Origin of the sequence: Quadrisphaera granulorum, assembly GCF_003149145.1 — a bacterium.
In the GTDB taxonomy this organism is placed as follows: Bacteria; Actinomycetota; Actinomycetes; order Actinomycetales; family Quadrisphaeraceae; genus Quadrisphaera; species Quadrisphaera granulorum.
This window is the reverse complement of the sequence record NZ_QGDQ01000001.1, coordinates 230,686-459,175: the sequence shown is the minus strand read 5'-3', so window position 1 is coordinate 459,175 and position 228,490 is coordinate 230,686. Positions and strand designations below refer to the sequence as shown.

Annotated in this window: 223 protein-coding genes, 2 tRNA genes and 1 other RNA gene (2 of these 226 running past the window's edge); 60 read left to right on the top strand and 166 right to left on the bottom strand. The window is 73.4% G+C overall.

Annotated features, from left to right (window positions below; genetic code table 11):
• From BXY45_RS02125 to dxr, 4 genes are all read right to left on the bottom strand, one after another.
• Positions 1–398, bottom strand: partial view of a GNAT family N-acetyltransferase gene (locus tag BXY45_RS02125; RefSeq protein ID WP_109772594.1) — the 5' portion only. 475 nt of this gene lie to the left of the window's left edge; 398 of the gene's 873 nt are visible here — the first part of the coding sequence; its start codon is at positions 396–398; its stop codon lies off the left edge, out of view.
• A 49-nt stretch (positions 399–447) separates the two neighbouring features.
• A complete protein-coding gene (gene ispG / locus BXY45_RS02120; protein ID WP_109772593.1) occupies positions 448–1,611 on the bottom strand; it encodes a flavodoxin-dependent (E)-4-hydroxy-3-methylbut-2-enyl-diphosphate synthase in 1,164 nt (387 codons plus the stop codon).
• A gap of 107 nt (positions 1,612–1,718) precedes the next feature.
• Complete coding sequence (locus tag BXY45_RS02115) at positions 1,719–3,113, bottom strand: M50 family metallopeptidase (protein WP_109772592.1); 1,395 nt, start codon at positions 3,111–3,113, stop codon at positions 1,719–1,721.
• A gap of 3 nt (positions 3,114–3,116) precedes the next feature.
• Entirely contained in the window at positions 3,117–4,322 is a 1,206-nt protein-coding gene (gene dxr / locus BXY45_RS02110; RefSeq protein WP_211319146.1) for a 1-deoxy-D-xylulose-5-phosphate reductoisomerase, read from the bottom strand.
• Between the two features lie 31 nt (positions 4,323–4,353).
• Between dxr and BXY45_RS02105 the strand changes: the two genes are divergently transcribed.
• The 3 genes from BXY45_RS02105 to ypfJ all read left to right on the top strand — a co-directional run bounded on the left by BXY45_RS02105 (position 4,354) and on the right by ypfJ (position 7,783).
• A complete protein-coding gene (locus BXY45_RS02105; protein WP_170131262.1) occupies positions 4,354–5,403 on the top strand; it encodes a lysylphosphatidylglycerol synthase transmembrane domain-containing protein in 1,050 nt (349 codons plus the stop codon).
• A 4-nt stretch (positions 5,404–5,407) separates the two neighbouring features.
• Complete coding sequence (gene gabT, locus BXY45_RS02100; RefSeq protein WP_109772589.1) at positions 5,408–6,823, top strand: 4-aminobutyrate--2-oxoglutarate transaminase; 1,416 nt, start codon at positions 5,408–5,410, stop codon at positions 6,821–6,823.
• 66 nt (positions 6,824–6,889) lie between these two features.
• Positions 6,890–7,783 carry a KPN_02809 family neutral zinc metallopeptidase gene (gene ypfJ, locus BXY45_RS02095; protein ID WP_109772588.1) on the top strand — a complete coding sequence of 298 codons (894 nt, stop codon included), beginning with the start codon at positions 6,890–6,892 and terminating at the stop codon, positions 7,781–7,783.
• A gap of 2 nt (positions 7,784–7,785) precedes the next feature.
• On the opposite strand, the gene BXY45_RS02090 is transcribed toward ypfJ, so the two are convergent.
• The 3 genes from BXY45_RS02090 to BXY45_RS02080 form a co-directional block, all read right to left on the bottom strand.
• Positions 7,786–8,937 carry an alpha/beta hydrolase gene (locus BXY45_RS02090; RefSeq protein ID WP_170131261.1) on the bottom strand — a complete coding sequence of 384 codons (1,152 nt, stop codon included), beginning with the start codon at positions 8,935–8,937 and terminating at the stop codon, positions 7,786–7,788.
• A gap of 40 nt (positions 8,938–8,977) precedes the next feature.
• Positions 8,978–9,409 carry a hypothetical protein gene (locus tag BXY45_RS02085; RefSeq protein WP_109772586.1) on the bottom strand — a complete coding sequence of 144 codons (432 nt, stop codon included), beginning with the start codon at positions 9,407–9,409 and terminating at the stop codon, positions 8,978–8,980.
• A gap of 70 nt (positions 9,410–9,479) precedes the next feature.
• Positions 9,480–9,995 (bottom strand): GNAT family N-acetyltransferase, encoded by a 516-nt coding sequence (locus BXY45_RS02080; RefSeq protein ID WP_109772718.1) that lies wholly within the window; start codon positions 9,993–9,995, stop codon positions 9,480–9,482.
• A 95-nt stretch (positions 9,996–10,090) separates the two neighbouring features.
• On the opposite strand from BXY45_RS02080, the gene BXY45_RS02075 reads away from it, so the two are divergent.
• Positions 10,091–10,489, top strand: a complete 399-nt coding sequence (locus tag BXY45_RS02075; RefSeq protein WP_109772585.1) for a hypothetical protein — start codon at positions 10,091–10,093, stop codon at positions 10,487–10,489.
• 36 nt (positions 10,490–10,525) lie between these two features.
• On the opposite strand, the gene BXY45_RS02070 is transcribed toward BXY45_RS02075, so the two are convergent.
• Positions 10,526–11,254, bottom strand: a complete 729-nt coding sequence (locus tag BXY45_RS02070) for an AAA family ATPase (protein WP_245961605.1) — start codon at positions 11,252–11,254, stop codon at positions 10,526–10,528.
• Positions 11,255–11,273: 19 nt separating this feature from the next.
• On the bottom strand, positions 11,274–12,548 hold the full coding sequence (locus tag BXY45_RS02065; protein ID WP_109772583.1) for a saccharopine dehydrogenase family protein: 1,275 nt from the start codon (positions 12,546–12,548) through the stop codon (positions 11,274–11,276).
• A 114-nt stretch (positions 12,549–12,662) separates the two neighbouring features.
• On the opposite strand from BXY45_RS02065, the gene BXY45_RS02060 reads away from it, so the two are divergent.
• The 4 genes from BXY45_RS02060 to BXY45_RS02045 all read left to right on the top strand — a co-directional run bounded on the left by BXY45_RS02060 (position 12,663) and on the right by BXY45_RS02045 (position 16,665).
• On the top strand, positions 12,663–14,198 hold the full coding sequence (locus tag BXY45_RS02060; RefSeq protein WP_172601912.1) for an APC family permease: 1,536 nt from the start codon (positions 12,663–12,665) through the stop codon (positions 14,196–14,198).
• A gap of 106 nt (positions 14,199–14,304) precedes the next feature.
• Entirely contained in the window at positions 14,305–14,769 is a 465-nt protein-coding gene (locus BXY45_RS02055) for an Lrp/AsnC family transcriptional regulator (RefSeq protein WP_109772581.1), read from the top strand.
• Entirely contained in the window at positions 14,766–16,184 is a 1,419-nt protein-coding gene (locus BXY45_RS02050) for an aspartate aminotransferase family protein (RefSeq protein WP_109772580.1), read from the top strand. Before BXY45_RS02055 ends, BXY45_RS02050 begins: the two co-directional genes overlap by 4 nt.
• Positions 16,185–16,266: 82 nt before the next feature.
• Positions 16,267–16,665, top strand: coding sequence for a pyridoxamine 5'-phosphate oxidase family protein (locus BXY45_RS02045; RefSeq protein ID WP_245961604.1), 399 nt, complete (start codon positions 16,267–16,269; stop codon positions 16,663–16,665).
• Here the strand turns inward: BXY45_RS02045 and BXY45_RS02040 are convergent.
• Together BXY45_RS02040 and BXY45_RS02035 are read right to left on the bottom strand one after the other, a co-directional pair.
• Complete coding sequence (locus tag BXY45_RS02040; RefSeq protein WP_109772579.1) at positions 16,640–17,149, bottom strand: hypothetical protein; 510 nt, start codon at positions 17,147–17,149, stop codon at positions 16,640–16,642. The two genes, BXY45_RS02045 and BXY45_RS02040, sit on opposite strands and share 26 nt — an antisense overlap.
• A complete protein-coding gene (locus tag BXY45_RS02035) occupies positions 17,146–17,406 on the bottom strand; it encodes a helix-turn-helix transcriptional regulator (RefSeq protein ID WP_109772578.1) in 261 nt (86 codons plus the stop codon). The genes BXY45_RS02040 and BXY45_RS02035 overlap by 4 nt, the downstream gene beginning before the upstream one ends.
• Before the next feature lie 106 nt (positions 17,407–17,512).
• Here BXY45_RS02035 and BXY45_RS02030 point away from each other — a divergent pair, with 106 nt between their 5' ends.
• Positions 17,513–18,082, top strand: coding sequence for a YdeI/OmpD-associated family protein (locus BXY45_RS02030; RefSeq protein ID WP_109772577.1), 570 nt, complete (start codon positions 17,513–17,515; stop codon positions 18,080–18,082).
• On the opposite strand, the gene BXY45_RS02025 is transcribed toward BXY45_RS02030, so the two are convergent.
• Both BXY45_RS02025 and BXY45_RS02020 read right to left on the bottom strand, forming a co-directional pair.
• Complete coding sequence (locus tag BXY45_RS02025; RefSeq protein ID WP_109772576.1) at positions 18,068–18,631, bottom strand: SNARE-associated domain-containing protein; 564 nt, start codon at positions 18,629–18,631, stop codon at positions 18,068–18,070. The two genes, BXY45_RS02030 and BXY45_RS02025, sit on opposite strands and share 15 nt — an antisense overlap.
• Before the next feature lie 10 nt (positions 18,632–18,641).
• Positions 18,642–19,292, bottom strand: a complete 651-nt coding sequence (locus tag BXY45_RS02020) for a TetR/AcrR family transcriptional regulator (RefSeq protein WP_109772716.1) — start codon at positions 19,290–19,292, stop codon at positions 18,642–18,644.
• Positions 19,293–19,354: 62 nt separating this feature from the next.
• Here BXY45_RS02020 and BXY45_RS02015 point away from each other — a divergent pair, with 62 nt between their 5' ends.
• Positions 19,355–20,653, top strand: a complete 1,299-nt coding sequence (locus BXY45_RS02015; RefSeq protein ID WP_109772575.1) for an alpha-amylase family glycosyl hydrolase — start codon at positions 19,355–19,357, stop codon at positions 20,651–20,653.
• 71 nt (positions 20,654–20,724) lie between these two features.
• Positions 20,725–22,620 carry a chorismate-binding protein gene (locus tag BXY45_RS02010; RefSeq protein WP_211319145.1) on the top strand — a complete coding sequence of 632 codons (1,896 nt, stop codon included), beginning with the start codon at positions 20,725–20,727 and terminating at the stop codon, positions 22,618–22,620.
• On the opposite strand, the gene BXY45_RS02005 is transcribed toward BXY45_RS02010, so the two are convergent.
• From BXY45_RS02005 to rpsB, 10 genes are all read right to left on the bottom strand, one after another.
• Positions 22,621–24,021, bottom strand: a complete 1,401-nt coding sequence (locus tag BXY45_RS02005; RefSeq protein ID WP_109772573.1) for a family 43 glycosylhydrolase — start codon at positions 24,019–24,021, stop codon at positions 22,621–22,623. It abuts the gene before it with no gap.
• 126 nt (positions 24,022–24,147) lie between these two features.
• The gene (locus BXY45_RS02000; RefSeq protein WP_170131260.1) at positions 24,148–24,714 is read right to left on the bottom strand and encodes a DivIVA domain-containing protein; all 567 of its coding nucleotides are present in this window, start codon (positions 24,712–24,714) and stop codon (positions 24,148–24,150) included.
• 76 nt (positions 24,715–24,790) lie between these two features.
• A complete protein-coding gene (locus BXY45_RS01995) occupies positions 24,791–26,506 on the bottom strand; it encodes an ABC-F family ATP-binding cassette domain-containing protein (protein WP_109772571.1) in 1,716 nt (571 codons plus the stop codon).
• Positions 26,507–26,743: 237 nt separating this feature from the next.
• Positions 26,744–27,808 (bottom strand): LLM class flavin-dependent oxidoreductase, encoded by a 1,065-nt coding sequence (locus tag BXY45_RS01990; protein ID WP_109772570.1) that lies wholly within the window; start codon positions 27,806–27,808, stop codon positions 26,744–26,746.
• Positions 27,809–27,860: 52 nt separating this feature from the next.
• Positions 27,861–29,018: a dual-specificity RNA methyltransferase RlmN gene (rlmN, locus tag BXY45_RS01985; RefSeq protein ID WP_109772569.1), complete on the bottom strand. Its 1,158-nt coding sequence runs from the start codon at positions 29,016–29,018 to the stop codon at positions 27,861–27,863.
• Positions 29,019–29,039: 21 nt separating this feature from the next.
• The gene (locus BXY45_RS01980; protein ID WP_245961603.1) at positions 29,040–29,921 is read right to left on the bottom strand and encodes a phosphatidate cytidylyltransferase; all 882 of its coding nucleotides are present in this window, start codon (positions 29,919–29,921) and stop codon (positions 29,040–29,042) included.
• A gap of 21 nt (positions 29,922–29,942) precedes the next feature.
• Positions 29,943–30,500, bottom strand: coding sequence for a ribosome recycling factor (frr, locus tag BXY45_RS01975; protein ID WP_109772568.1), 558 nt, complete (start codon positions 30,498–30,500; stop codon positions 29,943–29,945).
• 71 nt (positions 30,501–30,571) lie between these two features.
• Positions 30,572–31,315: a UMP kinase gene (gene pyrH / locus BXY45_RS01970; protein WP_342799501.1), complete on the bottom strand. Its 744-nt coding sequence runs from the start codon at positions 31,313–31,315 to the stop codon at positions 30,572–30,574.
• A 58-nt stretch (positions 31,316–31,373) separates the two neighbouring features.
• Complete coding sequence (gene tsf / locus BXY45_RS01965; RefSeq protein WP_109772566.1) at positions 31,374–32,198, bottom strand: translation elongation factor Ts; 825 nt, start codon at positions 32,196–32,198, stop codon at positions 31,374–31,376.
• A gap of 148 nt (positions 32,199–32,346) precedes the next feature.
• Positions 32,347–33,288: a 30S ribosomal protein S2 gene (rpsB, locus tag BXY45_RS01960; protein WP_109772565.1), complete on the bottom strand. Its 942-nt coding sequence runs from the start codon at positions 33,286–33,288 to the stop codon at positions 32,347–32,349.
• Positions 33,289–33,687: 399 nt separating this feature from the next.
• On the opposite strand from rpsB, the gene BXY45_RS01955 reads away from it, so the two are divergent.
• Positions 33,688–34,317, top strand: a complete 630-nt coding sequence (locus tag BXY45_RS01955) for a M23 family metallopeptidase (RefSeq protein WP_109772564.1) — start codon at positions 33,688–33,690, stop codon at positions 34,315–34,317.
• Between the two features lie 3 nt (positions 34,318–34,320).
• Here BXY45_RS01955 and whiG read toward each other — a convergent pair whose 3' ends face one another.
• The 23 genes from whiG to smc form a co-directional block, all read right to left on the bottom strand.
• Entirely contained in the window at positions 34,321–35,202 is an 882-nt protein-coding gene (whiG, locus tag BXY45_RS01950) for an RNA polymerase sigma factor WhiG (RefSeq protein ID WP_245961601.1), read from the bottom strand.
• A 69-nt stretch (positions 35,203–35,271) separates the two neighbouring features.
• Entirely contained in the window at positions 35,272–36,180 is a 909-nt protein-coding gene (locus BXY45_RS01945) for a tyrosine recombinase XerC (protein WP_109772562.1), read from the bottom strand.
• A gap of 4 nt (positions 36,181–36,184) precedes the next feature.
• The gene (dprA, locus tag BXY45_RS01940; RefSeq protein ID WP_211319144.1) at positions 36,185–37,423 is read right to left on the bottom strand and encodes a DNA-processing protein DprA; all 1,239 of its coding nucleotides are present in this window, start codon (positions 37,421–37,423) and stop codon (positions 36,185–36,187) included.
• Entirely contained in the window at positions 37,396–38,970 is a 1,575-nt protein-coding gene (locus BXY45_RS01935; protein WP_109772561.1) for a YifB family Mg chelatase-like AAA ATPase, read from the bottom strand. Before BXY45_RS01935 ends, dprA begins: the two co-directional genes overlap by 28 nt.
• Positions 38,967–39,452, bottom strand: coding sequence for a YraN family protein (locus tag BXY45_RS01930; RefSeq protein WP_245961600.1), 486 nt, complete (start codon positions 39,450–39,452; stop codon positions 38,967–38,969). The genes BXY45_RS01935 and BXY45_RS01930 overlap by 4 nt, the downstream gene beginning before the upstream one ends.
• Before the next feature lie 81 nt (positions 39,453–39,533).
• Complete coding sequence (locus BXY45_RS01925; RefSeq protein WP_109772560.1) at positions 39,534–39,857, bottom strand: DUF2469 domain-containing protein; 324 nt, start codon at positions 39,855–39,857, stop codon at positions 39,534–39,536.
• Positions 39,858–39,866: 9 nt separating this feature from the next.
• Entirely contained in the window at positions 39,867–40,697 is an 831-nt protein-coding gene (locus tag BXY45_RS01920; RefSeq protein WP_245961599.1) for a ribonuclease HII, read from the bottom strand.
• A complete protein-coding gene (lepB, locus tag BXY45_RS01915; protein ID WP_245961598.1) occupies positions 40,690–41,352 on the bottom strand; it encodes a signal peptidase I in 663 nt (220 codons plus the stop codon). The genes BXY45_RS01920 and lepB overlap by 8 nt, the downstream gene beginning before the upstream one ends.
• A 256-nt stretch (positions 41,353–41,608) precedes the next feature.
• A complete protein-coding gene (gene rplS / locus BXY45_RS01910) occupies positions 41,609–41,968 on the bottom strand; it encodes a 50S ribosomal protein L19 (RefSeq protein ID WP_109772558.1) in 360 nt (119 codons plus the stop codon).
• Positions 41,969–42,126: 158 nt separating this feature from the next.
• The gene (gene trmD, locus BXY45_RS01905) at positions 42,127–42,975 is read right to left on the bottom strand and encodes a tRNA (guanosine(37)-N1)-methyltransferase TrmD (RefSeq protein WP_109772557.1); all 849 of its coding nucleotides are present in this window, start codon (positions 42,973–42,975) and stop codon (positions 42,127–42,129) included.
• Positions 42,976–42,997: 22 nt separating this feature from the next.
• A complete protein-coding gene (rimM, locus tag BXY45_RS01900) occupies positions 42,998–43,528 on the bottom strand; it encodes a ribosome maturation factor RimM (protein WP_109772556.1) in 531 nt (176 codons plus the stop codon).
• 19 nt (positions 43,529–43,547) lie between these two features.
• Positions 43,548–43,802, bottom strand: coding sequence for an RNA-binding protein (locus BXY45_RS01895; protein ID WP_109772711.1), 255 nt, complete (start codon positions 43,800–43,802; stop codon positions 43,548–43,550).
• 23 nt (positions 43,803–43,825) lie between these two features.
• Positions 43,826–44,284, bottom strand: a complete 459-nt coding sequence (rpsP, locus tag BXY45_RS01890; RefSeq protein ID WP_109772555.1) for a 30S ribosomal protein S16 — start codon at positions 44,282–44,284, stop codon at positions 43,826–43,828.
• 195 nt (positions 44,285–44,479) lie between these two features.
• On the bottom strand, positions 44,480–45,265 hold the full coding sequence (locus BXY45_RS01885; protein ID WP_109772554.1) for an amino acid ABC transporter ATP-binding protein: 786 nt from the start codon (positions 45,263–45,265) through the stop codon (positions 44,480–44,482).
• Positions 45,262–46,155, bottom strand: a complete 894-nt coding sequence (locus BXY45_RS01880) for an amino acid ABC transporter permease (protein ID WP_109772553.1) — start codon at positions 46,153–46,155, stop codon at positions 45,262–45,264. Before BXY45_RS01880 ends, BXY45_RS01885 begins: the two co-directional genes overlap by 4 nt.
• Before the next feature lie 10 nt (positions 46,156–46,165).
• Positions 46,166–47,056: an ABC transporter substrate-binding protein gene (locus BXY45_RS01875; protein WP_170131259.1), complete on the bottom strand. Its 891-nt coding sequence runs from the start codon at positions 47,054–47,056 to the stop codon at positions 46,166–46,168.
• A gap of 74 nt (positions 47,057–47,130) precedes the next feature.
• The gene (locus tag BXY45_RS01870) at positions 47,131–48,246 is read right to left on the bottom strand and encodes an amidohydrolase family protein (protein WP_109772551.1); all 1,116 of its coding nucleotides are present in this window, start codon (positions 48,244–48,246) and stop codon (positions 47,131–47,133) included.
• 29 nt (positions 48,247–48,275) lie between these two features.
• On the bottom strand, positions 48,276–49,892 hold the full coding sequence (gene ffh, locus BXY45_RS01865; protein WP_109772550.1) for a signal recognition particle protein: 1,617 nt from the start codon (positions 49,890–49,892) through the stop codon (positions 48,276–48,278).
• A 63-nt stretch (positions 49,893–49,955) separates the two neighbouring features.
• Complete coding sequence (locus BXY45_RS01860) at positions 49,956–52,394, bottom strand: [protein-PII] uridylyltransferase (RefSeq protein WP_245961596.1); 2,439 nt, start codon at positions 52,392–52,394, stop codon at positions 49,956–49,958.
• Positions 52,395–52,445: 51 nt separating this feature from the next.
• Positions 52,446–52,784 carry a P-II family nitrogen regulator gene (locus tag BXY45_RS01855; protein WP_109772549.1) on the bottom strand — a complete coding sequence of 113 codons (339 nt, stop codon included), beginning with the start codon at positions 52,782–52,784 and terminating at the stop codon, positions 52,446–52,448.
• Entirely contained in the window at positions 52,781–54,115 is a 1,335-nt protein-coding gene (locus BXY45_RS01850; RefSeq protein ID WP_109772709.1) for an ammonium transporter, read from the bottom strand. The genes BXY45_RS01855 and BXY45_RS01850 overlap by 4 nt, the downstream gene beginning before the upstream one ends.
• 227 nt (positions 54,116–54,342) lie before the next feature.
• A complete protein-coding gene (gene ftsY, locus BXY45_RS01845; protein WP_109772548.1) occupies positions 54,343–55,566 on the bottom strand; it encodes a signal recognition particle-docking protein FtsY in 1,224 nt (407 codons plus the stop codon).
• A 19-nt stretch (positions 55,567–55,585) separates the two neighbouring features.
• A complete protein-coding gene (gene smc / locus BXY45_RS01840; RefSeq protein ID WP_109772547.1) occupies positions 55,586–59,254 on the bottom strand; it encodes a chromosome segregation protein SMC in 3,669 nt (1,222 codons plus the stop codon).
• A gap of 213 nt (positions 59,255–59,467) precedes the next feature.
• Between smc and BXY45_RS01835 the strand changes: the two genes are divergently transcribed.
• From BXY45_RS01835 to BXY45_RS01825, 3 genes are all read left to right on the top strand, one after another.
• Positions 59,468–59,917, top strand: coding sequence for a hypothetical protein (locus BXY45_RS01835; RefSeq protein ID WP_109772546.1), 450 nt, complete (start codon positions 59,468–59,470; stop codon positions 59,915–59,917).
• A gap of 86 nt (positions 59,918–60,003) precedes the next feature.
• Positions 60,004–61,521: a helix-turn-helix domain-containing protein gene (locus tag BXY45_RS01830; RefSeq protein WP_109772545.1), complete on the top strand. Its 1,518-nt coding sequence runs from the start codon at positions 60,004–60,006 to the stop codon at positions 61,519–61,521.
• Between the two features lie 74 nt (positions 61,522–61,595).
• Positions 61,596–62,327 (top strand): hypothetical protein, encoded by a 732-nt coding sequence (locus tag BXY45_RS01825; RefSeq protein WP_109772544.1) that lies wholly within the window; start codon positions 61,596–61,598, stop codon positions 62,325–62,327.
• Here BXY45_RS01825 and BXY45_RS01820 read toward each other — a convergent pair.
• Positions 62,302–62,553, bottom strand: coding sequence for an acylphosphatase (locus tag BXY45_RS01820; RefSeq protein ID WP_109772543.1), 252 nt, complete (start codon positions 62,551–62,553; stop codon positions 62,302–62,304). The two genes, BXY45_RS01825 and BXY45_RS01820, sit on opposite strands and share 26 nt — an antisense overlap.
• A 52-nt stretch (positions 62,554–62,605) precedes the next feature.
• Here BXY45_RS01820 and BXY45_RS01815 point away from each other — a divergent pair, with 52 nt between their 5' ends.
• Both BXY45_RS01815 and BXY45_RS01810 read left to right on the top strand, forming a co-directional pair.
• Positions 62,606–62,863: a type II toxin-antitoxin system Phd/YefM family antitoxin gene (locus BXY45_RS01815; protein ID WP_109772542.1), complete on the top strand. Its 258-nt coding sequence runs from the start codon at positions 62,606–62,608 to the stop codon at positions 62,861–62,863.
• Complete coding sequence (locus BXY45_RS01810; RefSeq protein ID WP_211319143.1) at positions 62,842–63,225, top strand: PIN domain-containing protein; 384 nt, start codon at positions 62,842–62,844, stop codon at positions 63,223–63,225. Before BXY45_RS01815 ends, BXY45_RS01810 begins: the two co-directional genes overlap by 22 nt.
• Positions 63,226–63,244: 19 nt before the next feature.
• On the opposite strand, the gene BXY45_RS01805 is transcribed toward BXY45_RS01810, so the two are convergent.
• The 8 genes from BXY45_RS01805 to BXY45_RS01770 all read right to left on the bottom strand — a co-directional run bounded on the left by BXY45_RS01805 (position 63,245) and on the right by BXY45_RS01770 (position 70,701).
• Positions 63,245–64,222, bottom strand: coding sequence for an Fpg/Nei family DNA glycosylase (locus BXY45_RS01805; protein WP_109772541.1), 978 nt, complete (start codon positions 64,220–64,222; stop codon positions 63,245–63,247).
• A 7-nt stretch (positions 64,223–64,229) separates the two neighbouring features.
• A complete protein-coding gene (gene rnc / locus BXY45_RS01800; RefSeq protein ID WP_109772540.1) occupies positions 64,230–65,024 on the bottom strand; it encodes a ribonuclease III in 795 nt (264 codons plus the stop codon).
• Positions 65,021–65,224 carry a 50S ribosomal protein L32 gene (gene rpmF / locus BXY45_RS01795; RefSeq protein ID WP_109772539.1) on the bottom strand — a complete coding sequence of 68 codons (204 nt, stop codon included), beginning with the start codon at positions 65,222–65,224 and terminating at the stop codon, positions 65,021–65,023. Before rpmF ends, rnc begins: the two co-directional genes overlap by 4 nt.
• Positions 65,225–65,226: 2 nt before the next feature.
• Positions 65,227–65,820, bottom strand: coding sequence for a YceD family protein (locus BXY45_RS01790; protein ID WP_109772538.1), 594 nt, complete (start codon positions 65,818–65,820; stop codon positions 65,227–65,229).
• A 132-nt stretch (positions 65,821–65,952) separates the two neighbouring features.
• Positions 65,953–66,462 (bottom strand): pantetheine-phosphate adenylyltransferase, encoded by a 510-nt coding sequence (coaD, locus tag BXY45_RS01785; protein ID WP_109772537.1) that lies wholly within the window; start codon positions 66,460–66,462, stop codon positions 65,953–65,955.
• A gap of 9 nt (positions 66,463–66,471) precedes the next feature.
• Complete coding sequence (gene rsmD / locus BXY45_RS01780; RefSeq protein WP_109772536.1) at positions 66,472–67,062, bottom strand: 16S rRNA (guanine(966)-N(2))-methyltransferase RsmD; 591 nt, start codon at positions 67,060–67,062, stop codon at positions 66,472–66,474.
• Positions 67,059–68,300 (bottom strand): MFS transporter, encoded by a 1,242-nt coding sequence (locus BXY45_RS01775; RefSeq protein ID WP_109772535.1) that lies wholly within the window; start codon positions 68,298–68,300, stop codon positions 67,059–67,061. The genes rsmD and BXY45_RS01775 overlap by 4 nt, the downstream gene beginning before the upstream one ends.
• Before the next feature lie 106 nt (positions 68,301–68,406).
• Positions 68,407–70,701, bottom strand: coding sequence for an ATP-dependent DNA helicase RecG (locus tag BXY45_RS01770; RefSeq protein WP_109772707.1), 2,295 nt, complete (start codon positions 70,699–70,701; stop codon positions 68,407–68,409).
• A gap of 202 nt (positions 70,702–70,903) precedes the next feature.
• Between BXY45_RS01770 and rpmB the strand changes: the two genes are divergently transcribed.
• On the top strand, positions 70,904–71,092 hold the full coding sequence (rpmB, locus tag BXY45_RS01765) for a 50S ribosomal protein L28 (RefSeq protein WP_109772534.1): 189 nt from the start codon (positions 70,904–70,906) through the stop codon (positions 71,090–71,092).
• Between the two features lie 82 nt (positions 71,093–71,174).
• Here rpmB and BXY45_RS23075 read toward each other — a convergent pair whose 3' ends face one another.
• Positions 71,175–71,660 carry a MarR family transcriptional regulator gene (locus BXY45_RS23075; RefSeq protein ID WP_170131258.1) on the bottom strand — a complete coding sequence of 162 codons (486 nt, stop codon included), beginning with the start codon at positions 71,658–71,660 and terminating at the stop codon, positions 71,175–71,177.
• 136 nt (positions 71,661–71,796) lie between these two features.
• Here BXY45_RS23075 and BXY45_RS01755 point away from each other — a divergent pair, with 136 nt between their 5' ends.
• The gene (locus BXY45_RS01755) at positions 71,797–73,380 is read left to right on the top strand and encodes an MFS transporter (protein ID WP_170131257.1); all 1,584 of its coding nucleotides are present in this window, start codon (positions 71,797–71,799) and stop codon (positions 73,378–73,380) included.
• On the opposite strand, the gene BXY45_RS01750 is transcribed toward BXY45_RS01755, so the two are convergent.
• Entirely contained in the window at positions 73,371–74,417 is a 1,047-nt protein-coding gene (locus BXY45_RS01750) for a thiamine-phosphate kinase (RefSeq protein ID WP_245961594.1), read from the bottom strand. The genes BXY45_RS01755 and BXY45_RS01750 overlap by 10 nt on opposite strands.
• A gap of 25 nt (positions 74,418–74,442) precedes the next feature.
• Here BXY45_RS01750 and BXY45_RS01745 point away from each other — a divergent pair, with 25 nt between their 5' ends.
• Positions 74,443–74,697: an Lrp/AsnC ligand binding domain-containing protein gene (locus tag BXY45_RS01745; protein ID WP_245961593.1), complete on the top strand. Its 255-nt coding sequence runs from the start codon at positions 74,443–74,445 to the stop codon at positions 74,695–74,697.
• Between the two features lie 49 nt (positions 74,698–74,746).
• On the top strand, positions 74,747–75,259 hold the full coding sequence (locus tag BXY45_RS01740; RefSeq protein ID WP_170131256.1) for a DUF3515 family protein: 513 nt from the start codon (positions 74,747–74,749) through the stop codon (positions 75,257–75,259).
• Between the two features lie 15 nt (positions 75,260–75,274).
• Here the strand turns inward: BXY45_RS01740 and BXY45_RS01735 are convergent, their stop codons facing one another.
• Positions 75,275–76,450, bottom strand: coding sequence for a D-alanine--D-alanine ligase family protein (locus BXY45_RS01735; RefSeq protein ID WP_109772530.1), 1,176 nt, complete (start codon positions 76,448–76,450; stop codon positions 75,275–75,277).
• A 90-nt stretch (positions 76,451–76,540) separates the two neighbouring features.
• On the opposite strand from BXY45_RS01735, the gene BXY45_RS01730 reads away from it, so the two are divergent.
• Positions 76,541–77,752 (top strand): trans-sulfuration enzyme family protein, encoded by a 1,212-nt coding sequence (locus BXY45_RS01730; RefSeq protein ID WP_109772529.1) that lies wholly within the window; start codon positions 76,541–76,543, stop codon positions 77,750–77,752.
• On the opposite strand, the gene BXY45_RS01725 is transcribed toward BXY45_RS01730, so the two are convergent.
• The 5 genes from BXY45_RS01725 to BXY45_RS01705 are packed head-to-tail and all read right to left on the bottom strand — an operon-like array spanning position 77,711 to position 82,296.
• Positions 77,711–78,961 (bottom strand): MGDG synthase family glycosyltransferase, encoded by a 1,251-nt coding sequence (locus tag BXY45_RS01725; RefSeq protein WP_109772528.1) that lies wholly within the window; start codon positions 78,959–78,961, stop codon positions 77,711–77,713. The genes BXY45_RS01730 and BXY45_RS01725 overlap by 42 nt on opposite strands.
• Positions 78,955–79,863 carry a DMT family transporter gene (locus BXY45_RS01720; protein ID WP_109772527.1) on the bottom strand — a complete coding sequence of 303 codons (909 nt, stop codon included), beginning with the start codon at positions 79,861–79,863 and terminating at the stop codon, positions 78,955–78,957. The genes BXY45_RS01725 and BXY45_RS01720 overlap by 7 nt, the downstream gene beginning before the upstream one ends.
• Positions 79,864–79,865: 2 nt before the next feature.
• Positions 79,866–80,762: a DMT family transporter gene (locus BXY45_RS01715; protein ID WP_109772526.1), complete on the bottom strand. Its 897-nt coding sequence runs from the start codon at positions 80,760–80,762 to the stop codon at positions 79,866–79,868.
• Positions 80,759–81,613, bottom strand: a complete 855-nt coding sequence (locus tag BXY45_RS01710; RefSeq protein ID WP_109772525.1) for a polysaccharide deacetylase family protein — start codon at positions 81,611–81,613, stop codon at positions 80,759–80,761. Before BXY45_RS01710 ends, BXY45_RS01715 begins: the two co-directional genes overlap by 4 nt.
• Entirely contained in the window at positions 81,610–82,296 is a 687-nt protein-coding gene (locus BXY45_RS01705; protein WP_109772524.1) for a response regulator transcription factor, read from the bottom strand. Before BXY45_RS01705 ends, BXY45_RS01710 begins: the two co-directional genes overlap by 4 nt.
• A 156-nt stretch (positions 82,297–82,452) precedes the next feature.
• Between BXY45_RS01705 and BXY45_RS01700 the strand changes: the two genes are divergently transcribed.
• Positions 82,453–83,910 carry a sensor histidine kinase gene (locus BXY45_RS01700; protein WP_109772523.1) on the top strand — a complete coding sequence of 486 codons (1,458 nt, stop codon included), beginning with the start codon at positions 82,453–82,455 and terminating at the stop codon, positions 83,908–83,910.
• Positions 83,911–83,928: 18 nt separating this feature from the next.
• Here the strand turns inward: BXY45_RS01700 and BXY45_RS01695 are convergent, their stop codons facing one another.
• Positions 83,929–84,969 carry an NAD(P)H-dependent glycerol-3-phosphate dehydrogenase gene (locus BXY45_RS01695; RefSeq protein ID WP_109772522.1) on the bottom strand — a complete coding sequence of 347 codons (1,041 nt, stop codon included), beginning with the start codon at positions 84,967–84,969 and terminating at the stop codon, positions 83,929–83,931.
• A complete protein-coding gene (locus BXY45_RS01690) occupies positions 84,966–85,697 on the bottom strand; it encodes a lysophospholipid acyltransferase family protein (RefSeq protein WP_211319142.1) in 732 nt (243 codons plus the stop codon). Before BXY45_RS01690 ends, BXY45_RS01695 begins: the two co-directional genes overlap by 4 nt.
• Before the next feature lie 75 nt (positions 85,698–85,772).
• Here BXY45_RS01690 and BXY45_RS01685 point away from each other — a divergent pair, with 75 nt between their 5' ends.
• Complete coding sequence (locus BXY45_RS01685; protein WP_211319141.1) at positions 85,773–86,612, top strand: CofC family guanylyltransferase; 840 nt, start codon at positions 85,773–85,775, stop codon at positions 86,610–86,612.
• Here the strand turns inward: BXY45_RS01685 and murA are convergent.
• The 3 genes from murA to leuC form a co-directional block, all read right to left on the bottom strand.
• The gene (gene murA, locus BXY45_RS01680; RefSeq protein ID WP_109772521.1) at positions 86,537–87,871 is read right to left on the bottom strand and encodes a UDP-N-acetylglucosamine 1-carboxyvinyltransferase; all 1,335 of its coding nucleotides are present in this window, start codon (positions 87,869–87,871) and stop codon (positions 86,537–86,539) included. The two genes, BXY45_RS01685 and murA, sit on opposite strands and share 76 nt — an antisense overlap.
• A gap of 159 nt (positions 87,872–88,030) precedes the next feature.
• Entirely contained in the window at positions 88,031–88,630 is a 600-nt protein-coding gene (leuD, locus tag BXY45_RS01675) for a 3-isopropylmalate dehydratase small subunit (RefSeq protein WP_109772703.1), read from the bottom strand.
• Between the two features lie 51 nt (positions 88,631–88,681).
• Positions 88,682–90,109: a 3-isopropylmalate dehydratase large subunit gene (leuC, locus tag BXY45_RS01670; protein ID WP_211319140.1), complete on the bottom strand. Its 1,428-nt coding sequence runs from the start codon at positions 90,107–90,109 to the stop codon at positions 88,682–88,684.
• Between the two features lie 100 nt (positions 90,110–90,209).
• Between leuC and BXY45_RS01665 the strand changes: the two genes are divergently transcribed.
• A complete protein-coding gene (locus tag BXY45_RS01665) occupies positions 90,210–90,929 on the top strand; it encodes an IclR family transcriptional regulator (protein WP_109772519.1) in 720 nt (239 codons plus the stop codon).
• Between the two features lie 92 nt (positions 90,930–91,021).
• Here the strand turns inward: BXY45_RS01665 and BXY45_RS01660 are convergent.
• The 6 genes from BXY45_RS01660 to BXY45_RS01635 form a co-directional block, all read right to left on the bottom strand.
• Positions 91,022–91,094, bottom strand: a tRNA-Glu gene (locus tag BXY45_RS01660).
• A 1-nt stretch (position 91,095) separates the two neighbouring features.
• Positions 91,096–91,167, bottom strand: a tRNA-Gln gene (locus BXY45_RS01655).
• Positions 91,168–91,244: 77 nt separating this feature from the next.
• Entirely contained in the window at positions 91,245–92,210 is a 966-nt protein-coding gene (locus tag BXY45_RS01650; RefSeq protein WP_109772518.1) for a CPBP family intramembrane glutamic endopeptidase, read from the bottom strand.
• A gap of 11 nt (positions 92,211–92,221) precedes the next feature.
• A complete protein-coding gene (gene gltX / locus BXY45_RS01645) occupies positions 92,222–93,745 on the bottom strand; it encodes a glutamate--tRNA ligase (protein WP_109772517.1) in 1,524 nt (507 codons plus the stop codon).
• On the bottom strand, positions 93,742–94,527 hold the full coding sequence (locus BXY45_RS01640) for a fumarylacetoacetate hydrolase family protein (protein ID WP_109772516.1): 786 nt from the start codon (positions 94,525–94,527) through the stop codon (positions 93,742–93,744). Before BXY45_RS01640 ends, gltX begins: the two co-directional genes overlap by 4 nt.
• 75 nt (positions 94,528–94,602) lie before the next feature.
• On the bottom strand, positions 94,603–95,301 hold the full coding sequence (locus tag BXY45_RS01635; protein WP_109772515.1) for a hypothetical protein: 699 nt from the start codon (positions 95,299–95,301) through the stop codon (positions 94,603–94,605).
• A gap of 194 nt (positions 95,302–95,495) precedes the next feature.
• On the opposite strand from BXY45_RS01635, the gene BXY45_RS01630 reads away from it, so the two are divergent.
• Together BXY45_RS01630 and BXY45_RS01625 are read left to right on the top strand one after the other, a co-directional pair.
• Entirely contained in the window at positions 95,496–97,601 is a 2,106-nt protein-coding gene (locus tag BXY45_RS01630; RefSeq protein ID WP_109772514.1) for a sensor histidine kinase, read from the top strand.
• Positions 97,594–98,268, top strand: coding sequence for a response regulator transcription factor (locus BXY45_RS01625; protein ID WP_211319139.1), 675 nt, complete (start codon positions 97,594–97,596; stop codon positions 98,266–98,268). The genes BXY45_RS01630 and BXY45_RS01625 overlap by 8 nt, the downstream gene beginning before the upstream one ends.
• A 95-nt stretch (positions 98,269–98,363) precedes the next feature.
• Here BXY45_RS01625 and BXY45_RS01620 read toward each other — a convergent pair whose 3' ends face one another.
• The 5 genes from BXY45_RS01620 to BXY45_RS01600 form a co-directional block, all read right to left on the bottom strand.
• The gene (locus tag BXY45_RS01620; RefSeq protein WP_109772513.1) at positions 98,364–98,975 is read right to left on the bottom strand and encodes an endonuclease domain-containing protein; all 612 of its coding nucleotides are present in this window, start codon (positions 98,973–98,975) and stop codon (positions 98,364–98,366) included.
• Entirely contained in the window at positions 98,930–99,379 is a 450-nt protein-coding gene (locus BXY45_RS01615; RefSeq protein WP_146211043.1) for a hypothetical protein, read from the bottom strand. Before BXY45_RS01615 ends, BXY45_RS01620 begins: the two co-directional genes overlap by 46 nt.
• A gap of 245 nt (positions 99,380–99,624) precedes the next feature.
• Positions 99,625–100,056: a ribonuclease HI gene (gene rnhA, locus BXY45_RS01610; protein WP_109772701.1), complete on the bottom strand. Its 432-nt coding sequence runs from the start codon at positions 100,054–100,056 to the stop codon at positions 99,625–99,627.
• Positions 100,057–100,097: 41 nt separating this feature from the next.
• Positions 100,098–101,750, bottom strand: a complete 1,653-nt coding sequence (cimA, locus tag BXY45_RS01605; RefSeq protein WP_109772511.1) for a citramalate synthase — start codon at positions 101,748–101,750, stop codon at positions 100,098–100,100.
• 20 nt (positions 101,751–101,770) lie between these two features.
• A complete protein-coding gene (locus tag BXY45_RS01600) occupies positions 101,771–102,889 on the bottom strand; it encodes a branched-chain amino acid aminotransferase (protein ID WP_109772510.1) in 1,119 nt (372 codons plus the stop codon).
• Positions 102,890–103,179: 290 nt separating this feature from the next.
• On the opposite strand from BXY45_RS01600, the gene BXY45_RS01595 reads away from it, so the two are divergent.
• Complete coding sequence (locus tag BXY45_RS01595) at positions 103,180–104,133, top strand: glycosyltransferase family protein (protein ID WP_211319138.1); 954 nt, start codon at positions 103,180–103,182, stop codon at positions 104,131–104,133.
• Here BXY45_RS01595 and BXY45_RS01590 read toward each other — a convergent pair.
• A complete protein-coding gene (locus BXY45_RS01590; RefSeq protein ID WP_109772509.1) occupies positions 104,085–106,028 on the bottom strand; it encodes a glycosyltransferase family 2 protein in 1,944 nt (647 codons plus the stop codon). The two genes, BXY45_RS01595 and BXY45_RS01590, sit on opposite strands and share 49 nt — an antisense overlap.
• A 174-nt stretch (positions 106,029–106,202) precedes the next feature.
• On the opposite strand from BXY45_RS01590, the gene BXY45_RS01585 reads away from it, so the two are divergent.
• Positions 106,203–107,657: a GGDEF domain-containing protein gene (locus BXY45_RS01585; RefSeq protein WP_109772508.1), complete on the top strand. Its 1,455-nt coding sequence runs from the start codon at positions 106,203–106,205 to the stop codon at positions 107,655–107,657.
• A gap of 25 nt (positions 107,658–107,682) precedes the next feature.
• Here the strand turns inward: BXY45_RS01585 and BXY45_RS01580 are convergent, their stop codons facing one another.
• The 4 genes from BXY45_RS01580 to BXY45_RS01560 form a co-directional block, all read right to left on the bottom strand.
• Positions 107,683–108,762: a 3-isopropylmalate dehydrogenase gene (locus BXY45_RS01580; protein ID WP_109772507.1), complete on the bottom strand. Its 1,080-nt coding sequence runs from the start codon at positions 108,760–108,762 to the stop codon at positions 107,683–107,685.
• 26 nt (positions 108,763–108,788) lie between these two features.
• Positions 108,789–109,490, bottom strand: coding sequence for a hypothetical protein (locus BXY45_RS01575; RefSeq protein ID WP_170131255.1), 702 nt, complete (start codon positions 109,488–109,490; stop codon positions 108,789–108,791).
• Between the two features lies 1 nt (position 109,491).
• Positions 109,492–110,172, bottom strand: a complete 681-nt coding sequence (locus BXY45_RS01565; RefSeq protein ID WP_211319137.1) for an RNA polymerase sigma factor — start codon at positions 110,170–110,172, stop codon at positions 109,492–109,494.
• Positions 110,173–110,237: 65 nt separating this feature from the next.
• Positions 110,238–112,022: an ABC transporter ATP-binding protein gene (locus tag BXY45_RS01560; RefSeq protein ID WP_211319136.1), complete on the bottom strand. Its 1,785-nt coding sequence runs from the start codon at positions 112,020–112,022 to the stop codon at positions 110,238–110,240.
• A 76-nt stretch (positions 112,023–112,098) separates the two neighbouring features.
• Here BXY45_RS01560 and BXY45_RS01555 point away from each other — a divergent pair, with 76 nt between their 5' ends.
• The 3 genes from BXY45_RS01555 (at position 112,099) to BXY45_RS01545 (ending at position 115,577) form a co-directional block, all read left to right on the top strand.
• Positions 112,099–113,577 carry a DUF2252 domain-containing protein gene (locus BXY45_RS01555; protein WP_211319135.1) on the top strand — a complete coding sequence of 493 codons (1,479 nt, stop codon included), beginning with the start codon at positions 112,099–112,101 and terminating at the stop codon, positions 113,575–113,577.
• 84 nt (positions 113,578–113,661) lie between these two features.
• Entirely contained in the window at positions 113,662–115,113 is a 1,452-nt protein-coding gene (locus BXY45_RS01550; RefSeq protein ID WP_109772502.1) for an APC family permease, read from the top strand.
• Positions 115,113–115,577: a universal stress protein gene (locus BXY45_RS01545; protein WP_109772501.1), complete on the top strand. Its 465-nt coding sequence runs from the start codon at positions 115,113–115,115 to the stop codon at positions 115,575–115,577. Before BXY45_RS01550 ends, BXY45_RS01545 begins: the two co-directional genes overlap by 1 nt.
• Positions 115,578–115,595: 18 nt before the next feature.
• On the opposite strand, the gene BXY45_RS01540 is transcribed toward BXY45_RS01545, so the two are convergent.
• The 6 genes from BXY45_RS01540 to BXY45_RS01515 all read right to left on the bottom strand — a co-directional run bounded on the left by BXY45_RS01540 (position 115,596) and on the right by BXY45_RS01515 (position 122,618).
• Positions 115,596–116,024, bottom strand: coding sequence for a DUF2256 and DUF3253 domain-containing protein (locus tag BXY45_RS01540; RefSeq protein ID WP_245961591.1), 429 nt, complete (start codon positions 116,022–116,024; stop codon positions 115,596–115,598).
• A gap of 109 nt (positions 116,025–116,133) precedes the next feature.
• Positions 116,134–117,153, bottom strand: coding sequence for a ketol-acid reductoisomerase (ilvC, locus tag BXY45_RS01535; RefSeq protein ID WP_109772697.1), 1,020 nt, complete (start codon positions 117,151–117,153; stop codon positions 116,134–116,136).
• An 80-nt stretch (positions 117,154–117,233) separates the two neighbouring features.
• Positions 117,234–117,764, bottom strand: a complete 531-nt coding sequence (gene ilvN, locus BXY45_RS01530) for an acetolactate synthase small subunit (protein WP_109772500.1) — start codon at positions 117,762–117,764, stop codon at positions 117,234–117,236.
• Positions 117,761–119,635: an acetolactate synthase large subunit gene (locus tag BXY45_RS01525; RefSeq protein ID WP_109772499.1), complete on the bottom strand. Its 1,875-nt coding sequence runs from the start codon at positions 119,633–119,635 to the stop codon at positions 117,761–117,763. The genes ilvN and BXY45_RS01525 overlap by 4 nt, the downstream gene beginning before the upstream one ends.
• A gap of 303 nt (positions 119,636–119,938) precedes the next feature.
• Positions 119,939–121,633 carry a dihydroxy-acid dehydratase gene (ilvD, locus tag BXY45_RS01520; RefSeq protein ID WP_109772498.1) on the bottom strand — a complete coding sequence of 565 codons (1,695 nt, stop codon included), beginning with the start codon at positions 121,631–121,633 and terminating at the stop codon, positions 119,939–119,941.
• Positions 121,634–121,661: 28 nt separating this feature from the next.
• Positions 121,662–122,618 carry a 2-hydroxyacid dehydrogenase gene (locus tag BXY45_RS01515; RefSeq protein WP_211319134.1) on the bottom strand — a complete coding sequence of 319 codons (957 nt, stop codon included), beginning with the start codon at positions 122,616–122,618 and terminating at the stop codon, positions 121,662–121,664.
• A gap of 91 nt (positions 122,619–122,709) precedes the next feature.
• Here BXY45_RS01515 and BXY45_RS01510 point away from each other — a divergent pair, with 91 nt between their 5' ends.
• Positions 122,710–123,978, top strand: coding sequence for a PQQ-dependent sugar dehydrogenase (locus BXY45_RS01510; protein WP_211319133.1), 1,269 nt, complete (start codon positions 122,710–122,712; stop codon positions 123,976–123,978).
• Here the strand turns inward: BXY45_RS01510 and BXY45_RS01505 are convergent.
• From BXY45_RS01505 to BXY45_RS01455, 11 genes are all read right to left on the bottom strand, one after another.
• Positions 123,895–125,730: a putative bifunctional diguanylate cyclase/phosphodiesterase gene (locus BXY45_RS01505; protein WP_109772497.1), complete on the bottom strand. Its 1,836-nt coding sequence runs from the start codon at positions 125,728–125,730 to the stop codon at positions 123,895–123,897. The two genes, BXY45_RS01510 and BXY45_RS01505, sit on opposite strands and share 84 nt — an antisense overlap.
• A gap of 38 nt (positions 125,731–125,768) precedes the next feature.
• Positions 125,769–127,310: an Asp-tRNA(Asn)/Glu-tRNA(Gln) amidotransferase subunit GatB gene (gene gatB, locus BXY45_RS01500; RefSeq protein WP_109772694.1), complete on the bottom strand. Its 1,542-nt coding sequence runs from the start codon at positions 127,308–127,310 to the stop codon at positions 125,769–125,771.
• Entirely contained in the window at positions 127,307–128,902 is a 1,596-nt protein-coding gene (gene gatA, locus BXY45_RS01495; protein WP_109772496.1) for an Asp-tRNA(Asn)/Glu-tRNA(Gln) amidotransferase subunit GatA, read from the bottom strand. The genes gatB and gatA overlap by 4 nt, the downstream gene beginning before the upstream one ends.
• A complete protein-coding gene (gene gatC / locus BXY45_RS01490; protein WP_109772495.1) occupies positions 128,899–129,219 on the bottom strand; it encodes an Asp-tRNA(Asn)/Glu-tRNA(Gln) amidotransferase subunit GatC in 321 nt (106 codons plus the stop codon). The genes gatA and gatC overlap by 4 nt, the downstream gene beginning before the upstream one ends.
• 132 nt (positions 129,220–129,351) lie before the next feature.
• Complete coding sequence (locus BXY45_RS01485) at positions 129,352–130,134, bottom strand: hypothetical protein (protein WP_109772494.1); 783 nt, start codon at positions 130,132–130,134, stop codon at positions 129,352–129,354.
• 11 nt (positions 130,135–130,145) lie between these two features.
• Positions 130,146–131,000 carry a pentapeptide repeat-containing protein gene (locus tag BXY45_RS01480; protein ID WP_109772493.1) on the bottom strand — a complete coding sequence of 285 codons (855 nt, stop codon included), beginning with the start codon at positions 130,998–131,000 and terminating at the stop codon, positions 130,146–130,148.
• Positions 130,993–133,245, bottom strand: coding sequence for an NAD-dependent DNA ligase LigA (ligA, locus tag BXY45_RS01475; protein WP_109772492.1), 2,253 nt, complete (start codon positions 133,243–133,245; stop codon positions 130,993–130,995). The genes BXY45_RS01480 and ligA overlap by 8 nt, the downstream gene beginning before the upstream one ends.
• 74 nt (positions 133,246–133,319) lie before the next feature.
• The gene (locus BXY45_RS01470; RefSeq protein ID WP_109772491.1) at positions 133,320–134,195 is read right to left on the bottom strand and encodes a CPBP family glutamic-type intramembrane protease; all 876 of its coding nucleotides are present in this window, start codon (positions 134,193–134,195) and stop codon (positions 133,320–133,322) included.
• Between the two features lie 21 nt (positions 134,196–134,216).
• The gene (locus BXY45_RS01465) at positions 134,217–135,269 is read right to left on the bottom strand and encodes a uroporphyrinogen decarboxylase/cobalamine-independent methonine synthase family protein (RefSeq protein ID WP_109772490.1); all 1,053 of its coding nucleotides are present in this window, start codon (positions 135,267–135,269) and stop codon (positions 134,217–134,219) included.
• Positions 135,266–136,363 carry a tRNA 2-thiouridine(34) synthase MnmA gene (mnmA, locus tag BXY45_RS01460; protein WP_109772489.1) on the bottom strand — a complete coding sequence of 366 codons (1,098 nt, stop codon included), beginning with the start codon at positions 136,361–136,363 and terminating at the stop codon, positions 135,266–135,268. The genes BXY45_RS01465 and mnmA overlap by 4 nt, the downstream gene beginning before the upstream one ends.
• Before the next feature lie 7 nt (positions 136,364–136,370).
• A complete protein-coding gene (locus tag BXY45_RS01455; RefSeq protein WP_109772693.1) occupies positions 136,371–137,573 on the bottom strand; it encodes a cysteine desulfurase family protein in 1,203 nt (400 codons plus the stop codon).
• 38 nt (positions 137,574–137,611) lie between these two features.
• Between BXY45_RS01455 and glgX the strand changes: the two genes are divergently transcribed.
• Positions 137,612–139,942: a glycogen debranching protein GlgX gene (gene glgX, locus BXY45_RS01450; RefSeq protein WP_245961590.1), complete on the top strand. Its 2,331-nt coding sequence runs from the start codon at positions 137,612–137,614 to the stop codon at positions 139,940–139,942.
• Here glgX and BXY45_RS01445 read toward each other — a convergent pair.
• The 5 genes from BXY45_RS01445 to glgP form a co-directional block, all read right to left on the bottom strand.
• Positions 139,861–141,006 (bottom strand): ABC transporter substrate-binding protein, encoded by a 1,146-nt coding sequence (locus tag BXY45_RS01445; RefSeq protein ID WP_109772487.1) that lies wholly within the window; start codon positions 141,004–141,006, stop codon positions 139,861–139,863. The genes glgX and BXY45_RS01445 overlap by 82 nt on opposite strands.
• Positions 141,007–141,143: 137 nt before the next feature.
• Complete coding sequence (locus BXY45_RS01440) at positions 141,144–141,371, bottom strand: hypothetical protein (protein WP_146211041.1); 228 nt, start codon at positions 141,369–141,371, stop codon at positions 141,144–141,146.
• A gap of 248 nt (positions 141,372–141,619) precedes the next feature.
• Positions 141,620–142,399 (bottom strand): ABC transporter permease, encoded by a 780-nt coding sequence (locus BXY45_RS01435; protein WP_211319132.1) that lies wholly within the window; start codon positions 142,397–142,399, stop codon positions 141,620–141,622.
• Entirely contained in the window at positions 142,396–143,235 is an 840-nt protein-coding gene (locus BXY45_RS01430) for an ABC transporter ATP-binding protein (RefSeq protein WP_109772484.1), read from the bottom strand. The genes BXY45_RS01435 and BXY45_RS01430 overlap by 4 nt, the downstream gene beginning before the upstream one ends.
• Before the next feature lie 18 nt (positions 143,236–143,253).
• Positions 143,254–145,836 (bottom strand): alpha-glucan family phosphorylase, encoded by a 2,583-nt coding sequence (gene glgP, locus BXY45_RS01425; RefSeq protein ID WP_109772692.1) that lies wholly within the window; start codon positions 145,834–145,836, stop codon positions 143,254–143,256.
• Between the two features lie 144 nt (positions 145,837–145,980).
• On the opposite strand from glgP, the gene BXY45_RS01420 reads away from it, so the two are divergent.
• Genes BXY45_RS01420 through glgB form a run of 3 tightly spaced genes read left to right on the top strand, consistent with a single transcriptional unit; the run spans position 145,981 to position 152,282 of the window.
• Positions 145,981–148,209, top strand: coding sequence for a maltotransferase domain-containing protein (locus tag BXY45_RS01420; RefSeq protein WP_245961589.1), 2,229 nt, complete (start codon positions 145,981–145,983; stop codon positions 148,207–148,209).
• Positions 148,206–149,735 (top strand): maltokinase N-terminal cap-like domain-containing protein, encoded by a 1,530-nt coding sequence (locus BXY45_RS23675; protein ID WP_177524071.1) that lies wholly within the window; start codon positions 148,206–148,208, stop codon positions 149,733–149,735. The genes BXY45_RS01420 and BXY45_RS23675 overlap by 4 nt, the downstream gene beginning before the upstream one ends.
• Before the next feature lie 33 nt (positions 149,736–149,768).
• Positions 149,769–152,282: a 1,4-alpha-glucan branching protein GlgB gene (gene glgB, locus BXY45_RS23670; protein WP_211319131.1), complete on the top strand. Its 2,514-nt coding sequence runs from the start codon at positions 149,769–149,771 to the stop codon at positions 152,280–152,282.
• Positions 152,283–152,338: 56 nt separating this feature from the next.
• Here the strand turns inward: glgB and BXY45_RS01410 are convergent, their stop codons facing one another.
• The 5 genes from BXY45_RS01410 to BXY45_RS01390 form a co-directional block, all read right to left on the bottom strand.
• Complete coding sequence (locus BXY45_RS01410; protein WP_109772483.1) at positions 152,339–153,337, bottom strand: tetratricopeptide repeat protein; 999 nt, start codon at positions 153,335–153,337, stop codon at positions 152,339–152,341.
• 35 nt (positions 153,338–153,372) lie between these two features.
• Positions 153,373–154,434 (bottom strand): DUF8094 domain-containing protein, encoded by a 1,062-nt coding sequence (locus BXY45_RS01405; protein WP_109772482.1) that lies wholly within the window; start codon positions 154,432–154,434, stop codon positions 153,373–153,375.
• Positions 154,431–155,054 carry a hypothetical protein gene (locus BXY45_RS01400; RefSeq protein WP_109772481.1) on the bottom strand — a complete coding sequence of 208 codons (624 nt, stop codon included), beginning with the start codon at positions 155,052–155,054 and terminating at the stop codon, positions 154,431–154,433. Before BXY45_RS01400 ends, BXY45_RS01405 begins: the two co-directional genes overlap by 4 nt.
• On the bottom strand, positions 155,051–155,380 hold the full coding sequence (locus tag BXY45_RS01395) for a thiamine-binding protein (protein WP_109772480.1): 330 nt from the start codon (positions 155,378–155,380) through the stop codon (positions 155,051–155,053). Before BXY45_RS01395 ends, BXY45_RS01400 begins: the two co-directional genes overlap by 4 nt.
• Positions 155,381–155,444: 64 nt before the next feature.
• Positions 155,445–155,705 (bottom strand): hypothetical protein, encoded by a 261-nt coding sequence (locus tag BXY45_RS01390; RefSeq protein WP_218566869.1) that lies wholly within the window; start codon positions 155,703–155,705, stop codon positions 155,445–155,447.
• Positions 155,706–155,850: 145 nt separating this feature from the next.
• Here BXY45_RS01390 and nucS point away from each other — a divergent pair, with 145 nt between their 5' ends.
• Both nucS and BXY45_RS01380 read left to right on the top strand, forming a co-directional pair.
• A complete protein-coding gene (gene nucS, locus BXY45_RS01385; protein ID WP_109772478.1) occupies positions 155,851–156,546 on the top strand; it encodes an endonuclease NucS in 696 nt (231 codons plus the stop codon).
• A 39-nt stretch (positions 156,547–156,585) separates the two neighbouring features.
• A complete protein-coding gene (locus tag BXY45_RS01380) occupies positions 156,586–156,909 on the top strand; it encodes a hypothetical protein (protein ID WP_245961588.1) in 324 nt (107 codons plus the stop codon).
• A 26-nt stretch (positions 156,910–156,935) separates the two neighbouring features.
• On the opposite strand, the gene BXY45_RS01375 is transcribed toward BXY45_RS01380, so the two are convergent.
• From BXY45_RS01375 to BXY45_RS01285, 19 genes are all read right to left on the bottom strand, one after another.
• Positions 156,936–157,382 (bottom strand): DUF2550 domain-containing protein, encoded by a 447-nt coding sequence (locus tag BXY45_RS01375; protein ID WP_170131254.1) that lies wholly within the window; start codon positions 157,380–157,382, stop codon positions 156,936–156,938.
• 33 nt (positions 157,383–157,415) lie between these two features.
• Positions 157,416–157,685, bottom strand: coding sequence for a F0F1 ATP synthase subunit epsilon (locus BXY45_RS01370; protein WP_109772476.1), 270 nt, complete (start codon positions 157,683–157,685; stop codon positions 157,416–157,418).
• Positions 157,682–159,145, bottom strand: a complete 1,464-nt coding sequence (atpD, locus tag BXY45_RS01365) for a F0F1 ATP synthase subunit beta (RefSeq protein WP_109772475.1) — start codon at positions 159,143–159,145, stop codon at positions 157,682–157,684. The genes BXY45_RS01370 and atpD overlap by 4 nt, the downstream gene beginning before the upstream one ends.
• 38 nt (positions 159,146–159,183) lie before the next feature.
• On the bottom strand, positions 159,184–160,083 hold the full coding sequence (locus tag BXY45_RS01360) for a F0F1 ATP synthase subunit gamma (RefSeq protein WP_109772474.1): 900 nt from the start codon (positions 160,081–160,083) through the stop codon (positions 159,184–159,186).
• Between the two features lie 44 nt (positions 160,084–160,127).
• On the bottom strand, positions 160,128–161,756 hold the full coding sequence (atpA, locus tag BXY45_RS01355; RefSeq protein ID WP_109772473.1) for a F0F1 ATP synthase subunit alpha: 1,629 nt from the start codon (positions 161,754–161,756) through the stop codon (positions 160,128–160,130).
• A gap of 85 nt (positions 161,757–161,841) precedes the next feature.
• The gene (locus BXY45_RS01350) at positions 161,842–162,651 is read right to left on the bottom strand and encodes a F0F1 ATP synthase subunit delta (RefSeq protein WP_109772472.1); all 810 of its coding nucleotides are present in this window, start codon (positions 162,649–162,651) and stop codon (positions 161,842–161,844) included.
• Positions 162,651–163,262: a F0F1 ATP synthase subunit B gene (locus tag BXY45_RS01345; RefSeq protein ID WP_109772471.1), complete on the bottom strand. Its 612-nt coding sequence runs from the start codon at positions 163,260–163,262 to the stop codon at positions 162,651–162,653. The genes BXY45_RS01350 and BXY45_RS01345 overlap by 1 nt, the downstream gene beginning before the upstream one ends.
• A 34-nt stretch (positions 163,263–163,296) precedes the next feature.
• Positions 163,297–163,506, bottom strand: coding sequence for an ATP synthase F0 subunit C (locus BXY45_RS01340; protein WP_109772470.1), 210 nt, complete (start codon positions 163,504–163,506; stop codon positions 163,297–163,299).
• 57 nt (positions 163,507–163,563) lie between these two features.
• Positions 163,564–164,343, bottom strand: a complete 780-nt coding sequence (atpB, locus tag BXY45_RS01335) for a F0F1 ATP synthase subunit A (protein ID WP_109772469.1) — start codon at positions 164,341–164,343, stop codon at positions 163,564–163,566.
• Positions 164,344–164,497: 154 nt separating this feature from the next.
• A complete protein-coding gene (locus BXY45_RS01330) occupies positions 164,498–164,944 on the bottom strand; it encodes a Cg1360 family ATP-synthase-associated protein (RefSeq protein ID WP_109772468.1) in 447 nt (148 codons plus the stop codon).
• A gap of 39 nt (positions 164,945–164,983) precedes the next feature.
• Entirely contained in the window at positions 164,984–166,240 is a 1,257-nt protein-coding gene (locus BXY45_RS01325) for a glycosyltransferase family 4 protein (protein WP_109772467.1), read from the bottom strand.
• Positions 166,237–166,899, bottom strand: a complete 663-nt coding sequence (locus tag BXY45_RS01320) for an L-threonylcarbamoyladenylate synthase (RefSeq protein WP_109772466.1) — start codon at positions 166,897–166,899, stop codon at positions 166,237–166,239. The genes BXY45_RS01325 and BXY45_RS01320 overlap by 4 nt, the downstream gene beginning before the upstream one ends.
• Positions 166,900–166,943: 44 nt before the next feature.
• Positions 166,944–167,888, bottom strand: coding sequence for a peptide chain release factor N(5)-glutamine methyltransferase (gene prmC / locus BXY45_RS01315; RefSeq protein ID WP_245961587.1), 945 nt, complete (start codon positions 167,886–167,888; stop codon positions 166,944–166,946).
• On the bottom strand, positions 167,881–168,966 hold the full coding sequence (gene prfA / locus BXY45_RS01310; protein ID WP_109772465.1) for a peptide chain release factor 1: 1,086 nt from the start codon (positions 168,964–168,966) through the stop codon (positions 167,881–167,883). The genes prmC and prfA overlap by 8 nt, the downstream gene beginning before the upstream one ends.
• A 112-nt stretch (positions 168,967–169,078) precedes the next feature.
• On the bottom strand, positions 169,079–169,288 hold the full coding sequence (gene rpmE / locus BXY45_RS01305; RefSeq protein ID WP_109772464.1) for a 50S ribosomal protein L31: 210 nt from the start codon (positions 169,286–169,288) through the stop codon (positions 169,079–169,081).
• Positions 169,289–169,466: 178 nt separating this feature from the next.
• Positions 169,467–171,614, bottom strand: a complete 2,148-nt coding sequence (gene rho / locus BXY45_RS01300) for a transcription termination factor Rho (RefSeq protein ID WP_109772463.1) — start codon at positions 171,612–171,614, stop codon at positions 169,467–169,469.
• Positions 171,615–171,976: 362 nt separating this feature from the next.
• The gene (gene thrB, locus BXY45_RS01295) at positions 171,977–172,924 is read right to left on the bottom strand and encodes a homoserine kinase (protein ID WP_109772462.1); all 948 of its coding nucleotides are present in this window, start codon (positions 172,922–172,924) and stop codon (positions 171,977–171,979) included.
• Positions 172,925–172,943: 19 nt separating this feature from the next.
• Positions 172,944–174,032, bottom strand: coding sequence for a threonine synthase (gene thrC / locus BXY45_RS01290; RefSeq protein ID WP_109772461.1), 1,089 nt, complete (start codon positions 174,030–174,032; stop codon positions 172,944–172,946).
• Entirely contained in the window at positions 174,032–175,366 is a 1,335-nt protein-coding gene (locus tag BXY45_RS01285; protein ID WP_109772460.1) for a homoserine dehydrogenase, read from the bottom strand. Before BXY45_RS01285 ends, thrC begins: the two co-directional genes overlap by 1 nt.
• 99 nt (positions 175,367–175,465) lie before the next feature.
• Here BXY45_RS01285 and BXY45_RS01280 point away from each other — a divergent pair, with 99 nt between their 5' ends.
• Positions 175,466–175,846 (top strand): SdpI family protein, encoded by a 381-nt coding sequence (locus BXY45_RS01280; protein WP_146211040.1) that lies wholly within the window; start codon positions 175,466–175,468, stop codon positions 175,844–175,846.
• 1 nt (position 175,847) lies between these two features.
• Here the strand turns inward: BXY45_RS01280 and BXY45_RS01275 are convergent, their stop codons facing one another.
• From BXY45_RS01275 to BXY45_RS01240, 8 genes are all read right to left on the bottom strand, one after another.
• Positions 175,848–176,345: an SRPBCC family protein gene (locus tag BXY45_RS01275; protein ID WP_146211039.1), complete on the bottom strand. Its 498-nt coding sequence runs from the start codon at positions 176,343–176,345 to the stop codon at positions 175,848–175,850.
• 68 nt (positions 176,346–176,413) lie between these two features.
• Entirely contained in the window at positions 176,414–178,237 is a 1,824-nt protein-coding gene (locus BXY45_RS01270) for a DEAD/DEAH box helicase (RefSeq protein WP_109772457.1), read from the bottom strand.
• 32 nt (positions 178,238–178,269) lie between these two features.
• Positions 178,270–179,748 carry an MFS transporter gene (locus BXY45_RS01265; protein ID WP_109772456.1) on the bottom strand — a complete coding sequence of 493 codons (1,479 nt, stop codon included), beginning with the start codon at positions 179,746–179,748 and terminating at the stop codon, positions 178,270–178,272.
• The gene (locus BXY45_RS01260) at positions 179,745–180,083 is read right to left on the bottom strand and encodes a DUF3039 domain-containing protein (RefSeq protein WP_109772455.1); all 339 of its coding nucleotides are present in this window, start codon (positions 180,081–180,083) and stop codon (positions 179,745–179,747) included. The genes BXY45_RS01265 and BXY45_RS01260 overlap by 4 nt, the downstream gene beginning before the upstream one ends.
• A 56-nt stretch (positions 180,084–180,139) precedes the next feature.
• The gene (locus BXY45_RS01255) at positions 180,140–180,688 is read right to left on the bottom strand and encodes a YqgE/AlgH family protein (RefSeq protein ID WP_109772688.1); all 549 of its coding nucleotides are present in this window, start codon (positions 180,686–180,688) and stop codon (positions 180,140–180,142) included.
• 50 nt (positions 180,689–180,738) lie between these two features.
• Positions 180,739–181,077: a VanZ family protein gene (locus BXY45_RS01250; RefSeq protein WP_109772454.1), complete on the bottom strand. Its 339-nt coding sequence runs from the start codon at positions 181,075–181,077 to the stop codon at positions 180,739–180,741.
• Positions 181,074–182,552: a GGDEF domain-containing protein gene (locus BXY45_RS01245; RefSeq protein WP_170131253.1), complete on the bottom strand. Its 1,479-nt coding sequence runs from the start codon at positions 182,550–182,552 to the stop codon at positions 181,074–181,076. Before BXY45_RS01245 ends, BXY45_RS01250 begins: the two co-directional genes overlap by 4 nt.
• 137 nt (positions 182,553–182,689) lie before the next feature.
• Positions 182,690–185,083, bottom strand: a complete 2,394-nt coding sequence (locus BXY45_RS01240; protein ID WP_109772687.1) for a phosphoketolase family protein — start codon at positions 185,081–185,083, stop codon at positions 182,690–182,692.
• Between the two features lie 153 nt (positions 185,084–185,236).
• On the opposite strand from BXY45_RS01240, the gene BXY45_RS01235 reads away from it, so the two are divergent.
• Together BXY45_RS01235 and BXY45_RS01230 are read left to right on the top strand one after the other, a co-directional pair.
• Positions 185,237–185,848, top strand: a complete 612-nt coding sequence (locus BXY45_RS01235; RefSeq protein ID WP_109772686.1) for an isochorismatase family protein — start codon at positions 185,237–185,239, stop codon at positions 185,846–185,848.
• A 167-nt stretch (positions 185,849–186,015) separates the two neighbouring features.
• On the top strand, positions 186,016–187,002 hold the full coding sequence (locus BXY45_RS01230; protein ID WP_109772452.1) for a DUF4349 domain-containing protein: 987 nt from the start codon (positions 186,016–186,018) through the stop codon (positions 187,000–187,002).
• Here BXY45_RS01230 and BXY45_RS01225 read toward each other — a convergent pair.
• Positions 186,969–188,069, bottom strand: coding sequence for an alpha/beta hydrolase (locus tag BXY45_RS01225; RefSeq protein WP_170131252.1), 1,101 nt, complete (start codon positions 188,067–188,069; stop codon positions 186,969–186,971). The genes BXY45_RS01230 and BXY45_RS01225 overlap by 34 nt on opposite strands.
• A 127-nt stretch (positions 188,070–188,196) precedes the next feature.
• Between BXY45_RS01225 and BXY45_RS01220 the strand changes: the two genes are divergently transcribed.
• Together BXY45_RS01220 and BXY45_RS01215 are read left to right on the top strand one after the other, a co-directional pair.
• Positions 188,197–190,038 (top strand): bifunctional lysylphosphatidylglycerol flippase/synthetase MprF, encoded by a 1,842-nt coding sequence (locus BXY45_RS01220; protein ID WP_170131251.1) that lies wholly within the window; start codon positions 188,197–188,199, stop codon positions 190,036–190,038.
• Complete coding sequence (locus tag BXY45_RS01215; protein WP_211319129.1) at positions 190,035–190,922, top strand: hypothetical protein; 888 nt, start codon at positions 190,035–190,037, stop codon at positions 190,920–190,922. Before BXY45_RS01220 ends, BXY45_RS01215 begins: the two co-directional genes overlap by 4 nt.
• On the opposite strand, the gene BXY45_RS01210 is transcribed toward BXY45_RS01215, so the two are convergent.
• Together BXY45_RS01210 and BXY45_RS01205 are read right to left on the bottom strand one after the other, a co-directional pair.
• Positions 190,923–191,882: an endonuclease/exonuclease/phosphatase family protein gene (locus BXY45_RS01210; protein ID WP_170131250.1), complete on the bottom strand. Its 960-nt coding sequence runs from the start codon at positions 191,880–191,882 to the stop codon at positions 190,923–190,925.
• A 29-nt stretch (positions 191,883–191,911) separates the two neighbouring features.
• A complete protein-coding gene (locus tag BXY45_RS01205) occupies positions 191,912–192,346 on the bottom strand; it encodes a YchJ family protein (protein ID WP_109772449.1) in 435 nt (144 codons plus the stop codon).
• 37 nt (positions 192,347–192,383) lie between these two features.
• Between BXY45_RS01205 and BXY45_RS01200 the strand changes: the two genes are divergently transcribed.
• A complete protein-coding gene (locus tag BXY45_RS01200; protein WP_211319128.1) occupies positions 192,384–192,857 on the top strand; it encodes a pyridoxamine 5'-phosphate oxidase family protein in 474 nt (157 codons plus the stop codon).
• Positions 192,858–192,932: 75 nt separating this feature from the next.
• Entirely contained in the window at positions 192,933–193,940 is a 1,008-nt protein-coding gene (locus BXY45_RS01195) for an alpha/beta hydrolase (RefSeq protein WP_146211037.1), read from the top strand.
• A 98-nt stretch (positions 193,941–194,038) separates the two neighbouring features.
• On the opposite strand, the gene ssrA is transcribed toward BXY45_RS01195, so the two are convergent.
• Positions 194,039–194,410, bottom strand: a transfer-messenger RNA (tmRNA) gene (gene ssrA / locus BXY45_RS01190).
• Positions 194,411–194,512: 102 nt separating this feature from the next.
• Between ssrA and BXY45_RS01185 the strand changes: the two genes are divergently transcribed.
• On the top strand, positions 194,513–194,980 hold the full coding sequence (locus BXY45_RS01185; RefSeq protein ID WP_109772446.1) for a DUF6992 family protein: 468 nt from the start codon (positions 194,513–194,515) through the stop codon (positions 194,978–194,980).
• Between the two features lie 427 nt (positions 194,981–195,407).
• Here the strand turns inward: BXY45_RS01185 and BXY45_RS01180 are convergent, their stop codons facing one another.
• The 7 genes from BXY45_RS01180 to prfB form a co-directional block, all read right to left on the bottom strand.
• Positions 195,408–196,082, bottom strand: coding sequence for an SPFH domain-containing protein (locus BXY45_RS01180; RefSeq protein WP_211319127.1), 675 nt, complete (start codon positions 196,080–196,082; stop codon positions 195,408–195,410).
• 461 nt (positions 196,083–196,543) lie between these two features.
• On the bottom strand, positions 196,544–197,467 hold the full coding sequence (locus tag BXY45_RS01175; protein ID WP_109772445.1) for an NADP-dependent oxidoreductase: 924 nt from the start codon (positions 197,465–197,467) through the stop codon (positions 196,544–196,546).
• A 231-nt stretch (positions 197,468–197,698) separates the two neighbouring features.
• Complete coding sequence (gene smpB / locus BXY45_RS01170) at positions 197,699–198,241, bottom strand: SsrA-binding protein SmpB (RefSeq protein WP_109772444.1); 543 nt, start codon at positions 198,239–198,241, stop codon at positions 197,699–197,701.
• A 35-nt stretch (positions 198,242–198,276) separates the two neighbouring features.
• The gene (locus BXY45_RS01165; protein ID WP_146211036.1) at positions 198,277–199,611 is read right to left on the bottom strand and encodes a M23 family metallopeptidase; all 1,335 of its coding nucleotides are present in this window, start codon (positions 199,609–199,611) and stop codon (positions 198,277–198,279) included.
• Positions 199,612–199,619: 8 nt separating this feature from the next.
• Positions 199,620–200,534, bottom strand: a complete 915-nt coding sequence (gene ftsX / locus BXY45_RS01160) for a permease-like cell division protein FtsX (RefSeq protein ID WP_109772442.1) — start codon at positions 200,532–200,534, stop codon at positions 199,620–199,622.
• Positions 200,531–201,298: a cell division ATP-binding protein FtsE gene (ftsE, locus tag BXY45_RS01155; RefSeq protein WP_109772441.1), complete on the bottom strand. Its 768-nt coding sequence runs from the start codon at positions 201,296–201,298 to the stop codon at positions 200,531–200,533. The genes ftsX and ftsE overlap by 4 nt, the downstream gene beginning before the upstream one ends.
• 138 nt (positions 201,299–201,436) lie before the next feature.
• On the bottom strand, positions 201,437–202,576 hold the full coding sequence (gene prfB, locus BXY45_RS01150; RefSeq protein WP_109772682.1) for a peptide chain release factor 2: 1,140 nt from the start codon (positions 202,574–202,576) through the stop codon (positions 201,437–201,439).
• A 34-nt stretch (positions 202,577–202,610) separates the two neighbouring features.
• Between prfB and BXY45_RS01145 the strand changes: the two genes are divergently transcribed.
• From BXY45_RS01145 to BXY45_RS01135, 3 genes are all read left to right on the top strand, one after another.
• Positions 202,611–203,543, top strand: coding sequence for an NAD(P)-dependent oxidoreductase (locus BXY45_RS01145; protein ID WP_109772440.1), 933 nt, complete (start codon positions 202,611–202,613; stop codon positions 203,541–203,543).
• A gap of 77 nt (positions 203,544–203,620) precedes the next feature.
• A complete protein-coding gene (locus tag BXY45_RS01140; RefSeq protein WP_109772439.1) occupies positions 203,621–203,980 on the top strand; it encodes a PadR family transcriptional regulator in 360 nt (119 codons plus the stop codon).
• The gene (locus BXY45_RS01135) at positions 203,977–204,771 is read left to right on the top strand and encodes an HAAS signaling domain-containing protein (protein WP_109772438.1); all 795 of its coding nucleotides are present in this window, start codon (positions 203,977–203,979) and stop codon (positions 204,769–204,771) included. The genes BXY45_RS01140 and BXY45_RS01135 overlap by 4 nt, the downstream gene beginning before the upstream one ends.
• On the opposite strand, the gene BXY45_RS01130 is transcribed toward BXY45_RS01135, so the two are convergent.
• The 4 genes from BXY45_RS01130 to BXY45_RS01115 form a co-directional block, all read right to left on the bottom strand.
• Positions 204,752–205,465 (bottom strand): AIM24 family protein, encoded by a 714-nt coding sequence (locus BXY45_RS01130; RefSeq protein ID WP_109772437.1) that lies wholly within the window; start codon positions 205,463–205,465, stop codon positions 204,752–204,754. The genes BXY45_RS01135 and BXY45_RS01130 overlap by 20 nt on opposite strands.
• Before the next feature lie 77 nt (positions 205,466–205,542).
• The gene (locus BXY45_RS01125; RefSeq protein WP_109772436.1) at positions 205,543–205,788 is read right to left on the bottom strand and encodes a hypothetical protein; all 246 of its coding nucleotides are present in this window, start codon (positions 205,786–205,788) and stop codon (positions 205,543–205,545) included.
• Positions 205,785–206,129, bottom strand: a complete 345-nt coding sequence (locus tag BXY45_RS01120) for a WhiB family transcriptional regulator (protein WP_425468297.1) — start codon at positions 206,127–206,129, stop codon at positions 205,785–205,787. Before BXY45_RS01120 ends, BXY45_RS01125 begins: the two co-directional genes overlap by 4 nt.
• Before the next feature lie 30 nt (positions 206,130–206,159).
• Positions 206,160–206,450, bottom strand: coding sequence for a hypothetical protein (locus tag BXY45_RS01115; protein ID WP_109772434.1), 291 nt, complete (start codon positions 206,448–206,450; stop codon positions 206,160–206,162).
• A 294-nt stretch (positions 206,451–206,744) separates the two neighbouring features.
• On the opposite strand from BXY45_RS01115, the gene BXY45_RS01110 reads away from it, so the two are divergent.
• Positions 206,745–208,049 carry an MFS transporter gene (locus tag BXY45_RS01110; protein WP_211319125.1) on the top strand — a complete coding sequence of 435 codons (1,305 nt, stop codon included), beginning with the start codon at positions 206,745–206,747 and terminating at the stop codon, positions 208,047–208,049.
• Between the two features lie 17 nt (positions 208,050–208,066).
• Here the strand turns inward: BXY45_RS01110 and BXY45_RS01105 are convergent, their stop codons facing one another.
• The gene (locus tag BXY45_RS01105) at positions 208,067–210,202 is read right to left on the bottom strand and encodes an ATP-dependent DNA helicase UvrD2 (protein ID WP_109772433.1); all 2,136 of its coding nucleotides are present in this window, start codon (positions 210,200–210,202) and stop codon (positions 208,067–208,069) included.
• Between the two features lie 55 nt (positions 210,203–210,257).
• Between BXY45_RS01105 and BXY45_RS01100 the strand changes: the two genes are divergently transcribed.
• Complete coding sequence (locus BXY45_RS01100; protein WP_109772680.1) at positions 210,258–210,905, top strand: nucleoside/nucleotide kinase family protein; 648 nt, start codon at positions 210,258–210,260, stop codon at positions 210,903–210,905.
• Here the strand turns inward: BXY45_RS01100 and add are convergent.
• Positions 210,895–211,953, bottom strand: a complete 1,059-nt coding sequence (gene add, locus BXY45_RS01095) for an adenosine deaminase (protein ID WP_109772432.1) — start codon at positions 211,951–211,953, stop codon at positions 210,895–210,897. The two genes, BXY45_RS01100 and add, sit on opposite strands and share 11 nt — an antisense overlap.
• A gap of 131 nt (positions 211,954–212,084) precedes the next feature.
• Between add and BXY45_RS01090 the strand changes: the two genes are divergently transcribed.
• On the top strand, positions 212,085–212,345 hold the full coding sequence (locus BXY45_RS01090) for a mycoredoxin (protein ID WP_109772431.1): 261 nt from the start codon (positions 212,085–212,087) through the stop codon (positions 212,343–212,345).
• 92 nt (positions 212,346–212,437) lie between these two features.
• Positions 212,438–212,968: a nucleoside/nucleotide kinase family protein gene (locus BXY45_RS01085; protein WP_211319124.1), complete on the top strand. Its 531-nt coding sequence runs from the start codon at positions 212,438–212,440 to the stop codon at positions 212,966–212,968.
• Between the two features lie 12 nt (positions 212,969–212,980).
• Here BXY45_RS01085 and BXY45_RS01080 read toward each other — a convergent pair whose 3' ends face one another.
• From BXY45_RS01080 to BXY45_RS01065, 4 genes are read right to left on the bottom strand one after another with little or no spacing between them, the layout of a single operon-like run.
• Positions 212,981–213,901: a hypothetical protein gene (locus BXY45_RS01080; RefSeq protein WP_109772430.1), complete on the bottom strand. Its 921-nt coding sequence runs from the start codon at positions 213,899–213,901 to the stop codon at positions 212,981–212,983.
• A 13-nt stretch (positions 213,902–213,914) separates the two neighbouring features.
• On the bottom strand, positions 213,915–214,934 hold the full coding sequence (locus tag BXY45_RS01075) for a FecCD family ABC transporter permease (protein WP_342799488.1): 1,020 nt from the start codon (positions 214,932–214,934) through the stop codon (positions 213,915–213,917).
• Positions 214,931–215,911 carry a FecCD family ABC transporter permease gene (locus tag BXY45_RS01070; RefSeq protein ID WP_211319122.1) on the bottom strand — a complete coding sequence of 327 codons (981 nt, stop codon included), beginning with the start codon at positions 215,909–215,911 and terminating at the stop codon, positions 214,931–214,933. The genes BXY45_RS01075 and BXY45_RS01070 overlap by 4 nt, the downstream gene beginning before the upstream one ends.
• A 50-nt stretch (positions 215,912–215,961) precedes the next feature.
• Complete coding sequence (locus BXY45_RS01065) at positions 215,962–216,858, bottom strand: ABC transporter substrate-binding protein (RefSeq protein ID WP_170131249.1); 897 nt, start codon at positions 216,856–216,858, stop codon at positions 215,962–215,964.
• A gap of 132 nt (positions 216,859–216,990) precedes the next feature.
• Here BXY45_RS01065 and BXY45_RS01060 point away from each other — a divergent pair, with 132 nt between their 5' ends.
• Complete coding sequence (locus BXY45_RS01060) at positions 216,991–217,611, top strand: Uma2 family endonuclease (RefSeq protein ID WP_170131248.1); 621 nt, start codon at positions 216,991–216,993, stop codon at positions 217,609–217,611.
• 5 nt (positions 217,612–217,616) lie between these two features.
• A complete protein-coding gene (locus BXY45_RS01055; protein WP_170131247.1) occupies positions 217,617–218,141 on the top strand; it encodes a Uma2 family endonuclease in 525 nt (174 codons plus the stop codon).
• Positions 218,142–218,158: 17 nt separating this feature from the next.
• On the opposite strand, the gene nudC is transcribed toward BXY45_RS01055, so the two are convergent.
• Positions 218,159–219,121 carry an NAD(+) diphosphatase gene (gene nudC, locus BXY45_RS01050; protein WP_109772678.1) on the bottom strand — a complete coding sequence of 321 codons (963 nt, stop codon included), beginning with the start codon at positions 219,119–219,121 and terminating at the stop codon, positions 218,159–218,161.
• Positions 219,122–219,193: 72 nt separating this feature from the next.
• Between nudC and BXY45_RS01045 the strand changes: the two genes are divergently transcribed.
• Together BXY45_RS01045 and BXY45_RS01040 are read left to right on the top strand one after the other, a co-directional pair.
• Positions 219,194–220,144 (top strand): phosphotransferase, encoded by a 951-nt coding sequence (locus BXY45_RS01045; RefSeq protein ID WP_245961583.1) that lies wholly within the window; start codon positions 219,194–219,196, stop codon positions 220,142–220,144.
• A 25-nt stretch (positions 220,145–220,169) separates the two neighbouring features.
• Entirely contained in the window at positions 220,170–221,021 is an 852-nt protein-coding gene (locus BXY45_RS01040; protein ID WP_109772423.1) for an endonuclease/exonuclease/phosphatase family protein, read from the top strand.
• On the opposite strand, the gene BXY45_RS01035 is transcribed toward BXY45_RS01040, so the two are convergent.
• Both BXY45_RS01035 and BXY45_RS01030 read right to left on the bottom strand, forming a co-directional pair.
• Positions 221,018–221,809, bottom strand: coding sequence for a nitroreductase family protein (locus tag BXY45_RS01035; protein ID WP_109772422.1), 792 nt, complete (start codon positions 221,807–221,809; stop codon positions 221,018–221,020). The two genes, BXY45_RS01040 and BXY45_RS01035, sit on opposite strands and share 4 nt — an antisense overlap.
• Positions 221,810–221,813: 4 nt before the next feature.
• Positions 221,814–222,173 carry a hypothetical protein gene (locus BXY45_RS01030; RefSeq protein WP_146211035.1) on the bottom strand — a complete coding sequence of 120 codons (360 nt, stop codon included), beginning with the start codon at positions 222,171–222,173 and terminating at the stop codon, positions 221,814–221,816.
• 140 nt (positions 222,174–222,313) lie between these two features.
• Here BXY45_RS01030 and BXY45_RS01025 point away from each other — a divergent pair, with 140 nt between their 5' ends.
• On the top strand, positions 222,314–223,876 hold the full coding sequence (locus tag BXY45_RS01025; protein WP_170131246.1) for a methyl-accepting chemotaxis protein: 1,563 nt from the start codon (positions 222,314–222,316) through the stop codon (positions 223,874–223,876).
• An 87-nt stretch (positions 223,877–223,963) separates the two neighbouring features.
• Here BXY45_RS01025 and BXY45_RS01020 read toward each other — a convergent pair whose 3' ends face one another.
• From BXY45_RS01020 to BXY45_RS01010, 3 genes are read right to left on the bottom strand one after another with little or no spacing between them, the layout of a single operon-like run.
• Complete coding sequence (locus BXY45_RS01020; protein WP_109772419.1) at positions 223,964–224,530, bottom strand: sigma-70 family RNA polymerase sigma factor; 567 nt, start codon at positions 224,528–224,530, stop codon at positions 223,964–223,966.
• The gene (locus BXY45_RS01015) at positions 224,527–226,140 is read right to left on the bottom strand and encodes a hypothetical protein (RefSeq protein WP_109772418.1); all 1,614 of its coding nucleotides are present in this window, start codon (positions 226,138–226,140) and stop codon (positions 224,527–224,529) included. Before BXY45_RS01015 ends, BXY45_RS01020 begins: the two co-directional genes overlap by 4 nt.
• Positions 226,141–226,156: 16 nt before the next feature.
• Positions 226,157–226,861, bottom strand: coding sequence for a VOC family protein (locus BXY45_RS01010; RefSeq protein WP_109772417.1), 705 nt, complete (start codon positions 226,859–226,861; stop codon positions 226,157–226,159).
• Between the two features lie 65 nt (positions 226,862–226,926).
• Here BXY45_RS01010 and soxR point away from each other — a divergent pair, with 65 nt between their 5' ends.
• Positions 226,927–227,421 (top strand): redox-sensitive transcriptional activator SoxR, encoded by a 495-nt coding sequence (gene soxR, locus BXY45_RS01005; protein ID WP_109772416.1) that lies wholly within the window; start codon positions 226,927–226,929, stop codon positions 227,419–227,421.
• On the opposite strand, the gene BXY45_RS01000 is transcribed toward soxR, so the two are convergent.
• A protein-coding gene (locus BXY45_RS01000) for a methyl-accepting chemotaxis protein (protein WP_109772415.1) crosses the window boundary here: on the bottom strand, positions 227,415–228,490 show its 3' portion. It continues 505 nt past the right edge of the window; 1,076 of the gene's 1,581 nt are visible here — the last part of the coding sequence; the start codon falls outside the window, past its right edge; it ends in the stop codon at positions 227,415–227,417. The genes soxR and BXY45_RS01000 overlap by 7 nt on opposite strands.

Below are 228,490 nucleotides of genomic sequence, written 5' to 3'. Positions count from 1 at the left end.
ATGAGGGGCTGGTCGGGCCGCACGTCGCGGGCGGGGCCCCAACTCATGTGCAGCCGCTCCCACAGGCCCAGCACGCCGGCCGCCGAGCCGACCAGGGAGGAGCAGCGGCGACCGACCCGCCGGGCGCGCGCCGCGAAGGCGTCGAGCGCGGCGACGCTCTCCTCCCGCGACAGCGAGGGGCTGAGCACCGGCACGAGGTTGGCGCCGTCCCAGCACAGCGCCTGCAGGCGCCCCGGTGAGCCCCAGCCCCACAGCTGTCCGCCCAGGCGGGCGGGCGCGGCACCGACGGCGGCGACGCGGCTGGTCACGAAGATGCTCGCCACCGGGTCCTGCACGCACAGCGCGAGCACGTCGGCGCGGTCGGCGTCATCGAGGACGCGCAGCGGACTGCGAAACACCCGTGCATCCTGCCCGTCAGTGCGCGGTGGATGCCCGGCGGTGGCCGGGTCAGCCCACCGAGACCGACGGGGAAGCACCCTCGACCTCGCCCATCTCCGCGGCCAGGCGGTTGGCCTCCTCGATGAGGGTGGCCACGATGTCGTGCTCGGGCACCGTCTTGATGACCTCGCCCCGGACGAAGATCTGGCCCTTGCCGTTGCCGGAGGCGACGCCCAGGTCGGCCTCGCGTGCCTCACCGGGACCGTTGACGACGCAGCCCATGACGGCCACGCGCAGCGGCACACTCATGCCCTCCAGGCCGGCGGTGACCTGCTCGGCAAGGGTGTAGACGTCGACCTGGGCACGTCCGCAGGAGGGACAGGAGACGATCTCCAGCTTGCGCTCGCGCAGGTTCAGCGACTGCAGGATCTGGAGGCCGACCTTGACCTCCTCCACTGGCGGAGCCGACAGGGACACGCGGATGGTGTCTCCGATGCCCTGGCTCAGCAGCGCTCCGAAGGCCGTGGCCGACTTGATGGTGCCCTGGAACGCGGGGCCGGCCTCGGTGACGCCGAGGTGCAGCGGCCAGTCGCCCTTCTCGGCGAGCAGTTCGTAGGCGCGCACCATGACCACCGGGTCGTTGTGCTTGACGGAGATCTTGAAGTCGTGGAAGTCGTGCTCCTCGAAGAGCGACGCCTCCCACACCGCGGACTCCACGAGGGCTTCAGGGGTGGCCTTCCCGTACTTGTCCATGATCCGCTTGTCGAGCGAGCCGGCGTTGACGCCGATGCGGATGGACGTGCCGTGGTCGTTCGCCGCGCGGGCGATCTCCTTGACCTGGTCGTCGAACTTGCGGATGTTGCCCGGATTCACCCGGACGGCGGCGCAGCCGGCCTCGATGGCGGTGAAGACGTACTTGGGCTGGAAGTGGATGTCGGCGATGACGGGGATCTGCGACTTCTTGGCGATGATGTGCAGGACGTCGGCGTCGTCCTGGCTGGGGCACGCGACGCGCACGATGTCGCACCCCGACGCCGTCAGCTCCGCGATCTGCTGCAGCGTGGCGTTGATGTCCGTGGTCGGCGTCGTCGTCATGGACTGCACGCTCACCGGAGACTCACTACCGACCCCGACCGAGCCGACCTTGATCTGCCGGGTGGGGCGACGGGGCGCCAGCACGGGCGGCGCCTCCTTGACCCTCGGCATGCCGAGGCTGACCGGGACCGATGCCATGCGACCAGTATCCCCCGGCGCCCCCGTGCCGGTCGGTCGGTCCAGCCGCCGAGGTCAGCCGCCTGGGTCAACCGCCTGGGGCAACCGCCTGGGGCAACCGAGGGTGATCAGCCGAGCGTGATCGGCCTGACCACGTCGGCGTAGAGCAGCAGTCCCGACATCGCGATGATCACCAGGGTGACGGCGTAGGTAACGGGCAGCAGCCTGGCGAGGTCGAACGGGCCCGGGTCGGGCCGGCCGCGCCAGGAGGCCACCTTCCGGCGCGCGCCCTCCCACAGCGCCCCCGCCACGTGGCCGCCGTCGAGCGGCAGCAGCGGCACGAGGTTGAAGACGAACAGCGCGAGGTTCAGCGAGCCGAGCACCGAGACGATCGCCGCCACGCGCTGCCCGGTGGAGGTGAACAGGTCGCTGCTGGCGATCTCGCCGGAGAGCCGGCCGACACCGACGATGCCGATCGGCCCGTTGGGGTCGCGCGGGGCGTCGCCGAAGGCGGCCTGGGCCACCCCCACCATGCGCTGCGGCAGCGTCAGAACGATCTTGGCGACGTTCCAGGTCTGCTCGGCCATGAACCCCGGGACGGCGGTGACCGGCTGCGGGACCACCTCCACGCTCGGCGTCACCCCGAGGAAGCCGACGCGGTCGGTCAGCACGCTGCCGTCCGGAGCGGTCTCCACGGCCCCCGAGGAGGACAAGCGCGCCACGTCGTTGGGGATGATCGGCGCCTGCAGCGTCAGCTGCTGGCCGTTGCGCTCGACAACGATCGGCACGGTCCGGTCGGCGGCGGCGCGGATCGCCTGCTGGACGCGGGTCCAGTCACCGTCCGCCGCGATCCCGTCCACGGAGACGATCCGGTCGCCCTGCTGCAGCCCGGCCTCGGCGGCGGGGCTGGCGGGGTCGTCGGAGGCGCAGGAGGTCTGCGCGCTCCCAGCGGGCAGCACGCACTGCGAGACCGAGCTCACCACGGGCGTCGTCTCGGGCAGACCCGTGGTGGTGATGTACGCGCCGAGCAGCACGGTGGCGATGACGAGGTTGACCACCGGCCCGCCGAGCATGACCACGATTCGCTTGCCGACCGGCAGCCGGTGGAAGGAGCGGTGCTCCTCCCCGGGCACCACCTCCTCGGCGGCCTGGGCGCGGGCGTCAGCGGCCATCTGCGCGAACGGTCCCTGTCGCCGCTGGCGGCGCACCCGTGCAGCGGCAGCGGCGTCGCCCTCCAGGGCGCGCGCCTCGTCGTCCACACGCTCTTCGACGACGGCGGTCAGCGGCGCGTACATGCCGACCATCCGCACGTAGCCGCCCAGCGGGATGGCCTTGATGCCGTACTCGGTCTCCCCCCGGCGGCGCGACCACAGCGTGGGCCCGAAGCCCACCATGTACTGCGTCACCTTGACGCCGAACCGCTTGGCGGGCAGGAGGTGACCCACCTCGTGCAGCGCGATGGAGAGTCCCAGGCCGAGGATGAAGACCCCGACGCCGACGACCCACGCGACGACCTCACCCACTGCTCAGACCCCCACCAGCTCGCGGGCGCGCGTGCGCGCCCAGCCCTCTGCCGCCAGCACGTCGTCCACCGTCAGCCCTTCGGATGGGAGCGCGCTGTGCTCGCGGTGCTCGTCGACCACGCGAGCGACGGTGTCCACGATGCCCAGGAACGGCAGTCGCCGTGTCAGGAACGCCGCGACGCACTCCTCGTTGGCGGCGTTGAACACCGCCGGAGCGGTCCCCCCGGTGGTCGCGGCGGACCGGGCGAGGGCGACGGCGGGGAACGCCTCCTCGTCGAGCGGCTCGAAGGTCCACGACGCCGCCCGCGTCCAGTCGATGCCGTAGTCCACGCGCTCCACCCGGTCCGGCCAGCCCATCCCCAGGGAGATCGGCAGGCGCATGTCCGGAGGTGAGCACTGCGCGAGGGTCGATCCGTCGGTGAACTCGACCATGGAGTGCACCACCGACTGCGGGTGGACGACGACGTCGATGCGCTCCAGCGGGAGGCCGAAGAGTAGGTGCGCCTCCACCACCTCGAGTGCCTTGTTGACCATGGTCGCGGAGTTGGTGGTGACCACCGGGCCCATCGCCCACGTCGGGTGGGCGAGCGCCTGCTCCGGCGTGACCTCGGCCAGGGAGGCCCGCGAGCGCCCGCGGAACGGCCCGCCGGAGGCCGTGAGCACCAGCCGGCGCACCTCGGCCGCGGACCCACCGCGCAGGCACTGGGCGATGGCGGAGTGCTCCGAGTCGACCGGCACCACCTGGCCGGGCGCCGCGAGCGCCGTGACCAGCGGCCCGCCCACCACGAGCGACTCCTTGTTGGCCAGCGCGAGCGTCGTCCCCGCCTCCAAGGCCGCGAGCGTGGGCCGCAGGCCCACCGAGCCCGTCATGCCGTTGAGGACGACGTCGGCGGGGCGGCGCGCCAGCTCCACGGCAGCCTCCGGCCCGGCGAGCACTTCCGGCAGCCAGCCGGGACGTCCGGCCTGGCGCGCCGCGACCGTCAGGTGCTCGCGCAGGGCGGGCTCGGCAGCGGGGTCGGCGACGCCGACCGCCTGCACGTCGAGGCGCACCGCCTGCTCGGCGAGCTGCCGCAGCCGCGCGGGGTCGGAGCCCCCGGCCGCGACGGCCACCACGCGGAACCGCTCGGGGGCGCTGGCGACGACGTCCTCGGCCTGGGTGCCGATCGACCCGGTGGACCCCAGGAGGACGACGTCGCGTGCACTGCTCACGCCCCCATCCTCGCGCGCCGATGATGGGGGCGTGAGCAGCACAGGCGTCACGGCTCGGCCGGCGCCCTCGTGGTGGCGCCTCACACGCTGGGCGCTGGTGGTGCTGCTGCTCGGCGTCGTGGTGGTCGAGCTGGTGGCCGGGCGCCGTGACGTGCTCCGGGCGCTGCAGGCCGTGAGCGACCCGGTGTGGTGGGCGCTGGGCCTGGCCGCCGTCGTCGACCTCGCCTCGATGGTCGCCTACGCGGTGATGCAGCGGCGGCTCCTGCTGGGTTCTGGCGCCCCCGCCACCGCCGCGCGTCGGTGGCCCATGACCTCCCTGGCCTTCGAGGCCCACTCGCTGAGCATCTCCCTGCCGGGCGGCCCGGTGTTCTCCACGGCCCACAACTTCGCGCGGATGACCGCGCACGGCGCTCCGCGACCTATCGCCACATGGGTCATCGCCGTGAGCGGAGTGCTCTCGTCAGCGGCGCTGGCGCTGGTGGGCGCGGCTGCCGGTGTGTGGACCGGGGCGCGCGGAGACCTGGGGCACCTGCTCACGGCGGCCGGTGTGTTCGTCGTCGTCGTGGTGGCGGCCAGGCTGCTGGGTGCGCGGCGCGCCTGGGCCTCGACGGCGCACGACGTCACCACCGCGGCGCTCGCGCGCCTGTCGGGGCGGCGCCCCAGGACGGGTGCGGCGCTGCACCGCGTGCACGAGGGCGTCCACGGGCTGGCCGCGGTCCGGGTGCGCCCCTCCACCTGGGTGTGGGCGGGGGCGGGCGCACTGGCCAACTGGGTGCTCGACGCCGCAGCACTGTGGCTGTGCTGCACGGCCGCGGGCATCGAGGGGCTGCGCCCGGAGCACGTGCTGCTGGCCTACACCGCAGCGATGGCCGCGGCATCGTTCCCCCTGGTGCCCGCGGGGCTGGGCGTCGTCGATGCCGCCCTCACGGTCGGCCTGGTGACCGCGGGCGCGACGCCCGGCGAGGCGCTCGCCGCCGACGTCCTCTACCGGGCCGTCAGCCTGGGGGTGGTCGGCGGCAGCGGCTGGGCGCTCTGGGTGCTTCATCGGCAGCGCCGACCAGCCTCCCCCGGCATAGCCTGAAGGGATGACCACCACGGCCGACCCCCGCTCGTCCACCGCCAGCACCTCCGGCACCGGGGCGCGTGAGCCGATCGAGCAGGTCCGCCAGCTCGTGACCGAGGTGCCCGGCCCCCGCTCGAAGGCGCTGCAGGAGCGCCGCCTCGCGGTGGTGAGCAAGGGCATCGGCTCGACGCTGCCGGTGTTCGTGGAACGCGCCGAGGGCGCCGTGCTGGTCGACGTCGACGGCAACCAGCTCATCGACCTGGGCGCTGGTATCGCGGTGGTCAACGTGGGGCACGCCCAGCCGCGGGTGGTGGCCAGGGTGCAGGACCAAGTCCAAGATTTCACCCACACCTGCTTCATGGTCACCCCGTACGAGGAGTACGTGGCGGTCTGCGAGGCGCTCGTGCGCCTGGCACCGATCGAGGGGCCGGCCAAGGCCGCGCTGTTCAACACCGGCTCCGAAGCCGTGGAGAACGCCGTCAAGATTGCGCGGCACGCCACCGGACGCGACGCCGTCGTCGTCTTCGACCACGCCTACCACGGCCGCACCAACCTCACCATGGCCATGACCGCCAAGGCCATGCCCTACAAGAAGGGCTTCGGGCCCTTCGCGGGCGAGGTCTACCGCGCGCCCATGAGCTACCCCTTCCGCGACCCCGAGGGCATGACCGGAGAACAAGCAGCAGCCCGCGCCATCGCCGTCATCGAAGCCCAGGTCGGCGCCGACCAGGTCGCCTGCGTCGTCATCGAACCCGTCCAGGGCGAAGGCGGCTTCATCGAACCCGCCCCCGGCTTCCTGCCCGCGCTGGCCGCCTGGTGCCGCAAGAACGGCGCGCTGTTCGTCGCCGACGAGGTACAGACCGGCTTCGCGCGCACCGGCGACGTCTTCGCCTGCGAGCGCGAGGGCGTGCGCCCCGACCTGGTCACCCTCGCCAAGGGCGTCGCCGGCGGCCTGCCGCTGGCCGGTGTGGTCGGCCGCGCTGACGTCATGGACGCCGTGCACTCCGGCGGCCTCGGCGGCACCTACGGCGGCAACCCCGTGGCGTGCGCCGCGGCGCTGGGCGCGCTGGAGGCGATGGCCGACCTCGACCTCGTGGGCGCGGCGCGCACCGTCGAGGAGCGGATGCTGGCGCGGCTGCACGCGCTGCAGGCGCAGCGTCCCGGCATCGGTGACGTGCGCGGTCGCGGGGCGATGCTGGCGATCGAGGTGGTGAAGACGATTGAGGACGACGGCGTGCAGCGCGCGACCCTCGAACCCGACGCCGCGGGCGCCGCCGCCATCAGCGCCGCCTGCCACGCCGCCGGCGTGGTCACGCTCACCTGCGGCACGTACGGCAACGTGCTGCGGTTCCTGCCGCCGCTGACTATCGAGCCGGCGCTCCTGGACGACGCACTCGACGTGCTCGAGACGGCCGTGCTGTCGGCGCTGGCCGGCTGACGAGCACAACGGGCTCGGCGGGCTGGCGGGCTGGCGGGTGGACGACGCCGGGTCCAGGCTGCCCGCGTGACGTTCGACCCCAACGGCCAGATCGACCCCGGCCGCGCCTCTCGCGGCGGAGGGGGCCGCCGCGGTGTGGCCGTGGGCGGAGGCCTCGGCGGCCTCCTGCTTTTGCTGGTGGGCGCCTATTTCGGGCTCGACCTGACTGGCGTCGTCAACGGCGGCCCGCTCAGCTCCGGGGGCGGTAGCCAGGAGCAGGAGGTCACCGACGGGCGCGTGGCGTTTCCCGAGTGCACGTCCGGACGGGCGGCCAACGAGAACGTCACCTGCCGCGTCATCGCCACCGCCGAGTCGCTCGACGCCGTCTGGTCCCAGCTACTCCCCGGCGAGTACCAGGAGCCACAGCTGACGCTCTTCACGGGTGCCGTCTCCACCGCGTGCGGCGAGGCCACCAGCGAGGTGGGGCCCTTCTACTGCCCGGGAGACCAGACGGCGTACTTCGACACCGGCTTCTTCCAGGAGCTGACGGACCGGTTCGGCGCCAGCAGCGGACCGCTGGCCCAGGAGTACGTCGTGGCACACGAGTTCGGGCACGCCGTGCAAGACCAGGAAGGCCTGCTGGCCGGAGTCCAGGGAGACCCGGCCGGCGCGGACTCAACGGCCGTCCGCAGCGAGCTGCAGGCGGACTGCTTCGCCGGGGTGTGGGCCCACCACGCGAGCACGACGCCCGATCCGCAGACTGGCCAGCCGCTGCTGCGACCACTCACGCAGCAGGACGTAGCCGACGCACTGTCAGCAGCCGCCTCCGTCGGCGACGACCGGATCCAGGAGGCGGCCACCGGCCGCACTGACCCGGAGACGTACACGCACGGCACCGCCGAGCAGCGGCAGCGATGGTTCTCCACCGGCTACGACTCCGGCGACCCGGCCACCTGCGACACCAGCGGCGCCCAGCTCTGAGGTCAGGGCTGCGGCGTGCCCGAGGGTGCGAAGCCGGGCACCGTCTTGCCGAGCCACACCAGCGCCTGGGGCATCTGCGCGGCCCACACGTCGCTGCGGTGGCCGCCGGTCTTGGCGATGAGCGAGGTCACCGACATCGGCGCCTTGGCCGCCGCGAGGAAGGCCTTGGTCGTGGGCCAGCTCTCGGGGTCGTCCTGGCTGGAGGCCACGAACAGGGACACCGCGGGCGGCGTGTTCTTGGCTACCGCCACGAGGTCGTGCGCCTGCGCCTCGGGGCTGTTCTTGGGGAAGGGGGCGTAGCCGCTGGCGGGGTCGTACTGGAAGTAGCCGCCCATGACGATGCCGGCGCCGTACTGCTGGGGGTGGAGCATCGTCAGCTCGGCGGCGCACCAGCCGCCCATCGAGAAGCCCATCGCCGCCCACGCCTGCGGGCTGGTGCGGGCGCGGTAGCTCGCCTCGACGGCCTTCGGCAGGTCGTTGGACAGCCACGATTCCACCTGGGGCTGTCCCTCCGGGCCGTTGAGGCACTCGTTGTCGCGTCCCGCCGGGATCCCGAGGTCGGGGATGACGACGATCGGGTTGGCCATCTGGCCCGCCTTGACCGCCACCTCCACGGCGGGGCGCACGTCCAGGGCGGTGAGCCACTGCTTGGGGCTGCCCGGGTAGCCGTGCAGGGCCACGACGACGGGGTAGGTGGTGGAGGCCTGGGACGGGTCGTCGTAGCCGCGCGGGAGGACCACGAGCGCGGTGCTCGTGACGCCGGACGCTCCGGTGACGGTCAGCTGCTGGACGCGGTCCCCGTAGCCGTCGACAGGGGTGCCGCGCGGTCCGGTGGGCTTGGTGGTGCCGGCGAGCAGGGCGTCGGCCTGCGCCTTCGTCTCGGTGCCGCGGCTGGCCCCCGTGGTCCTCACGACCGCGTCGGCGTTCGCACCGAGCAGGTCGTCCCAGCCGCTGTAGAAGGCGAAGTGGTTGTTCGCGGAGATCAGCAGCGCGAAGACGACGAGCGCGTTGACGCCCAGGAGCGCCACAGCGCGGGCCACCAGCGCCACGGCACCGCGACGCGCCAGACGGCCCCAGAGGAGGACGACGACGACGAACGCCGCGGCGGCGACGGCGACGCTGCCCCACTGCAGCAGGGGCCCGGTGAGACTCACGTGACCATCCTCGTGAAGTGACTGCGAGATCCCTGGACGTTCAGCGGTGATCGCCTGGGAGGCCAGCGCGCCGAGGAATGACGCCCCCTGAACGGGGCAGCGCGTGCGGAGCTGACGGCACTCCGAACCCGATCCGCACGGCGAAGGCACCGAGGGCTCTCAGCAGGGCCACCGCCGGGGGCCGCCACAGCGATGCCTCGCGCTCCAGGCCACCGAGCCGCGGCGGTTCCGGCAGGAGCGCAAGGAAGCGGCGGCTACCCGGCACGCGGCGGCGCAGCACCAGCGCGTCACCGACGGGGCGACCTCGCCCGTCGGCCCACCCGAGCACGAGTGGCGACCACGCCGGGTCGGCCTGCGCCCACCCCGGCAGCTCGGGGTCCTTCTCCAGCACGCTGACGCGCAGCGGATCCGCGGCCCGCGACGGCCGCGGTTCGCCGCCGGCTTCCCAGCCCTCTCGGCGTACGTCGACCACAGCGACCAGCCTGCCGGGGCCGGCGACGTGGCCGCGACCGACCGCGGTCGGGGCCGGGCTGCGCCGATCGTCATCCCCGAGGGGGAGGACTTCCGATGTCCAGCGGTCCGGCAAGGGGACTCTGCCCCGCCAACGTCTTGGCCAGGTGGATGCTCAGCGGAGCACAGGCGTAGTACCCGAACGGCGCGGTCGGCTCGTAGCCCGCGCTGCGGTACAGGGCGACAGCCTCGGGCTGCAGCGACCCGGTCTCCAGCACGATGCGGCGGTGCCCGAGGGCCAGCGCCCTCTCCTCGACGGCCGCGAGCAGCTGGCGGGCATGCCCGCGGCGGCGGTGGGCGGCCCGCACGTACATGCGCTTGAGCTCGACATCGCCGTCCCCGTGGTCGCGCAGTCCTGCGGTGGCCACGGCCTCTCCGCCGACCATCGCCACGAAGAAGGCGCCTCCGGGCGGGGCGAACTCGGCGGGGCTCAGGGGCGTCTCGTCGGGGCTGCCGTACCGCTGCACGTACTCGGCCTGGACCTCGTCCACGAGCTCGGTCACCAGCGGGCTGTCGTAGGCGGCCTCGAGAAGCACGAGCTGCGTCACGGCGCCAGCGTGCCAGGAGCCCCGTGGCGCGGTAGACACGTGGTCCACCTGGAGAACACCGGGACACCAGCCCCTCACCACTCCTGGAGGACCCCGTGGGCAAGAAGTCGCTCCTCATCGGCGCCGCGATCGGTTACGTGCTCGGTGCCCGGGCGGGCCGCGAGCGGTACGACCAGATCGCCTCGGCCGTTTCGCGTCTGTGGAACGACCCGAAGGTGAAGTCGACGGTCGACAAGGCCCAGGCCACCGCCGTCGACAGCGCCAAGACCGCCGCGGCCAGCGCCAAGGACGCCGCGGTGAACAGCTCGACGGTGCAGTCGGTCAAGGAGGCCGTGCAGGACAAGCTCCCCGGCTCCGGGTCGTCATCCCCCTCGGGAACAACAACGACGACGACGAGCGCCGCGTCCGGGCAGCCGGGCTCGACGACCCCGCTCACGCCGGTGCCCCCGACCACCGGCACGACCAGCGGGAGCAATGTCGGAGGGCGCCCCTGACGCCCCTGGCTGCCCTGGCGCGCCGGAGATGGTGCGTCAGAGGTGGCGCAGGTAGCGGCGCGGGTCGTCCATGAACGCCCGCCAGTGCGCGACGAGCGGGAGGGCGTCCCACGGGACGTCGGTGAGCCCGTCGTCGTCGACCAGCAGCAGCCGAGCTCCCGGTAGGGCGGCGAGCAGCGGTGAGTGGGTCGCCACCAGCACCTGGGCGGTGCCGGTGGCGACCAGGTCGGCCATCTGCGCGAGCAGGGCGAGCTGACTGGTGAAGGACAACGCGCTCTCGGGCTCGTCGAAGCAGTAGAGCCCCGGCCCTCGGTAGCGGTTCGTGCCAAGGAGGGCGTTGAACGCCTCGCCGTGGCTCATCGCGTGGAAGTCGCCGGGGTCGTCACGACCGCCCGCGATCGTCTCGAAGACCTGATGCATCGTCTCGGCGCGCAGGAAGAATCCCCAGCGCCCGGCTCCGGGGCCGCGCACCACGCGAAGTGCGCGCCCGACCGGGTCGGGCTCGTCGTCGCTGAGCATGCCCCGCGTGTTCCGTGAGCCGCCGCGGCTGTCCAGCCCAAAGGCCCACGCGATTCCTTCGAGCACCGTGGACTTGCCCGCACCGTTCTCCCCCACGAGCACGGTGGCCGGCCCGAGGTCCAGACCTTCGTGGACGAGCTGCGCCACGGCGGGCACCGTCATCGGCCACTCGTCGCGTGGTGGTGGGGCGGCGTTGGGGTTCCGCTCCACCCTGCGCACCGGCAGGCCCCATCGCGAGGTGTCCACGGCCGAAGGATGCCGGAGGTCAGGAGGACGACGACGGCGTGCGCTCCTGCATCACCCACGGGCTGGCGTAGCCGTCGTCCGCGGCGAGCAGGTCGAGGAAGGGGCGGTGCGGCAGCGCCTCCGGGCCGAGCACACCCGCGCCGGACCAGCGGCCGTCGGCCAGCAGCTCCAGGGCGACGGCGGGGTTCACCGCGGTCTGCCACACGACGCACTGCGCACCGAACTCCGCCATCGACCACGCGTTGTCGACCACATGGTGCAGGTAGACCTCGCGGGGCCGCCCCTCGAAGCCCTCCCCCTTGCCGATGCCGGTCACGAGGAGCCCGGCGCAGGTGGCGCCGCTCATGAGCGGGCCGAGGGTGGCCGGGTCGGGCAGAGAAGCCGCCACGACGTCGCGGGGGCTGACCCGCACGCCCTTGACCTCGATCGGGTCGGTCTTGTCGAGCCCGAGCTTGCGGATGGCCTTGAGGACGTCGATGAATTCCGCGCCCAGCCCGTACTTGAAGGTCACGCGGTCGGCCTGGAGCCAGCGCGGCATGAGGAGCACCTCTTCGTGCTCGACGTGCACGCACTCGACGGGCCCGATGCCGCCGGGGAAGTCGAAGACCTCCGGCTCGCTGAACGGAGGCAGGGTGCTCCACGCGCCGTCGTCCCAGACGACGGGCGGGTTGAGGCACTCCTCGATCGTCGTCCAGATGGAGAACGACGGCGCGAAGTCGTAGCCGGCCACGGTGAGGTTCGCCCCGTCGCGCACGCCCAGCTCGGTGACGGTCTCGAATAGCTCCTCGCAGGCGTACCGGGCGAAGACGTCGGCAAGGCCGGGCTCCACGCCAATCCCGACCAGGGCGAGGCGGCCGGCGGCCTCCCACTGCGGCGCGAGGGCGAACTGCTCGTCGCCCAGCTTCACGCCGGTCTTCGCGTAGGGCTCGGTGGGGTGGGGTTTCGACAGCGACATCGCCATGTCGAGGTAGTCCGCGCCCGCGGCGAGCGCGCCGGTGAAGATCGGCATGACGAAGCGCGGGTCGACGGCGTTCATGACGTGCGTGGCGCCGACCTCGCGGGTCAGGGCCTCCACGGAGGCGGCGTCGGAGGCGTCCACGCGGGCTGCGCGGAAGGGGCCCGCGACGATCTCGCCCTCGCGGTGGCGCACAGCATCGACCGTGCGCTGGGCGCGGGCGGCGTCGTAGTCGGCCACGACGACCGCGTCGGCGAACGGCGCGGCGCGGAAGCGCCGGGCGAGGATGCGCGACAACGCATCCCCTACACCTCCGGAACCGACGATCAGGATCCTCATCGACGGAGGTTATCGCCGCGATTCGCCCTGGAGGCTGTCACTTCCGTCGGTTCGGGGCCATGATGCGGCGTCAGGCCGGTCGATCCGCGCCGCGCGAGTGACCTGGAGGTCGATGTGGCATCGGAAGTCAGCGCAGGTCCACCGACAGCGGGGAGCACGAGCGAGGGCAAGGGCCTCGCGACGGGCACGCTGGGCCTGTGGGGCAACACCGTCATCGGACTGGCGTCCACGGCGCCGGCCTACGGTCTGGCGGCAACGCTCGGCTACCTCGGGGTGGGCGAGAAGGCGCCGGCGATGTTCATCGTCGCCTTCATCCCGATGGTGCTCACGGCCATCGCCTACCAGCAGCTCAACAAGGCCGTGCCCGACTGCGGCACCACCTTCACGTGGGCCACGAAGGCGTTCGGTCCGGTCGTCGGCTGGATGGGCGGCTGGGGCGTCGCCGTGTCGGCCATCATCGTGCTGGCCAACGTCGCGGAGATCGCAGCCATCTACACGCTGCGGGTGGTCGGGCTCGACGGTCTGGCCGACAACCAGTGGGGGCGGATGGCCTTCGCCGTCGCGTTCATCGCCGTCATGACCTACGTCAGCTACCGCGGCATCCTCATCTCCGAGCGGATGCAGAACGTGCTGGTCTCCTGGCAGTTCGTCTTCCTCGTGGTGCTCGCAGGCTGGGCCCTCGTGGCGGTCTACACCGGCTCCGCTGGGCCGCAGGCCGTGCAGCCGGAGCTGAGCTGGTTCATCCCGACGGGCATCAGCTTCAGCGACGCCGTCGCGGCGATCGTGCTGTGCATCTTCCTGTACTGGGGCTGGGACGCGTGCCTGGCCGTCAACGAGGAGAGCAAGGACCCCGACCGCATCCCCGGCAGGGCGGCAACGCTGGCCACGGTCATCCTCGTGGTCACCTTCACCGCGGTGGCCACGGCGATCCAGGCGTACAGCGGCTTCGGGACCACCGGCATCGGCCTGGGCAACCCCGAGAACGTCGACGACACCATCACGGTGCTCGGTGACCCCCTGGGCGGTCCTGCCCTCGCCATCCTGCTCATGATCACCATTGCCTTCTCGGCGGCTGCCTCGACGCAGTCGACCATCCTGCCGACGGCGCGCGGCACGCTGGCCATGGCCGTCTACAAGGCGCTCCCATCGAAGTTCGGCACCGTGCACCCGGTCTTCAAGACGCCCAGCTTCTCCACGCTGGTCATGGGGGTCACGGCCACGGCGTTCTACGTGCTGCTCTCGCTCATCAGCACCAACGCCCTGGCCGACTCCATCGCCAGCCTGGGCCTGGCGGTGGCGTTCTACTACGGCATCACGAGCTTCGCGTGCGTGTGGTTCTTCCGCCGCACGCTGCGGCAGTCCGCGGCGAACCTGTGGCTGCGCGGCATCCTGCCGTTCCTCGGCGGCCTGTTCATGCTGGTGATCTTCGGCTACAGCGTCTACGACATGGCCCACACCGACTACGGCGACACGGTGATCGCTGGCATCGGCGGCGTCTTCGTCCTGGGCGTCGGCATGCTCGCGCTCGGTGTCCCGCTGATGCTGCTCTGCGCGATCCGCCTGAGGGCGTTCTTCCGTGGCGAGACGCTCAACGAGAAGACCGAGGTGCTCGTGCCGGACACCGGCACGCCACCCATCGCCGGCCTCTGACCCAGCCCTCGCGATGCGACGGATTCCGCGTCAATCTTGACTAATTGTCACGGAATCCGTCGCATCCTCTTGTAATCTCGGTCAATCGGGACCATTCTCGCGTCCCATGGTCGCCCGTTCCAGTCCCGTCCTCGACGAGACCTCCAAGCGCATCGTCGAGCACCTGCAGACGGACGGCCGCCGCTCGTACGCCGCCATCGCCGCCGACGTGGGCCTGTCCGAGGCTGCGGTGCGCCAGCGCGTGGCGCGTCTGCTCGAGGCGGGCGTCATGCAGATCGTCGCCGTCACCGATCCGATGCAGGTCGGGTTCCCGCGGCAGGCGATGGTCGGGGTCCGCTGCAGCGGCGACACCACCGTCGTCGCAGCCGCCCTGGCCGAGCTCGACGAGGTCACGTACGTGGTGGCCGTGGCCGGCACGTTCGACGTCCTCGCCGAGGTGGTCTGCGAGAGCGACGACCGCCTGCTCGACCTGCTCTCGCGGCGCATCCGCGCCGTCCCGGGCGTCACGTCCACCGAGACGCTCGTCTACCTCAAGCTCATCAAGCAGCGCTACGACTGGGGCACCCGATGACCACCACTCCACTCGACCGCACCCCCATCACCCCGGCCGGCGGCCTGACACCCACGGGGACGCCGCGCACCCAGGCCGCCCGCGACCACCTGTGGGGCCACTTCACCCGGCAGTCGGCGTGGGAGAAGAGCGTCCCGGTGATCACCCGGGGTGAGGGTTGCTGGATCTACGACGACGCCGGCCATCGCTACTTCGACGGCCTCGCCGGCCTCTTCACGGTGCAAGCGGGCCACGGACGGCGCGAGCTCGCCGAGGCCGCCGCCAAGCAGGCCGGCGAGCTCGCCTTTTTCCCGCTGTGGTCCTACGCCACCCCGCCGGCCATCGACCTCGCCGAGCGCCTCGCCTCGTACACCCCGGGCGACCTGAACCGGGTCTTCTTCACCACCGGGGGCGGTGAAGCCGTGGAGACCGCCTGGAAGCTGGCCAAGAACTACTTCAAGCTCATCGGCAAGCCCCTGAAGACGAAGGTCATCAGCCGCTCGGTGGCCTACCACGGCACCCCGCAGGGCGCCCTGGCCATCACGGGCATCCCGGCGGCGAAGGCGGTCTTCGAGCCGCTGGTGCCCGGCGGCTTCCGGGTGCCGAACACCAACCAGTACCGGGCGCCGGAGCACCTGCGGGACGACCCGGAGGCCTTCGGCCGTTGGGCCGCCGACCGCATCGAGGAGGCCATCGAGTTCGAGGGCCCGGAGACCGTCGCGGCGGTGTTCCTCGAGCCGGTGCAGAACTCTGGCGGCTGCTTCCCGCCGCCGCCCGGTTACTTCCAGCGGGTTCGCGAGATCTGCGACCGCCACGACGTGCTGCTCGTCTCCGACGAGGTGATCTGTGCCTTCGGCCGGATCGGCTCGATGTTCGCGTGCACCGACCTCGGGTACACCCCTGACATCATCACGTGCGCCAAGGGCATGACCAGCGGCTACTCCCCCATCGGCGCGTGCATCGCCTCCGAGCGCATCTTCGAGCCGTTCGCGCACGGCTCGACGTCGTTCGCGCACGGCTACACCTTCGGCGGCCACCCCGTCTCGGCAGCGGTGGCCATGGCCAACCTCGACCTCTTCGAGCGCGAGGGCCTCAACGCCCACGTCCACCAGAACGCCCCGGCGTTCCGCGCGACGCTGGCGAAGCTGCTCGACCTGCCGATCGTCGGCGACGTGCGCGGCGAGGGGTTCTTCTACGGGATCGAGCTGGTCAAGGACAAGACCACGCGCGAGACGTTCTCCGGGGACGAGGCCGAGCGGCTGCTGCGCGGCTTCCTCTCGGGGGCGCTGTTCGAGGCTGGCCTGTACTGCCGCGCCGACGACCGCGGCGACCCGGTGATCCAGCTGTCGCCGCCGCTCATCGCCGACCAGGGCGACTTCGACTTCATCGAGGCGACCCTGCGCGACGTCCTCACCCGCGCCTGGTCCCTCCTCTGACCACCCCCGCCCGTCCGTGATCATGGGCGCTGGCCCCCCCCCACCCATCCGTGATCATGGGCAGTCCGCCACCCTGGGCGGCGTGGAGCTGACCCCGGCGGCCCTGGCTTTCGTCACCGAGCGCCGCCTCGCGACCCTCACCACGCACCGCCCCGACGGCACGGCGCACGTCGTGCCCGTGGGCTTCACCTGGGACGCGGCGACCGGAGTCGCCAGGGTCACCGCCCGCTCCACCTCGCGCAAGGTGCGCAACGCCCGGCTCGCCGAGTCCACCGGCGGCCGGGCGGTGCTGTGCTCCTTCGAGCGTGCGCAGTGGATCACCCTCGAGGGGCCGGTACGCGTGCGCGACGAACCGGAGGTCATCGCCGACGCCGTGGCCCGCTACGCCGTCCGCTACGAGCGCACGCCCCGCGAGGACCCGCTGCGCGTCGTCGTCGAGATCACCGTCGACCGGGTCATGAGTTCCTCCCACCTGCACTGAGCCGCCGCTCTCGGCGCCTGGAGACAGCCACGGCCACCACCACCGCCACCGCACCCACCAGGGCACCGAAGATCGCGCCCCACACCTCGGGCCGGGAGAAGACCCCGTCACCAGCGGCCCGCAGCAGTCCGGCGCCGTAGGCCACGAAGATCACGCCGCTCGCCCAGACCCGCCAGTTCAGGGGGTCGAAGCCCCGAGCCGACACGATGCTGACGCCACGCGCCCAGGCGTAGAGGATCACCACCCACGCGACGACGGCCGGCGCGAGCAGCATCACCAAGGTGTAGGGAAAGGCCGCCGCGCCACCCACCCAGATCGACACCGCGGCCGCCGCCGGCAGCAGCCAGGTGAGCGCCTGGAGGCCGATGGCGCTGGCCTCGTTCCAGACGTCGCGCTGGTGCTCTTCCTCGTAGAACGGGCTCTCCAGGTCTCCGATCCGCGCCGCCGCCCTCACGAACCAGCCGTCACGCGCCTGCTCGCTCATCGCCGCTCCCCTCCCACTGCCACCCCGGCAGCACTCTCCGCCTGCGCTTCTCCGAACAGCTCCTCGACGGTGCGCCCCAGCCGGGCCGCGATCGCCAGGGCCAGGTAGACCGACGGGGCGTAGTCGCCCGCCTCGACGGCGACGACGGTCTGCCGGGTCACCCCAGCTGCCGCCGCGAGGTCGGCCTGGGTGAGCCCCAGCACCGCCCGGGCGGCCCGCACTCCGTTGCTGCGGCCTTTCGCCGACGTCCTTCCCACCCCTCAAATGTCGGGTATACCCGACACAATGTCAAGTAAGTACGACATGAAGTCCAGGTAACCCGACACGCTTCCCTCGGTCAGCCCCGCCCGGCACACTCCTGCGGTGGCCACCCCTCTCCCCGACCTCGTCGTCCCCGACGCCGCCGCCTGGGGCGCCTGGCTCGCCGAGAACGCCGAGACGTCCACCGGGGTGCGGCTCGCCCTCGCCAAGGGCGGCGCGACGCAGCCCACCTCCCTGGTCTACGAGGAGGCCGTGCTCGAGGCGTTGTGCCACGGCTGGATCGACGGTCAGATCAGCAAGCGCGACGACGTCAGCTACGCGATCCGCATGACCCCGCGCCGCGCCCGCTCGAACTGGTCGGCGGTCAACGTGCAGCGGGTCGCCGCGCTGGAGGCGGCGGGGCGTATGCGCCCCCGCGGCGCCGCGGAGGTGGCCGCCGCCCAGGCCGACGGCCGCTGGGACCGCGCCTACGCCGGCTCGGCCACCATCCAGCCCCCGCCCGAACTCGCCGAGGCCCTGGCCGCCGACCCCGCGGCAGCCGCCGCCTGGGACGCGATGTCCCGCGGGGACCGCTACCCGTGGCTCTACCGGATGCACACCGTCAAGCGCCCTGAGACCCGGGCCCGCCACATCGCGGCGCTCCTGGCGCAGCTGCGGTCAACGAACCCCTGAGCGACGCCGCGCCCTGACCAGTGCTCGGATCAGGACGACGACGACGGCGACCGCGAGCACGCCCAGGACGGCTGCGCCCCACGCCGACCCCGTCGCCGCCGACAGCGCCGCTGCCCATGCGGCCCATCCGACGGTCGCGTAGATCGTCGCGTGGATCAGGCAGCCGATCACCATCGCCGCGGTGTACCTGCCGAACGGCATCCGCAGGAGTCCGGCGGCGCCGTTGACCGCGGTCTTGGTGCCGGTGGCCAGGAAGGACGCAGGCACGGCGAGCAGCCCCCAGCGCTCAATCGCGCGCATACCCGGGCCGGCCGAGACCCGCTGCAGCCATGCGCCCGCGCGCAGCACCCAGCGCGGGCGGCGGCGCGCCATGCCGCGATCGTCCGCACCACGATGACCCGCGTCGCCGTCGCCCTCGTCCGAGGAACCTGCCGACCAGGTCGCCGCGAAGCGTGCCAGCCAGTACGTCGCCTGCGTGCGGACCAGCACCACAGCGAAGAAGAAGGCGAACAGCGCCCAGAACGGGGCGCCGTCGGTCCAGGCGGGCACCCCCGCGACGCTACCCGCCGAGACCGACGGGTATCCCCTCACCAAGGCCACCCTGCAGGGCGCCCACCGCTGCAGCGACGAGCTGCTCACGCTCAGTGGCGGGGCATCCCGAGTCGACCCAGCGCAGGCAGGCTGCATCGAGAAAGCCGAAGTACCCCCACAGTGCAAACTCCTGTCGGGCGGTCGCGGCGGCATCCGGAACAGCAGCACCGCTGACCCCGAGCAGCTCGGACAACCGCGCGACGTAGCCAGCGCGCGCTTCACGCCTCAGCGCTCCGGCCCCCGGCGGCTCAGCGCCCGGGGAATGCAGCGGCAGCGCCCATGCGCGCGGGTGGGTGGCCACGTGCTCCAGGTAGGCGAGCACTGTCGCCTCAAGGCAGGCGCGCGGTGTGGCCCCATCCCCCGCGGCAGCGACGGCACTGACCACCCGCGCGTCGAGATCGTCGAGCGTGAGGCGAAGCACCTCGAGGTACAGGCCGTCCTTGCTGCCGAAGTAGCGGTAGACGAGCGCCTCGCTGGCACGAGCGCGCTCGGCAACGACCCCCACGGACGCGTCACGGAACCCGAACTGTGCAAAGACGTCGGCCGCGGCGGCGAGCAGCTGGTCGCGGCGCTGGTCGGGAGACAGCCTCCTGCGGGGCCGCTGGTCCTGCCTGGGCACGCCCCGAGCGTAGGGGGACACTCAGGTCACACTACTGAGTAAGACTCAGTAAGGTCCTTCGCATGAACCCGTCCTGGAGCACTGACACCGTCTGGTGGCACGTCTACCCCCTCGGCGCCTGCGGCGCCCCCATCCACGACGCCGCTGACCGCCCCGACGCCGCAGCACCCCGGCTCCTCCGCCTGCTGCCCTGGCTCGACCACGCCGCCGAGCTCGGCTGCACGGGGCTGCTGCTGGGGCCTATGAACGCCTCCAGCACGCACGGCTACGACGTCGTCGACCACTTCCGCCTCGACCCGCGCCTGGGCGGCGCCGACAGGCACGAGGCGGATCGGGTCTTCGACCAACTGGTCACCGCGTGCCGCGAGCGCGGGCTGCGCCTGGCGCTGGACGCCGTCCTGTCGCACGTGGGCCGCGAGCACCCCCTGGTGCGCGACCTGCGCTCGGGCATGGTGGACGTCGACCCGGCGACCCTCGACGCGCCCGACGGGCCGAGGCCGCGCGTCTTCGAAGGGCACGACGCGCTGGTGCGCCTGGCCCACGGCGACCCGCGCGTGCGCGACCTCGCCGTCGACGTCCTGAGCCACTGGCTGGACCGCGGCGTCGACGCCTGGCGGCTCGACGCTGCCTACTCGATCGACCCGGCCTTCTGGGCCGAGGTGCTGCCGCGCGTGCGCGAGCGCCATCCGCGGGCGTGGTTCCTCGGGGAGGTCATCCACGGCGACCACCCCGCGGTGGTCGAGGCCACGACCATCGACTCCCTCACGCAGTACGAGCTGTGGAAGGCGACCTGGTCGGCCGTGCTCGACCGCAACCTCTTCGAGCTGGACTGGACGCTCAAGCGCCACGAGAGCTGGGTGACCGCCGCAGCGTCGCAGCCCGGCGGGGCCGGGCTTCCGCAGACGTTTGTCGGCAACCACGACGTCACGCGCATCGCCAGCCGCGTCGGCCACGACGGCGCGCTCGTGGCCGCCGTCGTCCTGCTCACCACGGCGGGCGTCCCGTCGATCTACGCCGGGGACGAGTGGGGCGCCACGGGCACCAAGGAGGACCGGGCCGGCGGCGACGACGCCGTCCGCCCCGCGCTGCCGGACTCCCCCGCGGCCTTGGACCTCGACGACGACGGACGCCGGATCCTGGCGGCGCACCGCGAGCTGCTCGCGCTGCGGCGAGCGAGGCCGTGGTTGACGACAGCACGCACCACGACGACCTCCTTGGAGAACCAGCACATGACGTACCGCAGCGACGACCGGTCCGGTGGCTCCGCTGATGACCGGGCGGTGCTCGTCGAGCTGGACCTGCGCGGCACGCCGCGCGCGGTGGTCCGCGACGATGGCGGACGGGTGCTCTGGGCCGGCTGACCCGGTTGCTCATACGGGTGGCCGCCACGGGCGGCTGACACCGCGCACCGTGGGTGGGGCACGATCCCGGGGTGCTGCGCACCGACGATCTCCAGGCCGGACGGTCGCTGCTGTTCGCCGGGCCCGACCTGGGGGCCGCCCGCGTCGTCGTCGCCCGCGAGCTCGACCGGGTGATCCCTGCGCTGGAGGAGGTACAGGCCGCCGTCGCCGCGGGCCGCTGGGCGGTGGGCTTCGTGGCGTACGAGGCCGCGCCCGCGTTCGACCCGGCGCTCGTCACCCGCCCCGCCGACCCGCAGCTGCCGCTGGTGTGGTTCGCGATCGTGGACGCGCCCCAGCAGGTGCCGCCGCTCACCGGTGGCGACGACGGCCTGGCCGAGGACGACGAGCGCGGTCGCGGCTGGTTGGCAGGCGCCTGGACGCCGGACACCTCCCCGGCCGAGCACACCGCGGCCGTCAGCGGGGTGCGCGAGCGGATCGCCCGCGGGGAGACGTATCAGGTCAACCTCACCCTGCGGCTGTCGGCGCCGTTCGACGGCGATGCCGCCGCGCTCTACGCCGACCTCGTGCGCGCGCAGCGCGGAGACCACGGCGCGCTGCTCGACCTGCGACCGTGGGGCGACGACGTCGTGGTGGCGAGCGCCAGCCCGGAGGCGTTCTTCGCCGTCCACGATGCGGGCGATCACCGTCGGGTGGTCACGCGGCCGATGAAGGGGACGGCGCCGCGGGGCCGCTCGGCAGCCGAGGACGCGCTCGCGCTGGAGCGCCTGGCGTCCAGCGCCAAGGAGCGCGCGGAGAACGTCATGATCGTCGATCTGCTCCGCAACGACCTCCACCGCGTCTGCGACCCCGACTCGGTGGAGGTCACCGAACTGCTGGCGGCGCAGACCTACCCCACGGTCCACCAGGTCGTCTCCACCGTCGAGGGCCGGCTGCGGGAGGGCACCTCGACCGTGGACCTGTTCCGGGCGCTGTTCCCGTGCGGCTCGGTGACGGGGGCACCCAAGGCCTCGACGATGCGGGCGATCGCGGAGCTGGAACGGTCACCGCGCGGGGTGTACTGCGGTGCCGTCGGCTGGCTCGCCCCTCCCGGGGAGCCGGTGACGGCGCGGTTCTCGGTGGCCATCCGCACCGCCGTGGTGACCGGTGGCACTGATGAGACGAACGACCGAGAGATCACCTACGGGACGGGCAGCGGGGTGACCTGGGGCTCGCGTGCCGGCGCCGAGCACCGGGAGGTGCTCGCCAAGGCGGCGGTGCTTGGACACCGCGAGCGCCGGTTCGGGCTGCTGGAGACCCTTGCCTACCGCCCGGGGATCGGGCTCGTGGACGTCGACCGCCACCTGCGCCGCCTGGAGGCTTCCGCGGCGTACTGCGGGCTTCCGCTCGACGTGGCCGCGGCGCGGGCCGCGCTCGACGACGCCGTGGCCCGGGGTGCCGACGCGCGCGGAGCAGCGACCGGTCCGCTGCGGGTGCGCCTGGAGCTCTCCCCGGACGGCAGTCTGTCCGTGACAACCGCCACGTTGCCGTCGCCGTCGTCATCCCACCCGCTGATGTCCCCTCCCCTGGTGCGGCTGGTGCTCGACGGCACCCCGCGGGTGCGCAGCGACGACTGGTGGCCGCGCCACAAGACGACCCGACGCGGCTGGATCGACGCGCTGCGCGCCCAGCACCGCGTCGGTGTGGTGAATCACGAGCACGACGACGGCGTCGGCCCCGACGAGGTCGTGTGGACGAACGAGCGCGGTGAGGTGTGCGAGGCGAGCACCTCCAACGTCGCGGTGAGGCTCGACGGGCGCTGGTGGACGCCGCCCGTGGAGTGCGGACTGCTGCCGGGCATCCTGCGCGAGCGGCTGCTGGAGTCGGGCCAGCTAGACCTTCGGGTGCTGTCCCCCGACGACCTGCGCCGCGCCGAGGGCCTGGCCGTGCTGAACTCGCTGCGCGGCTGGCGCCCAGCGGTGCTGGCCTGACTACCGCTTCTTGGCCGCGGACTTCTTCTTGACGGACGGCTTCTTGGTGGGCTTCTTCGCCGAGCTCTTGGCCGGTGCCTTCGCCGGCGCCTTCGCGGCCGGGGGCGCCGGCTGCGCCGTGGTGTCCTGGGCGCGGGTCGCCGTCGCCACCGGCGACCAGGGCCCTACCGGCGCTGTGCCAGCCACCACCGACAGGCGGCCGTCGGCGGCACGGGCCAGCGTGCCGATGCTGAGGCGACGCGGGTGGCGGATGGCCTCGCCGACCCTGTCCTCGCCGAGGAAGTACGTGGCGGAGGCGATGCGGAGGTTGCCGGCGGCGTCGAGGAAGGCCGCCGAGCCGCCGGGGCCCTGTGCCGTGCCGTTGCTGGACAGCAGCGGCTTCTCGTCGGGCCGGGCGCACGGGCCGGTCGGTCCCTGAGGGCAGATGGCGTAGCCGGTGGCGTAGTTGCTCCGGCCCGCGGCGTCTGTCGTGCCCCAGTGGTTGGCCGAGTAGAAGAGGTAGGTGGTACCGCCGTAGCTGACCATGGAGGGGTTCTCGATGGTCGTGCCTTCCCAGCCGCCCTCGTGGGTGGTGAGCAGGGTGGTCCACGGCGCCCCGGGCTTCGGCAGACCGTCACCGCCGAGCTCCACCGACATCAGCGCGCTCGGGTGGCTGTTGACCTTGCCGAGGGCCTTCCACAGCAGGTAGTCCTTGCCGGTGGCCGGGTCGTGGTAACCGGCCGGGTCGATGGACCCGTCGGGGTCGGTCTCCACCGGCTGGCACTGGACCGGGCCCGTGGTGGTGTCGCGGAACGGCCCGAGCGGACCGGGGCCGGTCGCCATGGTGATGCAGAAGCGGGTCGCGCCGACGCGCACCGCCGAGTACAGGTACCAGGTGTCGCCGATCTGGAACGCCGACGGCGCCCAGTACTCGGTGCGGACCCACGGCCCGTCGGAGGTCTTCAGACCCCACGAGGCGGGCTGGACGAGGACGTCGTTGTTGTTGAACTTGTCCCAGTCCGACCAGCTCTGCGCGCGGAACTCGGCGGGGATCGACGCGTCGGAGGCCACGGAGTACCCGGGCTTGCCTGGCGGCCCGGCCTGGCTGTACGTCGGGCGGGCCCGCCACGTCACCAGGTCGGTGCTGGTCAGCGCGGGCACGTACCGCCCGGCGGTGTTGGTGGCGTAGGCGTAGTAGGTGTCGCCGACGCGCGTGACCATCGGATCGGCGAAGTCGCCCTGCCAGACCTCGCCCGGCACCGTCCAGTTGTTCTTGATCTCCGGAGCCCGGGTCTCGCTGCCGTCCAAGGCAGCGGCTGCCCCTGCGGGCACCACGACGAACGCGGCGACGAGAGCCGCCAACACGCGAAGGCGACGGGGGACGGTGCGGGAGAGGCGTGCCACGACCTGGTGGTCGGCCACCGGGCCGCCTCACCGCAGGGCAGCTGGGCCGTGTGGGTGCGCAGAACCTGAGCGTTGCCGCCGCGACTCACCCGTGTGGAGCAGTGGCTCGCAGCTCAGGAGCCCGGGAAGATCTCCGCGAAGCGCTCAGACCGTGGCGGAGGCGGCCATGACCTCGACGGCGCGGTCGATGTAGGCGTCCACCTGGTGCTCGGCGTAGCCGTGCTCGCCGCGGCGGGTGGTGAAGACGGCGCGGCGCAGGTCGTCGTGGCCGAGGCCGTGCTCGCCGTCGAGCCAGGCGCCGATGCGATCGCACAGCTCGTCCACCTCGAACGGGTCGTAGCCGTGCTGGCCGGGGTCGGCACGGTCGAAGCGGTCTCCCTCGGGGCGGTCGAGCCGGGGCCGCAGCGTCGCGGCGCGCGCGGCCAGCTCGGTATAGGCGCGGTCAGCCCCGAGGCGTCCCCGCACGACCTCCTGCTCGCGGCGCAGGAAGGCGTCTTCCATGCGGTCCAGGGCCGCGTCGACCATCTGCACGTCGTAGCCGCGGCGCACGAGGTCGAAGCCGACCTCTCGCACGTCACGGCTGGTGATGCCGCCGCGCGGGCCGCCCGTCTCGTAGGAGACCCGGGCGCGGGCGAAGAACTCCTCCACCTGCTCCACCGCGTATCCGCGAGAGAAGCCGGTGGTTCGCTCGAAGGTCGGGCCCGGGGTCACTCCAGCATGGTGCCCCAGCAGCCCCACCCGCCGCTGGCGAACACGCTCCCGACGCGCCAACCGCGTCGCACGTGCGTCAACGGACCCGCTGCACCCGCGGCTCGTCCCACACCGGCTCCGGGGTCTCACGGGCGGTGCCGTCAGCCCCGAGCACGAGGAACCTGTCGAAGCTGCGAGCGAACCATCGGTCGTGGGTGACGGCGATCACCGTGCCCTCGAACCGCTCGAGGGCCGCCTCCAGCGCCTCGGCGGACTCCAGGTCGAGGTTGTCGGTGGGCTCGTCGAGCAGCAGCAGCGTGGCACCAGACAGCTCCAGGAGGAGCACACCGAAGCGTGCGCGCTGCCCGCCCGAGAGCGTGTCGGCGCGCTGCTCCGCGGCCTTCGCCAGGCCGTAGCGGTCCAGTGCGCGAGTGGCAGGCTCGCGGGGCAGGCCCTCGCGGCGACCGTCCCCACGGTGCAGCACCTCGAGCAGGGTCTTGCCGGCGTGCGGGTCGGCGCTCGCAGCGCCGCTGGTGGTCGGCGGCCCGTGCAGCGCCGAGGACTGGCGGAACCAGCCCGGGCGCACCCGGGAGCCGAGCTTCGCCGTCCCCGTGTGCTCCACCGGGGCAGGCGGAGGCCCCTCGCCCACCGGCTCGTGCTCGGCCTCGGGGTGCGTGCCGCCGCCGGCGAGCAGGCGCAGCAGATGGCTCTTGCCGGAGCCGTTGGAGCCCAGGACGGCGAGCCGGTCCCCGAAGTGGAGCTCCAGGTCGAACGGGGCGACGAGCCCGGTCAGGCCCAGCTGCTCGCACGTGACGGCGCGCTTCGCCGTCCTGCCCCCGCGCAGACGCATGCCCAGGCGCTGGGCCACCGGGGCCGCCTCGGGCGGCCCGGCCTCCTCGAAGCGCGCCAGCCGCGTCTGCGCGGCCTGGTAGCGGCTGGACATGCCGTCGTTGAAGGTGGCCTTCTGCTTGAGGGTCACCACCAGCTGCTTGAGAGCGGCATGGTCCTCGTCCCAGCGGCGGCGCAGCTCCTCCAGGCGGGCGGCGCGATCGGCGCGGGCCTGGGCGTAGCTGGCGAACCCGCCGCCATGCACCCACAGGCCCGCGCCCGCGGCGCTCGGCTCGAGGGTGGCAACGCGGGTGGCGGTACGGGCCAGCAGCTCGCGGTCGTGGCTGATGAGCAGCACCGTGCGGCCGCTGGCCACCAGCGCCTCCTCCAGCCAGCGTTTGCCGGGGACGTCGAGGGCGTTGTCGGGCTCGTCCAGCAGCAGCACGCCGTCGGGTCCGCGCAGGAGCGACTCCAGCAGCAGACGCTTGCGCTCGCCGCCGGACAGCGAGGCGACGTCACGCCAGCGGGCGCGCTCCCAGCCGATGCCGAGCGCGGCGTCGCACACGACGTCCCACGCCACCTCGGCCTCATAGCCGCCGGCGTCGCCCCAGGCGGTGATGGCTTCGGCGTAGCGCATCTGGGTCGGCTCGTCGTCGATCTCCATCATCGCCAGCTCGGCGGCGTCGAGCTCGGCCGAAGCGGCGCGCAGCGCCTGTGGCGCCACGGACAGCAGCAGATCGCGCACCTCGCGGGCTCCGGCTCCCGCGGCCTGCTGCATGACCTGCAGCTCGCCGGAGCGCACCACCGCGCCGCTCGTGGGGGTCAGCTCGCCGGTGATGATCCTCAGCAGGGTGGTCTTGCCGGTGCCGTTCGGGCCCACGAGCGCCGTGCGCTGCCCGTCGCCGACGCGCAGGTCGACGTCGCGCAGGAGGGGCCGCCCGTCGGGGAGGTCGTAGGAGATCCCGCTGACCTCGAGGTGTGCCATGGGCGTCGATCCTCCCCGACGGACCACCGCGCCGTCACCCAGGTTTCCCACCCCGCCCCACGCGCGGGTCGAGTGCCCCCACGCTCTACCGGTAGGTCAGCGCCCCCTCGGCGACGATCAAGCACCTCCGCGTCACGTCCACGGGTGGCTGCAGCCCCACGGTGGGCAGGCTGACGTCAGCCTGCCCACCGGACGTCGCGCTCCCCACGAGGCGCGGTAGCCCTGCGGAGTACTTCCTCAGACGGTGGCGGGCTGCTGCCCAGGCACCTGATCAGTGCGCAGGTGCGCGGGCTTCCAACCGAGTGCCGGGGCCACGTGCTCGGCGATGGTCGCGAGCAGCCGGGTGTTGTACTCCACGCCCAGCATGTTGGGGATGGTCAGCAACAGGGTGTCGGCCTCCTGGACGGCGACGTCCCGAGCGAGCTGCTCGGCGACGACGTCGGGGTCACCGGCGTAGTGCCGTCCGAAGCGCGCCAGGCCGCCGTCGAGGTAGCCGACCTGGTCGGTGCTGTCGACGTCACCACCGAAGTAGAGCCGGTCCTCCTCGGTGGTGATGGGCATGACACTGCGCGAGACGGACACCCGCGGGGTGCCCGACCAGCCGGCCTGCGTCCACGCCTCGCGGAAGCCGGCGATCTGCTCGGCCTGCAGCTGGTCGAACGGCACGCCGGTGTCCTCGGTGAGCAGGGTTGAGCTCATGAGGTTCATGCCCTGCTGCCCGGCCCAGCGGGCGGTGGAGCGTGTGCCCGCACCCCACCAGATGCGGTCGGCCAGGCCCGGGGCCTGCGGCTGCACCGAGAGCAGGCCCTGACGGCCCGTCATCTGCGGATCCATGGGCGCGACGCCGGCACCGGCGATGGCGGCGCGGAACCTACGCGTGTGCTCGCGCGCCAGGTCGGCGTCGGTCTGGCCATCACGCGCGATGTGCCCGAACGCCTCGGCGCCGCGCAGCGCCGGCTCCGGTGATCCGCGGCTCACGCCGAGCTGGAGCCTGCCGCCGCTGATGAGGTCGGTGGAGGCGGCCAGCTCGGCCATCGCCAGGGGCTCCTCGTAGCGCATGTCGATGACACCCGTGCCCAGCTCGATGCGGGACGTGCGCGCGGCCATCGCCGCGAGCAGCGGCCACGGCGTGGACAGCTGGGGCGCGAAGTGGTGGACGCGGATGAACGCGCCGTCCAGACCGAGCTCCTCCGCCGCGACCGCCAGCTCGACGGTCTGCAGGAGGGCATCAGCCCCGGTGCGGACGTGGGAGCCGCGCGCGGGACGCCAGTTGCCGAAGTTGAGGAACCCGATGTTCTTCACGATTCAACTAACTCCGGGTCGAGGCGATGTGTTCCCAGGGTGGTGCGCGCTCTCAGCCCGTGGGCTGGGCGATGTCGGTCGCGGCCAGCTGACCGCAGGCGCCGTCGATGTCGCGGCCGCGCGTGTCACGCACGGTGGTGGGGATGCCTGCGTCGCGCAGGCGTCGCACGAACTCTGCCTCCACCTGCGGGTCCGACGCCGTCCACCGCGACCCGGGCGTGGGGTTGAGCGGGATCGGATTGACGTGCACCCAGCCGCTGCCGCGCGCCAGCAGCTGCTCGGCGAGCAGGTCGGCTCGCCAGGCATGGTCGTTGACGTCGCGGATGAGCGCGTACTCAATGCTCACGCGGCGGCCGGTCGCCTCGAAGTACCGGTGGGCTGAGTCGAGGACGGCGGCCACGTCGTAGCGGCTGTTCAGCGGCACCAGCTCATTGCGGAGCAGGTCGTCGGGGGCGTGAAGGCTCAGCGCGAGCGTCACTGCCAGCCCCTCCCCCGCGAGCTTGTCGACGGCGGGGACCAGGCCCACGGTCGAGACGGTAATGCCGCGGGCGGACATGCCCAGCCCGTCGGGAGCAGGGTCGACCATGCGCCGCACGGCCCCGACGCACGCCTTGTAGTTGGCGAGCGCTTCCCCCATGCCCATGAAGACGACGTTGTGTACCCGCTCCCCCGTGGGCGCGAGGTACCGGTTGGCGGCGTGCACCTGCTCGACCACCTCGGCCGCCGACAGGTTCCGCTGCAGGCCGCCCTGCCCGGTGGCGCAGAACGGGCAGGCCATGCCGCACCCGGCCTGGCTGGAGACGCACAGCGTGACGCGCCCCGGGTAGCGCATGAGCACGCTCTCGATGCGGGCGCCGTCGAACAGCTTCCACAGGGTCTTTACGGTGTCACCGCCGTCGGCCTCGAGCACGCGGGTCTGCGTGAGCAGCGGCGGCAGCAGGGCGGCGCCCAGCTGGTCGCGCAGGGCGGCCGGCAGGTCGGTCATGCCCGCTGGGTCGACCTCGCCGCGGCCGAAGTAGTGCTGCGCGACCTGCTTGACCCGGAACGGGGGAACGCCCAGCTCCGCGGCAGCGGCAGCGCGCTCGGAGGGGGCGAGGTCAGCAAGGTGACGCGGAGGCTTGGCCCGGCGCGGGGCGGCGAGCGTCAGTGCGGGGCGGGCGCCCGCGGGACCGGAAGTGGCAGCGGGCGCGGGGGCGGCGGTCTCAGACATGGCACCCCCATGGTCCCACCCTCAGCGGACCAGCAACTCCAGCAGCAGCCACGTGGTGGGGGCGACGGCGAGCAGGGAGTCGAGCCGGTCGAGAACCCCGCCGTGCCCGGGCACCAGGGTGCCCATGTCCTTGATGCCGAGGTCGCGCTTGAGGATGGACTCCGAGAGGTCGCCCAGCGTCGCGGATGCGGCGGCGCCGACACCCACGAGCGCACCGGCCCACCAGCTGCCCCCGAGCAGCAGCCACACCGACAGCGCACCCGCCACGACGCAGGCGATGCCCGAACCGGCCAGGCCCTCCCACGACTTCTTGGGGCTGATCGACGGCGCCATCGGGTGGCGTCCGAACAGGACCCCCGCGGCGTACCCGCCCACGTCGCTGCACACCGTGAGGAGGACGAAGACGACGACGCGCTGCGCGCCGTCGTCGGCGGCGAGCATGAGCATCGCGAACCCCGCGAGCAGCGGGAGCCATCCCACGATTAGGACGGCGGCGGTGATGTCGCGCACGAGTGCCACACCCGGGGCCGCCGTCCCCTCACCGACGTGCGGGGGCAGATCCGGTACCTCGAGGACACGCCACAGGACGGCGGCGACGGCGGTCAGGCACACCCCCACAAGCAGCGCGTCCAGACCGCCGACGTAGGCGGCGACGAGAGTCGCTGCGGACCCGACGACCAGCGGAACCTGGGTGACCCGGCGGTGGCGACTGGCCAAGGCCCGCGCGAGCTCGCGCACGGACAGACCGACCGCCAGCGCCGCAACACCGATGAAGACCTGCTTGACCAGCAGCAGTGCGGCCAGCACGCCACCGCCAAGCACCACCCCCGCGATGATCGCCTGGGGGAGGTTGCGCCCGGCTCGCCCCACGGGGCGAGCCGGCTGCACAGCAGGCTCGGCCACGGCTGGATCCACGCTGCTCGCTCAGACGGCGAGGAGCTCGGTCTCCTTGTGCTTGACCAGCTCGTCGATCTCGTCGACGAAGCGCCGGGTCAGGGAGTCGAGCTCCTTCTCCGCGCGGGCGACGTCGTCCTCGCCGGCCTCGCCGGCCTTGACCACCCGGTCGAGCTCGTCCTTGGCGCGGCGGCGGATGCTGCGCACCGACACCTTCGCGTCCTCGGCCTTGGACTTGGCGAGCTTGATGTAGTCCCTGCGTCGCTCCTCGGTGAGCTGCGGGAGGATGATCCGGATGACGTTGCCGTCATTGGAGGGGTTGACGTCGAGGTCGGAGGCGCGCAGCGACTTCTCGATCGCGGTGATCGAGGACTTGTCGTAGGGGCTGATGAGCACCGTGCGGGCCTCCGGCACCTGGAACGACGCCAGCTGCTGCAGCGGGGTCATCGCGCCGTAGTACTCCACGTTGACCTTCGCGAACAGCGCCGGGTTGGCGCGGCCGGTGCGGATCGCCGAGAAGTCGTTCTTGGCGACCTCGACGGCCTTTTCCATCTTTTCCTCGGCCTCGAGGAGCGTGTCGTCGATCACAGGCCTGGGTCCTCCTCGTCAGTGCGTCACGTCCGGGCGAGCCCGCGCCCCCCGGCAGGGGGGCGCAGCGCTCAGCCCGCCGAGACGAGCGTGCCGATCCTCTCACCGCGCAGCGCGGCGGAGATGGTGCCCTCCCCGTCCATGCCGAACACGACCATGGGAAGGCCGTTGTCCATGCACAGGCTGAAGGCGGTCGCGTCAACGACCTTGAGCTGCTGGCGCAGGGCTTCGCCGTAGCTGACCTCGTCCAGACGTGAAGCGTCGGGGTCCTTGCGGGGGTCGGCGGTGTAGACGCCGTCGACGCCGTTCTTCGCCATGAGCACCGCGTCGGCCCGGATCTCCAGCGCACGCTGGGCGGCCACGGTGTCGGTGGAGAAGTACGGCAGGCCAGCGCCCGCACCGAAGATGACCACGCGGCCCTTCTCCATGTGACGGATCGCGCGGCGCGGCACGTACGGCTCCGCGACCTGGCCCATGGTGATCGCCGTCTGCACGCGGGTGTCCACCCCGGCCTGCTCCAGGAAGTCCTGCAGGGCCAGGCAGTTCATCACCGTGCCGAGCATGCCCATGTAGTCGGCCCGGCTGCGGTCCATGCCGCCCTGGCTCAGCTCGGCGCCGCGGAAGTAGTTGCCTCCCCCGACGACGATGGCGACCTGGACACCCTCGCGGACGGGGCCGACGATGGCGCGCGCCACGGAGGCGACCACGTCGGGGTCGACCCCGACGCGGCCGCCACCGAAGGCCTCACCCGACAGTTTCAGGACGACGCGACGCCAGCGCTCACCGCGCAAGCCACTCTCGAAGTCCCTCTCCACGTCGACTGCACGGTCCACGGCACCCGGAGCGCCGCTGGGTGAGGTGCTCACGCCGCGCTCAGGCGCCGACGCGGAAGCGGGCGAAGGCCAGGACCTTGACGCCGGAGTCGTTCAGCACCTGCTGGACGGTCCGCTTGGGGTCCTTGGCGAAGGACTGCTCGAGCAGGACGTTGTCCTTGAAGAAGCCGTTGACGCGACCCTCGATGATGCGGGGCAGCGCGGCCTCCGGCTTTCCCTCCTCGCGGGCGGTCTCCTCGGCGATGCGGCGCTCGTTGGCCACCGTCTCCTCGGACACCTCGTCACGGTGCAGGTGCAGCGGCGACAGAGCCGCGATGTGCATCGCGACGTCGCGAGCGGTGTCGATCTCCTCGCTGTCCAGCGCCACGAGCACGCCGATCTGCGGGGGCAGGTCGGGGCTGGTGCGGTGCAGGTAGGAGGCGACGTGCGCGCCCTCGAGGCGGGCCACGCGGCGCACCTCGATCTTCTCGCCGATGGTGGCGTTGGACTCGTCGAGCAGCGTCTGCAGCGGCTTGCCGTCGATCTCGGCCGCCAGCAGGGACTCGGAGTCCTTGGCGCCGGTACGGACGGCGAGGTCGAGCACGCGCTCGGCGAGGGCGATGAACCGCTCGCCCTTCGCGACGAAGTCGGTCTCGCAGTTGACCTCGACGAGCGTGCCGACGCTTCCCTCGACGCGCGCGGCGACGAGGCCGTTGCTCGTGGTGCGCCCCTCGCGCTTGGTCACGCCCTTGAGGCCCTTGACGCGCAGGATCTCGATGGCCTTCGCGCGGTCGCCGTCGGCCTCGTCCAGCGCCTTCTTGACGTCGAGCATGCCCGCACCGGTCTGCTCGCGCAGGGCCTTGATGTCAGCGGCGGTGGTCGCCATGGGGGTCCGTCCTCTCGCCTGTGTCCTCCGCGCGCCGGGGGTGCCGGGCGCGGTCTTCGTGGTCTGGGGCCGCCGTCCCGGTCGGGCTCGGCGGCGGTGCCGCGCCGCCCCGGTCAGGGGCGGCGCGGCGGTGGCGCGGAGAGCCGCGTCAGGCGGTCGGCGTCGCCTCGTCGGCCGGGGCAGCAGCAGCCTCGGCCGGAGCGCTGGCCTCGCCCTCGGCCTGGGCGATCGCGGCGGCCGGCTCGGCGCCGGTCGGGACCTGGGCAGCAGCCTCGGCCTCGCCCTGGGCCGCGGCGGCACCAGCGGCGTTGTCGCCGGCGCCGGCGCCGGTCTGGGTCTCGCCGGCGAGCAGCTCGGCCTCCCACGCGGCCATCGGCTCGGCGGCGGCCTCGCCGCCACCGGCGCGGGTGCGCAGGCCGTCAGCGACGGCGTCGGCGATGACGCGGGTCAGCAGGGTGACCGAGCGGATCGCGTCGTCGTTGCCGGGGATGCGGTAGTCCACGACGTCGGGGTCGCAGTTGGTGTCGAGGATCGCCACGACCGGGATACCCAGCTTGTGCGCCTCGTCGACGGCGAGGTGCTCCTTGTTGGTGTCCACGATCCACACGGCCGAGGGCGTGCGGGCCATGTCGCGGATGCCGCCGAGGGTGCGCTCGAGCTTCTCCTTCTCGCGGCGCATCATGAGCAGCTCCTTCTTCGTGCGGCCCGAGGAGGCCACGTCGTCGAAGTCGATCTGCTCGAGCTCCTTGAGGCGCTGCAGACGCTTGCTCACCGTCTGGAAGTTGGTGAGCATGCCACCCAGCCAGCGCTGGTTCACGTAGGGCATGCCGACGCGGGCGGCCTGCTCGGCCAGGGGCTCCTGCGCCTGCTTCTTGGTGCCCACGAAGAGGATCGAGCCACCGTGCGCGACGGTCTGCTTGACGAACTCGTAAGCGCGGTCGATGTGGGTCAGCGACTGCTGCAGGTCGATGATGTAGATGCCGTTGCGGTCCGTCAGGATGAACCGCTTCATCTTGGGGTTCCAGCGACGGGTCTGGTGCCCGAAGTGGACGCCGCTCTCGAGCAGCTGGCGCGTGGTGACGACGGCCATGCCGCACTCCTCTCAACCCCGGACCGGGTTCGCTTCCCGGCACAGGGCTCATCTCGGTTCTTGCTGTGGTCCGGGTCCGGCCGCAGCCCTGGTGCCTGCGGAGCGCCACCGCCCGGAGCTCCGGGACCGAGGTGGCGCACCCCGCCGCGAGGCGGTGTGCGGGCACGCGAAGTACCGGTCGCGAGACCGGCCGTGACCCATCCTACGCGGACCCGCAGGACCCCCCGGACCGCTGGCCCGTCCACAGCGCCATCGACAGGGCCCTCCACAGGGCCGCCCGCAGCTCGTTCCAGGCGTCGTCCACAGCGCTGTCCACAGGTGCGCGGAGCCGCGTGCCGCCTGTCCACAGGGAGCGGTCGGAGCGGGCGGCGGCGACGTCGGGCGGGGCAGCCTCGCGGGGTGACCCCCGTCCCCTCCGGCACTCCGTCGTCGTGGCGCGCGCCGCGCGCGCCGCGCGCGCCGCTCGCGCTGCTCGTCGTCGTCGTGATCTCGGGGCTTCTCCCGCTCACCGCGCCGGCAGCGCAGGCAAGCCCGCCGACGAGCGCACCAGCGACCGCTCGCTGGTGGTGGCCCCTGGACGATGCCGCCGGTCCCCCGACCGTGCTGCGCCGCGCGTCGCTGCCCGGCCGGCCGTGGCAGCCGGGGCACCGCGGGGTGGACCTGGCGGCGGCTGCGGGACAGACCGTGCTGGCGCCCGTGAGTGGCGTGGTGGTGGCCGGGGGCGGGATCGCCGGCCGTGGCGTGCTGAGCATCAGGTCGTCGTCGGGGTGGCGCGCCACCCTCGAACCTGTGGACAGCACGGTCCGCGTGGGAGACCGCGTGGAGCGCGGGCAACCGGTGGGCACGGTACAGGCGGAGGCAAGCTCCGCGCACTGCGCCCCTACGTCGTGCCTCCACTGGGGCGTGCGAACGGGCTCGGGAACGCAGACGCGCTACCTGGACCCGCTGACTCTGCTCCGCCCGCGGGTGGTGCTGCTGCCGGTTCCCGGCTGGGGCACGCGCAGGGACACCGGCCCCGCGATCAGATGACGCTCAGCTGGCCTCGGCGAGCTTGGCGCGCATCGCCACGACCGCCTTCGTGTGCATCTGGCACACGCGCGACTCGGTCACGCCGAGCACCTTGCCGATCTCCGAGAGGGTGAGGTTCTCGTAGTAGTAGAGCGTCACCACGATCTTCTCGCGCTCGGGAAGCTGGTCGATGACCCGGGACAGGAGGTACTTGGTCTCCTCGTTCTCGAACGCGGTGACCGGGTCCTCGACGCGGGTGTCCTTGAGCGTGTCGCCCAGGGAGAGCGACTCGCCCTTCTCCCCCGATACGCCGAGCAGCTCGTCGAGCGCCACGACGTTGACGTAGGAGACCTGGCTGAAGATCGCGTGGAGGTCCCTGAGAGAGATCCCCATCCGCGCCGCGACCTCCGGCTCGGTGGGGGTGCGGTGCAGCTCGGACTCCAGTGCCGCGTAGGCGCGCTCGACGTCGCGTGCCTTGCTGCGCACCGAGCGCGGGATCCAGTCCATAGCGCGCAGCTCGTCGATGATGGCGCCGCGGATGCGGGTGATCGCGTAGGTCTCGAATTTGATGGCGCGCTCGAGGTCGAACTTCTCGATCGCGTCGATGAGCCCGAAGACGCCGTAGGAGACGAGGTCGGCCTGGTCGACGTTGGCGGGCAGGCCGACGGCGACGCGACCGGCCACGTACTTCACCAGCGGCGCGTAGTGGAGGATCAGCCGCTCGCGAACCACCGGGTCTCCGTGGTCCTTGAAGCGCTGCCACAGGTCGCGCAGGAGCGCTTCGTTGCGGGCGACGGCCTCCGGGTCGGCACCCTTCGTCGCCAACCTCGAGCTGAGCCGTGGCGCGCGCACGACGGGCGCGGGCTCCTCGGTGGTGGTGATCGTGGGCGCCGGGGGCGCTGTCACGGGAGCTGCTTTGGTCATGTTTCCCCTGCCTCTCCCGGACGGGGCTCCCCGGGGCGCCGTCCGGGGCGCTCACGCCCGCGGGTGGGCCTGTTCGTAGCTTCGCCGCAGGCGCTCGACCGAGACGTGGGTGTAGACCTGCGTGGTCGCCAGGCTAGCGTGGCCGAGCATCTCCTGGACGGATCTCAGGTCCGCGCCCCCGTCCAGCAGGTGCGTTGCAGCCGTGTGGCGCAACGCGTGAGGGGCGGCGTCGACGCCCTCCCCCAGGCCCCTGAGCAGCGCGTGGACCACCTCCCGCACCTGGCGCTGGTCCCAGCGGCCGCCGCGCGCGCCGAGCAGCAGAGCCGGTGGCGACCCGGGCGTGGCGAGTCGCGGACGGCCCCGCTCGAGGTACTCGCCCACGGCCCGGTCTGCGGGCTGGCCGTAGGGCACGACCCGCTCCTTGGAGCCCTTGCCGAGCACGCGCAGCGTGCGCCGCTCCCTGTCGACGTCGTCGACGTCGAGCCCGACGAGCTCGCTCACGCGGATGCCGCTGGCGTACAGCAGCTCGGCGGCGGCGCGGTCGCGCAGGTGGGCGGGGTCGTCGTCGTCGGCGCGCACGGCGGCGAGGTCCATGAGGCGGCCGGCCTGGTCGGCGCGCAGCACGGTCGGCAGGGTGCGGTTCGGGGTCGGCGAGCGCAGCCTCAGCGCGGGGTCGGCAGGCAGCCGTCCGGTCCGCACGGCCCAGGCGGTGAAGCTGCGGACCGCGGAGGTCCGCCGCGCCAACGTCGAGCGCGCCGCACCGGCGGCGGCCTGGGCTCCGAGCCAGGACCGGAGATCAGCCAGGGACAGGCCCGCGAGGTCGGTACCGGTGGCGTGCAGGTGCTCCTGGAGGGAGGACAGGTCGGCGGTGTAGGCGCGCGTGGTGGCCGGCGAAGCCCCGCGCTCGAGCTCCAGGTGCCGACAGAACAGCTGCGGCCAGTCCTCGCTCGTCTCACCCATCCGCTCACTGTCCGCGACCGGTGGGGGGCTCCTCAAGCGGGGCACGCCGCCACCCGCCACCCTCGGGCACCACGAGCCCGTGCATCACGAGGTCCTCCAGCCCCGCGCGCACCTCCTCGAGGGGCAGCCCGGCAGCGCCGACGATGCTCTGGGCGCTGCGCGGGTCGAGCAGGGGGACCGCGTCGAGCACGCGGCCCGCCAGGTCCGACAACCCGTCGTGAGGTCGGGCCGGCACGGGACGCTCCGGGTCGGCGCGTGTGATCTTCAACAGCTGCAGCGCCTCGGAGGCGTCGGTGATGCACACCGCTTCGCGACGCAGCAGCCGATGGCACCCCTCCGAGCTAGGCGAAGTGATCGGCCCGGGCACGGCGCCGATGGGCTTTCCGATCATCTGCGCCCGGTTCGCCGTGGACAGCGCCCCCGACCGCCATCCGGCCTCCACCACCACGGTGGCTCCCGCTGCAGCCGCGATGAGCCGGTTCCGCTGCAGGAACCGCCGCTTCATCGGGCTGGAGCCGGGCGGGAGCTCGCTGACCACGAGGCCCTCCTCGCACAGCGCCCGCAGCAGCGCGGCGTGAGAGGGCGGGTAGGCCCTGTCGACCCCGCAGGCGAGCACCGCCACCGTCGGTCCCCCGGATGCGAGGGCGCCGCGGTGCGCGGCGCCGTCGATGCCGAGCGCCGCGCCGGAGATGGTCGTAGCTCCGGCGTCTCCCAGCCCGATCCCCAGCTGCGAGGCGATCCGCTCGCCGTAGGCGGTGGCGGCGCGCGCTCCGACGACGGCGATGCTCCGCTCGCACGCCGCGGCGAGGTCGAGCGGCCCGCGCACCCAGAGGGCGAACGGCTCGTCGCCGTCGAGCAAGGCGAGCCCGTCCGGCCACTCGGCATCGCCGGGCAGCACGACACGTCCGCCGAGCGCGTGGAGGCGGTCGAGGTCGCGCTCGGGGTCGGTCTGGTCCCAGCGGCTGGCCCAGCGCGCCAGGCCCCGCCGCAACCGCTCGACGGACTCCCCCTCGAAGCACTCGGCTGCGCTGACGGGTGCCGGGGAGGCGAGCCGCTCCAGCGCCGCACTCGGCCCCCGGTGCCCGACGAAGCGGCGGGCCTCGAGGTCCTCGGGCTCGGCCAGGCGAGACCAGGCGAGCTGGGCAAGGCGCGCGTCGGCCACCCAGCGAGGAAGCGACGCGCCGGCCCCGAGCGGGAGCACCTGCTGCCATCCGGTCATGCGACGGCCCACGGCAGTCGCCACGAGAGCGCACGCTCGACGTCCTCGGCCCCCGGCTGGGCCCGGCCAGCAAGATCGGCCAAGGTCCACGAGACCCGCAAGACCCTGTCGAGGCCGCGCAGCGTCAGCTCGCCCTCGTCGAGACGGACCATCGCGGTGCGGACGGCGGCGGACGGCAGCCGCAGGGGTCCGCGCAGGTGCCGCCCGGGCACCTCGCCGTTGCAGCGCCACGGCGTGCCGCGCAGCCGCTCCGCGGCCGCGCCCCGGGCGGCGGCGACCTGCGCGGCCACCTGCGCCGAGGTCGGACGGGGCGTCGGCGAGGTGCCGCGCTCGGCGGCGTCGAGCTCCGTGCGGGAGACCGGCGCGACGGTCACCTGAAGGTCCACCCGGTCGAGCAGCGGGCCCGACAGGCGGTTGCGGTAGCGCCGCTGCTCCTGGGGTGTACACCGGCAGGACAGGCCCTTGTCGATGCCCCGACCGCACGGGCACGGGTTGGACGTGCAGACGAGCTGGAACCGCGCGGGGAACCTCGCAGTGCCCCGCGCCCGGGCGATCACCACCTCGCCGTCCTCCAGCGGCTGGCGCAGCCCCTCGAGCACGCGCCGATCGAACTCGGGGCCCTCGTCCAGCAGCAGCACCCCGCGGTGCGCCCGCGACACCGCCCCCGGGGAGGGCACCAGCGACCCGCCTCCGAGCACCGCTGCCGCGGAGGCCGTGTGGTGCGGCGCCTCGAAGGGCGGCCGGTCCAGCAGGCCGCGGGCGGGGTCGAAGGTGCCCGACAGCGAGTGGACGGCGGTCACCTCGACCGCCTCGGCCTCGCTGAGCGGCGGCAGCACGCCGGGCAGACGCGCCGCGAGCATCGACTTCCCCGCGCCCGGCGGTCCCGTGAGCAGCAGGTGGTGGCCACCGGCGGCGGCCACCCGCAGCGCGTCGAGCGCGTCGGCCTGACCTACGACGTCGGACAGGTCCGCCGATGCGGTCCCGTCGGCACCGGGTGCGCCAGGCTGCCCGCCGACGAGGGTAGCGCGCCCGGCCCCGCGCGGCGGCGCAGCCACCAGCTCTCCTCCGTGGGCTCGCACGAGGTCTCCAAGGTGCTCGACCGGCACCACCTCCACGCCCGGCACCAGCGCGGCCTCGGCGGCGTTGGCGGCGGGGACGACGGCGCGGCGCACGCCCTGGGAGCTCGCCGCCAGCACCGCGGGCAGCACCCCGCGGACCGGGCGAACCCACCCGTCCAGGCCGAGCTCCCCCAGGTGCAGCGCCTGGGCGGCGAGGGCGCCGCGCACGCTGCGCTGGGCCGCGAGGAGCGCGGCGGCTACCGCCAGGTCGAAGGAGGCGCCCTGCTTGGGCAGCGACGCCGGGGAGAGGTTGACCACCACGCGTCGGTCGGCCAGCGCCAGACCGGCGTTGCGCAGCGCAGCGCGCACCCTGTCGCGCGATTCCACCAGGGCGGCGTCGGGCAGACCCGTGAGGACGAACGCGGGCAGACCAGCGGTGACGTCGGCCTCGACCTCCACGAGGTGACCGGCCAGCCCGAGCAGCGCCACCGCCAGGGAACGTCCGACGCTCACCTGTCGATCCCGCGCACGTGCTGCACCTCGGGCGTGGTCCCTTCAGCGAGAAGCACCCCCACGACGTCGAGCCGGAGCCGCCCACCGCACCCGCCGCGCCCTGCCGCCGGGTGCTCCGCGCACCAGGCGCCGAGCAGCCGCCGCAGGCGCGCCACCTTCCGCGGTGTCACCGACTCCAGGGGCGTACCCGCCGACGTCGTGCGGCGGGTGCGCACCTCCACCCCGACGACCACGTCGCCGTCGAGGACCACGAGGTCGAGCTCCCCGAGGCGGCACCGCCAGTTCCGGTCGAGCACCCGCGCTCCGGCGGCGACCAGGTGCGCCTCCGCGATCCGCTCACCGCACCGCCCCACCTCGAGGCGCGACAGCTCCTCCACACGGGCACCCACCTCGGTGCCTGCACCCTGTTCCGCTCCGGCCACGACGACCACCTCCGGGCAGCCACGCTGCCCGCAGCGGCGGACCACCACCGCGCCGATCACGGCAGCCTGTGGACGGAGCCGGGGCGTAGCGCCCCTGTGGGCGGACGACGCGCTCGCGCGCGCCTCCGGGGCCCAGGACGATCAGCCGGGGAAGCCTTCGGGCTTGGGCACCTCGAGGTCGCTCTTGGACAGCTCCTCCACGTTGACGTCCTTGAACGTCACCACGCGGACCGTCTTCACGAACCGTGCGGAGCGGTAGACGTCCCACACCCACGCGTCGGACAGGACGAGCTCGAACCACACCTCGCCGTCGGTGGTGCGGGGCCGCAGATCCACCGAGTTGGCCAGGTAGAAGCGCCGTTCGGTCTCCACCACGTAGGAGAAGAGCCCGACGACGTCGCGGTACTCGCGGTAGAGCGCGAGCTCCATCTCGGTCTCGTAGTCCTCGAGGTCCTCAGCGCTCATCGCCGCTCATCATGCACCCCGCTCCGACAGCTCCGCGCCTGTCCCCCGCTGGCGCGCCGCCGACGCGTCGGCGCCGTCCACCGCGGCGAGCAGGTCGAGCTGCTCGGCCAGCGGCGACGACGCAACCCTCGCTGCCTGTGGCACGCCCGGCAGCCGCCAGCTACGGCGGTGCTGCGCGCACGGCCCGAGCTGGCGCAGCGCCGCCAGGTGCTCGGGGGCGCTGTACCCCTTGTTGCCGGCCCAGCCGTACCCCGGGTACTCGGTGTCCAGCGCCGTCATCAGCGCGTCGCGCTCCACCTTGGCCAGCACCGACGCCGCCGCCACGGCCGCGCAGCGCAGATCTCCCTTAATCTGCGTCACCACCGGGACGTGTGCCTCGAGCGCCGGGCAGGCGGTCTCCGGCGGGGCGGGCGGCCGGTTGAGCCAGTCGTAGTCGCCGTCGAGCAGGGCCAGGTCCGGCAGCGCCGGCAGCTGGCGCAGAGCGCGCGTGCCCGCGAGCCGCAGCGCCCGCAGGATGCCCAGCGCGTCGACCTCGGCCGCCGACGCGTGGCCCACCGCCCACGCGGGAGCCCAGCGCTGCAGCGCGGGCACGAGCGCCTCGCGCGCGGCCGGGGTGAGCAGTTTGGAATCGCGCAGGCCGACGGGGGCACTGCGGGTGGACAGCTCGACGACGACGACGCCGACGGTCACCGGGCCGGCCAGCGAGCCGCGGCCCACCTCGTCGATCCCCGCGACGAGCGCGTGCCCGGACCGCAGCAGCTCGCGCTCGCGACGCAGCGTGGGCGCCGCGGTACGGGGCCGCACCCGCCCCACCGCTCGCCCGGCCGCTCGCTCAGCCACCGGCGGAGGGGGCGGGCACCCCGGCGAACGCCTCCGGGTGCCGACCGAGCCAGGAGAGCCTGTCGAACGGCCACACCACCACCACGGCGCGCCCGACGACGTCGTCGATCGGCACCGCCCCTCCCTGCGGGAGCTGTTGGTGGTAGCGCGAATCGCCGGAGTCCTGCCGGTTGTCGCCCTCGACCCACAGCGAGCCGGCCGGGACGGTGACGTCGAAGTCGATCTCGCTGGAGATCGAGCCGGGCTTGAGGAAGTCTTCCTGCAGGGGGGTGCCGTTGACCGTGGTGCGGCCCTGCGCGTCACAGCACACGACCCGGTCTCCCGGCAGGCCGATGACGCGCTTGATGAGGTGCTGCCCGGAGTTCGAGGGGAGGACCCCGACGAAGGTCAGGACGTCGACGAGGGCGTTACCGACGGCCCCGTGGTCGGCCTCGGGCTCCGGCTGGAGCCAGCCGCCCGGGTCCTCGAAGACCACGACGTCGCCGCGCTGCAGGTCGAACGGCCCCGGGGTGAGTTGGCTGACGAGCACGCGGTCACCCCGCAGGAGGGTGTTCTCCATGGACTCCGACGGGATGTAGAACGCCTGCACGAGGAAGGTCTTCACGAGCAGGGAGAGCAGGAGAGCGGCGACGACGACGATGGCCGCTTCGCGCACCGCCGCGACCAGACCTGCCAGGGGTCCGCGCGAGCGCGATCGGGCGTTCGGCTCCTCGGGGGGCGGGGCTTCATGCCGTGCCTGCTGGTCGACCACTCGTCCTCCGGCGTGCTGGGGTCCCGCGGGGCTCGCCCCGGACCGGGGAAGGCTATGTCGCTGTCCTGGACGATCGATGGGCGATCCGTCCGGGGACGACGGAGGCCCGGTCCGTAGACGGACCGGGCCTCCGGTGCGCTGGTGGCTCGAGGCCGCCGGCTCAGCTGGCCGAGCGGGTGTCGCGCTTCTCCTTGATCTTGGCGGCCTTGCCGCGCAGGTCGCGCAGGTAGTACAGCTTCGCGCGGCGCACGTCGCCGCGGGTCACGACCTCGATGGAGTCGATCGCCGGGGAGTGCAGCGGGAAGGTGCGCTCCACGCCCACGCCGAAGCTGACCTTGCGGGCGGTGAACGTCTCGCGGACGCCGCCACCGGAGCGGCGGATGACCGCGCCCTGGAAGACCTGGATGCGGGAGCGGTTGCCCTCGACGACCTTGACGTTGACCTTCACGGTGTCGCCGGGGCCGAAGGACGGCAGGTCGCTGCGGAGCGAGGCGGCATCGAGAGCGTCGAAAGTGTGCACGGTTGGTGTCCGTTCCCGCGGTGCCACAGGTCACGCGCGCCATGGGGCCTGCCGCGGTGTGCGGGCGGGCCGGCGTCTGGTTCCGTCGTCGTGCCGGTTCCCCTCCGGCGGCCGCTCTCCCCCTGTGGCAGGGGCGGCGCCGGTCACGGCACGGCCACCTAGTCTGCCACAGCCTCCGAGGCCCGCTCGCCCTCGCGGGCAGCCGTCGGTCGCAGGTGGGAACCGTCACGCTCCCAGCCGAGCTCGCCGAGGACGGCCATGTCTGCACGGGTGAGCTGGGCGGCGTCGACGCGGCTGAGCAGGTCGGGACGGCGGGCCGCCGTCCGCCGCAGCGATTGCTCGCGCCGCCAGGCAGCCACCTTCGCGTGGTGCCCCGAGAGCAGCACGTCCGGGGCCGAACGCCCCTCCCAGGTGGCAGGGCGGGTGTAGACGGGCGCCTCGAGCAGACCGCCGGTCGCGGGGGCGTGGGATTCCTCCACGACGCTCTCAGGGTTGCCGAGCACCCCCGGAAGCAGCCGCGCGACGGCCTCGACGATCGCCAGGACGGCCACCTCGCCGCCGTTGAGCACGTAGTCGCCCAGGCTCACGGGCGTCACCGGCCCCTGCTCGGCAGCGGCGTCGAGCACTCGCTCGTCGATGCCCTCGTAGCGCCCGCACGCAAACGCCAGCCACGCCTCGTCTGCCAGCTCGTGCGCCATGGCCTGCGTGAACGGCGCCCCAGCCGGGCTGGGCACGAGCAGGTGCGGCACCGCCTCGGGCTCCTCCAGCGAGCCGCGCCCGGCCTTACGGACCGCCGCCAGCGCTGCGGCCCACGGCTCGGGGCGCATGACCATGCCGGCGCCGCCGCCGAGGGGGGCGTCGTCGACGGTGCGGTGGCGGTCGGTAGTCCAGCTGCGCAGGTCGTGCACGTGGAGGTCGAGCAGACCAGAGGCGCGGGCCTTGCCGATGAGGGAGAGGTCCAGCGGCGAGAGGTACTCGGGGAAGATCGAGACGACGTCGATCCTCACCGTTCGTCCCTCGCCACCGTCGTCATCGTGCGTCCTCCGGCGCGCCGTCACCCTCGAGCAGGCCGCCCGGCGGGTCGAGCACCACGCGACCGCCGTCGACATCGACGACGGGCACGAGCGCCGCCACGAACGGCACGCGCGCCAGCGACCCTGACGGCTGCTTCACGACGAGCAGGTCCTGCGCAGGACCGTGCTCGACCCCGATGACCTCGCCCGCCACGCGACCGTCGGTGCGCTCCGCGCGCAGCCCCACGAGGGCGGGCACCGACCAGGCGTCGGGCTCGTCAGTGCTGGTGGCGTCGACGTCCGCGACGAGGAGCACTCCGCGCAGACCCTCCGCGGCGTTCCGGTCGTTCACACCCTCGAAGGAGAGCAGGAGCACCCCGTTGTGGTCACGGGCGGCGGCGAGCGTCAGCGGTCCCGCGGAGGCAGGGTCGGTGGAGAAGACCGCTCCCCCGGCGAAGCGTTCGCCGGGGGAGTCGGTCCGCACTTCGACGCTGACCTCACCGCGCACCCCGTGGGGACGCCCGATGCGGGCGACGACGACCTCCATGCGTTGGTCCTGACGCTGGTCAGGAAGGACGACGGCGGGGGCGGTCGACGTCGACGACGTCGACGCGGACGTCGTCGTCGCCGGCGAGCGCCCCGACCACCGTGCGCAGCGCCTTGGCGGTGCGCCCGGAGCGTCCGATCACCCGGCCGAGGTCCTCGGGGTGCACACGCACCTCGAGGACCTCGCCCGAGCGCAGGCGGCGGGTGGTGACCCGGACGTCGTCGGGATTGTCGACGATGCCGCGGACCAGATGGTCGAGCGCGTCAGCGAGCACGACGTCCTGCACCTGTCCCAGCCTCAGGCCGAGGTACCCACCGAACCGGCCTCGGCCGGCTCGTCGGTGCCCGCGGGCTGCTCAGCGTTGGCGACCTCGGCGGGCTGCACCTCGGCCTTGTCAGCGGACTTCTTCGGCTTCTCGCGCTTGTCGGCGGAGAAGTCCGTAGCAATGGCGGCGGGAGCCTTGGGCTCCTTGACCTTCAGCGTGCCCTCGGCGCCCGGGAGACCCTTGAAGGTCTGCCAGTCACCGGTGACCTTGAGAATGGCTTCGACCTGGGGGGTCGGCTGGGCGCCGACGCCGAGCCAGTACTGGGCGCGCTCACGGTTGACCTCGATGAGCGAGGGCTCCTCGGTCGGGTGGTACTTGCCGATCTCCTCGATCGCACGACCATCGCGCTTGGTGCGCGAGTCGGCAACGACGATGCGGTAGTACGGGGCGCGGATCTTGCCCAGGCGCTTGAGGCGGATCTTGACAGCCACGGGGTAGTGCTCCTGCTTCGCTTCGCGGGGGTGGGCCGCCCGCCGCGCGTGGGGTGTCGCGCAGGTTCGGGCCCGAGGACCAGCGGATCGCGGAGAGAGGGGCCGCACACCGCCGAGTACAGCCCTCGATTGTGCCAGAGGTCCGGCAGTGCTCGTCACCGCCGCCAGCCCCCGATCAACTCAGCGATGAGCAGCTCAGAGCCGTCCAGCCTCGACGACCCGCCGCAGGAAGGTGCGGGTCCGCTCGTGCTGCGGATCCACGAGCACCTGCTCGGGCGGTCCCTGCTCCAGGAGCACCCCGCCCTCGAGAAAGCAGACGACGTCCGCCGCCGACCGAGCGAAGCCCATCTCGTGCGTGGCCATGACGATGGTCATGCCGCCGGCGGCCACCTCGCGCACCAGCGCCAGCACCTCCCCCACCAGCTCGGGGTCGAGCGCGGAGGTCACCTCGTCGAGCAGCAGCAACCGCGGCTGCACGGCGAGCGCCCTCACGATGGCGGTGCGCTGGGCCTGCCCGCCGGAGAGCTGGTCGGGGTAGGCGCGGGCCCTGGCCGCCAGGCCGATCCGTTCCAGCAGCTCCATCGCCTGTGCCTCGGCCTGCTCACGTGGCACCCCGTGCACGCGGCGTGGCGCGAGGGTGACGTTGTCGAGCACGGACAGGTGCGGGAAGAGGTTGTACGCCTGGAAGACGACGCCGATGCGGCGCCGTACGGCGTCAGCGTCGACGCGGGGGTCGGTGATGTCCTGCCCGTCGAGCCACACCTGGCCGTCGTCGACCTGTTCCAACAGGTCGACGCAGCGCAGCAGGGTCGACTTGCCCGACCCCGACGCCCCGATGAGTGTGACCACCTGGTGCTCGTCGACGTCGAGGTCGATCCCCCGCAGGACGGGCGTCGACCCCTGCGCCGTCGGATAGGTCTTGACGAGGTTGCGCACCCGCAGCACCGGCTGGTGCGCGAATTCCCCGGGCTGCTCGCTCACAGGACGCTCCCGGCCTGCTGCCGACGCCGAGCTCGGGCGGTGGCCCAGTCGGCCAGCCGCGCAGTCGGCACCGCGAGGAGCACGAACAGGAGCGCCGCGACGATGTAGGGGGTGAAGTTCCCCGTGTTCGCCGAGACGATCTGCGCCTGCCTCACCGCGTCGATCGCCCCCAGCACGGAGATGAGTCCGACGTCCTTCTGCAGCGCCACGAGGTCGTTGAGCAGCGGTGGCGTCACGTTGCGGACCGCCTGCGGGAGGACGACGAGACGGGTGGTCTGCCGGTGCGTGAGGCCCAGAGCTCGGGCAGCAGCGCGCTGGCTGGGGTGGACCGACTCGATGCCCGCGCGGAAGACCTCGGAGACGTAGGCGGAGTAGACGAGGACGATCGCCGTGGTGCCCAGGACCACCTTGTCGGTCGGGACGCCCTGCAGCCGCAGGCCCGGCACGCCGAACCCGATGATGTAGAGGAGCACGATCAACGGCATGCCGCGAAAGACGTCCGTGTAGAGCGCCATGACGAAGCGGACGGGCGCCCACACGGGTCCGCGCACGGTACGCAGCAGCGCCACCGCCAGGCCCAGCGCCAGGACGCACACCGCCGCGACGACGAGCACCCGCAGGTTGAGCCACAACCCTTCGAGGACCAGCGGGAACGCTCGGCGCGCCACATCCGGGTCGAGGAACGACTGCTGCGTGCGGGGCCAGCCCGGGGCGCTGACCGTTCCCACCACGAGCAGGGTCGAGAAGACGAGAGTCGACAGGAGGGCGACCCACGTCGACCGACGCTGCCGCGAGCGGCGGTAGGAGCGCCGGCCCAGCTCGACCTCGCTCGGTGCGGGCAGGAGGCCGCCGCGGGCGTCTCCGAAGACCTCGGTGCCCGGAGCGCTCACCGTGAGGACGTCACTTCAGGACGGGCGCCTGCGCCGCCTCGTCGAGCCACTGCTGCTGCAGCTCGGCGAGCGTGCCGTCCTCGCGGAGGGTGTCGACGGCGCGGCTGACGCACGCGGTGAGCGGCGAGCCCTTGTCGAGCACCATGCCGAAGGTGTCGGTGGGGCCGCCGCTGGGCGTCTGGAGCTGGCCGACCACCTTGCCGGCGTCGAGCTGCGCCGCCGCCATGTAGAAGGCGGTGGGGAGGTCGACGACGATCGCGTCGACCTGGCCGTTCTTCAGCGCGGCGACGGCGTCGTCGTTGGTGTTGAAGACGCTCGGCTGCTGCGAGGGCTTGATCTGGTCAGTGATGGCCGTGTAGCTCGTGGTGCCCACCTGGGCCCCCAAGCGCAGTCCTTGGAGACCGGCCAGGTCGGTCACCGACGCGGCCGGCGAGGTGCTCTCGGTGACCACGGCCTGCGCCACGTCGTAGTAGGGCGTAGAGAAGTCGACGGCCTGCTTGCGCTCGTCGGTGATGGAGAACTGGTTGATGTCGACGTCGAAGTCCTTGGGTCCCGGCGCGATGGCCGCGTTGAAGTCGGCCACCGTCCACGTCACCTGGTCCTGGGAGTAGCCGAGCTGCTCGGCGACGGCGTAGGCGACCGCGGACTCGTAGCCCTTGCCGTTGCTCGGGTCGTCCTCGGAGAACCACGGCTCGTAGGCAGGCTTGCTGGTGGCCACGGTGAAGACCCCGGGCTTCAGCGTCTTGAGGTCGGCGGGCGAGCAGCTCGCCGTCGTCGTCGCCGATCCACCGGTGCTCGCAGCGGCGGCGCCTCCGGCCTCGTCCTGCGGGGCACAGCCGGCCACCAGCACAGCGGTGGCACCCGCGAGGGCCGTGAGCAGGAGGACAGGTCGACGCAGCACGCGCCGAACAGTAGTCAAGACCCGCGCGACCGGATGACGGCCGAGCGCGATGAGCGGCTCGATCAGCCGCTCGATCAGCCGCGGGGCGCGACAGCGCGTCCGCGCAGCACCACGGCGCGTGGGGCGCGGAGCACCTCGACGTCCTCGCGGGGGTCGGCCGGCAACACCAGCAGGTCCGCCGGGGCGCCTTCCTCTAGGGCGGATGCCCCGAGGTAGGCGCGGGAACCCCAGCTGGCGGCGCTGAGCGCCTGCAGCGGCGTGAGCCCCGCCCCGACGAGCGCGGCGACCTCGTCGGCGACCAGCCCGTGCGGCATCTCGGTCCCGGCGTCGGTGCCCACGAGCAACCGCACCCCGGCGTCGACGGCGTCGCGCACGGCCTGCGAGCGACGGGCGTGCAGGGCGCGCATGTGCGCGGCGTAGGTGGGGAACTTCGGCGCTCCGGCGGCGGCGAACTCGAGGAACCGCGCCGTGTTCACGAGGGTCGGCGTGATGGCCACGCCCGCCGCGGCGGCTGCGGCGGCGGTCTCGCCGTCCAGGCCGGTGGCGTGCTCCCAGCAGTCGACACCGGCGGCCAGCAGGTCCGGCAAGGTCTGCTCGGAGAACGTGTGGACGGCCACACGCGCGCCGAGGGCGTGCGCCGCCTCGACAGCGCGGGTCAGCTCCTCGACGGGCCAGCACGGGGCGAGGTCCCCCGTCGTCCTGTCGATCCAGTCCCCCACGATCTTCACCCAGCCGTCGCCAGCGCGGGCCTGCGCGCTGACCGCGGCGACGAGGTCATCCGGCTCGACCTCCTCCCCGACCCCGCGCAGGTAGCGCCGCGAGCGCGCCACGTGCCGCCCGGCGCGCAGCACGCGGGGCATGGCGTCGTCGTCGTCCATCCAGCGGGTGTCGGCCGGGGAGCCGGCGTCGCGCAGCAGCAGCGCGCCGGCGTCGCGGTCGGTCTCGGCCTGACGGCGGGCTGTGGCCTCGTCGACGGGGCCGGCCGGTCCGAGGCCCACGTGGCTGTGGGCGTCGACGAGGCCGGGCAGCACCCACCCGTCGAGCACCTCGACGCCCTCGGTGGACCCCGCGGACGACGGGCGGTCGAAGGTGATCCGGCCATCCAGCACCCACGCCTGGTCACGGACCTCGACCTCGCCGGAGGAGTCGAGGCGGGCCAGTACGGGCCCCGTGAGGTGGAGCACGCTCATCGACGCGTCAGCGGCACGTCGGCGGCCTGTCAACGGCCGAGGTGCTTCTCGAAGCCCGGCGGCAGCTCGAAGCCCGGCGGCAGCTGCGGCTCGTCCTCCCCCGCGCCGAAGGCCGCGCCGGGGCCGAACGCCGAGCCGCGGCTGGCGAGGGCCTTCTCGGCGGCGGCGCGCTCCTGCTCGGCGCGCTTGGCGGGGTTTCCTGACTTGGCCTTCTTGCCCTTGGGCGGCTGAGCCTGCATGCGCCCGCGGGACTTCTTGCCGCCGGCCATGCCCGCCATGCCGCCGCCGGGACCGGCGCCGGCGCCCATGCCGCCGAGAGCGGAGGCGAGCCCACCGCCACCCTTGGCCCGCATGGCGCGCATCACCTTCTGGGCCTCGGTGAACCTGTCGATGAGCTGGTTGACCTCGCTCACCTCAGTACCGGAACCGCGGGCGATGCGGGCGCGCCGCGAGCCGTTGAGCACCTTGGAGTTGCGCCGCTCCAGCGGCGTCATGGACCTCACGATCGCCTCGATGCGCTTCATCGCGCCGTCGCTGGCGAGCTCGTCGAGCTGCTCCTTCATGGCGCCCATGCCGGGCAGCATCCCGAGGACCTTGTTGAGCGGGCCCATCTTCTTGAGGGCCTGCATCTGGGTGAGGAAGTCCTCGAGGGTGAAGTCCTCCCCGGCTTCGAAGCGGCTGGCGAGCGCCGCACTCTCCTGCGCGTCGAAGGCGCGCTCGGCCTGCTCGATGAGGGTGAGCACGTCACCCATGTCGAGGATGCGCGAGGCCATCCGGTCGGGGTGGAAGATCTCGAAGTCGCCCAGGCCCTCACCGGTGGAGGCGAACAGCACCGGGCGGCCGGTGGTCGTGGCCACCGAGAGGGCGGCGCCGCCGCGGGCGTCGCCGTCGAGCTTGGTGAGGACGACGCCGGTGAGGTCGACGCCCTCCTGGAACGCCTGGGCCACGGCGAGGGCGTCCTGGCCGATCATCGCGTCGACGACGAACAGCACCTCGTCGGGCTGCGTGGCGTCACGGATGTCCGAGGCCTGCTGCATCATCTCGGCGTCGACGCCGAGGCGGCCGGCAGTGTCGACGACGACGACGTCGTACTGCTTCTCACGCGCGTGCTCGACGCCGCGGCGCGCCACCTCGACCGGGTTGCCGACGCCGTTGCCCGGCTCGGGCGCGAACACCTCGACGCCGGCGCGCTGCCCGACCACCTGCAACTGGGTGACAGCGTTGGGACGCTGCAGGTCGCAGGCGACGAGCAGCGGCGTATGCCCGCTCTCCTTGAGGTGCTTGCCGAGCTTCCCGGCCAGCGTGGTCTTTCCGGCGCCCTGCAGACCCGCGAGCATGATCACGGTCGGGGGGTTCTTGGCGAAGCGCAGCCGCCGGGTCTGGCCACCGAGGACGCCGACGAGCTCCTCGTTGACGATCTTGACGACCTGCTGCGCCGGGTTCAGCGCCTGGGAGACCTCCGCCGAGAGGGCGCGCTCGCGGATGCTGCCCGTGAACGCGCGCACCACCGGCAGCGCGACGTCGGCCTCGAGCAACGCGCGGCGGATCTCGCGCACCGTCGCGTCGACATCGGCCTCGGTGAGCCGGCCCTTGCCGCGCAGGCCCTTGAAGGTCGCGGTGAGCCGGTCGGACAGGGAGCTGAACACGCCCTCCAGGCTACCGGCGGGCGACCCGTCGCTCGTCGGCTCGGGCGGGACTGGAGCTGCGGCTCAGTCGACGTCGGCTGCGGCGCCGAGCACCGACACCGCGGCGGCCACGCGGGCGGGGGCCAGCGGGCTACCGTCCGGCTCGCCGAGGTAGAGGACGTCGACCGCCTGGCCGCCGTAGGTGGCGACGTGGGCGCTGTGGATCTCGACGCCGATGCTGGCCAGCTCCGACCCGAGGGCGTGCAGCAGCCCGGGCCTGTCGAGCGCGCGGACCTCCACGACGGTCGCCTCACCCGAGGCGCCCGGCAGCACGAGAACGCGGGGCGGAGCGGTGGCGCGCGTGGCGGCGGCGGAGCTGCCCGGCCGCCAGCCGGCGTCGCGCCGGCGCATCGGCTCCAGCACGGTGTCGTCTCCGGAAGCCAGGCGGCGCAGCCCGGTGAGCAGCACGCTCGGGTCCGGCAGGCCGGCGGGTGCCTCCACCCACCAGGTGTCGACGGCCACCCCGGGACCGCCGGGGCCGCCGCACGGCCCCTCCACGGTGCGCACGAGCGCGGAGCGCACCGACAGGCGGTGGGCGGCGAGCAGGCCCGCCTGGTCGGCGAAGAGACCGGGACGGTCGGGGGCGACCACATGGACGGCGTGCAGGCCCGCCACCGCGTCGACGCTGATCCGGGGGTGCCCGTCGGCCTTCACCCCTTGCACGGCCTCGGCCTCCTGCGGCGTCAGTGGGGCCGGGCCGGGCGGCTCGTGTCCTTGGAGCACGCGCCGAGCGCGAGCCGTGAGAGCGTCGACGAGGCGCGCGCGCCACGCCGTCCACGCTGCGGTACCAGCGGCGCGGCCGTCGGCTTCGGTGAGCGCGCGGAGCAGGTCGAGGACGTCCTCGCGGCCGTCGACGGCGTCGACGAGCTCGGCGACGGTGCGCGGGTCGTCGGGGTCGCGGCGGGTGGCGAGGTCGACCAGCGTCAGGTGGTGCAGCACGAGCCTGCCGACGACGTCGGCGTCAGCGGACGACAGGCCCACGCGGCGGGCGACCGCCGCGGCGATCGGTGCTCCCTTAGCGGAGTGCTCCTCACCGTTGCCGATCTTGCCGAGATCGTGCAGGAGGGCCGTGAGCAGGAGCAGGTCGGGGCGGGACACCGAGGATCGCAGCGGCTCGGCTTCCACCGCGGTCTGCACGAGGTGCCTGTCGACGGTGTGGCGATGCACCACGGTGCGCTGGGGCCGGTTGCGCACGGCGGCCCACTCGGGGAACCACTGCACCACGAGCCCGGCCTGGTCGAGGGTCTCCCAGACGGGCACCTGGGCCTCGCCCGTGCCGAGGAGGTCGATGAGCGCCTCGCGGGCCGGCACCGGCCACGGGTCGGGCAGGGGTGCGCCGCCGGAGGCGAGGTGCTCGGCAGTGATGGGCGAGAGGGGGATGCCGGCGCGGGCCGCGGTCGCGGCGGCGCGCAGCGCGAGTGCGGGGTCGGTCTGGGGGCGAGCCTGGGCACCGAGCCATAGCTCGTCCTCGTGCTCGACGAGGTCGGCGCCGAGGCTGCGCAGCCGCGGACGAGCGCGGCGCAGACCCCGGCGGGAGGTCAACGCGCCCCGGGCTCGGCGGGTGGTGCGGTCGAGGGCGTGGGCCACGGCGCGCGCGGCACCGGCCACGCGGGCGAGCAGCTCGTCGGCGTCGGCCAGTCCCAAGGCGGCGGCCACGGCGTCCTGCTCGGGCAGCAGCAGACGGTCGCCAGCGCGGCCCGTGACCGCCTGCAGGCCGTCACGGATGTCGAGCAGCGTCGCGGCGGCGGCGTCGACGGCGCCGTGGGGCCCGTGCGGGGCGTCCGCCACCCAGCTCGCCACCAGGGCACGGAGGACGACGACGTCGCGCAACCCTCCCCGGCCCTCCTTGAGGTCTCCCTCGAGCAGGTAGGCGAGGTCGCCCTGCTGCCGGTGGCGCGCGGCCACCTCGTCGAGCAGCACCGGCAGGCACTTGCGCGCGGAGCGGCGCCAGTCTTCACGGACGGCCTCGCGTGTGCGCAGCACCATGGCGGCGTCTCCGGCGAGGGGGCGCAGGTCGAGCAGGCCTACGGCCGCGGAAGCGTCGGCGGCGGCCACCTCTCGGCACTGGGACGGGGAGCGCACGGAGTGGTCCAGGCGCAGACCGGCGTCCCACACGGGGTACCAGACCCGCTCGGCGAGGGCGGCGACGCCCTGGGTGTCGAGCTGGCGCCCGTCGTGGAGGATCACGAGGTCGAGGTCGCTGGCGGGGCCTGCGTCACGGCGTGCGTGACTGCCGACCGCGGCGAGCGCGATACCGGTGGCGGTGGCGTGGGTTCCGGCCGCGGGCCCGGCGGGGTCGGACAGCACGGCGTCGGTCCAGACGTCTTCCAGCCAGGCGTCGACCAGGCCGGCGAGCCGCTCGCGGCGCTCGGGCCCACGGGCCGGGTCGTCCAGGCCCGCACGCACGGCGAGGGCGAGCCGCTCTCGCCGGAGGTCCCGTCGGGGGATGGCTCCTGCGGTCACGGCTCGCCCTCTCGTCAGTGCAGTGGGGAAGTACGGGGTGTCAGCCCCAGATCACAGCGCGTCCGCGCCGTGCTCCCCGGTACGGACCCTCACGACGTCGTCGACGGGGATCACCCAGACCTTGCCGTCACCGATGCGGCCGGTGGCGGCGGCCTTGACGACCGCCTCCACGACGCCGGTGGCGTCCAGGTCGTCGACGAGGACCTCCAGGCGGACCTTCGGGACCATGTCGACGGTGTACTCCGCGCCGCGGTAGACCTCGGTGTGGCCGCGCTGGCGGCCGTAACCGCTGGCCTCCGAGACCGTCATGCCCTGCACGCCGAACGACTCCAGCGCGCTCTTCACGTCGTCGAGCTTGTGCGGCTTGATGACCGCGGTGACGAGCTTCATGCCGAGGCTCCCTCAGAGGTGCGCTTGCTGGTGGGGGCTGCGGTACCCGCGGACGGGCCGTGGCCGCCGAAGGTGCCGACGAGGTCGTAACCGGACTCGGCGTGCTGGGCCTGGTCGATGCCGGCCACCTCGTCCTCCTCAGGGATGCGCCAGCCCATGGTCGCCTTGAGGGCGAAGCCGATGATGGCGGTCAGCACGGCCGAGTAGGCGAGTACCGCGAAGGCGCCGACGGCCTGGGTGCCGAGGAGCCCGGCCCCGCCGCCGTAGAAGAGGCCATCCGCGCCCGCCGGGGCCGCCGCAGTGGCGAACAGGCCGATGGCCAGGGTGCCCCAGAGGCCGCCGACGAGGTGGACGCCGACGACGTCGAGGGAGTCGTCGTAGCCGAGCTTGTACTTCAGGCCCACCGCGAGGGCGCACAGCACGCCGGCGATGGCGCCCATGATGATCGAGCCGACCGGGCTGAGCGCGTTGCAGGCCGGGGTGATAGCCACCAGGCCGGCCACCGCGCCGGAGGCGGCGCCCAGGGAGGTGGCGTGACCGTCGCGGAAGCGCTCGGTGACGAGCCAGCCGAGCATCGCGGCGCTCGTGGCGACGATGGTGTTGACGAAGACCACCGCGGCGGTGTTGTTGGCCGCGAGGGCGGAACCGGCGTTGAAGCCGAACCAGCCGAACCACAGCAGACCGGCGCCGAGCATCACCAGCGGCAAGTTGTGCGGGCGCATCGGGTCACGGCCGAAGCCGCGGCGCTTGCCGGTGATGATCGCGAGCACCAGGCCCGCCACACCGGCGTTGATGTGGACGGCGGTACCACCGGCGAAGTCGAGGGCCTTGAGGTTGTTCGCGATCCAGCCGCCGACGTGGCCGGTGTCGTCGTTGCTGAAGTCGAACACCCAGTGGGCGACCGGGAAGTAGACGATGGTGGCCCAGATGCCCGCGAAGACCATCCAGGTAGAGAACTTCACGCGGTCGGCGATGGCGCCGGAGATGAGGGCCACGGTGATGATCGCGAAGACAGCCTGGAAGGCGACGAACGCCATGGCCGGAAGACCGCCGGACTCAGAGGTGGTGTCTTCCATGAGGCCCTTGAGACCGAGGTACTCGGTCGGGTTGCCCAGAAGGCCACCGCCGACGTCCTGACCGAAGGCGATCGAGTAGCCGTACAGCACCCACAGAACCCCGATGAGTGCGAGCGACCCGAAGCTCATCATCATCATGTTCAGAACGCTCTTCGGGCGGACCATTCCGCCGTAGAAGAGCGCCAGACCGGGGGTCATGAGCAGCACCAGAGCGGCGCTGGTCAGGACCCAGGCGGTCGCGCCGGTGTCGACCATCGGCATACCTCCTGAGAGAGCGCGGCCCTGCGCGGGCCGAGGAACCCAGAACGGCGCCGTCCCCCTCGCGCCGCGAGCCCCCGGTGTGGGGGCGCTGGGAAGAAGGTGCCGATCCCCTGTTAACCCCGCGTCCCCAGGCTGTTACTGGGTCGTGTCCTCGTACCCCTGTGCGTGAACACTGTGTTTCACAACGGTCCGACGTCCCCCGAACGGTTCCTCAGGCGCCCTCAGGCGAGGATCGCGTCGACGAACGCCTCCGCGTCGAACGGGGCGAGGTCGTCGGGGCCCTCCCCGAGCCCGACCAGCTTCACGGGAACGCCGAGCTCCCGCTGCACCGCCACGACGATGCCGCCCTTGGCCGTGCCGTCGAGCTTGGTCAGCACGATGCCGGTGACGTCGACCACCTGCGAGAAGACCGCGGCCTGCTTGAGCCCGTTCTGCCCGGTGGTGGCGTCGAGCACGAGCAGCACCTCGCTGACCGGCGTGGTGCGCTCGATGACGCGCTTGACCTTGCCGAGCTCGTCCATGAGCCCCGCCTTGTTCTGGAGGCGACCGGCGGTGTCGACCAGGACGACGTCGGCCTCGGACTCGGTACCGACCTTGACGGCCTCGAACGCCACCGAGGCGGGGTCGGCTCCCTCACGGTCGGAGCGGACGGTGGGCACGCCCACGCGCTCCCCCCAGGTCGCGAGCTGGTCTGCGGCAGCGGCGCGGAAGGTGTCCGCCGCTCCCAGCACGACGTCCTTGTTCTCCGCGACGAGCACCCGCGCGAGCTTGCCGACCGTCGTCGTCTTGCCGGTGCCGTTCACCCCGACCACCATGACGACGGCAGGGTGCCCGGGCGAGTCCGCGGGGCGCGAGGTGTTCAGCGTCCTGTCCATGGAGGGGTCGACGACGGCGAGCAGCTCCTCGCGCAGCAGGGCGCGCACGCGCTGCGGGTCACGCTCGCCGAGGGTGCGCACCCGCAGGCGGAGCCTGTCGACGAGCTCGGTGGCTGGGCCCACGCCCAGGTCGGCCAGGAGCAGCGTGTCCTCGACCTCCTCCCAGGTGGCCTCGTCGATGGTGTCGCGACTGAGCAGGGCGAGCAGGCCACGGCCGAGGGCCGTGTTGGAACGGGCCAACCGCTCGCGCAGGCGCACGAGGCGGCCGGCAACAGGCTCGGGCCGCTCCCGGGCCGGCCCTGTCGGCTCGGCCGGCTCCTCCGGCAGCTCGAGGTCGGGAGCGGGGAGGGTGTCGATGGTGCGGGTGGCACTGTCGCGCGGGACCTCGGCGTCGTCGCCGACGCCGGGCAGGTGCCCGTCGTCGCCACTGCCACCGGCGTCCTGGCCAGGGCGGCGACCCAGGGTGCGCCTGGCGGTGTCGCGGCCGCGGCGCACCAGGCCGACCGCGAGTCCCGCGGTGAGCAGCCCGACGAGGACGACGGCGCCGATGATGAGGTCGAGCGTCTCCACGGGGCCAGCCTCGCAGACCTCAGGAACCGGTGGCTGCCCGCTCCCGCAGCCGCTGGCTCACCACCGCGGTCACCCCGTCGGAGCGCATCGTCACGCCGTACAAGGCGTCGGCGATCTCCATGGTCCGCTCCTGGTGGGTGATGACGATGAGCTGGCTGGAAGCCCGCAGCTCCTCGAGCACGGCCAGCAGGCGCCGGAGGTTGGCGTCGTCGAGGGCGGCCTCGACCTCGTCGAGCACGTAGAACGGGCTCGGCCGGGCCGTGAAGATCGCCACCAGCAGACCCACCGCCGTGAGCGACCGCTCGCCCCCCGACAGCAGGCTCAGCCGCTTGACCCGCTTGCCCGCCGGACGCGCCTCCACCTCCACCCCGGTGGTGAGCAGGTCCGAGGGGTCGGTGAGCACGAGGCGCCCCTCGCCGCCGGGGAACAACCGAGGGAAGATCCTGTCGAAGGCGGCGGCGGTGTCGGCGAACGCCTCCGCGAAGGCCTGCTGCACCCGCTCGTCGACGGTCTTGACGATCTCCAGCAGGTCAGCGCGGGTGGTGCGCAGGTCGTCGAGCTGGGCGGTGAGGAACGCTGACCGCTCCTCCAGCGCCGCGTACTCCTCCAGCGCCAGCGGGTTCACCCGCCCCAGCCGCGCGAGCGACTTCTCCGCCTTGGCCAGCCGCGCCTCCTGCTCGGGCCTGTCGAAGTCCTCCCCGGGGGCGAACTCGGCCAGCAGCACCTCGGGGTCGAGGCCCAGCTCGTCGGCGGCGCGAGCGCGCAACGCGTCGAGCACCGCACGCTGCTCCACCCGCGCGACCTCCTCGCGGTGTGCGGCGTCGGTGAGGGCGGCCAGCTCGCTGATCAGCACCTCCACCGCCCGACGCCCCTCGAGCACGGCCGCCGCCGCCCCGTCGCGCTGCTCGCCGGCCTCTTCACGGACCCGCCCGGCCGCGGCGAGCACCCGCTCCAGCACCTCCAGTGACGCCTGCGCACCCGCGAGGACCGCAGCCGCCACTGCCTGGCCGGCGCGATGGCGCCGCGCCTGCTCGGCGGCTCGCTCACGCGCCGCGCGCTCCTGGCGCGCGGCGCGGGCCAGCCCCTCGGCACGCCCGCTGCTGGCACGCTCGCGCTCCTCGGCGGTGCGCAGCGCCAGCCGTGCCTCGACCTCGGCGCCGCGGGCGGCCGTGGCGGCGGTGGCCAGCTCGCTGCTGCGACGGGCGCTGCGGGTGGCGTCGTCGTCGTGCTCCCCCATCGAGGACGGGCCCGGCTCGTCGGCGTCGGAGGCCAGCTCCGCCGCGAGCGCTGCGGCCTTCTGATCGGCGACGACGACGGCGGCGCGGGCGCGCTCGTGCTGCTGCGCGGCGCGCGCGGCGTCGGCTGCAGCGGCGCGGGCCGCGGCAGTGAGCTCCCCGGTGCGGCGGGCCTCGCGCGCGGCAGCGGCGTCACGGGCGGCGAGCTCCGCCAGCGCGGCGTCGCGCCGGTCGCGCGCGGCGGTGACCAGTTCGGTGGCCTCCCGCAGCTCCTGCGACGCAGCGGTGCTGGCGGTCTGCGCCTCCGCGAGGGCTTCGCGGGCGGCGTCGGCAGCGGCCTGCACGTGGACGCGGCTCGTGCCGCCAGCGCCCCCGCCGCGCGCGGAGGTGGCCCGCAGCACGTCGCCGGCTTCCGTCACCGCGACCAGGCAGGGACGGGCGGCCACGAGGGCGCGGGCCTGGGCGAGCCCCGGCACGGCCACGTGCGCCGCGAGGAGCTCGGCCACGGCACGACCCAGCTCACCGTCCGCGGTGACGAGCGATGCGACGGGACGCGCGCTGTCGACGCCGTCCAGGCCGCGCAGGATCGCGCGCAGCTCAGCGGTGGCGTCGCCGATGGCGCCGCCGGCAGCGTGAGCGGCTCTGCGGCCACCGGCAGAGGGCGCCCGTTCCGCGGCAGCCCGCGCGCCCGGCAGCACGACGAGGTCGGCACGACCAGCAGCCTCGTGGCGCAGCAGGCGCAGCGCGTCGACGGCGGCGTCCAGCGACTCCACCACCACGGCCTCGGCGAGGTCACCCAGAGCAGCGGTGACGACGTCCTCCGCGCCCGGCTCCACGTGCAGCAGCCCGGCCACCGCCCCCAGCACCCCCGGCAGGCGTGCGCCGGCCGCCACGAGTGCACCGGCCCCGTCGCGACGGTCCGCCAGGCCCAGCTCCAGGGCTTCCAGCCGGGCAGCGGCCCCGGCCCGGTCTCGCTCGGCGGCCCGCTCGGCCGCACGGGCCGCGGTCAGCCGCTGCTCGGCGTCAGCCAGGGCGCCCGAGGCGGCCGCAGCCGCCTGGTCGACGGAGCGCGTGGACGCGGCCGCTCCGCCGTCGTCGTCCTGAGCATCCGAGGGCTCGCCGACAGCCTGGGCGAGAGCAGCAGCGGCCTCCCCTTCCCGGCCTCGCGCCGCAACGAGCTGCTGCTCGGCGCGCGCGGCCTCGGCGACGGCGGCCTCCAGCGCGCCGCGCGCCGCGGCGACACGCGCCTCCAGACGGGCCCGCCGCTCGCGACGGTCGGCGGCGGCACGCGCGGCGGCCGCGACCGACCGCTCGTGGGCGCCCTGCTCGGCCTCGGCGGCGCGGGCCGCAGCCGCAGCGCGCTGCAGGGCCTCGCGCGCGGCCACCACCTGGGCGGTGAGCGCCTGCTCGGCCTCGCGGGCGCGCTCGGCGGCGGCGTCGAGCTCGTCGGGGTCGCGCCCGCCGGGGACCCCGGACGCCTGCGCGGCGGCGGCGAGGGTCCGCTCGCGTTCAGCAGCCAGGGCGGCCGTGCCGCGCAGGCCCTCGCGCTGAGTCACCAGGGCATGGCACGCCTCCGCGGCGGGAGCCAGCCGCGCGGCGGCGGACTGTTCGGCGGCCTCAGCGGCCGCCAACGCGGTACGCGCCGCGGCCAGGCGCTGCTCCAGGTCGGCACGGAGCTCCACGGACGCGGCTTCGTCGGCGAGGTCTGCCTCGAGGGCCGACTGCGCCTGGGCAAGGTCGTGAGCGAGCAGGCGGCTGCGCGCGTCGCGGACCTCCGCCTGCACCGTCTGGGCGCGGCGGGCGGCGTCGGCCTGGCGGGCCAACGGGCCGAGCTGGCGGCGGACCTCGGCGGCGAGGTCGGTCAGGCGGACGAGGTTGGCCTGCATCGCGTCGAGCTTGCGGAGGGCTTTCTCCTTGCGTCGACGGTGCTTGAGCACGCCGGCGGCCTCCTCGATGAAGCCGCGCCGCTCCTCGGGGGTGGCGTGCAGCACGGCGTCGAGCTGGCCCTGGCCGACGATGACGTGCATCTCGCGGCCGATGCCCGTGTCGGAGAGGAGCTCGGTGACGTCGAGCAGGCGGGCGGGTGTGCCGTTGATGGCGTACTCGCTGCCGCCGGCGCGGAACATCGTGCGGGTGATCGTCACCTCGGGAGCGGCGAACGGCAGCGCGCCGTCGGCGTTGTCGATGGTGAGGGAGACCTCGGCACGGCCCAGCGGTGGCCGCCCCGGCCCGGAGGGGGTGGCGGCGGTGCCGGCGAAGATGACGTCCTGCATGGAGGCGCCGCGCAGCGAGCGGGCTCCCTGTTCTCCCATGACCCAGGCGAGAGCGTCGACCACGTTGGACTTGCCAGAACCGTTGGGCCCGACGACGCACGTGATGCCCGGCTCGAGGTGCAGCGTGGTCGCCGAGGCGAAGGACTTGAAGCCCTTCAGGCTCAGCGTCTTCAGGTGCACCCTCCGACGCTAGCGGGCGGGTCCGACGCCCGAGGCGGGATCGCCGCGCAGACCTGGGAACGCTCCGAGCCGACTTTCGGCAATCTCCCAGCACCAAGATGCCCGTCACCACTGGAACACATCGTTGCCCAGGAGCACGATCGACACCGGCCCGGAGAGCGCCCGGGCCGGACAGACATCCGTGAGACGCATCACCTCAGGAGGCAGGCAACGATGAGCTGGAGCCTGGACCGTCGCGCCGAGCAGAACCACCCCGAGCTGCTGGACGTGCGCAACCGAGAGCACCTGTGGGTGACCGGGCGGACCCTCCACAGGATCCTCGACGGGCACCTCCACGACGACGAGCAGGTGCACGAGCTGCTGATGGGCGCCGTCGGTGACATGCGGGCCGTGCTGGCTGTGACCGACACCCGCGCGATCCTGGCCGCCGAACCCCGCGGGTCGGCGGCGGCCCACTGCGCGGAGCTCCCGCTGGCCGAGGTCACCTCGGTGGAGTGGACCCGGCACGGCCCCACCGGCTGCCTCGTGCTCCGCACCGGGAACGCCTGCCACGTGCTCAAGCACGTCGAGCTCCGTCACGGCCCCGAGGTGGCAGAGCGGGTGCGCCAGCGGTGGCTCGCCGTCCGCACCGCGGTGGAGACCAAGGAGCCCGCACTGGCCTGAGCGCGGTTGACCAGGTCCTGAGCACGCCCTGAGCACACCCTCGGTACGGCCTGGTCAGGGCCGAGCCACGGGAGCACCATCGACGGGTGGCCGCCACGAGGACCCGCGCACCCGCCGTGCTGCTCCTGGTCGGACTGGTGGCGACGCTGGCCGCGGTCTCCCTGGCCGTGGCGGCCGGGCTGGCGGGCTCGGCGGCCTTCCCGGTGCACCCCGCGGGCCTCGGAGCGCTGCTGGTGGCGGGTCTCGCGCTGCTCACCGCGGGCGCACGGCCGACGGCGCGCGGCCCGGCCGTCCTCGTCACCGCGACCGGGGCCGGGTTGCTGGTCTACGCCCTGCTCGGCGCGTCGGCCGCGGCGGCCTCGGTGGGCGTCGTCGCGCCGGGAGCCGCCTCGGTGCTGGCGGTGCTGTGGGGTGCGGCCTGGCTACCGCCCCTGGTGACAGGGAGCGCGTCGGCACTGCTCGCGCTTCCCTCGTCACCCGCGTCCGCCGGACCTGATGCCCAGGACGTAGGCCGGACCGCTGTACGGACCGCTGTACGGACCGCTGTACGGACCGCTGTACGGACCGCTCGGACCGCTGTACGGACCGCCAGCCGGGCCACTGGCCGGGCTGCCGGGCAGGCCGCGATCGTCGTCGTCCTCCTGAGCGGGGGCGCGGTGACCACGGCCGGCATCGCTGCGCTGCAGCGTCCCGTCGAGCCGTTCGCCGGGTTGCCCCCCGCGGCTCCCGCCGCGTGGACGGTCGCGCACGGCGGTGCCCTGGACGCCGCTTCGGCGGTGCTCGCTGCGGCCCTGCTCGCCGCTCCCCTGCTCCTCGCCGCCGCCGGGGTACGGCGTCGGGGTGCGGCGCGGGCACAGGCGGTACTGCTGGCGCTCAGCGCGTCATCGCCGGTGCTCGTGGTGGTCGTGTGCCTCCTGCTGGCCGTTGCTCGGGACCCCGGCGGCGTCGATCCCTCGGTCGGCAGCACGGGCTTTCTCGTGGCCCTCGCCGCCGGGTCGTGGGCCGCGAGCGCGGGGGTGAGGGCGGCGAGCGAGGATCGGCCCGGTGCCGCGCTGCTGGCGGCGAGGTGCGCTGCCGGCGCCGTCGTCGTCCTCGCCGTCCTCGCCGCGGGGGTGCTGCTGGCGGCGCTCCTTGATGGTGCACCCCTACTGCTCCTCGTCGGCGGTGTCGCGCTGCTGGCCGCCGGTGGCCTGGAGGGGTGGCGCCGGGCCTCCGGATGGGCCGCCGCGCTGCTGGAGGAGAGCGCGCCCGCTCCCATCACCGAGCCGGTCGTCGAGCAGGTCGTCGGGCAGGTGGCCGAGTTAGCCAGGTCGCCGGTCGCAGCATCGGCACCGGCGTCTGCATCGCCATCCGGGGCACCCGGCCCCCAGGGGTGGGACGACCTGACGCCCCGGGAGCGCGAGGTGCTGGCCGTGCTCGCCACCGGCGCCAGCAACGCCGGCATCGCCGCGGAGCTGGGCATCTCACCGCGGACGGTCGAGGCGCACCTGCGGTCGGTGTTCAGTCGGTTGTGCCTTGATCCCGCCGACGGCGCCAACCGCCGCGTGGTGGCCGCCCGACTGTGGCTCGAGCACGGGGCCGAGGAGCATCGGGTCAGCGGGTAGGTGCTGGCACCGATGCGCCCCGGCTGCCCCGGGCGCACCGTCGGGCTCCTGACACCGCCCCCGAAGGAGCCCTCGTGTCCGCAGCTGCCGCCGCCCGTCCTGAACAGCTCTCCGTCCGTCGCGCCCGCCGCCACCCCGCCCTGCTCGGCGTCGCTGTGCTCTTCGCACTAGCGGTTCTGGCACGCGCAACGTTTTCCGCTTGGCACCCTCCCCTGGACCAGCACATCTACGACGTCGCCGACATCCGCTCGCACGGGCCGAACACCTGGCTGCTCATGCACGCACTCGTGGGCGGTCCGGGCGTCGCGGTGGCGTTGACGGGGCTGGCGGTCCTGGTCGGAGTGGCCTGCCCAGGACGCGGATCGGCGCTGGCCGCCGTCGGCGGTGTCCTCGCGTCGCTGGGCGGCCTGGCCTTCTGCGCGGCGATGGCTGCCGAGGGCGTCTCCTGGTGGTACGCCACTGCCGACGGCGTGCTGCCGCCCGCCGTCGGCGCGGAGGCGATGGGAGCGTTTGCGGCCCATCCCCTCCCGATCGACGTCCCGGCTCTGGGCGGTTCGCTGACCGCCGCCCTCGGCGTGCTCCTCCTTCTGGGCGCGCTGTGGCGGGCCGCGGTAGCACCCCGGTGGTTGGTGCTCAGCACCGCGGTACTCGCCCTGATCACGACGCTGCGACTACCCACGGCACTCGTCGCGGCGCAGGCGGTGGCGGAGGCGGCAGCGCTGCTCGCGCTGGGCTGGTACGCGCTGCGCGCCGCCGGAGACCACGCGCGGTCCGCGGGCATCAGCCCCGCCCAGGCTCCACGCTGACGTCGACGGCGTCGACGACGCCTGGCCGGCCCGCGCCGCCACCACGCAGGTCGGCGAGGAGTTCCTCCAGCGCTGCCGGGTCACCGTCGGCGGTCACCTGCACGGAACCGTCGGCCTGGTTGACCCCGCGCCCCTGCAGCCCCAGCTGCTCGCACCGTCGCGCCACCCACCAGCGGAACCCCACGCCCTGCACGTGGCCCGTCACCGTGGCCCGCAGTGTCGCCATTCAACGATGCTAGGTCGTAGCACATCGGCTACGCCCGACCTACCCTGGACGCGTGACGACGATCCCTTTGCGCGAGCTGCGCAACAACACCAGCGCCGTGCTCCGCCGCGCCGAGGCCGGGGAACGCTTCACCATCACGGTCGACGGCCGTCCCGTGGCTGACCTTGTGCCTCGCTCCGGTGAGCGCTGGGGCAGCGCCGCCGATCTGGAGGCGTTGAAGGCGCTCGGAGGTGACCCCACCTGGAGCGCCGACCTCCGGGCGATGCGTGAGGCGGAGCACGAGGGCGAGTGGACGGACCCTTGGGCGTGAGGGCGCTCCTCGACACCAGCGCCATCATCGATCTGCCTCACCTCACGCTCCCCTCTGACGTGGAGGCCTGGGCGGTCAGCGCTGTCTCGTTCGGCGAGTTGGAGGCCGGCGTGCTGATGGCCACGGACCAGAGTGTGCGGGCCGAGCGCCTGCGACAGGTCGCCGCGCTGTCTTCGCTGGTTGTCCTCGACGTCGACCGAGCCGTCGCGGGCTGCTACGCAGAGCTGCGGGCTGCGGTGGGACGGCGCCCCAGCAACGACCTGTGGATCGCTGCTACCGCCCTCGCTCACGGCCTTGTCCTCATCACGGCCGACGAGCGGCAGGCTTCGCTGCCGCTGGTGAGGACGGCGCTGGTCAGCTAGCCGGCTTCCCGAGAGAGCGTCACCGGCCGCTTGCGGACCGTGGACGCGGCTGGCACACGGGGCAGGAGTGCGAGGAGCGGTTGGCGAACGCCTCGCGTCGTACCGGTGCGCCGCACCGCGGGCACGGGCGGCCTTCGCGGCCGTACACCGCCAGGCCGCGTTCGAAGTAGCCCGAGGCGCCGTTGACGTCGACGTACAGGCTGTCGAAGCTCGTCCCGCCCTGCGCGAGCGCCTCGGCCATCACGTCGCGGACGTCGCCCAGCAACCTGCTCGCTGCCGGGCGGGTCAGCGCTGACGCGGACCGTTCGCCGTGCAGCTTCGAGCGCCACAGCGCCTCGTCGGCGTAGATGTTGCCGACCCCGGAGAGCAGGTCCTGGTCGAGCAGGGCTCGCTTCACGCCACTGCGGCGCGTACGCAACCTGGCCAGGAGCGCGGCGTCGTCGAGGTGGGGGTCGAAGGGATCGCGCGCGATGTGTGCCACGCCCTCCGGCACGCGGGAGCTGGACGGGACGCCGAGCCGCGGCACGCCGTCGTCGTCGTGACCCTCAGCCGCTCTCGGCGGGGCACCACCGGTGCCACCGGGCAGGCCGTCCGGGGTGGGCAGGAGGTCGACGACGGCGAGACCGCCGAACATGCGCTGATCGACGAAGCGGAGCTCACGGCCCTGCAGCGCGCCGCCCTCGCGGTCAGCCAGGCGCAGCCGCACGCGCAGGTGCTTCTCGTCCGGGGCGTCCGGTGGCTCGAGCAGCAGCTGACCGCTCATGCCGAGGTGCGCCAGCAGCGCCTCGCCGGTGTCGAGCTCGAACCACAGGAACTTGCCGCGGCGGACAACGTCGTCGATGCGCGCGCCCACCAGGCGGGCCACGAGGTCGTCCGGGCCCGCGGTGTGACGGCGCACGGGACGCGGGTGGAGCACCTCGACAGCCTCGACGCGCGCGCCGGTGGTCCAGCGGGCCAGACCGCGGCGCACGACCTCGACCTCGGGAAGCTCGGGCACTCGCGCCTCAGGCGCCCTGCTCGACGGGGTGGTCGAACGACGCGGAAGGCGTGGCGCCGCGCAGGGCGTGCAGAGCACGCCACGCGGACGCAGCGGCCTCCTGCTCGGCCTCCTTCTTGCTGCGACCGGCGCCCTCTCCCTGCGGCACGGCACCACCACGGGCGGAGGGCGCTTCGGGGAAGGTCGCCACTGCCGCGAACACCTTGGCGTGGTCGGGGCCCTCCTCGGTCACCTGATACTCCACGGGCCCCAGCCCGTGAGCGGCGCCGAGTTCCTGGAGCGAGGTCTTCCAGTCGAGTCCGGCGCCCAGCTCGGCCGAGACCTCCAGCAGCGGACCCACGAGGCGCAGCACGAACTCGCGCGCGGCGTCGGGTCCGCACGCCAGGTACACGGCGCCGATGACGGCTTCGGTGGTGTCCGCGAGGATCGAGTCCTTGTCGCGACCACCGGTGGCCTCCTCACCACGGCCGAGACGCACAGCGGACCCGAGGTCGAGGCCTCGGGCCACGCTCGCGAGGGCACGCATGTTGACCACGGCCGAACGCAACTTGGCCAGGCGCCCCTCGGGCAGGTCGGGGTGGCGGTGGAACAGCTCGTCGGTGACGACGAGTCCGAGGACGGCGTCGCCGAGGAACTCCAGCCGCTCGTTGGTCGGCACGCCGCCGTTCTCGTAGGACCAGGAACGGTGGACGAGGGCGCGCTCGAGCAGCTCGACCTCGACCGGGAGGCCGAGCTGCTCCAGCAGACGTGCGTGGACCTGGTCGCGCGGCGGCTCGACAGGCCGTCGGCGACGGGCCGTCAGAGGTCCTTGACCTTGCGGCCCTTGTACTCGAGGTACAGGGGGGTGCCAGCGGCGTCGGTGACGACGCGCGCGGTGTGGGGCAGGGAGTACTCGGTGGCGCTACCACGCGTGGTGGCAACGAGCGTCAGCGGCGCCGCCTTCCACTGCGACCGGCGGTGACGGGTGTTGGAACGGGACATCTTGCGCTTGGGGACCGCCACGGTCAGCTCCTCGGGTTTTCCGGTCGAGCGGGACGCTCGTCGGTCGGTGGGGTGGGGGTGGAGTCCGCGGAGGCAGCGAGCTGTCGCAGCGCCGCCCAGCGGGGGTCAGTGTCGTCGTGGCCGTGGAGCGGGTCGTCCGTGAGACGGGCGCCGCACTGCGAGCACAGACCCGGGCAGTCGACGGAGCACACCGGCTGGAACGGCAGCGACGGGACGATGGCGTCACGCAGGGCCGGCTCGAGGTCGAGCAGGTCTCCCTGCAGCTCGAGCACGTCCTCGTCGTCTGCGGAGGACTTGCCCGGGTAGGCGAAGAGCTCCTGGATGCGGACGTCGACCGATCGCTCGACCGGGTCGAGGCAGCGCACGCACTCACCCGTCGCGGCGCCGTGCACGTCACCGGAGACCAGAACGCCCTCCATGACCGACTCCAGGAGGAGGTCGAGCTGGAGGTCGCTGCCCTCGGCGACGGCGATGACCTCGGTGCCGAGGTGCGCCGGCGCCGGGACGGTGCGGGTGAGGGGGTGCGAGAGCCCGGGCCGCCGACCCAGCTCACGGGTGTCGACGACGTACGGGGAGCGCACGTCGAGCTTGTCCATCGTCCTTCTGCCTCTGCGTCACGAGCACGGTCGGGCCACTCACCGCACGGGACGCACGCGAGCTGCCGACAGACCGAGGGACGAGCCTACCGGGTGAGGAGGCGTGACCCCAAACGGCTCGTCAGTGCCGCATCACCGCGCAGCGAGGCGACGCAGCACCGCGGGGGGCACGTAGGGGGCCACCGAGCCCCCGAGGCCGTGCACCTGGCGCACCAGCGAGCTGGACACGTGGCCCCAGCGCGGGTCGGCCACGAGCAGCACGGTCTCGACACCGGCCAGGTCGCGGTTGACGAGAGCCATCGGCTGCTCGTGCTCGACGTCGGTGGCGGAGCGCAGCCCCTTGACGACGGCGGTGGCGCCCACCGAGCGCACGTGGTCGACGAGGAGGCCGCCCTCGACGGCGTCCACGCGCACCCGGGCAGCGTCGCGGGGCGGCAGAGCCTCGGCCAGGCACTCGCGCAGCGCGTCGACACGCTCGGCGGCGGCCCAGCGCGGCGTCTTGGAGGGGTTGACGTGCACCGCGACGACCACCTCGTCGAACAGCGCGGCGGCCCGGGTGATGACGTCGAGGTGGCCCAGCGTCGGCGGGTCGAAGGAGCCGGGGCAGACGCATCGCGTGACCGTGTGCGGGGTGGCAGGCACGCGGCGACCCTACGGCTGAGCCTTGCTCACCTCAGCCGGCTCGGCCCACCAGAGGACGGTCTCTCCGTATCGCTTCTCCCCCAGGACCTCCACGCCCGCCGGCCAGGCCGGCTCGGGGCTGCGGGTGGACCTCTCGACCACGAGGTGCGCCAGCGGCGCCAGCCAGCCGTGCGCGACGAGGTCGGTGAGGAGGTCGGCGAGGGCGTCCTCGGGCAGGTCATAGGGAGGGTCGATGAGGACGACGTCGGCGCCGCCGTCCAGCCCCGCAGCGGCGGCACCGGCTGCCAGCACGGACGCGGCGGTGGCCGCACGCACGGTGACCCCGGGCAGCCCGAGGGCGGCGGCGTTGCGCCGGCAGACCGCCGCCGCGGCGGCGGCCGAGTCGACCAGGAGCACCCGGTCGGCGCCGCGACTGGCGGCCTCCAGACCGAGCGCCCCGGACCCGGCGAAGAGGTCGACGACGGCGGCGCCGGCCAGGTCGCGCTCGTGCTCGAGGCGCGAGAACAGCGCCTCGCGGACGCGGTCGGACGTCGGACGGGTGGCGCCCCGGGGCACCTCGAGGCGCCGTCCTCCGGCAGCCCCGGCGATGATCCGCGTCACCGCTGCCCCGGCGCCGACCGGCGAGCCTGGAGCGCGGCGGCCGCCGCGGACAGCAGCAGCACGGTCCCGGCGACGGCGAGCACGGCGGTGGCGTACAGCGCGCCGTGGTGCTGGGCGAGCCACCCGGCGGCGGCTGCCCCTGCACCCACACCGATGACGATGCCGCTGCCCACGAGGGTCATGGCCGTCGCGCCGCTGCCCGCCGGGCTGCGCTCGGCGGCCATGGACGTGATGGTCACCATGGCCGGCCCGACGGCCAGGCCCGCGAGCGCGGTGGCGGCGGCGAGGGCAAACAGCGACGGCGTCGCGGCCAGCGAAGCGGCCATCGTGGCGACACCGACCAGCAGCACGCCCGACGCGACGGCCAGTCGGGCCGCCAGGGAAACGCGCGCCGGGACGGCGACCATGGCCAGGGCGGTGAAGGCCGAGCCGACGCCCATGGCGGCCACCAGCAGACCGCCGGCGCCGATGCTGCCGGCTTCCTGGGCGGCAGCGGTCAGCGTGGTCTGGCCGGCGCCGAAGAACAGGCCCATGCCCACGGAGGCGACGATGACGACGGCGAGGCGGCGCAGCAGATCGCTGCTGGCGCGCGAGGCGTCGTCGCCGGATGCTGCGGCGGCGGTGGGTTCACCGGCGGTGGTCGCGCTGGGGTGCAGCGCGAACGCCGGGACGGCGACGGCGACCAACGCGGCAGCGACCAGCAGCGATGCCGAGGGTGAGCCCACCAGCGCCACGATGCCGGCGAGCGCCGGGCCGAGGACGTAGGCCACTTCGTCGGCGGCGCTCTCCCCGGCCATGGCCGTGGGCACCAGCGCGGGCGTGCGGCGCATCCACCGGGCACGGGAGAACGAGCCGATGGGGGGCATGGCCACCCCGGCGACGAGGGTGGCGAGCAGGAGCAGCGGCACGGGGAGGGCTCCAGCGCCGACGGCGACCGTCACGACGGCCACGACGTGCACCGCGGCCGCGGCGAGCAGGACGGGGCGCTGCCCGCCGCGGGCGGACAGTCGGTCGGCGAGGTGCCCGAGGGTCGGGCCTCCGACAGCCTCACCCACGGACGTGGCGGCGGCCGCGAGGCCGCCGATGGCCACGGAGCCGGTGCCGGCGGTCACGGCGGCGAGCACCGAGACGGGCACGAGGGTGATGGGCAGACGAGCCGCGAAGGCGGTGACGAGATAGGTGTTGCCCGCGGCGCGCTGCAGCTCGGCGTACGGGGCGAACGTGGTGGTGAGACTCACGGGACGTGCTCCAAAGGACGTGTGCGCCTCCCCACCACAGGACGCACGAATCCCTGAGCTCTGTCCGGGCCATGCTACGGCCCAGCGTCAAGCCAGGCCAGCAGATTCACCCCCGCTCGACGAACGCCTCGCGCTCCTGCAGGCGCTCGAGCGCCTCCCGCACCCGCGGCGCGTCGGTGAGCTCCGGGTCAAAGGCGACGAGGTCGCTGGCGTAACGGCGGGCGCGGGTGATGAGGTCTTCGTTGCCGAGCACCTTGAGGTAGCGCAGCGAGGAGTTGTTCCGGCCCGACTGGGCGGCGCCGAGCACGTCGCCTTCGCGACGGGAGGCGAGGTCGAGGTCGGCCACAGCGAAGCCGTCGGTGGTCTCCGCGAAGCTCTTGAGGCGGCCCAGACCGGCCTCGTCCTCCTGGGCGCCGGTCATGAGCAGGCACAGACCTGGCTGGTCACCGCGGCCGACGCGGCCGCGCAGCTGGTGCAGCTGCGACAGGCCGAACCGCTCCGCGTCGACGATGACCATCACGGTGGCACCGGGGACGTCGACGCCGACCTCCACCACGGTGGTCGCGACGAGCACGTCGAGCTCTCCTGCGGCGAAGGCACGCATGGCAGCGTCCTTGTCGTCGGGGCGCATCCGGCCGTGCAGGGTGCCCAGGCGCAGGCCGGCGAGCTCGGGGCGGGCCCGCAGCTCGGCGAGCACCTCGTAGAGGCCGCGCGGGGGACGGCGACCCTCACCCTCCTCGCCCGGAGCCCCTCCGAAGAGCTGTCCCTCCTCGCCGCCGGGCTGCGCTCGCTCCAGGCGCTCGCCGGGGTCGGGTGCGGAGAGGACGCCCTCGCCGTCGTCGTCCTCCTCACCGATGCGCGGGCAGACGACGTAGACCTGGTGACCGGCGTCGGCGGCCTCACGCACGCGCTGCCAGCACCTGTCGACGTACTTCTCCAGCCAGTCGGGGACGACGGCGGTAGTGATGCCCTGACGCCCGGCGGGCAGCTCGGTGAGCGTGGAGACCTCGAGGTCACCGAACACCGTCATGGCGACCGTCCGCGGGATGGGCGTGGCGGTCATGACGAGCACGTGGGGCGGGACGCCGGACTTGGCGCGCAGCGCGTCGCGCTGTTCCACCCCGAAGCGGTGCTGTTCGTCGACGACGACGAGGCCGAGGTCGTAGAAGTCGACGGTGTCCTGCAGCAGCGCGTGGGTGCCGATGACGATGCCCGCGTCACCGCTGGCGACGTCGAGCAGCGCGGCGCGCCGGTCGGCCGTGGACTGCGAGCCGGTGAGGAGCCGCACCTGCACCTGCGGCCCGTCGCTGCGGGGACCGCCGAGCAGGCCGTGCGCCGCCAGCGGCCCGAGCATCCGGGTCAGCGATCTCACGTGCTGCTGGGCGAGCACCTCGGTGGGCGCGAGCAGGGCGCACTGGGCGCCGGCGTCGACCACCTGGAGCATCGCCCGCAGGGCCACCACCGTCTTGCCGGAGCCGACCTCGCCCTGCAGCAGCCGGTTCATCGGGGACGTGCGCGACAGGTCGGCGGTGAGCGCCGCGCCCACCTCCTGCTGGCCGGCGGTGAGCTCGAAGGGCAGCGAGGCGTCGAAGGCGGCCAGCAGGCCACCCTCGCGCGGCGGGTAGGGCGTGGCGGGCAGGACGGCGAGCGCCGCGCGCCGCTTGGCCAGGGCTACCTGCGTGACGTAGGCCTCCTCGAGCTCGAAGTGCCGGAGCCCGCGGGCCGGCTGCTCGAGGTCCGTCGGACGGTGCAGGTAGATCAGGGCGTCGAGCTTGCTGGGCACCTGCTCCAGCTCGCGCACGCCGCGGGGCAGCACGTCGGGCACGTCCTCGGCGGTGAGCGTGTCGAGCACGGTGGCGACCGCCGGGGGGATCCTCCAGCTGGGAAAGCCCTTGGTGGCCGGGTAGACGGGGATGACCTCGTCAGCGCGGGCGCGCAAGGCAGCGGTGTCGGCCTCGGTGGCCATGGCGGAGTCGAGGTCTCCGGGGAGCAGCTCGTACTCGGGGTGCACCAGCTGCAGACGGCCGCGGTAGCTGTTGACCTTGCCGGAGAACATCGCCGCACGACCCCACTTGAGGCGGCTCTGGTGGTAAGCGATCTGGTTGGTGCGCCCGAAGAACGCCAGCGACAGCTCGTCGCGGCCGTCGGTGACCACCACCTCGACCATCATCCCGCCGCGCTGGCGCAGCGGGCGGGTGCTGGTGCGGACCACCTCGGCGACGACGGTGGCCTGCTCCCCCTCGACGAGCTGCGCCAAGGACGTCAGCTCACCGCGCCGGTAGTAGCGGCGCGGCAGGAACAGCACGAGATCGCCCGCGGTGGTCAGCCCGTGGGCTTTCTCCAGTGCCTGGGCGGTGCGCTCGCCCAGGTCCTTCTTCAGCGGCGACGAGAGCCGGGACACGAGCGGAAGCCTGCCAGCGACCACCGACAGCCGCCGACGGCCCACCACCGGCCTGTGAACAGCCGGTGGCCGGGTCGAAACCACTCGCCGCTTTCGGCTACTCTTGACCGTCCGCTGGGCGCGCGCAGCCCTGCCGTCGGTCATCCGACGCCAGCTGCCCCCCGGCCGAGGAATATGCCTTCGAGATCACTGGAGTAGAGCTGTGGCTGCCACCTGCGACGTCTGCGGCAAGGGCCCTGGGTTCGGCCACGCCATCTCCCACTCGCACCGCCGCACGAAGCGCCGCTTCGACCCGAACATCCAGCGCGTGCGCACCCTGGAGAACGGCGTGACCCCCAAGCGCGTCAACGTGTGCACCTCCTGCCTGAAGGCCGGCAAGGTCACCCGCTGACCATCTGATTGACCAGTAGCGCCCGCCCGGCTCCGGCCCGGCGGGCGCTACTGCGTTCGAAGCGTTCTGGCTGCCACCCCGGTCAGGGGCGGGCGAGGAAGGCGCGCATCTGGGCGGCCGTGCCGCGCAGGTAGCCGAGCACCACGGCCTCCTGCTCCGGTGACAGAGACCCGCTGAGCTCGTCGAGGGCGTCGAGCAACGGACGGATCTCCTCCAGCACGCGGTCCACCACGCCGTACGAGGGGTGCAGCGCCACACGACGGCGGTCGCCGTCGTCCCGACGGCGCTCCAGGTGACCTGCACGCTCCAGCCTGTCGACGAGCTCGGTGCACGAGCCGGTCGAGATGCCCAGGCGGGCGCTGAGCTCGGCGGGACCCAGCGGCGTGGGAGCGGTCATGACGTGCCCGAGCGCTGAGTAGTCCATGGGCCGCAGACCCATCCGGCGCGCGAGCTCGACGTCCACCTCGGCGGCCGCCCGGTTCACCTCGCGCAGGGCCCAGGACACCTCCGAGGCGTCCAGCCTCTGACGCTCGCGGACTTCGACGGCGTCTTGCGGGTGCTCGCTCACGGGGCCATAGTAGCGATCGAAAGCTCCGATTCCGAGATACATGGCATCCGAGGAGACTTCCGTGTCCCACTCGTCAGGTTCGGCCCCTGCCACGCCACCGCCGTCACCTTCCGCGCCTGAGTCACCCTCGTCACCCTTGAGCCCTCGAGCCCTGCGCTGGCTGCTGATCGTGCTGTGCACGGCGCTGGCCCTCGTCATCGCCGGCAACTCCGCCCTGGCCATCGCACTGCCCGACATCGCCGAGGACCTCTCGGCGGACCAGGTGGACCTGACCTGGATCATCGACGCCTACGCCCTGACGTTCGCCGCGCTGCTGCTGCCAGCGGGGATCGCCGCCGACAGGTTCGGCCGGCGCACCGTCCTCGTGACCGGCCTCCTGGTCTTCGGTGCCGCCGGGGTCGCCTCGGCATTCGCCCCTGACCCGACCTGGCTCATCGTCTGGCGAGCCATCGCGGGCGTCGGGGCTGCGGCCACCTTCCCCGTGACGCTGTCGGCACTGGTGGACTCCTACCCGCCTGAGCGCCGCTCCTTCGCCGTCGCCGTGTGGTCCGGCGTCAGCGGCGGCGGCGCGGTGCTGGGCACCCTGGTCGCGGGAGCTCTGCTGGAGGTGTCCGGCTGGGGCAGCGTGCAGCTCGTGTTCGGGGCCGCGGCGCTCGTGCTGCTGCCCGCCGTCGCCGTCCTGGTCCGTCAGGACCGCAACCCCAACCTGCCCCTCGACCCCTGGGGCGCCGCGTGGGCGGTGGTCGCGCTGGCCGGCATCGTCTTCGGCGTGGTGGAGGCTCCGCGCCTGGGCTGGACCAGCCCCGAGACGCTGTCGGCGCTCGGCGTCGGCCTGGGGGCGCTCGCGGCGTTCATCGTGCACGAGCTGAGGACGGCGGCCCCCTCCCTGGACGTGCGCCTCTTCCGCAGCCGCGGCCTGTCCGCCGGGTCACTGCTCGTGAGCCTGCAGTTCTTCGCCTCTCTCGGACTGTTCGTGCTGGCCCCGCAGTACCTGCAGCTGGTCCGCGACTTCAGCCCGCTGCAGGCGGCAACCGCCCTGCTCACCATCGCGATCGGCGTGGGGTCGGGTACGGGGCTCGCACCGCGCCTGCTCGAGCGCCGTGGCGCCCGGCTGCCCGGCGCCGTCGGTCTCGCGGCCATGGCTGTCGGGTTCGCTCTGCTCGCGTGGTCCATCGCCCAGCCGGCCGATGCCGACGCCCTCACCCGCTGGGGCGTGCCCGCCGTGGGCCTGATCGCCTTCGGCTTCGGGTTCGGCCTGGCCATCACGCCCGGCACGGTGCTCATCATCGACGGGCTGCCACCGGAGCGGCGCTCCGTGGCCAGCGCCGTCAACGACATCACCCGCGAGGTCGGCGGCGTGCTCGGTATCGCCGTGCTGTCGAGCGTGCTGGTCAGCCGCTACCGCGACGACATCGCGCCGGCCCTCGCCCAGCTGCCGCCCCCGCTGGTCGAGCCGGTCCGCGACAGCGCCGCAGCTGCTCTGGCCATCGCCGCCGAGGCGGGGCCGCAGGGCGCAGCCCTGGCCTCAGCCGCCACCGACGCCTTCGCCGCGGGACTGTCCGCGGCGCTGTGGATCGGCGCGGCGGTGCTGGCGGTCTCCGCCCTGGGGTGCGCCCTGCTCGCGCCGGCCCACCCGCAGGGAACCGTCGCTGCTCAGACCCCGGAGACGAAGGACGTCGCCGGAGCGAGCGACGCTGCAGAGGCGGTGCCTCAGGCGTAGACGTCCCAGCCGCCGACCACCTCGTCGTCGCCGTTCACGGTCACCGCCGGCCACCCGGACCGCACGGGCAGCACCTCACCGATGCGGACGAAGGGCTCCGGCAGACCGCGGGCGGCGACGCCGGCCGGGAACGTGGCCAACAGGGCGTGGTCCTCTCCCCCGCCACGCACCCAGCTCCGGACCAGCCCGTACCCCCAGGGGTCGTCGTCCCCGCCGAGCCGCCGCGCGGCGACGAGCAGGTCGAGGACGTGCTGGTCCTCCCAGTCCGCGTCGACGTCGAGGTGGACCCGGGAGGCCGCCGCGAGGCGCGCCCCGTCCACCCCGAGGCCGTCGCTGACGTCGAGCATCGCCGTCGCCCCGGCCGCAGCGGCCGCGGGCCCCGCCCCGACCGGCGGCACGGGGCGGCGGTGGGCCGCCAGCAGCTCCGGCGCCACCTCCTCGGCCAGCTCCGGACCACCCGCCAGCAGCAGCGCCAGCCCCGCCGCCGAGCGCCCCACGGACCCCGCGAGCGCCAGCACGTCACCGGGCCGAGCGCCGCTGCGGCACACGGGCGCCCGTCCCTGCAGATCTCCCAGTGCGGTGATGGAGACCAGGAGCTCGGAGGCCCCCGACAGGTCACCACCGATCACCGACGTACTCCACACACTGCACGCTGCCGCGACCCCTCGACCGAGGTCCTCCAGCCAGGCCAGCGGCGTGTCCGACGGCGCCCCCACGGTCAGCAGCAGGCCGGTGGGCACCGCGCCCATCGCGGCAACGTCGGCGAGGTTCTGCGCCACCGCCTTCGCGCCGACGTCGGCGCCCGAGGACCAGTCGGTGCGGAAGTCCCGTCCCTCGACGAGCAGGTCGGTCGTAGCCACCACCCGAGCGTCAGGGGCGACGACGACGGCGGCATCGTCACCCGGCCCCAGCAACGGCGCCTCGACCCCCGAAACGGAGGCGGGGACGGCGAGAGCGGCGAGCAACCGCTCCAGGACGACCGCTTCGCCTGCCTCACCGACCGTGACGAGCTTTCCCACCGGTCCCCTGCGCGCCACACCCGGACGGTAGCGTGACCGGTCCGTGACCAGCGGTGGCGATGGTGCCGCCGAGGCCGGGCTGGGGAGGTGCAGCGGCGTGGTCGAGGCGTACGTGCTCGTGCAGACCGACGTCGGACGCGCCGACCAGGTCGCCTCAGCGCTCGCGGAGCTGGACGGGGTGCTCGCGGCGGATGCCGTGACCGGCCCCTACGACGTGGTGGTGCACATCGGCGCCCGCCCCGTCGACGACCTCGGCGCCCTGTGCTGGGCCAGATCGCCGTGGTGCCGGGGATCGTGAGGACGGTCACCTGCACCGTCATGCGTGAATGACATGCGTGAATGACGGGGTGCACGCTCGTCTCCGTTCGCTCCGCCTGACCGCCGCGCCGCTCGTCGTCGTCCCCGTCCTGTCCTTCGGACTCGTGGGCTGCAGCGGGGCGGTGGCCGTGGAGCCCGCGCCGAGCGGCTACGCGCCGTCGTGCGCGCAGGTCTACACGGGTCTCCCCGATGAGATCGCCGGGCTGCAGCGGCGCCCCACCACGGCGCAGGGCGCGGCTGCCTGGACGGGCGTGCCCACCGGGAGCCAGGACGGCCGCGAGGTCACCGTGGTGCTGCGCTGCGGCGTCGCGCAGCTCAGCGCGATCGACACCGCGGGGGGCTGCCAGGCGGTGGAGGGCGACGGCGTCACGGTGGACTGGATCCCCGTCGACGACGGCGACGGGCGCACCACCTGGACGACCTACGGCCGCGAGCCCGCCGTGGCGTTGGAGATGCCAGCGGACGGGAACGTCACGCTCGCCGTCCCGCAGGCGGTCGCCAAGGCAGTCTCGCTGGTGGAGCAGACGGCGGTCTGCTCCTGAACTCGCGGAAGGGACTCAGCGAAGCCCGGTGCGGCGCGCGAGCGCGAGCCGCAGCAGCCTGTCGAGCAGCTGCGGGTAGGCGAGCCCCGTCGCAGCCCACAGACGCGGGAACATCGACGACGCCGTGAAGCCCGGCATGGTGTTCACCTCGTTGACGAGCAGCTCGCCGTCGGCGGTGAGGAACAGGTCCACCCGGGCCAGGCCCTCGGCGCCGACCGCGGTGAAGACCTCCAGCGCGAGCGCGCGCGCCCGGTCGGCGACGTCGGCCGGCAGGTCGGCGGGGCTGTCGAGGCGCACGGCGTCGTCGTCGAGGTACTTGGCCTCGAAGTCGTAGAAGTCACGCCCGGCACCCACGACGATCTCGCCGACCACCGAGGCGCGAGGAACAGCGTGGACCCCGCCGCCCGGGAGATCGACCAGCTCCTGCAGCACCCCGACCTCCACCTCCCGCGGGGAGGGGACGGCAGCCTCGACCACGACCTTCGGGTCGTGGCAGGCGGCCAGCTCGACGGCGGCGGCCAGCTCCCCCGGCGCGGAGACCTTGGAGACGCCCATGCTCGACCCGGCCCGGGCGGGCTTGACGAACACCGGCCACCCGAGCGCCGCCACCCGCTGCTCGCAGGTCTCGCGGTCGGCCTCCCACTGGCCGGGCAGCAGCGTGACCCACGGCCCCACGGGCAGGCCGGCAGCGGCCAGCACCGTGCGGGTGAAGCCCTTGTCCATCGACAGCGCCGAGGCCAGCACGCCCGAGCCCACGTAGCGGACGTCGCCGAGCTCGAGCAGGCCTTGGAGGGTGCCGTCCTCGCCGTACGGGCCGTGCAGCAACGGCAGCACGACATCGACGTTGCCCAGCTCGCGCGGGGGTGCGCCGGGCTCGCTGACGCGCAGCGCCCTGTCATCGGTGGCCAGGGGGACGAGGACGCCGGGGCCGTCGACCGCACCGACCTCCGGCAGCGGTGCGCCCTCGCGGATGGACCAGCGGGCGGGGTCGTCGTCGACGAGAACCCAGTGCCCACTCGGCGTGACACCCACGGGGACGACGTCCCACTGCGACCTGTCGAGTGCCGCCAGCACGCCCGCCGCGGTGGCGCAGCTGATGGCGTGCTCGCTGGACCGCCCCCCGAAGACGACGGCCACCCGGGGGCGCTCACTCTGCGGCTCGGTGTGAGGCTCGGTGCGCGGCTCGGCCATGGCCAGCGACCCTAGCCGCCGCTCACCAGGCGCCTGCCAGCCACTGTCGGCCCCTGCCAGCCATCGGGTGACGGCGCCTAGCCTGGCCGGGTGCACGACGCCCCCGCCGGTTCCGCCTGGTCACCCGAGACGCTCGCCGTCGCCGCGGGCCGCCCTCCCCGCACGCCCGACGCTCCCGTCAACGCCCCGGTGGAGCTGACGTCGACGTTCGTCGCGAGCACCGAGCCAGGTGCGCGGGGGTACGCGCGGTTCGCCAACCCCACGTGGGAGGCACTGGAGGAGGTGCTCGCGTTCCTGGAGGACGCACGATCGACCGAGGGCAGCCCGGACGGTGGCGGTGCGCGGGCGTTCGCCTCGGGCATGGCGGCCGTCAGCGCGGTCATCGAGCAGGTGCCGGTCGGTGGGCTCGTCATCGCGCCGGAGAGTGCCTACAACACGACTCTGGGGCTGCTGGACCACCTCGAGGCGAACGGGCGGCTGCGTCAGCGTCGCGTTCCCCCCGCCGACACCGCCGCCGTCGTCGCGGCCCTGTCCGACACCTCACCCGGTGACCTGCTCTGGCTCGAGTCACCCACGAACCCGATGCTCGAGGTGGCCGACCTGCCCGCACTGTGCGCGGCCGCGCGGGAGGCCGGCGTGCGGGTGGCCGTGGACAACACCTTCGCGACGCCGCTGGTGCAGCAGCCGCTGGCGCTGGGCGCGGACGTCGTCGTCCACTCGGTGACGAAGTACCTCGCCGGGCACTCGGACGTGGTGATGGGCGCCGTCGTCACCCGCGACCCCGGGATCCTGGCGGCGATCACCAAGCACCGGACGGTGGTCGGCGCGATCCCCGGGCCGTTCGAGGCATGGCTGGCGCTGCGCGGCGTCCGCACGCTGCACCTGCGGGTGGAGCGCTCGCAGGCCAGCGCCGCGGAGCTGGCGCGCCGACTGGCCGGCCACCCGGCCGTGAAGCGGGTGCGCCATCCCTCGCTGCCGTCCGACCCGGGCCACGCCCGCGCGGCTGCGCAGATGCGGGGCTTCGGGTCGGTGCTGTCGATCGAGGTACACGGCGGCGCAGCGGGCGCTCAGGCGGTCCAGGAGGCGACCCGTCTGTGGCTGCCCGCCACCAGCCTGGGCGGCGTGGAGTCGCTCATCGAACGCCGCCGCCGCCACCCGTTGGAGCCCGTCGTCGTCCCCGAAGACCTGCTGCGGCTGTCGGTGGGCATCGAGGACGTCGAGGACCTGTGGACCGACCTGTCCCAGGCCCTCGACGCCGTGTCAGCTGCCCCGGCGAGCGAGCATCGGGGCCAGCAGGGCTGAGACCAGCGCTGCCCGCGCCACGCGGCCCGGGCGCAGCGGACGCGGCACCCGCACACGCGCCGAACGGCCCGCCTGGCGCACCTCGGTGAGGTCGATGAGCTCCACGCCGCTGGTGTCAGCGGGTACGAGCAGGGCGAGCACGGCCTCGGCAGGGTCGCCCAGGTCGAGCCTGCGGCGACCACGCGCCAGCGCCGAGCGCAGCGCGGGCGCCAGCTCCTCGTCGGTGCGCGCCCACGGCGCGAGGCGCGCGCCCTCGAGCACGGCGGCGTTGGCGCGCCCGTGGCCGGGGATGCACTTGTAGCTGACGGCGGGGAGCCCCGCCACGAGGGCCTCCGTGTACGAGAGACCACCGGCGTTCTGCACGAGCACATCGGCGACGCTGAGCAGCTCGTGCACGTCGCTGCGCCAGCCCAGCGCCACCGCGCCGGGCACCTGGGCCACACGGGCGCGCAGCTCCTCGTTGCGACCGCACAGGACCATCGGCACCAGCCCGGCCTCACCGACGCGGGCGGCGCTCTCCTCCACCTCACCCAGGCCCAGCGACCCCGCCACGAGCAGGGCCACCCGGCGCGAAGGATCGATGCCGAGTTCACGGCGCAGCTCGGCGCCGCGCTTGGCCGGCACCTGGGTGAACTTCTCGGGCACGAGCGGCCCCACCGCGGTCATGGGGATGCCGTAGTCACGGCGGCCCTGACGCGCCGTGGCGTCGGTGACGGTCCAGTGGTGGTCGACACCGGGGTGAATCCACGAGCGGTGTGCCGCCGGATCGCACAGATAGGTGACCACGGGAACCCGCAGCTTGCCGCGCTCGCGCAAGTGACCGAGAGCCTGGCTGGCCAGCGGGTACGTCGACACGACGAGGGAGTAGGGGCGCCGCCGCGACCAGCGCATCAGCCGGCGGCAGCTGGTGCGGCACAGCAGCGTCAGGAGGAACCGCCAGAAGCGCGAGTCCTCCAGCACGCGGAACAGCCACTCGAAGAGGTCGGGAACCCGGCCGACGCTCTGGGTGTACCCCTGCCGCAGGAACAGCGCGGCGCCGGGCATGAGGGCCCGCAGGTGGTCCTCCACGTCGACGTGCACGCCCAGCGCGCGCAGGCGCTGGGCGAGCTCGTGGGCGGCGCCGTCGTGTCCGGCACCGACGCTGCCGGACACCACGAGGACGCTCGCCCAGGGCTCAGGCTCGACCCGCTCTTCTCGGGGCTTCAGCACAGCTCCTCCTCAGGGGAGTGGGGTGGTTCGGGGGTGGTCTGGGTGGGCGCGGCTGCCGAGGACTCCTCAGCGGTGATCCGCGCCAGCTGGACGACGGCGGTGACCATGAGCGCGAGGCCCGCGGCCTGAGCGGCCACGGCGCCGCCCCCGTTCGACATCCGCTCGTCGAAGGCCAGGGCGCCGACAGCAGCAGCGGCGACGGGCTCGGCGATGGTGATAGCAGGCTGCGAGGCGGTGAGCACGCCCACGCGGTAGCTGGACTGGTTGAGGACGACGCCGACGACGGCGGCCAGCACGAGCGCCCACAGCGGCCAGGAGCCCAGGGCGCTGAGCAGGCCGTCAACCGCGTAGCGGCCGGTGACCTCCTTGAGCAGCGCTCCGGCGAGCCCCAGGGCCGTGCCGCCGCCGAGGCCGAGCAGCAGCGCGCGGTAGCGACCGCTGCCCGCGCGCGACAGCCCCGCGGCGACGAGCACCACCGCGGCGCCCGCCAGCAGACAGGTCCGCAGGGCGGTGGCGTCCGCGACGTCGCGGCCGGCACCAGGCTGGGCGGACACGAGGAAGACCGCCAGCCCGACGACGACGGCGCTGGCCCAGATCCATTCGGCACGCGCCGGGCGGCGCCCCTCCAGGAGCACCGACAGCGGCAGGGCCAGCAGCAGACCGCTGACGAGCAGCGGCTGCACGACCAGCAGGGCTCCCTGGGACAGCGCGACCGTCTGCAGCACCGCGCCCGCGAGGCCGAAGGCCAGGCCGACCAGCCACAGCGGCTGGCGCAGCAGCGCCAGGACGAGGCGCACCCCGGTGCCGCTCTCGGGCGGCGCGGTGGAGGCTGCGCGGTGCTGGGTGACAGTGGAGCTGGCGAAGCAGGCGGCGGCCACCAGGGCGAGGACGACGGCGAGCACGGTCAGCGCACCTCCCGCGTCACGGGCCGTTCGTGGAGGCCCGGACGCTCGTGGAGGTCGGGGACGACGGCGGCGATGCCGATGACCCCGGCCACCATGAGCAGCGCCCCGAGCACCTGACCGGTGACGGGCAGGACGCCCACGGCGAGGTGCTCGGCGAAGGCGGTGGCACCGATGGCGGCGGCCACCGCGGGCTCGGCGATGGAGTGCGCCGGCTGCGACGCCGACAGGTGCCCCGCGGCGTACCCGGCCTGCGTGGCGATGAGCCCGGCAACACCGGTGATGACGACGCCGACGGTGGCGGGGTCGAGCAGGGCGGCAGCGGGATCACGCCCGAACAAGCCCACCACCTGCTTCAACAGGGCGCTGGAGACGCCGATGAGCGCCCCGCCGGACAAGCCCAGCAACAGCGCTTTGCGACGGCGCAGCACCGTCTCGCCGAGCAGCGCGGCCAGCAGCGCGGCGCCCGTCCACCCGCCGGCGACGAGCAGCAGATGGCCGGGCTCGGCGATGGGGGTGCCGCGGTCGGGGTCGGCGGAGACGATGAAGACGCCGAGCCCCACGAGCACGGCCAGCGCCGCCAGCACCTCACCCCGGCCGGGCAGGCGGCGAGCAAAGGCGTCGGAGATCGGCAGCGCCAGCAGCAGGCCCAGCAGGAGGATCGGCTGGACGACGACGAGCGCGCCGCGGCTCAGCGCCAGCGCCTGCAGGAGCAGCGCGGCGAGGGCGACGACGAGGCCGACGAGCCACAGCGGGTTGCGCGCCAGGCGCAGCATGAGCTTCACGGGCGACGTCGACGTGCCGTCATCGGCACCGTCCACGGCGGCGCGGTGCTGCGCGACGGTGGAGACCGCGAAGCAGGCCGCCGAGGCCAGCGCGAGCCAGATGTCAGCCCTCACGGGAGCACCGCCGTCGTCGTCCTGCTCGACCCGATGTCCCTGGGCTCCGCGAGGTCCCCGCTGTCCTGGAGGTGCTCCGACAGCAGGCGCGGCTCCCAGCCGCGCTCGCGCACCGCTGCGACCAGCGTCGGCAGCGCCGCGACCGTGCCGCGCCAGGAGCCGGGCACGGACGTGCAGTCGGAGTCGTGAAGGAGCACCGTGCCACCGCCCTGCCGGACGGGGGTGGGCGTGTCGGGGGCGTCGCGGGCAAGGTCGGCCAGCACCGTGGCGGCGACCCGGTCGCCACGGTGGCCGAGCCAGTCGCGTCCCCAGGCCGTCCACAGCACCGGCCGCAGCCGCGAGGCGCGGGCGGCCCACAGGGTGCCCCCGGAGACGGCGCCGTACGGGGGGCGGGTGAACAGCAGGCCCGCTTCGACGGCGAGGGGGTCCAGCCCGCTCGCCACGGCGTCGCGGACTACGGCGGCGCGGGCACGATCGAGGTCGGCTACGAGCGCGGGAGCGGTACGGGTCAGGTGGTTGCGGTGCTCGTACCCGTGCAGGGCCACCTCGTGGCCGTCGGCCAGGAGAGCCGCGACGTGACCGGGGTGGCGGTCCACCTGGCTCCCCAGGACGAAGAACGTGGCGCGCACGCCGAGTTCGTCGAGAGCGCGCCGGACGGCGGGGGTGCCCTCGGGGTGCGGACCGTCGTCGAAGGTGAGGGCCACCCCGCCGGGAGCGCCGCGGCCGAGCAGTCCGGGCACGACACGCTCGCGCCACCGGCCCCGCCCGAGGACGGCCGGGCCGGCGTGGCCGAGCACCGCCGCGCCAGCGAGAGCGGCGGCGGTGGCTCTGATCAGCCTCGAGCCCCTCACGAGACGGGCTCCCGGTCATCGACGACGAGGTAACCGGCGCCGCGAGAGGTGCGGATGCTGTCGCGACCGAAGGGCCTGTCGACCTTCTCGCGCAGGCGCCGCACGTGGACCTCCACGACGTTGGAGGCGCCGTCGTACGCGGAGTCCCAGACGTGGTCGATGAGGTGGCTGCGCGAGAGCACCTGGCCGGGGCGGCGCATGAGCTCGGCGAGCAGCGCGAACTCCTTGCTCGTGAGCTCGACGGGCACGCCGTCTCGCTCGACGCGGCGGCTGCCCGGGTCGAGCTCGAGGTCTCCCACGCACATCACGGCGGGGCGGGGCACGGCGCCGCGGCGCACCAGGGCCCGTACCCGGGCGAACAGCTCGTCGAGGGCGAAGGGTTTGGTGAGGTAGTCGTCGGCGCCGGAGTCGAGGCCGCGGACCCGATCGGCGACGTCGGCGCGGGCGGTGAGCATGAGGATCGGTGCCCAGCGGCGGCTCTCGCGCAGCTGGCGAGCCACCTCGAAACCGTTGGGCGCCGGGATCATCGCATCGAGCACCACGACGTCGTAGTCGTTCTCGGTGGCGGCCCACAGCCCGTCGGCTCCGGTACCGGCGACGTCGACGGCGTACCCCTCGGACGCCAGTGCCCTGCGCAGCAGCCGTGCCATCGCCGCGTCATCCTCGACGACGAGGATCCTCACGGCGACACCCCCCTGAGGTGGCGTCGCTCGGCGCGGCGGGCGGTCATGCTGTCCTCTCGTCGGGCTCGTGTGCGTCCGCTTCTTCTCTGAAAGATTCCTGGACGCCAGTTCATACAGGCTCGACTGAGAGGGTGCCCCGTGCAGGATGACGGAGCGGTGAACACGCCCCGGCGCGTCCCCCTCGGCATGAGCAGAATCCTCCCTTCGGCCCTGCGCTCCCGCCTGGCAGTGCTGTTCGCCGCCGCCGTGGCCGTGGTCATCGCGGCCGGGGTAGGTCTGCTGGCCTTCGCCACCGACCGCCAGTTCGACGCTGCCGTGGACACCGGCCTCGTCACCCGAACGTCGGCACTCCACCAGGCGATCCAGCGCGGTGACGTGCGCGTGGTGCGCGAAGACCCGATCGCCGAGCTGGTGGCCCCCGACGGGACGGTGGTAGAGACCTCACCCGCCGCGGCGGTGCTCGAGGCGCGCGGCGGGCGCGCGAGCAGCACGTCGTCGTTCCTCCCGGCGACGGTACTCGCGGAAGTACGCCGCTCCGGTGAGGTCAGCGACAGCATCGAACTGCCCCGCCAGGGTCGCGTCCGCTTCACGGCGTCGCCGGTGTCGGTGCCGGAGGCAGGCTCGGTACTCGTGGTGGGCACCCGGATGCGCGAGCTCGACGAGGCCGAGACGCGACTGGTGCTGCTGTTCCTGGCCGGGGCCCCGGTGCTCGTGGCAAGCCTCGGCCTGGCGGGGTGGCTGCTCGCGGGCGCGGCGCTGCGGCCCGTGGCCGACCTGACCCGCCGCGCCGCGCGGATCTCCGCGGCGGAGCTCGACCAGCGCCTGCCGCAACCGCCAGGCGCGGACGAGGTGGCGGTGCTGGCCCGCACCCTCAACGGCATGCTCGACAGGCTCGAGGCGGCCGTGCGGCGCGAGCGGGAGTTCGTCGACGACGCCGCCCACGAGCTGCGCACGCCGATCGCCGTCCTGCGCGGTGAGCTGGAGCTCGCGCTGAGGTTGGGCCGTGACCTGCCCGCCGACGCGGCCGAGTCGCTCGAGGCGGCGCTCAGCGAGGCCGATCGCCTGGAGCACCTCGCCCAGGACCTGCTGCTGCTCGCCTCCGCCGAGCGCGGTGTCAGCGTGCGCGCCCCCGTCGACCTCACGGCCCTCGCCGAGCGCGAGGCGCCGCGTCTGGCCGCAGCGCACCCTGTGCAGGTGCACGTCAGTGGGCTCCCGGCCGTCGTCGACGGCGACGAGCGGGCGCTCGGGAGGTTGCTGGCCAACCTCGTCGCGAACGCCGAGTCCGCGGGAGCCTCACGAGTGCAGGTCAGGACTTCGCTGGTCGACGGCTCCGGCGACGTGGATGGCTCTGCTGGCACTGGCGGCTCTGCTCGACCATGGGTGCGGCTCGTCGTCGCCGACGACGGCCGCGGGTTCCCCCCGGAGCTCATGGCGACGGCCACCGAGAGGTTCACGCGTGGTGACGCCGCGCGCACGCGCTCCTCGAGCGGCGCGGGGCTCGGCCTGGCGATCGTCGCAGCCGTGGTCACCGATCACGGAGGTCGCCTGGAACTCGGCCACGACGCCGAGCTGGGCGGCGCCGCCGTCAGCGTGGAGCTGCCGCTCGCGCGCTGACGCCCCTCGGTCGACTGCTCAGCGCCAGGGCAGCCGCTCGTCGCGCAGCGGCTGGGACAGCAGGTGCAGGGCGGCGTCGCGGGGGTCGCGACCCTCGACGAGCACGGCGGCCACCTGCTCGATCACGCCCATCGCGACACCGGCGCCCTCGGCGAGCGCGGTGATGGAGCGCGCCGTGCCGACGGCCTCGGCGGTGCCGCCGAGCCCATCCAGCACCTCCTGCAGGGGCCGGCCCTGCGACAGCCCCACCCCGAGGCGGTGGTTGCGCGAGAGCGTGGACGCGCACGTGGCAAAGGCGTCTCCCGCACCGGCCAGCCCCGCGACCGTGGCGGCCGAACCACCCATCGCGACGACGAGTCGCGTCACCTCTGCCAGCCCGAGGGCGATGACGGACGCCTTGGCGTTGTCACCCAGGCCCAGGCCCTCGGCCAGGCCCACCCCGACCGCCAGGAGGTTCTTGGCGGCGCCGGCCACCTCGACGCCGATGACGTCGCGTGCGGTGAAGGGGCGGAAGTAGTCGGTGGCGCACAGCGCGGCGGCGCGGTCGGCGATGTCCTCCTGCTCGGCGGCCGCGACGGTGGCGCACGGGCGCCGCTCGGCGATCTCGCGGGCCAGGTTGGGCCCGGAGACCACCGCGAACGGCAGGTCACCGAGGACCTCGCGGACGACCTGGCTGACGCGCAGGTGGGTCTCGAGCTCCAGCCCCTTGAGGAGGCTGATCACCGTCGGGCCGGTGGAGCTGCCCCCCGGGCGCGGTGCCAGATGAGATGCGGCGGTGGCGAGCACGCCTCGCAGGCGCTGTACGGGCACAGCCAGCACGACGTCGTCGACGTCCCCCAGTGCCGCGGCGAGGTCAGTGGTGCCGCTGACGCCTGCGGGCAGGCGCAGACCCTTGAGGTACCGCGAGTTGGCGTGGGCTCGGCTGATCTCCTCGGTGACGGCGGCGTCGCGACCCCACACCACCACCCGGGCGCTCGGGTCGGCATCGGCCACGAGCTGCGCGAACGTCGTACCCCAGCTGCCCGCACCCAGCACGGTGACGCGGCGAGGCGCGCTCACGGGGTGCCCTCGACGGCGGGTCGCCGCGAGCCGGTCCGAGGATCCCACCGGGCAGGCGCCGGCTCACCCCGCAGCTGCGAGAGCAGCTCCACGACGGCGTCGACCACGAGATCGGTCACCTCGCGCAGCACGGTCGCGGTGATGGGCTGGCCCTGGTAGGCGGACAGGTCGACAGGGGGCCCCACGAGCACCTGCATGCGGGGCCGAGGCCACAGGCGCGGCCTGCCGGTGCGCGGCAGCAGCTGCTGCGGACCCCACTGGGCGATCGGCACGAGCGGCGCCCCCGTGGTGAGCGCCAGCCGTGCGGCGCCCGTCTTGCCGACCATGGGCCAGCCCTCCGGGTCCTTCGTGAGCGTGCCGTCAGGGAAGATCACCACGCGGTCGCCGCCGCGGACCGCCTCGGCGGCATGCTGCAGCGCCGCCGCCGCATCGCCCGTGCCGCGGCTGACGGGTACCCCGCGCATGGTGCGCAGCAGCTGCCCCAGCACCGGCACCCGGAACAGGCTCTCCTTGGCGAGGATGCGCGGCACCGGGCCGGACGCGACGAGCACGTCGGCCAGGGTCACCGGGTCGAGCCAGGAGACGTGGTTGGCCACGATGACGCAGCCGCCGTCGGGCAGGTTCTCGAGGCCGTGCCAGTCGGGGCGCGACACGGTGCGCAGCACGCTCCGCACGACGATCGCCGCAGCTCCGAGGGGAAGGCCCAGGCCGGGCTGCACGAGTGACACGGCTCAGGAGGCTATCCGGGCGAGCTCGCCACCTGCAGCACGGGCACCGCCGGGTGGGGCTGACAGGATCGGCAGGTGCTTGAGGACACCTCACGGGACGTCACAGCGGACCTCGCACGGGACGTCGTGGGATGGCGCCTGCTGATGCCGGTCAAGGGCGGTCCCACGGCCAAGAGCCGCCTCGGTGACGTCGTCCGCCACCTCCCCGGTCTGCCCGAGGCGATCGCGCTCGACTCCGTCGAGGCGGCACTGGCGTGCCCGCGGGTGGTGTCCGTGCACGTGATCTGCGCCGACGTCGGTCGCGGTGAGCGCCTCGCGGCGCTGGGCGCTCGCGTGGTGCGCGAGTCCGCGCCGGGCAGTGGTCTGCTGGCCGCGCTCGACGAGGGCCTGGCGGCGCTGCGCACCGAAGACGACAAGGACCACGACGATGACGACGACGGCGGCAGCGGCCAGCGGGACGGCGCGCCCGTCGCCGTCCTGCTGGCCGACGTCCCGAGCCTGCTCCCCGCCGACCTGGCCACGGCTCTGGACGAGGCGCGCGGTGTGCTCGACGCGGGCGGCACCGCGGTGGTCCCCGACGCGGACGGCACCGGCACGGTTCTGCTCGCCGGGCGACTGCGCGGCCCTGAGACCAGCCTCCTGCGCCCGCGCTTCGGCCCGGGGTCGGCGCTGGCGCACCGCCGTGACGGCGCCGTGCCCGTGGGCATGGGCCTGGCGCGCCTGCGCCGCGACGTCGACACCCCCGCCGAGCTCGAGCAGGCGCGCGAACTCGGGCTGGGGCCTCGGACCGCGCAGATCCTCGACGCCCAGACCCGAGACGCGCAGGACCGCGGTGGTGCTCAGACCCGGGCGGGCTCCTCGTCGCGCACGGCCTGCGCGCCCAGCGCCGCGAGCTTCTCGGCGAAGTGCTCGTAGCCGCGGTCGATGAGGTCGATGCCGTGCACCCGTGAGGTGCCGTCGGCGGCGAGCGCCGCGATGAGCTGGCTGAAGCCGCCGCGCAGGTCCGGCACGGTGATGTCAGCGCCCTGCAGCCGCGTGGGCCCGGACACCACGGCGGAGTGGCGGAAGTCCTGCGCGCCGAAGCGGCACGGGGTCGACCCCAGGCACTCGCGGTAGACCTGGATGGTGGCGCCCATCCGCACGAGGGCGTCGGTGAAGCCGAGGCGGTTCTCGTAGACGGTCTCGTGGAGGATCGACAGACCCTGCGCCTGGGTGAGGGCGACGACGAGGGGCTGCTGCCAGTCCGTCATGAAGCCGGGGTGCACGTCGGTCTCGAGCGCGATGGAGCGCAGCGGACCACCGGGGTGCATGAACCGGATGCCGGAGTCGTCGACGTCGAAGGCGCCGCCGATCTTCCGGAAGGTGTTGAGGAAGGTCATCATGTCGGGCTGGCGGGCGCCCTCGACGTAGACGTCTCCTCCGGTGGCCAGCGCCGCGGCACCCCAGCTGGCCGCCTCGATGCGGTCGGGCAGGGCGCGGTGCTCGTACCCGGTGAGGGAGTCGACGCCTTCGATGCGGATGACGCGGTCGGTGTCGACGCTGATGATCGACCCCATCTTCTGCAGCACCGCGATGAGGTCGAGCACCTCCGGCTCGACGGCGGCGTTGCGCAGCTCCGTGACGCCCTCGGCGCGCACGGCCGTGAGCAGCACCTGCTCCGTCGTCCCGACGCTGGGGTAGGGCAGGGAGATGCGGGTGCCGCGCAGGCGGCGCGGGGCGGAGAGGGCGATGCCCGAGGGGCGTTTGTCGACGACGGCGCCGAACTGGCGGAGCACGTCGAGGTGGTAGTTGATGGGCCGGTCGCCGATGCGGCAGCCGCCGAGGTCCGGGATGAACGCCTCGCCCAGGCGGTGCACGAGCGGGCCGCAGAACAGCACGGGGATGCGGCTGGAGCCGGCGTGGGCGTCGATGTCGGCCACGGCGGCCACCTCGACGTCGGCCGGGTCGAGCACGAGCTCGCCGTCCTCGGCGCCCTCCGAGACGCGCACGCCGTGCAGTTCGAGCAGGCCGCGGACCACCGCGACGTCGCTGATGTCGGGAACGTTGCGCAGGCGGGAGGTGGTCTCACCCAGGAGGGAAGCGACCATCGCCTTGGTCACGAAGTTCTTGGCGCCTCGCACGGCGACGCTGCCCTTCAGAGGCGCGCCGCCGGTGACGGTCAGAGTGCTGCTCATGGGTCCCCTCGTGTGCGCCCCGGGGTGTGCGGTTGGAGTCGGTGCGAGACCACCGGCCGCAGGGGCGTCCGGCAAGTCTGCACCAGGTCTGCACCTGGGCAGAACGGGCAGTGACCACCCGGTGCGTCACCGAGTGGTCACTGCCCGATCACGGACGTCTCAGGACAGGACGGGCAGCGTGGCCGGCTTCCAGCTGGGACGCGCGGCCTCGAACGCGTCGATCTCGGCCTCGTGGCGCAGGGTGAGGCCGATGTCGTCGAGGCCCTCCATGAGGCGCCAGCGGGTGTAGTCGTCGACCTGGAAGGTGAACACCGCGGTGCCGCAGGTGGCGGTCTTCTCGGCAAGGTCGACGGTGATCGTGGCGCCCGGGTCGTTGTCGAGGAGCTTCCAGAGCTGCTCGATGTCGTCCTGGGACATCTGCCCGGCGAGCAGGCCCTGCTTGCCCGAGTTACCGCGGAAGATGTCGGCGAAGCGCGAGCTCAGCACCACACGGAAGCCGTAGTCCTTGAGGGCCCAGACGGCGTGCTCGCGGGAGGAGCCGGTGCCGAAGTCCGGACCGGCGACGAGCACCGACCCGTTGCGGAACGCGTCCTGGTTGAGCACGAACGTCGGGTCGTTGCGCCAGGCGGCGAACAGGCCGTCCTCGAAGCCGGTCTTGGTGACCCGCTTGAGGTAGACCGCCGGGATGATCTGGTCGGTGTCGACGTTGCTGCGGCGCAGCGGCACGCCGACGCCGGTGTGGGTGGTGAAGGGCTCCAGGGCCATGTCAGTTCCTCGGGCTCGTCAGCGGCGGGGGCGGCGGGGCGGCGCTCAGACCAGGGCCGGCTGGGCGGCCGGTGCCAGGTCGGCGGGGCTGGACAGGGTCCCGCGCACGGCGGTGGCGGCAGCCACCGGCACGGACACGAGGTGGGTGCGCCCGCCCTTGCCCTGTCGGCCCTCGAAGTTGCGGTTGGAGGTGCTGGCCGCGCGCTCGCCGACGGCGAGCTGGTCGGGGTTCATGCCCAGGCACATGGAGCAGCCCGCGCCGCGCCACTCACCGCCCGCCTCGAGGAAGACCTTGTCCAGCCCCTCCTCCATGGCCTGGAGGCGCACGCGAACGGAGCCGGGAACCACCATGAGGCGAACGCCATCGGCAACCTTGCGCCCCTTGAGCACCTCGGCGGCGACGCGCAGGTCCTCGATGCGGCCGTTCGTGCAGGAGCCGATGAAGACCGTGTCGACCGGGATCTCACGCATCGGCGTGCCAGCCTTGAGACCCATGTACTCCAGGGAGCGCTCGGCGGCGGCGCGCTCGCCCTCATCGGTCATCTGGGCCGGGTCGGGCACGGAGCCGCTCAGCGGCACGCCCTGGCCGGGGTTGGTGCCCCAGGTGACGAAGGGCTCCAGGTCGGCAGCGGAGATGACGACCTCGGCGTCGAAGACGGCGTCGTCGTCGGTGACCAGCTCGCGCCAGTTCGCGACGGCAGCGTCCCAGTCGGCGCCCTTGGGGGCGTGGGGCTTGTCCTTGATGTAGGCAAAGGTCTTCTCGTCCGGAGCGATCATGCCGGCGCGGGCGCCGGCCTCGATCGACATGTTGCAGACGGTCAGGCGCGACTCCATGGACAGCGCGCGGATCGCCTCGCCGCGGTACTCGAGCACGTAGCCCTGACCGCCGCCGGTGCCGATCTTGGCGATGACCGCGAGGATGATGTCCTTGCTGGTGGTGCCCTCGGGCAGCTCGCCGTCGACGGTGATGGCCATGGTCTTGAACGGCGCCAGCGGCAGCGTCTGGGTGGCGAGCACGTGCTCGACCTCGGACGTGCCGATGCCGAAGGCCAGCGCGCCGAACGCGCCGTGCGTGGAGGTGTGGGAGTCACCGCAGACGATCGTCATGCCCGGCTGGGTGAGCCCGGTCTGCGGGCCGACGACGTGCACGATGCCCTGGTCGACGTCGCCCAGGGAGTGGATGCGGACGCCGAACTCCGCGGCGTTGCGACGCAGCGTGTCGACCTGCGTGCGGCTGACGAGGTCGGCAATGGGCTTGTCGATGTCCACCGTCGGGATGTTGTGGTCCTCGGTGGCGATCGTCAGGTCGGGACGGCGCACGGGGCGGCCGGCCTCACGCAGGCCGTCGAAGGCCTGCGGGCTCGTGACCTCGTGGATGAGGTGCAGGTCGATGTAGAGCAGGTCGGGCTCGCCCGCAGCCCCCTTGCGCACGACGTGTGCGTCCCAGACCTTCTCGGCCAGCGTGCGTCCCACTGAGTCCTCCACCAGATCCTGCGTCACGCCCGGGCAGGTGCGCCGCGGGCCCGCGGCCCGGTCACTTGCATCTCACAGACTGAGACGGGAGTATCGAGCCGTGGACAAGTCTAGCGGAGTCGGCGTCCTGGACAAGGCCGTTGGAGTGCTGACCGCCCTCGAGGCAGGCCCGCTCTCGCTCGCGCAGCTCGTCAGCGCCACGCAGCTGTCACGCCCCACGGCCCACCGACTGGCCGTGGCGCTCGAGCACCACCGGCTCGTGACGCGAGACCTCCAGGGCCGCTTCGTACTCGGCTCTCGCCTGGGAGAACTCGCCGCCGCCGCTGGCGAAGACCGACTGCTCGCCAGTGCCGGCCCGGTGCTGGCGGCCCTGCGCGACGCCGCCCACGAGAGCGCCCAGCTGTACCGCCGCCAGGGCGACGTGCGCGTCTGCGTGGCCGCCGCCGACCGCCCCGGCCCCGGCCTGCGCGACTCCGTCCCCGTGGGCGCGTCCCTGTCCATGCACGCAGGGTCGGCCGCGCAGGTGCTCCTGGCCTGGGAAGACCCGGAGCGTCTGCACCGGGGGCTCTCCGGTGCGGCCTTCACGGCTGCCGGGCTCGCCGCGGTGCGCCGGCGGGGCTGGGCCAGCTCGGCGGCAGAGCGTGAAGACGGCGTTGCGTCCGTGTCCGCGCCGGTGCGCTCCCCCGCCGGGCGCGTCGTCGCCGCAGTGTCGATCTCGGGGCCGCTGCAGCGGCTGGGCCGCCAGCCCGGGCGCCTGCACGCCGAGGCGGTGCTCACCGCGGCCTCACGGCTGTCCGAAGCCCTCGCTCGCTCCGCCTGACCCTGCCGCGTCCGCAGCCGGGCGCCCCGTTGCGGTCCAGCCCGATACGAAAAAAGAGGCCCGGTGCGCATCTGCGCACCGGGCCTCAGGTGTAGCCCCGACGGGATTCGAACCCGCGCTACCGCCTTGAGAGGGCGGCGTGCTAGGCCACTACACAACGGGGCCGCTGGGGTACCAGGACTCGAACCTAGACTAAGGGAATCAGAATCCCTTGTGCTGCCAATTACACCATACCCCACCACTCACCAGCGCTGATCACATGGAGTGAGCAAACACTGAGTAAGCAAAGCGTCGGAACTGCCAGCGGTTCCGGTCTTAGACCGGGCCGTTGACCGCGCCGAGGGAAGACTCTACCCGAGGTGGCACCGAGAGCCGAACCAACCCCCTCCGGCGCGCCATCCGCGCCGCGCCCAGGGCAATCACGGCAAACCCCACCGCGTCGACCACCACGAGCAGGGGCGACGCCGACGTCGTCCCCAGCGACTCCGAGAGCCCACCCGCGAGCACCGTCGGGACGAAGACGACGATGTTGTTCACCGCGTGGAAGGCAATGCCCGTCTCCAGTCCCCCCGTGCGCCACGCGAGGTAGCTGGCGGTCAGCCCGAAGAGGAACCTGTCGGCGTACAGCCAAGGGTCCTGGTCGCCGTGGGCGTAGGCGAACGCCGTCGCCGACACCAACGCCGCCACCACGGCCCCCACCCCGGGTCGCCGGAACCACGAGCCGATCGCCTGGGACATCCAGCCGCGGAAGAAGTACTCCTCCCCCGCCGCCTGCAGCGGCGTGGTGAGCACGACGACGACGAGCAGCGCCACCACCGCGCCCGTGCGCCGCTGGTCACCGGAGCCGAACGGCTCCTCACCGGCGGCGGCCGAGAGGAGCCCCAGCCCACCCACGGTGACCAGGACGACGACGGCGGGCAGCAGCCCGGACACGAACAGCCAGCGCCAGCGCAGCCTGCCCATGACGGACACCACCCACCGCGGACCGATGCCGTGCCCGAGTCGCACGGCCGCCCAGCTGAGCGGGATGAGCGCGGCGAGCACGAGGTTGTTCGCGAGGAACGCCACCGGGCTCGCCAGCAGCTCCTCGTCCGTCAGCGGCCGTCCCAGCACCACCTCCGCCACGGCGTAGGCGACCCCGATGAGCGCGATGAGCACGCCGACGCCCGCAACCGCCACGGCAGCGCCGACGAGCGGCCGCCACCAGCGGTGCCGCGGCCCCCGCAGGAGTTGCGGGTAGGGCCGCGGCCCCCACCTGACGGCGAGGTCGGCGTCGTCCACCGAGCCCGCTGTCACCCCAGGGAGGCGCGCAGCGACGCCAGGCGCGCCAGCGCGCTGTCGCGCCCCAGCAGCTCCATCGACTCGAACAGCGGCGGGGAGACCCGCCGGCCGGTGACGGCCACGCGCAACGGCGCGAACGCGAACTTGGGCTTGACGCCCAGCCCGTCCACGAGCGCCTCGCGCAGCGCGGCCTCCAACGACGCCGCGGCCCACGCGTCGTCCTCGAGGGCCTCCAGGGCCCGCACCGAGGCGTCGAGCACGTCGGCAGCCTCGGGGCGCAGGGACCCGCGGGCGTCCTCCTCGACGACGAGCGCGTCGTCGTCGACGAAGAGGAAGCCGAGCATCCCGGCGGCCTCCCCCAGCAGCACCATGCGCTCCTGCACGAGCGGCGCGGCCGCGGCCAGCACGGCCACCTGCCGCTCGGTGGGCTCGGCGGGCAGCACGCCGTCGTCCTGGAGGCGGGCGAGCACGCGGTCGCGGAACGCTTCCGGGGTCAGCAGCCGCATGTGGGCCGCGTTGATGGCCTCGGCCTTCTTGAGGTCGAACCGGGAGGGGCTGGCGACGACGTCGGCGATGTCGAACGCCTCCACCATCTCCGCCGGGGTGAAGACGTCGCGGTGGGGCCCGATCGACCATCCGAGCAGCGCGAGGTAGTTGAGCAGCCCCTCGGGCAGGAAGCCGCGCTCGCGGTGGACGAAGAGGTTGGACTCCGGGTCGCGCTTGGACAGCTTCCGGTTGCCCTCGCCCATGACGTAGGGCATGTGCCCGTACAGGGGCGTGACGTGCGCCGTCCCGATGGCCTTGAGCGCGTCGAACAGCGCCAGCTGGCGCGGCGTGGAGGAGAGCAGGTCCTCACCGCGCAGCACGTGGGTGATGCCCATGAGCGCGTCGTCGACGGGGTTGACCAGCGTGTACAGCGGGGTGCCGTCGGCGCGGGCCACCACGTAGTCGGGCACCGACCCGGCGGGGAAGCGCACCTCGCCGCGGACGAGGTCGTGGAAGGAGTGGTCTCCGTCGGGCATCCGCAGGCGCCACACGGGCTCGCGGCCCGCCGCGCGGAAGGCGGCCTTCTGCTCCTCGGTGGTGTCGCGGTCGGCGTTGTCGTAGCCGCGCTGGGGGTCCTCCCCCGCGGCGCGGCGGCGCTCCGCGGCCTCCTCCGGGCTGGAGAACGACTCGTAGACGTACCCGCCCTCGACGAGCTCGGCGAGCACGTCGGCGTACAGCGCGCTGCGCTGGGACTGCCGGTAGGGCTCGTGCGGGCCGCCGACCTCGACGCCCTCGTCCCACTCCAGGCCCAGCCAGCGCAGCGCCTCCACCATCTGGTGGTAGCTCTCCTCGCTGTGGCGCGCGAGGTCGGTGTCCTCGATGCGCAGCACGAACGTGCCGCCGGTGTGGCGGGCGTAGGCCCAGTTGAACAGCGCTGTGCGCAGGAAGCCGACGTGGGGCACGCCGGTCGGGGACGGCGCGATGCGCACCCTCACCGGGCTCGCGCTCGCCGTCGTCGTCGTGGTCACCGTCGTGCTGGTCTCGCTCATCGCCGCACCACCGGGTTGCTCAGCACGCCGATGCCCTCGACCTCGACCTCGACGCGCTGGCCCTCGCGCAGCTGCCCGACGCCGGCGGGGGTGCCGGTGAGGATGACGTCACCCGGGAGCAGCGTGAACGCCCGGCTGGCGGTGGCGACGAGCTCGGCGACGCCGAAGACCATGTCCTTGGTGGTGCCGTCCTGCACGGTCTTCCCGTCCAGGCGGGTCTGCAGGCGCAGGTCCTCGACGTCCTCGAGGGTCAGGTCCGGGACGATGTACGGCCCGAGGGGCTTGGAGGAGTCGAAGCCCTTGGCGCGGGCCCACTGCCCGTCGCCCTTCTGCCAGTCGCGGGCGGTGACGTCGTTGGCGACCGTGTAGCCGAAGACCACCTCGGCCACGCGCTCCTCGGGGACGTCCTTGCAGACGCGGCCGATGACGACGGCGAGCTCGCCCTCGTAGTCCACCCGCTCGGAGCCCTCGGGCATGACGATCGGGTCCGAGGGGCCGATGACGGCGGTGTTCGGCACGAGGAACATCAGCGGCTTCTCGGGGAGCTCGTTGCCCATCTCGCGGGCGTGGTCGGCGTAGTTGCGGCCGATGCCCACGACCTTGCTGCGCGGGATGACCGGGGCCAGCAGGCGGGCGTCGGCCAACGGCACGCGCTCACCCGTGGGCTGCAGGGGGGCGTAGAGCGGGTCTCCCACGACGACGTGGATCACCTCCTCGCCGGCGTCTCCCTCGACGAGGCCGAACCTCGGGTCGTCTCCGGTGGTGAACCTGGCGATGCGCACCGGTCAAGCCTAGGAGGGAGACCGGCCACCTGCTCAGGTGGCCGGTCTCCCATGATCAGGACGGAGGGGTGCCGGTCAGCCGCGGGCGCCGACGAGGTCAGGGCGGGCGGCGATGACGACGCCCATGCCTGTGTAGCCGAGGAGGACCACCGTGCCGCTGGCGATGTCGGCGGCGTCGCGGCCGAAGAGGAGGATCGAGCCCATGACCAGCGGGAAGTAGGCCTCGGCGATGGACGGGTAGAAGCGCAGGACGCCCTGCCACCGGCCAGCGACCGCGATGCGGACGCCGCAGACGAGCATGCCCAGCATCGACAGCGGCCAGAACGGGTCGGTCCAGAACTGGACCGGGTTGCCCATGTCGGCGACCGTCGCGGCGAGGAGGCTGTTGACCATCGCCAGGCCCAGCAGCACCGCCTCCACCCGCAGGAAGCCGCGAGCCACGCGGCCCGGGCCGAGCGCCTGGGTCCGGTGGATGATCGTCAGCAGCGCCATCACTCCGGCCTGGAAGCAGAAGCTGGACAGGTCGGCGATCCGCCCGGGCAGCTCTCCCGCGGGGGTGTTGAGGCCGACGGCGTAGGTGGTGAGCGACCAGGCGAGCCCCCCGGCGACGAGGACGGCGGCCCGGCGCCGCACCCAGGACGCGGTGGGCGGGTCGGCCAGCGGCTCGTGCTGGCGACGAGTGCGCTGGGCGGGCACCCGGCTGCTGGTCGCGGCGGAGGTGTCGGCGCCGGAGACGTCGGTGCGGGCGGGGGCGGGACGGTCGGTGAGGGACACGGTGGGCTCCTGTGCGGTGTGTGGGGTGGCAGGTCGCCATCCCGAAGCGGTGGTGCTGGTGAGGAAGACGCTCCTCGCCGCAGCGTCCCGGGCGTCAGGGCCGAGCGCTCCCGCGCTGGTCACGCCTGGTGTCCCGGGCGCACGGGACACCGCGACCCGGGACAGCGGGACGCCCCCGGTGCCACCATCGGCGGATGCGCGCTCCGGTGCGCCCGTCGGGGGCGCTCGTGGTGGCCGCCTGCGCGGCGGCCCTCGTGATCAGCGCCGTGCTCGACGCCCTCTCCCCCACCTCGTCCGTCCCGGATGCTGCGAGCACCGGCTGGAGCACCGCCCTGACGGGACTGCTCCTCGCCGTCCCCGGCGCCGTCGTGCAGGCGCTCGGTCCGCGGACGACGACGCGGGGTCGGGACCGGGCGCACCCCGTCGCCGTCGTCCTGCTCCTCGGGGGGCTGCTGTGGGCCGTGGACGGCGTCTCGGCGTCGTGGCTGCTTCACGCCCTCACCGCCGGCGACGGCACCGGCGCCACGGCGGCGTTCTGGTCCTACAACCGGCTCGGTGCGTGGCTGCTGCTGCCGCTCCCGCTGGTGCTGCTGCTCGTGCACGACGGCGCGCTCCCCCGCGGGCGGGTCTGGCGCCCCGCGGCCCTCGTCGGGCTGGCGAGCACGGCGCTGCTCCCGGTGGTCGTGCTCGGCGTCCCGTCGTCCGTGGTGGGGCAGCCCCCCGTGCCCGGCGTGGACCTCGACCCGGTGCCGGTGCCCCTGCCCGAGCCGGTCTGGGAGGCGGTGTGGGTGCTGGCGCGGGCGCTGGTGCCGGTGAGCCTGCTCGTGCCGTTCGCGCTGCTCGTGGCGCGCTCGCGCGGACCCGCCGGGCCGGCGCGCGACCGCAGCCGCTGGATGCTCTGGTCAGCGCTGGTGGCCCTGCTCACGATGCTCACCGTCTGGGCCCTGCCCGACGGGTTCACCTCGGCGGCGCTCACGGTCTCCTGCGCGGTGGTAGCCGCCTCCTGCGCGGTGGCGCTCGTGCGCCCCGACCTCGTCGACGTCGACAGGCTGCTCGGCGGCACCCTCGTATGGGCGCTGGTGGCGGGGTCGGTGCTCGTGGTCGACGTGGTCCTCGTGGCCGCCGCCTCGGCGCTGCTGGGGGGTGCCCTGCCCGAGAGGGAGGCAGCACTCGTGGCGGTGCTGCTTGTCACGGCCGTGTACGGGCCGCTGCGCGAGCGCGTGTGGAGCGCCGTGCGCCGCCTCGTGCTGGGTGACCGCGACGACCCCTGGCACGCGCTCTCGTCGCTGGCGCAGGCGCTCGAGCGGTCGGGGTCGGCGCGCGAGCAGCTGCTCGTCGTGGCGGAGTCCGTGGCGCACGCGTTCCGCGTGGACGACGTGGTGGTGGAGGTCGACCGCGCCGACGGCGGCAGCCTCGTGGCCGTGCACGGACGCCACCTGGAGCCGGACGCGCGCCGCGAGCTGCCCCTGGTCTACCGGGGCGAACCCCTCGGACGGCTGCTGCTGCCGGCGGGCCCGGGCTGCGGCACGGGGCGCAGCCGGCTGTCGCGCCGCGACGAGCGCCTCCTCGGCGACCTCGTGCGCCAGGCCGCCCTCGCCGCTCGCGCCGAGGCGCTCGCGGAGGACCTGCAGGCCAGCCGGGCCCGCATCCTCGCCGTCCGCGAGGAGGACCGCCGCCGGGTGCGCCGCGACCTGCACGACGGGCTCGGCCCGGTGCTGGGGGCGGCCGTCATGGCCGTGGACACCGTCCGCAACCTGGCCCCGGACCTGCCGGAGCCCGCGCAGCGGATGCTCGGGCGGGTCCGCGACGACGTCCAGGAGGCGCTGGCCGAGGTCCGGCGCCTCGTGCACGAGCTGCGCCCGCCGGCCCTGGACGACCTCGGGCTGGTCGGCGCGCTGCGCCAGCACGCCGACCGCCTCGGGGTCGCTGGCCTCGACGTGAGCGTACGAGCGGCCGCCGACCTCGAGGCCGCCTCCCTGCCGGCCGCGGTGGAGGTGGCCGCCTACCGCATCGCCGGCGAGGCCGTGACCAACGCCGCCCGGCACGCCCGCGCGACCCGGTGCTCGGTGCACCTGGGGCGCCGCGGCAGCGCGCTGGAGGTGGTGGTGGACGACGACGGCCGCGGCATCGACCCCGCTGCTCCCGCCGGCGTGGGCCTGGCCTCACTGAAGGAGCGCGCCCGCGAGCTCGGGGGCAGCTGCACGGTGACCTGCCCGCCGGGCGGCGGCACCCGCGTCGAGGCGCTGCTGCCGCTGACAGCCATCGAGCCCGCCGTGCCCCAGCAGGTGGCCCGTGCCTGAGCCCGGGACCACGCGCCCGCTGCCGCGGGTGCTCGTCGTGGACGACCACCCGCTCTTCCGCGACGGCGTCGCCGCGCTGCTGGCCTCCACCGGCGTGGTCGACGTGGTGGGCACGGCGGCCGACGGCGAGCAGGCCGTCGCCGCTGTCGCGGAGCACGACCCCGACGTCGTGCTCATGGACGTGCAGATGCCCGTCCTCGACGGTGTGGACGCCACGCGCCGGCTCGTGGACTCGCGCGCCCGGGCCGCCGTCGTCGTCCTGACGATGTCGGAGGAGGACGCCACCGTGTTCGCGGCCGTGCGCGCGGGGGCCCGCGGCTACCTGCTCAAGGGAGCGGGGCAGGAGGAGCTGGTGGCCGCCGTGCGCACTGCGGCGACCGGTGGGGCGGTGTTCGGCGCGGCGCTGGCGGGCCGCATGGCGGCCTTCTTCGCCGCTCCCCCGGCGCCGCCGACGGCCGCTGCGGCCTTCCCCGAGCTCACTGCGCGCGAGGCGGAGGTGCTGGAGCTGCTGGCGGCGGGCCGCACCAACGCGGAGATCGCGCAGGCGCTGTTCCTCTCGCCCAAGACCGTCCGCAACGTGGTCTCGGCGGTGCTCGCCAAGCTCCAGGCCTCCGACCGGACCGAGGCGGCCGCCCGCGCCCGCGAGGCCGGGATCACCCCGGCCTGACCGGGGAGGCTGACGTCCGGAGGGGAGGCTGACGTCCGGATCCGGGGCCGGAAGCGGACGCGAGGCTGCCCACCGGACGTCAGCCTGCCCACCTCTCACCCCGCTGATCGCCCAGGCTGCAGCCACAGCCGCGGCGCGCCTCCCCGACGCCCTGCCAGCTCGACCACCACCGGCAGGTCCGCGCCGGCCAGCTGCGCCCTCCTCACGGCGGCCACCTCCAGCACCTCCCGACGGCAGGCCTCCGGCTCGGTCGTCAGGCGCCGGTGCGAGAACCTCAGCGTCTGGACGCCGAGCCCCGCCACCCGTGCATCTCGGGCGATGTCGCGCTCCCGCTGCCACGGTGAGTCGTGGTAGGCCCGCCCGTCAAGCTCGACGGCGAGCGCAGCAGCCTCGTCGTAGCCGTCCAGGACGGACAGCTGGCCGGCGGCGACCACCTCGACCTGCCGGCGCAGGTGCATGAACTCGGGTCCGGTGAAGACGTGGTCGTAGCCCCACAGCTCCAGCTCGCTGCGGCAGCCGGCCCGGATCTTCCCGACCAGCTGGCGGAGCTCGGCAGCGCCGGCCACCTGCCGGCGCGCGGTGAGCTCGTCGTCCAGGTCGGCGGCCGTCAACAGCCGCTTCCTCACGCCGACCAGCGCCGGTGCCCGCTGGTCGCTGCCGGTCAGCAGCGACCAGCTCTCCACGACGGCGCGCGGGGCGGAGACCACCTGGAGCCCGTCACGCAGCCCCCGTCCCGGTCGGCGCGGCTGCGGTGCAGCTCCAGCCGCCAGGCCTCGGACGCCGGGACCGTGCGGCGTCGAGGATGGGGGACGACGACGTGCACTGCCGCCGCCGCGACGTCCGCGGGCACGGGCAGTCCGTACAGGCCGAGCGCCGTCGTGTGCGACAGCGCCGCCGGCGAGCCCGCGAAGAGGAGCGCGGCGCGCTGACGGATCCGTGGTCCGTCGGTGTGGTCCGGCGCGGTGAGGACGCCGGGCAGCACCCTCACCACGCTGCCCGAAGCGAGCGCCCTCGCGACTGCCGCGCTGCTGGTGGCGCTGGCCAACGAGGCGTAGGACGCGACGCCACCGAGCACGGCGAGCGCGGCGGGCACGCGGGACGAGGGAGGCACGCCTCACCGTGGCGCTCCCCGTGCCTCGCTCGCGGGGCCCTCGTGACGCCGGTGGACAGCACGCCGCGGATGCGGTGCGGCAAGCGCACTGTGGGCGGACGCGCGGCCGGCAGAGGTGGGCAGTCTGGCGTCCGGTGGGCAGCGTGACGTCCGGATCCAGGCCCGGAGGCGGACGCCAGCTACCCCACCGGACGTGAGCCTCCCCACCAGCTCAGCGACGTCTGCCGGTCAGCGACGTCTGCCGGTCAGCGGGCGGCGGACCGGACCTGGGCGACGCCCTGGTTGGCGAGGGCGTCCGCGGCCTCGTTGCCGGGGTCGCCGGCGTGGCCCTTCACCCAGCGCCACTGCACGTCGTGCTGGGCGACGGCCTCGTCGAGGGCCCGCCACAGCTCGGCGTTCTTCACCGGCTGCTTGGACGCCGTGCGCCACCCGTTGCGCTTCCACCCGGCGATCCAGCTCTGGATGCCCTGCATGACGTAGGTCGAGTCGACGTGCAGCAGCACCGTCGAGCGGCGCTTCAGCGCCCCCAGGCCCTCGATGACGGCGGTGAGCTCCATGCGGTTGTTCGTGGTGGTGGCCTCACCGCCGAACAGCTCCTTGGTGTGCTCCCCGGAGCGCATGAGCACGCCCCAGCCGCCGACGCCGGGGTTGCCCTTGCAGGCGCCGTCGGTCCACATCTCGACCACCGGCTGGTCGGGCTGGTCCTCGCTCACGCTGCTCAGGCGGGAGACGGGGCAGCTGGAACGGCCGAGGGCACCGGCAGACCAGCCTTGAGCAGGCCGTACGTGATGCCGTCGACCAGGGCCTGCCAGGAGGCCTCGACGAGGTTGGGGGCCACGCCCACCGTCGTCCACGTGGCCCGTCCGTCGGTGGTGTCGATGAGCACGCGCGTGGTGGCGTCGGTACCCGCGTCGGCGTCGAGGATGCGCACCCGGAAGTCGGTCAGGTCGAGCCCCGCGATCTGCGGGTACACCGGGATGAGCGCCTGGCGCAGCGCGGCGTCGAGGGCGTTGACCGGGCCGTTGCCCTCGCCGGTGGCCACGAGGCGCTGGCCGCCGGCGCGCAGCTTGACGGTGGCCTCCGACGTCGGGCCGGTGCCCTTGCCGTGCTCGATGAACGCGCGCCAGCTCTCCACCTCGAAGTAGCTGGGGCGGGCGCCCTCGCGGACCTCGCGCAGCAGGAGGTCGAAGCTGGCGTCGGCGGCCTCGAAGGTCCACCCCGCCAGCTCGAGCTCCTTGACCCGGGCGACCGTGCGAGACAGCACGTCCTGGTCTCCGGCGAGGTCGTGGCCGAGCTCGCGGCCCTTGAGCTCGATGGAGGCGCGACCGGCCATGTCGGAGACGAGCATGCGCATGTCGTTGCCGACGGCGGTCGGGTCGGTGTGCTGGTAGAGGTCGGGGTCCACGCGGATGGCGCTGGCGTGCAGCCCCGCCTTGTGGGCGAAGGCCGATGCGCCCACGTACGGCGAGCGCGCGTACATCGCCACGTTGGTGATCTCCGCGACGGCGTGGGCGATCCGGGTCGCCTCGCCCAGGCACTCAGCGGGCACCACCTGGCGGCCCAGCTTGAGGACCAGGTCGGCGACGACGACGACGAGGTCGGCGTTGCCCGTCCGCTCCCCGTACCCGTTCACGCAGCCCTGGACGTGAGTGGCGCCGGCGCGCACGGCCGCCAGCGAGTTGGCGACGGCGCAGCCGGAGTCGTTGTGGGCGTGCATGCCCACCCGGGTGCCCTCGGGTGATGCCGCGAGCGTCGCCGCGACGACCTCCTCGACCTCGTGCGGCAGCCGCCCGCCGTTGGTGTCGCACAGGACGACGGCCTCCGCGCCCGCCTCCACGGCGGTGCGGACGACGGCGAGGGCGTGGTCCCTGTCGAGCTCGTACCCGTCGAAGTAGTGCTCGGCGTCGAGGAAGACGCGCCGGCCGTGCGCCACGAGGTGCTCCACAGTGTCGCGCACCATGGCGAGGTTCTCCTCCTCGGTGGTGCGCAGCGCGAGCTTCACGTGCCCGACGTGGCTCTTGGCGACGATCGTCACCACCGGGGTCTGCGCGTCGAGCAGCGCCTGCACCTGCGGGTCGGTGGCCGCCGAGCCGCCGGCCCGGCGCGTGGCGCCGAACGCCGCGAGCACCGCGTGGCGCAGCGGCAGCTCGGTGCGGGCGCGGGCGAAGAACTCGGTGTCGCGCGGGTTGGCCCCCGGCCAGCCGCCCTCGATGAAGCCGACGCCCAGCTCGTCGAGGCGGGCGGCGATGGCCAGCTTGTCGGCGACGGAGAGGTTGAGCCCCTCCTGCTGCGCGCCGTCGCGCAGCGTCGTGTCGTAGACCTGGACGTCGGTCGTCGTCGCCGTCGTCCGGGTCGTGCTCGGGGTGCTCATCGCAGGTCGTCTCCTCTGCCTCAGACGAGGCGGTGCATCCAGCCGCGGCGGTCTTCGGCGCGGCCGTACTGGACGTCGAGCAGGGTGGCGCGGACCGCCTCGGTGACCTTCCCGGCGACCTCGGTCTCGGCCGCGGCCGGCTTGGTGCCACCGCCGTCGACGAAGCTGCCGATGGGGGTGACCACGGCCGCGGTGCCGCACGCGAAGGCCTCGGTGACCTCACCGCTGGCGACCATCGACAGCCAGTCGTCGAGGGCGATGCGCTGCTCGACGGGCTCCAGGCCCATGTCGCGCGCGATCTCGAGGATGGAGTCTCGTGTGACGCCCTCGAGGATGGAGCCGGTCAGCTCGGGGGTGAGCAGGCGGCCGTCTGCGGTGACGAGGAAGACGTTCATGCCGCCCAGCTCCTCCACCCACCGCTGCTCGGCGGCGTCGAGGAAGACCACCTGGTCACAACCGGCGGCGTAGGCCTCCTGCTGGGCGAGCAGGCTGGCGGCGTAGTTGCCACCGCACTTGGCGGCGCCGGTGCCGCCGGCGGCAGCGCGCGTGTACGTGCGGCTGACGAGCAGCTTCACCGGGCGGGGGCCGCTGGTGAAGTAGGCGCCGGCCGGGGAGGCGATGACGAGGTAGTCGACCTTGGCCGCGGGGCGCACGCCGAGGAAGGCCTCGGAGGCGAACATGAACGGCCTCAGGTACAGGCTGGTCTCGCCGCCGGTGGGCACCCAGGCCTCGTCAGCCGCCACGAGGGCCTCGAGAGAGGCGATGAAGTCGGCCTCGGGCAGCTCGGGCAGCGCCAGGCGGCGCGCTGACCGCGCGAACCGGGCGGCGTTGGCCTGCGGGCGGAAGGTCCACACCGAGCCGTCGGCCCAGCGGTAGGCCTTCATGCCCTCGAAGATCTCCTGCGCGTAGTGCAGGACGGCGGCCGACGGGTCGAGCTGGAGCGGCCCGTAGGGCTCGACGCGGGCCTGGCCCCAACCGCCGTCAGCGGTCCAGACGGCGTGCGCCATGTGGTCGGTGAAGTGCTTGCCGAACCCGGGAGAGGCCAGCACGGCCGCGCGGTCGGCGTCCGAGGTGGGAGCGGGGTGCGGCTGGCGCTCGAAGGACAGCGGCGCAGGGGCCTGGAGGCTGTCAGCGGACATGCTACGGGAGCGTAGCTTGCGCCGGCGGTGCACCGTCGCTGGTGCGTGCTCCTCTCGGGGCAGTGTCCTTCGCGGAGTTCCTCGCGTGCGCTGTGTGTCCTCCAGCCGGCCGCCAGCGCGCCGATGACTCAGGGATGGGGCACAGGACCGGTCGCAGCACGGTCGGCGGCCGACTGATGTCGGCCGACCCGCTTCAGCGCCGACCCACCATGACGACGTCCCCCGCTCGACCCATCCGGGTGCTCCAGTCGTTCCCCCCGCCGCGCCCCACGACGAACCCTTACATCGTCATGCTCCACGACGCCCTCACCGACGAGGGCTCGCTGGAGGTCTCCACCTTCAGCTGGTCGACGGCGCTCTTCGGCTCCTACGACGTGCTGCACCTGCACTGGCCGGAGAACCTCGCCCAGGGGCACTCGCCCCTGAAGTCCCTCGTGCGCGAGGCACTCACGGGGTTGTTGTGCGCGCGCCTGCTGCTGCGACGGACCGCGGTGGTACGCACAGTGCACAACCTCGAGGTACCCAGCGAGGCGACGCGTCACCAGCGACTGCTGCTCGCCGCGCTCGACAAGCTGACCACGCTGCGAATCGCCTTGAACACCGTCACTCCTGCCGCCGAGGGCGAGCTATGGGAGCTCATCCCCCACGGTCATTACCGCGGCTGGATGGCCCGGTACGAAGAACCGCCGTCCGTCCCCGGAAGGATCGCGTACGCGGGCATGATCCGCCGCTACAAGAACGTCGAGCACCTGATCCAGGTCTTCTCGCAGGTGCCAGGCCCCCTGACGTTGCGCGTGGCAGGGGCGCCGTCCACGGCGCAGCTGCGCTCCTCGCTGGAGTCGCTCGCCGCCGACGACCCGAGGGTGCAGCTGCGACTCGAGCACGTCTCGGACGCGGAGCTGGCCATCGTCATCGGTGAGTCGGAGCTGGTGGTCCTGCCCTACAGCCACATGCACAACTCCGGGAGCGCCCTCATGGCCCTCTCGCTGGACCGGCCGGTGCTGGTTCCGGCCGGTGAGGTGAACGAGCTGCTCGCGCGGGAAGTCGGCCCCGGGTGGGTCCACCAGTACGCGGGCACCCTGACACCCGCCGCCCTGGCCGCAGCCGTGAACACCGCCGCCGGAAGCCACCGAGGCAGCTCCCCGGACCTGTCAGCCCGCGAGTGGGTGCCAGCAGCAGATGCGCATGCGCGCGCCTACCGCCGCGCCGTCGCTGCGCGGCGAGGACGCCGGTACTCGTCGTAGCCGACCTCCAGGGCGCCCATGAGCATGCCCGCGCCGCGTGCGGCCGTGCGGACACCCCGAGCGCGCGACGACAGTCCCCGTGCCCCGGGGCGCAGGGCGCCGGCGCCCAGACGTCCGAGCCCCGCGACGAGCCTGACGCCGCCGCGAGCCACGCCGGCGGTACGCGCGCTCGTCCGGGCCAGGGACCCCGGGGCCATCAAGACGGCCGTCCGAGTCCAGGCGTTGCCGCTGCTGTAGGCCCGGCGCACCACCCACCGCCGCGTCGCGCGCTCGCAGGGCACGATGTCGGTCACGCCGGCCTCAGCGCACCACAGCAGTTCCCCGCCCCGTGCGTGCAGCCGGCGGGTGAACAGGGTGTCCTCGCCTCCGGCGGTGCCGAAGCCCGCGTCGAAGGAGAGTCCTGCGGCGCGCACCGCCCTCAGGTCGAGCAGCAGGTTGTTCGTGGCGGCCACACTGACGGCGCTGCCGGTGGGCAGGCGGCGTCGGTGGAAGAACCCGCCGGCCTGGACCCACGGGTCGAGATGGGTGGCGAAAGCGGAGGTCACGGGGCCGACGACGGCGGCGGGTCGGCGCGCACGCCAGGTCGCGAGGTGCGCGGACAGCCAGCCCGGAACGGGGCGTTCGTCGTCGTCGATGAACACGAGGAGATCCTCGTGCGCGGCGTCGCGCAGCGCTCGGTCGCGAGCCGCCGCGATACCCGGTCGGGGTTCGTGGACGTGCACCACCTCCACCCCCGGCGGGGATGACGCCGCCGCGGCTGCCACCACCGCGGCCGCTCCCGCGTCAGGGTCGTTGTCGACGACGAGCAGTCGGCCCCGCGAGACCCGTTCGGACACCTCGGCGAGCTGGGCCGTCAGCTGCGGCAGGAGCTCGGCGAGGTCACGCGGCCGGCGGTAGGTGAGCACGGCGACGACGACGGCGGGCCGATCTGCGGTAGTCCGCGGCAGCGCCGCAGCCGGCTTCTCCCAGCGGCGCAGGAGACCCGCGAGCACTCCGCGCGCAGCGGCGACCAGGGGCTGCCGATCCTGCAGGAGCCGCCGGCGCTCGCCGTGGAGCACGACGCGCCAGGCGACACGCGGAGTAGCGGCGATCCAGCGCACCCGGGCGCGGCGGTCGAGGCCGGTGGCGGCGAACAACAGCCTGTTCCGCGCCGTGTAGTAGTAGTGGGTCGTCGATTTGGCCGAGCCGCGGCCGTCCATCCGCTGAGTGCCACCCTCGTCGTGGATGACGACCGCGTCGGCGTCCACCTCGACACGCCCGCCGGCCTGCTGCACGCGATGGCACAGGTCGATGTCCTCCCAGTAGAGGAAGTACTCCGCGCGGAATCCGCCGACGGTGTCCCACAGGTGGTCGGTCACGGCGAAGCACGCTCCGCTGACCCACGGCACCACGGCGTCGTCCTCGCGACGGTGACGGGCGGAGCGCACGCTCCCGTCGACGAGGTGCAGGTCGTTCAGCGCCGACCACAGCGTGCCCTCGGGCGTCCTGACCTCGGGGGCGACCAGCAGCATCGGATCCGATTCGACGCGGCGCAGCAGCACGTCGAGGTCGGCGGCGCTCGCCGTGGCGTCGGGGTTGATCACTACATGTACCGCGGCACCCGCCGCTCGGGCCGCGGCGATCCCCGTGTTGACACCGTCTCCGAAGCCGGTGTTCGGCGCCTCGACCAGCACCCATCCTTCGCGCTCGGCCATCGCCCGAGCGCGCTGCCGTTCGGGCGCACTGGACCAGTTGTCGACGACGACAACAACGGCGTCCGGCCGCTGAGACCTCACCTCACGGGCGAGCGGCGCGAGCCCGACCTCGAGCAGCGACGCCGAGGCGTAGTTGACGACGACCAGGGAGGGGCGAGCCCTGCGGGGTTGCCCGGTCAGGAGCTCAGCGCCGTCATGCATGGCCTGTGCGGTGTCGCTGTCCCCTCCACACATCACAAACCCCTCGACGACGCAGCGTGATCACTGCTCCTATCGGGACGGACGGGCGGTGAATGAGGAAGATCTACTGGGCCACATCGGTGGTCGAGTGGCGACGCCCTCGAGTCGAGCGCCCGCTGTTCCGATGGACCCTGCGTGAAGCAGCACCTCACCTCACGCACCATCGAGGTGACAGCAGCGACGACGTGCGCCATCGCGGTCGGCGCAGCCCCGCTGCTGCCGGTGGGCCCGGTGCTCGGCGTGGTGATCGCGATCCTGCCCCTGCTGGTCCTCCTGGTGCTGGCTGTCCGGCACCGGCTGTGGTGGGTCGCCGCAGCGGCGGCACTGCTCACCTGCTCGAACGCCATCTTCCACGTCCTCTGGTGGCAGCACGGAGCGCCGGTGCTGCCCTCCCTGTCGGACGTGTTCTCGGTGCTGGGGTACCTGGCCCTGGCGAGAGCGGCCTGGGTGGCGGCGGGACCCGCAGGTCGTGAGGCGAGCTTCGACGCGCTGCTCGTCGTGCTCGGGCCCGCCGTCGTCATCGTGGCGGCCATCGCACCGCCCGTCGTGACCAACGGGCCCTCACTGGCGGGGGCCCTCACCATCGCCTACCCCGTGCTGGACCTCGTGATGCTGCTGGCGGTGGTGCGAGCGGTGCTGGTGGGGGCGCTGTCCCGCGGCCAGGCGGTCGCGCTGCAGGCGGGGAGCGCGCTCCTGCTGTTCGCCAACGCCGGGTACGTGGCGCTCCTCGCGTGGGCCCCTCACGCCATGACCCACTGGATGGCCGCTCCCTTCGGCCTGGCATGGGCGCTCACCGCGGTGGCGGTGGCGCTCGACGGGAGCGGAGGACGCCCGGCGCGCCCCGTTCCGGCGCGGCGCCGGCGGGTCCGGTCCCGCGTGGTGCTGGTGCTGCTGCCCGCCTCGGCCTGCCTCCCCTCCGCGGCGCTCGTGGCCCAGGGCCTGGCCGGGTGGGACGTCGACTGGCGCGTGCTGGGCACGGGAGCGATGCTCACCGCCGTCCTCAGCACTGTCCGGCTGCACGGCGCGCTGCGTACGGCTGCCGAGCAGGCCGCCGAGCTGGAGCGCCTCGCACACGTGGACGAGCTGACGGGACTGCCCAACCGCCGCGCCTGCACGGCCGCCCTCGAGGAGCTGGCCGTCACAGGGACCGGCTCCGTGGCCTTGGCGCTGCTGGACCTCGACAGGTTCAAGTGCGTCAACGACGCTCAAGGGCACGCAGCCGGTGACGCGCTCCTGCGTGACGCGGCACACGCGTGGCTCGCGGCGCTCCCGGGCACGGCGGACCTCTACCGCTGGGGCGGCGAGGAGTTCGTGGTGCTGCTGCGCGGCGCCTCGCCGGAGGTCGCGCGCGCCGTCCTCGAGGACGTCCGCCTGGCCACCCCGACGCCGCACACCGTCTCCGGCGGGCTGGTGGGCCAGCGGCCGGGCGAGGACTCCGCCTCGGCGCTGGTGCGCGCGGACGCCCTGCTCTACCGGGCCAAGGAGGGGGGCAGGAACCGCATCTGCGACGACGCCACCGAGCGCCCGGCCGACGCGACGACCGCGGGCGCGCCCGGTCCGGACGCGCCCGCGGTCGTCGCAGGGAGGTGAGCCGGCCCGTCGATCAGGCCGTCGGTCAGGCCAGGCGCGCGGCCAGGGCGTCGCCCACCTCGGAGGTGGAGCGCTTCGCCGTCCCGCGCTCGGCCAGGTCGGCCGCGACGGCCGCCTCGACGCGGGCGGCGGCGTCGGTGTGGCCGAGGTGCGCCAGCAGCATGCCCACGCTGAGCACGGTGGCGGTGGGGTCGGCGATGCCCTGCCCGGCGATGTCGGGAGCGGAGCCGTGGACGGGCTCGAACATCGACGGCGCGGTGCGGTCGGGGTTGATGTTGCCGCTGGCCGCGAGGCCGATGCCGCCGCAGACGGCGGCGGCGAGGTCGGTGACGATGTCGCCGAAGAGGTTGTCGGTGACGATGACGTCGTAGCGGGACGGGTCCTGCACGAGGTAGATCGTGGCGGCGTCGACGTGGTTGTAGTCGACAGCGACCTCGGGGAACTCCGCCCCGACGCGCTCGACGGTGCGCCGCCACAGGTGCCCCGCGAACGTCAGCACGTTGTGCTTGTGCACCAGGGTGAGCTTCTTGCGGGGGCGGGCCTGGGCACGGGCGAAGGCGTCGCGCACCACGCGCTCCACGCCGAAGGCGGTGTTGACGCTGACCTCGGTGGCCACCTCGTGGGGCGTGCCGACGCGCAGCGCGCCGCCGTTGCCGGTGTACGGGCCCTCGGTGCCCTCGCGGACGACGACGAAGTCGACGTCGCCCGGGTCGGCCAGGGGCCCGCGCACGCCCGGGAAGAGCTTGCCGGGGCGCAGGTTGACGTAGTGGTCGAGCTCGAAGCGCAGCTTGAGCAGCAGGCCGCGCTCAAGGACGCCGGAGGGCACCCCCGGGTCGCCGACGGCGCCGAGCAGGATCGCGTCCGCGCCGCGGACCTCCTCGAGCACGCTGTCGGGCAGCGTCTCGCCGGTGGCGTGCCAGCGCTTGGCGCCGAGGTCGTACTCGGTGGTGGAGACCTTCGCGCCGGACGGCTCGAGCGCGACGCCCAGCACCTTGAGGCCCTCGGCCACGACCTCCGGGCCGATGCCGTCACCGGCGATGACGGCGAGGTCGATGCTCGAGGGCGGGGTCGACGGCACAGGGGACGCTGCAGCGGTGCTGGTCATGGCCCCAGAGGCTACCGACGCTGCATCTACCCGGCGTCCAGCGGCGGTGCGGGCTCAGCCGTGCAGGGGGCCACCGGCCCGGCGACCACGAGGAACTCGACCCGGGACGTCGTCGCGCTGTCGACGAAGACGTTGTCACCTGGGTCCTCGTCGAGTGCCCGCAGCTCGGCGTCCGTCATCGACCGGGCGGACGCGGTGATGACGAGGGTGGTCCCTTCCGGCGCTCCGCCGGCCGGGACGGAAGCACCGAAGTGCCCCTCGCCGATGGCGACGCTGGTCCCGGAGGGCGTGCGGTCCTGGTCCTCGTCATAGCGACCGGGGGCGCACCAGGTGCCGTCCGGCAGGAACGTCACATCGGCGTGGATCCCCTCCGCCTCCAGCGCCCGTTCCAGGCCCGCGGCGTCGTCGAAGCGGTTGACCTGCACGTCGACGTCCCCCGCTGCGTCACGGCTGACCGCCCACGCCGGTTCGGCCTGGAGGGTGGGGACGACGACGAGCCCACCGGCCACCACGGCTGCGGCGGCTGCCGCCACGAGGAGCGGGTTGCGGGTCCAGCGCCTGCGGGCGCGCTCGTGGGCGCCGCCCGGCGCGGCGCTGCTCTGCTCGGCGCTGCTCTGCTCGGCGACGAGCTCGCGCAGCGCGGTGAGCATGCGGGCGTCGTAGGCGCCCATGCGCTGGTCCTGCTCGAACCGGTCAGGTCGGTCGAGCCTGTCGTTCTCGGCGTCCATGTCAAGCCTCCGTCGATCGGTCAGCTGGGTCGGTGGGGTCGGTGGGGTCGGTGGGGTCGGTGGGGTCGGTGGGGTCGGTGAGAGCAGGGAGGGCGCGGCGCAGGCGCACCCGGGCGCGGTGCAGCCGCACGCGTGCCGCGCCGGGGCTGATGCCGAGCACCTGGGCCACGTCGACGAGTGGGAGGTCGTCGACGACGACGAGCTCCAGCACCGCGCGCAGCGGCGGCGGCAGCGCCGCGAGCTCGCCGTGCAGGTGGCGGGCGCGGGCGGCGGCGTCGACCTGCTCGGCGAGCCGCTCGTGGGCGTCGTCGTCGACGAAGCGCCGCGCCTCGACGCGGCGCTCGACGTGCTGGCGGCGGGCGGTGGCCTCGTGGTGACCGGCGACCACGTGGCGGGCGATGCCGAGCAGCCACGCGACGGGGCTGGCGCGCGCGGCGTCGTAGGTGCCGGCGGAGCCGATGGCGCGGACGAAGACGTCGGCCGTGAGGTCGGCGACGTCGTACGGGTCGCGCACACGCCGCGCGACGAAGCGCTCCACGTCGCGGACGCAGGCGCGATACAGCGCCTCGAGCGCGTCGGGGTCGGCGCCGATGCGGCCACACAGATGCGGCAGCTCGTTCGTGCTGCCGGGCCGGCCATCAGACCGGCTTGGTCGGCTCCTCGCGGCGGGAGGCGTGCTCACACCCCTCCTTGCCGTGGGGCAGCGGAAGCGTTACACGGTGCCGCCAGGGTGGCGGACGTCCATGATCACGGAGAGGAGGGGGCGTGCTCGCCGGTCTGCACGGCCCACAGGCCGGCGTAGGCGCCACCGCGGGCGACGAGCTCGTCGTGCGTGCCGCTCTCCGCCACGCGCCCGGCGGACAGCACCCAGATCCGGTCGGCGTCGCGGACGGTGGACAGGCGGTGCGCCACCACGAGGGCCGTCCGGGTGGCCGTGACCCGCGCCAGAGACCGTTGGATGGCGGCCTCGGTCTCGGTGTCGACGGCGGAGGTCGCCTCGTCGAGCACGAGCAGCGCTGGGTCGCGCAGCAGCGCCCGTGCCAGGGCGAGCCGCTGGCGCTGTCCGCCCGACAGCGTCTGGCCGCGCTCCCCCACCACGGTGGCGTACCCGTCGGGCAGGGCCGCCACGAAGTCGTGCGCCTCGGCGGCGCGGGCGGCCTCCTCGACCTGGGCGTCGGTGGCGTCGGGGCGGCCGTAGGCGATGTTCTCGCGCACGGTGCCGTGGAAGAGGAAGGCGTCCTGGCTGACGTAGCCGATGGCGCCCCGCAGCGAGTCCCAGGTGAGCTCGCGCACGTCGCGCCCGTCGAGCAGCACCGATCCCGCGCGCGGGTCGGCGAAGCGCAGCACGAGGCGCAGCAGGGAGGACTTGCCCGCGCCCGTCGTCCCCACCACGGCGTGGGTCTCGCCGGCGGGGACCACCAGGTCGACGCCCTGCAGGACGTCGGGTCCGTCGTCGTACCCGAACCGCACCCCGCGCAGCTCCAGGGCCCCGCGCGGCGGAGACGGCAGCGCGACGCTCCCCTCCACGGCGGACGGGCGCAGCTCGAGCAGCCCGAAGATGCGCCGCGTGGAGGCCATGGCGCGCTGGTAGAGGTCGAGGGTCTGGCCGAGGTCGGTGAGCGGCCACAGCAGGCGCTGCGTCATGAAGACGAGCACGGTGAACAGGCCCACCTCGAGGCGGCCCTGGAGCGTGTACCAGCCGCCGAGCAGCAGCGTGGCGGAGAACCCGGCGAGGATCGCCATCCGGATCAGCGGCACGAACGCGGAGCTGGAGCGGATGGCCCGCGCGTTGGCCAGCCGGTACTCGCGCGAGGCCCTCGCCACGCGGGCGCTCTCGCGCTGCTCGGCGGTGAAGGCACGGATGGTGGCGACGCCGCCGAGGTTCCCGGCCACGACCGCCGCAACCTCACCCGCGGTGGAGCGCACGTCGGCGTAGAGCGGCTCCAGGCGGCGTTGGAACCGGATCGAACCCCACGCGATGACGGGCACCGGCAGGAACGCGAGCACCGTCACCTGCCACGACGTCGCCCCGAAGACGATCCCCACGAACACCACCGTGAGCGCCGTGTGCAGCACCGTGCGCGCGCCGACGTCGAGGAAGCGCTCCAGCTGGTTGACGTCGTCGGAGAGCACGGAGAGCACCTGGCCGGACGGCGTGCGCTCGTGCCAGCCGATGTCCATGGCCTGCACCGCCGTGTACGCCTCGGTGCGCAGCTCGTCCTGCACGGCCTGCGCCAGGCCCCGCCACAGGACGGACGCTGCGTAGTCGGTGAGCGACTCCACCACCCACACGAGGGCGTTGACGACGGCGACGACGACGAGCTGCTCGAAGCGCCCCTCGATCCCGAAGACCGTGCCCACGAAGGAGTCGGACCCGCGCACCACGATGTCGATGGCCACGCCCAGCAGCAGCTCCGGCGCGACGTCCGCGGCGGTGTTGAGCACGGTCATGAGCACCGCGAGGGCGAAGCGCGGCCGGTACCTGCGGTGGTGGCGCCAGAGGGCGCGCAGCGGCGGCGTGGCAGAGGTCACGGACCACCACCTTAGATGGCGGGTAAGGATCCCCTTACTTCCGCTGGGCCGGGTCGAGATGGGACGCTCCGGCCTCGTGGGCATCGAGACCGGACACCTCCGCGAGCCGGGCCGTCCCGGGCACGTGGTGTTGGCGCAGGCAGACTCCGCTCCCTACGGCTCTCTGCGCTCGCGGCCGCTTCCTCGCGCGGAGCGGTACGCACTGGGGAAGGACCTGCGGCATCAGGTGCCGCGCTCCGCTTTGGCGGACTGGCAGCCCGCGGCAGACCGGCGCAGCGTCGTCGACCAGATCCGCGAGGCCCACGAGGGCCGTCTGGAGCGGCTCGTTCCGGTGCGCATCGGCCGCATGGCGGCGAGCCCCTACGGCTTCCTGCGGGGCACAGCGGGTCTCATGGCCGCCGACCTCGCCACCCTTCCGGCCACCGGCATCACGCCGGTGATCTGCGGTGACTCCCACATCGGCAACGTCGGCCTGTACGGCTCGCCGTCGCGGGAGCTGGTGCTGGACCTCAACGACTTCGACGAGGCGCACCCCGGCCCGTGGGAGTGGGACCTGCGGCGGCTCGTGGCGAGCACCTGGGTCGCCGGCCGGCAGGCCGGGCTCACGGAGGACTCCTGCGCTCGCGCGGTCCGAGCAGCCGTGCGGGGCTACCGAGAGCACCTCCACGAGCTGTCCGAGCAACCGCTGCTGGAGCGCAGCTGGACGAGCTTCGGCGTCGATCGCCTGGCCAGCGCCACGAAGGACCCGGGCCTGCGCCACGAGGTGGAGCGGGCCGCCAAGCGGGCCCGCCACCGCACCAGTGACCGCGCGCTGCCCCGCTTCACCGAGGTGGTGGCCCAGGAGGCACCCGACGACACCCCGGGCGGGGCCGTGTTCACGCGGCGCATCGTGGTCGAGCCACCGCTCATTACCCGCCCCGAGCCCGACGACGCCCCCCTGCTCGCCGAGGCACTCGACAACTACCTGTCCACGCTCGCGCCGCACTGGGGCCGTCTGCTCGGCGGGTACACGCTGGTCGACATCGCGCACAAGGTGGTCGGCGTCGGCAGCGTGGGGCTGCGCGCCTACGTGGCGCTGCTCGAGGGCTCCGACAGCAACGACGTGGTGTTCCTGCAGCTCAAGCAGGCTCGACGCTCCGTCGTCGCCCCCTTCGTCCACGGCGACAACGCCTGGCACAAGCACCAGGGCCAGCGGGTGGTGGAGTACGAGCAGGCGCTGCAGACCACCTCCGACCCGCTGCTGGGATGGACGACGGTCGGCGAGCGGCAGTACTACGTGCGGCAGTTCCGGAACATGAAGGGCAGCGTGGTGCTCGACGGCATCGGCGCCAACGCGCTCCGCGACTACGCCGGCGTGTGCGCCCAGCTCCTGGCCAAGGGGCACGCCCGCACGTCGGGTGCCTCGATGATCGCCGGGTACCTCGGCTCCTCCGACAAGGCCGACGACGCGCTGGCCACCTTCGCGCGCCGCTACGCCGACCAGACCGAGGCCGACCACGCCGAGCTCGTCAAGGCGGTCCAGCGGGGCCTGCTGCCCGCTGAGCGGGGCGTCTGAGCACCTCTGCCCCAGGCCTCCTGAACAACGACTGCCCCGTTCTCGAAACGCGTCTGTCACAGCTGAGGTGCAAGCTGTGCTGCCATGGCGACGACGACGACGGGCACCGTCTCCGACGAAGGCCTCAAGCGGACCATCACCGGCCGGCTCCTGTACTTCTACGTTCTCGGGGACGTTCTCGGCTCCGGCGTGTACGTGCTCATCGGCCTCGTGGCCGGCGCAGTCGGCGGGGCGTTCTGGATCGCCTTCGCAGCGGGCGTCACCGTCGCCGCGATCACGGGTCTGGCCTACGCGGAGCTCGTCACGAAGTATCCGCAGGCCGCCGGGGCGTCGCTGTACGTCAGCAAGGCGTTCCGCAATCCGACGCTGACGTTCTTCATCACCATCTGCATGCTCTCGGCGTCGTTCGCCGCCATCGGCTCCCTGGCCAGCGGCTTCTCGCGGTACTTCGGCTCCCTCTTCGACCTGCCACCGGCCCTGCTGGTCTCGGTGGTCTTCGTGGCGCTCGTCGCGGTGGTCAACTACATCGGCATCACGGAGTCCGTAGTCATCAACATGGTGATGACCTTCGTCGAGGTCGCCGGTCTCGTCATCATCGCCGCCATCGGCGTCATCGCCCTGACCAGCGGTGATGCTGACCTGTCGGTGCTGACCGAGTTCTCCACCGAGGGAAGCCCGATCATCGCCGTCGTCGCCGGAGTCACGCTGGCGTTCTTCGCCATGACCGGCTTCGAGAACGCGGCGAACGTCGCGGAGGAGACCATCAATCCCTCGCGGAACTTCCCCCGCGCACTCGTCGGCGGCATGGTCACAGCCGGCGTCATCTACGTCATCGTCGCCGTATCGGCGGCGCTCGTCGTCCCCGTCGACCAGCTGGCCGGCGCCGACGCCGCCCTGCTCGAGGTGGTGGAGGCGGGGCTGCTGCCGCTGCCCGTCGGAGTCATGATCATCCTGTTCTCCATCATCGCGATGATTGCCATCAGCAACACCACGCTCGTCACCACCGCCGCCGGGGCACGGATCCTCTACGGCATGGGCCGCGTCGGGGTGATGCCCCGCGTGTTCGCCCGGGTGCATCCCACGCGGCGCAGCCCGGTCGTGGCGCTGGGCTTCACGCTGGCCGTCGTCGTCCTGCTCATGATCGTGGGGTCACTCTTGACCGCGCTGGGCGGGCCCGACGTCGTGGAACGGCTCGCCACCATCACGGTGGTCTTCCTCGTGTTCGTGTACGCGCTGGTCATCGTCTGCGCGCTCAAGCAGCGCGGCAAGGACGAGCACGACGGCGTCTTCCGCGCCAACACGCCGCTGCTGCTGCTGGGGATCGTCGGCAACGCGGCGATCCTCGTCTACACCATCGTGGATGACCCGACGTCCCTGTACTGGGTGGCCGGGCTGCTGGCGGTCGGCGGGGTGCTCTACGCGGTGCAGCGTGCCCGTGGCGGCGGGGCGAACCACGAGGCGCTGCTCGCGGACGGTGTCGAACGTGCGGGCGACCCGGACGTGCCCGACGGTGTGCCTGACGAGAGGAGCCGCTGATGGCGACGAGGGTGGTCGTGGCGACCGACGGGTCGCTGGAGTCACTGGAGGCCGCGCGGGCGCTGCCCGGGCTGCTCGACGCCGCGCACGTCGAGGAGGTCCTCGTGGTCGCGGTGCTGAGCCCGACGGCCGCGGTGCCGTTCCGTGACGAGATCGGCTCCGCCGGACGACCCAGCCCGGGGCCCGACCCGACGTCACCGAGCTACCGCCAGGAGGCCGAGTCCGCCGTGGCCGTGGTGGCTGCGGCCCTCGAAGGCTGGGCCGCGCGCGTGCGCACCCAGGTGCGCAGCGGCTCGGCGGCGGCCGAGATCGTCGAGGCGGCCGAGGAGTTCCGCGGCGACCTCATCGTGCTGGCCTCCGGCAGCAAGGGCCTCACCAAGACCGTGCTGCTGGGGTCGACGGCGCTGCGGGTGCAGCACTCCGCGCCGTGCTCGGTGCTCGTCTGGCGCCCCACCCGCACCTGAGGTCAGTGGGGGCGGAGGTCAACGAGGCCGGCGCACCCGGATCGGACCCTTGGCGGTGTCGGGGTCGACGACGACGCCGCGCTGCGTGATCTGAGCACGGCCCGCCACGACGAGCCGACGGGCCGCAGCGCGGACGGGCTCCATGAGGTCGCGCCAGCCCTCGCCGTCGTCGCCCAGCATGCCCAGCTCCCCGGCGACCACGCGGGCCGCCTCGGACGGGCACACCGAGGACGACGACGGGCGCGCGTCCAGCAATCGCTCCAGCGAGGCCTCGAGGGCGGCGTCGACGTCCCGGCCGGTTTCCGAGCGGGCGCGGCGCCGGCAGGCATCGGAGCAGTAGCGGACGCCGTCCCAGTCGCGCTCCCACTTCCTTCGCCACGTGATGGTGCGACCGCACACCGCGCACGGCTTGGTCGGCAGCTCCACTCGGCCGGCGCTCCTGCTCACGCCAGCGTCAACGCTGGGTGGATCCGCGCCACTCCCTGGATGGCACAGGGCCACCCCGTGCCATTCCGGGGGACGTGGCGTGGGATGGCCCTGTGCGGGACGCGAGGCGTCAGCGGGCGGCAGAGCCCTCGACGTAGTCGTCGTCCTTGGTCTCGACCCAGCTCATGAGCTTGCGCAGCTCGGCGCCGGTCTTCTCCAGCTGCGAGCCCTGCTGCTCGGCGCGGAACTTCTTGAACTCCGGCGCGCCGGCGTCCTGGTCCTCGATGAAGCGGCGGGCGAACTCGCCCTTCTGGATGTCGGTGAGGACGTCCTTCATGCGCGCCTTGACCGAGGCGTCGATGACGCGGGGGCCGGAGACGTAGTCGCCGTACTCGGCGGTGTCGGACACCGACCAGCGCTGCTTGGCCAGGCCGCCCTCGTACATGAGGTCGACGATGAGCTTGAGCTCGTGGAGGCACTCGAAGTAGGCGACCTCGGGCTGGTAGCCCGCCTCGACGAGGGTCTCGAAGCCGGCCTGCACCAGCGCGGACGCGCCGCCGCACAGCACGGCCTGCTCGCCGAACAGGTCGGTCTCGGTCTCCTCGGTGAAGGTGGTCTTGATGCCACCCGCACGCAGACCGCCGATGCCCTTGGCGTAGGAGAGGGCCAGCGGCCACGCCTTGCCGGACGCGTCCTGCTCCACGGCCACGATCACCGGGACGCCACGGCCCTCGGCGTACTCACGGCGCACGAGGTGGCCCGGGCCCTTGGGGGCGACCATGGCGACGTCGACGTCGGCCGGGGGCTTGATGTAGCCGAAGCGGATGTTGAAGCCGTGGCCGAAGAAGAGCGCCTTGCCGGCGGTCAGGTGCGGCTCGACGGACTCGGCGTACACGTGGCGGGCCACGTGGTCCGGCACGAGCAGCATGATGACGTCGGCCCACTCGGCAGCCTCGGTGGCCGAGACCACCGTCAGGCCCTCGGCCTCGGCCTTGGCGCGGCTCTTGGAGCCCTCGGCCAGACCGACCTTCACCTCGACGCCGGAGTCGCGCAGCGACAGCGAGTGGGCGTGGCCCTGGCTGCCGTAGCCGATGACCGCGACCTTGCGGCCCTGGATGATCGACAGGTCGGCGTCGTCGTCGTAGAACATCTCAGCCACGGTGGCTGTCACTCCTTCAGTAGGGATCTCGGAAAGTCTTGCGGACGGGTGTCAGGCGCTGCGCGGTGCCCTCATGCGCTGCGCAGGGCCCGGTCCGTGATGGAACGCGAGCCGCGGCCGACGGCCACGACGCCCGACTGGACGATCTCGCGGATGCCGAACGGGTCGAGCACCTTGAGCAGCGCGGCGTTCTTCTCCGGCGCGCCGATCGCCTCGATGGTGAGGGCCTCCGGGGCGACGTCGACGACGGACGCCCGGAAAACGTTGACCACGTCTAGCACCTGGCCACGGGTGGTGGCGTCGGCGCGGACCTTGACGAGGAGCACCTCGCGCTGGACCGAGGTCTCCGGCTCCAGCTCGACCACCTTGAGGACGTTGACCAGCTTGTTGAGCTGCTTGACGACCTGCTCCAACGGGGAGTCCTCGACGTCGACGACCACGGTGATGCGTGAGAGCGACGGGTGCTCGGTGGGGCCGACGGCGAGGGAGTGGATGTTGAACGCGCGGCGCGCGAACAGCGAGGCGACGCGTGCCAGGACGGCGGGCTTGTCCTCGACGAGGACGGACAGCGTGTGCCGCTCGGTGCCGTTACCAGTGCTCATCGCGTCGTCCCGTTCATCTCCAGGCCGGTCTCCGGGTCCTGCTCTTCGCGGTCCCACACGGGCGAGAGCCCGCGGGCGTACTGGATGGCGTCGTTGGAGACGCCGGCAGCGACCATCGGCCAGACCATGGCGTCACGGTGGACGACGAAGTCGACGACGACGGGCCGGTCGTTGACGCTCATCGCCTTGTCGATGACGGCGTCGAGGTCGGACGGGTCCTCGCAGCGCAGGCCGACGCAGGCGTACGCCTCGGCCAGCTTGACGAAGTCAGGGACGCGCTGGCCCTTGGCCCGCCCGACGCCGGTGTGCAGGTCGGTGTTGGAGTAGCGGCCGTCGTAGAACAGCGTCTGCCACTGCCGGACCATGCCGAGGCTGGAGTTGTTGATGACCGCCACCTTGATCGGGATGCCCTCGATCGCGCAGGTGGCGAGCTCCTGATTGGTCATCTGGAAGCAGCCGTCGCCGTCGATGGCCCAGACGGTGGCGTCCGGACGGCCGACCTTGGCGCCCATCGCGGCGGGCACGGAGTAGCCCATGGTGCCCAGGCCGCCGGAGTTCAGCCAGGTGTTGGGGTTCTCGTACCGGATGAACTGCGCGGCCCACATCTGGTGCTGGCCGACGCCGGAGGTGAAGATCGTCTCCGGGCCGCTGATCTCGCCCAGGCGCTGGATGACCTTCTGCGGGCTCAGCGAGCCGTCCTCGGGCTCGTCGTAGCCGAGCGGGTAGGTGGTGCGCAGGTCGTCGAGCTGGCGCCACCAGCCGGCCAGGTCCGCGCGGCGGCCCGCGGTGTGCTCGGCCTGCAGTGCCGGGACGAGGTCGGAGATGACCTCCTTGGCGTCACCGACGATCGGGACGTCGGCGCGGCGGTTCTTGCCGATCTCCGCCGGGTCGATGTCCGCGTGGACGATGGCGGCGCCGGGCGCGAAGCTCGAGAGCAGGCCGGTCACGCGGTCGTCGAAGCGGGCGCCCAGGCTGACGATGAGGTCGGCCCGCTGCAGCGCAGTCACGGCGGCCACGGTGCCGTGCATGCCGGGCATGCCCAGGTTGGCCGGGTGGGAGTCGGGCAGCGCACCGCGCGCCATCAGGGTGGTGACCACGGGCGCGCCGGACAGGTCGACCAGGCGGCGCAGCTCGGCGGAGGCACCGGCGCGGATAACGCCGCCACCGACGTAGAGCACCGGGCGCTTCGCCTCGGCGATCATCCGGGCTGCCTCGCGCACCTGCTTGGAGTGCGGGCGCGTGGTCGGGTGGTAGCCGGGCAGGTCGAGCTCGGCCAGCGACGTCGGCCACTGGAACGTGGTCATCGCCTGCTGGGCGTCCTTGGTGACGTCGACCAGGACCGGTCCGGGGCGGCCCGTCGAGGCCAGGTGGAAGGCCTCGGCGATGACACGGGGGATGTCGGCGGGGTCGGTGACCAGGTAGTTGTGCTTGGTGATCGGCTGGGTGATGCCGACGATGTCGGCCTCCTGGAAGGCGTCGGTACCGATCGCCTTGGAGGAGACCTGCCCGGTCACCGCGACCATCGGCACCGAGTCCATGTGGGCGTCGGCGATGGCGGTGACGAGGTTGGTGGCGCCGGGGCCCGACGTCGCCATGCAGACGCCGACGCGGCCGGTGGCGGCGGCGTAGCCCTGCGCGGCGTGCCCGGCGCCCTGCTCGTGGCGCACGAGCACGTGGCGCAGCTTCGTGGAGTCGAGCAGCGGGTCGTACGTGGGCAGGATCGCACCGCCCGGGAGGCCGAAGACGACCTCTACTCCGGCGCTCTCGAGGGAGCGCACGATGCTCTGCGCCCCCGTGATCCGCTCGGTCGTGCGCTCCGGCGCGCTGCTGTCCGACGGGGCTGCGGTGCCCTCGGTGCTGGCCGTGCTCATCGGTCCTCCTGGTGCTGCTGTGCTGCTGGTCCGGCGTGGACGGGTGCTGACTGGCGGTGCGAGCAGCCCGGCACCCCTTTCCCGCCGGGCATGGAAAGACCCTCCGGCTCCGGTGGTCGGGAGCTCAGGAGGGTCGCGCGCGGCGGGACGTCGACGACGGCGTCAGCTCGCGCGCGGCGCGAGTACGACGACGAGGATGCCCATGCCGCGAGAGTAGCCCCCTCCGGCGGACCCTGTCAGCCACCGGGACGCCACGTCTCACCTGTTGAGACGTGGCGTCCCGCTGGTTGAGCCGGACGTGTCTCAGGCGAGGACGGCGCCGCCGCTCGCCGAGCCCACCAGCTTGGTGTACTTCGCCAGGACGCCGCGCGTGTAGCGCGGGGGCAGCGGCTCCCAGCCCTCGCGGCGCGCGGCCAGCTCGGACGCCTCCACCAGCACGTCGAGCGTCTTGTTCTTGACGTCGAGGCGGATGCGGTCGCCGCTGCGCACGAAGGCGATCGGGCCGGCGTCCACGGCCTCGGGAGCCACATGGCCCACGCACAGGCCGGTGGTGCCACCGGAGAAGCGCCCGTCGGTGAGCAGCAGCACGTCCTTGCCGAGGCCCGCGCCCTTGATGGCACCGGTGATGGCGAGCATCTCGCGCATGCCCGGCCCGCCCTTGGGGCCCTCGTAGCGGATGACCACCACGTCACCAGCGGTGATGGTGCCGTCCTCCAGGGCGTCCATGGCGGCGCGCTCCCGGTCGAAGACACGGGCGGTGCCCTCGAAGACGTCGGACTCGAAGCCCGCGGACTTCACGACCGCGCCGCCCGGCGCGAGCGACCCGTGAAGGACCGTGATGCCGCCCGTGGGGTGGATGGGGTTCGCCAGGGCTCGCAACACCTTGCCGTCCGGGTCCGGCGGGGCGATGTCGGCGAGGTTCTCCGCCATCGTCTTGCCGGTCACGGTCATGACGTCGCCGTGGAGCAGGCCCGCGTCGAGCAGCGCCCGCATGACCACCGGCACGCCGCCGATCCTGTCGACGTCGGTCATGACGTGCTGCCCGAAGGGCTTCACGTCGGCCAGGTGCGGCACGCGGGAGCCGACCCTGTCGAAGTCGGCCAGGGTCAGGTCGACCTCGGCCTCGTGGGCGATGGCCAGCAGGTGCAGCACCGCGTTGGTGGAGCCGCCGAACGCCATGACCACGGAGATCGCGTTCTCGAACGCCTCCTTGGTCATGATGTCGCGGGCGGTGATGCCCTGCGCGAGCATCTCCACCACGGCCTGGCCGGATCGTCGGGCGAAGCCGTCACGGCGGCGATCGGTAGCAGGCGGGGCGGCCGAACCGGGCAGGCTCATGCCGAGCGCCTCGGCGGCGCTGGCCATGGTGTTGGCGGTGTACATGCCACCGCAGGCGCCCTCGCCCGGACAGATCGCCCTCTCGATGGCGGTGACGTCCTCACGGCTCATGAGCCCGCGCGAGCACGCGCCGACAGCCTCGAACGCGTCGATGATCGTCACCTGCTTCTCCGTGCCGTCGGAGAGCTTGGCGAAGCCCGGCAGGATCGACCCGGCGTAGAGGAACACGCTGGCGAGGTCGAGGCGGGCGGCGGCCATGAGCATGCCCGGCAGCGACTTGTCGCAGCCGGCCAGCAGCACTGAGCCGTCGAGGCGCTCGGCCTGCATGACGGTCTCCACGGAGTCAGCGATGACCTCGCGGCTCACGAGGGAGAAGTGCATGCCCTCGTGGCCCATGGAGATGCCGTCGGAGACGGAGATGGTGCCGAACTCCAGCGGGTAGCCCTGGGCGGCGTGCACGCCGTCCTTGACGGCCTTCGCCAGCCGGTCGAGCGAGAGGTTGCAGGGGGTGATCTCGTTCCACGACGACGCCACGCCGATCTGCGGCTTGGCGAAGTCGTCGTCGCCGAGTCCGACGGCACGGAGCATGCCGCGGCTGGCGGTGGCCTCGAGCCCGTCGGTGACCTGGCGGGAGCGGGGCTTCATATCGGCCTGGGTCATGCTCGCGATCCTACGGTGGCGTAGGAAGTCACCCGACGACGACGTTGAGCGGCTCCTGACCCGCCACCAGCCGCTCGACCTGGGTGCGGAGCAGCCGCAACGCCCGCGGACGCATCGCCGTCGTGTGGCCACCGACGTGCGGCGAGATCAGCACGTTCGGCGCAGCCCACAGCGGGTGGTCGGCCGGCAGCGGCTCGGGGTCGGTCACGTCGAGGGCTGCGTAGAGCCGCTCGGAGCGCAGCTCCGCGAGCAGAGCGTCGGTGTCGACGATGGGGCCACGGCCGACGTTCACCACCAGCGCCCCGTCGGGCAGGGCCGCGAGGAACGCCGCGTCGACGAGCCCGCGGGTGGTGTCGTTCAGAGGTAGGCCGATGAACACCACCTCCACCGACGGCAGCAGCGTGGGCAGCTCGTCGATGCCGTGCACCGGGCCGCGCTCGTCGCTGCGAGCGGTGGTGGCCACCCGCACGAGGTCGACCTCGAACGGGCCGAGCCGGTCGGCGATGGCCCCGCCGATGCCGCCGGTGCCGAGCACGAGCACGCGCCGGTCGGCCAGGGAGGGGCGCTGGACGGTACGCCACCGGCCCTGCTGGGCGTCGCGGACGGCATCGTCGAGGCCGCGCAGACTCGCCAGCGCGAGAGCGAGCGCCAGCTCGGAGGTGGACGCGTCGTGGATACCCGCGCCGTTGGCCAGGCGCACGCCCTCGGGGAGGCTCTCGACCAGGTTGTCGTAGCCGGCCGACAGGGCCTGCACCAGCTGCAGGGCGGGCAGGCCTCCGACGGTCTCGAGCGCACCTGCCGGATGTGCGTACGGCACCACCACGTACGCCACGTGGTCGGCGTCGTCTCCGAGCGCCTCGCGCGGATCGGAGTCGACGTCCCAGACGAGGCTGCGCACCCCGGCGGGCAGGTGCGGCGCGAGCGCCTCCTGCCAGTCGGCGTCAGGCAAAGTGATCAGCAGCTGGCCGGTCGTCTGGTCGGTCACGGGCAGCAACCCTGTCAGCCGTCCGGCCCGTCGTGCCACTCAGTGCCCACCCCCGACTGGCCACGCGACCTGCGGCGGGTGACGCTGGAGCGTGGATCACGGACGCCCCTCCCGCCGCCGCACCGCTCTGCCCGCCGTCCTCCTCAGCGCGGCAGCAGTGGCGCTGGCGGGCTGCTCCGGTCAGGACGCCGCGGCGCCGGCGCCCGCGTCCACCAGGCAGCTGCCCGCGCCGTCGTCGTCCTCCCCCTCCTCCCCCGAGGCGCCGCTGTCACCCGGTGCGCAGCTGCCGGCGGCCCTGGCCGCCGGGCACGCGCTGCGCGGCACCCCGGGCACCGCGCAGGACGTCGTCACCGGTCTCGACGTGCCCTGGAGCATCGCCGTGCTGCCCGACGGCAGCGCGCTCATCAGCGAGCGCGACACCGCGCGGGTGCTGCGGGTCTCGCAGACCGGCGGCACGTGGCGCGCGGAGCAGGTCACGGCGACCGGCCCCGCTGGAGCCGTGCCCGACGTCGAGCCCCGCGGGGAGGGCGGCCTGCTGGGGCTGGCGCTCTCGCCGTCGTTCGCCCAGGACAGCTGGCTGTACGCCTACACGACCACCGCCACGGACGACCGGGTGGTCAGGATGCGGTACTCGGCCGACGACGCCGGAGGCGCCGGCACCCTGTCGGCTCCGGAGCCGATCATCACGGGCATCACCTCCGCCACCGTCCACCACGGCGGCCGACTGGCGTTCGGTCCCGACAGGATGCTCTACGTCACCACCGGTGACGCCAGCGCACCGTCGACGGCGCAGGATCCGCAGGCCCTCACCGGCAAGGTGCTGCGCCTCACCCCCGACGGGCAGCCGGCGCCGGGCAACCCCGTCGCGGGTTCACCGGTGTGGACGTGGGGCCACCGCAACCCCCAGGGCATCGGCTGGGACAGCGCCGGGCGGATGTTCGCGGCGGAGTTCGGGCAGAACACGCAAGACGAGCTCAACCTCCTGCAGCCGCAGCGCAACTACGGCTGGCCGCTGGTGGAGGGCGCCGTCCCGGGACCGGACGGCAGCGACGCCGACGTCACCGACCCGGCGTTCACGGCCCCGCTGGTGACCTGGCCCACCTCGGACGCCTCCCCCAGCGGGCTGCTCGTCACCGCCGACGCGGTCTACGTCGCGGCGCTGCGTGGGCAGCGGCTCTGGCGCATCCCCCTGGACGACGGGGTGCTCGGGCAGCCCGAGGCGCTCCTCGACAGCGAGCACGGGCGCCTGCGCGACGTCGTCGCGGGGCCCGACGGTTCACTGTGGGTGCTGACCGACAACACGTCGCGCGGGCGCCCCACCGCCGGCGACGACAGACTCCTGCGTCTGCCGCTCACCTGACGCCACGTGACCCACCTGCGAGGGACCTGGCTGCGAGGGACCTGGCTGCGAGGGACCTGACTGCGAGGGACCTGGCTGCGAGGGAACAGCGAGGTGGGCGACGAACTCCTCCGGGGTCAAGGCCTTCGACCACAGCCACCCCTGCCCGAGGACGATGCCGAACTCGCTGACCATGCAGGCCTGCGCCTGGTCCTCGATGCCCTCCGCGATCACCTGCAGCTCCATCGCCCGGCTCACGGAGGCGATGGCGGCGAGCAGCGCCCGCGACCGCTCGCTGCGGGAGGCCGCGGCGACGAGCGACCTGTCGACCTTGACGTAGGTCACCGGAAGCCGCTCCAGGTAGCTCAGGGAGGAGAACCCGGTGCCGAAGTCGTCGATGGCGAGGGCCACACCGGCGGCGTCGAGCTCGAGCAGGGTGCGGAAGCCGGGATCGTCTCGGGCGACGAACAGCGACTCGGTGACCTCGACCGTGATGAGCTCCAGCGGCACGCCGCAGGCGGCGGCGGTGGCGCGCATCCGCTGGGTGTAGTCGGGTCGGCGCAGCTCGTGCACGGAAGCGTTCACCGCGACCCGTAGGCGCCGCTGGAGTCCCCCGGCCGCCACGTAGGCCTGCAGGCCGTGGCGCAGCACCGACGTCCCCAGTGGGTGGACCAGCCCGGTGGACTCCGCCAGCGGCACGAACTCGTCGGGGCGCACGTGGCCGAGCTCCGCGTCGTTCCAGCGGGCGAGCAGCTCCACTCCGGAGGTGCGGCCGGTGGGGATGTCGACCACGGGCTGCAGGTGCGCCACCACGCCGTCGTGAGCGAGGGCCCGGCGCAGCGCGGCCGTCACGGCCTGATGCCGCTGCGAGCTCGCCGCCATGGCCGTGTCGTGGACGGCGGTGCCGCCGTCCTGAGCCTTCTTGGTGGCGCGCAGGGCCGCGGAGGCGTCAGCGAGCACGGCGGTCGGGTCGGCGGCTCCAGGGTGGGTCGCCGCCACGCCGGCGCTCGCACTGAGCGGGGTCGATCCCGGCACCGACGCGGCAGCGACGGCCGCCAGGGCCGCCCGGGCGCACGTCAGGCCGGCCGCTGCGTCACCCGGGCCTCGGAGCACGAACTGGTCTCCGCCGAGACGGTGCACGGTCCACCCCGACGGGGCGGCGTCGCGCAGCGCACGGGCCACGCTCCGCAGCGCCTCGTCTCCGAGGGTCGCGCCGAGCTGGGCGTTGTACTCGTAGAAGGAGTCGATGCCCACCTCGACGACGGCGGTGCCGGCGCGGTCGCGCTCCCGCTCGACCAGCTCCAGGAGGTCGCGGCGGTTGGGCAGGCCGGTCAGGTCGTCGGTGCGGACCTGCCGCTCGAGGTCGGCGACGAGCGCGGAGCGGACCCTGCGGGCGACGAGTTCACGGACGGACCCCAGCACGGCCACCAGGCCGAGCAGGGACCCGCTGACGACGTCGAGGTACCGACCGCCCGGCCCCACGGTGATGGCCATGGCGCCGACCACGGACCCCGACACCGCGAGCACGGCCACCACGCCGGACGTCACGGGACGCGCGCCCGACAGGGTCAGCACCGCGACGGCCGCCAGGCTGCAGCCGAGGACGACGGCGGCCGCACCGACCGCCACCTTCCAGAACGGGCCTGGCGCGGCGTCCAGCGCGGGCTGTACACGCAGCAGCCACAGGATCAGGGCAGCGGCGGCACCGATGACGACGGCGTCGAGCCAGCTGGACCGCCGCGCCTCACCTGCACTGATCGCGTGACCGCCCATACCCGTGTGTCGGTCTCCCGTAAGGGATACTTGATGCGTCAGGCTCTCACGGAAACGCGCTCCAGGACGAGTTCTCTCACACGCGCCGCGTCCGCAGAGCCACGAGTGGCCTTCATGACCGCTCCCACGATGGCACCGGCCGCCTGGACCTTGCCGTCGCGGATCTTTCCGGCGACGTCGGGGTTGGCGGCCAGCGCCTCGTCGATGGCGACGAGCAGCGCGCCGTCGTCGGAGACCACGGCCAGGCCACGCGCGTCGACCACCTGCTGCGGGTCGCCCTCGCCGTCGAGCACGTGCTCGAGGACCTGGCGGGCGAGCTTGTCGTTGAGCTTGCCGCCGTCGACCAGCGCCTGCAGCTGCGCCACCTGCGCCGGGGTGACGGGCAGCTGCTCCAGGGAGGTGCCGCGGGTGTTGGCGGCGCGGCTGAGCTCACCGGTCCACCACTTGCGGGCAGCGGCCGGCGGCGCCCCGAGCGCCACGGTCGCCTCGACGAGGTCGAGCGCGCCGGCGTTGAGCAGGTCACGCATGTCGAGGTCGGTCAGGCCCCAGTCGGTCTGAAGACGACGACGGCGCGCGGCGGGCGGCTCGGGCAGCGCGGCGCGCAGCTCCTCCACCCAGGCAGGGTCCGGAGCGACGGGCACCAGGTCGGGCTCGGGGAAGTAGCGGTAGTCCTCGGCGTCGGACTTCACGCGGCCCGACGTCGTCAGGCCCGTGTCCTCGTGCCAGTGGCGCGTCTCCTGCACCACCGTGCCGCCGCCCAGCAGCACGGCGGCCTGGCGGGACACCTCGTAGCGCACCGCCCGCTCCACCGACCGCAGCGAGTTGACGTTCTTGGTCTCGGTGCGGGTGCCGAGCTTCGCGTCCGGCGCGTCACGCAGCGAGAGGTTGACGTCGCAGCGCATCGAGCCCTGCTCCATCTTGACGTCGGAGACGTCCAGGCCGCGGAGCAGGTCGCGCAGGGTGGCAACGTAGGCGCGCGCCACCTCGCCGACACGGGCACCAGCGCCTGCGATGGGACGCGTGACGATCTCGATGAGCGGGATGCCGGCGCGGTTGTAGTCGACCAGGGAGTACTCGGCGCCGTGGATGCGACCGGTGGCCCCGCCCACGTGCGAGGACTTGCCGGTGTCTTCCTCCATGTGGGCGCGCTCGATCTCCACGCGGTGCGTGAAGGCCGGCAGTGAACCGTCCTCGGAGGCCGGCACCTCGACGTCAAGCCAGCCGTCGAACGCGATGGGCTCGTCGTACTGGCTGGTCTGGAAGTTCTTCGGCATGTCCGGGTAGAAGTAGTTCTTCCGCGCGAACCGGCACTGCGCCGCGATGGAGCAGTTCAGCGCCAGCCCGATCCGGACCGCAGACTCCACCGCCTTCGCGTTGAGCACCGGCATCGACCCCGGCAGACCGAGCGACGTCGGGTCGACCTGGGTGTTCGGCGCAGCGCCGAACTCCGTGGGAGCGCCGCTGAACATCTTCGTCGCGGTGTTGAGCTCGACGTGCACCTCGAGGCCCACCACGGGGTCGAAACGGGCGACGGCGTCGTCGTAGGCGATCAGGTCCGGCTGAGTGTTGGTGGTGCTCATGCGGAAGCTCCGGCGGTGGTCGCGAGGCTGGTCGCGGGGATGGTGGGTGCGGGCGTCCACGCAGGGATGCGGTCGAGCAGCAACCCGCCCCAGTCGGCCTTGAGGCGCGCCTCGAGGGCGGCACCGACGCGGTACAGGCGCGCGTCCTCGCGGACGGGCGCGAGCAGCTGCAGTCCCACGGGCAGGCCGTCCTCGGGGGCCAGGCCCACCGGAAGGCTCATGCCGGGGATGCCCGCGAGGTTGGCGGGAATGGTGGCGACGTCGCCGAGGTACATGGCCAGCGGGTCGTCAAGCTTCTCGCCGAGGGTGAACGCCGTGGTCGGTGCCGTGGGGCTGACGAGCACGTCGACCTGCTCGAACGCGGCGTTGAAATCGCGCTGCACGAGCGTGCGGATCTTCTGGGCGCTGCCGTAGTAGGCGTCGTAGTAGCCGCTGGAGAGGGCGTACGTGCCCAGGATGATGCGGCGCTTGGCCTCCGCGCCGAAGCCCTTGGCGCGCGTCGCGGCCATGACCTGCTCGGCCGTGACCTCGGAGGGGTGAACGCCGTCGGGCATGACGCGCAGCCCGTACCGCATGCCGTCGTAGCGGGCAAGGTTGCTGCTCGCCTCGCTAGGGAGGATGAGGTAGTAGGCGCCCAGGGCGTGCTCGAGGCTGGGGCAGCTGACCTCGACCACCTCGGCTCCGGCGGCGCGCAGGTGGTCCAGCGCCTCCGCGAACCGCTGCAGCACTCCCGACTGGAAGCCCTCGGCGTGCCCGGTGCCACCCAGCTCGGCCACGACGCCGACGCGCACGCCCGTGAGGTCACCGCGCGCGCCCTCGCGGGCGGCGGCGACGACGGCGGGCACCGGGTCCTTCAGAGAGGTGGAGTCGCGCGGGTCGTGGCCGCCCATGACCTCGTGCAGCAGCGCGGTGTCGAGCACGGTGCGGGCGCACGGCCCGCCCTGGTCGAGGCTGCTCGCCAGCGCGATGAGGCCGTAGCGGGAGACACCGCCGTAGGTCGGCTTCACGCCGACGGTACCCGTGAGCGCCGCGGGCTGGCGGATGGAACCGCCGGTGTCGGTGCCGGTGGCCAGCGGCGCCTCGAAAGCGGCCAGCGCCGCGGCCGACCCACCGCCGGAGCCGCCGGGGATGCGGTCGAAGGCCCACGGGTTGCGGGTGGGGCCGAACGCGGAGTGCTCGGTGCTCGACCCCATGGCGAACTCGTCCATGTTGGTCTTGCCGAGGGTCACCAGGCCAGCGGCGTGCATCTTCTCGACGACGGTCGCGTCGTACGGCGGGATCCAGCCCTCCAGCATGCGCGAGCCCGCGGTGCTCGGCAGGCCGCGCGTGACCATGACGTCCTTGACGGCCACCGGCACGCCGGCCAGCGGGTGCAGCTCCTCGCCGCGGGCACGGTCAGCGTCGAGCTCGGCGGCACGGGCGAGCGCGCCCTCGCCGTCGACGTGGAGGAAGGCGTGGACGCCGGCTTCGACGGGGCCGTCGACCTCGGCGATGCGGTCGAGGTGGGCCTGGGTGAGCTCGACGGCGGAGACCTCACGGGCGGCCAGCGCGGCGGCCATGGCGGCGGCATCGAGGCGCGTGAGGTCGCTCATGCGTCCTCCCCCAGGATCCGCGGCACGCGGAACTTGTCGTCCTCGGCCTCGGGGGCCGCAGCCAGCGCGTCGGCGGCGGTGAGCACGCCGTGCACGACGTCGGGGCGGGTGACGTTGGTGAGCGGCACCGGGTGGCTGGTGGCCGGGACCGGCTCGCCCGTGGCGCGCTCCGCGGCAGCGACGGCACCGGTCACCGAGGCGACCGCGTCGACGATGGCGGTGAGCTGATCGGCGAGGTGGTCGAGTTCGGCGTCGGGCATGTCGATGCGGGCCAGCCGCGCGAGGTGCGCGACCTCCTCGCGGGGAAGGGCGGGCATGGGAGCCGAGTCTAGGAGGCTCCCCTGGTCGCCGTCCGGCGGTCGCCCCCCACCCAACCCCTCGCCCACGATCAAGGAAACTGCGCACGCCTCGGCGCGTGCACAGCTTCCTTGATCGTCGCGGGGTGAGGACTACTGGTCGGAGTGAACCTGCTCGGGCTGGTCGGCGTCGAAGACGCCCTGCGCTTCGGGGGCCTGCTCCGCGGGTGCCTCCTCCACGGGCGCGGCCGACTCGGCGGCCGCGGGGGTCTCCGCCGCAGCGGCGCGCGGGCGGCGGGTGCGCGGAGTCGTGGTGCGCGGGGTGGTGGTCCCGGCGGCTCGGCGCGTGCGGGTGGTACGCGGGGGCGCGGCCTCGCCGTCGGCGCCCTCGGTGGCGGTCCCAGCGGAGGCCGCGGGGGTGCGCCGCGCGCGGGTGCGGCGCACCGGAGCCGGGGCAGGAGCGTCAGCAGCGACCGCCGGCTCTGTCGGCTCCGTCGCCTCGGCAGGTGCGGCGGGCAGCTCGGCGACGGGCTCCGGTGCCTCGACGGCAGCGGTGGCGGTGGCCTCGTCGGCCTGGCCCTGGCGACGGGCGAGCTTGCGCGAGAGCTCTTCGTGCTCGCGGCGCGCCTCGTCAGCAGCGACATCGGCGCTGCGGGCGGCCTTGTCAGCCTTCTTGGTCTTGGTCTTGAGGTCGTCGAGGGTGCCCTTGGCCTTCACGAAGGCCTTCTCGGCGACGGCCAGGGCCTTGCGGGCCTCCTTGCGCGCGGCCTTGGCGGCATCGACAGCGGCGGTGGCATCGTCGTGGCGGCGGGTCGCCTCCTCGCGACGGGCGGCCGTCTCGGCCTTGGTGGCGATCGCAGTGTCCAAGGCGACCTGCGCGGCGCGCACCCGGTCCGCGAGGTCCACCGAGGGGCTCTTGCTCTTCTTCTTGGCCATGGATGTACGTCCTACACCCCGTGAGCTGGGACGTCCTCTCGGGGTCGCCCGTCTGCCCAGCGCGGCACCGGTCCGGCGGGCAGCCGAGTGGTGGCATCGCCGCGCGCGCCGTCGAGCTGGGCGGTCGTGAGAAACAGGGCTCCGGTGAGATCAGCGCCGCGCAGATCCGCTGCCCGCAGGTCAGCGCCGAGCAGGTCGGCGAGCCTGAGGTCGGCGTCGCGCAGGTCGGCCCCGAGCAGCAGCGCGCCCCGCAGGTCAGCTCCCCGAAGGCGTGCGCCGCGCCACCGCTTCCCGGAGAGGTCGGCGCCCCGGTGACGGGCGAGGCGGCCGGGCACCGCGGCGCGCAGGGCACGGCTGGTGCGCTCCAACAGGGGACCGGCAGCCCGCCGCTGCGCGGCGACGTCGACCTCGACCAGCTCCTCGCGGCCGGCCCCCGCGACCTCCTCGACGTGCGCCCTCAGCGCCGCGACCTCGTCGCGCAGCCGCCCCGGGTGCAGCAGCTCGCAGGCCTCGGTGAGGTGCCAGAGCACTTCGTGCACGCCCCGCAGGGCAGCCAGTACGCCGGGAAGGTCGGGGGCTTCGCGCAGCAGGTCCGCCGGAGCCGGTGGCCCACCGGGCCGCTGCCCGAAGACCACCTCGACGGCACGCTGCCCCGCGCCGAAGCAGTCGAAGGTCACGCACCCCGGGAAGCCACGCGGCACCAGCTCGTCGTGGATGCGGCACCGCGCGTCGGCCCGCAGGTTCGGACAGGGCATGCCGGCGGGCTTGTCGAAGGCGAAGTCGGCCGATCGGGAGAACGCCGGCAGCACGCAGCACAGCCCGGCGCACCGGCCGCAGTCGGCCCGCAGCGCCGACCTGTCAGGCACCCGGCTCCCCGGACTCGCCCTCGGCGCCGCCCTGGGGTTCGTCCTGGGATTCACCCTGGGGTTCGGCCTCGGCCTCGGCGTCAGGTGCCGGCGGCGGGCCGTCACGCAGCAGCGCTTCGAACCCGGCCTCGTCGAGCACGGGCACGCCCAGCTCCTCGGCCTTGGCGGCCTTGCTGCCGGGGCTGTCGCCCACCACCACGTAGGAGGTCTTCTTCGACACCGACGACGACGCCTTGCCCCCGCGCGACAAGATCGCCTCCTTGGCCTCGTCGCGGCTGAACCTCTCCAGCGATCCGGTGACGACGATGGTCAGCCCCTCGAGGTTCTTCTCCACCCCGGCGACGGCCTCGTCCGCCATGGACACCCCCGCCGCGGCCCAGGCGTCGACGACGGCGACGTGCCAGTCGTGCGAGAACCACTCCACCACCGCCTCGGCGATGATCGGTCCGACGCCGTCGGCGGCGGCCAGCTCCTCCTGGGAGGCCGCGCGGAGGGCGTCCATCGAGCCGAACCGCTGCGCGAGCGCCCGCGCCGCCGTCGGCCCCACGTGCCGGATGGACAGGCCGACGAGCACGCGCCACAGCGGTCGGTCCTTGGCGGCCTCGAGGTTGGCGAGCAGCCGCATCCCGTTGGCGTTGAGGACGCGCGCCTCGCCCTCACCCTTCTTCGGGGCACGGGTGAACAAGGGCACGGCCAGCAGGTCTTCCGCCGTGAGCGCGAACAGGCCGGACTCGTCGGGGAGCACCTGGCGCCCGTCGTCGTCCTTCTCGGTCAGCGCCGCGGCCGCCTCGTACCCCAGGGCCTCGATGTCGAAGGCACCACGCCCGGCCAGGTGGAAGACCCGCTCGCGCAGCTGCGCCGGGCAGGTACGCGCGTTGGGGCAGCGCAGGTCGGCGTCGCCCTCCTTCTCGAAGCGCAGCTCGGTGCCGCACTCGGGGCAGTGGGTGGGCATCTCGAAGGCGCGCTCGGTGCCGTCCCGCAGGTCGACGACGGGCCCGAGCACCTCGGGGATGACGTCGCCGGCTTTGCGGACCACCACCGTGTCGCCGATGAGCACGCCCTTGCGGACCACTTCGCTGCCGTTGTGGAGGGTGGCCATCTGCACGGTGGAGCCGGAGACCTTGACGGGTTCCATGTGCGCGAACGGGGTGACCCGGCCGGTGCGGCCCACGTTGACGCGGATGTCGAGGAGCTTGGTGGTGACCTCCTCGGGCGGGTACTTCCACGCGATGGCCCACCGCGGGGCACGGGACGTGGCGCCGAGGCGACGCTGCTGGGCCACCTCGTCGACCTTGACCACCACACCGTCGATCTCGTGCGCGATCGCCGCGGCTCCCGATCGCGAGTGGCGGTGCTCGCCGTAATAGTCGATGTACGCCTGGATCTCCTCCAGCGACTCCACCACGCGGTACGCCGGCGAGGTGGGCAGGCCCCAGGAGCGCAACAGCTCGTACGTCTGCGACTGGCTGGCAGGCTCCAGGCCGCCGCGCACGCCCAGACCGTGGACGATCATCGACAGCGGGCGCGAGGCGGTGACGCGCGGGTCCTTCTGGCGCAGCGACCCGGCGGCGGCGTTGCGGGGGTTGGCGAAGGGAGCCTTCCCGGCCTCCACGAGGGAGGCGTTGAGCGCCTCGAAGTCGGCGACGGGGAAGAACACTTCCCCGCGCACCTCGAACCGGTCCGGGAAGCTCGAAGGGTCGCCGTTGAGCTGCTGCGGCACGGCGTCGATGGTGCGGATGTTGTGGGTGACGTCCTCACCGGTGCGCCCGTCGCCGCGGGTGGCCGCCAGCACGAGGCGCCCGCGTTCGTAGCGCAGGTTCACTGCCAGGCCGTCGATCTTGAGCTCGCACAGCCAGCGCACGGGCGGGGCCTCCTCGCGCCCGTCGGACAGGTCGCGCTGCACCCGCGCCACCCACGCCGCCAGCTCCTCGCGGGTGAAGACGTTGTCGAGGCTGAGCATCCGCTCGAGGTGGTCGACCGGGGTGAAGTCCGTGCTGAACGTCCCCCCGACGACCTGCGTCGGGGAATCGGGCACGCGCAGGTCGGGGTAGCTGTCCTCCAGGGCCTCCAGGCGGCGCAGCAGCGCGTCGAACTCGCCGTCGGCCAGAGTCGGGGCGTCGCGCACGTAGTAGGCGAACCTGGCCGCGCGGACCTGCTCGGCCAGCTCGTCCCACTCCCGGCGCGCCTCCGGCGGGGCGCTCTGGAGCTCCGGCGCCGTCTGCGAGGAAGCGTCCTGCGATGTCACCCGTCCAGTCTGCCCAGCACCCCTGACAGTCCGACCAGCAGCCGACCAGCAGCCGACCAGCAACCGGTCGGCAGCTACCTGCGGCCACCCCGTCGGCGCACCACCACCACGCCGAGCACCGCGGCGGTGAGCGCCAGGTAGGCCATGACCAGCAGCTCCGCCCCCTCCCCCGTCCGCAGTGCGAGGCCCGTGACGGCCGGGTCACCGAGCAGGAGGCGGTTCACCACGAGGAACGCCAGGTGGTAGCCCACGCACGCCCACACCGACCCGACCACGGCCCGCACCAGCAGGAGCACCACACCGAAGCTCGCCAGCAGCACGGCATAGGCGACCGGGTCCTGCCCGCCGGGTGCGAAGGTCGCGGGCGGCACCGCCACGCCGAACCACTCCCCCAGCTGCGCCGTCGCCCAGATCGCGGCGGCCGGCGCGAGCACGAAGGCGGCCGTCGTCACCAGGCCCGCCAGCCACCCGGGCAGGTGTCCACGCAGCCCGCCGAACACGCCGCCCCGCAGCGCCAGCTCCTCCGGCACCGCCTCCAGAGCCGCGGCCAGCAGCAGCGTCACCACGAGCCAGCGCACCAGCAGCCATCCGTCCACCCCGGTCACCGTGAAGCCCGCCGCACCACCCGCCAGGTGGTCGGCGAGCAGCACGAGCCCGGCCGCCGTCAGCCCGACGGCCGCTCCCGCGAGCGCCAGCACCGGCGTGCGCAGCGCCAGGACGGACGGCCAGCGGGCGCGGCCGTGGGCCATGAGCACCAGCGGCACGGTGACGAGGAGGACGACGACGGCGGGCACCGCGTCCAGCACCGCCCCGGAGGCCCCGGCGCCGCGGGCGGCGGCGAGGGCGACCCCGGCCAGGCCGAGGGCCAGCACGAAGGCGAGCCAGGAGGCCACGGCACGGGCGACGTCACCGGTGAGCCTGTCCTGCGAGGACGGTCGAGCAGGTGCCACACCTCCACCCTGCCGGGCGCCTCAGGCCTCGGCGAGCACCTCGTCCAGCGCGTCGGCGGTCGCCGCGAGGCGGCGCAGCGCGGCGGCGGCGGCAGCCGGTGACAGCGCCGCGAGCCCCGTCGACGTCGTTACCACCACCTGCGCCAGCTGGGAGGCGGGCAGGCCGATCCGGTCCCAGGGGGTCCGGACGGCTGCCAGCAGGGCGGAGACCTCGGGAAGCGGCGCGCCGCCTGCCACGGCGGGTACGTCGAGGACGCCCAGGTGCAGCTCCTGGCCGGCCTCGAGGGCCTCGGCGAGCTGCTCCCACAGTGCGGTGCCGAGCGGCCGGGACGGTGGCGCCGCGATCACGAGGGCATCGGCGCCTGCGGTGCGCAGCAGAGGCCAGACCTCCGTCGACGAGGAGGACGACGACGGCGCGTCTCCTGCTGCGGGTGCGGCGCTGCGCAGCGCGGTCCGCACGCCCGCGGCGCGCAGCGCGCCGGTGAGCTCGCGGAGGGCGTCGCGGGCGCGCTGGGCGTCGACGGCGCGCAGCCGGCCCCAGCCGCTCGCGGTGGGCACGCGGCCCTCGAGGACGGCGGACAGCGACGGTTCGTCGACCTGCACGAGCAGCTGCGCGCCCGGCACGAGGCGCTGGACATCGGCGGTGTGCTGCAGCAGTCCCTCGACGAGGGAGCCCAGCAGGTCGCGGGCGGCGCCCTCGTCGACGACGGCGCGCTCACCGCGTGGCAGCCACACGGACGCGGCGAGGCTCCACGGACCCAGGACCTGCAGCTTCAGCGGTCCGCTGTAGCCGTCGGCGGCCTCGGCGAGGGCGTCGAGATCGGCGGTGCGCATCGACGCCGCGCGCCGGGCGTCGCGCCCGGGGTGGTCGACCAGGCGCCACCCCACTGGCTGCAGGTCGACAGGCATCTCGACCAGCAGCGCCGCGGTGCGGCCCGTGGGGTCGGCGCCCGGGCCGCGGGCGGGCAGCTCGGGCGCGAAGGGCACGTGCTCGGCGCCCAGCTCGCCGATGACGGCGCGGGCAGCCTCCAGGGGGTGCTCCCCGGGCCAGGCCCCGGTGGCGGTGGCTCTCACGCGGCGAGGGTCGCTGACCCGACGACGCGCGTGCCGTCGTACAGCGCGAGCAGCTGACCGGGTGCCACGCCGCGGGCGGGCTCGTCGAGCCGGACGCGCACGCCGCCGTCGTCGTCGAGGTCTTCCACCGTGCAGGGCAGCTCGGCGCCGTGGGCGCGCACCTGCGCGCCCAGACGCTGCCCCGACTGGGGGGCAGGGCCGCACCAGACGGCGCCGTCGCCGGACAGGACGTCGACGGCGAGCTCCTCGGCGGAGCCGACCACCACCCGCCGCTCGGCCACGGACACCGACAGCACGTAGCGGGGCTTGCCGTCGGCCGCGGGCACCCCCAGGCGCAGCCCGCGGCGCTGGCCAACGGTGTACCCGGCGGCGCCGTCGTGAGTACCGACACGGCGGCCGGAGCTGTCAACGACGTCGCCGGGCTCGCGTGCGCCCTCGGGCAGCCGGGCTCCCAACCAGGCGCGGGTGTCACCGTCTGGCACGAAGCAGATGTCGGTGCTGTCGGGCTTGTCCGCGAGCGCGAGCCCGCGGGCGGCGGCCTCGGCGCGGACCTCGTCCTTGGTGGCCGCCGTGCCCAGGGGGAACAGGGCCGTCGCGAGGCGGTGCGGCGGCAGTACTGCCAGCACGTACGACTGGTCCTTGGCGAGGTCGTGGCTGCGGTGCAGCTCCCGGGTGCCCGTGACCGCTTCAGCACCCTCGACGATGCGCGCGTAGTGGCCGGTGGCCACGGCGTCGAAGCCCAGCGCGAGCGCCCGGTCGGCCAGCGCGGCGAACTTCACCTTCTGGTTGCACCGCACGCACGGGTTGGGGGTGCGGCCGGCGGCGTACTCGGCGACGAAGTCGTCGACGACGTCGCGCCCGAACCGCTCCGACAGGTCCCACACGTAGAACGGGATGCCGAGGACGTCGGCGGCACGCCGCGCGTCGCGGGAGTCCTCGATGGTGCAGCAACCGCGTGCCCGGCCCGGTGTTGCGCTCGGAGAAGCGCTGGCCAGAGCCAGGTGAACGGCGACGACCTCGTGCCCGGCGTCGACGGCACGCGCCGCGGCGACCGCGGAGTCGACGCCGCCGGACAGCGCCGCGAGGACCCTCATCGCCGCCTCACGACCCCGCGAGCGCGAGGCCCGCAGTGCGCGCCCGCTCGACCACGGGGCCGAGCACCTCGACGACGCGCGCGACGTCGGCGGTGGTGCTCGTGCGGCCCAGGCTGAAGCGCAGGGCCCCTGCGGCGTCGGCGTCGGACAGGCCCATCGCGCGCAGCACGTGGCTGGGCTGGGGCACGCCGGCGGTGCACGCCGAGCCGGTGGAGCACTCCACGCCGCGGGCGTCGAGCAGGTAGAGCAGGGCGTCGCCCTCGGCGCCCGGCACGGTGATGTGGAGGAGCCCGGGGAGGCGGTGCTCCTCGCGGACCGCGCCGCGCACCACCGCGTCGGGGACGACGGCGAGCACCCCCGCGGCCAGCTGGTCACGCAGGGCGCGCAGGGCCGCGGCGCGCTCGTCGAGGGTGGCGACGGCGGCCGTGGTGGCCACGGCGAGCCCGCGGGCGGCGGCGGCATCGACGCTGCCGGAGCGCACGCCGCCCTCCTGGCCGCCGCCGTGGAGCACGGGCACGAGCGGGGTGCCGCGGCGCAGCACGAGACCACCGACCCCGGTCGTGGCTCCCAGCTTGTGGCCGGTGAACGACAGGGCCGTCAGACCCGAGGCGGCGAAGTCGACGGGGACCTGGCCGACGGCCTGCACGGCGTCGGAGTGCACCGGGATGCCGTGGCGCGCCGCGAGCTCGACCACCTCGGCGATCGGCTGCAGCGTGCCGACCTCGTTGTTGGCCCACATGACGCTGATGAGCGCCACGGACGCGGGGTCGCGCTCGACGGACTCGCGCAGCGCGTCGAGGCGCAGCCGCCCCTCGCCGTCGACGGGGAGCTCCTCGACCTGGGCGCCCAGGCCCGCCGGGTGCTCGCCGAGCCAGTGCGCCGGGTCGAGCACGCCGTGGTGCTCCACCGCGGAGACCAGGATCCGCGTGCGTCGCGGATCTCCGTCCGCACCGGAGCGGCGCGCCCAGTACAGGCCCTTGACCGCGAGGTTGTCGGACTCGGTGCCTCCGCCGGTGAGCACCACTTCACCCGGTCGGGCGCCGATGGCCGCGGCGATCTCCTCGCGCGACTCCTCCACGACACGCCGCGCGGCGCGCCCGGAGCTGTGCAGAGCGGAGGCGTTGCCGGCGCGGGTCATCTCGGCGAGCACCGCCTCGGCCGCAGCGGGCAGCACCGGGGTGTCGGCAGCATGGTCAAGGTATGCCGTCACACGACCGAGGGTACGTGCATGCGGCAGAGTCTTCCCTCGTGAGCAGCACGAGCAGCACGTCTTCGACGCTCGGCGTCCGCCTGCACGAGACGGGCGCGAGCGCCGCCGTCGTCGCTACCCACGCCGACGCCGTCGACGTCTGCCTGCTCGACCCCACGCCGGCCTCCTCGGGCGCGCCGGGCTGGGTGGAGCGGCGCGTGCCCCTGACCCGCCGGCCCGGTGGCCTGTGGACGGGCGAGCTGCCCGGCGTGCGTGCCGGCCAGCGGTACGGCCTGCGCGTCGACGGCCCCTGGGAGCCGGCCGCCGGCCTGCGCCACGACCCCTCGAAGCTGCTGCTCGACCCGTACGCCCTCGCCGTCGAGGGCGAGCTGCGGTGGGGTCCGGAGCTGTTCGCGCACGAGGTCGACGGGCCGCAGTGGCTCCCCCGCGACCCGGCCGCGAGCCAGCGGCGCAGCGGGCTCGACAGCGCCGGGCACGTGCCCGTCGGCGTCGTCGTCGAGGCTCCCGTGGCCGACCCGGCGAGCCGCCCCCGCACCCCCTGGTCGAGCACGGTGGTCTACGAGGCCCACCTGCGCGGCCTCACCATGCTGCACCCCGACGTGCCGCCGGAGCTGCGCGGCACCTGGGCGGGCCTGGCACACCCCGCCGTCGTCGAGCACCTCTCCGGGCTGGGTGTCACGGCGGTGGAGCTGCTGCCGGTGCAGGCCATCGGCAACGAGGTGTCCCTGGCCCGCCGCGACCAGAAGAACTACTGGGGCTACTCCACGCTGAGCTGGTTCGCCCCCGAGCCGCGCTACGCGAGCGCCGCGGCGCGGGCCGCGGGTCCGGCGGCCGTGCTCGCCGAGGTGCGCGACGCGATCGCGGCGCTGCACGCGGCGGGGCTGGAGGTGCTGCTCGACGTCGTCTACAACCACTCCTGCGAGGGGCACGCTCACGACGGGCCGACGCTGTCGCTGCGCGGGATCGACGCCGCCGGCTACTACCGGCTCGACGGCGGTCGCGACGTCGACTCCACCGGCTGCGGCAACAGCCTCGACTTCGGCCGCCCGCAGTGCGTGCGCCTGGCGATGGACTCCCTGCGCCACTGGGTCACGGCCTTCGGGGTGGACGGGTTCCGCTTCGACCTGGCGCCCACGCTGGGGCGCGGTCTGGACGGCGCCTACCGCCCCGACGCCCCGCTGCTGCTGGCGATGGGCGCCGACCCGGTGCTGTCCGACGTGAAGCTCATCTCCGAGCCGTGGGACCTGGGGCCGAACGGGTGGCGCACGGGTGACTTCCCGCAGCCGTTCGCGGAGTGGAACGACAGGTTCCGCGACGGCGCCCGCGAGTTCTGGCTCGCCGTGCCCGGCCGCGCCTCGCGCGGGGAGCCCACCGGCTCGGGCCTGGGCGAGCTGGCGCTGCGTCTGACGGGCTCGGCGGACCTGTTCGGCGGCGGCCCGAACGACCGCGGGCCGCTGGCGTCGATGAGCTTCATCACCGCCCACGACGGGTTCACCCTGGCCGACGCGTGCGCCTTCGACTACAAGCACAACCACGCCAACGGCGAGGACAACCGCGACGGCACCGACTCCAACCGGTCCTGGAACCACGGCATGGAGGGATGGCCGGGCGAGGGCGGTACCGCCGCCGGTCCGCTGGACGTTATCGACGACGCGCACCCCGTCGACCCCGACGAGCTCATGATCTCGGCGATGCGGCGCCGCTCCATGCGCAACCTCCTGGCCACGCTGGTGCTCTCGGCCGGCGTCCCGATGATCACTGCCGGTGACGAGATCGGCAGGACGCAGGGCGGCAACAACAACCCGTACTGCCTCGACGACGAGACCTCGTGGATCGACTGGCACCTGGCGCCCTGGCAGGAAGACCTGCTGGCCAGCACCCGTGAGCTGCTCGGGCTGCGCGCCGCGCACCCGGTGCTGCACGCGGAGCAGCCGCCGCGTTCAGCCCGCGCCGACGCCGTGGCCGGCGCCCCGCAGCTCACGTGGTGGGACGTCGAGGGCGGCCCGATGGACCCCGAGGACTGGCAGGACCCGCAGAACCGCACGGTGCAGGTGTACCTGGGCGCCGACCAGACCGGCGGGGACGACGTCCTGCTCGTGCTCGCCGGTGACCTCGACGACGAGTCACTCGTGCTGCCGCCCCAGCCCGGGGTCCGCGGGTACCGGCTGCTGTGGGACAGCGCCGTCGAGCGCTACCCCGCCGGCGCGCTCGGCGAGCTGGACGTCGTCGGCACGAAGGTGCCGGTCAGCGCCCTGTCGGTGCGCCTGTACCGGCCCTACGCCTCATCTCACGACGACGACGGCGACGGCGACGGCGAGCCGGCCGGCCAGAGCACGGCTCCGTCGGAGCCGACGACGGCCGTGAGGTAGGTCTCGTCGAAGACGGTGGTCGGGTCCGGGACGGTCGTCAGTTCTCCGGACCCGACCAGCACCTGGGCCTCGGCGCTCAGCGCCGCAGCGTCGACGAAGCCGATGGGCTTCCCGGCGGGGGTGGAGTCCGCGACGAGCTTCGACTCGGTGGTGAACACCTGCTCGTTGTGCGCCACGTCGAAGCCAGCGCTGCTGCCTGACTTGTCGGCCGCGGCCTGCACGCACTGCTGCAGTTCGGTCTGGCAGACCTCGTGGGCGTGCAGCAGGGCACGGAGGAAGTCCTGCACGGCCGTGGGGTGCTCCTTGGCGAACGCGGGGTTGGCGATCACCTGCCCGAACGAGCCGACAACGCCGTAGTCCTCGGGGTTCCACTGGGTGATCTGGTCGCCCATGGCCGCCAGCGTCAGCGGCTCGTTGGACTTGTACCCCGTCAGCGACTGCACCTGGCCGCGCACCAGCACGGTGGGGTCGTAGCCGACCTTCACCTGCTGGATGGACCCCAGGTCGACCCCGGCGGTGACGAGCATGGCGCGCAGCGGCGCCGGGAGGCTGCCCTTGTGGCCGAGGGTGGTGCCGTCGAGCTGCTTGAGGTCGGTGATGCTCGGCTCGGTCATGAGGGTGGCGATCGGCACGTGACCGAAGGTGGCAACACCGACGACGTCGGCTCCCCCGACCACCGCGAGCATCGCCTCCGCCGCGCTCCCGACGCCCGACAGCTGGGCGCGGCCGGCAGCCGTGAGCTGAGCGCCCTGGGCGGTGTCACCGCTGCCGGGCTGCAGCTGGACGTCGAGGCAGACGTCCTTGAAGAACCCCATCGACTCCGCGGCGACGGCCTCCAGGATGGTGGTGCTCGCCTGGTACTGGTAGCCGGTGAGGTAGGTGACGGTGCCGGCGTCACGGTTCTTCGCGCAGCGGTCGGCATCGATGACGCCGCTGGCGCTCGACGCGCCCCCGGAGGCCCCGGCCGGCTCGTCGGAGGAGCCTGAACAGGCGGACAGCAGGAGGACGGCGGTGGAGGCGGCCGCGAGCGCGGCCAGCGGAGAGCGGCGTCGGAGCGGGGTCACAGCGCCGATTGTCGGGCCTCGCGGCCCGGTGCGGTCCTGGACCGGTCGCGGTGCGGCCGCCGCGGTGGAGTCGAGAGTCAGGATCGAGCGGATCCTGCCCCGGGACTCCGCCGCCGCGGAGCCGCTCGAGTCGGCGGTCAGGAGCCGGCGGAGGCGGCCGCGATCGCCGTGCCCACCGCGCCCAGGTGGGCCGCACCCTGCAGGCCGTCGGTGGCGCCCGCTCGAGCGGACGGCTCGTGGCGGTAGCCGGGGTGGTTGCCGTAGCGGCGCTCGTTCGGGAACCCGAAGACGATGCCGTAGGCGTACGCGCCGGCCCGCCGCGGCAGCGACACCAACGCCCTGACCAGTGCAGACGTGATCGTCATGGCCGAACGGTAGACCCGGCGGGACCAGCCGTCCACAGCGCCGCGCGCGGGCGACCCGCCGGACATGCAGAAGTGCGCCACCAGTGCCGTGGATGCGCTCACAGCGGACTTCGGCATGCCCGGCGGGACGCCGGGTGTGACGTCAGACGTGCAGAACCCGGCCGGAGGCGGCCCTGGGGGCTTCCCAGCCGAGTTCTGCACGTCGGGCGTCACGCGCCCCAGCGAGACGGCCGCGGTCCAGCACTCGCTCAGCGCCGCCCCGGGGCGTAGCGGGCCAGCACCCGCCGCTCGACAGCGACCACCACGCCCAGCAGTGCCACGCCCATGACGGCGAGCACGATGATCGCGGCGTACACGGGCGCGAGCTGGTAGTTGGCGGCCGAGGTGGTGATGAGGGTTCCCAGGCCCGACGACGAGCCCGCCGCGACGAACTCCGCGACCACCGCTCCCACCACCGACAGCGGCAGCACCACGCGCAGCGCGGTGAACAGCGCGGGCAGCGCCGAGGGCAGCCGCAGCCGCAGGAGCACCTCGGCGCGGGAGGCGCGCAGCGAGCGCAGCACCATGAGCGCGTCCGGCGGGGCGGCCCGCAGCCCCTGCAGCAGCGTGACCAGCACGGGGAAGAAGACGACGACGGCGGTGACCAGCACCTTCGGCGTACGCCCGAAGCCGAACGCCACCACCAGGGCGGGGGCGAAGGCCACCACGGGCGTGGTGTTGAGCACTACAGCCAGCGGCAGGATGGCGCGCGCGAGCAGCGGCACCTCGCTCAGCAGGACGGCGAGCACGGCGGCCAGAACCCCGCCCAGCAGCACGCCCAGCAGGGCCGTCGACAGCGTGGTCCAGGCATCGGACAGGTAGGTGCCGGGTGAGCCGACCAGCTCGGCGACCACGTCGGCGGGCAGCGGCAGCAGGTACGTCTGGCCGCGCTCCACGAGGCGGGCGGCCACGAGCTGCCAGACCACCGCAAGGACCAGGAGCGCCACCACCGCCGGGGCCCAGATAGCCGGGTGCCACCAACGCCTCACCCGTGCTCCCCCGCCCAGGCGGCCGCCAGCTCACGGCGGAGCCGGTCCTCGACGGCGTGCATCGCGGCACCTCCCAGGTCGGCGCCGGCACGCGGTCGCGGCAGCCCGACGTCGACGACGTCGACCACGCGCCCCGGCGGGCCGGCCATGACCACCACCGTGTCGGACAGCACCACCGCCTCGCGCACCGAGTGCGTCACGAAGATCACGGTGGTGCGTACGTGCTCCCACAGCGCGAGCAGCTGGCGCCGCAGCGCCTCGCGGGTGATCTCGTCGACAGCGCTGAACGGCTCGTCGAGCAGCAGCACGCGCGGGCGCATCGCCACGGCACGGGCTAGGGCCACGCGCTGCTGCATGCCGCCGGACAGCTCGTGGGGGTACCTGTCGAGCGCGTCGCCCAGGCCGACCTCGCGGAGCACCTCCACGACGTCGCCGCGCTGCGCCACCCCGCCGGCGCGCTGGCGGCGGCGGTCGGCGGAGCGGTTGACGCGCGCTGGCAGCTCGACGTTGGAGCGCACCGTGAGCCAGGGCAGCAGCGCGGGGGTCTGCGGCACCAGGCCGATCTCCTTGTCGGCGGCAGCGACGCCGGGCGGGCGCCCGCAGACGAGCACCTCGCCGTCGTCGGGATCCTCCAGACCGGCGACGGCGCGCAGCAGGGTCGACTTCCCGCAACCGCTCGGTCCGATGAGACTGGTGAAGCTCCCCTCGGGTACGTGCAGGTCGAGGCCTGCGATGGCGTCAAACCTGCCGTCGACCCTGCCGTCGACCCTGCCCCCGACAGCCCCGCGGCCTGCGGCGCCCGGATAGGAGCGCCGCAGGCCGCGGACAGTGATCATCGGTGGCTCAGCGACGGGTCACGCGCTGGTGACGAGCGCGGTCTCGGCGGCGCTGGCCTGCGCGCCGTGGCGCGGCAGGACACGCACGGTGTAGCCGAACGCGCCGGAGCGCCGCAGCACCACGGTGCCGCTGAAGAGGTGGCGGCCCTCCTCGTAGCTCTCCTCCAGTGCCAGCGGGGCGGCGGACGTCTCCAGCAGCTCGTCGTCGACGTCGACGCGGCCGTGCACCACCTGCACCTCGACGTCGGACGGCGAGAGCTGCCCGAGCGAGACGTAGGCGGCGACGCGCACCTCGTCGCCGACTTCCGGTGAGTCGCTGACGCCGCCGGACTCGACGTGGTCGACCCGCACGCCGTTCCACATCGCGCGGACGCGGCCCTTCCACGCGGCGAGGTCGCGCGCCCCGGCGAAGTCATCGGCCGCGAGCGCGGCACCGGAGGTCGCCGCGGGCACGTACAGGGTGGTGACGTAGTCCTGCACCATACGCGTGGCCTGCACCTTGGGCGCGAGCGTGGCGAGGGTGTGCTTGATCATCTCCAGCCAGCGGCCGGGAAGGCCTGCGGCGTCTCGGTCGTAGAAGCGCGGCGCGACCTGGGTCTCGATGAGGTCGTAGAGCGCGGCGGCCTCGAGGTCGTCGCGGCGGTCGGGGTCCTCGACGCCGTCGGCGGTCGGGATCGCCCAGCCGTTCTCGCCGTCGAACCACTCGTCCCACCACCCGTCGAGGATCGACAGGTTGAGACCGCCGTTGAGGGCGGCCTTCATGCCGGAGGTGCCGCAGGCCTCGAGCGGGCGCAGCGGGTTGTTGAGCCACACGTCGACGCCCGGGTACATGGTCTGCGCCATGCGGATGTCGTAGTTGGGCAGGACGACGATGCGGTGGCGCACGCCGGCGTCGTCGGCGAACTGCACCATCCGCTGCAGGAGCCGCTTGCCGGAGTCGTCCGCAGGGTGGCTCTTGCCGGCGATGACCAGCTGCACCGGGCGGGTCGGGTGGGTGAGCAGCGCCTTGAGGCGCTCGGGGTCGCGCAGCATGAGCGTGAGGCGCTTGTACGTGGGCACGCGGCGGGCGAAGCCGATGGTGAGCACGTCGGGGTCGAGCGCGTCGTTCACCCAGGCCAGCTCGGCCGGTGACGCCCCGCGCCGCAGCCAGGAGGAGCGCACGCGGCGGCGGGCGTCGGCCACGAGCTGGGCGCGCAGCTCGCCGCGCAGGCTCCACAGTTCCTTCTCGTCGAGCGCGGCGGCGGCACCGGCCTGGTCGGAGGCGTCGGCACCGCCACCGGCGGCGGCGAGCAGGTCCACGACCTTGCGGTCGACCCAGGTCGGGGCGTGCACGCCGTTGGTGATGGAGGTGATGGGCGTCTCGTCGGCGTCGAAGCCCGGCCACAGGCCGGAGAACATGCCTCGGGAGACCTCGCCGTGCAGGGCGGAGACGCCGTTGGCGCGCTGCGCCAGGCGGAAGCCCATGACGGCCATGTTGAACACCGAGGGGTCACCGCCGGCGTAGTCCTCCGCGCCGAGGGCGAGCACCCTGTCGAGGGGGAGGTCGCCGAGGAAGCCGGACCCGCCGAGGTGCTCGGCGACGGCGTCGCGGCCGAACCTGTCGATGCCGGCGGGCACGGGCGTGTGCGTGGTGAACACGGTGGCGGCGCGGACGGCCTCGACGGCCTCGTCGAAGGTGAGGCCCTGCGCCGTGAGCTCGCGGATGCGCTCGACGCCAAGGAAGCCGGCGTGGCCCTCGTTGGTGTGGTAGACGGTCGGCTCCGGGGCGCCGGACAGACGCGACCACAGCCGTAGTGCGCGGACACCGCCGGCGCCGAGCAGCAGCTCCTGCTGGAGGCGGTGGTCGCCGCCGCCGCCGTAGAGGCGGTCGGTGACGTTGATGGCGGCCTCGTCGTTGCCGGTGACGTCGGAGTCGAGCAGGAGCAGCGGGACGCGGCCGACGTCGGCCTTCCACACGTGCGCCAGTAGAGTCCGGCCGTGCGGCAGCGGGAGGGACACCACGGCGGGTGTGCCGTCGGCCTCGCGCAGCTGCGTCAGGGGCAGCCCGTCGGGGTCGGAGACGGGGTAGGTCTCCGTCTGCCAGCCGTCGCGGCTGAAGGCCTGCTTGAAGTAGCCGGCCTTGTAGAGCAGCCCGACGCCGACGATCGGCACGCCCAGGTCGGAGGCGGCCTTGAGGTGGTCACCAGCCAGGATGCCCAGACCACCGGAGTACTGCGGCAGCACCGAGGTGATGCCGAACTCCGGGGAGAAGTAGGCGATGGCCTCCGGCAGCAGAGCGGGGCCCCCGGCTGGGCTCTGGCGGGCCTGCTCCTGATACCAGCGGTCGCCCGTGAGGTAGGCCTTGAGGTCAGCCGCGGCCGCCGTGACGGCCTTCACCACGGCGCGGTCGGCCGCGAGTTCGGCGAGGCGCTCGGGCGACAGGGAGCCCAGGAGCGCCACCGGGTCATGACGCAGGGACTGCCACTTCGCAGGGTCGAGGCTGGCGAAGAGGTCCTGCGTCGGGGCGTGCCAGGACCACCGCAGGTTGGTGGCCAGCTCTCCGAGAGGCGCCAGCTTCTCCGGTAGCGCAGTGCGGACGGTGAACCGTCGGATCGCTCTCACGGTGGCCGAACCTATGCCAGCGCCTCCCCGGTCTGCGAGCGCACCGACAGCTGCACTGTGGGCGCAGACGGGTAACGCCGCCGGCCGCTGATCCGGATCGATCTCGGGTGTCGTTCGCGCGGGCGGCTCGATAGGTTCGACGTCGTGACCGCTGAGTCCCTCGTGACCGCTGAGTCCCCCCTCGAGCCCGAGCTGAGCCTGGACGAGCCCCAGCCGCGGCCCGACGACGTCTCCGAGCCCGGACCGGAGCCCGAGCCGGTGATCGCCCCCTCCCCCAGCGGGCTGGGGCGCATCCCCGTCCTCGACACCAGCCCGGTGGTCGACGGCGGCCGGTGGGCGGCCAAGGCCGTCGTCGGAGAGGCCGTGCCCGTGCGCGCCACGGTCTTCCGTGAAGGGCATGACGCCGTCAACGCCTCGGCGGTGCTCGCCCGCCCCGACGGCACCATCCGCACGCGCATCACGATGACTCCGCTCGACCCCGGCACCGACCGCTGGGAGGCGTGGGTGGTGCCCGACTCCCCGGGCGACTGGACGTTCTGGGTCGAGGGCTGGAGCGACCCGTACGGCACATGGGACCACGACGCCACCATCAAGGTCCGCGCCGGCGTCGACGTCGAGCTCATGCTCATCGAGGGGGCGCTCCTGCTGGAGCGCGCCGCGGCCCGCGAGGGCCTGCCCGAGCAGGCCGTCCACGTGCTGCACGGCGCGGCGTGGGCCCTGCGCGACGCCGGCCGCCCCGCCGAGGCGCGCCTGGCCGCGGGCACCGCCGACCAGGTGCGCGCCGTCCTCGACGAGCACCCGCTGCGCGACATGGTCTCCCCCGGGCCGGTGATGCGGCTACGGGTGGAGCGCGAGCGCGCGCTGGTGGGCGCCTGGTACGAGATCTTCCCGCGCTCGGAGGGCGCCTGGCGCGACGAGCACGGCTCCTGGCACAGCGGCACGCTGCGCACCGCCACCACGGCCATCGACAGGGCCAAGGCGATGGGCTTCGACGTCGTCTACCTCACGCCCATCCACCCCATCGGCTCCACCAACCGCAAGGGCCGCAACAACACCCTCACCACCGAACCGGGAGACCCGGGCTCGCCGTACGGCATCGGCTCCGAGGCCGGCGGACACGACGCCATCCACCCCGACCTGGGCACCTTCGACGACTTCGACCACTTCGTGAGGTACGCGAACGACCGCGGCCTCGAGGTCGCCCTCGACATCGCCCTGCAGGCCTCGCCGGACCACCCGTGGGTGGGCGAGCACCCGGAGTGGTTCACCCGCCGCTCCGACGGCTCCATCGCCTACGCCGAGAACCCGCCGAAGAAGTACCAGGACATCTACCCGGTCAACTTCGACAACGACCCCGACGGCATCTACGCCGAGGTGCTGCGCGTGGTGCTGGTGTGGGTGCGGCACGGCGTGAAGCTGTTCCGCGTCGACAACCCGCACACCAAGCCGGTGGTGTTCTGGGAGTGGCTCATCGCGAAGGTCCGCGAGGTCGACCCGGACGTGCTGTTCCTGTCCGAGGCCTTCACCAAGCCCGCCATGATGCGGGCGCTGGCCAAGGTCGGCTTCGCGCAGAGCTACACGTACTACGCGTGGCGCAACACCCGCCAGCAGCTCACCGACTACCTGCTGGAGCTCACCACCGGCGGTGACGAGCCCGGCACCGGTGACGCCGCCCGCGGCGGCACCGCCGACTACCTGCGGCCCAGCTTCTGGCCCACCACCCACGACATCCTCACGCCGTACATGCAGTTCGGTGGCCCGACGGCGCACGCCCTGCGCGCCGTCATCGCGGCCACGGCGGTGCCCACCTACGGCATCTACGCCGGGTACGAGCTGGTGGAGAACGTCGCGCGGCCGGGCGCCGAGGAGCACATCGACAACGAGAAGTACGAGTACAAGCAGCGCGACTGGGACGCCGGCGCCGCGTCCGGCCGTTCGCTGGCTCCGCTGCTCGCCAAGCTCAACTACGCGCGCCACCACCACCCGGCGCTGCAGCGTCTGCGGGGGCTGACCTTCCACACCGCCGACGACGACAACGTGCTCGCCTACTCGCGGCGCGTGCCGGCGGAGCAGTCGCCGACCGGCGCGGAGGACGTCGTCCTCGTCGTCGTCAATCTCGACCCGCACGCGACCCGCGAGACGATCGTCCACTTCGACATGCCGGCGCTTGGTCTGGCCCCGTGGGACTCGTTCTCCGCGCGCGACCTCATCAGCGGTGACACGTGGACGTGGTGGGAGAACACCTACGTCAAGCTCGGCCCCTCCACGACGCCCTTCCACGTGGTGGCCGTGACCCGTTCCGCCCCGGCGCCCAGTGACGACGATCACGACAGCCAGGACGACGGCGACGGCGACGGGGGCCAGCTCGCATGAGCACGCAGACCGCCCAGACAACGCCGACGACGGCGACGGCACCGACCGCCACTCCGGCCACTGGCACGCACCTGCACGACCTGCTCGGCCCGTGGGTGCCCCACCAGCGGTGGTACCCCGCCAAGGGCCGCGAGGCCCGCACCGAAGTGGTGGGGCGGCTCCTGCTGCCGTGGGCCGACCCGGAGGACGTGCGCGTCATCGTCCACGTGCTGCGCGTGACCACGGTCGCGGGCGGCGGCGCGGGACACGTCGACATCGTCCAGGTGCCGCTGGTGCACCGGCGCGCTCCGCGCTCCGGGTCCGACGCGGTCGCGGCGCTGCTCGGGGTGCTCACGGACCCCGACGGCATCGGCTGGTTCGTCTACGACGGCCCGCACGACCCGGCCTACGTCGAGGCGCTCCTGGCGCTGCTGGACGGGCAGATTTGCGGGGTTGCGCTGGACGCCACCGGGGAGCAGGCCGAGCACGCCGGCACTGCCGTGGGCCATCACCCCGCCGGCGTCGCGCCGCCGGAGCCCGGCACCCCGGCCCGCGTGCTGCGCGGTGAGCAGTCCAACACCTCGATCATCGTCGAGCCGGACGACGGCTCCGCGCCCGTCATCGTCAAGGTCTTCCGGACGCTGCACCCCGGCCGCAACCCCGATGTCGAGGTGCAGGCCTCGCTCGCCCCGACCGGCGTGCGCGCCGTCCCCGCGCTGGCGGGCTGGGTCGAGGGCTCCTGGCCGGTCAGCTCCGACCCGTCGCAGCCGCTGGTCTCCGGAGACCTCGCCGTCGCCTCGGAGTTCCTCGCCGGCGCGCAGGACGCCTGGCGCGAGGCCACTGCCGCCGTGGTGTCCGGAACCGACTTTTCCGAGCGGGCCCGCGCACTGGGCGCCGCGACCGCCCAGGTGCACGCCGCCCTGGCCGAGCAGCTGCCCAGCCGCCCGGCCGACGACGACGACGCCCGCCGCCTCGCCGAGGGCTGGCTCCAGCGGCTGGAGTGGGCGCTGTCCGAGGCTGACGTGCTGGCGCCGCGGGCCGACGCGCTCCGCGCGCGCGTGGCCTCCTCGGGATCGCTGGACGCTGCAACCCTCGGGACGCTGCAGCGCGTCCACGGCGACTACCACCTGGGCCAGGTGCTCGACGTGCCGGGCCGCGGCTGGGTGCTGCTCGACTTCGAGGGCGAGCCGCTGCGTCCGCTCGCCGAGCGGACCCTGCCCGACCTCGCACTGCGCGACGTCGCCGGGATGCTCCGCTCCTTCGACTACGCGGCCCGCCAGACGACGGTCGGGCTCACGGAGGGACCGGAAGCCGCAGCGGCCCGCGAAGCCGCGAGGAGCTGGGCAGACGCCGCGCGCGCGGCGTTCTGCGAGGGCTACGCCGCGGTGACCGGCGCCGACCCGCGCTCGGCGGGGACGCTGCTCGACGCGCTCGAGCTCGACAAGGCGCTCTACGAGGTGGTCTACGAGGTGCGCAACCGCCCCGCGTGGGTGCCGGTGCCGCTCGCCGCCATCGACAGGGTGCTCGCTGCGGGACCGGCGGCGTAGCAGCCTGTCGGACCTCGTGCCAGGGTGAGGGGCATGGACACCAGCAAGGCTCCCGCCAGCCTCGACGCCGAGCTCCTGCGCCAGGTGGCGCGCGGTGAGAGTCCGTTCCCCCACGACGTGCTGGGCGTGCACCAGGCTGACGACGGCACCATCGTCGTGCGGACGGTCCGTCCGCTCGCCGAGCAGGTGGTGCTCCTCACGCCCGATGGCAGCCGCACGCCCTTCACGCACGAGGTCGAGGGGATCTGGGCCGCCGTCATGCCCGGTGACCAGGTCACCGACTACCGGATCGAAGTGACGATGCCGGGAGAGGAGCCCGTCGTCGTCGACGACGGCTACCGCTTCCTCCCGACGCTGACCCCGTTCGACCTCCACCTCATCTCCGAGGGCCGCCACGAAGACCTGTGGACCGTGCTGGGCGCTCACGTGCGCCGCTGGCCGGGCACCATGGGCGAGGTCAACGGCACCTCGTTCGCCGTGTGGGCGCCGCGGGCGCGCGCCGTGCAGGTGGTCGGAGACTTCAACGGCTGGGACGGGCGCCAGAGTTCGATGCGCTCCCTGGGCGGCTCCGGCGTCTGGGAGCTCTTCGTGCCCGCGGTAGGCGTGGGCACCCGGTACAAGTTCCGCATCCACACGCAGTCGAGTGGCTGGGTGGAGCGGGCCGACCCGATGGCGCGCGCCACGGAGGTGCCGCCGCTGACCGCCTCGGTGGTCACCGAGTCGAACTACACCTGGAACGACGAGGAGTGGCTGGCGCAGCGCGCCAGCACCGACGTCATCACCTCGCCCATGAGCGTGTACGAGGTGCACCTGGCCTCCTGGCGCCCGGGCCTGAGCTACCGCGAAGCTGCCGACCAGCTGGCCGAGTACGCCTCGGCCGCCGGCTTCACCCACGTCGAGCTGCTCCCCATCGCCGAGCACCCCTTCGGTGGCTCGTGGGGCTACCAGGTCACCGGCTACTACGCGCCCACGTCGCGCCTGGGCACCCCGGACGACGCCAAGTACCTCGTCGACAGGCTGCACCAGGCGGGCCTCGGCGTGATCCTCGACTGGGTGCCCGCACACTTCCCCAAGGACGAGTGGGCCCTGGCGCGCTTCGACGGCGAGCCGCTGTACGAGTACCCCGACCCCCGCAAGGGTGAGCACCCCGACTGGGGCACCCTCGTGCCCGACTTCGGCCGCCCCGAGGTCCGCAACTTCCTCGTGGCCAACGCCGTGTACTGGCTGCAGGAGTTCCACATCGACGGGCTCCGGGTCGACGCCGTCGCCTCGATGCTCTACCTCGACTACTCCCGCCAGAGCGGGCAGTGGGTGCCCAACCGGTTCGGCGGTCGCGAGCACCTGGAGGCCATCGAGTTCCTCCAGGAGGTCAACGCCACCGCCTACAAGCGAGTCCCCGGCATCGTCATGATCGCCGAGGAGTCGACGGCGTGGCCGGGCGTGACGCGCCCCACCGACGCCGGGGGCCTCGGGTTCGGTCTGAAGTGGAACATGGGCTGGATGCACGACTCCCTGCGCTACCTGGGAGAAGACCCGGTCAACCGCAGCTGGCACCACGGCGAGATGACGTTCGCCATGGTCTACGCCTACTCCGAGAACTACGTGCTGCCCATCAGCCACGACGAGGTCGTGCACGGCAAGGGCTCCCTGCTGCGCAAGGCTCCGGGAGACCGCTGGCAGCAGGTGGCCACGCTGCGCGCCTTCCTGGCGTTCATGTGGGCCCACCCCGGCAAGCAGCTGCTGTTCATGGGCCAGGAGTTCGGCCAGGAGGCCGAGTGGTCCGAGGGCCGCGGGCTGGACTGGTGGCTGCTCGACCAGCCGCTGCACGCCGGCGTGCTGGAGTGCCTCACCGAGCTGAACCGGCTCTACAAGGAGACGCCGGCGCTGTACGAGCTCGACACCGACCCGGCGGGCTTCTCCTGGATCAGCTCCGACGACTCCGCGCACAACACGTTCTCGTTCATCCGCTGGGACACGCAGCGCCGCCCGCTGGTGTTCGTCGTGAACTTCGCCGGTGTCCCCCACGAGGACTACCGCCTCGGATTCCCCGGCGCCGGCCGCTGGACCGAGGTCCTCAACACCGACGACAAGACCTACGGCGGCTCCGGGGTCACCAACGGCGGCACCGTCGAGGCCGCCGCCACGCCGCACTGGGGTCAGCCGGCGTCAGCGCTGGTGCGGATCCCGCCGCTGGGTGCCATCTGGTTCACGCCCGAGGAGTGGCCTCCGGCCGAGGGCCTCACGCCCGTTACCGCCGCGACGGACGTCTCCGAGGCCGTCGCCCGCGAGACGGACGACGCGACGCTCGACACGCTCGTCGTCGCGGCAGACCCGCCGGAGTTCCTCAAGAACGGCGAGGAGTCCGACGAGGCCGTGGCCAAGATCACGAAGGCTGCGGCCCCGAAGTCTGCGGCTCCCAAGGCAAAGGCCCCCCGGACCAGGACCCCGAAGGCCAAGGCAGAGACGGCCGCGGCTTCCGGGGCCAGCACTCCTGAGGCCAGTACTCCGGAGGCTCCTGCTCCCGAGGCTGCCGCGTCAGAGGGCTGAGCGAGCGCTGGCGGCCGTCCTCGGTCGAGGACGGCCGCCAGCGCCGTCAGTAGCCGTCAGTAGAGGGCGGCCGCCAAAGCCCGACGGGCGGCTGCGGTGCGCGGGTCGTCAGGTCCGACGACCTCGAAGAGCTCCACGAGGCGAGCGCGCACGCGGTCGCGGTCGTCTCCGAAGTTCGCGCGCACCAGCGCCACGAGGCGCGAGAAGGCGCCCTCGGCGTCACCGGCGAGCACCTGGTGGTCCGCGGCGAGCAGACCCGCATCGACGTCGCTCGGAGCGGCGTCAGCGGCAGCCAGCGCAGCGGACGCTGTCGAGCCCCGGGTGCGGCGGCGCAGCTCGATGCTCGCGAGCCCGACGGCGGCTTCGGTGTCGGCCGGGGCGTCCGCGAGGGCGCGCCGGTAGGCGTCGGCGGCGGCGTCGAGATCTCCGCGGGCAATGGCCTCCCGCGCCTCCGCGTGCAGCGGGGGCAGCGGCGGCTCGGCGGGGGCGGGCGCCTCGTCGTCGTCCTCGGCACCGGTGGGCACACGACCGGTGACCCCGTTGGCTGCGGCGACCTTGAGCAGCTCGTCGAGGACCTGGCGCACCTGCGCCTCGGGGTAGGCACCCTGGAAGAGGGGCACCGGCTGCCCGGCGAGCACCGCGACGACGGTCGGGACGGACTGCACCTGGAAGGCCGCGGCGACCTGCGGGCTCTCGTCGACGTCGACCTTGGCCAGCAGGAAGGCGCCGGCGTACTCCTCCGCCAGCCGCTCCAGCACGGGCGAGAGCTGCTTGCACGGGCCGCACCAGGTGGCCCACAGGTCCACCACCACCGGCACCTGGGCCGACAGCTGGACCAGCGAGGAGAAGTCGGCATCCGTGACGTCGACGACGACGCGGGAGGCTCCTGCGGGCGCTGCTGGCGCCGTCCGGGCGGGTGCTCCCGCGGGGGGTGCCGCCGGTGGCGCAGCGGGGGCCGGGGCGGCGGGGCGCTGGGCGCGATGGGCCAGGCCAGAGAGGTCGACAGCGCCGCGCAGGTTGAGGCGCGGGCCGGGGCGGCTCGCCGGGGTACTCATGTCCCCCATCCTCCCCCAGGCGCCCGAGCAAGCTGTCAGCGGACCGTGACGCCCGTGGTGCCGCGCTGTCCGGCCACCAGGGCCACCCGGCCCTGCTCCTGGCCCTGGTCCTTGCCCTGGTTCTTGCCCTGCCCCGTGCCCTGGGCCGGCACGTGGAGGACGACGACCTCCGCCGTCGACACCTCCAGCCCGTGCGGCGCGGACGCCGCGCCCGCCAGCGCCGCCAGGTCGGGCGGGAGCGACTGGCTGACCCCGACGCCGCGCGGCGTGAAGGTGCGCGTCCCCGACAGGACTCCGACGACGAGCGCGCCGCCGTCAGCGGTGCGCAGTGACCACAGCCCTGCGTCACGCGGGGTGTGTGCCGCGGAATAGGCCATGTACTGCGAGACGCCGTCGCGCTCCGCCTGCTGCTCGGCGAGGACCTGCGCGCTCAGCGCATCGGGCGCCATGGTGGCGGCCGCGGGTGAGGCGCCGCCGTGGGTGAGCATGTCGGCGTAGCCCGCCACCGCCTCGGCCGGTGTGGCCACCAGACCTGATGCGTCAGCGGCCAGGGGCTGCGCGGCGCCGTCCTGCTGGATCAGGTCGGGCAGCGTCGCGCCGGGCAGCAGCGTGGCGCACGCGACCACGCGGTACGGGTCGCGCGGGCCGTCCTGGACGAGCACGGCCACCTGGGGCACGGCCCCGCCGCCGGGCTGCAGCGCGACGAGGAACCACCGGGGCCACTCCCCCGCGGGTGGGACGGCCGTCAGCAGTCGTTTCCCGGTGAGCGAGGCGGGCTCCGGGCTCGTGGGCACCCGCTCGCGCACGGTGAGGGCAGCTCGGCGCACCTCGAGCACCGCGCCCCCGTAGCGACTCTCCAGCGCGGCGGGCTGCACCGCGGCGACGGCACGCAGCACGCGAGTCACCTGGGCCTGGCTGACCGCAGGCGACGCCTCCCGGGGGCTCGCCGCGGAGGAGACGGGCTGCATCGAGACCGCGGAGCATCCGGTCAGGCCTCCCATGAGGACGGCGAGGACGACGACGGCGAGTAGGGCAGCTCCCGCCCACCAGCCCCGCGTAACGCAGGCCCCCGCTCCCCGGCGGCGCCACGAGATCACCGCGCAGCCCTTCGGCGTCCGGCCGGTCGGCGCACGACCAGCAGCACGGCCGCGGCACCGGCAAGCACACCGGCGGCGAGGAGGCCCCATGCGAGCACCGGCACCGAGGATGAGGTCCACGTCAGCTCGACGCGTGAGGGGGCCGCGTCAGTGCCGTTGGTGGCGACGAGCACCGCGTCAGCCAGCGGGCCTGACGGCGCGGGGGCCGCGAGGACGAGCTCGGCGCGGCCGCTGCCGCTGGCCTCCGCCATCCACAGGTCGCTTCCCGACGGGTCGGGCGCGGGGGCGGAGCCGTCGGTGCGCTGGACGCGCACACCGCCGCCGTCGTCGAGCCCCGAGGCCGTGGTGAGGGTGGCTCCACGGGCCCACGCGGCGACATCGCCGGCGCGGCCCTGCGCGACCACCACGGCGCCCTGGCCGTCAGCGCTCACGGTGACGGGTCCACCGTGGGCCGCCAGGAGCGCCGGTTCGAGGACGACGAGGGGTGTGGCAGCCCCGGGCACCGGCGGCACCAGTGCGGACGTGGTCGCCGCTGGCCGGAGGACGGTGGCCAGCAGGGCCCCCGCCACCAGCAGCAGGACGGCGACGATGCCGACCGCGGCGGCGGGGCGCGCTCTCACTGACCGCGGCCTGATTCACCCTCGGCGCGCTCCACGGCGGCCTCGAGCCTGTCGAGCTTGCCCTGGAGCTCGCCCGAGCGGCCGGGGCGGATGTCGGCCTTGAGCACCAGGGAGACGCGCGGGCTCACCGCGGCGACGGCGTCGCAGGCGCGCCGCACGACGTCGAAGCACTCGTCCCACTCGCCCTCGAGGGTGGTGAACATGGCGTCGGTGCGATGCGGCAGGCCGCTGGCGCGGACCACGCGAACGGCTGCAGCCACGGCGTCGGTGACGGAGCCGTCGGGATCACTGGCGGCGGTCGGTGCCACGGAGAACGCGACGAGCATGCGCCCACGGTAGCGACGCGGCCCGCTGCGCGTGGGTGGTTACCTCAGGGGTGTCAGCGCCGGGTCAGCGAGGACGACGATGCGCCCGGGCGCGCCAGCACGAGCGGTGCCAGTGCCGTCGCTCCGAGGGGCCCACGCCGGGCGGTGCGTCAGCGGGCCACGCGACCACGTGGGCGGTGCCCGGCGGGATGAGCTGCTCGCACCCCGGGCACCGGTAGGGCTTGAGCGCAGCCGCACCGGGCACGGCGCGCACCAGCCACTCGCCGTCGGCCCCGCTCTCCGCCGTGGCCCAGCCCACCGGACGCGGCGCGGGTCCGGGTTCCACCGGACCACGCCGGCGGGGCAGACGACGGCGCGGCACCGCACCATCATCGGGCCCTGCACAGGGGCCGGCGTCAGGCCCATCATCGGGGCCGGCGTCGGGCCCGGTGTCAGGCCCAGTCCTGTGTCACCGACTAGCCTGCCCGCTCGTGCGCTTGGTCATCGCCCGCTGCTCGGTCGACTACGAAGGTCGTCTCGATGCCCACCTGCCCCTCGCGACGCGGCTGCTGCTCGTCAAGGCCGACGGGAGCGTCCTCGTCCACGCCGACGGCGGCTCCTACAAGCCCCTGAACTGGATGAGCCCGCCGTGCACGCTGGCGGTGGAGCCCGCGACCGGTCCCCACGCGGAGGCGGGCGCTGTCGAGGTGTGGACGGTGAAGGCCTCCAAGACCGAGGACCGGCTGGTCGTCGCCGTCCACGAGGTCCTCCATGACTCCACGCACGAGCTGGGCACGGACCCCGGCCTGGTCAAGGACGGCGTGGAGGCGCAGCTGCAGAAGCTGCTGGCCGAGCAGGTGGAGCTGCTCGGAGAGGGCCACCAGCTCGTCCGCCGCGAGTACCCCACGGCGATCGGCCCCGTTGACCTGCTCGTGCGCTCTCCCCGCGGCGGCACCGTGGCCGTCGAGGTCAAGCGGCGCGCGGAGATCGACGGCGTGGAGCAGCTCACGCGGTACCTGCAGCTGCTCAACCGCGACCCGCTGCTCTCCCCCGTCGAGGGAGTGCTCGCCGCACAGGAGATCCGGCCCCAGGCCCGGGTGCTGGCCACCGACCGCGGGATCCGCTGCCTCGTGCTCGACTACGACGCGCTGCGCGGCGTCGACGACGTGGAGTCGCGCCTGTTCTGAGGGCTGGTGGCGCGAGCTGCGCTGACGCACCATGTGCGGGTGAGCGGCGTCGCGGTCGGCAGCGCGTGGGGCACCTTCGCCCTGTCCCTGCTGATGCTCGGAGTTCTGGTGCTGGCGCTGCGCTGGACGTTCTCGCGAGGCCACTCGCTCGTGACCAAGAAGCCGCGCACCGGGCGGGCCAGCGAGTACGGGTTGCTCGTCGTCGTCAGTGAACCAGGGACGTTCGTCGAGGCCGAAGTGGACCGTCAACGCCTCGAAGCGGCGGGCGTACGCGCCACGCTGGCGCCCACCACCGACGGTCCGCGGGTGCTGGTCTTCCCCGAGGACGCCCGGGTGGCCCGGGCCCTGCTCGACGCCGCTTGACGTCTCCCCAGGGCGCTAGGGGCGACTCAGAGCGCCGGGCGGCCCTCCGGGGAGCCCGGAGGAGCCGCCTCGAGCCACGAGATGAACCCTGTGGCCGCGTCGGAGGTCATGCCGAGCTCCAGACAGGCGCCCCGGTGGGTGCACCGCACGACGACGTCGCCGGGCTGCAGCGATACCGACTCCTCAGCGCTCGGCGCACGCCGACCCACGACTTCGAGGTCGGTGCGCGCCCACGTCGAGCGTGGCCCGGGCCTCAGCGAGATCACACCCCACCACTGCACGTGATGGCTGCCGAACCTGCCGATGCCCGAAGACCATGCCCGCCCGCGGCGCCGCACCGAGCACTCGAAGCTGCCCGGCACGCTGACAAGAGCACGACGCCGCAGCGCGACCCCCAGGAGCAGGAGCCCGAGCAGCACCAGCACCGACGCCGCGGCGATCGCGGCGTCCAGGAGGAGGACGTCGAGGGGCACTCCCGTCAGCTGGCTGTCAGCTGCTGGTCAGCGTCAGGCCCGCTCGCCCACGCGAGCGCGCTCAGCCACGACGAGCACGGTGTCGTGCTCGACCGAGAGGAAGCCGCCGTCGACGTGAGCGGTAATGCCAGCGGCTCCACCGACACCGTCCACCCGCACCTCACCCGCGGCGAGCACCGCGAGCATGGGCTCGTGGCCGGTGAGGATGCCGATCTCGCCCTCGAGCGTCCGGGCGAGGACCATCGTGGCCTCGCCCGTCCACACCTCGCGCTCGGCGGAGACCACCTGCACCTGCAGGCTCACTCGCCGGTCTCCTTCTTGATCTCAGCCCACTTCTTCTCGACGTCCTCGATGGAGCCGACGTTGAAGAAGGCCTGCTCGGCGACGTGGTCGTACTCGCCGTCAGCGATCATCTTGAAGGACTCGACGGTGTCCTTGAGCGGCACGGTCGAGCCGGGCACGCCCGTGAACTTCTCGGCCATGTACGTGTTCTGGCTGAGGAACTGCTGGATACGGCGCGCGCGGTTGACGACGACCTTGTCCTCCTCGGACAGCTCGTCGACGCCGAGGATCGCGATGATGTCCTGCAGCTCCTTGTTGCGCTGGAGGATCTGCTTCACGCGCGTCGCGGTCTGGTAGTGGTCCTGCCCCAGGAAGCGCGGGTCGAGGATGCGGCTCGTGGAGGTCAGCGGGTCCACCGCGGGGTACAGACCGCGGCTGGCGATCTCGCGGGAGAGCTCAGTGGTCGCGTCAAGGTGGGCGAACGTCGTCGCCGGGGCCGGGTCGGTGTAGTCGTCAGCGGGCACGTAGATCGCCTGCAGCGAGGTGATCGAGTGGCCGCGCGTGGAGGTGATGCGCTCCTGGAGCACACCCATCTCGTCGGCGAGGTTGGGCTGGTAGCCCACCGCGGACGGCATGCGGCCGAGCAGCGTCGACACCTCGGAGCCGGCCTGGGTGAACCGGAAGATGTTGTCGATGAAGAGCAGCACGTCCTGGTTCTGGACGTCGCGGAAGTACTCCGCCATCGTCAGAGCGCTCAGGGCGACGCGCAAGCGGGTGCCCGGCGGCTCGTCCATCTGGCCGAAGACCAGCGCGGTCTTGTCGAAGACGCCGGCCTCCTCCATCTCACCGATGAGGTCGTTGCCCTCACGGGTGCGCTCGCCGACACCCGCGAACACCGACACACCGCCGTGGTTCTGGGCGACGCGCTGGATCATCTCCTGGATCAGCACGGTCTTGCCCACGCCGGCGCCGCCGAACAGACCGATCTTGCCGCCCTGCACGTACGGGGTCAGCAGGTCGATGACCTTGATGCCCGTCTCGAACATCGTGGTCTTCGACTCGAGCTGGTCGAACGCCGGCGCCTTGCGGTGGATGGGCCAGCGGTCGGTGATCTCGAGGGTCTCGCCCTCGGCGAGGTTCAGCGGCACGCCGCTGACGTTGAAGACGTGACCCAGGGTGACGTCGCCCACGGGCACCGAGATCGGGTTCCCGGTGTCCTTGACCTCCATGCCGCGCACGAGGCCGTCGGTGGGCTTCAGGGCGATGGCGCGCGCCTGGTTGTCACCGATGTGCTGGGCGACCTCGAGCGTCAGCGAGGTGGCCTCGCCGAGCAGGGTGTAGTCGATGGTGAGGGCGTTGTAGATGTCGGGCATCCCGTCCGCCGGGAACTCGACGTCGACGACCGGTCCGGTCACCCGGATGATGCGGCCGGTCGCCGGGGCTGCGGCGGAATGGGGGCGCTCGGTGGCGATCGCGGTCATCTCGGTGCGGTCCTCTCAGCGGACGAACTAGGCGGTGGTCAGCGGGCCGAGGTCATGGCGTCAGCACCGCTGACGATCTCGGAGATCTCCTGCGTGATCTCGGCCTGGCGCGCCTGGTTCGCCAGGCGGGTGAAGTCCTTGATGATGTCGTCGGCGTTGTCGCCGGCGGCCTTCATCGCGCGCTGGCGAGCAGCGTGCTCGCTGGCGGAGGCCTGCAGGAGCAGGTTGAAGATGCGGGCGCTGATGTACCGGGGCAGGAGCGCGTCGAGCACGGTCTCGGGGTCCGGCTCGAAGGAGTACAGCGGCAGCACCTCGTGCGACGGGGGCGCCTCGACGCCTTCGACGACCTCCAGCGGCAGCAGGCGCAGTGCCTGCGGCTCCTGCGTCACCATCGACAGGAAGCGCGTCGAGACGATGTGGATCTCGTCCACGCCGCCCTCGGCGCCACCGCGCTGGAACGCCTCGACCAGGGTCTCGCCGACCTCGTCGGCGATCTCGTAGGTCGGCGACTCGGAGTTCCCCGTCCAGGAGGCCTCGATGTCGCGACGCCGGAAGCGGAAGTACGTGACGCCCTTGCGGCCGAGCACGTAGAGGACGGGCTCCACGCCGCGCTCGCGCAGCGTCACGATGAGGCGCTCGGCCTCCCGGAGCGTGTTCGAGGAGTAGGCGCCTGCCATGCCGCGGTCACTGGTGACCACGAGCACCGCCGCCCGCTGCGGGTTCTCCCGCTCGGTGAGCAGCGGGTGCTCGGCGTCGGTGTAGGTCGCCACGGCGGAGACCGCGCGGGTCAGCGCCCGGGCGTAGGGGCTGGAGGCCGCGACGGCCTGGCGCGCCTTGGCGATCCGCGACGTGGCGATGAGCTCCATCGCGCGGAAGATCTTCTGGATCGACTTGGTCGACTTGATGCGACCGCGGTACTCACGCAGCTGACCGGCCACCGGTGCCTCCCCTCGTCATCGTCGTCATCGTCAGGGCGAACACGTCAGGACTTCTGCCGGACGATCTGCTCGTTCTGGACGTCGTCCAGTGCGCCTGCAGCCGCGCCGTCGTCAAGGCCGCCGCCCTCCTCGGAGGTGCGGAAGGTCGCGTTGAACTCGTCGACGGCCTTGTTGAGGGCGGCCACCGTGTCGTCACCGAGCTGGCCGGTTTCCCGGATGGTGCCGAGCGCGATGTCGTGGCGACGCAGGTAGTCGAGCAGCTCGGACTCCCAGCGGCGCACGTCCGCGACGGGGATCTTGTCCATCTTGCCCTTGGTGCCGGCCCAGACGGACACGACCTGCTCCTCGACCGGGTAGGGCGTGTACTGCGGCTGCTTGAGCAGCTCGGTCAGGCGCTCACCGCGGGCCAGCTGGTTGCGGCTGGCGGCGTCGAGGTCGGAGGCGAACAGCGCGAACGCCTGCAGCGAGCGGTACTGGGCCAGCTCGAGCTTGAGCGTGCCGGACACCTTCTTCATCGCCTTGATCTGGGCGTCACCACCGACGCGCGACACCGAGATGCCGACGTCGACGGCGGGGCGCTGGTTGGCGTTGAAGAGGTCGGACTGGAGGAAGATCTGCCCGTCCGTGATGGAGATGACGTTGGTCGGGATGTACGCCGAGACGTCGTTGGCCTTCGTCTCGATGATCGGCAGACCCGTCATGGAGCCGGCGCCGAGCTCGTCGGAGAGCTTCGCGCAACGCTCCAGCAGCCGGGAGTGCAAGTAGAAGACGTCACCCGGGTACGCCTCGCGGCCCGGCGGGCGGCGCAGCAGCAGCGACACGGCGCGGTAGGCCTCGGCCTGCTTGGACAGGTCGTCGAAGATGATCAGGACGTGCTTGCCGCCGTACATCCAGTGCTGGCCGATGGCCGAGCCGGTGTAGGGAGCGAGGTACTTGAAGCCGGCCGGGTCAGAGGCGGGCGAGGCCACGATGGTCGTGTACTCCATCGCGCCGGCCTCCTCGAGGGCGCCGCGCACAGAGGCGATCGTGGAGCCCTTCTGGCCGATTCCCACGTAGATGCAGCGGACCTGCTTCTTCGGGTCGCCCGAGTCCCAGTTGGCCTTCTGGTTGATGATCGTGTCGAGCGCGATCGCCGTCTTGCCGGTCTGGCGGTCACCGATGATGAGCTCGCGCTGGCCGCGGCCGATCGGGATCATCGCGTCGATGGCCTTGATGCCGGTCTGCAGCGGCTCGTGCACCGACTTGCGCTGCACGACCGTGGGCGCCTGCAGCTCGAGGGCGCGGGTGCCTTCGGCCTTGATCTCGCCCAGGCCGTCGATCGGGTTACCCAGCGGGTCGACCACGCGACCGAGGAAGGCGTCGCCAACGGGCGCCGACAGCACCTCACCCGTGCGGTGCACCGGCTGACCGGCTTCGATCCCGGCGAACTCGCCCAGGACGATGGCGCCGATCTCGCGCTCCTCGAGGTTCAGCGCGAGGCCCAGCGTGCCGTCCTCGAAGCGGAGCAGCTCGTTGGCCATGGCGCCGGGCAGGCCCTCGATGCGGGCGATGCCGTCACCGGCCTCGGTGACCGTGCCGATCTCCTCACGGGAGCTCCCGCCGGGCGTGAAGGAGGAGACGAAGTCCTCCAGCGCGCCGCGGATCTCCTCAGGCCGGATCGTCAGCTCCGCCATCGTTTGTTCCTGCTCCCTGATCGTCAAGTGGTACGTGGTGTGGAGAGGTCGTGCGTCGTCTATCAGTGTCCCCGCTGGAGCGAGGTCAGCCGACCACGCGCCGACGGGCCGCCGCGAGGCGGCTGGCGGTGGTCGCGTCGAGGACCTCTCCGCCGACCTGCACGCGCAGGCCGCCGAGCACCTCGGGGTCGACGTCCACCTGGACCTGGACCCGCTTGCCGTAGACGCGGGTGAGCCCCGCGGCCAGGCGCTGCCGCTGCACCGCGGTGAGCGGCACCGCAGCGGTCACGACGGCGAGCAGACGCGAGCGGCGCTCTGCGGCAGCCTCGAGGAGGTCCTCGAGGGAGGCCGCGACGCGGCGACCGCGGGGGGCGGTCACCACCTGGCGCACCAGCGCCGTCGTCGTGGGGTCGGCGCGGCGGGCCAGCAGGTCATCGACCAGGGCTCCCCGCTGCGCCGGGGTGGCACGGCCATCGTCGAGGGCGGCCGCGAGAGCACGGTCGCCGGCGACGAGGCGCGAGAACCGGAACAGCTCGTCCTCGACGGTGTCGAGCACCCGGTCGGACTCGGCGCCGGCCAGCATGGCCTGCGTTCCGAGCGCCTCGAGGGCGTCGCCCAGGTCACGCTGCTCCGACCACCGCGACCGCACCAGGCCGGAGACCACGTCGAGCGTGGGACCGGAGACCTGGCGGGCCAGCAGCTTCTGGGCCAGCGCGGCCCGGTCGGTCTCGGTACGCGTGCTGTCCGTGAGGGCGCGGCGCAGCCCGACCGAGGAGTCGAGGAGGCCTGCCACCGCGTACAGCTCCTGCCCGAGGGCCGAAGCACCGCCACGAGCCAGGAGCGGCTCGAGCCGATCCCGGGCCGCGGCGAGGGAGTCTCGCGAAGCGCCGCGCATCAGCGGCTCGTGCCCCGGCTGGTGCTCGGAGCGGCCGGCTCCGCGGGGGCCGCGGTGGCGCGGACCTCCTCGGGCGAGGACTGCTCGAGCTCGGTGAGGAACCGCTCGACGATGCGCGACTGGCGCGCGGAGTCGGTCAGGGACTCACCGACGATGCGGCTGGCGAGCTCGGTGGCCAGGCCACCCAGCTCGGTGCGCAGCGACGTGACCGCCGCCTGGCGCTCGGCCTCCACCTGGCGACCGGCTGCCTCCGTGATGCGCTCCGCCTCGGCGGCGGCACGCTCACGCATCTCAGCGATGATCTTTGCGCCTTCAGCGCGCGCCTCCTCACGGATACGCGCGGCCTCGGCACGCGCGTCGGCGAGCTGGGCGCGGTACTCCTCCAGCGCCGCCGCTGCTTCTGCCTGAGCCTTCTCGGCCTTCTCCATGCCACCCTGGATGGCTGCCTGGCGCTGGGCCAGCATCGTCTCCAGACGCGGCACGGCAACCTTGTAGGCGACCACCAGGAGGACGATGAAGCAGATGGTCCCGGCAATGATTTCGCCCGGGTGCGGGATGACCGGGTAGGCCGTGGCCCAGAAGCCCTCTTCCGCGGTCAGGACCGGTGTCATCGTCACTCCTCCTAGGAGTTCCAGCGAGGCGGCGTCAGCCGCTGAAGACGAACGCGAGGGCGATGCCGAAGATGGCGAACTGCTCACAGAGCACGAAGCCGAGGATGGCGATCGTCTGGAGCATGCCGCGGGCCTCGGGCTGGCGAGCAACACCGCTGACGTACGCGGCGAAGATCAGGCCGACGCCGACGCCGGGCCCGATGGCCGAGAGGCCGTAGCCCACGATCGCAAGACTGCCGGTCATTGTTCCGTTCCGTTCCTCTCGTGGTTCCGCACGGCGGCTGCCGGCGGAGTGGTGGGTCTAGTGGTCGTCTGCGTAGACCTCGGCGATGTACAGCGAGGTCAGGAGGACGAAGACGTAGGCCTGCAGGAACGAGACAAGGATCTCGAAGGCCGTGATGAAGAAGAAGATGGCGAAGGTCGGGACGGACACGACCTTCAGGAAGGCTCCACCGTGGAGCAGCATGAACTCGCCGCCCAGCGCGAACAGCAGCAGCAGCGTGTGACCGGCAAACATGTTGCCGAACAGACGTAGCGCCAGCGTGACCGGCCGGATGACGAGGAAGGTCAGGAGCTCGAGGACGAACACGACCGGCACCGCGAACACCGGCAGACCCGGGGGCACGAGGTGCTTCAGGAAGCCGATGAGGCCGTTCCGGCGGACGTGCGCCACGAGGTAGACCGCCCAGACCGCGACTGCCAGCACGATCGGGAAACCGATGCGGCTGAAAGTCGGGTACTGCACCAGCGGCGTGATGCCCATGACGTTGTTGACGAGCACCAGCGTGAAGATCGCCAGAAGCAGGCCAAGGTAGGGCCGCACATGGGCAGCGCCAATGACGTCGCGGCCGACCGAGTTACGTACGAAGCCGTAGACGCCCTCGAGCGCCCACTGCCCACGTCCCGGAACGAGCGTCAGGCGACGAGTGCCCAGCACGAGTACCAGGCAAATGGCCGCCGTCGTCAGCACCATGAGGAACATGGGGCGGGTGATGGCGAATCCGCCGTCACCGATCAGGGGCTGCCAGAAGTCGGCGGGACTCGGGGGCACGAAGCCCGCTGAAGTCGGCACACCGATCATCCGTGGGCATCCTCTCGGTCGAAGTGCGGCCGGGTGGGTGCGATGACGCGCGGGCTACGACGTCCGCGCCCTTGAGCACCACCTGCATGAGCGGGAACACCGTATCGGACTGCCAGAGCCCGCTCGTCCGCCCGGGTCACCGAGGTCACCGGCGTCACCGACCTGCGCCGCGATCTGCGCCGTCTGCCGCGGGCTGCTCCTCGAACAGGAGGGTGCGGACCTTGGTGAAGGCGACGATCTGCCCGACGGTCCACGACAGGGAGACCGCGCACGCCGCGACGGCGAACGCCACCGGCGAGAGCCACGTCGCGTCACGGAAGACGATGAGGAAGAGGCCGAGCAGCAGCACCACGCTCATGTAGCTGACCATGGCGATGCCCAGCACGATGACGGGCTCGAGGTGGCGGACCCGCTGGAGCACGACCACGCTGGACGCAAACGTGAGTCCCACCAGCAGCGCAGCGGTGACGGCGCCCACTGCGCCGCGGCCACCGTCGAGGATCGTGAACACCACCACCGCGACGACGGCGAGGGCGGCGGCGGGCAGCGAGCCGCCCAGGAGCATGGCGCGGTAGGGGTCCTGCGGGCGCGAGGCCTGCACGGGTGTCTCCAGACGTCGGTGGCGGGTGGCGCGGCGATCCTAGCCGCGCGGCGTCGGCCCTCCGGTCGGCGCGGACGCCCGTTCGGGGCTCCCCTCCTGGTCTGTGGGGGTCTGGGGACGTGACGCACGCCTCACCCGATCGGACGCACCGGCGCCGGGTCCGCCACGGCGTTTGAGCAGCACCGGCCCGTGCGTGCGCGACCGGCGGCGGGCAGGTCCGAGCGTGACCACCACTGCCACCGCCAGCGCGACACCCCACCCGGGCAGCGCGACGTGCAGCGGCACGAAGGCCGGCGAGATCGCCCCGAAGGAGACCACGGCCGTCCACAGCCACAGCACGAGCACGGCGCGACCGTGCGTGTGTCCCAGTGACAGCAGCCGATGGTGCAGGTGGAGCTTGTCCGCGGCGAACGGTGACTGCCCTGCGAGCATGCGTCGCACGACGGCCAGGACGAGGTCGGTCAGGGGCAGCAACAGCACCGCGATCGGCAGGAGCACCGGCAGCAGCAACGGTGCCACCTGGGCGCCGGTGACCTGGCCCAGGGCCGCCGGGTCGAACCTGCCGTTCACCGAGACGGCGGAGGCCGCGAGCAGCAGGCCGATGAGCATGGAGCCCGAGTCGCCCATGAAGATGCGCGCGGGGTGCACGTTGTGCGGCAGGAAGCCCAGGCAGACGCCCACGAGCACCGCGACCGTCATCGACGCGAGGTTGGCGTAGTTGTCGGTGCTCACCGAGCGCGTCAGCAGGTAGGAGTAGACGAAGAACGCCGCTCCCCCGATGCCGACGACGCCCGCGGCCAGCCCGTCGAGCCCGTCGACGAAGTTCACCGCGTTGACCGCGACGACGACGGCGAGCACGGTCACCGTGAGCAGCAGGCCGCCCGACCCGACCACCAGCCCTCCGCCCCAGGGCAGTCCCAGCAGCTGCACGCCCTGCCACGCCATGAGACCGGCCGCGAGGACCTGCCCGGCGAGCTTGGTCAGCGGGTCCAGGCCCCACACGTCGTCGGCGACGCCCAGGAGGCTGACGATCGCGGCGGCGCCGAGCACTGCCCACGGCTGGCGGGAGTCGCTGAACAGGTCGGACAGGAACGGCATCTGGCTCGCGGCGGCGAACGCCACCGCCACCCCAGCGAGCATCGCCAACCCACCGAGCCGCGGGGTGGGCACGGAGTGGACGTCGCGGTCCCGCACGGGGCTCAGCGCACCGGCGCGCTCCGCCATCCGGCGCACCAGGGGCGTCGCGAGGTAGGTGGTGCCCGCCGCGATGAGCAGCAGGAGCAGGTACGCCCTCACCCGGTGGGCTCGTCGTCGTCCTCGACGGGGGCCACCGCCCGCAGCGCGGCCGTCGAGACGGCGCCGCGGCGCAGCACGCGCAGCTGCTCTCCGGTGGCGTCGACGATGGTGGAGGGCGGGGCGTCGGTGCGGGCCGGCGATCCGTCGTCGAGGTAGGCGGCCACCACGTCGCCCAGCTGCTCCTCGGCCTCGGCGGCAGAGGTTGCCGCGGGCCTGCCGGTCTTGTTGGCGCTGCTCACGGCCAGCGGGCCGGTCGAGCGCAGCAGCTCGCGCACGAGGTCGTGGTTAGGCACGCGCACCGCCACGGTGCCGCCGGTGTCTCCCAGGTCCCAGCGCAACGACGGTTGTGCGCGGCACACGAGGGTGAGGCCTCCCGGCCAGAAGGCCTCCGCGAGCGCGCGGGCCGTGGCCGGGACGCCCGCGGCGAGGCCGTCGAGGACGGCGACGTCGGAGACGAGCACCGGCGGCGGCATCGCCCGGCCGCGCCCCTTGGCGGCCAGCAGGCGGGCGACCGCCTCGGGGTCGAACGCGTCGGCGGCGATGCCGTGCACCGTGTCCGTGGGGAAGACCACCAGCTCGCCCCGGGCGAGGGCGTCACGGGCGTGGCGCAGGCCCGCCTCGCGGGCAGCGGGGTCGGTGCAGTCGTAGCGGCTGCTCACGCCGACCAGTGTGTCACTGCGCCGCGGCGAAGCCTGGCGGCGCGCTAGCCGGCAGCTGGCTGAGCGAGGCGGGCGCTCGTCGCGCGGGGGCGGCCGGTGGCGTCGTCGTGAGTGGTCGCGCCCACCCAGGTGGGCGCGACCAGCAGCGCGCGGAGCGCGGCGCCCTGCACCTCGGCGTGCTCGACGACGACGAATCCCCCCGGCCGCAGCAGCGCCGCAGCTCGGGCGAGCACGCCGCGGGGCACGAGCAGGCCGTCGTCCCCACCGCCCCACAGGGCGAGGGCTGGGTCGTGGTCGCGCACCTCCGGCTCGCGGGGCACCGCCCCCGGCGGCACGTACGGCGGGTTGGAGACGACGACGTCGACGTCGCCGTCCAGGTCGGGGATCACCTCCGGCGACGTCGCGTCGCCGGCCACGAGCCGCACCCGATCCCCCGCGCCGCCGTCCTGGGAGTGCCCCTGGACGTTGCGCTGGGCCCAGGCGCGCGCGGCCGGGTCGAGTTCGACGGCGACGACGCGCGCGGTCGGCACCTCGTCGGCCACGGCCAGCGCAATGGCGGCCGAGCCGGTGCACAGGTCCACCACGAGCGGCGAGCGGCCGGTGGCCGCGACCGCGGCGGCGGCCTCGACGGCCAGCCCCGCGGTGGTCTCCGTCTCGGGCCGGGGCACGAAGACGCCCGGGCCCACCAGGAGCTCGAGCCTGCGGAACGGCGCCGTCCCCAGGAGGTGCTGCAGCGGCTCGCGCGCCTCGCGTCGGGCGACCAGGGCCGCCAGCTCCCCCGCCTGCTCGGGCGCCAGGGCGGCGCCTCGCAGTGCCGCGGCCCGCAGTTCCCCGAGCCCGAGGCCGAGGACGTGACCGGCCAGCAGGTCGGCGTCCGCGGCCGGCGAGGGGACGCCCGCGGCGGCCAGGCGCTGCCGGGTGGCACGCAGGACGGCCGCGAGGTCGCCGCCGCGCGCCCCAGCGACCTCGGGGACCCGCAGCTCAGGCACCGGCGTCGGCGAGGCGGGCGGCGAGGTCGGCGTCGACGCAGGACTGGACCACCGGGTCGAGGTCTCCGGCGAGCACCTGGTCGAGGTTGTACGCCTTGTAGCCGGTGCGGTGGTCGCTGATGCGGTTCTCGGGGTAGTTGTAGGTGCGGATCCGCTCGGACCTGTCCACCGTGCGCACCTGCGAGCGGCGCGCGGCCGCGGCTGACGCCTCGGCGGCCTCCAGCTGCGCGGCACGTAGGCGCGCCCGTAGGATGCGCATCGCCTGCTCGCGGTTCTGCAGCTGGCTTTTCTCGTTCTGGCAGCTCACCACCGTGCCGGTGGGGAGGTGGGTGATGCGCACGGCGGAGTCGGTGGTGTTGACGCTCTGCCCGCCCGGCCCCGACGACCTGAAGACGTCGATGCGCAGGTCGTTCTGGCTGATCTCCACGTCGCCGGCGTCCTCGACCTCCGGGACGACGAGGACGCCGACGGCTGAGGTGTGGATGCGTCCCTGCGACTCCGTGACCGGCACGCGCTGGACGCGGTGTACGCCGCCCTCGAACTTCAGCCGGGCCCACGGACCGTCGGGGCTGTCGTCACCGGAGCGGCGCTTCACCGCGACGGACACGTCCTTGTACCCACCCAGGTCGGAATCGGTGGAGGACAGCACCTCCGTGCGCCAGCCGACGCGCTCCGCCCAGCGCAAGTACATCCGCAGCACGTCACCGGCGAACAGGGCCGACTCCTCGCCCCCCTCCCCCGCCTTGACCTCGAGGATGACGTCGGAGCCGTCCTCCGGGTCGCGCGGGGCCAGCACCTCGCGCAGCTTGTCGGCGCTGGCGCGCTCGGTCTCCTCCAGTGCGGGCAGTTCCTCGGCGAAGGCGGCATCCTCCGCGGCCAGCTGACGGCCCGCGGTGAGGTCGGCGACGGCGGCCTCCCGCGCCGCCGCGGCCGCGGCCACCCGTCCCAGCTCGGCGTAGCGGCGGCCCAGCGCGCGGGCGCGCGCTGCGTCGGCGTGGACCGCCGGGTCGGCGAGCTGGCGCTCGACGTCGGCGTGCTCGGCCAGCAGCGCCGACAGGCGGTCGACAGGGGTGCTCACGAGATCTCCTGGGCGTATCGGGTCGCAGACGGGCGTCGACGAGGCGTCGACGAGGCAGGACGACGAACGCCGGCCCACCCCGCGGGGTGGGCCGGCGTCGAGGGAGCCTGCGTCAGCTCTTCTTGCCGTAGCGCGCGTTGAAGCGCGCGACGCGACCGCCGGTGTCGAGGATCTTTTGCTTGCCCGTGTAGAACGGGTGGCAGGCGCTGCACACGTCAGCGCGGATCTCGGTGCCGGGCGCGGCGCTGCGGGTGCTGAACGTGTTCCCGCAGGTGCAGGTCACGGTGGTCTGGTGGTAGTCCGGGTGGATCTCGCTCTTCACAGGTGCTCCTCGGGTGTCGGTGGCCGCCGGGTCGTGCGGGCCCCTCGGACAGGGCGCACGTGAGCCGGAGCCGGCGAGCAGTCTGCCAGCACTGCTGGCCCTGCTCACAATTGCTCATAACGCAGCGGCCCCCGCGAGACTTCCCGCGGGGGCACGCTGGTATGGACAGGCCGCTGGGTCAGTCCTTCGTCGGCACGCGGGCTGCGCCCGTCGTCGGGGTCTGGGCCTTGACCTGCATGAGGAACTCGGCGTTGCTCTTCGTGTCACGCATCTTGCCCAGCAGCAGCTCGAGCGCCTGCTGGCTGTCGAGTGCGGTGAGCACCCGGCGCAGCTTCCACATGACGGCCAGCTCGTCACGGCCAAGGAGGATCTCCTCACGACGCGTGCCGGAGGGGTTGACGTCGACGGCAGGGAAGACCCGCTTGTCGGCCAGGCGCCGGTCGAGCCGCAGCTCCATGTTCCCGGTGCCCTTGAACTCCTCGAAGATGACCTCGTCGGCCTTCGAGCCGGTCTCGACCAGCGCCGAGGCGATGATCGTCAGCGAGCCACCGTTCTCGATGTTGCGCGCGGCTCCGAAGAACTTCTTCGGGTGGTACAGCGCGGCGGCGTCGACACCACCGGACAGGATGCGCCCGCTCGCCGGGGCGGCGAGGTTGTAGGCGCGACCCAGACGGGTCAGCGAGTCGAGCAGGACGACGACGTCGTGACCGAGCTCCACCAGACGCTTCGCCCGCTCGATGGCGAGCTCGGCGGCGGCGGTGTGGTCGGAGGCGGGCCGGTCGAAGGTCGAGGCGATGACCTCGCCCTTCACGGTCCGCTGCATGTCCGTGACCTCCTCGGGGCGCTCGTCGACGAGCACGACCATGAGGTGGACCTCGGGGTTGTTGATGCTGATCGCGTTGGCGATGGCCTGCATCATCAGCGTCTTGCCCGCCTTGGGCGGGGAGACGATGAGACCGCGCTGGCCCTTGCCGATGGGGGCGACCAGGTCGACGATGCGGGTCGCCGTGATGCCCGGCTCGGTCTCCAGACGCAGCCGCTCGTTCGGGTAGAGCGGCGTCAGCTTGTTGAACTCCGGACGGCGACGCGCCTCGTCGGGCGACATGCCGTTGATGGTGTCGAGGCGCACCAGGGCGTTGAACTTCTGCGCGCTTCGCCCGGCGCTGCCGTGCTGCGGCTGCTGGGTCTGCTCGCCGTCGCGCGGGGCCTTGACGGCACCGGTCACGGCGTCACCCGGGCGCATCCCGGCCTTCTTGACCTGGCCGAGCGGCACGTACACGTCGTTCGGGCCGGCCAGGTAGCCAGACGTCCTGATGAACGCGTAGTTGTCGAGCACGTCGAGGATCCCGGCGACGGGAACGAGCACGTCATCGGGCGAGACCTCGACGGGGACCTCGGTCTCGAGGCCGGCCTCGGGGCGCCCACGGCGGCCTTTGCGGTCACGGTCGCGGTAGCGACCACGGCGACCGCGGCGACCACGCAGATCGTCGTCGTCGTCCTCGAGGGGGCCCTGGTCTACGCGGTCGGTGCGCTGCGGCGGCGGCGTCACCGCCGTGCGCTGCGGAGCAGCCGCGCGGTCATCCGTGCGAGGCAGCTCGCCGCGCTCACGGCGCGCCCTGTCGTTGCGCTCGCTGCGCTCGGCGAGGGCGCGGTCGAGGTCGAGGCGCACCTCCTCAGCGCGGTCGCGGGCCTCGCGCGGCGCCTGCCGCTCAGTGCGCTCGGATCGTTCGGTGCGCTCGGAGCGGGCTTCCGTACGGACTTCAGCGCGGACGTCGGGGCGCTCGGTCTCGGGGCGCTCAGTGCGGACGCCAGCGGGCTCGGCACGCGGGTCAGCGAGCTCGGCGAGCTCCGGCAGCGGCTCGTGAACGTCCTGGTCAGAGCGCTGGCGGGGTGCGCGGGTGCGACGGGCGGGACGCTGCTCGGCACTCGTCGAGGTGGTCTCGCCGTCCTGGCGCGTGGTCTCGGCCTGAGCAGGCGCCTCTGCCTGCGCAAGCGCCTCTGCCTGAGCAGGGGCCTCGGCCCGCACCTCTGCCGGGGCGGGAGCCTCGGACTCCGGGGAGCGGCGCTGACGGCGCACCCCCGTGGTGCGGGTGGTCGTGCGGGCGGTGGCACGGGGCGTGGACGCCGCGGCGCCGTCGGCCTGAGCAGCCTTGATGACGTCGAGCAGCTCGCTCTTGCGCATGCGGCCGGTGCCGGTGACGCCCAGCTGCTGCGCCAGCGCCTGCAGCTCGGGCAGTCGCAGCGCGGTCAGTCCGGTGCGTCGTGCGCCGGAGTCGGTCGCGTCGCCGGTCTCGACCGGTGCTGCGATCTCGGTGGTGTCGGTCACGAAGGTCCTTCCCCCTCGTCAGCGCCTCGGTGGACACCGGAGGCGGATCACCGGGCAGCTGTGGACAGGCCGGTGCAAGAAGCCTCGCTCGCAGGACCTGGACCGGCGTGACGACCGGCGGAGCGAGGAGGGCCCGTGGATCTCCACGGCAGGTATTGACCCTTGGATCCAGCAGAAGGCGGCGACATCGGCGCCGCGGCGCGGACCAGCAGGGCTGCCCCCACAGTAGCACCCGGTCGGAGCAGCCGGCCCGATGACGAAAACGGCAGCACCGCCATCATCCGAACAGCCGCACGCGGCCGTTCCCTCCGATGGTGTTCTGGCTACTCCATCGGCTGACGACGGCGGCAGCTGAGGATTTCTCAGGCGGTGTGCACCGCGACGTCGGCCCCGCGCCGGTCGACGCCCGGCGCGTGCACTGTCCACCCTTCATGGGCTCTCACCAGGTCTTGTGCGCGTGCAGCCGCCTCGGACGACGGGCACAGCACGAGCACCGAGGGGCCGGCACCGGAGACGACGGCGGCGTGCCCGGCGCCCCGCAGATCAGCGAGCAGCGCCGCGCTCTCGGGCATCGCCGCGGCGCGTTGCTCCTGGTGGAGGCGGTCTTCGGTGGCGGCCAGCAGCAGGTCGGGACGGCGGGTCATCGCCTCCACGAGCAGCGCGGCGCGCCCCGCGGTGTGCGCGGCGTCGCCGTGGGGCACGTGCAGCGGGAGCATCGCGCGCGCCCTCGCCGTCGACAGCTCCACCCCGGGGACGCACAGCAGCGGGACGACGTCGTCGTGGGGATCGACGCGCACCGCACGCCACGCGCCGTGCGCGCTCTCGCGCCACCCGAGCGTGAAGCCCCCGAGCAGGGAGGCAGCGGCGTTGTCGGGATGGCCTTCGAGACCGCAGACCAGGTCGAGCAGGCGCTCCGGCGCCAGCGGCTGGTCGAGGAGGGCGGACCCGGCGGCCGCGCCGGCCACCACGGCTGCCGCAGAGGACCCCACACCGCGTCCGTGCGGGACACCGTTGCAGGAGCTGACGCGCAGGTGGGGCTGGTCGGACTGCAGGACGCCGGCCGCATGGAACGCGGCCCGCACCGACCGCACGAGGAGGTTGCCCTCGCCGCCCGCGATCGACTCCGCCCCCTCGCCGCTGACCTGCACGTGCGCGCTCGGCACGCCGTTGGTGGCTCCGGGCAGCACCTCGACGTGCACCTCGTCGCGCAGACCGAGCGCCAGGCCGAGGGCGTCGAAGCCTGGCCCCAGGTTGGCGCTGGAGCCGGGCACGACGACGCGGACCCGGCGCCCGACGACGGGCGCGCTCACTCCAGCCCTCACTCCGGGCTCACTCCAGGCCGAGCGCCGCGGCGGCGGAGACGGCGTCGACGCCGACCCTGACCGGGCTGACCTCACTGCCGTCCGCCTCGCGCAGTGCCCACTGCGGGTCCTTGAGGCCGTGACCGGTGACCGTGATGACGATGCTCAGCCCGGACTCGACGAGGCCTGCGGCGTGCCGCTTGAGCAGGCCCGCAACGCCCGCGGCGGAGGCAGGCTCGACGAAAACGCCGTCCCGAGAGGACAGCAGCCGGTGCGCGGCGAGGATCTCCTCGTCGGTGACGGCCTCGATGACACCACCGGACTCGTCGCGGGCCGCGACGGCCTGCTCCCACGAGGCGGGGTTACCGATGCGGATGGCGGTGGCGATGGTGTCGGGAGCGTCCACGGGGTGGCCCTGGACGATCGGCGCGGCACCGGCGGCCTGGAAACCCCACATCCGCGGGCGGCGCGTGGCGGGGCCCGGCTGACCGTTGGTCGCAGCATCGGTGTACTGCGTGTACCCGCGCCAGTAGGCCGTGATGTTGCCGGCGTTGCCGACGGGCAGGCAGTGGACGTCGGGAGCGTCACCGAGGGCGTCGACCACCTCGAACGCCGCCGTCTTCTGCCCCTCGATGCGCGCCGGGTTGACGGAGTTCACCAGCTCCACCGGGTAGGACTCGGCGAGCTTGCGCGCCAGGGTCAGGCAGTCGTCGAAGTTGCCGTCGACCTGCAGCAATGTCGCGCCGTGCGCGACGGCCTGGCTGAGCTTGCCCATCGCGATGCGCCCGTCGGGAACGAGCACACCGCACGACAGGCCCGCGGCCGTTGCGTACGCCGCCGCCGAGGCGGAGGTGTTGCCGGTTGAAGCACAGATGACGGCGCGGGCGCCGTCGGCGGCGGCGCGCGTCATCGCCACCGTCATGCCGCGGTCCTTGAAGGACCCGGTGGGGTTGCAGCCCTCGACCTTGAGGCGCACGTCGCAGCCGGTCAGCTCGGACAGGTGGCGGGCCCTCACGAGCGGCGTTCCGCCCTCGCCCAGGGTCACTGCGGGGGCTCCCGCGACCACCGCCAGGCGGTCCCGGTACTCCTCGACGACCCCGCGCCACTGGTGCGCCATCAGCTGTCCCCTTCCACACGCAGCACCGAGGCCACCGAGGCCACGGCGTCGAGCTCCGACAGGTCCGCCACGCACCCGGCCAGGGCGGCGTCGGCGGCGGTATGCGTCACGACGACGAGCGACGCGACGCCACCGTCACCGGCAAGAGCGCCCGCCACCGACGGGCGCTGGCGCACGGTCTCGATGGAGACGCCGTGCGCGGCGAACGCCTGCGCCACCGCGGCCAGCACGCCCGGCCGGTCGGCCACGACGAGCCTGACCTGGTAGCGGGTGCGCACGGCGTCGGTGGGCAGCACGGGCAGGTCGGCGTGGCCGAGCACGCGCGGGCCCTGGCTGCCGTCCTGGCGGTGCCGCGCGAGCGTCACGAGGTCTCCCAGGACGGCACTGGCGGTGGGCCGCCCGCCGGCACCCTGGCCATAGAACATGAGGTCACCGGCACCGGCAGCCTCGACGAAGACGGCGTTGTACGCGCCGCGGACGCTGGCCAGCGGGTGGTCTCGGCTCAGCAGCACCGGGTGCACGCGGGCCTGGACGCCCTCGAACGCGGCGCCGTCGTCGTCCTGACCCGTCGTGCGCTCCGCGACGGCGAGCAGTTTGACCACCGCGCCGGCCTCGCGCGCGGCGGCGACGTCCTCCGCGGAGACGCCGCGGATGCCCTCGCGGTGCACGTCGTCCAGGGTCACCGGGGTGTGGAAGGCGAGCGTGGCCAGGATGGCGGCCTTCGCGGCGGCGTCCCACCCGTCGACGTCGGCGGTGGGGTCGGCCTCGGCGTAGCCGAGCTCCTGCGCGCGGGACACCGCGTCGTCGAAGGACGCGCCGCGGGAGTCCATCTCGTCGAGGACGAAGTTCGTGGTGCCGTTGACGATGCCCAGCACCCGCTCGACGCGGTCACCGGCCAGCGACTCGCGCAGCGGCCTGATGATCGGGATGGCGCCGGCCACGGCAGCCTCGAAGTAGAGGTCGACACCGGCGGCGTCGGCAGCGGCGTGCAGCTCGCGGCCGTGCGCGGCCAGCAGCGCCTTGTTGCCGGTCACGACGCTGGCGCCGTGCTCGAAAGCCTTCAGCAGCAGGCTGCGCGCGGGCTCCAGGCCACCGATGAGCTCGACGACGACGTCGGCCCTGGTCACGAGGCCTTCGGCGTCGGTGGTGAGCAGCTCGTCGTCGACGCCCTCGCGCGGGGTGCTCGCGTCACGCACGGCGACACCGACCAGCTCGATCGTCGCTCCGGCTCGCGCCGAGAGCTCGTGCACGCTCTCCGACCCTGCCGCCAGCGCCGCCGCCACCTGGCTGCCGACCGAGCCGCAGCCCAGCAGCGCCACCCGCACCCGCTCCACAACAGCTCCCGTCCACCGGCCCGATCACGGGTCGTGCCCGCGGCCCGTCAGTCTCCCAGACCGTCGGGGCCGCCGTGCGCCCCGCGTACCCTTCGGGCCGTGGAGGACTCGGTGCCCATGTGGACGGCGGTGCTGGTGGGCGCCGTCCTGCTCGGGGCCGGTGGTTTGACCCCCTACGTCGTGGCGCGGGCAGCGAACGGCCGACTGGCCCGCAACCGGTGGGTCGGCGTCAGGACGCCCGGCACGCTGGCCTCCGACGGCGCATGGCGCTCCGGTCACGCCGCGGCGCGCCCGTGGGCCCTGGCGGCCGGCGCACTGATGGCCCTGGCCGGGCTCGCCTCGCTGGTCATCGGTGCGGCCTCGGGTTCGCCCGGCATGTTCGCCCTCGCCGTCGTCGGCGGGGCTGCGCTGGGCTCCGTCGTCCTCGTGGCCGGCGCGGTGCGCGCCGACGCCGCGGCCCGGGGAGACGTCAAGCGCTGACTCACGCGCGCAGGCAGCGGGCGATCTCGGCGTTGCGGTCTTCCAGCAGTCCCTCCAGCGTGCGGCGCACGAACAGCGCGTCGGCGAGGCGGCCCAGGGGGCCAAGGGGGCTGGTCCAGGTCATGCGGTCGGTCGACCGGGTGCGCGGGGAGCCGTCGGGCGCGGGCGACAGGGGCTCGAAGAGGTGCTCGTGGCGGAAGCTCGCAAAAGCGCCCGAGACCATGGTGTCGACGAAGCTGGCTCCCCCACCGGGCGCGTGCTCGACCACCTCGAGGATCTGCGTCGTGTGACGCAGCGGCACGAGGCCATAGAGGCGCAGCGACCAGCGCACCCGCTCCCCCGCGCCGATCCGGCCGCTCGTCCGGCTGCCGGGGCCGGCGGGCACCGGGCGCACGCGGTGGCGACGGCCGGCGGCGCGTTCGACGTCGAGGTCGAGCGAGACGTCGAGCACGGTGGCGACGTCGCCGGGAAGGTCGGTGTGGACCTCGATCATGGGCACTCCACCACTGTCGGTGAGGGCTCCTCCCCTCGCCACCCCTCCCCCGTGATCATGGAGGATGGGGGCGGTTAGAGCTGCGCGAGGAGGTAGTCGCGGCGCTTCTCCAGGATCTCCACCGACGCCGAGGCCGACGCCGGCCCCGGCACCGCCTTGCGCAGCGCCACGTGCACCCGGGCGTGCGGCTCGCCGGAGCGTGACGCCACCCTCGCCACCAGCTGGTTCACCTCGCGGCGCAGCTCCGCGGCGGCCCGCCAGCCTGCCTGGCCCTCGTCGGGCTCAAAGCGCCCCGCCTCGCCTCCGGCGGCACCAGCCCGGCGGTCGCCGTCGTCGTCGCCCAGCCCACCGAACAGGTCGTCCTGGACGGCGGCAGCGGCGGCAGCCCGGCGGTGCTCGTCGTCACGCCGGGACAGCAGCGCGGCGGTCTGCTCCGGGGTGAGCATGCCCGCGAGCAGGCCCAGGTGCTCGCCGTCCTCCTCCGAGAGCTCGGCGGACGGCGATCCCGCCAGCACGGCGCGGCCACCGTGCAGCACGTGCGCGAACTGCGCGTCGGCGTCGAGCGCGCGCCACTCGCGGGTCTCTCCCGCGGCGCGCTCGCGAGGGGGCAGCGGGTCAAGGTCTTCCGACGCCTCAGCAGGCGGCGGGATGACGTGGTTGCGCTCCTCCTCCATCGAGGCCGCAAGCGTCAGCAGGGGGCGCACGGCGGGCAGGAACACCGTGGCGGCCTCGTGCGGGCCGCGGCTGCGGACCACGCGCCCGACGGCCTGGGCGAAGAACAGCGGCGTGCGATAGCTCGTCATCCACGCGAGCACGGCGGCGCGCGGCACGTCGACGCCCTCGGAGACCATGCGCACGCACACGGCGATGCGCTTGGTGCTCGTGCCGAACTTCTCGATCTTCTTGGAGGCGGACGGGTCGTCGGAGAGGATCAGCTCGGGTGCCTGCCCGGTGACCTTCTTGACGATGGCGGCGTAGGCGCGGGCGTCGTCCTGGTCGGAGGCGAGCACGAGGCCCGCGGCGTCGGGCATGCCGTGGGCGCGCAGGTGCGTGATGCGCTCGTCGACGGCGGCGATGACGTGCGGCACCCACTGGCCCTTGGGGTCGAGCACGGTCTTCCAGGCCGTGGCCTCGACGCTCTTGGTGCTCGGCTCGCTCAGGGACGCGGCGATGACCTCGCCGGCGCTGTTCCGCCACCGCGCGGTGCCCGTGTACGCCGCGAACACCACGGGGCGGACCACGCCGTCACGCAGCGCCTCGCGGTAGCCGTAGGTGTAGTCGGCGGAGCTCCGGAGCTCTCCCGGTTCACCATCGGGCACCTCGGCGTACCTCACGAACGGGATGCGCTCGCCCGGCTTGGTGCGGAACGGCGTCCCGGTGAGGCACAGGCGGCGGGCGGCACGCCCGAAGGCCTCCTCCGCGGCCTCGCCCCAGCTGAGGCCGTCACCGGCGTGGTGGACCTCGTCGAGGATGACGAGCGTCTTGGCCGCGGTGCAGCGGGCCGCGTGCAGCGCGGGCTTGCCCGCCACCTGCGCGTACGTGGTGACGTAGCCCTTGGTGCCTGCGCGCACCGGGCCGACGGCGTTGGTGAGCGTCGGGTCGAGCACGATGCCCGCCGCGTCGGCGGCCTCGGCCCACTGGGTACGTAGGTGGTCGGTCGGGGCGACGACGACGACGCGCGCCACCTCGCGGCGAGCCAGCAGCCGCGCCGCCAGCGTCAGGGCGAACGTCGTCTTGCCGGCGCCCGGCGTTGCCGTGACGAGGAAGTCGGTGGGCTTCTCTGCCTCGTAGCGCTCCAGCGCCGCGGTCTGCCAGGCACGCAGCGGCCGCCCGCCGTGAGACTCCACGGGCCCGGCCACGGCGCCGGGGTCGCCAGGGACCTCCGCGGGCAGACTCATCTGGGTGCGGGCTCTCTGGAGCGGGGAGGTGCTCACGATCCCGCCACGCTAGCCGCTCCGGAGCCCACCGCGGGCGGGTCCGGCCAGCCTCCCGCGGGGCGCACGCGCAGCGCCACGACCGCCGCCAGCAGCCCCACGAGCGACAGCCCGCCGAAGACCAGCGCAAACGTCACGCCGCCGTCGGAGCTGACGCCAGCGCCGGGCACTCCGGAACCCAGGCCGGACAGGCCTCCGTGAAGGTCCGGCGCAGCCCCGAGGCGCGCCGCGAAGACCGCCCCCGCCACCCCGATGCCGATCACCGCACCCAGCGCGTCGGAGAGCTGCAGCGCGGCGCTGTGGCGTCCGCGCAGGTCAGGAGGGCTCATCGACAGCGTGAGCACGCTGGTGCTGGACAGCGTCAGCCCCATCCCCAGCCCGCCGACGGCCCAGACACCGAGCACCGCCAGGCCCGGCAGCAGGTGCAGCGACGGCAGCACGAGCAACCCCACCGAGGTGGCCACGAGCAGCCCGCCGAGCGCCATGAGGCGCGACCTATCGATCCGCAGCCCCTGCCGACCCTGCAGCGCCGAACCGAGGGTCCAGCCCATCGCGGCTCCGGTGAGCGCCAGCCCGGCGAGGGTCACCGGCATCCCCCGCTCGAGGACGAGCATCAGCGGCACGTACGCCTCGGCCCCCATGAAGCCCGCCGTCATGAGGCCCCGCACCGCCACGACGCTGGGCAGCCCTCGATCGGCTCGCAGGGTGCCGGCCGGCAGCAGGGCCGGGAGGGCGACGACGACGACGGCGACCCCCACGAGCACCGATACCACCGGCAGCGCCCGCAACGGCACGAGCGCGGCGGCACCGGCCTGCGCCACCCCCGCGCCCGCGGCCACGCCGAAGCCGCGCAGCGCCCGGTTGCGCTGGCTCAGCAGGCCGGTGCGCTGCGGGGCGCCCGCCTCGGGCGCCGGTGCTCCGAGGTGCCACAGCCGAGGCAGCAGCACCGCGCCCACCACCAACGCCAACGGAGCGACGAGGAGGAACACCGCCCGCCAGCTCCACGCCGTAGCCAGCCACCCGGCGACCAGGGGCCCGACGACGGCGGGCAGCACCCACGCCGAGCTGATCCACGCGAACACGCGCGGGCGCACGGCCTCGTCGAAGACCGCCCCCACCACGGCGTACAGCGAGACGACCAGCAACCCACCGCCCAGGCCTGACACGGCCCGCCCCGCGAGGAGCGCCGTGAAGGTGGGCGCGGTGCCGCAGAGCACCAGCCCCCCGGCGAAGGCGACCAGCCCGGCGACCACCGGGGCGCGCGGGCCGCGGGCGTCGGCCCAGCCGCCGGCCAGCACGGTGCCGAGCAGGCTGGCGGTGAGGAAGAGGGAGAAGGCCAGGCCGTAGCGCCGTAGACCGCCCAGCTCGTCGGCGACGACGGGCATGGCGGTGCTGACCGCCATCGCCTCGAAGGCGACGAGCGTGACGAGGGAGACGATGCCGGCGAGCGCGACCCGCAGCTCGCCGCGGATCACTCCCCCGCGCCGGAGCCCTTGCCCGAACCCTTGCCGGAGCCGCCCTCGCGAGCGCGCATGCCCTCGATGACCTCCTTGCACATCGGGCAGACGGGGAACTTGTTCGGGTCGCGACCGGGGACCCAGACCTTGCCGCACAGAGCGATCACCGGCTCACCCGTGAGCGCGGACTCGAGCACCTTCTCCTTGCGGACGTAGTGCGCGTAGCGCTCGTGGTCACCCGGCTCGACGGGCTGCTCGACCAGCTGACGGTCGAGCAGCGCGGTACCCGAGGAGGAGGTCCGCGGGTCCGCCGTTGCGGGGCTGGCGCTGGGGTCCGACAGCGGCTCGCTCATGGCGCTCAGCCTACGACGGCCACCCCGTGGTGGGAGCCCAGCGTGGGGTCGCCAGGTCAGTTGAGGGAGGGGTCGGACGGGTACGTGGCCACCCACGCGAGCCGTCCGCCCTGGCGGCGCAGCACGGAGGCCCACAGGTGCTCCGGCTGCGCCGTGAAGGCGTCACCGGCTTCGCCGTCGACGACGTACCAGGAGCCCTCGGCGACCTCGTCCTCGAGCTGGCCGGCGCTCCAGCCGGCGTAGCCAGCGAAGATCCGCAACCCGGCGACGCCGGGAACCACCACCTCGGGCGGCGCGTCGAGGTCGACGACGCCCACCGACCCGATGATGCGGCGCACGCCGAGTGGCTCGGCGTCGTCGCCCGGAACCGTCACCAGGCCGAGGGCGCTGTCGAGCCCCACGGGGCCACCGCGGAACAGCCGCCCCGGAGCCGTGGCGAACGGCTGCCAGTCGGGCAGGACGGCGTCGACGGCGGTGGTCGTCGGGCGGTTGACCACCACGCCGAAGGCCCCGCCGTCGGCGGTGTGGTCGAGCAGGAGCACCACGCTGCGGTGGAACTCCTCCCCCGTCAGCGCGGGCGTCGCCACGAGCAGCCGGCCCGTCATCGACCACCCGTCGACGTCCGCGCCGGCCCGTTCCTCGCCCCTACCGAGCGTCACGAGACCAGTCTGCCGCTGCGCCGGGCGATGAGCAGCCCAACGAGCACACCGGTCGCGTCGGCGACCGCGTCCCACGGGTCACCGCTGCGGTGGGGCAACACCCAGTGCTGCAGCAGCTCGGACACCACGGCGTGGGCCAGCAGCACCAGCGCGAGCGGGAGCGCCGGCAGGCCGGCCCGCCGTCCGGTCCAGGCGACAGCGGCGAACACTGCCGCGTGGACGGCCTTGTCGACGACGCCGCCCACCAGCGGGATCCCGTCGGTGGCAGGCGCCCGCGGGGCGTACAGCACCACGAGCTGGACGAGCACGGCCGCGGCGAAAGCCAGCCGCTTCACCGGCCAGTGCGGCCGGACGTTCGGGCGCGCTCGGCGCGGCGCCGGCGCTTGTCCTCGTACATGGCGGCATCCGCCGCCGCGACGGCCTCCGCCACCGTGCGCCCGGGCTCGGCGCGCGCTGCGCCCACGGACACCCGCAGCGGCAGGCCGTCGGCGGTACGCGCCGCCTCGACGCCCGCCCGCAGGCGCGCCACGAGCGCGTCGACGTCGCCGACGCGGGGCACGAGCACAGCGAACTCGTCACCGCCCACGCGGGCGACGACGTCGGAGCTGTCACGCAGGCACCCCCGCAGGGCGGCGCCGCACGTGCGCAGCAGTTCGTCACCGGCGGCGTGGCCGTGCTCGTCGTTGACGAGCTTGAGGTCGTCGAGGTCGAGCAGTGCCACGGCAACGGGCACACCGGCGTTGACCAGACCCTGAGCCGCGGCCAGCTCGGAGTCCCAGCGGTGGCGGCTGCCGACGTCGGTGAGCGCGTCACGGCCCAGCTGGAGCCGGGTGTCGCTCAGCTGCTGCTCGACCTTTTGCCGCGCGAGGACCACGGCCATCACCGTGCCGGCCGTGTGCACAAGCTGGGTGGCGATGCGGCGGCGCAGCGGGCTGAAGGGCTGGGCCTCGGGGCCACTGCGCACCGCCAGCACCCCACCGGTGGGGCCGCCTGCGGCCTCGGCGCCGCCCAGCGGGAGCACCAGCGCGGCCACGGCGCCGTCCTCGGGGCGCAGGGGTGCCCCGAGCGTCGCCGACGCCGCTGCGGCGGCCCGTGCCGCCACCAGAACATCGGTGTCGGTGGCCCGGTCCAGCGCGACCCCGTCAAGGCTTCCAGGGCCGCCCTTGCCGGTACGGCCAGTCTGGACAGCCCTCACCACGGTCGCCGGGCCGCCGTCGAGCCACACAGCCGCCAGCTGGCAGCCGAGGGCCTCCTGCAGCACCCGCGCCACGCGCTCGACCGCCTCGGCGGGCGAACGACGCAGGGCGCCGGTGAGCTCCTGGACGGCGTGCAACGCGCGAAGCTCGTCGACCACCGGCCCTTCCAGGGAGCCGGTGCCCGTCAGCCCTCCCGAAGCCGGGACGTCCAGCACCGCCGCGAGGCGCCGAGCGGCGGCGCGCAGCTCGTCGTCGCTGGCGGCGAGCAGGCGCTCGCTGCGTGTGGGTGAGCCGATGACCACGACGACGTCGTCCTCGCAGGCGACGACGGCGGCCGTGGCGGCCCGGTAGTCGGCCGCGACCGTGACAGGGCTCCCCGAGAGCACCCTGACCACTCCGCCCCCGCGCACGGCACGGTCCGCGAGGTGGTCAGCGGACCTGTCGGCGCGGCGCTCGGCGCGTTGTACCGCGGACGGCGCTCCCGCGCCGTGCCCGGCGACGTGCCGCCAGCCGCCGGTGGGGGCGGCGCGCAGGAGCAACGCATCCGTGGCGCCGACCGCCGCCAGGAGCTCACCAGCCGCTGAAGCGCGATCAGCGGGATCCGTCGTGTGCACCCCCGCCTCCCGCCCGGTCTCGACCGCGACGGGCCTCCCCGCAGCGTCCCGGTGGGGGAGTATGTCGCAGGCAGGAGGCAGCTCGCGTCCGCCGGACACCCCTGGTGCACGCAGAGCCACCATCCCGTCACCATAGGTCAGAAAGACGGATCCCAGCGGAATCCGCTGATCTCTCGTGGGTCCTCGCCGGTCTCGTAGGCGTGAGCGCGGGCCGCCAACCGGGCGTCGACCATCTCCTGGCGCAGCCCCGCGTGGCGCACGCCCAGTCCCGGCACATGGTCGATGACGTCCATGACCAGCCGGAACCTGTCGAGGTCATTGCGGTGCACCATGTCGAACGGCGTCGTCGTCGTTCCCTCCTCGATGAAGCCGCGCACGTGCAGGTTGTGGTGGCCGGTGCGCCGGTAGGTGAGGCGGTGCACGAGCGTCGGGTACCCGTGGAAGGCGAAGAGCACCGGCTTGTCGGTGGTGAACAGCGCGTCGAACTCCCGGTCGGGCATCCCGTGCGGGTGCTCTGACGTGGGCTGCAGCCGCATGAGGTCGACGACGTTGACGAAGCGCACCCGCAGCTCCGGCAGGCGCTCGCGCAGGACCGCGGTGGCCGCGAGCGCCTCCTGGGTGGGGATGTCACCGGCGCAGGCGATGACGACGTCGGGCTCGGCGCCGTCGTCGTTCGAGGCCCATGCCCATCGGCCCAGGCCCCGGGTGCAGTGGGCGATGGCCTCGTCCATCGTCAGGTAGTCGAGGGCCTGTTGCTTGCCGGCGACGACGACGTTGACGTAGTGCTCGCTGCGCAGCACGTGGTCCATGGTCGACAGCAGGGTGTTCGCGTCCGGCGGCAGGTACACCCGGGTGACCTCGGCCTTCTTGGTGACCACGTGGTCGATGAAGCCCGGGTCCTGGTGGGAGAAACCGTTGTGGTCCTGGCGCCACACGTGGCTGCTGAGCAGGTAGTTCAGCGAGGCCAGGGGCCGACGCCACGGCAGCTGGCGGGTGGTCTTGAGCCACTTGGCGTGCTGGTTGACCATCGAGTCGACGATGTGGATGAACGCCTCGTAGCTCGTGAACAGGCCGTGGCGCCCGGTGAGCAGGTAGCCCTCCAGCCAGCCCTGGCACAGGTGCTCGGACAGCACCTCCATGACGCGGCCGTCGCGGCGGACGTGACTGTCGCCGTCCTGAGGGCCATCGGCGAGCTGGCGACCGGTCACGTCGAAGACGGCCTGGAGCCGGTTGCTGGCCACCTCGTCCGGGCCGAAGAGGCGGAACGTCTCGGGGTTGGCGGCCATGACGTCGCGCAGCCAGTCGCCGAAGACCGCAGTGGGGCTGTGCAGCTGCTCTCCCGGCCGCGGCACGTCGACGCCGTAGTCGCGGAAGTCGGGCAGGCGCAGCGGCTTCTTGACCAGTCCTCCGTTGGTGCGGGGGTTGGCGCTCATGCGGCGCTCGTCGCGGGGGCGGTTGGCGAGCACGGCGTCGGTCGGGGCGCCGTCGTCGCCGAAGAGCTCGGCGGCGCGGTAGCTCTCCAGCCAGGCGCGCAGCTGCTCGCGGTGGCCCTCGTCGGAGCGGACCTCGCTCAGCGGCACCTGGTGGGCGCGCCAAGTGCCCGCCACGGGCTGGCCGTCCACGTCGTGAGGTCCGGTCCACCCCTTGGGCGTGCGCAGCACGAGCACGGGCCAGCGGGGGCGGTCGCCCGGGTCGCCGTCGTGGGCGGCGGCGTGCTCACGGGCGGCGCGCTGGTTCTCGCTGATGCGGTCCAGAGCGGTGTCGAGGGCCCAGGCCATCCGCTGGTGGACGGGCGCGGCGTCCTCGCCGTCGCCGGGTCCAGAGACCCACAGCGGGTCCCAGCCGGTGCCCCGCAGGTACTGCTCGAGCTCGTCGTCGTCCATGCGGGCCAGCACGGTGGGGTTGGCGATCTTGTAGCCGTTGAGGTGCAGCACGGGCAGCACCGCGCCGTCACGAGCGGCGTCGAGGAACTTGTTCGCCTGCCAGGAGGCCGCCAGCGGACCGGTCTCGGCCTCGCCGTCGCCGATGACGCAGACCGCCACGAGGTCGGGATCGTCGAAGACCGCACCGGTCGCGTGCACCAGGGAGTACCCCAGTTCACCGCCCTCGTGCAGGGACCCGGGTACGTCGGCCGCGGCGTGGCTGGGGATGCCGCCCGGGAAGGAGAACTGCTTGAACAGCAGACGCATCCCCTCCTCAGTCATGTCGACGTCGGGGTAGGCCTCCGTCCACGCACCCTCCAACCAGGCGTTGGCCACCACCGCCGGGCCGCCGTGACCGGGACCGGCGACGAACAGGGCCTGGGTGTCGCGCTCGCGGATGGCGCGGTTGACATGGCTCCACACGAAGTTGAGCCCGGGCGTGGTGCCCCAGTGGCCCAGCAGCCGCGCCTTGACGTGGTCGGGGCTCAGCGGCTCGCGCTGCAGCGGGTCGGCCTGGAGGTAGATCTGGCCGACGGAGAGGTAGTTGGCTGCGCGCCACCAGTGGTCGACGGCGGCGAGGGCCTGCGCGTCCAGGACGTCGGGCACCAGGTCGCCCCCGGGGACGACGGGCACGGCGGGGCGGGTCGCGAGGTCTGTCACCCCTTCTGCCTACCCGCGCACCGGGGTGCTCAGACGGGTCGGAGGTCCCCCGTCGGCAGGTCATGCGAACCACTCGCCCGTGGCGTGGGACAGGCTGGGCCCGTGACCGCTGCAGATGGTGAGCGCTTCGCGTACGGGCCGGGCACGGCCCTGGTGGTGGTAGACGTCCAGGTCGACTTCGCCGACCCGGGCGGCTCCCTATACGTCTCCGGCGGCGAGGACGTCGTCCCGCTCGTCAACGCCGAGGTGGAGGCCGCCGCGGCGGCTGGGTCTCCGGTGGTCTTCACCCAGGACTGGCACCCCGAGCACACCCCGCACTTCGCCGTCGACGGCGGCATCTGGCCCGTGCACTGCGTGGCCGGCACGCCCGGCGCCGAGCTACACCCGGCGCTGGTGGTGCCCGAGGGTGCACCGCGCGTGCGCAAGGGGACCGGCGCGGAGGACGGGTACTCCGGCTTCTCCGAGCTGGACCTCGCCTCCGGACGACGCGAAGCCACGGTGCTGGGTGACCTGCTCGACTCCCACGGGGTGCGGCGGATCGTCGTCGTCGGGCTCGCGGGCGACTACTGCGTCAAGGCCACGGCCCTCGACGGCGCCGCGCGCGGGCTGGCGGTGCAGGTGCCGCTGGAGCTGACGCGGTTCGTGCAGCTCGCCGACGGCGACGACGAGCGCGCCATCGCCGAGATGCGCTCCGCCGGCGTCGCCGTCCTCTGACCCACCTCCCCATCGGCCACGATCTAGGAAGTTCTGCACGCCTCGTGTGCACAACTTCCTTGATCGTCGCGTAGGGGTGGTTGGGGACTCACGGACGGAAGATCACGATCACGTCACGGCGCGCTGGCCGCTGCAACAGGAACGCCACCGGGTGACGTCTCCGGGACATGACTCGCCTGAGCAAGCGCAGCACCCCCCTGACCGGTGCCGTGGCGCTGGGCGCCGCCGCGCTCATCGCCCTCTCCGGCTGCACGTCCAGCGAAAGCGGCAGCTCGGCGACGTCGGATGCCGGCTCCGGCCGCGCCGGAAACAGTGCACTGAGCGGAACCGCCGCCGAGCCCGCGTCCGCGCCCGACGCGGCGACCTCTGGCATGGCGAACTCCGCGGCGGAGTCGTTCCAGAGCTCTGCCGCGGGGTCGAGCGGACTCGTCGCCGACGAGGCGCGCCAGATCATCACGACGGCCACCGCGAGCATCGTGGTGGCCGACGTCGCCGGCACGGCCGGCCAGGTCGCCGTCCTCGTCGAAGGTGCCGGTGGCCGGGTCGAGCAGCGGTCCGTGCAGACCCCCGAGGAGGGCCCCGCGAGCGCCACGCTCGTGCTGCGGATCCCCGCGGAGCGGCTCAGCACCACCGTCGACGGCTTGTCCCGGTTCGGGACGGTCAGCGACGTCAACGTCACGGCCACGGACGTCACCGCGCAGGCCACCGACCTCGACGCGCGCATCGCCGCGCTGCGCACCTCCACCGACCGGCTGACCCAGCTGCTCGCGCAGGCCAACAGCACGGAGGCGGTGGTCGCCGCAGAGGGAGCGCTGACCCAGCGGCAGGCCGAGCTGGACTCCCTGACGCAGCAGCGGGCGCTGCTCGCCGGTCAGGTGCAGCTGGCCACCCTGACGCTCTCGGTGAACGGTCGCGCGGCGGCTCCGGAGGCCGGGCCGAACGACTTCCTCGACGGGCTGGCCTCAGGGTGGCGCTCGCTCGTCTCGGCGCTGGGAACGGCGCTCGTGGTGGCGGGTGTGCTGCTGCCGTGGCTGGTCACCGCGGGCGTCGTCGTCGCCGTCGTCATCGCGGTGAGCCGCCTGGTGCAGCGGGTGCAGGCTCGCCGGAGCGAGGCCGACCGTCAGGAGGTGGCGGGGACGGAGGAACCGTCCTGAGGTGGCTGCGCCGACGGGACGGGAGCCAGACCGAGCTGGTCGAAGGTCCACACGAGGCCGTGGGCGATGCCGATCCCAGCGAAGTCCCAGTCGTGCTCCTGGTCCGCCTCGATGTGGTGCTGGAACGGCAGCCCCTTGGCCCGGAGCTCCGTCACGAGCGTCTGCGTCGCGCGTGCGGAGATCGGGTCGCCGTCCTCCGCCGTGTCCAGGTACACGGGCGTGCGTCGGGTCATCTCCAGCTGCGGCAGGTAGAACCTCGGGGAGACAGCCCGGAACTGCGCCTCGGAGGTGAGGGCGTCACGCCCTCCCTGGCCCGGGCCGGCGTACGCCTCCAGGCCGATGATGGCGCCGTAGACGTCCTGGTGGCGTAGGCCCTGGTCGACGGCGCAGAAGGCTCCCATCGACATGCCGGCGGCGATGCGGTGCTCCGGGTCGGCCTGGGTCGCGTAGTGGGCGTCGACGTAGGAGACGACGTCGAGGATGTGCGTCTCCACCTGCGGGCCGCCCGGCCGGGTGCTGTCGAGGCACTCGGTGTCGTCGGTGTCCGGTGCGGTGAGGTCGGGAGCCACGAGGATCACCGGGGGGATGAGGCGCTCGCGGATGAGCTCGTCGGCGGTGCGGGCGACGTCGCCGGCGGTGAACCAGTCGGCCGAGGAGCCGGGCTCACCGTGGAACAGGTAGACGACCGGGTAGCGCGGGCCGCCCTGCCCCCCTGCGGAGCCGGCGTACCCCGGTGGCGTGTAGATCCAGGTGTCGCTGGGCTCCAGACCGGAGCCGGGACGGAGCGGCACCTGCACCTGCGTGACCGCGCCGTCGGTGCCGGGTACCTCATCGCTGGCGACCGTCTTCGCCGCCCGGGCGGACGGCACGGACCCGGTCCACGCGCCGGCCGCGGTCGCGCCGGCCACGACGAGCACCACCGCAGCGGCCGCGAAGGGCAGCGCTGGCCTGCGTCCGCGGCGACGGCGCCGGGCGCCGAGCGCGAGCAGCCCGACCGCGAGGACGCCGAGCAGCACCGCCGGCCACCAGGAGTCCCGGAGGTCGACGGCGAGCGCCTGCAGGTCCACCCGCAGCATGATGCGCCCTCGACCTGGGTCGTGCCTGGGGGCGCAGCAGAGTGGCGACCGAGGCGGTGCCCGGATCCGCAGCGCGGGTGCCGTCAGGTCCCGCGGCGCGGTAGCCGAACATCTTCCTGTGGACCAGCTCGTCCGTCGTGACCGCCGCCGCCGGCTCGCCGCTCTGCTCACCGGAGCCGTAGGTGTGCTCGCCCTGCTGTCGGCGTCCCTGCCACCGCTGCGCGACCGGCTGGAGACACTCATCGGGCTCACGCCCTTCCTCGTGCCCTCCACCGCCGCCGGGGTGACGGCGCTGGCCGGGTGCACCCTGCTCGTGGTGGCCCGCGGCCTGCGCCGCGGGAGCCGCTTGGCCTGGGCCGCGGCCCTAGCCCTGCTCGCGGTGCTGACCCTGCTGCACCTCGTCAAGGGCATCGACTGGGAAGAGGCCGTCATCACGGCCGGGGTCGGTGCCTACCTCGTGACGCAGCGGCGCGCCTTCCCGGTGCTGCCGAGCCGGGCTGTGGCCTTGAGGGCGGTGGTGCTGAGCATCGGTGGTGCGGTGCTGGCGGTGTTCGTCGCCGTGGCGATCAGCATGAGCTTCGGCGGTCACCGCCACCACCACTACTTCGGGGAGACCGCCCGCGAGGCCGCCGGCCGCCTCGTGGGGGTGGAAGAGGCGCGTCGGGTGGGCGTACCCGCTGGCGTCGTCCCCGGCCTGGGACCGGCGTCCAGCCGCGTGCTGCCCGTGGTGGGGGTGGGCCTGGTCTGCTCAGCGCTGTGGCTGCTGTTCGCCCCGCGGCGCGCCCCGAAGCTCTCCCGCCACGACCATGACCGCGAGCGCGAACGCGCCCGTCACGTGGTCAGCCGGTGGGGCGGTGACACGCTGGCGTACTTCGCGCTGCGCGACGACAAGGACTGGTTCTTCACCGGTTCCTCCGTGGTGGCGCACTCGGTACGCGGCGACGTGTGCCTCGTGTCCCCTGACCCGATCGGCCCGCCCGAGGAGCGCGAGGCCGCCTGGGCCGACTTCCGCGAGTACGCGGAGCGCAACGGCTGGACGGTGCTCGTCATCGGCGCATCGGAGACGTGGCTGCCGATCTACGAGCGCACCGGCATGCGCGGGGTCTACCTCGGCGACGAGGCGGTGCTCGACTGCAGCACGTTCACGCTGCAGGGCGGCCACATGAAGTCGTTGCGGCAGGCCTACAACCGGGTGGGGCGCGCCGGGGTCACCTACTCCTTCCACTCCCCCGCGGACCTCACCCCGGAGCAGCGCGCCGAGCTGGTGGCTCTCAGCGTGCAGAGCCGTCGCGGTGAGGCCGAGCGGGGCTTCTCCATGACGCTCTCCCGCCTGGCCGAGCCGGTCGACCCCGACCTGCTGCTCACCCTGGCCTACCAGGCGCTCGAGGGCGGGGGCAGCCGGCTCGTGGGGTTCATCCAGTGGGTTCCCGCCGCGGACGTCCAGGGATGGTCGCTCGACGTCATGCGCCGCTCCACCGACGAGGACCTGCCCTCCGGCATCGTCGACGCGATGATCATCGCGACCGCCGAGCACCTGCGCGACACCGGCCAGAAGGGCCTCGGCCTGAACTTCGCGGTGCTGCGCACGGTGGTCAGCGGCGAGCAGGAGGGCCGCGTGCCCGAGCTCGCCCGCCAGGTGCTCGCGCGCCTGGGCAGCCACTCCCAGATGGAGTCGCTGTGGCGCTTCAACGCCAAGTACGACCCGGCCTGGCGTGCCCGCTACATCGTCGTCGACGACCTCGCCCAGCTCGCCACCGACGGACTCGCGATGGCCCGCGCCGAGGGCCTGACCGGCGAGCTGCCGCTGCTCTCGACGCTGCAGGGCGTCGGGACGGCCCTGAAGGAGCGGCTCCCCTTGCGGTCCCGCGACGACGGCGACGACGACGACGACGCCCAGGACCAGAGCCAGGGCGAGAGCCACGACCAGGGCGACGACGACGGCGGGGCGCCGTCCCGATGACGGCGGCGCTGGGCCCGACCGCGATGGTGGGCCCGACCGCGCTCGTGGGCCTCACCGCGGCGCTCGTCGCGGCGGTGGCCTACGGCCTCGCCTCGGTGCTGCAGGCGGTCGGTGCGCGCCGGGCCGAGGCCGCCGCGGTGCCAGGTGCCGGAGCGGCCGCCGCGGGCCTGGCCCGCCAGCCGGCCTACCTCGCCGGGGTGGTGCTCGACGGCGCCGCGTGGCTGGTGTCGCTGCTGGCGCTGCGCACCCTGCCGCTGTTCGCGGTGCAGGCGTTGCTGGCCGGGTCGCTGGCGGTCACGGCCGTGGTCGGCGCCCGCGTGCTGGGGGTGCGGCTGGGGCGTGGTGGAGCGGCGGCCGTGGGGGTCGCCGTCGTCGGGCTGGGCCTCGTCGCCGCGGGCGCCCGACCCGGGCGGCCCGAGCCCGCACCGGCCGGCACCGTCGAGTGGTGCCTGGCCCTGGCGATCGCCCTGGCGCTGCTCGCGGCGGTGCCCGCCGGGCGGGGCGGGCGGTGGCTCACCGGGCGCACCGGCGCCGTCGTGTTCTCGACCAGCGCGGGCCTCGCCTACTCGATCGCCGCGCTGTGCGCCCGGCTGGTGGAGCCCGCCTCCTGGCTGGGTCTGCTGGCCGAACCCGCGACCTGGGCCGTCGTCGTCTCAGGGGTAGCCGGCACGCTGCTGTACGGACGGTCACTGGCCGGGGACGGCGTCGTCGTCGCCACCGCCACGCTGTGGGTGGTGGAGGTGGTCGTCGGGGGTGCCGCTGGACTGCTGCTGCTCGACGACGGTGTCCGCGCGGGCTGGGCGGTGCCTGTCGTCGTCGGGGTCCTGCTGGCGCTGGGGGCGTGCGTGCAGCTGGCGCGCCCTGCGGCGGCCGCCGGCACCTGATCAGGCCGACAAGGCCAGGTCGGCGAGGATCGGCGAGTGCGTGCTGGGCCCGCGGGGCCCCTCCCAGATGCGCAGCGGCGTGAAACCGTCTACCAGGACGACGTCGACCCGCGCGAGGCCCGGCCACGAACCGCGCGTCAGGTGCGGCCACCGTCCGACGGCGGCCTGGACGTCGACGAGGCCCTGGGACGTCAGCACCCCCAGCGGCTGGTTCAGCTCGGAGGAGTTGATATCACCGGCGAGGATCACGAGGTCTCCGGCCGCGCGCCGCTGCGCCGCGAGCTCCGCGAAGCGGTGGGACTCCGCCACCCGCACCGCCGCCGACTGCGCGGTGCTGCCGGAGGGGTTACCCCGGTCTCCGGACGGGCCGCACAGCAAGCAGGGGCTGGCCAGGTGCACGGAGAAGACCGACGTCGGGTGACCTTTCACGTCCAGGTGCACGAGATCGGCCGGGCGCGCACCCTCCGGGAGGCCCGTCACGGGCTCGACCGCGGTGATCGGGAACCGGGAGAGCACCGCGTCGCCGTCGCCCTGCTCCTGGCTGCGCGGGCCGAAGGACCGGTGGGGGTAGGTCTCGGCGAGCTGGCGGTCCAGCAGCGTCATCTGGCGGCCGGTGAGCTCCTGCAGGAGCAGCACATCGGGATCGCCGTCGTGCACCAGGGCGAGCACTCCGTCGGTGCCGACACCGTGGGTGGCGTTGTACGTGGCCACACGCAGGTCCTGCTTCTCGGTATGCACCGGCGCCAGCGACGGCCCCCACGTGGTCACGAAGACCAGGGCTGGGACCACCAGCGCAGCTGCAGACCGCCACTTCCGGCGCAGTGCTGCGAGAACCAGCAGGGGCAGGGTGGGCACGAGCCACCAGAAGGCGAACAGCGCCAAGGCGTAGGTCTGCGCGGTGGAGTCTCGCAGGACGGCGATGGCGAGCAACGCTGCGCTCGCCAGGGTCCCGTAGCGCACCCGGGCACACTCCCACAGGCGCGCGGGGGTCAGGCTGGCTCGCCGTCCAGGTAGCTCCACCGACCCTGCTCCCTCACGAAGCGGCTGCGCTCGCGCAGCACACCCCGCTCAGTGCCCCGATCAGTGACCCGGCGCCAGCGGGCCTCGAACAGCACGGTCCCGTCGTCGTCGAAGGGGCCACCTGCCGCCGTCTCCAGGACGTCGAGGCGGAGCCAGCGCTGCTCCTCGTCGAGGTCCAGATCCTCCGTGCCGACGTCGGCGGGCCGGGTGGAGGGGTGCCAGGTGCGGGCCAGGTAGACGACGTCGCGGACGGCGAAAGCGCTGTACCGCGAGCGCATGAGCGCCTCGGCGGTGGGAGCGTGGGCCTCGCCGCGGTGGAACCTGCCGCAGCAGGAGCCGTAGACCTCACCGGTACCGCAGGGGCAGCGGGCGCTGTCGGTGGTGCTGTCTACGTTCCCGGCCATGACGTCAAGTCTGGGGCCGACAGCTGATCGACCGACCATGCCCGAGGGCTACGGGCTCCCGGAGACAGTGGACGGGGTGCTCCCGTGGAGCGCCGTCGAAGAGCGGCTGGTGGCCGCACAGCACTACTGGCTGGCCACGGTGCGGCCCGACGGGCGCCCGCACGTCGTGCCGCGCTGGGGAGTCTGGGTAGACGGGCGGTTCTGGTACGACGGCGCGTCCACGACCGTCCACGCGCGCAACCTCGCCACCAACCCCGCGTGCACGCTGAACCTCGAGAGCGGGGCGCAGGCCGTGATCGTCGAGGGCGAGTCGCACGCCACCCGCGCTGACGCCGACGGGCTGGGTCAGCGGTTGTCCTCGGCGTTCGCCAAGTACCACTCAGCCGGCTACTCCCCCGAGGCCAATGCGTGGGCCGGGGACGACGGCGGGGGTCTGCGTGTGCTCGTGCCGCAGCGGGCGCTGGCGTGGTTCTCCTTCCCCACCGACTGCACGCGCTTCACTTTCGGCTGACAGGCAGGGCGCAGTCAGCGCCTGCCCAGGTGGCGAGCAGGGTGCCGTCATGCACCAGGCGCCACGCTGGTGATCGTGCGCCGTCCTCATCGTCTCCTCGCCGCTGCCGCGCTGGTGGCAGGGGTCGCCGCGGCCCTGAGCGCCTGCTCGGGTGCCGCCGCGCCCCAGTCGTCGTCGGGTTCTTCAGCAGCCGGGGCAGCCTCGACGACGAGCGCGGGCACCCCGACGTCGTCGTCCAGTCCCTCGCCTACGCCGACGTCGAGGCACGTCGCTGACGGGCAGAAGTGGACCCCGACGAGTTTCGGCGATCAGACGGTGCTGCAGACCACGCTGACCGGCGCGAAGTCCGGCGTGACGATGAAGGTGTGGGTGTGGACGCCGCCGCAGTACAACGACCCGGCCTACGCCCACAGCGACTTCCCCGTGCTGTTCCTCTATCCCGGAGGTGACGGCGCCACGTACAACAACTGGACCGACAGATCCTACGGCGCACAAGACGTGGTGAGCGAAGGCGCGAAGAACGGGACCGTGCTGCCGTTCGTCTTCGTCATGCCGGAGATGCAGGTGTCCAAGAACGTCGACACCGAGTGCACCGACCTGCCGGGCGAGCCCGCGGTGGGCACCTTCCTCGACACCGACCTGCCCACCGTGGTGCAGCACGACTTCCGCGTCATGCCCCAGGGGAAGGGCTGGGGCGTGGCGGGGGCCTCCTCCGGCGGGTACTGCGCCGCCGCGATCGCCCTGCGGCACCCCGGCCAGTACGGGGCGGTGGTGAGCATCGCCGGGTACTTCTCGATGGAGACCACGCTGCCGGGGCGCAAGGATCCCGCCGTCGAAGCGCTGTACCCGACGGCACTGGCGCCGCACTACACCGGCGACACGGCGTGGCTGTTCGTGGCGGGCACGGACAGCTCCCTCGATGTGAAGGAGGCGAAGGCGTTCGCGCCGCTGCTTCCTCCGCCGTCGACCACGCAGATCTACCTGCAGCCGGGCGGGCAACACCTCACGACGTCCTTCAAGGCGGCGATGCCGCAGGTGTTCGCGTTCTTCAGCCAGCGCCTGGCCGCACCGCAGAAGAGCTGAGAAGAGCTGAACGGACGAAGGGCCCGACCTGGTGGTCGGGCCCTTCGACGGGTGGGGTGCCGCTCTTCTGACTTCTGAGTGGAACTTTTGAGAGCGACGAGTGGAGGTGGCGGGAATCGAACCCGCGTCCGCCGTCGTACCCCCAGGGCTTCTCCGGGTGCAGACCGTGAATCGTTCTACTCGGCCCCAGCGCTCACACGGACGTTGCGCTGACGGGCCCAGTCACCTTGATTTCCCACCGACCCCGGTGACACTGGTCGGTGGTGGAGCCCCCTAGCTGACGCCGGTACCCGGGCCGGGAGCACTCCCGGGCCGACGGACTTTCAACTCAGCTGATCAGGCAGCGAGAGCGAAGTCGGTGCTCTTGGAATCGGCACCTATGGGTTTGCAAGGAACGTTAACGAGATGACCTTGCCTTCTCGACCCGCTTCCCCTGGTTCGACGATGCGACGTCGAGACCTGGCACCCCCTGTGGAGTTGTGCAGAGCACTCTACGCGCTCCGCCGGGTACAACGCCTCCGGTTTCCTCCCGTGTTCCCGCGGCCCGCGGCGTCGGGGCCCAGACTGGTGCGGTGGACGACGAGGTCGGTCGGGTGGTGGCGGTCGAGCGACAGCTCCAGCGCTCGCTGGGCGCATGGGTGGGCGTGAGCACGGTGGGTGGCGCGGCGGCGATCGCCGTCGGCCGGTCGCGGAAGGACCCGCTGCTGCGCGCGTTCGGCCTGCAGACCCTGCTCTGGGCTGCGGCCGACGCGGGCGTGCTGGCGGCGAGCACCCGCGGGAACACCCCGCCGGCGGGACGGCTGCGGGCGCTACTGATCGCCAACGCCGCCGCGGACGTGGCGTACGTCGGTATCGGCTCCGCGCTGGCCGCCCGTCCCGACCGCGTGCCGCAGCGCCTGCGCGGGCTGGGCCGGCAGGAGCGCCGGCGCACGAGCGACGCCGCTGTGCGCGGCCACGGGCTCGCCGTGGTGGTGCAGGGCCTGGCGCTGCTCGTCATCGACTCCACCGCAGCCGCCCGCCTGCGCCCGCCCCGCCCCTGACCGCGCCCTACCTCCGCCACGATCAAGCATCTGAGCGCCATCTCCCCGGGGGTGCCCGCTCCAGCGCCCGATCGATCGCCACGATCCGGACAGCGGGGCACCACCGCACTCCCCCAGAGCTGCGGACGGGGAAGGCTGAGCGCCGGTGGGCAGGCTGAGGTCCGCGTCCGGGCCCTGACCCGGCGCTGAACCTGCCCACCGGCCCTCAGGTACCCCACCGGGCGCGGCCACGTGGTGCGCAGCCGCATGATCGTCGCCGTCTAACGGGCCGGCGACGACCTGACCGCGCAGAGCGCCCCTTGGATGCACAGATGGCCCCATCGACCAGGCGGATGGGGCCATCTGCGCATCGATGGGGCCACCTGCGCATCGATGAGGCCGTCTGCACTCCGGCTGGGGCCGTCTGCACACCGGCTGGGGGCGCGCGTCAGGAGATCGGATCGCCGACGCGGACGACGACCTTCGAGCCCATCCCCTTGGCCGCCTCCTGGACCGTCCGGAGCTGCAGCAGCGCCGGGTTCTCGGCGAGCATCCGCGCCGCGTTGGCGAGCGCCCGCGTGGCCGCCACCTCACCGCGCGCCCGCTCCAGGGCCGCCTGACCCTCCTGGACGGCGGTGGCCGTAGCAAGCAGCGCCCGGCGCAGCTCGCCCGGGACGCTGACGTCACGGACCGACGCCTCGGCCACGGTGATGCCCAGCCGGGCGCCCTCGACCGCGACCCGGGAGGTCAGGACCTGCGCCGCCGCCGCCCGACCGGCGAGCAGCTCGGCGAGCGGGGCCGCCGCGGCCCAGTCGCGGACAGCGAGCTGCAGCGACATCCGCAGCTCGGCGACCGGGTCCGCGGACGCGTCGAGGAAGGCGACCGGGTCGGTGACCGTCCAGCGCGCGGAGGCGCTGACGCGCACACCCGGGACGTCGGCCGCCGCCAGCTCCTGGCCGGTGAGGACGAGCAGCTGGTCGCGGACGTCGACGGTATCGACGCTGCGCCGCCAGGCACGACCCCGCAGCCGGTGCCGGCCAGCACCGAGGACGGCGACGACGCGGCCGTCGTAGCGGACCACCGCCCTCCGGCCCTCGCGGACCACCAGGTGCTTGATGAACACGTTGCTCGCCTCCGTCCGTCGCCGTCGTGAGCAGCACGACAACGACCGGCGCCCCGCGGCCCGGACGGGCGCCGAGGCGCACAGGTCCGAGCACTGCGTGCCGCGCCCTCGCGGGCACGGCAGGGCCACCGGCCGCCGTCCAGAGAGGAGTTGAACCTCAGCGCGTGACAGGCGCCAGCATCCTGAGTGCTGCGCTGCTCGCTGGTGCGGGACGCGACCGGTGATCCACCGGGGCGCCGCTGGTCGGGCAGCACGACCACTATGACGACGACGAAGCCCCGCCCGCCAGCGGTTTTCCACCACCCGATGTGACGCTCAACCGCATGATCGTCGCGAAGAAGTGACGCGAAGGCGCATGATCGTCGCGGGGAGGGGAGAGGCGCGCCGCTCCCTCAGGGGAAATGGCGAGCCGCCACACTCCTGGCGACGATCATGCGGATCCACGCCACACCCGCAGGTGCTCAGACGGTGAGGACGAGCTTTCCGCGGACGTGGCCGTCCATCTGGGCCTTCCACGCGTCGGCGGCGCGCTCCAGCGGGAACGCCTCCTGCACCTCCACGCGCACCGCCCCGTCGGCGACGAGCGCCGCGAGCTGGGCCAGCTGCGCCGCGTCAGGCTTGACGAAGCAGTAGAGGCCGCCGACCTTCGCCACGGCTTGCGGGTCGACGTTGGACGCCGTCCGCGCCGGGTCCTTCGCGAGCTCCGCGGACTGCCGGATGGCATCACCACCGATGTAGTCGACGGCGGCGTCGACGCCCTCGGGAGCGAGCGCACGCACGGCGTCGACGAGCCCGTCGCCGTAGAGCACGGGCTCGGCACCGAGGGAACGGACGAAGTCGTGGTTGCGTTCGCTCGCCGTCCCGATGACGCGCGCCCCGCGGGCCCTGGCGATCTGGACGGCGAGGTGCCCGACCCCGCCGGACGCCGCGTGCACGAGCACCGTGTCACCCGAGCCCGCGCGCACGGCCTCCAGCGACTGCAGCGCCGTGAGGCCGGCCAGGGGCAGCGCGCCCGCCACCTCCCACGAGAGCGCGGGCGGCTTCAGCGCCCAGTGACGCTCGTTGCCGGCCACGAGCTCGGCGTAGCAGCCGTCCCGGACGAAGTCCTTGCGGAGGTAGCCGAGCACCTCGTCACCGGGGGCCAGGTCGTGGACGGCGGGGCCGACGGCCTCGACGACGCCCGCGGCATCCCAGCCGGCGATCGTCGGCAGGAACGACGGGAAGGCACCCTGGAGGTACCCGGCGCCGATCTTGAAGTCGACCGGGTTCACCCCGGCGGCCTTGACGCGGACGAGCACGGAGTCCGGGCCGACCACGGGGTCGGGCTGCTCGCCGACCTCCAGGACCTCAGGACCGCCGTAGGACGAGTGGAAGACAGCGCGCACGGCTCACCACCCTGCGCCGGGTGGCACTTCCCCGCGACCCGAAGACCTCAGAGCAGGACGACGACGACCCGCCCCCGCCAGTGACGCCCACACCAGACGTGGCGCGAACGCGCATGATCGTCATCGGGGAAGGGCGACGATCGCGCTCGTCCGCGCCGCAACGCTCGACGCACCCACACGACGTGGCGCTGAGGCGCGTGATCGTCGCGGGGGGACGACGACGGCGGGAGGCTACTCGCCGATGCGGCTGCGCGTGCGCATGGCGCGCTGCGCCTCGCGCTCGTCGGTGGCGGTGCGCAGCGCCTGGCGCTTGTCGAAGGTCTTCTTGCCCTTCGCCACGCCGATCTCCACCTTGGCGCGGCCCCCGCGGAAGTACAGCTGCAGCGGGATGAGCGTGTACCCGGACTGCCCGGCGGCCTGCGCGAGCTTGTCGATCTCGGCCGCGTGCAGCAGCAGCTTGCGGCGCCGGCGCGGCTCGTGGTTGGTCCACGTGCCCTGCGTGTACTCCGGGATGTGCACGGCCTCCAGCCACGCCTCACCGCGCTCCACCTCGGCGAAGCCGTCGACCAGGGACGCACGGCCCAGCCGCAGCGACTTCACCTCGGTGCCCGTGAGCACGAGGCCGGCCTCGAAGACGTCTTCGATGGCGTAGTCGAACCGAGCGCGCCGGTTGGAGGCCACGACCGTGCGCGTGGTGGTGTCACGGCCGGTGGCGGCTACGGGCTTGTTGGTCTGCGGCGCGTGCCACTCCCCGCGCCCTCCTCGTCCGGCCATCCGTCCAGTCTACGGACGGCGCCACCGGTTTCTCGCTAGAGCCAGCCGGCCATCGCGTCCGTCGGTGTCCCGTCGACGCGCACTTCGAAGTGCAGGTGGCAGGCGGTACCGACCCCGGTGCTGCCGGAGTAGGCCACGAGGTCGCCCTTCTTGACGTCCTTGCCGACGGACGCGGCGAAGCGCGACAGGTGGGCGTACGCCGTCGCGACGTCGCGCCCGCCGATGGTGCCGTGGTCGATGACGAGGATGTTGCCGTAGCCCGTGCCGGGCCCCGCGCGCACGACCTCGCCGTCGGCGGCGGCGTACACCGGGGTGCCGCACGCGGCCCGCAGGTCCGTGCCCGCGTGCAAGCGGCGCACGTGGTAGACGGGGTGGATCCGATAGCCGAACGACGACGTCACGGTCATCGAGGCCAGCGGGTTGCCGAGCAGCCCGCGCTGGGGCGCCGCCGAACCGCCACCACCACCGCCTGAGCTTCCCGACGACGAGCCCGACGACGGCTTGCCGGCACGGGCCTTGGCGCGGGCGCGCAGCTGTGCGGCGATGTCGTCGCTCTCGGCCTGGGCCTGGTCCACCTGCTGCTGGTAGACCTTCTTCTGCGCCTCGATGTCGGCGAGGGCCTGCTCCTTGGTCACCTCCAGCGCGGCGAGCTCGTCCGTGGCCGCCTGCGCCTGCGCCTGCACGCGCTGCGTCTCGACGAGCTGGTCGGCGGCCTGCTGGCGCAGGTCAGCCATCTGCACGCGCACCGCCTCGAGCCGGTCGGCGCGGTGCTGCTGCTCGGCGCGGACCTGGGCAAGCTTGGCGGTGGAGCCCTGCTGCAGCCTTGCCGCGGCGTCGACGAGCGCCAGGCGGTCAGCGAGCTCGCTGGGACCCTCGCCGCCCATGACGGCAGCGGCCAGCCCCGCGTCGACACCACCCCCGCGGTAGGTCGCGGAGACCAACCGCGAGACGCGCTTCTCGGCGTCAGCAAGGTCGGCTTGTCCCTGCGCCAGCTCCTGCACAGCCACCTGCTCGGCGGCCTCGGCGGCGGCGAGCTGACCGGCGAGCTCGACGTCGCGGTCCTGGGCGGTCCGTACCTCGCCCTGCGCGGTTACGAGCGCCGCCTGCGCGGCGGGCTGGCGAGCCTGCACGTCGGCGAGCTCCGCGGCAGCCTTCTCGGCCTTCTCACCGGTGTCGGCCAGCCCCTCCTGCGCCTGAGCCAGGGCGTCCTTGAGGGCCTGCTGCTTGGCCTTCAGCTGGGCGACGGTGTCCGCGCTGGCCGGCTGGGCGCTCTCCCCCACCCCGGCGACGCCCATCACGAGGGCGATCGCCAGCGCGAACGCCGACAGCCGTCGTCGTCGTCCCATCCCTGAACCCCGGACCGTCTCCACGGCGCGGTTCAGACGCGCAGGTAGCGCGACAGCGTGGTGACCGAGGCGGTCCCGGCCAGGAGCACCGCGATGCCCACCAGCACCGGCGCGACCAGCCACACCTGGTGCGTGCCGATGTAGCCGAACAGCGGCAGCGCCTCCACGAGCCAGCCCTGCACGCCGAACCTCACTGCGGCGTACAGCGCACCCACGGCCAGACCCGCGCCGACGACCGACGCGAGCACCCCCTCGAGGAGGAACGGCAGCTGGATGACGACCTTGGACGCCCCGACCAGGCGCATGATCCCCGTCTCGCGGCGACGGCTGAAGGCGGACAGACGGATGGTCGTGGCAATGAGCAGCGCTGCGGCGATGATCATGACGACGGCGAAGCCGCCGGCCACCGCCGTGGCCACGTTGAGCACGGTGAAGAACGGGTCGAGCACGCGGCGCTGGTCCTGCACCTCCTCCACGCCGGGCGTCCCCGCGAAGTACTGCGTGACCACCTCGTACTTGGTGGGGTCCTTGAGCTTGACGCGGTAGGACTCGTTGAGCTGGTCCTCGGTGGCGGAGTCGGCGATGGCCGTGCCCTTGAACTGCTCCTGGAACCGCTTGAAGGCGTCGGCCTTCGACTCGAACTGCACCGACTCGACGTAGGGCGCGAGCGTGGGCGACTGGAGCTCGGCGAGCACCGCGTCGCGCTGGGCGGCGGTCACCTCACCGCTGGTGCAGGTGGGCGCCTCGGAGTCCTTGGCGCAGAGGAAAACGGACACCTGCACGCGGTCGTACCAGTAGTCCTTCATCTGGGCCACCTGCAGCTGCAGCAGGCCGCCGGCCCCGACGAAGACGAGGGAGACGAAGGTCACCAGCACCACGGAGATGGCCATGGCGAGGTTGCGGCGCAGCCCGGAGGCGATCTCGCCGATGAGGAATCCGACGTTCACCAGCGGGCCCCCTCGCGCTCGCCGGCCGCCTGGGCGGGCGGAACCGCGGGCATCTGCGCGCTGATCATGCCCGTGACCGGCGCCAGGCCGTAGCCGCCGTCGGCCTCGTCACGGACGACGACGCCGCCCTCGAGCTCCACCACGCGCTTCTTGCTCGCGTCGACCAGGCCGTGGTCGTGCGTGGCCATGACGATGGTGGTGCCGGTCCGGTTGATCCGCTCCAGCAGCTTCATGATGCCCTCGCTCGTCGCGGGGTCGAGGTTGCCGGTGGGCTCGTCCGCCAGGAGGATCGCCGGCCGGTTGACGAAGGCGCGGGCCACCGCCACGCGCTGCTGCTCACCGCCGGACAGCTCGTGCGGCAGGCGCCGCTCCTTGCCGGCCAGCCCGACCAGCTCCAGGGTCTCGGGCACCACCTGCGCGATGTGATGACGGCTCTTGCCGATCACCTGCAGGGCGAACGCCACGTTGTCGAAGACGGACTTGCTCGGCAGCAGGCGGAAGTCCTGGAACACCACGCCCATCTGGCGGCGCAGGTGCGGCACCTTCCAGCTGGACAACCGGGCGACGTCACGGCCGGCCACGTACACGTGGCCGCGGGTGGCGACGTCCTCACGCAGCACCAGGCGCAGCAGCGTCGACTTGCCGGAGCCGGAAGCGCCGACGAGGAAGACGAACTCCCCGCGCTCCACGTCGAGGTTCACGCGGTGCAGGGCCGGGCGCCGGGAGCGGGGGTAGGCCTTGGAGACGGATTCGAAACGGATCACAGTCGCCTGCCAGCTCGGGTGCGGGGTTCAGCTCCGAGGCTAGGCAGGTGAGGGTGGCGAACCCGGGCATCTCGCCCGGCGTGTCGCGCTCCGGCGCGTCTGACTCCCCGTCAGGTCGCGGCCGTCAGGTCGCGACCGTCAGTTCTCCGAAGCGCGCTCACGCTGGCGGCGCCAGCGGATGCCCGACTCCAGGAAGTCATCGATCTCGCCGTCGAAGACCGAGGCGGGGTTGCCGACCTCGTGCTCGGTGCGCAGGTCCTTGACCATCTGGTACGGGTTGAGCACGTAGGAGCGCATCTGGTTGCCCCAGCTGCCGGAGTCGTCGCCCTTGAGGGCGTCGAGCTCGGCCTGGCGCTCCTCACGGGCCTTGACCAGCAGGCGCGCCTGGAGCACGCGCAGCGCCGCGGCCTTGTTCTGCAGCTGGCTCTTCTCGTTCTGGCAGCTCACGACGATGCCGGTGGGGATGTGCGTGAGGCGCACCGCGGAGTCGGTGGTGTTCACCGACTGCCCACCGGGGCCGGAGGAGCGGAACACGTCGACGCGGAGGTCGTTCTCGGGGATCTCGATGTGGTCGGTCTCCTCGGTGACGGGGAGCACCTCCACACCGGCGAAGGAGGTCTGGCGGCGGCCCTGGTTGTCGAACGGGCTGATGCGCACGAGGCGGTGCGTGCCCTGCTCGACCGAGAGCGTGCCGTAGGCGTAGGGGGCGTGGACGGCCATGGTGGCCGACTTGATGCCCGCCTCTTCGGCGTAGGAGGTGTCCATGACCTCGGCCTTGTGACCGTGACGCTCGGCCCAGCGCAGGTACATGCGCAGGAGCATCTCCGCGAAGTCGGCGGCGTCGACACCGCCGGCCTCGGCGCGGATGGTCACGAGGGCCTCGCGCTGGTCGTACTCGCCGGACAGCAGCGTGCGGACCTCGAGCTCCGAGAGCGCCTTGCGCAGGGAGACCAGCTCGCGCTCGGCTTCTTCGCGGGTCTCTGCGGCAGTGGCGGCGTCGCCCTCGTTGGCGGCCTCGTCGGCCATCTCGACGAGGGTCTCGAGGTCGTCGATGCGGGCGCCCATCTTCTCGAGGCGCTCCAGCTCGGACTGCGCGTGGGAGAGCTTGCTCGTGACGGCCTGGGCGTTGTCGACGTCGTCCCACAGGTCCGAGGCGGAGGCCTGCTCGGTGAGCTTGGCGACGGTGGCCTTGAGGGCGTCGACGTCGCTGACCTCGCGGACCGCGCGGTAGGTGCTGCGGAGGGAGGAGATCTCAGCGGGGAGGTCGACGGCTGCCACGACCGGCAAGACTACGACGGCGGATGATGCGGCCATGACCCAGCAGAACCGCGAGCAGCAGCCCCTCGTCGTCGTGCCGGAGACCGAGGGCGTGGCTGCGCTGGCCGGCACCGGGGTACGCACGGTCGTCGTGGCGCCCGACGCCGAGGTCCCGGAGCACGCGCGCGGCGCGTCGGTGCTGGTGGTCGGCCCGGCGGAGTCGGCCGCCGAGGTGGAAGCAGCGCTGGCCCAGGTGGCGCAGCTGCCCGACCTGCGCCTGCTCGTGAGCCTGGGCCAGGGCAGCGAGCAGTGGGGCGACCTGCGCGAGGGAGTGGCGATCGCCACCGCCCGCGGCGCGCACGGCGGCTCGACGGCGGAGTGGGTGCTGGCGGCGGTGCTGGCGCAGCTGCGGCTGCTGCCGGAGCACCTCGACGCGCAGCGCAAGCACCGATGGGGCGGTCGCACGGCACGCACCCTGATGCGCTCGAACGTGCTGATCCTGGGCGCGGGCGACCTCGGCGAGAACGTCCGGGCCCGGCTGCTGCCCTTCGGGGCGACCGTCACGGTGGCCGCGAGGACGGCGCGCGACGGCGTGGTGAGCATGGAGGCCGCGCAAGAGCTGCTGGGCTCGACGGACGTGCTCGTCGTCGTCCTGCCCCTTACCGACGCCACGCACCACGTGGTGGACGCCGAGCTGCTGGCCGCCCTGCCCGACGGCGCGCTGGTGGTCAACGCCGGGCGCGGGCCGCTCGTGGACACCGCCGCGCTGCTTGCGGAGCTGCAGCGCGGGCGGCTGCTCGCGGCGCTCGACGTCACCGACCCCGAGCCGCTGCCCGCCGACCACCCCCTGTGGGACGCGCCGGGTCTGCTGCTGACCTCCCACGTCGCCGGGAACACCGAGGGAGCCGGCGAGCGGGCGTGGGCGCAAGTGGCCGAGCAGGTCGCGGCGTTCGCCCGCGGGGAGCGGCCGCCGAACCTCGTCCGCTGATCCGCTGATCCGCTGAGGCCTTCGGGCCCTGAGGCGACCCCTGGCGCGGGCACGCTTGCCCCGCTACCTTGCGGAACATGGAACCTGGCGGCACAGCACTGCCACAGCTGCGGCGCGGAGTGCTCGAGGGCTGCGTGCTCGCGCTGCTCAGCGACGAACCGCGCTACGGCTTCGACCTCGTGCGGTCTCTGTCCACCACCGGCCTGCTGACCAGCGAGGGCACGATCTACCCGCTGCTCGCGCGGCTACGCAAGGACGGCCTGGTCGAGACCACCTGGAGGGAGTCGGTCAGCGGCCCCCCGCGTCGCTACTACTCGACCACCCCCGCGGGGGTCGCTGCGCTGGGCTCCTTCAGCGCCGAGTGGGCGCGGTTCCGCGACGGCGTCGATGCCGTGCTCACCTCCGCTACCCGGCCCGTGGAAGGACCCCGCCCGTGACCGCCGAGACCCACTCCCCCGCCGTCGCCGGCTACCTGGCGCGGCTCGACGAAGCGTCCCGCCTGCTGCCCGACGCACTGCGCGCCGAGCTGCTGGCCCAGGTGCGCGAGCACCTCGCCGAGCTGGAGGCCAGCGGCCTGGACGACGCCGGCCTGCGCGTGGCACTCGAGCGGTTCGGGACCCCGGAGCAGTTGGTCGCCGCCGAGGCCGAGCAGGCCGGCCTGGTGCTCGTGCCCCTCGGAACCACCACCACGACGAGAACGACGACGACGGCCGCCGCCTCGCCATCTGCCGCACCGCCCGTTGCGCCGGATCGCCGCGTCTGGGGCGGCCTGGAGCTCTCCGCAGTGCTGCTGCTCGCGCTCGGCGGGTTCGTGGTGCCCGTGCTGGCGCCGCTGGTCGGCATGGTGCTGGCGTGGCTCTCGCCACGGTGGACTCGTCGCACCAAGGTCGGTGCGGCGCTGGCGTTCTGCGCCCCCGTCGTCCTGGTCGCCGTCGGTGCGCTGGTCTACGCGCTGTGGCCCGAGCACCGAACCGTCACGGTGGTGTCGTCAGACCAAGGCACCATCGAGGTGCCCGTGCCCGACGACGTGGCCGGCGACGTCTCCGACGGTGACGAGGAGACGTACGTCGGAGGCTTCTGGGACTCCGCCTACCCGCTCTTGAACGACGCGAGCTCGATGATGCTCTTCGCGGTGCCGTTCGCTCTGTCCGTGCTCACCCTTGCAGGCGGCATGGTGTCCGGGCTGTGGCTGGCGCTGACCGGTCGGGTCAGTTCAGGAGGTCGTTGAGGAAGCCGCCCTGGTTGTTGCCGTGGCCGCCCTCACCACCGAGCGGACGGCCCTCACTGGGCTGCACGAGCACGAAGCCGGGGCCGTGGAAGAGGTACTGGAACGCCTCGCCGGAGCCGCCCCGCAGCAGGGACCGCACGTTCATGCTGCTCACGAGCTGCGGGCGCAGGTGGCTGGACCAGGCCACGGCGGCCTGGATGTCGACACCGGTGGGCTGCTGGGAACAGTCCAGCAGCACGGGCGGCCCGTCGCTGGTGAGCGCGACGACGCCGTGCCCGCTCACCTCGACGTTCCACATGCCGCCGGACAGGCGACCCGCGCCCTGGACGCGGCGGATGTCCCAGTCGAGGTTCGCGTCGAACGCGAGGAGGTTCTTGCCGTCGACGCTGATGCCGTCACCCTCGAGCAGGATCAGGTGGACGTGCTCGGCGGTGTTGGCAAAGAACACCTCGCCCTGACCGGAGACGCGCATGAGCGGCGTGTCCTCGTTGGTCACGAGCTTCTTGATGAACTTCGCCATGGTGCCGGAGCCCTCGTGGTCGAAGCGCACCGAACCCTGGTAGGCGACCATCGAGCCTTTGGCCGCCAGTACGTCCTGGGTGAGGTTCACCCGCAGCATCGAGGAGTTCTGCAGCACCCACCGCTCGCTGGTCTGCTTCTCGGCGGTCGCGGCGTCGAAGAGGTTGCTGCGCACGGGTGAACCCTGGCATCCCGGGCCCCGGAGGTCCAGTACCTCCGGGGCCCGGTGGCGACAGGGAACGTCAGCGGATGTCAGGCCGCCGGGAGCGGCCGAGCCACGGCACGCTGTGCGGCGCGATCGGCCAGACGCTGGGCCTTCGCCGCCAGGCGAGCCGCCCGGCGGGCGTCTCGCCGTGACGCGGCCTGGCGCGACCACATGGCCTGCTCGCGCAGCTCGGCGCTGCGCTGGTGATGCCACGCCAGAGCGAAATCGGGGTGGTGATGCACGGCGGTCTCCTCGATCAGGGGGTGTCCGCCCGCGGGTCGGGTCGCGCTCACGCGACGGCTCCGACGGGCTCGGGAAGGGGGTGCTTGCGGGGGCGGCCGCGGGGCCGCTTACGGGGCACGACGACTCCGGCCAGGACCAGTTCGCCGCCCCAGACGCCCCACGGCTCGGAACGGGCCAGGGCCCCGTCGAGGCATTCGGCGCGCAGGGGGCAGCCCGTGCACAGGGCCTTGGCGGCCTCGACGTCCTGCGGAAGCTCGGCGAACCAGAGCTCCGGGTCGTTGACCCGGCAGGGCAGCGACGACATGGGGTGTTCCTCTCGGTGTGGCGGTGCTGCGGAGCGGGAGAGGAGACCGCTGGCAGCACAAAGGCCGCGGTCCCCTGGGTCGGGGATCCGCGGCCTGGCGCCGGGAGAGGAGCGGACCTAGCTGGTCAGCACCTGCCGGCGGACAGGGGGGAGCCCCGAGACGGGCGGGTTCGAGATGAGGGCGACGGCGTCAGGGCGCTGGCGCAGGGCGTGGCCGTAGCCAGCAGCCCCTCCGCGGCGCTGTCCACTGAGCTGTCCGCTGGGCGCTCCGCCGATGAGGAAGGCGGCCGGGCCGTCAGCGAAGGAGCCGACGGGCGCGGGCACAGCGGTGCCGTGGAACCCACCGGCGGTGGGCACGCGGAGGTCGAAGGACGACACCTCGAACTGGTTGTCCATGAACCACGTCATCGCGCGCACCTCCTTCGTCAGAGCACCGCCCGTTGCGGACAGTGCTGATCGCTTGTCCCAGAGGCTAGGGGGCCCCGCGAGAACGGCACAACAGGTTTTTCCGAAGTCTTCGCCAGCCGGGTGTCCGGGCTGTCCCACCAGCCGCCCCGCAAGCCGCGGGCAAGGCGCTCCGGTGACCCTCCGGAACGCGATCGAGACGCCCGCGGATCCCGTTCCTCGTCCCCAACGTCGTCCCCCGGGAACTAGGTGCCAGCACCGTGGTGCAGGCCACCTCCCGCACGCCAGGGTCGCCTCATGACTGCGCCGTGCCCGACGGACATGCAGCGCACCCACACCGCGCACCACCGCGCGCGGCGCCTCGTCGGGTTGGCGCTCGCGTGGGCCGTGCTCTCGGAGTCCGTGCCGCTGTACCCGCTCTACTCGTTGCTGTTCGCCGACCACGGCCTCAGCGAGGCGCAGATCTCGGGGCTGTTCGCCGTCTGGGCGCTCACCACCGTGCTCGCGCAGGTTCCGTGCGGGGCCCTGGCCGACCGAACGTCACGACGCACCGCCCTGGTGCTGTCAGGAGTGCTGCAGGCCGTGGGCTACGTGCTGTGGACCGTCTGGCCCACCGCGCCGTCGTTCGCCGCGGGCTTCGTCCTGTGGGGGTTGGCGCTCGCCCTCGCGGTCGGCGCCCTCGAGGCTCTCGTCTGGGACGGCCTCGCAGAAGCCGACGAGCAGCACCGCTACGCGAAGGTCATCGGCCGGGTGCGCGCCGCGCAGCTGCTCGGCCAGCTGCCCGGCACCCTCGCGGCGGTCGCCCTGGCGTCGTGGGGTGGCTACCCCGCCGTCGGCTGGGCCAGTGCCGCGTCGTGCCTGCTCGCCGCCGCGGTGGCCGTCCTCGTGCGGGAGCCGCCCCACAGCACGGTCGCTCCCCCGGAAGACGCCGACGTCGGCGAGGTCGTCACCGCACCCGGTGCGCTCCGGCAGGGCATCGGCGTGCTCGTCCACCACCGGCGCCTCGCGGCCGTCGTCGTCGTGGTGGGTCTGCTCACCGGACTCGACGCCATCGACGAGTACACCCCGCTGCTGGCTCGGGCGTGGGGCGTGCCCGACGCGGTGAACCCCCTCGTCGTCCTCGTCATCCCCATGGCCGGGGCACTCGGCGCCGCCTTCGGTGAGCGGCTGGCCGGGATCCGCCCGCTCGTGCTGGGCGGGTGGCTCGTGGCGGCAGCCGCCAGCCTGGAGGTCGCCGATCTGCTGCACCAGGTGGCGGGGACGGCGCTGGTGGCGCTGGGCTACGGCGCCTACCGGGCAGTGCTCGTCGTGGCCGACGCCCGCCTGCAGGAGCACGTCGTGGGAGATGCACGCGCCACCGTGACCTCTGTGGCCGGAGTCGTCAGTCAGCTGGGCAGCCTGGCGCTGTACGGGCTGTGGGCACTGTGGTCGCTGCCAGGGGCGGTGGGGCTCTTCGCGCTGTGCGCCGTCGGTGCCTGGCTGGCGCTGCGGCCTCCGCGAGCGCGGTCCCTCGCCACCCGGCCGGGCCTCGTGGCCGCGCAGCCCTCGCCCCTTGTGACGATCACGGAAGCTCTGCCGGCGGCGCGTGCACAACTTCCTTGATCGTCGCGGAGGGGCTGTCAGGTCTGGTCTGCCGAACGCTTGAGGACGTCGAGCACTGCCTCGCCGTACTTCTCGAGCTTGGCCGGGCCGACGCCGGGGATGCGGGCAAGTCCCGCCGTGTCGGACGGGGTGGTCTCGGCGATCGCGACGAGCGTCGCGTCGGTGAAAACGACGTACGCGGGCACCTTCGCCTCTGACGCGGTGGCGGAACGCCAGGTGCGCAGGGCGTCGAAGACACCCTCGTCATAGGTGGGCGGGCAGCTCTCGCAGCGCCCGACCTTCCGCTCGGCGGGAGTGTCGAGGACCGCGCCGCAGGAGCGACAGACACGGGCCAGTCCGGGGCCCTTCTTCGAGCGGCCACCCCCTGACCCACCCGCTCCCCCGCCGGAACCGCCCCCGCGGCGGCGCTCGGCCGGGTCGACGGGGCGCAGACCGTCGAGGAACCGCGACGGCGTACGGCTCGCACGCCCGCCCGGCGTGCGAGCCCGCCCCCAGGAGAGCGCCAGGTGCTCGCGGGCCCGCGTGATGCCCACGTAGAGGAGCCGCCGCTCCTCCTCGACCTTCTCCGGGTCGTCCGCGGAGAAGCTGATCGGCAGCAGGCCCTCGCTCACCCCGACCAACCACACCGCGTCCCACTCGAGGCCCTTGGCCGCATGGAAGGACGCCAGCGTGACGCCCTGCACCGTGGGGGCGTGCTGGGCGGCGGACCGCTCGTCGATCTCGGTGACGAGGTCGGCCACGCGCGCACCGGGGCGGGCCGCGGCGACGTCGTCGGCAAGAGCGGCCAGAGCCTGCAGGGATGACCATCGCTCGCGCGCCGCTCCCGCGGTGGTCGGCGGTTCAGCGGTCCAGCCGGCGCTGGCCAGCACGTCGCGCACGGCCTCACCGAGAGGGCGGCTGCCGTCGTCGGAGCGGGCGGCACCACGCAGCAGCAGCACGGCCTGGCGGACCTCGGCGCGGAAGAAGAACTTCTCCCCACCGCGCAGCTGGTAGCCCACGCCCGCGTCGGACAGGGCGGCTTCGAGCGGCTCGGACTGGCCGTTGGTGCGGAACAGCACCGCGATCTCGGCCGGTGGCGTACCCGCGTCGATACGGCGGCGCACCGCGGCGGCCACGCCGGCCGCCTCGGCGACGTCGTCGTCGTACTCCGTGAAGGTCGGGTCCGGGCCGGGCGGCCGCTGGGCGACGAGCTCCACCCGGGCCCTCACCGCGGCAGCCGGCGCCCTGTCGAGCAGGCGGTTGGCCAGCGCCACGACCTGCGGGGTGGAGCGGTAGTCGCGCACGAGCCGGATCACGGACGCGCCGGGGTGGCGGCGCGGGAACTCCAGCAGGTGCGCCGGCGTGGCCCCCGCGAAGGAGTAGATGGTCTGACTGGCGTCTCCGACCACGCAGACGTCTTCACGGCCGCCGAGCCACAGGTCGAGCAGGCGCTGCTGCAGCGGGGAGACGTCCTGGTACTCGTCGACCGTGAAGTAGCGGTACTGGCGGCGGACGCTCTCGGCGACGTCGCCGCGCTCGGCGAGGATGCCGCAGGTCAGGAGCAGCACGTCCTCGAAGTCCATGGCGCCGCGGTCGGTCTTGACGTCCTCGTAGGACTGCATGACGCGGCTCATGGCGCTCGGGTCGAGCCCGGCCGGTGGGGTGCGCCCGGCGCGCGTGACGGCCGCCGGGTAGGCCTCCGGGGTGAGCAGGGCGACCTTGGCCCACTCGACCTCGGCCGACAGGTCGCGGACGGCCGTCCGGTCCACCGAAAGACGCAGCCGGCTCGCGGCCTCGGCCACGATGCGCGCCTTGTGCTCGACGAGCACCGGCAGCGGGCCGCCCACCGCGGTCGGCCAGAAGTACTGCAGCTGGCGGAGCGCCGCGGCGTGGAACGTGCGGGCCTGCACCGCGGGAACCCCGAGGTCACGCAGACGCGAGCGCATCTCCCCCGCAGCGCGGGAGGTGAACGTCAGCGCGAGCACGCTGCGCGGGTCGTACACACCGGCGTGCACCCCGTGGGCGATGCGGTGGGTGATGGCGCGGGTCTTGCCGGTGCCTGCGCCCGCCAGCACGCACACGGGCCCGCGCAGCGCGGAGGCCACCGCCCGCTGCTCGGGGTCGAGCGAGGCGAGGACGGCGTCCGCGAGGGTCGCGTGTGTGGTCTGGGACATGACCCGGCCATGATGGCTGACCGTGCCGACATCGCCGTCTCACCGTCCACAGACGATCACGACGACGACGGCCAGCACGGCCGAGCTCGTCCATCGGGCTCGCGCCCTCGTGGCCGCGGCCGGCGGTCAGCGGGTGCTGCTCGGCCTGGCCGGCGCGCCAGGCGCCGGCAAGTCGACGCTGGCCGGGCGGCTGGTGGAGACCCTCGACGCCGAGCTGGACGGCGGCGCGGCGCTGGTGGGGATGGACGGGTTCCACCTCGCGCAGGCGACGCTGGACCGCTGGGGGCGGGCCGGGCGCAAGGGAGCGCCGGACACCTTCGACGTCGGCGGCTACGTGGCGCTGCTGCGCCGACTGCGCGCCCGCAACGAGGACGTGGTGCACGCGCCGGAGTTCCGCCGCGACCTGGAGGAGCCGGTCGGCAGCGCCGTCCCGGTGCCCCGGGAGGTGCCGCTGGTGGTCACGGAGGGCAACTACCTGCTGCTCGACGGGCCATGGGCGCCGGTGCGCGAGCTGCTCGACGAGGCGTGGTTCCTCGCTCCGGACGACGACCTTCGCGTGGCGCGCCTCGTCGCGCGGCACGAGGCGTTCGGCAAGGCACCGGACGCGGCGCTGGCCTGGTCGCACGGGCCAGACCAGGCCAACGCCGTCGTCGTCCTCGGCTCCGCCCCCCGAGCCGACCTCGTGGTGAGTCTCAGCGACTGACGCCCGAGCCCACGCCGTGAGAGGCCGCCACGGCGTCGACCTCGGCAAGGTACTCGGCGATGCGCTCCGACGGCGCCCAACTGGCTTCGAAGCTGTTGCGGGCCAGCTGCACGACGTCGGCCGCGGACAGGTCCGCCGCAGCCGCGAGCGCGGCGAGGTTCTCCTTGAGGTAGCCGCCGAAGTAGGCGGGGTCGTCACCGTTGACGCACACCTTGGCGCCGGCGCGCAGCAGCGTGACGATCTCAGGCGCCTTCATCTGCTCGGTGACGAAGCCGTTCGACAGGGGGCATGCGGTGAAGCCGAGACCCCGCTGGACGGCGACGGCGAGCAGGTCCGGGGCGTCGACGATGTTGCTGCCGTGGTCGATCCTGTCGACGGCGATGTCCTCGATGACCTGCCGCAGGTGCTCCAGCGTGCCCTGCTGGTCGATGTCGCAGTGCATCGTGAGCTTGAAGCCGGCCGCGCGGGCGCGGGCGAACACCGCGGCGAAGTCGGCGGGAGGGTGGTCGCGCTCGTCGGAGTCGAGGCCGACGCCGAGGATCCGGCCCGCGTACGGCAGCGCGGCCGTCAGCGTCTCCTCCGCGCTGGCCACGGGGTGGTCACGCAGGAAGCAGAGGATGAGCTCGGCGTCGATGCCCAGTTCACCGGGAGCGCGCTCGACGGCGTCCAGCAGACCCTCGACCACCACCTCGAACGGCACTCCGCGACTCGTGTGCGCCTGCGGGTCGAAGAACATCTCGGCGCGACGGACGTTCTGCGCGGCGGCGCGCGTCAGGTAGGCGGTGGCGAGGTCGAAGAAGTCACGCCGGGTCTGGAGCACCTCCATCGCCGGGTAGTAGACGGCCAGGAAGGACGCCAGGGAGTCGAAGACGTGCGTGGCGCGGACCTCCTCGACCGTCGTCGTCGGCAGCTCGATGCCGTTGCGGGCGGCGAGTCCGAGCAGCAGCTCGGGCTCCAGCGTGCCTTCGAGGTGCACGTGCAGCTCGCAGGCGGGCAGGTCGGTCACGAGGGCCGCGAGGGAGGGGACGAGCTGCGGTGCGGGAGCCATCGCCGCACCCCACCACAGGAGCGCGGCGCTGGGGAGAGGGTGAGCGGGATGACGACGACGACGTCCGGCGTTGAGCACCTGCGGAACGCCTGACCCGACCGTCAGTCACTCGTCAACCACTGAGGAGAACGATGTCTGCGCCCACGCTGCCCGAGCAGGGAAGCATCACGATGTACACGACCACGTGGTGCGGCTACTGCAAGATCCTCAAGAAGGGTCTGCAGCGCGAGGGCATCACCTGGAACGAGGTGAACATCGAGGAGGTCCCGGGCGCCGCCGAGTACGTGCAGAGCGTCAACGGCGGCAACCAGACCGTGCCGACCGTCGTGTTCCCCGACGGCTCCTCCGCCACCAACCCCTCCCTCGCCGAGGTCAAGGCGCGCCTGTCCTGAAGGTCGAGCCGCTCGACGCCGCCGGTCTCGCGCAGCGGGCCCTGGCGGCGCTCGAGCGGTCTCCCGGCCGGCGCCTCGGCATCGACGCCGCGGTGCCGGCTGACGCCGCCGTGGTCGCTGACGCGGTGGTGGGTGTCCTCGAGGCTGAAGGTCGGCCGGTGCTGCGGGTCAGCGCCGAAAACTTCCTGCGCCCCCGCTCGCTGCGGCTGGAGCACGGCCCGCACGATCCCGACGCCGGCTACGAGGGCTGGTACGACACCTACGCGCTGCTGCGTGAGGTGCTCGACCCGCTGGGCCCGGGCGGCGCCGGTACCTGGCTTCCCGCCCTGTGGGACGCCGAGCGCGACCGCGCCACCCGGCAGTCGCGCCGCGCGGCACCGCCGGGCGCCGTGCTGGTGCTGACCGGGCCGTTCCTCCTGCGGTGGGAGCTGTCGGGCGCGTTGGACGCCGTCGTCCACCTGCAGACCTCTGCTGCCGCGCAACGTCGGCGGCTGCCCGCGGCCGACGTGGACCGGGTGGTGGGCGCGTGGGCGCGCTACCTGGAGGAGACCGATCCCGCCTCGCGCGCCGACCTCGTGGTGCGCTGCGAGGACCCCCGCCACCCCGCGCTCGTCCTCCCCTGACCGCCCCTCCCCTCAGCCGGAGCAGCCGGGGGCAGGTGCCTGCTCGGCGAGCTGCCGCGCCTGGCAGTCCTGGGGAGAGATCAGTGAGCAGGTGTTGCAGTAGTGGCGTCCGTGCCGGTCCGCGGGGAACAGCGCGTACCAGGCCCGGGTCTGCTCGTCGAGGTCCTCGTCGGGCGGTGTGGGGCACTGGTAGGCGAGGCAGCAGCCACCCTTCTGCCCGACGATCGTGGCACGTCCACCGGGGCCGTTGGTGATCCAGAGGCGGGCGGGGCTGCGCCACGGAGCGCCGGGCGTGCGGACGGCGGCGTTCAGCCGCTCGACGACGGCTCCTGGGCTGGCGTGGCCGGTCGAGCGGCCCGCAAGGACGAAGGCATCCGCGACCTCAGCCCAGAGTGCCGCCCTCCCCACCCTCGCGAGGGTCCGGACGGCGTCCACCACCGGCTCCGCGGCGCAGACGAGCGACGTGAGCCCGGTCGCGACCACATCTGCCTCGTCGGCGACGACGTCGACACCCGGCGAGCCTGCCCACGGGTGTGCCTCGCTGACCACGAACCTGGCCGACCCGAAGTCGACGACCTGGGTCCACCCGTCAGGGTGTCGACCGAACCTGAGCTGGTCCGCGTCGACGGTGATGGAGGCGGCCCGGTTGGCGTACGCGTAGCCGAGCGCGTGGGCGACCCGCCCCGGGTACCAGCCAACGAGCCACTTGGCCGCCGCGGCGGGAGTGGCCGAGTGCTCCTTCATGATGCGCCGATGACTCTCCCGCAGGTGGGCGGCGCCGTCGGCGAAGAGGTCCGCGCTGGTCAGCCAGGCCCGTTCGCGCTCGTCGACGGAGGGGTCCTCACTGCGGAGGAAGGAGCGCAGACAGGTGTCCGCCCACTCCTGCGGCGACTCGGCGGAGGACACGAGAAGGGAGGTCTCATGGTGCGCCACGGGAGTCCTCCGGTCAGGCGAGGTCGCGGGAGCGGTTGGTCCTGACGAGCAGCCACACCAGGTAGGGGGCACCGATCAGGCCCGTGACGACCCCGACGGGCATCTCGACGCCGTCGACCGCGGTGCGGGCGACCAGGTCGGCGACGGTGACGAGCAGGGCTCCGAAGAGCCCCGAGGTGAGCAGGGCGAGATCTCCGTTGCCGAGCACACGGCGGGCGACTGGTGCGGCCACGAAGGCCACGAACACCACTGGTCCGGCAGCGGCGGTGGCGAACGCTGCGAGCGCGACTCCCACCACCAGGATCGCGCCCTTGGCCGCTCCGACACGCAGCCCGAGGGCCTTGGCGGCGTCGTCCCCCAGCTGGAGGCCGCGGAGGGAGCGTCGGAGCACGAGGGCTCCGGGCACCAGCGCGACCATCGCGAGCGCCAGCGGGGCCACCTGCTCCCAGTCTCGGTTGTTGAGGCTGCCCGTGAGCCACGCGTCGGCCCGGCGCAGGTCGGTGATGTCTGCTCGCAGCAGGAGGTACGACGTGAAGGCGCTCAACGCCGCGGCGACGCCGATGCCGACCAGGATCAACCGGTAGCCGCTGATCCCCTGCTGGTGTGCGAGCAGGTACACGAGGGCTGCGGTGCCGAGCCCTCCGACGAGGGCAGCGAGCGACAGCTGGAGGGCGCCGGCACCGACGACAACGATCATGAGCACGGCAGCGGCGCTCGCGCCTGCGGTGACGCCGATGACGTCGGGGCTGGCCAGCTCGTTGCGGACCAGGGACTGGAAGATCGCTCCCGACATGCCGAAGGCCAGCCCGACGAGCAGCCCGCACACGGCGCGCGGCAGGCGGATGTCGACGACGAGGGTCACGTGGCGAGGCTCTCCGAGACCGAGCAGCGCCCCGGGTACCGACGACATCGGGATGGGCACCGCACCGACGCTGACCGACAGGCAGCCTGTGACGCCGAGGGCCACGGCGAGGAGGCCGATGACGGTCGCGGTCCGTGAACGCCTTCGGCGTACGGCATCCGGAACCCTCACAGCTCCACCATCCGCTTCTGCCGGACCAGCCACACGAAGAACGGGGCCCCCACAGCCGCGGTCACGATGCCCACCTGCAGCTCGTTCGGGGGCACGGCGATGCGTCCGATGATGTCGGCCAGCAAGAGGAACGCCGGTGCGATGACCATCGAGTACGGGAGGACCCACCGATAGTCGGCACCCGTGAGCAACCTGGCGACGTGCGGGACGACGAGCCCCAGGAAGCCGATCGGACCGACGACAGCCGTTGCCGCACCGCACAGGAGGACGACGGCGACCGCCCCGACGGCCCTGGCTGCCGCCACGCGCTGGCCGAGCCCTCGCGCTAGGTCGTCGCCCAGGGCCAACGCGTTGAGGGCCGACCCGCACACCAGCGCCAGCAGCGTCCCCACCAGGACGAACGAGCTCATCTGGAGGACGGTCTCCATGTCCTTGCCCGCCAGTGAGCCCACCGCCCAGGAGCGAATGTCGGCGCGGATCTCGGGTTCGGCCAGCAGCAAGGCAGTGGTCGCGGACCCCATGAAGACGGTGAGGGCGGCCCCCGCGAGAGCGAGCTTCACCGGAGTCGCACCGGTGCGGCCGAGCGCACCGATGGCGTACACGGCGAGCGCGGCGAGCGCCGCCCCGGCGAAGGCGAACCACACGCTTCCGTAGAACGTGGACACGCCGAAGAACGACGCCGCGCACACCACGGACAGGGCCGCACCGGCGTTGACCCCGAGGATCCCGGGGTCGGCCAGCGGATTGCGCGTGACCCCCTGCATGAGGGCTCCGCTCAGACCCAGCGCCACGCCGACCACGACCGCCAGGACCGTCCTCGGGAGGCGCAACGTCTGCACGATCACGTGGTTGGAGTTCGTCACGTCGGGGGTGTCCAGGGCCGCCCACACGTCGTGGAGGGGGATCACCCTCGCCCCCACGGCAAGGCTCGCCCCGGTGAGGACGACGACGACCACCGTCCACGCGGCCAGCCCCACGACCCGGCCGGTCGCCCTGGAGAGCTGGGCCGCGGCTGTGTGCTGGGTTCTCAGGGCTTCAGCACTCCGCTCAGCGCGTCAATGAGCACGGGCACGGTCATGGGGGTCACCGGGAACCCGGCGCCCGTCTGCACGTCGGTGAACCTCGTTACGTGACCCGAGGCGATGACGGGGATGTCCGCCACGACCGGGTTGTCGAGGAACCGCTGCTGCAGGTCGTCACCGCTGCTGAGCACGATGACGTGGTCGACGCCGGCCAGTCGTTCGGCCAGGAGTTCCAGGGAGACGTCCTCGTACCCGTCGACCGCGGTGTCGGACCCGGCCACCGTGATGTTGAGGTCTCCCAGGAAGTTCGGCAGCTCGGCTCCGAGCACCTGCGTGCCCACCGTCCCGTTCTCCTGGTAGGGCCACAGCACGGCCGCGGTGACCGGCTCCGCCAACCGCGCGTCAGCGATCGTCGCCTCGGTGGTGGCAATGACGTCTTCGGCAACGTCGGGCTTCTGGAAGATCTCGCCCAGGAGCGTGGTGGTGGCGCGCCAGTCGGTCTCCGGGAGCTGCACGAGGGGGCCGGCCTCACGAGCCGGCTCCCAGAAGTCCCCCACGTTGCCGTTGGCGATCAGCAGATCGGCGTCCCAGGCCGCGTACTCCTCCACGTTGGGGCCGTCGCTGTCGTCCACGGCTGTGAACGCCTCGAGCTCGGCCTGGATCCAGGGGTACTTCTCAGGGTCCGCCTCGTTGCCGTACCCGACCAGCACGTGGCCCTCGTCGAGGAAAGGCTGCACGAACGGGATCACCCGGTTCCCGTTGAGGGCACCGACGCGGGCAGGAGCCGCGGTGAGCACGACCTCGCCGTCGTCCGGCGTCGTGACGGTGACGGAGTAGTCGCCACTGGCGGCGGGGCCGGCAGGACCGGCGCACCCCGTCACGGCGACGGCGCCAGCGACCACCAGGGACAGGATGGCAAGAGCAGGACGGCGCACGGTCTTCACTTCCGTCTGTAGGCAAGGCTAGCCTTACCATGCTAGCCGGGACGAGCACGGCGCAAGCGCCGCGGCATCGAGAACCACGAGCCGGCCCCTGTGGACAGCGGCAGCGGGACCGGCGACGCTTCTGCCACCGTGGACGACGACATCGACACCCCGCACGAGACCGGCAGGAGGGTGACCCCCGTGAGCACGTTCTTCGCGGAAACCCCACCCGACGTCGAGAGCTGGCTGCAGCGCCGCCGCGATCTCGGACTCGACGGGCGGGACGAGATCTGGGAAGGCGTCCTCCACGTGGCCCCCCTCGAGCACCGCCGCAATACCCGCGCCGCTCAGCGCCTCGCGCGGCTCCTCCAAGGCGCAGCGGACGCCGCAGGACTGGAAGTGACCGGGCCCTTCAACCTGGGGCAGGCGACGGACTTCCGGGTGCCCGACATGGGCCTCGTGCGTCGAGACGACGCGGATGAGCTGTACAACGACTCGGCGGCCATCGTCATCGAGACGCTGTCACCTCATGACGAGACGTTCGCCAAGTTCGGCTTCTACGCGGCCCACGCCGTGCAGGAGCTGTGGGTGCTCGACGTGCTGGCGCGCACCATCCGGATCTGGCAGCTGGGCGCGCAGCGCGATGGCGAGTACGCCGAGACGGGCCACAGCGACCTGCTCGGCCTCGATGCCGTCTCCGTCCAGGCGCAGCTCGACTGGCCGGTGGGCTGACGCCCGTGAGCACGTACTTCGCGGAAACCCCGCCGGACGTCGAGAGCTGGCTGCAGCGCCGCCGCGACCTCGGGCTCGACGGGCGGGACGAGATCTGGGAAGGCGTCCTCCACGTGACCCCCTTCGAGCACGCGCGCAACGTCGCTGCAGCGACCGCGCTGACAGCCCTCACGTATGCGCGGGCGCGCGCCGCAGGGCTAGTGCCCTGTGGTCCCTTCAACCTCGGTGAGCCAGGGGACTACCGCATCCCGGACGCCGGGTTCTTCCGCGGGAGCACGGCGCTCTACCTGGAGACGGCGGCGATCGTCGTCGAGGTGCTCTCGCCACGCGACGAGGCATTCGCCAAGTTCGGCTTCTACGCCGCCCACGGCGTGCAGGAGCTGTGGGTGCTCGACGTGCTGGCGCGCACCATCCGGATCTGGCAGCTGGGCGCAGAGCGCGACGGCGAGTACGCCGAGACAGGCCGCAGCGACCTGCTCGACCTCGATGCCGCCACGGTCCAGCAGCAACTCGACTGGCCGGAGGGCTGACCCAACCGACCGATCCGTCAGCGCCAGACACCGCCGGCGTTGTCCAGCGGGCCGCCGTACCAGTGCTCGATGATCCGCCGGGCGATGGAGACCGGCGGCGGCAGCAGCACCTCGCCGTCGCGCAGCGCCGCGACGAGCTCGGAGCGGGAGAACCAGCGGGCGTCGGTGATCTCGACGTCGTCGGTGACGACCTCCGTGCTCACCGCGGTGCCGCGGAACCCAAGCATGAGCGACGCGGGAAACGGCCAGGGCTGGTTGCCGAGGTAGTCGACGTCGCCGACCTCGATGCCGACCTCCTCGAGCACCTCGCGGCGCACCGCGGCCTCGAGCGACTCCCCCGGCTCCACGAACCCGGCGAGCGTCGAGTACCGCTTGGCGGGCCAGAGGTCGTTGTGCCCGAGCAGCAGCCGGTCGGAAGAATCGACCACGGACATGATCACCGCCGGGTCGGTGCGCGGGAAGTGCTCGCTGCCGTCGGCGGTGCACTTCCGCACCCAGCCCGCCTGTTCCACCGATGTGGGGGCGCCGCACCGCGGGCAGCGCGGGTTGACGGCGTGCCAGCGCAGCACCGCGACGGCCTGCGTGAGCAGGCCTGCCTCGAGGGCGTCGAGCTCACCGCCGAGGGAGCGGAGGTCGGCCCAGTCGTCGCCGCCTCCCGGGTCGAGCGAAGGGTCGGCCACCTCCTGCGCGACGTACCAGGTGCCGTCGGGGCCGGTGCCCAGCAGCACGCGCACGCCATGCATCGCGCCGCCCGGCACGTGCGACGGCGGCACGAGGGCCAGCTTCGGCGCACGAGCGCGTCCGCCGTCACCCGCGCCGTCGTCCCGCGACACGGGGGTTCGGCCGTCGTGCACGCGCAGCACGCGGACGGCGTCGTCGGACCAGAGCTTCTCCAGCAGGCCGGCGTCGCCGCGGCGGGCGCCCTGACGGTCGGACGCCGACCGCGACAGGGACAGGTCGGGCAGAGGTGCGGGGGCCACGTCGACACCGTAGGCAGCGACCCGATGGTCCGCGCGAGCACCACCTGCCCGGTGACGCCCTAGCGTTGGCCCGTGCGCCGCGACCCGTACCTCATGGCCGCGCTGGCCAGCGCCGCTCTGCCCGGCGCTGAGCCCACGCGGGTGCAGCTGCTGGACGGCGACGGCGCCGACCTCGACATCGCTCTCGTCGAGGACGACGGCGGCACCCGCCACGTCATCAGCGTCCCCCGCAGTCCCGCGGCCGGCGCCGACCTGGAACGCGAGGCCGCGGCGCTCGGTCTGCTGGCCCGCCTGGCGGGCAACCCGGCGGTCGGGGTGCAGCTGCCCTTCGTCGTCCCTGCCGTCGCCGGGTCGACCCCGCTGCCCGAGGGCGGCCGAGCAGTGGTCACGACCTGGGTGCCCGGTGAGGAGGTCGACGTCACCGCCCTCGGTCCGGGGCCGTTGACGGCGTCGCTCGCGCAGGCGCTGGCCGTCGTCCACGGGCTGCCAGGTGCGCTCGTCGACGACGCCGGGCTGCCCGTGTGGAGCGCCTCGGAGGTACGCGGCCGCCGCCTGTCCGAACTCGACAGGGCCGCCTCCACCGGCAGGGTTCCCCCGCGGCTGCTCTCGCGCTGGGAGCTGGCCCTGGAGGAGGTGCGCTGGTGGCGGTTCTCCCCCGTCGTGGTCCACGGAGACCTCGACGGCACCCGCGTGCTCACCGACGGGCGCACCGTCACCGGCATCACCGGCTGGGGCTCCCTCAGCGTGGGCGACCCCGCCGACGACCTCGGCTGGCTCGCCGCCGCCGCGCCGACCGAGGCGCTGGAGGCGGTGCTGACCGCCCACGCGCAGGCCCGGCACGAGCCGCTCGACCCTGCGCTGGGTGCCCGCGCCCGCCTGGCCGGGGAGATGGCGCTGGCGCGCTACCTCCTCCACGGCGTGGCACTCGACGACGACGACGTGCTCGACGACGCCACGGTCATGCTCGAAGACCTCGATGCCTCCCTCGACGACGGCGACCAGCTCTCCGACGAGCTCGGCTGACCCGCGGACGATCGGGAGGGTCTCCGTGAGGGTCGCGGCGCTGAACATCGCCTCGGGGCGGGGCAGCGCGTCGCTGCGCGACGGGTTGGCGCCACTCGCCGGCTGCGACGTGCTCGCACTCTCGGAGGTCGACGACGCCCAGCCCCGTTCCGGCGGCATCGACCAGGCCGCTGTCGCTGCCGAGGTCCTCGGGGTGGAGCACTGGCGGATGGCGCCGACGCTGGCGGGGACGCCGGGGCTGCGACGTGACTGGACGCCCCTGGCCGGAACGCTGCGTTCCACCGCCACAGATCCCACCGAGGCAGATTCCCCCGAGACAGATCAGGACGACGACGAACGCGGCCACCCGCCTCGACGTCGCCCGACCTACGGTGTCGCGCTGCTCGTCAGCCAGCCCGTCACTGCGTGGCACGCCCTCGGCCTCGGCACGGGCCGCGGGAAGCTGCCGCTCGTCGTCCCCGACCCGGTCAGCGGACGCACGGGCGTGATGCTGTTCCCGGACGAGCCGCGCGCGGCCGTCGCCGCGGTACTCACCGACGGCACCGTTGTCGCGGCGACGCATCTGTCGTTCGCCCCGCCGACGGCGCTGAGCCAGCTGCGCCGGCTCGCCTCCTGGCTGCGGGGGTTGGCTCCGGCGGGCCCGGACGGAGCCACCCGGCCGGTCCTGCTCGCCGGAGACCTCAACCTGCCCGCGCCGCTGGTGGGGTTGGCCGCCGGCGCTCCGACCCTCGTCCGCGCCCCTACCTTCCCGGGGGCAGCGCCGCGCGTGCAGCTCGATCACGTCGTCTCCCTCGGCGCCCCCGTCACCGCCACGGGGCGCGCGGAGCAGCTCGCGGTGGGTGATCACCGGGCGCTCGTCGTCGACGTCGTGCGCTAGTCGTCCCAGCCGGTCTGCGGGGTCGCGCAGGTCTCGCGGAACACGTACTGCGAGGGCGCTCGCCGCTCGCTGCTCGACCAGTCGATGGCGGGCCGGCGCTGCTCGGGAGGCACGTGGCCGATGCGGTAGACGGCCATGAGGTCGAGGTCCTCCGGGACCTCCAGCAGCGCCTCGATGCGCTCCCAGGCGCCCGGTACCTCCATTGGGAAGGAGACGAACTGGATGCCCAGCCCCAGCTCGACGGTGGTCAGCCAGATGTTCTCGACGGCGGCACCGAGGGAGAACAGCGAGTAGAACGCCGACAGCTCCCCGGGCCGGTGCTCGGCCTTGTCGAGCAGGGCCGCCAGCAGCAGCGGTGCCCCGGCGACGAGCTTGCGGTTCTCCTCCCCCAGCGTCTGCGGCACGCGCAGCGCGTTCATGAGCTTCTGCCCGCGCCGCGTGAACACCTGCCCGGTGAACGGCCGCAGTGGCGCGGGCAGCCTGTCGAAGAGCATGCCGCTGCGGTGCTGGGCCATCTCCGCGGCGCTGAACCTGAAGTAGCGCTTGTACCGCTCGAAGAACGTGCCGTTCGACATCGCCGTGGTCATGCTCTCGCCGCTGATCGCGGCGATGCGCTCGATGGTCGACCGGTCCTCGATGAGCACGAACCGCCACGGCTGGCTGTTGAGCTGGCTCGGCGCGCGACCTGCGACCTCCACGAGGAGGCGCTGGTGCTCGGCGCTCACCGGGTCGGGCAGGAAGGGACCGTTGGTGGTGCGCCGGAGACGGATGGCGTCGAGCAGCTCCACCGGGTCAGTCTCCTCCCACGACGTCGGCCCAGGCAGCGGCGGCCGCACCCAGGAACGGGGGCGCCAGCGACGCCGCGAGCAGCACATGGCCCGTGCCGCCCGCTCTGACCCTGGGGACGACGACGAGCGGCAGCAGCGCGGGCGCGAGCACCGCCGTCGTCGTCCTGCTCCGGCTGTTCACCGCGGAGGCGGCCAGCGCGAGCAGCGTCCAGGTGCACGTCGAGACGTAGAGGGCGTGGTGCTGCCAGTGGCTCCCCCGGCGCCCGCGCCATGCCGCCAGGCCGACCGCGCAGTTCGCGGCCCAGCTGACCGTTGCAGCGCTGACCAGCACCGCGGGAAGGACCACCGAGCGTCGTGTCGTCACCCCGTCACGCTAGTAGCTCCCTCAAGGGAGACACCGCACCGTCCGACGCAAGGGGGTCTGCGTCAACGCCTGAGGGGGAGGACCCACCCGTGTCCGCTGAAGCCACGCACCCACCAGTCCTGCGGTCGTCGAGGTGGAGCGTGCGCACCCGCCTGCTCGCACTCGTCGTGACCCTTGTGGTCGCAGTCCTGGGGATGGGAGGCGTCGGGGTCTCCCAGGTCCTCACGGTGAACCAGCGGGCCCAGGAGGTGCGGCAGTCCGGCACCGTCCCGCTCGAGAAGCTCGGCGCGCTCAACAGCGACTGGCAGACCTACCTGACCAACAATGCCCGCATCTACGTCACCGGTCTGACTCCCGAGCAGGTGGCCCAGTTCACGAAGGAGAGGGACGACGCTGTCGCGGTGGTCAAGAAGGACCTCGAGGACATGGCGGAGGTCACCATGACGCCGGCGGCCGGCACGGCGCTCCAGACCGTCAACACCACCGTGGTCGCGTACTTCGAGAACATCGCGAAGGTGGCCACCGCCCTCCAGACCGGCGACACCGCGACGGCGACGGCGCTGATCCCGAAGGCGCTCGACCAGGAGGCGACCATCCAGAAGGCCATCACCGCGTCGCTGACGGCCCAGTCCACCGCAGCCGCGGCCGCTGCGACCCAGGCGCAAGAAGCTTCCGACACCGCGGTGAAGGTCCTCGTGGGGATCGCGCTGGTGGCGCTCGTGGCCTCCGTCACCCTGGCCCTGATCATCACCCGCAGCATCACCCGCCCTCTCGACCACGTCCGGGCCGTGCTCCGCACGGTGGCCGCTGGTGACCTGCGCGCCCGCGCCGGCATCGTCGGCCAGGACGAGCTCGCCTCCGTCTCGACCTCCCTGGACCACACCCTCGACGAGTTCGGCCGCGCGATGACCGCCGTCATCGCCACCACCGGGCAGCTCACGGGCACCGCGCAGGTGCTGGACCAGCTCGCCGCGGACGTGGCCGCCAAGGCCGACGAGTCCTCCGCGCAGGCCGACCTCGTCTCCGCCGCCGCAGCGTCGGTGTCCATGAGCGTCGACACCGTCGCCATGGGCTCCGGTGAGATGCAGACCGCCATCGGGGAGATCTCCGCCAGCGCCGCCGAAGCCGCCGCTGTGGCCTCGCAGGCCGTCGAGGCGGTGGAGGCCACCACCACCACCGTCGCCCGCCTCGGCACCTCCAGCCAGGAGATCGTCTCGGTGGTGAACCTCATCACCTCCATCGCTGAGCAGACCAACCTGCTGGCCCTCAACGCCACCATCGAGGCCGCCCGCGCCGGGGAGCTCGGCAAGGGCTTCGCCGTGGTCGCCGGAGAGGTCAAGGAGCTGGCCCGCCAGACCGCGCAGGCCACCGAGGAGATCTCCCAGCGCGTCAGCAGCATCCAGGGAGACACCAACGGCGCGGTCTCGGCGATCGAGCGGATCAGCGAGGTCATCAGCCGCATCAACGACCACCAGACCACCATCGCCGCGGCGGTGGAGGAGCAGTCGGCCACCTCCCAGGAGATGACCCGCAACGTCGCCGACGCGGCCTCCGGGTCTCAGGAGATCGCCGCGAACGTCTCCTCGCTCGCGGCCGGAGCGGCGGACAGCCGCAGCCGTGCCACCGAGGCGCGCGACGCGTCCTCGGAACTGGCTGCGCTGGGCTCCCGCCTGCAGGCAGCGGTGGCCGGCTTCACCGTCTGAACACCGAGTGCCCGCGGCTGATCCGGCCTGGTGCGGGCTCACCAGCGCCGCCGCTGACCACCGCCTGCCCTCCCGGGGAGGCGGTGGTCAGCTGCCCATGAGAAGTCCTCGGAGCGTGCGCAGCGCCCTCATCGCGGTGCTGCGCACGGTCACAGAGGTCACGTCGAGCAACGCGGCGATCTCCGCGTCGGGCAGTTCCTCGACATAGCGCAGGACGACGACGGCGCGCTGGCGCGGTGGCAGCTGGCGCAGCGCCTCCAGCGCAGCCCGGCGCTCGTCGAGCAGCAGCACGCGGTGCTCGCCGTCGCCGTCGTCGTGGTGCGCGGCGGTGAACCACAACGAGCCGCGGTCACGGCCGTCCCCCGCCATGACGTGCTCGGCGGAGTGCTCGTGCATCTCGCGGTGACGCCGCCGCCACGTGCTGGTGCTGGCGTTCACCATGACGCGGCGGGCGTAGAGATAGGTGTCGTCGGCGGCAGCCACGCGCTCCCACCTCTCGAGGACGGTGGCGAGCACGTCCTGGAGGAGGTCCTCCGCGTCCGCAGCGCTGGAGGTCAGGCCGCGGGCCAGCCCAGCGAGCGCCTGACCGCGCTGCTGGACGAACTCCTCGAAAGCGGTGCGTTCGGCGGGGTCCGGCCGACGCCAGCGGCTCACGGCGTGTCCGTCGCGGCAGCGGCGGCATCAGCAGCTGCGGCTGATGCTGCGTCGGCGTTGCGCTGCGCTTCGGCTACTGCGGCGGACTGCGACGCGAGGGTGACGACGCGCTGTGCGGCCTGCGTCGCCGCGACGCGGCTGGCCTCACCGGGAACCCACGCCAGCACCGTCGCCGCGGTGCTGCCGCGCACCACCACGGCGGCGTACCCGTGTCGGTGGTTCACCTCGTCGTAGGCGTTGGTCAGCAGCGCGTCGGCAGCGCCCGCAGGAAGCAGGTCGACAGGTGCGGGCGGAAGCACGTGGTCACCGCGCAGGCAGGTGCTCGCGCTGCCCTGATAGGCCGTGGCGTACGCCTGCGCATCGGCCGGTGAAGCAAAGTCATTGGTGATGACCACGACGTCTGCCAGCCCCATCGCGGTTGGCTTCTGCCCGTCGACGCCGAAGTCGACAGACTCGTCGTGGGGATCAGACCACGCACCTCGAGACATGTATTCGAGATCGGCGACGCCAGTGAGCGGGTCGGTGCCGCAGGCGTCGCGCGGCCGCGAGTCCAACGAAAGCTTTGCGGCATAGACAGACATCGGCTGGGCACCAGGCAGCACCGCGTCGACGTCGGCGGTCGTGACAGGCGTCCGCGCCAGGTCGACGGGTTCCTCCGTACCTGGGCGAGAGTCGGCGCGAGCGGCCGCGACACGTGCAAGGCGCTCGAGGTCCAAGCCCACCTGCTGCCTCGCCACATCCTCCTCGCTCCCATTCGACAGGTTGACGATTGCGGAGATGACCGCCACGTGCGCTCCACTCGCTCCGGCCGTCATCACCCGGTAGTGGCCGGGCGCGGACGCGATGGCGGAGCCGAGCAGCACGTCGTAGCGGAACATCTCCTGCACGAACGGGCTCGAGGGTTGGGACTCACCCGGCGCTGGAGTACACGTGCGCGCGCTCTCGCGGAGTGCGTCGACGGCCGCCCGCGCCTGGGTGGCGTCGGCGTAGGTGTCGACCTGCGAGGTAAGCGACGCGAACTCCGTGGTGGTCACGGCCTGCGGGGCTGGCCCAGCGTTGGCGGACGCATCCTTGAACGTCTGGACGGCGAGCGTGTCCTTCCACGTGGCGGTCTCGCGCTGAATGGGGCCCGTGACAGGTAGCACTGCCGTGGCGCACGCGTCGTCCAGCGAGAGGTCGGCCCCCGACTCCCCCGCGCCCTCTGACAGCTGAGCCGCCGCGCCGGGAATCACCCACTGCACCTCGGCGGTGAACAGCCGGCCGGCAGCCTCGGCGGCGTCGACAACCGCGGGGTCGGGCGCGATGGTCTGGATCGTCGAAGGTCCCGACGGTGCGGGCCGACCCGCTGCGGGCAGGGACGTTCCCTCCGCCGTGACGATCGCGGGGAAGACGGCGAGACCCGTGGCGACGGCCGCCGCAGCGGCGAGCAGCGCCGCAGGCGCCACCACCAACCGGCGGCGACGACGCCGCGCAGCCCGGCGGTCGGCCTGTGCCGCAATGAAGCTCGCCCGGTCGGCGGACCACACGTCGTCGCCCTGTACTGCCTGGCGCACCGCCAGGACGAGGCTGCGCTCGCCGTCGTCGTCCGTGCCCCGGGGATCACCGCTCATGCTCGGTAGACGCGGATCATCCCGAGATCGTTGCTTCGGCACCGTGCAGGCTCACGGTGGTCGACCCCAGCTGCAGCTGGATCGGAGCGGCGCAGACGCCCGTGGCGGTCACTGCGCGCGGTGTGGCCGTGACGCGCCGGTCGGAGGTAGGGAACCACGGTCGACCCTCGGCGACGACGATGAGTAGGCCGTCGTCGTCGCCCACCGCCGCGAACGTCTCGCCGACACCCTCGCCGAACACCTTCAGCCCCGTCGCCTCCTGCAGCAGCCGGATGGCGGCGGGGACGTCGGGGACGGCGACGCCGACCTCGCTGACACAGAGCAGGTGCTCCGGGCCAAAGGGCACGTCGCCGGCGAGTGCGGGCAGCCGGTGGCGCGCAATGAGCTCGAGCACGCTGCCGCTCGGGCCCGAGAAGTAGAGCGACCGGCTGCGCCAGCTGAGGGAGCCCTCGAACTCGTCCTGGCCGTCGAGCGTCATCAGCTCGACGCGCTCCCGCAGCCAGCTCTTCGCGGCGGAGAAGGCATCGGCAGGGACGGTGATGGCGAGGTGGTCGACCGCGCGTTCGGACTGCTGCTCCACGAGGCGCACCTCGGTGCCGCCCACGGTGACCACGAGCGCAGCGCCGCGATCGCGCCTGACGGGCAGTCCGAGCGTGCGGCCGTAGAAGCGCTCGGCCTCGGCCAGGTCATCGACGGGGACGGTCACGCTGGTGATCTTCATGCACCCCAGTGGAATACCTGCAGTGCACTTGAGGTCAAGCCCGGCACCGCGGCACCCTTCGGCCCGTGACGGCAGACGCCACGCTCACCATCGGCCAGCTCGCCCAGCGAGCGGGCGTCAGCGTTGCCGCCATCCGGCACTACGAGGCGCGCGGGCTGCTGACCTCCCGGCGCACCGCCGGTGGGCACCGATTGTTCCCGCGGCACGCGCTGCGGCGACTGGCCGTCATCGCCGCTGGTCAGCGGGTGGGCTTGAGCCTGCACCAGGTTGCCGACGCCCTGTCCGACCTGCCCGCCGACACGGCACCCACGCAGGCCGAGTGGACGGTGATGAGCGCCCGGTGGTCCGTGCTCGTGCGGGAACGGATCCGTGAGCTGGAGGCACTGGAGCGCGACCTCGACGGATGCATCGGCTGCGGATGCCTGTCACTCACCCGCTGCGCGCTCTTCAACCCCGCCGACGTCGCTGCGGTCGAGGGCACAGGTTCGCGCTGGTTGCGCGCCGCGGGTGCGGCGCGCAACCAGCGCGAAGTGCTCGGCCGCGAGGGTGACGATCAGTAGCGGAAGCGCCCCACGAGGCCGTCCAGGGTGGCGGCCATCTGCGACAGCTCCGTCACCGCGGTCCGCGTCTCACCCAGACCACGACTGGTCGAGGTGATCGCACCGGCCACCGTGTCCAGCGTCCCCGCGAACGTCGACGTGCCCGCCGAAGCATCCGAGATCGCCCGGCTCATCTCCGTGGTGGTCGCCGCCTGCTCCTCCACCGCCGCCGAGATCGTCATCTGGAACTCGTTGATCTTGCCGATGATCGTGGTGATGTCAGCGATCGCCGCCACCGCCGAATCCGTCGCACTCTGAATCTGCGTGATCTTGGAGGTGATGTCCGAGGTCGCACGGGCCGTGCCCTGAGCCAGGTCCTTGACCTCACTGGCCACCACCGCGAAGCCCTTACCGGCCTCACCGGCACGGGCGGCTTCGATGGTGGCGTTCAACGCCAGCAGGTTGGTCTGCTCGGCGATGGAGGTGATGACCTTCACGACGTCACCGATCTCCCGGCTGGACGCACCCAGGGAGCTGATGGTGGCGCTGGTGGTCTCCGCGGCGGCCACGGCCTGGTTGGTGACCTCGGCGGCGCGGCTGGTGCTGCGGGCGATCTCCTCGATCGAGGCGCGCATCTCCTCCGCGCCCGCCGACACCGTCTCCACGCTGCTGGCCACCGTCCCGGCGGTGCTCGTGGCGGTGCTGGCCTGTCCGGCCGCCTCCTGGGCGTTCGCGTCGATCATCGAGGACGTCGCGGCAAGTTCTTCGCTGGCCGCGGCCACGGCCTGCGCGCTGGCAGCGGCGGACGCGATGGTGGCGCGGATCGTCTCCACGAACTTGTTGAAGGACTTGGTCACGGCGCCGAACTCGTCGGTGCGTGACTCGTCGAGGCGGGCGGTGAGGTCGCCGTCGCCACTGGCAATGCCCTCCAGGCCGTCACCCAGCTCCTTGAGCGGGCGCTTGATGGCGCGGGTGACGACGACGGCGATGAGCGTGAACGCCACGGCGCCACCGAGCGTGCCACTGATCATGACGATCATCGCGTTGCGGCGGGCAGCGTCCGACGTCTTCTGGCGCTCACCGAGCAGCG

Excerpts from the sequence above, each read along its gene's own strand:
- ilvC (WP_109772697.1), bottom strand. The coding sequence starts at position 117,153 with ATGTTCTACGACGACGACGCCGACCTGTCGATCATCCAGGGCCGCAAG.
- glgB (WP_211319131.1), top strand. The coding sequence starts at position 149,769 with ATGGACACCAGCAAGGCTCCCGCCAGCCTCGACGCCGAGCTCCTGCGC.
- rlmN (WP_109772569.1), bottom strand. The coding sequence starts at position 29,018 with ATGTCTGAGACCGCCGCCCCCGCGCCCGCTGCCACTTCCGGTCCCGCG.
- cimA (WP_109772511.1), bottom strand. The coding sequence starts at position 101,750 with ATGAGCACCCCGAGCACGACCCGGACGACGGCGACGACGACCGACGTC.
- BXY45_RS01945 (WP_109772562.1), bottom strand. The coding sequence starts at position 36,180 with ATGGGTGAGACGAGCGAGGACTGGCCGCAGCTGTTCTGTCGGCACCTG.
- rimM (WP_109772556.1), bottom strand. The coding sequence starts at position 43,528 with ATGGAGGTCGTCGTCGCCCGCATCGGGCGTCCCCACGGGGTGCGCGGT.
- BXY45_RS01205 (WP_109772449.1), bottom strand. The coding sequence starts at position 192,346 with ATGGCCGGGAACGTAGACAGCACCACCGACAGCGCCCGCTGCCCCTGC.
- thrC (WP_109772461.1), bottom strand. The coding sequence starts at position 174,032 with ATGGCGCACCAGTGGCGCGGGGTCGTCGAGGAGTACCGGGACCGCCTG.
- BXY45_RS02065 (WP_109772583.1), bottom strand. The coding sequence starts at position 12,548 with ATGAGGATCCTGATCGTCGGTTCCGGAGGTGTAGGGGATGCGTTGTCG.
- BXY45_RS01255 (WP_109772688.1), bottom strand. The coding sequence starts at position 180,688 with ATGACGGGCCGGCTGCTCGTGGCGACGCCCGCGCTGACGGGGGAGGAG.
- murA (WP_109772521.1), bottom strand. The coding sequence starts at position 87,871 with ATGAGCAGCACTCTGACCGTCACCGGCGGCGCGCCTCTGAAGGGCAGC.
- BXY45_RS01260 (WP_109772455.1), bottom strand. The coding sequence starts at position 180,083 with ATGAGCGAGCCGCTGTCGGACCCCAGCGCCAGCCCCGCAACGGCGGAC.
- mnmA (WP_109772489.1), bottom strand. The coding sequence starts at position 136,363 with ATGAGGGTCCTCGCGGCGCTGTCCGGCGGCGTCGACTCCGCGGTCGCC.
- BXY45_RS01410 (WP_109772483.1), bottom strand. The coding sequence starts at position 153,337 with ATGAGTACCCCGGCGAGCCGCCCCGGCCCGCGCCTCAACCTGCGCGGC.
- BXY45_RS01850 (WP_109772709.1), bottom strand. The coding sequence starts at position 54,115 with ATGGTCGACACCGGCGCGACCGCCTGGGTCCTGACCAGCGCCGCTCTG.
- rnhA (WP_109772701.1), bottom strand. The coding sequence starts at position 100,056 with ATGTGGACCGACGGCGCCTGCAAGGGCAACCCCGGCGTCGGCGGCTGG.
- BXY45_RS01015 (WP_109772418.1), bottom strand. The coding sequence starts at position 226,140 with ATGAGCGGTGATCCCCGGGGCACGGACGACGACGGCGAGCGCAGCCTC.
- gatC (WP_109772495.1), bottom strand. The coding sequence starts at position 129,219 with ATGCCCGCCCTTCCCCGCGAGGAGGTCGCGCACCTCGCGCGGCTGGCC.
- BXY45_RS01010 (WP_109772417.1), bottom strand. The coding sequence starts at position 226,861 with ATGAAGATCACCAGCGTGACCGTCCCCGTCGATGACCTGGCCGAGGCC.
- BXY45_RS01835 (WP_109772546.1), top strand. The coding sequence starts at position 59,468 with ATGAGCTGGAGCCTGGACCGTCGCGCCGAGCAGAACCACCCCGAGCTG.
- BXY45_RS01230 (WP_109772452.1), top strand. The coding sequence starts at position 186,016 with ATGACTCGCCTGAGCAAGCGCAGCACCCCCCTGACCGGTGCCGTGGCG.
- BXY45_RS01105 (WP_109772433.1), bottom strand. The coding sequence starts at position 210,202 with ATGTCCCAGACCACACACGCGACCCTCGCGGACGCCGTCCTCGCCTCG.
- BXY45_RS01270 (WP_109772457.1), bottom strand. The coding sequence starts at position 178,237 with ATGAGTCTGCCCGCGGAGGTCCCTGGCGACCCCGGCGCCGTGGCCGGG.
- BXY45_RS01600 (WP_109772510.1), bottom strand. The coding sequence starts at position 102,889 with ATGTCCGCTGACAGCCTCCAGGCCCCTGCGCCGCTGTCCTTCGAGCGC.
- BXY45_RS01820 (WP_109772543.1), bottom strand. The coding sequence starts at position 62,553 with ATGGCGACACTGCGGGCCACGGTGACGGGCCACGTGCAGGGCGTGGGG.
- BXY45_RS01595 (WP_211319138.1), top strand. The coding sequence starts at position 103,180 with ATGCTCCACGACGCCCTCACCGACGAGGGCTCGCTGGAGGTCTCCACC.
- BXY45_RS01395 (WP_109772480.1), bottom strand. The coding sequence starts at position 155,380 with ATGCTCGTCGCGTTCTCCGTGGCACCGACCGCCGCCAGTGATCCCGAC.
- BXY45_RS01350 (WP_109772472.1), bottom strand. The coding sequence starts at position 162,651 with ATGCGCGGCGCTTCGCGAGACTCCCTCGCCGCGGCCCGGGATCGGCTC.
- BXY45_RS02040 (WP_109772579.1), bottom strand. The coding sequence starts at position 17,149 with ATGAGCGAGCAGGCGCGTGACGGCTGGTTCGTGAGGGCGGCGGCGCGG.
- BXY45_RS02015 (WP_109772575.1), top strand. The coding sequence starts at position 19,355 with ATGAACCCGTCCTGGAGCACTGACACCGTCTGGTGGCACGTCTACCCC.
- add (WP_109772432.1), bottom strand. The coding sequence starts at position 211,953 with ATGGCTCCCGCACCGCAGCTCGTCCCCTCCCTCGCGGCCCTCGTGACC.
- ilvD (WP_109772498.1), bottom strand. The coding sequence starts at position 121,633 with ATGACCCAGGCCGATATGAAGCCCCGCTCCCGCCAGGTCACCGACGGG.
- BXY45_RS01575 (WP_170131255.1), bottom strand. The coding sequence starts at position 109,490 with ATGGACGCCGAGAACGACAGGCTCGACCGACCTGACCGGTTCGAGCAG.
- BXY45_RS01855 (WP_109772549.1), bottom strand. The coding sequence starts at position 52,784 with ATGAAGCTCGTCACCGCGGTCATCAAGCCGCACAAGCTCGACGACGTG.
- atpD (WP_109772475.1), bottom strand. The coding sequence starts at position 159,145 with ATGACCGCGATCGCCACCGAGCGCCCCCATTCCGCCGCAGCCCCGGCG.
- ilvN (WP_109772500.1), bottom strand. The coding sequence starts at position 117,764 with ATGAGCACTGGTAACGGCACCGAGCGGCACACGCTGTCCGTCCTCGTC.
- BXY45_RS01200 (WP_211319128.1), top strand. The coding sequence starts at position 192,384 with ATGCCCGAGGGCTACGGGCTCCCGGAGACAGTGGACGGGGTGCTCCCG.
- BXY45_RS01115 (WP_109772434.1), bottom strand. The coding sequence starts at position 206,450 with ATGACGTGGTTCATGGACAACCAGTTCGAGGTGTCGTCCTTCGACCTC.
- BXY45_RS02050 (WP_109772580.1), top strand. The coding sequence starts at position 14,766 with ATGACCACCACTCCACTCGACCGCACCCCCATCACCCCGGCCGGCGGC.
- gatB (WP_109772694.1), bottom strand. The coding sequence starts at position 127,310 with ATGAGCACCACCAACACTCAGCCGGACCTGATCGCCTACGACGACGCC.
- BXY45_RS01550 (WP_109772502.1), top strand. The coding sequence starts at position 113,662 with ATGGCGACGACGACGACGGGCACCGTCTCCGACGAAGGCCTCAAGCGG.
- BXY45_RS01870 (WP_109772551.1), bottom strand. The coding sequence starts at position 48,246 with ATGAGCGTGCTCCACCTCACGGGGCCCGTACTGGCCCGCCTCGACTCC.
- BXY45_RS01925 (WP_109772560.1), bottom strand. The coding sequence starts at position 39,857 with ATGAGCGCTGAGGACCTCGAGGACTACGAGACCGAGATGGAGCTCGCG.
- BXY45_RS01345 (WP_109772471.1), bottom strand. The coding sequence starts at position 163,262 with ATGACACCGGTCCTGACCGCGGAAGAGGGCTTCTGGGCCACGGCCTAC.
- BXY45_RS01505 (WP_109772497.1), bottom strand. The coding sequence starts at position 125,730 with ATGGGCGGTCACGCGATCAGTGCAGGTGAGGCGCGGCGGTCCAGCTGG.
- BXY45_RS01215 (WP_211319129.1), top strand. The coding sequence starts at position 190,035 with ATGACGGCGGCGCTGGGCCCGACCGCGATGGTGGGCCCGACCGCGCTC.
- gltX (WP_109772517.1), bottom strand. The coding sequence starts at position 93,745 with ATGAGCGAGACCAGCACGACGGTGACCACGACGACGACGGCGAGCGCG.
- gatA (WP_109772496.1), bottom strand. The coding sequence starts at position 128,902 with ATGAGCGACCTCACGCGCCTCGATGCCGCCGCCATGGCCGCCGCGCTG.
- tsf (WP_109772566.1), bottom strand. The coding sequence starts at position 32,198 with ATGGCGACCACCGCCGCTGACATCAAGGCCCTGCGCGAGCAGACCGGT.
- BXY45_RS23675 (WP_177524071.1), top strand. The coding sequence starts at position 148,206 with ATGAGCACGCAGACCGCCCAGACAACGCCGACGACGGCGACGGCACCG.
- BXY45_RS01440 (WP_146211041.1), bottom strand. The coding sequence starts at position 141,371 with ATGACGATCACGTCTGCACTGGTCAGGGCGTTGGTGTCGCTGCCGCGG.
- gabT (WP_109772589.1), top strand. The coding sequence starts at position 5,408 with ATGACCACCACGGCCGACCCCCGCTCGTCCACCGCCAGCACCTCCGGC.
- atpA (WP_109772473.1), bottom strand. The coding sequence starts at position 161,756 with ATGGCGGAGCTGACGATCCGGCCTGAGGAGATCCGCGGCGCGCTGGAG.
- ispG (WP_109772593.1), bottom strand. The coding sequence starts at position 1,611 with ATGGCATCGGTCCCGGTCAGCCTCGGCATGCCGAGGGTCAAGGAGGCG.
- BXY45_RS01340 (WP_109772470.1), bottom strand. The coding sequence starts at position 163,506 with ATGACCGGCAGTCTTGCGATCGTGGGCTACGGCCTCTCGGCCATCGGG.
- BXY45_RS01140 (WP_109772439.1), top strand. The coding sequence starts at position 203,621 with ATGGAACCTGGCGGCACAGCACTGCCACAGCTGCGGCGCGGAGTGCTC.
- BXY45_RS01630 (WP_109772514.1), top strand. The coding sequence starts at position 95,496 with ATGCGCGCTCCGGTGCGCCCGTCGGGGGCGCTCGTGGTGGCCGCCTGC.
- BXY45_RS01580 (WP_109772507.1), bottom strand. The coding sequence starts at position 108,762 with ATGACCAGCACCGCTGCAGCGTCCCCTGTGCCGTCGACCCCGCCCTCG.
- BXY45_RS01525 (WP_109772499.1), bottom strand. The coding sequence starts at position 119,635 with ATGAGCACGGCCAGCACCGAGGGCACCGCAGCCCCGTCGGACAGCAGC.
- BXY45_RS01110 (WP_211319125.1), top strand. The coding sequence starts at position 206,745 with ATGACTGCGCCGTGCCCGACGGACATGCAGCGCACCCACACCGCGCAC.
- BXY45_RS01430 (WP_109772484.1), bottom strand. The coding sequence starts at position 143,235 with ATGATCACTGTCCGCGGCCTGCGGCGCTCCTATCCGGGCGCCGCAGGC.
- smpB (WP_109772444.1), bottom strand. The coding sequence starts at position 198,241 with ATGGCCGGACGAGGAGGGCGCGGGGAGTGGCACGCGCCGCAGACCAAC.
- BXY45_RS01545 (WP_109772501.1), top strand. The coding sequence starts at position 115,113 with ATGGCGACGAGGGTGGTCGTGGCGACCGACGGGTCGCTGGAGTCACTG.
- BXY45_RS01790 (WP_109772538.1), bottom strand. The coding sequence starts at position 65,820 with ATGGACAAGCTCGACGTGCGCTCCCCGTACGTCGTCGACACCCGTGAG.
- atpB (WP_109772469.1), bottom strand. The coding sequence starts at position 164,343 with ATGATCGGTGTGCCGACTTCAGCGGGCTTCGTGCCCCCGAGTCCCGCC.
- rpsB (WP_109772565.1), bottom strand. The coding sequence starts at position 33,288 with ATGGCCGTCGTCACCACGCGCCAGCTGCTCGAGAGCGGCGTCCACTTC.
- BXY45_RS01590 (WP_109772509.1), bottom strand. The coding sequence starts at position 106,028 with ATGCATGACGGCGCTGAGCTCCTGACCGGGCAACCCCGCAGGGCTCGC.
- BXY45_RS01145 (WP_109772440.1), top strand. The coding sequence starts at position 202,611 with ATGACCCAGCAGAACCGCGAGCAGCAGCCCCTCGTCGTCGTGCCGGAG.
- BXY45_RS01090 (WP_109772431.1), top strand. The coding sequence starts at position 212,085 with ATGTCTGCGCCCACGCTGCCCGAGCAGGGAAGCATCACGATGTACACG.
- BXY45_RS01485 (WP_109772494.1), bottom strand. The coding sequence starts at position 130,134 with ATGGCCAAGAAGAAGAGCAAGAGCCCCTCGGTGGACCTCGCGGACCGG.
- BXY45_RS01995 (WP_109772571.1), bottom strand. The coding sequence starts at position 26,506 with ATGGCACACCTCGAGGTCAGCGGGATCTCCTACGACCTCCCCGACGGG.
- BXY45_RS02055 (WP_109772581.1), top strand. The coding sequence starts at position 14,305 with ATGGTCGCCCGTTCCAGTCCCGTCCTCGACGAGACCTCCAAGCGCATC.
- BXY45_RS01735 (WP_109772530.1), bottom strand. The coding sequence starts at position 76,450 with ATGGCCGAGCCGCGCACCGAGCCTCACACCGAGCCGCAGAGTGAGCGC.